The sequence below is a fragment of the Microcystis aeruginosa NIES-843 genome, assembly GCF_000010625.1.
Taxonomy (GTDB): domain Bacteria; phylum Cyanobacteriota; class Cyanobacteriia; order Cyanobacteriales; family Microcystaceae; genus Microcystis; species Microcystis aeruginosa.
This window is the reverse complement of the sequence record NC_010296.1, coordinates 4,174,464-4,405,149: the sequence shown is the minus strand read 5'-3', so window position 1 is coordinate 4,405,149 and position 230,686 is coordinate 4,174,464. Positions and strand designations below refer to the sequence as shown.

General features: G+C 41.8%; 213 protein-coding genes, 2 tRNA genes and 26 pseudogenes (2 of these 241 only partly in view). 122 read left to right on the top strand and 119 right to left on the bottom strand.

Annotation, left to right across the window (positions count from 1 at the left end):
• A pseudogene (locus MAE_RS20855) lies at positions 1–692 on the top strand (IS1634 family transposase) (its annotated part extends 115 nt beyond the left edge of the window); the annotation flags it as partial.
• A gap of 1,448 nt (positions 693–2,140) precedes the next feature.
• A complete protein-coding gene (locus MAE_RS35310) occupies positions 2,141–2,863 on the top strand; it encodes a PEP-CTERM sorting domain-containing protein (RefSeq protein ID WP_231859658.1) in 723 nt (240 codons plus the stop codon).
• A 66-nt stretch (positions 2,864–2,929) separates the two neighbouring features.
• Here the strand turns inward: MAE_RS35310 and MAE_RS20845 are convergent, their stop codons facing one another.
• Together MAE_RS20845 and MAE_RS35875 are read right to left on the bottom strand one after the other, a co-directional pair.
• On the bottom strand, positions 2,930–3,973 hold the full coding sequence (locus tag MAE_RS20845) for an IS630-like element ISMae22 family transposase (RefSeq protein ID WP_012267304.1): 1,044 nt from the start codon (positions 3,971–3,973) through the stop codon (positions 2,930–2,932).
• 45 nt (positions 3,974–4,018) lie between these two features.
• On the bottom strand, positions 4,019–4,150 hold the full coding sequence (locus tag MAE_RS35875; protein ID WP_269453938.1) for a hypothetical protein: 132 nt from the start codon (positions 4,148–4,150) through the stop codon (positions 4,019–4,021).
• Positions 4,151–4,332: 182 nt separating this feature from the next.
• Between MAE_RS35875 and MAE_RS20840 the strand changes: the two genes are divergently transcribed.
• Entirely contained in the window at positions 4,333–5,745 is a 1,413-nt protein-coding gene (locus MAE_RS20840; RefSeq protein ID WP_012267303.1) for a slr1306 family protein, read from the top strand.
• A gap of 9 nt (positions 5,746–5,754) precedes the next feature.
• Here the strand turns inward: MAE_RS20840 and MAE_RS20835 are convergent, their stop codons facing one another.
• The 3 genes from MAE_RS20835 to MAE_RS33545 form a co-directional block, all read right to left on the bottom strand.
• Complete coding sequence (locus MAE_RS20835) at positions 5,755–6,141, bottom strand: DUF2358 domain-containing protein (RefSeq protein WP_012267302.1); 387 nt, start codon at positions 6,139–6,141, stop codon at positions 5,755–5,757.
• Between the two features lie 64 nt (positions 6,142–6,205).
• Complete coding sequence (gene miaB / locus MAE_RS20830; RefSeq protein WP_002759326.1) at positions 6,206–7,546, bottom strand: tRNA (N6-isopentenyl adenosine(37)-C2)-methylthiotransferase MiaB; 1,341 nt, start codon at positions 7,544–7,546, stop codon at positions 6,206–6,208.
• A 102-nt stretch (positions 7,547–7,648) separates the two neighbouring features.
• Positions 7,649–7,831 carry a hypothetical protein gene (locus MAE_RS33545; protein ID WP_041804245.1) on the bottom strand — a complete coding sequence of 61 codons (183 nt, stop codon included), beginning with the start codon at positions 7,829–7,831 and terminating at the stop codon, positions 7,649–7,651.
• A gap of 133 nt (positions 7,832–7,964) precedes the next feature.
• Here MAE_RS33545 and MAE_RS20820 point away from each other — a divergent pair, with 133 nt between their 5' ends.
• From MAE_RS20820 to MAE_RS20780, 9 genes are all read left to right on the top strand, one after another.
• On the top strand, positions 7,965–8,249 hold the full coding sequence (locus MAE_RS20820; RefSeq protein WP_002759324.1) for a Nif11-like leader peptide family natural product precursor: 285 nt from the start codon (positions 7,965–7,967) through the stop codon (positions 8,247–8,249).
• Between the two features lie 619 nt (positions 8,250–8,868).
• Positions 8,869–9,180 (top strand): carbon dioxide-concentrating mechanism protein CcmK, encoded by a 312-nt coding sequence (locus MAE_RS20815; protein WP_002734613.1) that lies wholly within the window; start codon positions 8,869–8,871, stop codon positions 9,178–9,180.
• A gap of 66 nt (positions 9,181–9,246) precedes the next feature.
• Positions 9,247–9,588 (top strand): carbon dioxide-concentrating mechanism protein CcmK, encoded by a 342-nt coding sequence (locus MAE_RS20810; RefSeq protein WP_002733426.1) that lies wholly within the window; start codon positions 9,247–9,249, stop codon positions 9,586–9,588.
• Between the two features lie 32 nt (positions 9,589–9,620).
• Positions 9,621–9,932, top strand: coding sequence for a EutN/CcmL family microcompartment protein (locus tag MAE_RS20805; RefSeq protein WP_002759323.1), 312 nt, complete (start codon positions 9,621–9,623; stop codon positions 9,930–9,932).
• A 70-nt stretch (positions 9,933–10,002) separates the two neighbouring features.
• Entirely contained in the window at positions 10,003–11,961 is a 1,959-nt protein-coding gene (locus tag MAE_RS20800; RefSeq protein ID WP_012267299.1) for a ribulose bisphosphate carboxylase small subunit, read from the top strand.
• Between the two features lie 131 nt (positions 11,962–12,092).
• Positions 12,093–12,755 (top strand): carbon dioxide concentrating mechanism protein, encoded by a 663-nt coding sequence (locus MAE_RS20795; protein ID WP_012267298.1) that lies wholly within the window; start codon positions 12,093–12,095, stop codon positions 12,753–12,755.
• Between the two features lie 551 nt (positions 12,756–13,306).
• Positions 13,307–14,722: a form I ribulose bisphosphate carboxylase large subunit gene (locus MAE_RS20790; protein ID WP_002753365.1), complete on the top strand. Its 1,416-nt coding sequence runs from the start codon at positions 13,307–13,309 to the stop codon at positions 14,720–14,722.
• 130 nt (positions 14,723–14,852) lie between these two features.
• The gene (gene rcbX, locus MAE_RS20785) at positions 14,853–15,251 is read left to right on the top strand and encodes a RuBisCO chaperone RbcX (protein WP_002732424.1); all 399 of its coding nucleotides are present in this window, start codon (positions 14,853–14,855) and stop codon (positions 15,249–15,251) included.
• A gap of 15 nt (positions 15,252–15,266) precedes the next feature.
• The gene (locus tag MAE_RS20780) at positions 15,267–15,602 is read left to right on the top strand and encodes a ribulose bisphosphate carboxylase small subunit (RefSeq protein WP_002741682.1); all 336 of its coding nucleotides are present in this window, start codon (positions 15,267–15,269) and stop codon (positions 15,600–15,602) included.
• Positions 15,603–15,669: 67 nt separating this feature from the next.
• Here the strand turns inward: MAE_RS20780 and MAE_RS20775 are convergent, their stop codons facing one another.
• Both MAE_RS20775 and MAE_RS20770 read right to left on the bottom strand, forming a co-directional pair.
• Positions 15,670–16,680: a DUF4435 domain-containing protein gene (locus tag MAE_RS20775; protein ID WP_012267297.1), complete on the bottom strand. Its 1,011-nt coding sequence runs from the start codon at positions 16,678–16,680 to the stop codon at positions 15,670–15,672.
• A 23-nt stretch (positions 16,681–16,703) separates the two neighbouring features.
• Positions 16,704–18,134 (bottom strand): AAA family ATPase, encoded by a 1,431-nt coding sequence (locus tag MAE_RS20770; protein WP_002731617.1) that lies wholly within the window; start codon positions 18,132–18,134, stop codon positions 16,704–16,706.
• Between the two features lie 172 nt (positions 18,135–18,306).
• On the opposite strand from MAE_RS20770, the gene MAE_RS34195 reads away from it, so the two are divergent.
• On the top strand, positions 18,307–18,462 hold the full coding sequence (locus MAE_RS34195) for a hypothetical protein (protein ID WP_173351085.1): 156 nt from the start codon (positions 18,307–18,309) through the stop codon (positions 18,460–18,462).
• Here the strand turns inward: MAE_RS34195 and MAE_RS30570 are convergent.
• Positions 18,459–19,216: pseudogene (locus MAE_RS30570) on the bottom strand (IS1 family transposase). The gene MAE_RS34195 and the pseudogene MAE_RS30570 overlap by 4 nt on opposite strands.
• Before the next feature lie 614 nt (positions 19,217–19,830).
• Here MAE_RS30570 and MAE_RS30565 point away from each other — a divergent pair.
• Positions 19,831–20,013, top strand: a complete 183-nt coding sequence (locus MAE_RS30565; protein WP_012267295.1) for an AAA family ATPase — start codon at positions 19,831–19,833, stop codon at positions 20,011–20,013.
• Here the strand turns inward: MAE_RS30565 and MAE_RS32695 are convergent.
• The 4 genes and pseudogenes from MAE_RS32695 to MAE_RS20740 all read right to left on the bottom strand — a co-directional run.
• Positions 19,999–20,274: pseudogene (locus MAE_RS32695) on the bottom strand (transposase family protein); the annotation flags it as partial. The gene MAE_RS30565 and the pseudogene MAE_RS32695 sit on opposite strands and share 15 nt — an antisense overlap.
• A gap of 166 nt (positions 20,275–20,440) precedes the next feature.
• Positions 20,441–20,749, bottom strand: coding sequence for a DUF4926 domain-containing protein (locus MAE_RS20755; protein ID WP_002732232.1), 309 nt, complete (start codon positions 20,747–20,749; stop codon positions 20,441–20,443).
• The gene (locus MAE_RS20750; protein WP_002777278.1) at positions 20,746–21,096 is read right to left on the bottom strand and encodes a DUF6883 domain-containing protein; all 351 of its coding nucleotides are present in this window, start codon (positions 21,094–21,096) and stop codon (positions 20,746–20,748) included. Before MAE_RS20750 ends, MAE_RS20755 begins: the two co-directional genes overlap by 4 nt.
• Before the next feature lie 1,036 nt (positions 21,097–22,132).
• Complete coding sequence (locus tag MAE_RS20740; RefSeq protein ID WP_012267292.1) at positions 22,133–23,617, bottom strand: IS1380-like element ISMae9 family transposase; 1,485 nt, start codon at positions 23,615–23,617, stop codon at positions 22,133–22,135.
• 261 nt (positions 23,618–23,878) lie between these two features.
• Between MAE_RS20740 and MAE_RS35305 the strand changes: the two genes are divergently transcribed.
• Entirely contained in the window at positions 23,879–24,259 is a 381-nt protein-coding gene (locus tag MAE_RS35305) for an AAA family ATPase (protein WP_012267291.1), read from the top strand.
• Positions 24,259–24,786, top strand: coding sequence for an AAA family ATPase (locus MAE_RS35300; protein ID WP_012267290.1), 528 nt, complete (start codon positions 24,259–24,261; stop codon positions 24,784–24,786). The genes MAE_RS35305 and MAE_RS35300 overlap by 1 nt, the downstream gene beginning before the upstream one ends.
• A 47-nt stretch (positions 24,787–24,833) precedes the next feature.
• Here the strand turns inward: MAE_RS35300 and MAE_RS30555 are convergent.
• Positions 24,834–26,335: pseudogene (locus tag MAE_RS30555) on the bottom strand (IS5 family transposase).
• Between MAE_RS30555 and MAE_RS36535 the strand changes: the two are divergent.
• Both MAE_RS36535 and MAE_RS20720 read left to right on the top strand, forming a co-directional pair.
• A pseudogene (locus tag MAE_RS36535) lies at positions 26,293–26,595 on the top strand (AAA family ATPase); the annotation flags it as partial. The pseudogenes MAE_RS30555 and MAE_RS36535 sit on opposite strands and share 43 nt — an antisense overlap.
• Positions 26,596–26,954: 359 nt before the next feature.
• A pseudogene (locus tag MAE_RS20720) lies at positions 26,955–27,473 on the top strand (IS630-like element ISMae24 family transposase); the annotation flags it as partial.
• Positions 27,474–27,529: 56 nt separating this feature from the next.
• Here the strand turns inward: MAE_RS20720 and MAE_RS20715 are convergent.
• Positions 27,530–28,594 (bottom strand): annotated as a pseudogene (locus MAE_RS20715) (ISKra4 family transposase).
• A gap of 142 nt (positions 28,595–28,736) precedes the next feature.
• On the opposite strand from MAE_RS20715, the pseudogene MAE_RS20705 reads away from it, so the two are divergent.
• Positions 28,737–29,141, top strand: a pseudogene (locus tag MAE_RS20705) (IS630-like element ISMae24 family transposase); the annotation flags it as partial.
• A 151-nt stretch (positions 29,142–29,292) separates the two neighbouring features.
• Here the strand turns inward: MAE_RS20705 and MAE_RS33540 are convergent.
• Positions 29,293–29,439 (bottom strand): hypothetical protein, encoded by a 147-nt coding sequence (locus MAE_RS33540; RefSeq protein WP_158303550.1) that lies wholly within the window; start codon positions 29,437–29,439, stop codon positions 29,293–29,295.
• Between the two features lie 346 nt (positions 29,440–29,785).
• A complete protein-coding gene (locus MAE_RS20700) occupies positions 29,786–31,000 on the bottom strand; it encodes an ISL3 family transposase (protein WP_012267283.1) in 1,215 nt (404 codons plus the stop codon).
• Between the two features lie 175 nt (positions 31,001–31,175).
• Here MAE_RS20700 and MAE_RS20695 point away from each other — a divergent pair.
• Positions 31,176–31,562, top strand: a pseudogene (locus MAE_RS20695) (hypothetical protein); the annotation flags it as partial.
• A gap of 533 nt (positions 31,563–32,095) precedes the next feature.
• On the opposite strand, the gene MAE_RS20690 reads toward MAE_RS20695, so the two are convergent.
• The 7 genes and pseudogenes from MAE_RS20690 to psaA form a co-directional block, all read right to left on the bottom strand.
• The gene (locus MAE_RS20690; protein WP_012267280.1) at positions 32,096–34,402 is read right to left on the bottom strand and encodes a dynamin family protein; all 2,307 of its coding nucleotides are present in this window, start codon (positions 34,400–34,402) and stop codon (positions 32,096–32,098) included.
• A 12-nt stretch (positions 34,403–34,414) separates the two neighbouring features.
• Positions 34,415–35,209: a hypothetical protein gene (locus MAE_RS20685; protein WP_041804243.1), complete on the bottom strand. Its 795-nt coding sequence runs from the start codon at positions 35,207–35,209 to the stop codon at positions 34,415–34,417.
• Positions 35,199–37,601, bottom strand: a complete 2,403-nt coding sequence (locus tag MAE_RS20680; protein WP_012267278.1) for a dynamin family protein — start codon at positions 37,599–37,601, stop codon at positions 35,199–35,201. The genes MAE_RS20685 and MAE_RS20680 overlap by 11 nt, the downstream gene beginning before the upstream one ends.
• Positions 37,598–37,792, bottom strand: a pseudogene (locus tag MAE_RS35290) (hypothetical protein). The gene MAE_RS20680 and the pseudogene MAE_RS35290 overlap by 4 nt, the downstream one beginning before the upstream one ends.
• Before the next feature lie 402 nt (positions 37,793–38,194).
• Positions 38,195–38,686 carry a DUF29 domain-containing protein gene (locus tag MAE_RS20675; protein ID WP_041804949.1) on the bottom strand — a complete coding sequence of 164 codons (492 nt, stop codon included), beginning with the start codon at positions 38,684–38,686 and terminating at the stop codon, positions 38,195–38,197.
• Positions 38,687–38,740: 54 nt separating this feature from the next.
• Positions 38,741–40,954 carry a photosystem I core protein PsaB gene (gene psaB, locus MAE_RS20670; protein WP_002770787.1) on the bottom strand — a complete coding sequence of 738 codons (2,214 nt, stop codon included), beginning with the start codon at positions 40,952–40,954 and terminating at the stop codon, positions 38,741–38,743.
• A gap of 178 nt (positions 40,955–41,132) precedes the next feature.
• Complete coding sequence (gene psaA / locus MAE_RS20665) at positions 41,133–43,382, bottom strand: photosystem I core protein PsaA (RefSeq protein ID WP_002780971.1); 2,250 nt, start codon at positions 43,380–43,382, stop codon at positions 41,133–41,135.
• Between the two features lie 467 nt (positions 43,383–43,849).
• Between psaA and MAE_RS20660 the strand changes: the two genes are divergently transcribed.
• Positions 43,850–45,454, top strand: a complete 1,605-nt coding sequence (locus MAE_RS20660) for a hypothetical protein (protein ID WP_012267275.1) — start codon at positions 43,850–43,852, stop codon at positions 45,452–45,454.
• Between the two features lie 435 nt (positions 45,455–45,889).
• On the opposite strand, the gene MAE_RS20655 is transcribed toward MAE_RS20660, so the two are convergent.
• Complete coding sequence (locus MAE_RS20655) at positions 45,890–47,548, bottom strand: IS1634 family transposase (RefSeq protein ID WP_012263887.1); 1,659 nt, start codon at positions 47,546–47,548, stop codon at positions 45,890–45,892.
• Between the two features lie 497 nt (positions 47,549–48,045).
• On the opposite strand from MAE_RS20655, the gene MAE_RS20650 reads away from it, so the two are divergent.
• Positions 48,046–48,612 (top strand): hypothetical protein, encoded by a 567-nt coding sequence (locus MAE_RS20650; RefSeq protein ID WP_041804241.1) that lies wholly within the window; start codon positions 48,046–48,048, stop codon positions 48,610–48,612.
• Between the two features lie 122 nt (positions 48,613–48,734).
• Here the strand turns inward: MAE_RS20650 and MAE_RS20645 are convergent, their stop codons facing one another.
• On the bottom strand, positions 48,735–49,382 hold the full coding sequence (locus MAE_RS20645) for a YqiA/YcfP family alpha/beta fold hydrolase (protein WP_012267273.1): 648 nt from the start codon (positions 49,380–49,382) through the stop codon (positions 48,735–48,737).
• Positions 49,383–49,430: 48 nt separating this feature from the next.
• Between MAE_RS20645 and MAE_RS36530 the strand changes: the two are divergent.
• Positions 49,431–49,673: pseudogene (locus MAE_RS36530) on the top strand (hypothetical protein).
• Here the strand turns inward: MAE_RS36530 and MAE_RS20640 are convergent.
• The 4 genes and pseudogenes from MAE_RS20640 to MAE_RS20620 form a co-directional block, all read right to left on the bottom strand.
• Positions 49,614–49,919 (bottom strand): DUF2973 domain-containing protein, encoded by a 306-nt coding sequence (locus tag MAE_RS20640; protein WP_002732775.1) that lies wholly within the window; start codon positions 49,917–49,919, stop codon positions 49,614–49,616. The pseudogene MAE_RS36530 and the gene MAE_RS20640 sit on opposite strands and share 60 nt — an antisense overlap.
• Before the next feature lie 99 nt (positions 49,920–50,018).
• Entirely contained in the window at positions 50,019–50,426 is a 408-nt protein-coding gene (locus MAE_RS20635) for a DUF2605 domain-containing protein (RefSeq protein WP_002757231.1), read from the bottom strand.
• A gap of 15 nt (positions 50,427–50,441) precedes the next feature.
• Positions 50,442–51,068: a TenA family protein gene (locus MAE_RS20630; protein WP_004162521.1), complete on the bottom strand. Its 627-nt coding sequence runs from the start codon at positions 51,066–51,068 to the stop codon at positions 50,442–50,444.
• A 187-nt stretch (positions 51,069–51,255) separates the two neighbouring features.
• Positions 51,256–52,192, bottom strand: a pseudogene (locus MAE_RS20620) (IS110-like element ISMae40 family transposase).
• Positions 52,193–53,391: 1,199 nt separating this feature from the next.
• Here MAE_RS20620 and MAE_RS30535 point away from each other — a divergent pair.
• Together MAE_RS30535 and MAE_RS20610 are read left to right on the top strand one after the other, a co-directional pair.
• Positions 53,392–53,598, top strand: coding sequence for a hypothetical protein (locus tag MAE_RS30535; RefSeq protein ID WP_012267271.1), 207 nt, complete (start codon positions 53,392–53,394; stop codon positions 53,596–53,598).
• A gap of 41 nt (positions 53,599–53,639) precedes the next feature.
• Positions 53,640–54,539 (top strand): amino acid ABC transporter substrate-binding protein, encoded by a 900-nt coding sequence (locus MAE_RS20610; RefSeq protein ID WP_012267270.1) that lies wholly within the window; start codon positions 53,640–53,642, stop codon positions 54,537–54,539.
• Between the two features lie 111 nt (positions 54,540–54,650).
• On the opposite strand, the gene MAE_RS35870 is transcribed toward MAE_RS20610, so the two are convergent.
• From MAE_RS35870 to MAE_RS20560, 10 genes are all read right to left on the bottom strand, one after another.
• On the bottom strand, positions 54,651–54,716 hold the full coding sequence (locus MAE_RS35870) for a hypothetical protein (RefSeq protein ID WP_261779598.1): 66 nt from the start codon (positions 54,714–54,716) through the stop codon (positions 54,651–54,653).
• The gene (locus MAE_RS20605) at positions 54,713–55,000 is read right to left on the bottom strand and encodes a HepT-like ribonuclease domain-containing protein (RefSeq protein ID WP_012267269.1); all 288 of its coding nucleotides are present in this window, start codon (positions 54,998–55,000) and stop codon (positions 54,713–54,715) included. The genes MAE_RS35870 and MAE_RS20605 overlap by 4 nt, the downstream gene beginning before the upstream one ends.
• Positions 54,997–55,290 carry a nucleotidyltransferase family protein gene (locus MAE_RS20600; protein WP_002757241.1) on the bottom strand — a complete coding sequence of 98 codons (294 nt, stop codon included), beginning with the start codon at positions 55,288–55,290 and terminating at the stop codon, positions 54,997–54,999. Before MAE_RS20600 ends, MAE_RS20605 begins: the two co-directional genes overlap by 4 nt.
• A 165-nt stretch (positions 55,291–55,455) precedes the next feature.
• Entirely contained in the window at positions 55,456–55,728 is a 273-nt protein-coding gene (locus MAE_RS20595; RefSeq protein ID WP_158303549.1) for a hypothetical protein, read from the bottom strand.
• A 159-nt stretch (positions 55,729–55,887) separates the two neighbouring features.
• A complete protein-coding gene (locus MAE_RS20585) occupies positions 55,888–56,142 on the bottom strand; it encodes a hypothetical protein (RefSeq protein WP_002757246.1) in 255 nt (84 codons plus the stop codon).
• A gap of 211 nt (positions 56,143–56,353) precedes the next feature.
• Complete coding sequence (locus MAE_RS20580; RefSeq protein WP_002757248.1) at positions 56,354–56,599, bottom strand: hypothetical protein; 246 nt, start codon at positions 56,597–56,599, stop codon at positions 56,354–56,356.
• Positions 56,581–56,835: a hypothetical protein gene (locus MAE_RS20575; protein ID WP_002757250.1), complete on the bottom strand. Its 255-nt coding sequence runs from the start codon at positions 56,833–56,835 to the stop codon at positions 56,581–56,583. Before MAE_RS20575 ends, MAE_RS20580 begins: the two co-directional genes overlap by 19 nt.
• A 95-nt stretch (positions 56,836–56,930) precedes the next feature.
• Positions 56,931–57,683, bottom strand: coding sequence for a PEP-CTERM sorting domain-containing protein (locus tag MAE_RS20570; RefSeq protein WP_012267267.1), 753 nt, complete (start codon positions 57,681–57,683; stop codon positions 56,931–56,933).
• 272 nt (positions 57,684–57,955) lie between these two features.
• Positions 57,956–58,408 (bottom strand): type II toxin-antitoxin system VapC family toxin, encoded by a 453-nt coding sequence (locus MAE_RS20565; RefSeq protein WP_002750618.1) that lies wholly within the window; start codon positions 58,406–58,408, stop codon positions 57,956–57,958.
• Positions 58,408–58,644, bottom strand: a complete 237-nt coding sequence (locus MAE_RS20560; RefSeq protein ID WP_008202209.1) for a hypothetical protein — start codon at positions 58,642–58,644, stop codon at positions 58,408–58,410. Before MAE_RS20560 ends, MAE_RS20565 begins: the two co-directional genes overlap by 1 nt.
• Positions 58,645–58,935: 291 nt before the next feature.
• Between MAE_RS20560 and sipA the strand changes: the two genes are divergently transcribed.
• Positions 58,936–59,148 carry a regulatory protein SipA gene (gene sipA / locus MAE_RS20555; RefSeq protein WP_002777112.1) on the top strand — a complete coding sequence of 71 codons (213 nt, stop codon included), beginning with the start codon at positions 58,936–58,938 and terminating at the stop codon, positions 59,146–59,148.
• 130 nt (positions 59,149–59,278) lie between these two features.
• Here sipA and MAE_RS20550 read toward each other — a convergent pair whose 3' ends face one another.
• The 5 genes from MAE_RS20550 to cobA all read right to left on the bottom strand — a co-directional run bounded on the left by MAE_RS20550 (position 59,279) and on the right by cobA (position 63,078).
• Positions 59,279–60,880: a peptide ligase PGM1-related protein gene (locus tag MAE_RS20550; protein ID WP_004162530.1), complete on the bottom strand. Its 1,602-nt coding sequence runs from the start codon at positions 60,878–60,880 to the stop codon at positions 59,279–59,281.
• Positions 60,881–61,046: 166 nt separating this feature from the next.
• A complete protein-coding gene (psaJ, locus tag MAE_RS20545; protein ID WP_002738148.1) occupies positions 61,047–61,175 on the bottom strand; it encodes a photosystem I reaction center subunit IX in 129 nt (42 codons plus the stop codon).
• A 45-nt stretch (positions 61,176–61,220) separates the two neighbouring features.
• Complete coding sequence (locus MAE_RS20540; protein WP_002748906.1) at positions 61,221–61,715, bottom strand: photosystem I reaction center subunit III; 495 nt, start codon at positions 61,713–61,715, stop codon at positions 61,221–61,223.
• A 132-nt stretch (positions 61,716–61,847) separates the two neighbouring features.
• Entirely contained in the window at positions 61,848–62,267 is a 420-nt protein-coding gene (locus MAE_RS20535) for a secondary thiamine-phosphate synthase enzyme YjbQ (RefSeq protein WP_008201139.1), read from the bottom strand.
• A 10-nt stretch (positions 62,268–62,277) separates the two neighbouring features.
• On the bottom strand, positions 62,278–63,078 hold the full coding sequence (gene cobA / locus MAE_RS20530; RefSeq protein ID WP_008201141.1) for a uroporphyrinogen-III C-methyltransferase: 801 nt from the start codon (positions 63,076–63,078) through the stop codon (positions 62,278–62,280).
• Positions 63,079–63,205: 127 nt separating this feature from the next.
• Between cobA and MAE_RS32670 the strand changes: the two genes are divergently transcribed.
• Positions 63,206–63,397: a hypothetical protein gene (locus MAE_RS32670; protein WP_125730772.1), complete on the top strand. Its 192-nt coding sequence runs from the start codon at positions 63,206–63,208 to the stop codon at positions 63,395–63,397.
• Here the strand turns inward: MAE_RS32670 and MAE_RS20525 are convergent.
• The 4 genes from MAE_RS20525 to MAE_RS35280 form a co-directional block, all read right to left on the bottom strand.
• Positions 63,368–63,658, bottom strand: a complete 291-nt coding sequence (locus tag MAE_RS20525) for an addiction module antidote protein (RefSeq protein WP_002757266.1) — start codon at positions 63,656–63,658, stop codon at positions 63,368–63,370. The two genes, MAE_RS32670 and MAE_RS20525, sit on opposite strands and share 30 nt — an antisense overlap.
• Positions 63,659–63,667: 9 nt before the next feature.
• Positions 63,668–63,958 carry a type II toxin-antitoxin system RelE/ParE family toxin gene (locus MAE_RS20520; protein ID WP_008201144.1) on the bottom strand — a complete coding sequence of 97 codons (291 nt, stop codon included), beginning with the start codon at positions 63,956–63,958 and terminating at the stop codon, positions 63,668–63,670.
• Between the two features lie 369 nt (positions 63,959–64,327).
• Entirely contained in the window at positions 64,328–64,450 is a 123-nt protein-coding gene (locus MAE_RS35865) for a hypothetical protein (RefSeq protein ID WP_269453937.1), read from the bottom strand.
• A gap of 169 nt (positions 64,451–64,619) precedes the next feature.
• Positions 64,620–65,471 (bottom strand): PEP-CTERM sorting domain-containing protein, encoded by an 852-nt coding sequence (locus MAE_RS35280; protein WP_012267265.1) that lies wholly within the window; start codon positions 65,469–65,471, stop codon positions 64,620–64,622.
• Between the two features lie 207 nt (positions 65,472–65,678).
• On the opposite strand from MAE_RS35280, the gene MAE_RS20505 reads away from it, so the two are divergent.
• The 5 genes and pseudogenes from MAE_RS20505 to speB (MAE_RS20480) form a co-directional block, all read left to right on the top strand.
• A complete protein-coding gene (locus MAE_RS20505) occupies positions 65,679–66,176 on the top strand; it encodes a hypothetical protein (RefSeq protein ID WP_012267264.1) in 498 nt (165 codons plus the stop codon).
• A 136-nt stretch (positions 66,177–66,312) separates the two neighbouring features.
• A complete protein-coding gene (locus tag MAE_RS20500; protein WP_002757283.1) occupies positions 66,313–66,603 on the top strand; it encodes a nucleotidyltransferase family protein in 291 nt (96 codons plus the stop codon).
• Positions 66,593–66,942 (top strand): annotated as a pseudogene (locus tag MAE_RS36175) (DUF86 domain-containing protein). The gene MAE_RS20500 and the pseudogene MAE_RS36175 overlap by 11 nt, the downstream one beginning before the upstream one ends.
• Before the next feature lie 234 nt (positions 66,943–67,176).
• Positions 67,177–67,677 (top strand): hypothetical protein, encoded by a 501-nt coding sequence (locus MAE_RS20490; RefSeq protein ID WP_012267262.1) that lies wholly within the window; start codon positions 67,177–67,179, stop codon positions 67,675–67,677.
• A 396-nt stretch (positions 67,678–68,073) separates the two neighbouring features.
• Positions 68,074–68,688, top strand: a pseudogene (gene speB / locus MAE_RS20480) (agmatinase); the annotation flags it as partial.
• A gap of 32 nt (positions 68,689–68,720) precedes the next feature.
• Here speB (MAE_RS20480) and MAE_RS20475 read toward each other — a convergent pair.
• The 4 genes from MAE_RS20475 to MAE_RS20460 form a co-directional block, all read right to left on the bottom strand.
• Complete coding sequence (locus MAE_RS20475; RefSeq protein ID WP_012267258.1) at positions 68,721–69,047, bottom strand: DUF5615 family PIN-like protein; 327 nt, start codon at positions 69,045–69,047, stop codon at positions 68,721–68,723.
• A complete protein-coding gene (locus tag MAE_RS20470; protein WP_012267257.1) occupies positions 69,031–69,294 on the bottom strand; it encodes a DUF433 domain-containing protein in 264 nt (87 codons plus the stop codon). Before MAE_RS20470 ends, MAE_RS20475 begins: the two co-directional genes overlap by 17 nt.
• A 395-nt stretch (positions 69,295–69,689) precedes the next feature.
• Positions 69,690–71,300, bottom strand: coding sequence for a DNA sulfur modification protein DndB (locus MAE_RS20465; protein WP_012267256.1), 1,611 nt, complete (start codon positions 71,298–71,300; stop codon positions 69,690–69,692).
• 3 nt (positions 71,301–71,303) lie between these two features.
• The gene (locus tag MAE_RS20460) at positions 71,304–71,858 is read right to left on the bottom strand and encodes a GIY-YIG nuclease family protein (protein WP_012267255.1); all 555 of its coding nucleotides are present in this window, start codon (positions 71,856–71,858) and stop codon (positions 71,304–71,306) included.
• 210 nt (positions 71,859–72,068) lie between these two features.
• Between MAE_RS20460 and MAE_RS35850 the strand changes: the two are divergent.
• The 9 genes and pseudogenes from MAE_RS35850 to MAE_RS20425 all read left to right on the top strand — a co-directional run bounded on the left by MAE_RS35850 (position 72,069) and on the right by MAE_RS20425 (position 81,092).
• Positions 72,069–72,257 (top strand): annotated as a pseudogene (locus MAE_RS35850) (hypothetical protein).
• 172 nt (positions 72,258–72,429) lie between these two features.
• The gene (locus MAE_RS33865; RefSeq protein WP_162467769.1) at positions 72,430–72,570 is read left to right on the top strand and encodes a hypothetical protein; all 141 of its coding nucleotides are present in this window, start codon (positions 72,430–72,432) and stop codon (positions 72,568–72,570) included.
• A 458-nt stretch (positions 72,571–73,028) separates the two neighbouring features.
• A complete protein-coding gene (speB, locus tag MAE_RS20455; protein ID WP_012267252.1) occupies positions 73,029–73,928 on the top strand; it encodes an agmatinase in 900 nt (299 codons plus the stop codon).
• Between the two features lie 46 nt (positions 73,929–73,974).
• Positions 73,975–74,048 (top strand) — tRNA-Val (locus tag MAE_RS20450).
• Between the two features lie 166 nt (positions 74,049–74,214).
• Positions 74,215–75,369 (top strand): DNA double-strand break repair nuclease NurA, encoded by a 1,155-nt coding sequence (locus tag MAE_RS20445; protein WP_012267251.1) that lies wholly within the window; start codon positions 74,215–74,217, stop codon positions 75,367–75,369.
• 31 nt (positions 75,370–75,400) lie between these two features.
• Positions 75,401–77,179 (top strand): ATP-binding protein, encoded by a 1,779-nt coding sequence (locus tag MAE_RS20440; protein WP_012267250.1) that lies wholly within the window; start codon positions 75,401–75,403, stop codon positions 77,177–77,179.
• Positions 77,180–77,181: 2 nt separating this feature from the next.
• Positions 77,182–78,252, top strand: a complete 1,071-nt coding sequence (locus MAE_RS20435) for a Druantia anti-phage system protein DruA (protein ID WP_002736881.1) — start codon at positions 77,182–77,184, stop codon at positions 78,250–78,252.
• Positions 78,253–78,610: 358 nt separating this feature from the next.
• Positions 78,611–79,825 (top strand): annotated as a pseudogene (locus tag MAE_RS20430) (ISL3 family transposase).
• Between the two features lie 217 nt (positions 79,826–80,042).
• Positions 80,043–81,092 carry an aromatic ring-hydroxylating oxygenase subunit alpha gene (locus MAE_RS20425; RefSeq protein WP_012267248.1) on the top strand — a complete coding sequence of 350 codons (1,050 nt, stop codon included), beginning with the start codon at positions 80,043–80,045 and terminating at the stop codon, positions 81,090–81,092.
• 317 nt (positions 81,093–81,409) lie between these two features.
• On the opposite strand, the gene MAE_RS20420 is transcribed toward MAE_RS20425, so the two are convergent.
• The 5 genes from MAE_RS20420 to MAE_RS20400 all read right to left on the bottom strand — a co-directional run bounded on the left by MAE_RS20420 (position 81,410) and on the right by MAE_RS20400 (position 86,086).
• Positions 81,410–82,093: an N-acetylmannosamine-6-phosphate 2-epimerase gene (locus MAE_RS20420; protein WP_012267247.1), complete on the bottom strand. Its 684-nt coding sequence runs from the start codon at positions 82,091–82,093 to the stop codon at positions 81,410–81,412.
• Positions 82,094–82,259: 166 nt separating this feature from the next.
• Entirely contained in the window at positions 82,260–82,769 is a 510-nt protein-coding gene (locus tag MAE_RS20415) for an inorganic diphosphatase (protein ID WP_004162542.1), read from the bottom strand.
• 1,072 nt (positions 82,770–83,841) lie between these two features.
• Positions 83,842–85,020, bottom strand: a complete 1,179-nt coding sequence (locus tag MAE_RS20410) for an AI-2E family transporter (protein ID WP_012267243.1) — start codon at positions 85,018–85,020, stop codon at positions 83,842–83,844.
• Positions 85,021–85,353: 333 nt separating this feature from the next.
• Positions 85,354–85,842 (bottom strand): DUF3368 domain-containing protein, encoded by a 489-nt coding sequence (locus MAE_RS20405; RefSeq protein ID WP_012267242.1) that lies wholly within the window; start codon positions 85,840–85,842, stop codon positions 85,354–85,356.
• Positions 85,835–86,086, bottom strand: coding sequence for a UPF0175 family protein (locus MAE_RS20400; RefSeq protein WP_002764591.1), 252 nt, complete (start codon positions 86,084–86,086; stop codon positions 85,835–85,837). The genes MAE_RS20405 and MAE_RS20400 overlap by 8 nt, the downstream gene beginning before the upstream one ends.
• A 419-nt stretch (positions 86,087–86,505) precedes the next feature.
• On the opposite strand from MAE_RS20400, the gene MAE_RS20395 reads away from it, so the two are divergent.
• From MAE_RS20395 to MAE_RS20375, 5 genes are all read left to right on the top strand, one after another.
• Positions 86,506–86,700, top strand: coding sequence for a hypothetical protein (locus MAE_RS20395; RefSeq protein WP_004162545.1), 195 nt, complete (start codon positions 86,506–86,508; stop codon positions 86,698–86,700).
• Positions 86,679–86,930, top strand: coding sequence for a type II toxin-antitoxin system RelE family toxin (locus MAE_RS20390; RefSeq protein WP_004162546.1), 252 nt, complete (start codon positions 86,679–86,681; stop codon positions 86,928–86,930). The genes MAE_RS20395 and MAE_RS20390 overlap by 22 nt, the downstream gene beginning before the upstream one ends.
• Positions 86,931–87,213: 283 nt before the next feature.
• Positions 87,214–87,993: a hypothetical protein gene (locus MAE_RS20385; protein WP_004162547.1), complete on the top strand. Its 780-nt coding sequence runs from the start codon at positions 87,214–87,216 to the stop codon at positions 87,991–87,993.
• A gap of 154 nt (positions 87,994–88,147) precedes the next feature.
• Complete coding sequence (locus MAE_RS20380) at positions 88,148–88,702, top strand: hypothetical protein (RefSeq protein ID WP_012267239.1); 555 nt, start codon at positions 88,148–88,150, stop codon at positions 88,700–88,702.
• A gap of 209 nt (positions 88,703–88,911) precedes the next feature.
• Positions 88,912–90,126 carry an ISL3-like element ISMae36 family transposase gene (locus MAE_RS20375; RefSeq protein WP_012266465.1) on the top strand — a complete coding sequence of 405 codons (1,215 nt, stop codon included), beginning with the start codon at positions 88,912–88,914 and terminating at the stop codon, positions 90,124–90,126.
• Positions 90,127–91,002: 876 nt separating this feature from the next.
• Here MAE_RS20375 and MAE_RS20370 read toward each other — a convergent pair.
• On the bottom strand, positions 91,003–93,018 hold the full coding sequence (locus MAE_RS20370; protein ID WP_012267238.1) for a ribonuclease catalytic domain-containing protein: 2,016 nt from the start codon (positions 93,016–93,018) through the stop codon (positions 91,003–91,005).
• Between the two features lie 312 nt (positions 93,019–93,330).
• Between MAE_RS20370 and MAE_RS20365 the strand changes: the two are divergent.
• Positions 93,331–94,328: pseudogene (locus MAE_RS20365) on the top strand (IS630-like element ISMae24 family transposase).
• A gap of 97 nt (positions 94,329–94,425) precedes the next feature.
• Here MAE_RS20365 and MAE_RS20360 read toward each other — a convergent pair.
• The 4 genes from MAE_RS20360 to speA all read right to left on the bottom strand — a co-directional run bounded on the left by MAE_RS20360 (position 94,426) and on the right by speA (position 101,652).
• The gene (locus tag MAE_RS20360) at positions 94,426–95,580 is read right to left on the bottom strand and encodes an ISL3-like element ISMae37 family transposase (protein WP_012263878.1); all 1,155 of its coding nucleotides are present in this window, start codon (positions 95,578–95,580) and stop codon (positions 94,426–94,428) included.
• Positions 95,581–96,270: 690 nt separating this feature from the next.
• Positions 96,271–96,660 carry a hypothetical protein gene (locus MAE_RS20355; protein ID WP_050766310.1) on the bottom strand — a complete coding sequence of 130 codons (390 nt, stop codon included), beginning with the start codon at positions 96,658–96,660 and terminating at the stop codon, positions 96,271–96,273.
• A gap of 194 nt (positions 96,661–96,854) precedes the next feature.
• Positions 96,855–98,888, bottom strand: a complete 2,034-nt coding sequence (locus MAE_RS27985; RefSeq protein ID WP_012267234.1) for a pre-peptidase C-terminal domain-containing protein — start codon at positions 98,886–98,888, stop codon at positions 96,855–96,857.
• A 724-nt stretch (positions 98,889–99,612) separates the two neighbouring features.
• A complete protein-coding gene (gene speA / locus MAE_RS20345) occupies positions 99,613–101,652 on the bottom strand; it encodes a biosynthetic arginine decarboxylase (protein ID WP_012267232.1) in 2,040 nt (679 codons plus the stop codon).
• A 140-nt stretch (positions 101,653–101,792) separates the two neighbouring features.
• Here speA and MAE_RS20340 point away from each other — a divergent pair, with 140 nt between their 5' ends.
• Complete coding sequence (locus MAE_RS20340) at positions 101,793–102,326, top strand: DUF4330 domain-containing protein (RefSeq protein WP_004162056.1); 534 nt, start codon at positions 101,793–101,795, stop codon at positions 102,324–102,326.
• A gap of 127 nt (positions 102,327–102,453) precedes the next feature.
• Complete coding sequence (recR, locus tag MAE_RS20335) at positions 102,454–103,044, top strand: recombination mediator RecR (RefSeq protein WP_043999193.1); 591 nt, start codon at positions 102,454–102,456, stop codon at positions 103,042–103,044.
• A gap of 377 nt (positions 103,045–103,421) precedes the next feature.
• On the opposite strand, the gene ctpB is transcribed toward recR, so the two are convergent.
• The 4 genes and pseudogenes from ctpB to MAE_RS20315 form a co-directional block, all read right to left on the bottom strand.
• On the bottom strand, positions 103,422–104,747 hold the full coding sequence (ctpB, locus tag MAE_RS20330; RefSeq protein ID WP_012267231.1) for a carboxyl-terminal processing protease CtpB: 1,326 nt from the start codon (positions 104,745–104,747) through the stop codon (positions 103,422–103,424).
• Between the two features lie 142 nt (positions 104,748–104,889).
• Positions 104,890–105,309, bottom strand: coding sequence for an NUDIX hydrolase (locus tag MAE_RS20325; RefSeq protein WP_004162555.1), 420 nt, complete (start codon positions 105,307–105,309; stop codon positions 104,890–104,892).
• Between the two features lie 31 nt (positions 105,310–105,340).
• Positions 105,341–105,701, bottom strand: a pseudogene (locus MAE_RS20320) (four helix bundle protein).
• Positions 105,702–105,769: 68 nt separating this feature from the next.
• Positions 105,770–106,480, bottom strand: coding sequence for a nucleic acid-binding protein (locus MAE_RS20315; RefSeq protein ID WP_041804237.1), 711 nt, complete (start codon positions 106,478–106,480; stop codon positions 105,770–105,772).
• Between the two features lie 89 nt (positions 106,481–106,569).
• On the opposite strand from MAE_RS20315, the gene folD reads away from it, so the two are divergent.
• Positions 106,570–107,427 (top strand): bifunctional methylenetetrahydrofolate dehydrogenase/methenyltetrahydrofolate cyclohydrolase FolD, encoded by an 858-nt coding sequence (gene folD, locus MAE_RS20310; RefSeq protein WP_012267228.1) that lies wholly within the window; start codon positions 106,570–106,572, stop codon positions 107,425–107,427.
• Positions 107,428–107,946: 519 nt separating this feature from the next.
• Positions 107,947–108,957 (top strand): hypothetical protein, encoded by a 1,011-nt coding sequence (locus MAE_RS20305; RefSeq protein WP_012267227.1) that lies wholly within the window; start codon positions 107,947–107,949, stop codon positions 108,955–108,957.
• Between the two features lie 58 nt (positions 108,958–109,015).
• Here the strand turns inward: MAE_RS20305 and MAE_RS20300 are convergent, their stop codons facing one another.
• Positions 109,016–109,585, bottom strand: a complete 570-nt coding sequence (locus MAE_RS20300) for a Uma2 family endonuclease (protein ID WP_012267226.1) — start codon at positions 109,583–109,585, stop codon at positions 109,016–109,018.
• Positions 109,586–109,590: 5 nt separating this feature from the next.
• Entirely contained in the window at positions 109,591–110,154 is a 564-nt protein-coding gene (locus tag MAE_RS20295) for a Uma2 family endonuclease (RefSeq protein ID WP_012267225.1), read from the bottom strand.
• A 230-nt stretch (positions 110,155–110,384) separates the two neighbouring features.
• Between MAE_RS20295 and MAE_RS20290 the strand changes: the two genes are divergently transcribed.
• The gene (locus tag MAE_RS20290; RefSeq protein WP_002760602.1) at positions 110,385–111,032 is read left to right on the top strand and encodes a hypothetical protein; all 648 of its coding nucleotides are present in this window, start codon (positions 110,385–110,387) and stop codon (positions 111,030–111,032) included.
• A 71-nt stretch (positions 111,033–111,103) separates the two neighbouring features.
• On the top strand, positions 111,104–111,355 hold the full coding sequence (locus tag MAE_RS20285; protein WP_002764550.1) for a BolA family protein: 252 nt from the start codon (positions 111,104–111,106) through the stop codon (positions 111,353–111,355).
• 339 nt (positions 111,356–111,694) lie between these two features.
• Here the strand turns inward: MAE_RS20285 and MAE_RS20275 are convergent, their stop codons facing one another.
• Positions 111,695–112,786 (bottom strand): ISAs1-like element ISMae8 family transposase, encoded by a 1,092-nt coding sequence (locus MAE_RS20275; RefSeq protein WP_012267222.1) that lies wholly within the window; start codon positions 112,784–112,786, stop codon positions 111,695–111,697.
• 210 nt (positions 112,787–112,996) lie between these two features.
• Here MAE_RS20275 and MAE_RS20270 point away from each other — a divergent pair, with 210 nt between their 5' ends.
• Complete coding sequence (locus tag MAE_RS20270) at positions 112,997–114,292, top strand: P-loop NTPase fold protein (protein WP_012267221.1); 1,296 nt, start codon at positions 112,997–112,999, stop codon at positions 114,290–114,292.
• A gap of 343 nt (positions 114,293–114,635) precedes the next feature.
• Complete coding sequence (locus MAE_RS20260; RefSeq protein WP_012267220.1) at positions 114,636–116,078, top strand: tetratricopeptide repeat protein; 1,443 nt, start codon at positions 114,636–114,638, stop codon at positions 116,076–116,078.
• A 116-nt stretch (positions 116,079–116,194) separates the two neighbouring features.
• On the opposite strand, the gene MAE_RS20255 is transcribed toward MAE_RS20260, so the two are convergent.
• Positions 116,195–116,794 (bottom strand): sulfite oxidase-like oxidoreductase, encoded by a 600-nt coding sequence (locus MAE_RS20255; RefSeq protein ID WP_012267219.1) that lies wholly within the window; start codon positions 116,792–116,794, stop codon positions 116,195–116,197.
• Positions 116,795–116,882: 88 nt separating this feature from the next.
• Positions 116,883–117,065 carry a 50S ribosomal protein L32 gene (gene rpmF, locus MAE_RS20250; protein ID WP_002742494.1) on the bottom strand — a complete coding sequence of 61 codons (183 nt, stop codon included), beginning with the start codon at positions 117,063–117,065 and terminating at the stop codon, positions 116,883–116,885.
• 360 nt (positions 117,066–117,425) lie between these two features.
• Here rpmF and MAE_RS20245 point away from each other — a divergent pair, with 360 nt between their 5' ends.
• From MAE_RS20245 to MAE_RS20195, 12 genes and pseudogenes are all read left to right on the top strand, one after another.
• Entirely contained in the window at positions 117,426–119,390 is a 1,965-nt protein-coding gene (locus MAE_RS20245) for a M48 family metalloprotease (RefSeq protein WP_012267218.1), read from the top strand.
• 207 nt (positions 119,391–119,597) lie between these two features.
• Entirely contained in the window at positions 119,598–120,656 is a 1,059-nt protein-coding gene (gene acsF, locus MAE_RS20240) for a magnesium-protoporphyrin IX monomethyl ester (oxidative) cyclase (protein ID WP_012267217.1), read from the top strand.
• Positions 120,657–120,726: 70 nt separating this feature from the next.
• Entirely contained in the window at positions 120,727–121,551 is an 825-nt protein-coding gene (locus tag MAE_RS20235) for a hypothetical protein (RefSeq protein ID WP_012267216.1), read from the top strand.
• Positions 121,547–121,690: pseudogene (locus MAE_RS30505) on the top strand (DUF4164 domain-containing protein); the annotation flags it as partial. The gene MAE_RS20235 and the pseudogene MAE_RS30505, both read left to right, overlap by 5 nt.
• Before the next feature lie 84 nt (positions 121,691–121,774).
• Positions 121,775–122,173 carry a DUF4164 family protein gene (locus MAE_RS20230; protein ID WP_012267215.1) on the top strand — a complete coding sequence of 133 codons (399 nt, stop codon included), beginning with the start codon at positions 121,775–121,777 and terminating at the stop codon, positions 122,171–122,173.
• Positions 122,174–122,256: 83 nt separating this feature from the next.
• Positions 122,257–122,688: a DUF4164 family protein gene (locus MAE_RS20225; protein WP_012267214.1), complete on the top strand. Its 432-nt coding sequence runs from the start codon at positions 122,257–122,259 to the stop codon at positions 122,686–122,688.
• A gap of 86 nt (positions 122,689–122,774) precedes the next feature.
• Positions 122,775–123,206: a DUF4164 family protein gene (locus MAE_RS20220; RefSeq protein ID WP_012267213.1), complete on the top strand. Its 432-nt coding sequence runs from the start codon at positions 122,775–122,777 to the stop codon at positions 123,204–123,206.
• 84 nt (positions 123,207–123,290) lie between these two features.
• Positions 123,291–123,620, top strand: a complete 330-nt coding sequence (locus MAE_RS20215) for a hypothetical protein (RefSeq protein ID WP_012267212.1) — start codon at positions 123,291–123,293, stop codon at positions 123,618–123,620.
• A gap of 53 nt (positions 123,621–123,673) precedes the next feature.
• A pseudogene (locus MAE_RS20210) lies at positions 123,674–124,128 on the top strand (DUF4164 domain-containing protein).
• A 127-nt stretch (positions 124,129–124,255) separates the two neighbouring features.
• On the top strand, positions 124,256–124,780 hold the full coding sequence (locus MAE_RS20205) for a type IV pilin-like G/H family protein (protein WP_012267210.1): 525 nt from the start codon (positions 124,256–124,258) through the stop codon (positions 124,778–124,780).
• Between the two features lie 385 nt (positions 124,781–125,165).
• Positions 125,166–125,672 (top strand): type IV pilin-like G/H family protein, encoded by a 507-nt coding sequence (locus MAE_RS20200; protein WP_012267208.1) that lies wholly within the window; start codon positions 125,166–125,168, stop codon positions 125,670–125,672.
• A gap of 230 nt (positions 125,673–125,902) precedes the next feature.
• Positions 125,903–126,691, top strand: coding sequence for a hypothetical protein (locus tag MAE_RS20195; RefSeq protein ID WP_041804234.1), 789 nt, complete (start codon positions 125,903–125,905; stop codon positions 126,689–126,691).
• 8 nt (positions 126,692–126,699) lie between these two features.
• Here the strand turns inward: MAE_RS20195 and MAE_RS20190 are convergent, their stop codons facing one another.
• Both MAE_RS20190 and MAE_RS20185 read right to left on the bottom strand, forming a co-directional pair.
• Positions 126,700–127,155 (bottom strand): DUF29 domain-containing protein, encoded by a 456-nt coding sequence (locus MAE_RS20190; RefSeq protein ID WP_012267206.1) that lies wholly within the window; start codon positions 127,153–127,155, stop codon positions 126,700–126,702.
• A 117-nt stretch (positions 127,156–127,272) separates the two neighbouring features.
• A pseudogene (locus MAE_RS20185) lies at positions 127,273–127,718 on the bottom strand (DUF29 domain-containing protein).
• Between the two features lie 377 nt (positions 127,719–128,095).
• On the opposite strand from MAE_RS20185, the gene MAE_RS20180 reads away from it, so the two are divergent.
• Positions 128,096–129,037, top strand: coding sequence for an NAD-dependent epimerase/dehydratase family protein (locus tag MAE_RS20180; RefSeq protein ID WP_012267203.1), 942 nt, complete (start codon positions 128,096–128,098; stop codon positions 129,035–129,037).
• Positions 129,038–129,256: 219 nt separating this feature from the next.
• Here the strand turns inward: MAE_RS20180 and MAE_RS20175 are convergent, their stop codons facing one another.
• Positions 129,257–129,469: a DUF2839 domain-containing protein gene (locus tag MAE_RS20175; RefSeq protein WP_002759416.1), complete on the bottom strand. Its 213-nt coding sequence runs from the start codon at positions 129,467–129,469 to the stop codon at positions 129,257–129,259.
• A gap of 153 nt (positions 129,470–129,622) precedes the next feature.
• On the opposite strand from MAE_RS20175, the gene MAE_RS20170 reads away from it, so the two are divergent.
• The 11 genes from MAE_RS20170 (at position 129,623) to MAE_RS20120 (ending at position 143,195) form a co-directional block, all read left to right on the top strand.
• Complete coding sequence (locus MAE_RS20170) at positions 129,623–130,858, top strand: LL-diaminopimelate aminotransferase (RefSeq protein WP_012267202.1); 1,236 nt, start codon at positions 129,623–129,625, stop codon at positions 130,856–130,858.
• Positions 130,859–130,969: 111 nt separating this feature from the next.
• Positions 130,970–131,803, top strand: a complete 834-nt coding sequence (locus tag MAE_RS20165; RefSeq protein WP_012267201.1) for a metallophosphoesterase — start codon at positions 130,970–130,972, stop codon at positions 131,801–131,803.
• Positions 131,804–131,906: 103 nt separating this feature from the next.
• Positions 131,907–132,686, top strand: a complete 780-nt coding sequence (locus MAE_RS20160; RefSeq protein ID WP_012267200.1) for a pantothenate kinase — start codon at positions 131,907–131,909, stop codon at positions 132,684–132,686.
• A gap of 70 nt (positions 132,687–132,756) precedes the next feature.
• Positions 132,757–133,824: an NAD-dependent epimerase/dehydratase family protein gene (locus tag MAE_RS20155; RefSeq protein ID WP_002759431.1), complete on the top strand. Its 1,068-nt coding sequence runs from the start codon at positions 132,757–132,759 to the stop codon at positions 133,822–133,824.
• Between the two features lie 76 nt (positions 133,825–133,900).
• A complete protein-coding gene (locus tag MAE_RS20150; protein WP_004162580.1) occupies positions 133,901–135,424 on the top strand; it encodes an ArnT family glycosyltransferase in 1,524 nt (507 codons plus the stop codon).
• 205 nt (positions 135,425–135,629) lie between these two features.
• Entirely contained in the window at positions 135,630–136,844 is a 1,215-nt protein-coding gene (locus MAE_RS20145) for an ISL3-like element ISMae36 family transposase (protein WP_012266664.1), read from the top strand.
• A gap of 49 nt (positions 136,845–136,893) precedes the next feature.
• The gene (locus tag MAE_RS20140) at positions 136,894–138,165 is read left to right on the top strand and encodes a glycosyltransferase (RefSeq protein WP_012267199.1); all 1,272 of its coding nucleotides are present in this window, start codon (positions 136,894–136,896) and stop codon (positions 138,163–138,165) included.
• A gap of 27 nt (positions 138,166–138,192) precedes the next feature.
• Positions 138,193–139,257 (top strand): NAD-dependent epimerase/dehydratase family protein, encoded by a 1,065-nt coding sequence (locus tag MAE_RS20135; protein ID WP_012267198.1) that lies wholly within the window; start codon positions 138,193–138,195, stop codon positions 139,255–139,257.
• A gap of 27 nt (positions 139,258–139,284) precedes the next feature.
• Positions 139,285–141,267: a hypothetical protein gene (locus MAE_RS20130; RefSeq protein ID WP_012267197.1), complete on the top strand. Its 1,983-nt coding sequence runs from the start codon at positions 139,285–139,287 to the stop codon at positions 141,265–141,267.
• A 124-nt stretch (positions 141,268–141,391) separates the two neighbouring features.
• A complete protein-coding gene (locus tag MAE_RS20125) occupies positions 141,392–142,888 on the top strand; it encodes an IS5-like element ISMae6 family transposase (protein WP_012267176.1) in 1,497 nt (498 codons plus the stop codon).
• A gap of 67 nt (positions 142,889–142,955) precedes the next feature.
• Positions 142,956–143,195, top strand: coding sequence for a hypothetical protein (locus tag MAE_RS20120; RefSeq protein ID WP_012267196.1), 240 nt, complete (start codon positions 142,956–142,958; stop codon positions 143,193–143,195).
• Between the two features lie 41 nt (positions 143,196–143,236).
• Here MAE_RS20120 and MAE_RS20115 read toward each other — a convergent pair.
• Positions 143,237–143,309 (bottom strand) — tRNA-Ala (locus MAE_RS20115).
• A gap of 131 nt (positions 143,310–143,440) precedes the next feature.
• Here MAE_RS20115 and MAE_RS20110 point away from each other — a divergent pair.
• Positions 143,441–143,992: a 1,2-dihydroxy-3-keto-5-methylthiopentene dioxygenase gene (locus tag MAE_RS20110; protein ID WP_012267195.1), complete on the top strand. Its 552-nt coding sequence runs from the start codon at positions 143,441–143,443 to the stop codon at positions 143,990–143,992.
• 170 nt (positions 143,993–144,162) lie between these two features.
• Here MAE_RS20110 and petG read toward each other — a convergent pair whose 3' ends face one another.
• The 3 genes from petG to MAE_RS20095 form a co-directional block, all read right to left on the bottom strand.
• Positions 144,163–144,279 (bottom strand): cytochrome b6-f complex subunit V, encoded by a 117-nt coding sequence (gene petG / locus MAE_RS20105; protein ID WP_002738052.1) that lies wholly within the window; start codon positions 144,277–144,279, stop codon positions 144,163–144,165.
• Positions 144,280–144,563: 284 nt separating this feature from the next.
• Positions 144,564–145,049, bottom strand: coding sequence for a hypothetical protein (locus MAE_RS20100; protein ID WP_012267194.1), 486 nt, complete (start codon positions 145,047–145,049; stop codon positions 144,564–144,566).
• A gap of 355 nt (positions 145,050–145,404) precedes the next feature.
• Positions 145,405–146,493, bottom strand: a complete 1,089-nt coding sequence (locus MAE_RS20095) for a metallophosphoesterase family protein (protein WP_012267193.1) — start codon at positions 146,491–146,493, stop codon at positions 145,405–145,407.
• Positions 146,494–146,558: 65 nt separating this feature from the next.
• Here MAE_RS20095 and trmB point away from each other — a divergent pair, with 65 nt between their 5' ends.
• Genes trmB through MAE_RS20080 form a run of 3 tightly spaced genes read left to right on the top strand, consistent with a single transcriptional unit; the run spans position 146,559 to position 148,656 of the window.
• Positions 146,559–147,194 carry a tRNA (guanosine(46)-N7)-methyltransferase TrmB gene (trmB, locus tag MAE_RS20090; RefSeq protein ID WP_012267192.1) on the top strand — a complete coding sequence of 212 codons (636 nt, stop codon included), beginning with the start codon at positions 146,559–146,561 and terminating at the stop codon, positions 147,192–147,194.
• A gap of 34 nt (positions 147,195–147,228) precedes the next feature.
• Positions 147,229–147,855 (top strand): hypothetical protein, encoded by a 627-nt coding sequence (locus tag MAE_RS20085; RefSeq protein ID WP_012267191.1) that lies wholly within the window; start codon positions 147,229–147,231, stop codon positions 147,853–147,855.
• The gene (locus tag MAE_RS20080) at positions 147,856–148,656 is read left to right on the top strand and encodes a tetratricopeptide repeat protein (RefSeq protein WP_012267190.1); all 801 of its coding nucleotides are present in this window, start codon (positions 147,856–147,858) and stop codon (positions 148,654–148,656) included. It abuts the gene before it with no gap.
• A 159-nt stretch (positions 148,657–148,815) separates the two neighbouring features.
• Here MAE_RS20080 and glgA read toward each other — a convergent pair whose 3' ends face one another.
• On the bottom strand, positions 148,816–150,294 hold the full coding sequence (gene glgA, locus MAE_RS20075; RefSeq protein WP_012267189.1) for a glycogen synthase GlgA: 1,479 nt from the start codon (positions 150,292–150,294) through the stop codon (positions 148,816–148,818).
• A 78-nt stretch (positions 150,295–150,372) separates the two neighbouring features.
• On the opposite strand from glgA, the gene MAE_RS33525 reads away from it, so the two are divergent.
• Positions 150,373–150,510, top strand: a complete 138-nt coding sequence (locus MAE_RS33525) for a hypothetical protein (RefSeq protein WP_158303547.1) — start codon at positions 150,373–150,375, stop codon at positions 150,508–150,510.
• Positions 150,511–150,559: 49 nt separating this feature from the next.
• On the opposite strand, the gene dacB is transcribed toward MAE_RS33525, so the two are convergent.
• Positions 150,560–151,984 (bottom strand): D-alanyl-D-alanine carboxypeptidase/D-alanyl-D-alanine endopeptidase, encoded by a 1,425-nt coding sequence (gene dacB / locus MAE_RS20070; protein ID WP_012267188.1) that lies wholly within the window; start codon positions 151,982–151,984, stop codon positions 150,560–150,562.
• A gap of 275 nt (positions 151,985–152,259) precedes the next feature.
• Here dacB and gorA point away from each other — a divergent pair, with 275 nt between their 5' ends.
• The gene (gorA, locus tag MAE_RS20065) at positions 152,260–153,612 is read left to right on the top strand and encodes a glutathione-disulfide reductase (protein WP_012267187.1); all 1,353 of its coding nucleotides are present in this window, start codon (positions 152,260–152,262) and stop codon (positions 153,610–153,612) included.
• 143 nt (positions 153,613–153,755) lie between these two features.
• Here the strand turns inward: gorA and MAE_RS20060 are convergent, their stop codons facing one another.
• The gene (locus MAE_RS20060) at positions 153,756–154,541 is read right to left on the bottom strand and encodes a slipin family protein (RefSeq protein ID WP_012267186.1); all 786 of its coding nucleotides are present in this window, start codon (positions 154,539–154,541) and stop codon (positions 153,756–153,758) included.
• Positions 154,542–154,773: 232 nt separating this feature from the next.
• Here MAE_RS20060 and MAE_RS20055 point away from each other — a divergent pair, with 232 nt between their 5' ends.
• The 3 genes from MAE_RS20055 (at position 154,774) to MAE_RS20045 (ending at position 156,535) form a co-directional block, all read left to right on the top strand.
• Positions 154,774–155,259: an allophycocyanin subunit alpha-B gene (locus tag MAE_RS20055; protein WP_012267184.1), complete on the top strand. Its 486-nt coding sequence runs from the start codon at positions 154,774–154,776 to the stop codon at positions 155,257–155,259.
• Between the two features lie 229 nt (positions 155,260–155,488).
• The gene (locus tag MAE_RS20050; RefSeq protein WP_004162596.1) at positions 155,489–156,001 is read left to right on the top strand and encodes a hypothetical protein; all 513 of its coding nucleotides are present in this window, start codon (positions 155,489–155,491) and stop codon (positions 155,999–156,001) included.
• A gap of 24 nt (positions 156,002–156,025) precedes the next feature.
• A complete protein-coding gene (locus tag MAE_RS20045; RefSeq protein ID WP_004162597.1) occupies positions 156,026–156,535 on the top strand; it encodes a tetratricopeptide repeat protein in 510 nt (169 codons plus the stop codon).
• Positions 156,536–157,316: 781 nt separating this feature from the next.
• On the opposite strand, the gene corA is transcribed toward MAE_RS20045, so the two are convergent.
• Positions 157,317–158,477: a magnesium/cobalt transporter CorA gene (gene corA, locus MAE_RS20040; protein WP_004162598.1), complete on the bottom strand. Its 1,161-nt coding sequence runs from the start codon at positions 158,475–158,477 to the stop codon at positions 157,317–157,319.
• Positions 158,478–158,568: 91 nt separating this feature from the next.
• A complete protein-coding gene (locus MAE_RS20035) occupies positions 158,569–159,846 on the bottom strand; it encodes a recombinase family protein (RefSeq protein ID WP_012267182.1) in 1,278 nt (425 codons plus the stop codon).
• A gap of 171 nt (positions 159,847–160,017) precedes the next feature.
• Here MAE_RS20035 and MAE_RS34185 point away from each other — a divergent pair, with 171 nt between their 5' ends.
• Complete coding sequence (locus tag MAE_RS34185) at positions 160,018–160,155, top strand: hypothetical protein (protein WP_173351083.1); 138 nt, start codon at positions 160,018–160,020, stop codon at positions 160,153–160,155.
• Between the two features lie 163 nt (positions 160,156–160,318).
• On the opposite strand, the gene MAE_RS20030 is transcribed toward MAE_RS34185, so the two are convergent.
• Positions 160,319–160,612, bottom strand: a complete 294-nt coding sequence (locus MAE_RS20030) for a hypothetical protein (protein WP_002759475.1) — start codon at positions 160,610–160,612, stop codon at positions 160,319–160,321.
• Positions 160,613–160,858: 246 nt separating this feature from the next.
• On the opposite strand from MAE_RS20030, the gene MAE_RS20025 reads away from it, so the two are divergent.
• From MAE_RS20025 to MAE_RS20010, 4 genes are all read left to right on the top strand, one after another.
• On the top strand, positions 160,859–161,092 hold the full coding sequence (locus MAE_RS20025) for a hypothetical protein (RefSeq protein WP_004162600.1): 234 nt from the start codon (positions 160,859–160,861) through the stop codon (positions 161,090–161,092).
• Between the two features lie 117 nt (positions 161,093–161,209).
• Positions 161,210–161,413 carry a type II toxin-antitoxin system HicB family antitoxin gene (locus MAE_RS20020; protein ID WP_002737783.1) on the top strand — a complete coding sequence of 68 codons (204 nt, stop codon included), beginning with the start codon at positions 161,210–161,212 and terminating at the stop codon, positions 161,411–161,413.
• The gene (locus MAE_RS20015) at positions 161,410–161,616 is read left to right on the top strand and encodes a type II toxin-antitoxin system HicA family toxin (RefSeq protein ID WP_002737289.1); all 207 of its coding nucleotides are present in this window, start codon (positions 161,410–161,412) and stop codon (positions 161,614–161,616) included. The genes MAE_RS20020 and MAE_RS20015 overlap by 4 nt, the downstream gene beginning before the upstream one ends.
• Positions 161,617–161,723: 107 nt before the next feature.
• A complete protein-coding gene (locus MAE_RS20010; RefSeq protein WP_012267179.1) occupies positions 161,724–162,011 on the top strand; it encodes a hypothetical protein in 288 nt (95 codons plus the stop codon).
• A 54-nt stretch (positions 162,012–162,065) separates the two neighbouring features.
• On the opposite strand, the gene MAE_RS20005 is transcribed toward MAE_RS20010, so the two are convergent.
• From MAE_RS20005 to trxA, 8 genes are all read right to left on the bottom strand, one after another.
• Complete coding sequence (locus MAE_RS20005; protein ID WP_012267178.1) at positions 162,066–163,307, bottom strand: hypothetical protein; 1,242 nt, start codon at positions 163,305–163,307, stop codon at positions 162,066–162,068.
• Entirely contained in the window at positions 163,304–165,217 is a 1,914-nt protein-coding gene (locus MAE_RS20000; RefSeq protein ID WP_012267177.1) for a tetratricopeptide repeat protein, read from the bottom strand. Before MAE_RS20000 ends, MAE_RS20005 begins: the two co-directional genes overlap by 4 nt.
• A gap of 303 nt (positions 165,218–165,520) precedes the next feature.
• Positions 165,521–167,017, bottom strand: a complete 1,497-nt coding sequence (locus MAE_RS19995; RefSeq protein ID WP_012267176.1) for an IS5-like element ISMae6 family transposase — start codon at positions 167,015–167,017, stop codon at positions 165,521–165,523.
• A 331-nt stretch (positions 167,018–167,348) separates the two neighbouring features.
• A complete protein-coding gene (gene groL / locus MAE_RS19990; RefSeq protein ID WP_012267175.1) occupies positions 167,349–168,974 on the bottom strand; it encodes a chaperonin GroEL in 1,626 nt (541 codons plus the stop codon).
• A 46-nt stretch (positions 168,975–169,020) separates the two neighbouring features.
• Entirely contained in the window at positions 169,021–169,332 is a 312-nt protein-coding gene (gene groES / locus MAE_RS19985; protein WP_002737272.1) for a co-chaperone GroES, read from the bottom strand.
• A 924-nt stretch (positions 169,333–170,256) separates the two neighbouring features.
• Positions 170,257–170,874 (bottom strand): CP12 domain-containing protein, encoded by a 618-nt coding sequence (locus MAE_RS19975; RefSeq protein ID WP_012267174.1) that lies wholly within the window; start codon positions 170,872–170,874, stop codon positions 170,257–170,259.
• A gap of 50 nt (positions 170,875–170,924) precedes the next feature.
• A complete protein-coding gene (locus MAE_RS19970; RefSeq protein ID WP_012267173.1) occupies positions 170,925–171,251 on the bottom strand; it encodes a hypothetical protein in 327 nt (108 codons plus the stop codon).
• 80 nt (positions 171,252–171,331) lie between these two features.
• Positions 171,332–171,655: a thioredoxin gene (gene trxA, locus MAE_RS19965; protein WP_002763751.1), complete on the bottom strand. Its 324-nt coding sequence runs from the start codon at positions 171,653–171,655 to the stop codon at positions 171,332–171,334.
• 339 nt (positions 171,656–171,994) lie between these two features.
• On the opposite strand from trxA, the gene MAE_RS19960 reads away from it, so the two are divergent.
• Positions 171,995–172,450: a recombinase family protein gene (locus tag MAE_RS19960; protein WP_012267172.1), complete on the top strand. Its 456-nt coding sequence runs from the start codon at positions 171,995–171,997 to the stop codon at positions 172,448–172,450.
• 223 nt (positions 172,451–172,673) lie between these two features.
• Complete coding sequence (locus MAE_RS19955) at positions 172,674–173,846, top strand: CBS domain-containing protein (RefSeq protein WP_041804233.1); 1,173 nt, start codon at positions 172,674–172,676, stop codon at positions 173,844–173,846.
• A 412-nt stretch (positions 173,847–174,258) separates the two neighbouring features.
• Here MAE_RS19955 and MAE_RS19950 read toward each other — a convergent pair whose 3' ends face one another.
• Positions 174,259–174,690: a CAAD domain-containing protein gene (locus MAE_RS19950; protein ID WP_004162611.1), complete on the bottom strand. Its 432-nt coding sequence runs from the start codon at positions 174,688–174,690 to the stop codon at positions 174,259–174,261.
• Between the two features lie 465 nt (positions 174,691–175,155).
• Positions 175,156–177,477, bottom strand: coding sequence for a DNA helicase PcrA (pcrA, locus tag MAE_RS19945; protein ID WP_012267168.1), 2,322 nt, complete (start codon positions 177,475–177,477; stop codon positions 175,156–175,158).
• A gap of 325 nt (positions 177,478–177,802) precedes the next feature.
• Between pcrA and metK the strand changes: the two genes are divergently transcribed.
• Positions 177,803–179,053, top strand: coding sequence for a methionine adenosyltransferase (metK, locus tag MAE_RS19940; protein ID WP_012267167.1), 1,251 nt, complete (start codon positions 177,803–177,805; stop codon positions 179,051–179,053).
• 589 nt (positions 179,054–179,642) lie between these two features.
• On the top strand, positions 179,643–181,517 hold the full coding sequence (locus tag MAE_RS19935) for an ABC transporter ATP-binding protein (protein ID WP_012267166.1): 1,875 nt from the start codon (positions 179,643–179,645) through the stop codon (positions 181,515–181,517).
• A gap of 131 nt (positions 181,518–181,648) precedes the next feature.
• Here the strand turns inward: MAE_RS19935 and MAE_RS19930 are convergent, their stop codons facing one another.
• Positions 181,649–183,046 (bottom strand): amidase, encoded by a 1,398-nt coding sequence (locus MAE_RS19930; protein ID WP_012267165.1) that lies wholly within the window; start codon positions 183,044–183,046, stop codon positions 181,649–181,651.
• A 144-nt stretch (positions 183,047–183,190) separates the two neighbouring features.
• Here MAE_RS19930 and pyrR point away from each other — a divergent pair, with 144 nt between their 5' ends.
• Positions 183,191–183,724, top strand: a complete 534-nt coding sequence (gene pyrR / locus MAE_RS19925; RefSeq protein WP_004162618.1) for a bifunctional pyr operon transcriptional regulator/uracil phosphoribosyltransferase PyrR — start codon at positions 183,191–183,193, stop codon at positions 183,722–183,724.
• A gap of 325 nt (positions 183,725–184,049) precedes the next feature.
• Here pyrR and MAE_RS19920 read toward each other — a convergent pair whose 3' ends face one another.
• Positions 184,050–184,832 (bottom strand): endonuclease/exonuclease/phosphatase family protein, encoded by a 783-nt coding sequence (locus MAE_RS19920; protein WP_012267164.1) that lies wholly within the window; start codon positions 184,830–184,832, stop codon positions 184,050–184,052.
• 13 nt (positions 184,833–184,845) lie between these two features.
• On the opposite strand from MAE_RS19920, the gene MAE_RS33520 reads away from it, so the two are divergent.
• A complete protein-coding gene (locus tag MAE_RS33520) occupies positions 184,846–184,986 on the top strand; it encodes a hypothetical protein (RefSeq protein ID WP_158303546.1) in 141 nt (46 codons plus the stop codon).
• A 263-nt stretch (positions 184,987–185,249) separates the two neighbouring features.
• On the opposite strand, the gene MAE_RS19915 is transcribed toward MAE_RS33520, so the two are convergent.
• Both MAE_RS19915 and MAE_RS19910 read right to left on the bottom strand, forming a co-directional pair.
• The gene (locus MAE_RS19915) at positions 185,250–186,866 is read right to left on the bottom strand and encodes an ABC transporter substrate-binding protein (protein WP_012267163.1); all 1,617 of its coding nucleotides are present in this window, start codon (positions 186,864–186,866) and stop codon (positions 185,250–185,252) included.
• Between the two features lie 524 nt (positions 186,867–187,390).
• Positions 187,391–187,930, bottom strand: a complete 540-nt coding sequence (locus MAE_RS19910; protein WP_012267161.1) for a pentapeptide repeat-containing protein — start codon at positions 187,928–187,930, stop codon at positions 187,391–187,393.
• 69 nt (positions 187,931–187,999) lie between these two features.
• Between MAE_RS19910 and MAE_RS19905 the strand changes: the two genes are divergently transcribed.
• Entirely contained in the window at positions 188,000–188,617 is a 618-nt protein-coding gene (locus MAE_RS19905; RefSeq protein ID WP_004162626.1) for a DedA family protein, read from the top strand.
• Between the two features lie 57 nt (positions 188,618–188,674).
• On the opposite strand, the gene MAE_RS19900 is transcribed toward MAE_RS19905, so the two are convergent.
• Positions 188,675–188,977, bottom strand: coding sequence for an RNA recognition motif domain-containing protein (locus MAE_RS19900; protein WP_002759510.1), 303 nt, complete (start codon positions 188,975–188,977; stop codon positions 188,675–188,677).
• A 538-nt stretch (positions 188,978–189,515) separates the two neighbouring features.
• Positions 189,516–190,349 (bottom strand): 1,4-dihydroxy-2-naphthoyl-CoA synthase, encoded by an 834-nt coding sequence (gene menB, locus MAE_RS19895; protein WP_012267160.1) that lies wholly within the window; start codon positions 190,347–190,349, stop codon positions 189,516–189,518.
• A gap of 188 nt (positions 190,350–190,537) precedes the next feature.
• On the opposite strand from menB, the pseudogene MAE_RS36170 reads away from it, so the two are divergent.
• Positions 190,538–190,711 (top strand): annotated as a pseudogene (locus MAE_RS36170) (type II toxin-antitoxin system HicB family antitoxin).
• A gap of 73 nt (positions 190,712–190,784) precedes the next feature.
• Here the strand turns inward: MAE_RS36170 and MAE_RS19890 are convergent.
• Positions 190,785–191,735, bottom strand: coding sequence for a glycosyltransferase (locus MAE_RS19890; RefSeq protein ID WP_012267159.1), 951 nt, complete (start codon positions 191,733–191,735; stop codon positions 190,785–190,787).
• 104 nt (positions 191,736–191,839) lie between these two features.
• Between MAE_RS19890 and MAE_RS19885 the strand changes: the two genes are divergently transcribed.
• A complete protein-coding gene (locus MAE_RS19885) occupies positions 191,840–192,457 on the top strand; it encodes a serine O-acetyltransferase (RefSeq protein ID WP_012267158.1) in 618 nt (205 codons plus the stop codon).
• On the opposite strand, the gene ispD is transcribed toward MAE_RS19885, so the two are convergent.
• From ispD to bchD, 6 genes are all read right to left on the bottom strand, one after another.
• Positions 192,452–193,132 carry a 2-C-methyl-D-erythritol 4-phosphate cytidylyltransferase gene (ispD, locus tag MAE_RS19880; protein WP_012267157.1) on the bottom strand — a complete coding sequence of 227 codons (681 nt, stop codon included), beginning with the start codon at positions 193,130–193,132 and terminating at the stop codon, positions 192,452–192,454. The two genes, MAE_RS19885 and ispD, sit on opposite strands and share 6 nt — an antisense overlap.
• A gap of 302 nt (positions 193,133–193,434) precedes the next feature.
• Entirely contained in the window at positions 193,435–193,833 is a 399-nt protein-coding gene (locus MAE_RS19875; protein ID WP_012267156.1) for a DUF1824 family protein, read from the bottom strand.
• Positions 193,834–194,091: 258 nt separating this feature from the next.
• Complete coding sequence (locus MAE_RS19870; protein ID WP_012267155.1) at positions 194,092–194,769, bottom strand: hypothetical protein; 678 nt, start codon at positions 194,767–194,769, stop codon at positions 194,092–194,094.
• 279 nt (positions 194,770–195,048) lie between these two features.
• Positions 195,049–195,939: a hypothetical protein gene (locus MAE_RS19865; RefSeq protein ID WP_012267154.1), complete on the bottom strand. Its 891-nt coding sequence runs from the start codon at positions 195,937–195,939 to the stop codon at positions 195,049–195,051.
• A 10-nt stretch (positions 195,940–195,949) separates the two neighbouring features.
• Positions 195,950–196,453: a hypothetical protein gene (locus tag MAE_RS19860; protein ID WP_012267153.1), complete on the bottom strand. Its 504-nt coding sequence runs from the start codon at positions 196,451–196,453 to the stop codon at positions 195,950–195,952.
• Between the two features lie 263 nt (positions 196,454–196,716).
• Positions 196,717–198,714 (bottom strand): magnesium chelatase ATPase subunit D, encoded by a 1,998-nt coding sequence (gene bchD, locus MAE_RS19855; RefSeq protein ID WP_012267152.1) that lies wholly within the window; start codon positions 198,712–198,714, stop codon positions 196,717–196,719.
• Between the two features lie 695 nt (positions 198,715–199,409).
• On the opposite strand from bchD, the gene MAE_RS19850 reads away from it, so the two are divergent.
• A complete protein-coding gene (locus MAE_RS19850; RefSeq protein WP_012267151.1) occupies positions 199,410–200,666 on the top strand; it encodes an RNA-guided endonuclease InsQ/TnpB family protein in 1,257 nt (418 codons plus the stop codon).
• A 75-nt stretch (positions 200,667–200,741) separates the two neighbouring features.
• Complete coding sequence (locus MAE_RS19845; RefSeq protein ID WP_012267150.1) at positions 200,742–202,421, top strand: hypothetical protein; 1,680 nt, start codon at positions 200,742–200,744, stop codon at positions 202,419–202,421.
• A gap of 357 nt (positions 202,422–202,778) precedes the next feature.
• Here the strand turns inward: MAE_RS19845 and MAE_RS19840 are convergent, their stop codons facing one another.
• The gene (locus MAE_RS19840; protein WP_012267149.1) at positions 202,779–204,062 is read right to left on the bottom strand and encodes a TldD/PmbA family protein; all 1,284 of its coding nucleotides are present in this window, start codon (positions 204,060–204,062) and stop codon (positions 202,779–202,781) included.
• Between the two features lie 208 nt (positions 204,063–204,270).
• On the opposite strand from MAE_RS19840, the gene MAE_RS19835 reads away from it, so the two are divergent.
• Positions 204,271–205,206 carry a Uma2 family endonuclease gene (locus MAE_RS19835; RefSeq protein ID WP_012267148.1) on the top strand — a complete coding sequence of 312 codons (936 nt, stop codon included), beginning with the start codon at positions 204,271–204,273 and terminating at the stop codon, positions 205,204–205,206.
• A gap of 548 nt (positions 205,207–205,754) precedes the next feature.
• Complete coding sequence (locus MAE_RS19830) at positions 205,755–207,128, top strand: 1-acyl-sn-glycerol-3-phosphate acyltransferase (RefSeq protein WP_012267147.1); 1,374 nt, start codon at positions 205,755–205,757, stop codon at positions 207,126–207,128.
• A gap of 49 nt (positions 207,129–207,177) precedes the next feature.
• On the opposite strand, the gene MAE_RS19825 is transcribed toward MAE_RS19830, so the two are convergent.
• Complete coding sequence (locus MAE_RS19825) at positions 207,178–207,453, bottom strand: hypothetical protein (RefSeq protein WP_012267146.1); 276 nt, start codon at positions 207,451–207,453, stop codon at positions 207,178–207,180.
• A 34-nt stretch (positions 207,454–207,487) separates the two neighbouring features.
• Here MAE_RS19825 and MAE_RS19820 point away from each other — a divergent pair, with 34 nt between their 5' ends.
• Entirely contained in the window at positions 207,488–207,949 is a 462-nt protein-coding gene (locus tag MAE_RS19820) for an Hsp20/alpha crystallin family protein (RefSeq protein ID WP_002761262.1), read from the top strand.
• 102 nt (positions 207,950–208,051) lie between these two features.
• On the opposite strand, the gene MAE_RS19815 is transcribed toward MAE_RS19820, so the two are convergent.
• A complete protein-coding gene (locus MAE_RS19815) occupies positions 208,052–209,266 on the bottom strand; it encodes a DUF790 family protein (protein ID WP_012267145.1) in 1,215 nt (404 codons plus the stop codon).
• A 78-nt stretch (positions 209,267–209,344) separates the two neighbouring features.
• Positions 209,345–209,689, bottom strand: coding sequence for a hypothetical protein (locus MAE_RS19810; protein ID WP_004162643.1), 345 nt, complete (start codon positions 209,687–209,689; stop codon positions 209,345–209,347).
• Positions 209,690–209,863: 174 nt separating this feature from the next.
• Between MAE_RS19810 and MAE_RS33515 the strand changes: the two genes are divergently transcribed.
• Positions 209,864–210,055, top strand: a complete 192-nt coding sequence (locus MAE_RS33515) for a hypothetical protein (protein WP_012266639.1) — start codon at positions 209,864–209,866, stop codon at positions 210,053–210,055.
• A gap of 172 nt (positions 210,056–210,227) precedes the next feature.
• Here MAE_RS33515 and MAE_RS19800 read toward each other — a convergent pair.
• Together MAE_RS19800 and MAE_RS19795 are read right to left on the bottom strand one after the other, a co-directional pair.
• Positions 210,228–211,164 (bottom strand): annotated as a pseudogene (locus MAE_RS19800) (IS110-like element ISMae40 family transposase).
• Positions 211,165–211,580: 416 nt separating this feature from the next.
• Positions 211,581–211,775 carry a hypothetical protein gene (locus tag MAE_RS19795; protein WP_002761266.1) on the bottom strand — a complete coding sequence of 65 codons (195 nt, stop codon included), beginning with the start codon at positions 211,773–211,775 and terminating at the stop codon, positions 211,581–211,583.
• A gap of 358 nt (positions 211,776–212,133) precedes the next feature.
• Here MAE_RS19795 and MAE_RS19790 point away from each other — a divergent pair, with 358 nt between their 5' ends.
• The 5 genes from MAE_RS19790 (at position 212,134) to MAE_RS35845 (ending at position 217,218) form a co-directional block, all read left to right on the top strand.
• The gene (locus MAE_RS19790; RefSeq protein WP_012267143.1) at positions 212,134–212,484 is read left to right on the top strand and encodes an STAS domain-containing protein; all 351 of its coding nucleotides are present in this window, start codon (positions 212,134–212,136) and stop codon (positions 212,482–212,484) included.
• 292 nt (positions 212,485–212,776) lie between these two features.
• Positions 212,777–213,706, top strand: coding sequence for a CoB--CoM heterodisulfide reductase iron-sulfur subunit B family protein (locus MAE_RS19785; RefSeq protein ID WP_050766308.1), 930 nt, complete (start codon positions 212,777–212,779; stop codon positions 213,704–213,706).
• A gap of 22 nt (positions 213,707–213,728) precedes the next feature.
• On the top strand, positions 213,729–214,061 hold the full coding sequence (locus MAE_RS19780; RefSeq protein ID WP_012267140.1) for a BON domain-containing protein: 333 nt from the start codon (positions 213,729–213,731) through the stop codon (positions 214,059–214,061).
• A 329-nt stretch (positions 214,062–214,390) separates the two neighbouring features.
• Entirely contained in the window at positions 214,391–216,943 is a 2,553-nt protein-coding gene (gene leuS, locus MAE_RS19775; protein WP_012267139.1) for a leucine--tRNA ligase, read from the top strand.
• Between the two features lie 146 nt (positions 216,944–217,089).
• Positions 217,090–217,218 (top strand): hypothetical protein, encoded by a 129-nt coding sequence (locus MAE_RS35845; RefSeq protein WP_258012265.1) that lies wholly within the window; start codon positions 217,090–217,092, stop codon positions 217,216–217,218.
• On the opposite strand, the gene MAE_RS19770 is transcribed toward MAE_RS35845, so the two are convergent.
• Positions 217,200–218,111 (bottom strand): ATP-binding protein, encoded by a 912-nt coding sequence (locus MAE_RS19770; RefSeq protein ID WP_231859655.1) that lies wholly within the window; start codon positions 218,109–218,111, stop codon positions 217,200–217,202. The two genes, MAE_RS35845 and MAE_RS19770, sit on opposite strands and share 19 nt — an antisense overlap.
• 208 nt (positions 218,112–218,319) lie before the next feature.
• Between MAE_RS19770 and MAE_RS30475 the strand changes: the two are divergent.
• A pseudogene (locus MAE_RS30475) lies at positions 218,320–219,070 on the top strand (IS1 family transposase).
• Here the strand turns inward: MAE_RS30475 and MAE_RS19755 are convergent.
• From MAE_RS19755 to MAE_RS19745, 3 genes are all read right to left on the bottom strand, one after another.
• Complete coding sequence (locus MAE_RS19755; protein ID WP_231859654.1) at positions 219,067–219,321, bottom strand: hypothetical protein; 255 nt, start codon at positions 219,319–219,321, stop codon at positions 219,067–219,069. The pseudogene MAE_RS30475 and the gene MAE_RS19755 sit on opposite strands and share 4 nt — an antisense overlap.
• Entirely contained in the window at positions 219,308–219,541 is a 234-nt protein-coding gene (locus tag MAE_RS19750; protein ID WP_002733787.1) for an antitoxin family protein, read from the bottom strand. The genes MAE_RS19755 and MAE_RS19750 overlap by 14 nt, the downstream gene beginning before the upstream one ends.
• A 234-nt stretch (positions 219,542–219,775) precedes the next feature.
• A complete protein-coding gene (locus tag MAE_RS19745) occupies positions 219,776–220,990 on the bottom strand; it encodes an ISL3-like element ISMae36 family transposase (protein ID WP_012266735.1) in 1,215 nt (404 codons plus the stop codon).
• Positions 220,991–221,492: 502 nt separating this feature from the next.
• On the opposite strand from MAE_RS19745, the gene MAE_RS19740 reads away from it, so the two are divergent.
• The 5 genes and pseudogenes from MAE_RS19740 to MAE_RS30465 all read left to right on the top strand — a co-directional run.
• Entirely contained in the window at positions 221,493–221,786 is a 294-nt protein-coding gene (locus tag MAE_RS19740; RefSeq protein WP_004268292.1) for a DUF433 domain-containing protein, read from the top strand.
• Positions 221,779–222,147 (top strand): DUF5615 family PIN-like protein, encoded by a 369-nt coding sequence (locus MAE_RS19735; protein WP_041804232.1) that lies wholly within the window; start codon positions 221,779–221,781, stop codon positions 222,145–222,147. The genes MAE_RS19740 and MAE_RS19735 overlap by 8 nt, the downstream gene beginning before the upstream one ends.
• Positions 222,148–222,330: 183 nt before the next feature.
• A complete protein-coding gene (locus MAE_RS19730) occupies positions 222,331–222,864 on the top strand; it encodes a transposase (RefSeq protein WP_012267135.1) in 534 nt (177 codons plus the stop codon).
• A gap of 55 nt (positions 222,865–222,919) precedes the next feature.
• A protein-coding gene (locus tag MAE_RS30470) for an IS630-like element ISMae25 family transposase (protein ID WP_125730803.1) occupies positions 222,920–224,097 on the top strand; the annotation gives its coding sequence in 2 pieces (ribosomal slippage) (positions 222,920–223,361 and positions 223,361–224,097; 1,179 coding nt in all).
• Positions 224,098–224,220: 123 nt separating this feature from the next.
• A pseudogene (locus MAE_RS30465) lies at positions 224,221–225,146 on the top strand (IS630-like element ISMae25 family transposase); the annotation flags it as partial.
• A gap of 40 nt (positions 225,147–225,186) precedes the next feature.
• Here the strand turns inward: MAE_RS30465 and MAE_RS19705 are convergent.
• Positions 225,187–226,257, bottom strand: a complete 1,071-nt coding sequence (locus tag MAE_RS19705) for an IS630-like element ISMae27 family transposase (RefSeq protein ID WP_012265278.1) — start codon at positions 226,255–226,257, stop codon at positions 225,187–225,189.
• Positions 226,258–226,550: 293 nt separating this feature from the next.
• Here MAE_RS19705 and MAE_RS19700 point away from each other — a divergent pair, with 293 nt between their 5' ends.
• Both MAE_RS19700 and MAE_RS19695 read left to right on the top strand, forming a co-directional pair.
• On the top strand, positions 226,551–228,209 hold the full coding sequence (locus tag MAE_RS19700) for an IS1634 family transposase (RefSeq protein WP_012264292.1): 1,659 nt from the start codon (positions 226,551–226,553) through the stop codon (positions 228,207–228,209).
• Between the two features lie 247 nt (positions 228,210–228,456).
• Positions 228,457–228,714, top strand: a pseudogene (locus MAE_RS19695) (IS630 family transposase); the annotation flags it as partial.
• A gap of 104 nt (positions 228,715–228,818) precedes the next feature.
• Here MAE_RS19695 and MAE_RS19690 read toward each other — a convergent pair.
• Positions 228,819–230,087, bottom strand: a complete 1,269-nt coding sequence (locus tag MAE_RS19690; RefSeq protein ID WP_012267132.1) for an IS701-like element ISMae34 family transposase — start codon at positions 230,085–230,087, stop codon at positions 228,819–228,821.
• A 190-nt stretch (positions 230,088–230,277) separates the two neighbouring features.
• Between MAE_RS19690 and MAE_RS19685 the strand changes: the two genes are divergently transcribed.
• Positions 230,278–230,686, top strand: the 5' portion of a protein-coding gene (locus MAE_RS19685; RefSeq protein WP_012267131.1) for a hypothetical protein. 80 nt of this gene lie beyond the right edge of the window; the window shows 409 of its 489 coding nt (coding positions 1–409); the start codon lies at positions 230,278–230,280; the stop codon falls past the right edge of the window.

Below are 230,686 nucleotides of genomic sequence, written 5' to 3'. Positions count from 1 at the left end.
CTGCCCAAGAAAAAATCCGGCAACTATCCCGAAGAGAATTTGAGAATAGAGCGGTGGCGTTGGCGATAGCCAAAGGATTATCTGACTCCTTAAAATCTCATCAGTTAACGGAGATTAAAGTCAATCTCATTCCGCCTGAGTCCCAGGGGTCAAAACTCAAATCAAAAGACGATTTACCCTCTCAAAGCTATCAAGTTCAAGCCGAATTAGAGTTGAATTTGGCAGCGATTGAGAGGCTAAAGAAACGAGCAGGACGATTCGTTTTAGCAACTAACGATTTGGAGAAAAAACGATTGAGCAGTGAGGATATACTCAAAAAATATAAGGGGCAACAAGCTCCAGAAAGAGGATTTTCTTTTCTCAAAGACCCCTGCTTTTTTGCTGACAGTGTCTTTCTCAAATCTCCCCATAGAATCGAGGTCATGGCCATGCTCATGGGCTTGTGCCTGCTGGTTTATACTATTGGTCAAAGACAACTTCGTTTAAGTTTAAAACAGCAGGAGACGGGACTGAAAAATCCGTTGGGTAAGTTAACTGACCGACCGACGTTACGCTGGATATTTCAGTGCTTTCAAGGGATTCATCTCCTACGTATTCAAGACAATCAAAAGATTAGCAACTTAACGGATGAGAGGCGCAACATTTTGAGATTTTTTCCCAAACCTTGCCAGGAATATTATCTCTTATCTTGACCAGATGGATTGACTTCAAGGGGTGACAAAACTTAAGCACTACTCGAACATCTCGACGCTAGATGTTAAGTCTGATTGCCCAGCCATTCTCAACAAGCACTGTTTATTGAGAATGACCGGGGGAACTCTGAAATTTTCGGCTTAGTTGCCGGCAGCTTGCCGCCAACTCACTCCTCTAGATAAGTATTTTGACTCACGCCCCTTCCTCTTTTGAGACGTTGTGACACTTAGGGTGCGGAATGTGGGTTAAGAATAGGGGGCCGGGTAAGCAACCGCTTAAAAAACCCAGTCATCGCCGGATGAACGCACCTTGAAAACCAGAGTTATGGGGTTCTCTAGGGGAATGCTCCTATAGGTAAAAGCTCTAAGCGTCAAGTACCAGAGAAACCAAGTATTTTAGAGGTTTTGAACTGTATCGTAGGGGCCACCGAGAACAGGCTTCTGTAAGGTCGCGAAAGTCTGAGGAGAGAACCACCTCTGGGTGGGATTTCGCCAGGAATCTAATTCAAGTGGACTCGTTGAGCCAGAAATTCACAGCAGTGATGCTAGAAGAATCCACGTCCGTTTACGGCGTGGAGTATGTCAATGTAGGGATGAATTGCCTTTCTCCGGTTTTCCCCGTTAGGGAGTTGATTGCCATCGAACTCCAGTTTTGACTGTCAAAACTGTTAAGTTTTATACATTGTACCTCTCTTGATTAAGTTTTGTAAAGAATTGAGAGATTTTTTTTTTGAACTAGAGCCTGTTTATTTGTCCAACTTTCACCAAATATCTTGGGTATATTTGTCAAGTTTTGGGTAGTTATCTTCAATAAAAACTGCTATAAATTGGACAAAAAATAGATAAATATTGCCGAAAAATTTGGTTCTTCGGTTTGTCTTATGCAACGTACAGGATTATAAGGAATGAAACTCTTATAGAGAAAGACATTTGGCGATTTTTGTCAATTGTTTTTGATCTAGAGCGAACTAATCAATTAAATCTCTTGCCAGATAAGGATTGAGTCGATTTATGCCCCCCTATCGAACCATACCAAGTCCCGAAGAGCCATAATTTTCTAAAACACAGGGTAAGCGAAGCGCATCTTAACAATCCTTAACAAAATGAACTTGATTTATGTGAGTTGCTTACCCAGAGGGTGATTCAGGCATATTTGAGGAGAATTTGCCATCTCAATTGTTAAGCAAAAATCGACCAAATGTTAAGAGTTCCTAACTGTTTTAATTGACTGGTATCGCTTGAAATGCCCACACAGCAGGGGGATGACCAAATTGGTCAATGGTCAATAGCGTTTGAGATGGGCTCACCCTATTCTAAAACACTTGTTTTTTTTGAAAAGTTTTGCTATAATTCTTTCAAGTCGCAAAAGAAGTTATCAGCGAGCTTAACGCTTGCTTAACTTCTTTTGATGGCTATAGTACACACAATTAACGATGCATAATTCAGTTATGTTGACAACCAACAAATTAACCAAAATCCTTTCTGGTGTAGCCACCCTCGGTATCGCCACCGCTATCGCCGCTCCTGCTCAAGCTGCCAATTTTACCGCTCCACTCGATCCAATGGGCCGGGGTATGGTCGATGCTAAGCTTGTCGACATTGCTGGGCCAGGGTATGGTCTTTCTATTGGCGGTATGGACTATCATTCCGTTACGCTAGGCGACAAAGTGTTCTCCGATTTCAGCGTTGTTGCCGATGTTGCTGCCGGCGATAACCTAAAATTCCTCTTGATTGGCGGTGTTTGGACTGTACAATACCGTCCAGCGGGCCTGGGTCGTGATCAAGGTCAATTGCACTACCAAGTCGCTACTGCCGACCCCACGGTGTATTTCGACTCTGTTTCATTCGATACAGATGTATCTGGAATGGGGGGGACGTATAAGGCTACCAAGGAGATTAAAACCCTGGGAGGTACTTCGCTTCTAACCCTAGAATCCATAAACGGCTCTGAGGACACGGGCAGTCTTGCGAGTGCCATGGTTCAAGGCATCAAAGTGATCGATACATATGGGGTCATCAGCAACGGTGGCATGTCTCTGCTGCAATCTTCCACTAACAACTTCACATCCCCATGTTTATGTGGTCCCAGAGTCCCCGAACCGGGTACTATCCTCGGACTTCTGGCAGTGGGTGGTTTAGGAATGGTTTCCCGCTTCAAGAAACAAAAATAACAGTTACCAATGTCTTGCACACATTGATAACTGTGACGTTGAACAAGAATAGCTAAAGGTTATACTTTAGACGTTCATAATCTGAGATTTATTAAACTTCTGAAATCGTAGAGTCAGCAAGGAATCCAGTTCTTTTTTATGTTTCAAATGGGCATCATTCAAACATTCATAAATGGCTGAAGAAAAGTCAGAAAAGTTTTCATAATATTTACCATATAAACATTTCTTTTTGACAAATTTCCACAGCCTTTCAATTAAATTTAGATTAGGTGAATAAGACGGCAGATAGAGCAGTTCTATTGACAAAGAAAGAGCTAATTCTTCAACAATTTTACATTTTTGATAGCGGGCATTATCTAAGACTAGAGTGATGGGAATCATTAGTCCTAAAGCAGCTATTTTTGACCGGAGTTCACAGACTTGAGTTGCCGTAATATAAGTGTCATTCGTAACCAGAATAACTTCATGAGTTATTGCATTTAATGCTCCTAAAACATTGAAGCGTTTACGCCCGCTCGGTGACTTAACAAAAAGTCTCTCAAAACACCAAACAAAACCGAGAAATGCTCCCATGACGAAGTGAGCGGCATCAACAAAAAAAACAGCCCTTTTTCCTTCTTTAGCCTCATTTAGTCTGGGTTCTAGCTTTTTTTCTTTGTATTCTTCTTGTTCATCTGGGTCAGCTTTAGAAGGAAGAGAACCTATTTTTAAACATTTCATTCCCAAGGATTTTAAGAATTTTCTCACTTGGGTAGGACTTCGTTTTATTCCTGTCAATTCTTCTCTTCTATATACAGCTTCATTTATTGTGGCTGGTGGATTTTTCTCGAAATATTTTTTGAGCGTTTCTCTTTGAGACTCTAATTCACTTTTAGGGCGATAGAAGTTGATTTCTTTTAATTTTTCTATTCCGCCCTCTTGATAATCTCGAAGATAGGTTAATAAGGTATTTGGCGAGATTCCTGCTAACTGACAAATTTTTTGGTGCGGTATCTTTTGGCTTTTTAACCAGAGAACTTCCATCTTCAGTTGAACCCGGGGATGGGGATGATGAAATCTTTCATAATACAGTGAGTTCTTTTCTTCTTCCGTGAATTCTAGGTTAATCATGTTTTTAATGAGTGCTTTGCTTCTAATTATGACTCTTAAACTATATTATTGTCCTTGAGTAAAAAATGCAAGTTGTAGCCGTGCAAAGTATAGTTGTTCTTCTGGGGTATTATCGACTAGAATTTGAGCAATGGCTTTTAAATGTTGATCTAGTTGTTCTTTTTGGTCTGTATTCATGATTCTACCGTTTAATTGTTTCTCTTTATTTTGCCTTAGCTAACGTTTTTAGTCTCTAAGCATTTATACTTATGGCAAAATTGGGATGCTCCCGGGAATTGTCGGCTAAAAAGTTCAGTTTGGGATGAAATCCAGCACAAAAAAGCTAGAATAATCAGAGCAGTTGGCGAGGATGAGGAAAAATGACGGTAAGATTGGGTAAACCGATTTTAGTGACGGGGATAGGCATTACCATCGCTTTCACCCTGGGGGAAAGTCTCAATAGTACACTGAGCGAAATTGGTTCCTGGGGTATTTTCGGTGCGATTGCTCTTGGTGCCGGTATCTGGTTTTGGCAAAAACCCAACTCGAAAATAGATTTTCCCCCCCCCACTCCCCTGAGTCTAGAAAAGGTTAAACAAGGGATTAGCAAGGCCGAGAAGATAATTAATTATCTGGCCAAAGAAGACCCCCATCAAGACTTAACCCCACTGAAAACCACTTTAACCCAATTAAACCAAGAATTTAGTCGCCAAGACCTGAAAATTGCCATTACCGGTGCGAGAAAAACTGGTAAAACTGCCTTAAAAAAACTACTAGAAAGCGGCAACTTTGGGGAATCTATCGCTTTTCTGGAAACGGAACCGCTTCTAACTTTCGATTCCACCGCTAACCAGAAAAAGTCCCTAGCAGCCGACTTAGTTTTGTATCTGATCAATGGGGATTTAACCGATTCCGAATGGCAAATCCTCCAGCAATTCGATCGAATGCACCAGCGTGTTATCCTGTTACTGAATAAACAGGATCGCTTACCCGCCGAAACCAGAGAAGAAATACTCCTTTCCCTAAAACAAAGACTGAAAGAAACTATTCCTGCTCATCATATTTTAGCCATAGCCGCTGCCCCCGAACCCCTAAAAGTTCGTCAACATCAAAGCAATGGAGAAATCAAGGAATGGACGGAACCCCAAACCGTGGTTATCGCTCCTTTAGACAATCATCTCCGACAAATTATCGAACAAGAAAAGTCCGAATTAGTTCTGGGAACTATCTGGAGACAAGCGCTCGAATTAGTCAAGGAAACCAAACAATTACTTAATCAATCCCGACGCAAAAAGGCTTTACCTGTTATCGAACAATACCAATGGATAGCCGCTACTGCCACTTTTGCTAATCCTCTCGCAGCCCTAGATTTAGTTTTAGCGGCAGCCACTAACGCTCAAATGTTAGTGGATTTAGGGGCAATTTATCAACAAAAAATGTCCCTCGAACAAGCAAAAACAGCCATGACTACCCTGGGGAAAATGATGGTACAATTGGGCATGGTAGAGGTGACAACCCAGGCATTGGGAACGATTCTCAAGGGAAATGCGATTACTTATATTGCCGGTGGTACAGTGCAGGGAATTGGAGCAGCCTATCTAACTCGTTTAGCTGGTTTAAGTTTAGTTGAATATTTCCAAGAACAGGAAATTAACGAGCAACTGAATAATGATTGGAATTGGACGAGTTTGCAGGATAAAGTTAAACAGGTCTGGGAACAAAATCAGCGCCTAGCATTTTTACAGGATTTTGTCAAGCAAACGAGCGCTCGTTGGTCGGCATTTTCTGGTTAAAAAATCTAGTTAAGAACCGGGAAAAGGTAAATGCTGACGCAGCACATCCCAGCGCGAACAATCCCAATAATCGATATGAGAAATAATCAGATTATTGTCATCGAGAGTTAATTCACTGCGTCCAGAAATAGCGATACGAGGCCGCCAAGGTAAAGGAGTTATCCAGTGCAATGTCCAACGGGTATTAATAATATTTCCCTGCTGTTCAATTGCGTGGACATCCATCTTGATAGCTTGGAACCATTGACTCATAAAACCAATCATTTCCCGATAGCGTTTAATCCCCCGAAATTGATTGAGAGGGTCTTGAAAATAAACGTTATCAGCATAAATGTCATAGGTTTGATCGAGGGGAAATCTTTGATAATCTTGCTGCAAAATAGCGATAATATCCATAAAGTACCCAATTATTCCCGATAGCTATTGCCTTTTTTCACTGCTGAGGGGTCACTGTGAACTATTAAAAGATCACTCCCGTCAAACTAAAGGGACGGACTTCGGTAATTTTAACCTTAACAAATTTGCCTCGCAATTCCTCAATATCTCCCGTAAAGAAAGTTAAGCGATTGCCTCTAGTTCTTCCCATAACTTGACTAGCATCTTTAGGGTTAACGTCTTCCACTAAAATTTCCTCAATTCTGCCTAAATATCTTTGGGAACGTTCAGCGGCTTTTGTGGCCACTAAATGATTTAATCTTTGTAAGCGATCGCTTTTTACCTGCTCACTTAATTGATCATCCCAAATAGCGGCAGGAGTTCCGGGACGGGGAGAATAGGCCGCCGTATTTAATTGATCAAAACCAATCTCATCGACTAATTTTAAAGTATTCTCGAACTGTGCCTCTGTTTCTCCGGGGAATCCGACAATCGCATCGGCACTAATGGCAGCATCCGGCATTAAATCGCGAATATTAGCAATAATTTGTCGGTATTTTTCCTGAGTATAGCCCCGTTTCATGGCCTTGAGGATATCATTATCCCCCGATTGAAAAGGGATATGAAAATGTTCACAAACTTTAGGTAATTCCTGACAAGCTTTAATCAAACGTTCGGTAAAATAGCGGGGGTGACTGGTGGCAAAACGGAGACGTTCAATGCCGGCCACATCGTGAACGTAGTAGAGTAAATCGGTAAAATTGTGCAGATGTCGGCCGCTTGCCGTCACTCCGGGTAAATCCCGTCCGTAGGCATCGATATTTTGACCTAAAAGGGTGATTTCTTGATAACCCTGTTGTCCTAATTGTGCCATTTCTGCTCGAATTGCCGCAGGAGTGCGAGATTGTTCCACCCCGCGCACCCCCGGAACCACACAATAGGTACAGCGTTCATTGCAACCATAGATGACGTTCACCCAAGCGGTAATATTACTATCCCGGCGCGGTTTGGTGATATCTTCCATGATGTGGATGGGTTCGGTGGCCACCACCTGGGAACCGTCAAAAACTTGTTGTAATAAGTCTCCCAAGCGGTTTGCGTGTTGGGGACCGATAATTAAATCCACTTCGGGAACCCGTCTTAATAATTGTTCCCCTTCCTGTTGGGCCACGCAGCCAGCGACAATTAAAGTAAGATCGGGTTGAGTTTGTTTGCGTTTAGCCTGTCTACCGAGATAGGAATACACCTTCTGTTCGGCATTATCGCGAATTGTACAGGTATTGTAGAGGATTAAATCGGCTTCGTTGGCATCCTCAGACCATTGAAACCCCAAATCTTCTAAAATACCCGCCATGCGTTCGGAGTCAGCTTTATTCATCTGACAACCAAAGGTGGTGATATGGTAACGACGTGGGGACTTATTCATGATGCTGGCTACAGAAACAAGAGTGCAGGTTTCTATTTTAGGCTATTTATTCTCTGACTTGAAAGAAGCGGTCGGCGGTCGGCAGGATTCAGGAGTCGGGATTCAGGAGTCAGGATTCAGGAGATTATTTTTATTTATTGTCCCCACACCCCACACCCCACACCCCACACCCCACACCCCACACCCCACACCCCACACCCCACACCCCACACCCCACACCCCACACCCCACACCCCACACCCCACACCCCACACCCCACACCCCAGAAAAAGCATACTCAGCCATACAAGCAAAGAAAAACGAAACTTTTGCTTTGAGGATATCTCCTGACTGGTAGGATAAAAATGAACCATACTAGGCAGTTTAACCTCCACGCCGCCGAGGCCACACCTTTAATCATCAAAGGAAAAGTATTTATATGTCTAAAAATCAAGTGTTCGACTTTTTCGCCTTAGCCGCTAAAAACGAAGAATTGGGTCAAAAAATGCGCTCAACCCAAGATCCTCAGCAATTACTAGAGATAGCTCGCTCGCAAGGCTTCGATTTCTCCCTTCCTGAATTAGAAGCGGCACTCAAATCCTTGCACGAGAGTCCCGACTTTTTCCAAAAGTTAGCTCATGCAGTGTTAGAAGTTTTCAGTCCTAACCACGATAATTATCCCTCGATCGGTGTCCAACCCTACGAAGGTGAGATCGATCGCTAGAATCAGTGATCAGTGATCAGATGTGAGTTTTCAGTTCACTGATTACTGTTCACTGTTTACTGATCACTGAAAAAGGCTCCCCTTCTCCCCACTCCCCCACCCCAGCCGTATATAGTATAAAAAAATTATAAAAAAGCCGAAATCAGGGAAAATAGGCTTTTATCTGCCAATAAATCCAGCAGAGACAAGCAAGCCGCCAAGAGAAAACTTAAAGCGGAAATCGGCTCATAGCAAAGGTTTTAGCTGTAGATATCCTGAGAATTGCTGAGGCTGATGGGCGAAGTCAAGGAATGATTAACTTTCGTTAACCTGAAGATGAGAAATAATCATAATGTTTTATATTGTCAAAGGTGTCATAGTTTCCTATGCTTTTTTTAGGTTGATAATTTTGCCTGACTCGTCAAATTTTTACCAACCGGCCCTAGAAAATAAAATTAGTGGATGAAAACGGTCACGATCGAGATAAAATTCAGGATGGTCTTACCCACCTTGCCACGATCCCGACTGCCACCAGAGCTAGAGCAGGAAAAGTAACAAGGAAAGAATTTGACTGAAACAAAATTGATAACGCTAACAAAATTAATAGTTTAGTTTGGCTTGACAAGCGAGGAACAAAAAAATGCCAATTGCAGTAGGAATGATTGAAACCCTAGGATTTCCCGCCGTTGTGGAAGCGGCCGATGCCATGGTCAAAGCCGCCAGGGTGACTCTAGTGGGTTACGAAAAGATCGGTAGTGGTCGCGTCACTGTCATCGTCCGGGGAGACGTTTCAGAAGTGCAAGCTTCTGTGGCTGCCGGAGTGGAAAACGCCAACCGGGTTAACGGAGGACAAGTGCTATCTACCCATATCATCGCTCGTCCCCACGAAAACCTCGAATACGTGCTGCCCATTCGCTACACCGAAGAAGTAGAGCAATTCCGCAGCTATTAAACACCGTTGATCGGGGTCAGCATCTATAGAGTCGAAGAAAGCCAACCATTAGGAGACAAAAATATTATGTCAATTGCAGTGGGCATGGTGGAAACCTTGGGTTTCCCGGCCGTCGTCGAGGCGGCTGATGCCATGGTGAAAGCCGCCCGCGTAACCCTAGTAGGTTACGAAAAAATTGGTAGTGGTCGCGTCACCGTCATCGTCCGGGGGGACGTTTCGGAAGTACAGGCCTCCGTATCGGCGGGGACAGAAGCGGCATCTAATCGTGTTAAGGGTGGTCAAGTCCTCTCGACCCACATCATCGCCCGTCCCCACGAAAACCTCGAATACGTTCTTCCCATCCGTTATACAGAAGCCGTGGAACAGTTTCGTGAAAGTGTTAACCCGCAACCTTTAAGACGAATCTAGAGCGCAACTAACTTTTAGTGTAAACAAATTCCATGCAAATTGCCAAAGTTTGCGGCACCGTCGTTAGCTCCCTGAAACCGCGCAGTATGACGGGAGTGAAACTTCTGCTTTTGCAATTCATCGACGCACAGGGGCAACTTTTGCCTAAATACGAAGTAGCGGGTGATATTGTCGGAGCGGGGATTAATGAATGGGTGCTAGTGTCCCGGGGAGGAGCCGCCCGTATCGAAGACGGACAGAACAATCGCCCCCTTGACGCGATGGTGGTGGGGATTATTGACACTATAACCGTAGAAAATCGCACCCTCTACAGCAAGAGGGACGAATTTCGTCAATCCGGTTAAACATCGATAGAACCCAAACACAGTTAAGTAACAACCAGCCAGCCAAATTCAGTATGGAGGAAGACTAACTATGGTCGTCCGCACAACGGCGGCTAGTCCGAAAAAGCGGACCAAATCCCCAGAGGAAACGCGCATAGACGAGAGTGCCAAAGTCCACACCTTCTCTAACCTCAGTGGCGCTATCGAGATCGGGGCGCGAGTGGTGATTGCTCCGGGGACTTCCATCCGCGCCGATGAAGGAACCCCCTTTCACATTGGCGACGACAGCAAAATTCAGGACGGAGCAATCATCCACGGTTTAGAAAAAAGCCGTGTGGTGGGAGATGACGGCCGAGAATATTCGGTGTGGATCGGCCGGGGCAGCTGTATCACCCACATGGCACTCATTCACGGGCCTGCCTATGTGGGCGATCGCTGTTTTATCGGTTTTCGCTCCACCGTCTTTAATGCCCGCATTGGTGCCGATTGCATCGTCATGATGCACGCCCTCGTTCAAGACGTGGAAATCCCCGCCGGGAAATTCGTGCCATCCGGTTCCGTGATCACCAGCCAACAACAGGCCGACCGCTTACCCGATGTCACAGAAATCGATCGAGCCTTCACCCGTCACATTGTCGATATCGACCTCGCCCCCAGCGTCCCGGTCAAAGCCCACAGCCCAGCGACTCCTCCACCGGCAGCCGCTATAAACATCGCTAATGAGACGCTATATAGAAATTCGGTGACACCTATGAGTTTAAATACAAACATTCGAGCGCAGGTTCGCTCCCTCCTCTCCCAAGGCTACAAGATCGGCATCGAATACGCTGACAAACGCCGCTTTAAAACCAGTTCTTGGTTAAGTGCCGGCTTTATCGACGGCGGCCGCGAAGAACAGGTATCCCAATCCCTAGAAGCCTCCCTGAGAGACCTGCAAGGCGAATACGTCCGCCTGATCGGAGTCGATCCCGCCGCTAAACGGCGCATACTGGAAATGATTATCCAGCGCCCCGAAGACACCCCGGGAGAACCGGCCCGCACCACCACCGCCGTCCACGGCGGTCATGGCAACGGTAACGGCCATTCCGACCTGTCCGTACAAGTGCGTTCCCTGCTGGCCCAAGGACTGAAAATCGCCACCGAACACGCGGATAAACGCCGTTTTAAAACCAGTTCTTGGTTAACCGGACCGGCGATCGAAACCAAGAGCGAAGCGGGCATCATTCGCGATATTGAAGCGATCGTGACTGAAAATAGCGATGAGTACGTCCGCCTGATCGGGATCGACCCGCAAGCGAAAAAACGCGTCGTCGAAATGATTATTCACCGCCCCGGCAGCGCCCCCGCTAGTAACGGCAGCGGCAAAGCCAGCAGCTACAGCGCCCCCGCTAGTAACGGAGCCAGTTATAGCATCAGTGGTAGCTTAAGTGGGGAAACGATCGCTCAAATTCGTTCCCTGCTCGCCCAAGGCTACAAAATCGGCACCGAACACGCGGATAAACGCCGGTTTAAAACCAGTTCTTGGCAGAGTTGCGCCCCGATCGAAAGTAATCGCGAATCCGAGGTAATTACTGCTTTGGAAGATTGTTTACGGGAACATAGCGGCGAATACGTCCGCTTACTCGGTATCGATGCTAAAGCCAAAAAACGAGTTTTAGAAACGGTGATCCAGCGTCCCGATGGTTCGGTGAGTAGTAATGGCAGCAGTAAAACCGCCACCGTTGCCGAACCGAGTTTCAAAAGCTCTGCTTCCAGTTCCTCCGGCGGCGGTACTGCCACTTTAACCAGTACCTTAACGGCGGAAACGATCGCTCAGATTCGTTCTTTATTGAACCAAGGTCACAAAATTGGCAGTGAACACGCGGATAAACGTCGTTTTAAAACCGGTTCTTGGCAAAGCTGCACCCCGATCGAGAGCAGTCGCGAATCCGATGTGGTGGCCGCTTTAGAAACCTGTCTGCGCGACCATCAAGGGGAATACGTTCGTCTGATCGGGATTGACTCCCAAGCGAAACGTCGTGTTCTCGAATCGATTATTCAACGCCCTTAATTTCAGGACTCGGCGATCGGTGAAGGGAGATAGGTGTTAGGTGTTGGCGGATCGGGAAAAATACCCGAAACTCTAACCCCTACCCCCTAACCCCTGGTCACTGATCACTGATCACTGAATAACTGTCAATTATGTCCTTACCCCCCGTTCAACCTATTAGCCGCTCGGAATTCTATGTCAATGGTGATGTAACCATTGATGAGAGTGCGATCGTGGCTCCGGGGGTGATTCTCCGAGCAGCCCCCAATAGCCAAATAATTATCGGTGCGGGTGCTTGCCTGGGTATGGGAACAATTTTAACCGCCTATCAGGGTGTTATTGCTATCGGTGCGGGAGCAATTTTAGGTACAGGTGTTCTCGTCGTCGGTCGGGGTGAAATCGGTGAAAATGCCTGTATTGGGTCAACCACAACGATTTTTAATGCTTCTGTGGCAGCAATGTCACTCGTGCCGTCTGGCTCCCTGATCGGGGATACTTCCCGTCAAATTACCATCGAGGTGTCAGCGACCCGATCGGAACCGGAAAGACCCCCTTTACCGGAACCGGAACCCGTAGTCAGTCAAGTGTCCCCAGTCCCGTCAGTGGAGGAAGTGGTCGCTGAAACCGTGGCCAGTCCTTGGGATAGCGAGGAAATGGTCGCCGAGGCCAGTCCCGCGGAAACCAGAGAACAAGCATCTACTACTAACCGACCGAATCAAGCATCGGTGGTCGGAAAGGTCTATATCAATCAGTTATTGGTCACGCTATTTCCAGAACGTCATCGTTTTAATGGCAACAATAACCATAATTCTTGAAGGGGAAAATAATCGTTCACAAGCCAAAAATCTCAACAATAATTACTGAGTAATTAGACCTAATTTATCTAGAGTTCACGGCTGTCTAACTGTCCTCTAGGTACTGGGTATAATTGCTTAGAAATCCAGTTAATATTTAGCGATTGCCGACAATTTTTTGAGGTTGTAATTATTGATAATCTTCCTCAATTAAAGAGTAGTTTTAATCGCTCAAAGCCTGATGAGCAGAATTTTCTGTGCGTCAATCAGGTAAATTTTTGTTGATTTTTTTGTGTTTTTGTAGAGATTGTCAAAGTTAGATGACGACAGATTAAAGAAACTAATCCCCCCGAGAAAAAAAAACAATCAAAATTTTAGAGATAGGGAAAAAAAATGATCAGAATAGGATAAAGTTCGTGTTAAGATGATCAGTTGAAAAAAACATTAGTGAAAATTGCTCCCTAACTTCGCTCCTGGCAGCAGGGGAAAGGAGCTTAAGAAAAATCTATGTCGGTTGACGGCGAGATTTTACAGGTGCGACTAATCATGCAGTTTATGGAGGAATAATCCCAATGGTGCAAGCCAAATCCAAAGGTTTCCAGGCCGGCGTAAAAGACTACCGACTGACCTACTACACCCCCGACTACACCCCCAAAGATACCGATCTACTAGCTTGCTTCCGGGTGACACCCCAACCCGGAGTTCCTCCGGAAGAAGCAGGTGCGGCAGTAGCGGCGGAATCTTCCACAGGTACCTGGACCACCGTTTGGACCGATAACTTAACCGACCTCGATCGCTATAAAGGTCGTTGTTATGATATCGAACCCGTACCCAACGAAGATAACCAGTTCTTCTGTTTCGTTGCCTATCCTTTAGATCTATTTGAAGAAGGTTCCGTCACCAACATCCTCACCTCGATCGTTGGTAACGTTTTCGGTTTCAAAGCTCTACGCGGTCTCCGTTTAGAAGATATCCGTTTCCCCGTCGCTTTAATCAAAACCTTCCAAGGTCCTCCCCACGGTATCACCGTTGAACGGGACAAATTAAACAAATACGGTCGCCCCCTACTCGGTTGCACCATCAAACCCAAACTCGGCCTTTCCGCTAAAAACTATGGTCGTGCCGTTTATGAATGTCTCCGCGGTGGTTTAGACTTCACCAAAGACGACGAAAATATTAACTCTCAACCCTTCATGCGTTGGCGCGATCGTTTCCTCTTTGTCCAAGAGGCGATCGTTAAATCCCAAGCAGAAACCAACGAAGTTAAAGGACATTACCTCAACGTAACTGCTCCTACCTGCGAGCAGATGATGCAACGGGCTGAATTCGCTGCCGAAATCAAAACCCCCATCATCATGCACGACTACCTCACCGGTGGTTTCACCGCTAACACCACCCTGGCTAAATTCTGCCGCGACAAAGGGTTACTGCTCCACATTCACCGGGCAATGCACGCGGTTATCGACCGTCAGAAAAATCATGGTATCCACTTCCGCGTTTTAGCTAAGTGCTTACGTCTCTCTGGTGGTGATCACCTGCACTCGGGAACCGTTGTCGGTAAACTCGAAGGTGAACGCGGGATCACGATGGGTTTTGTTGACCTGATGCGTGAAGACTATGTAGAAGAAGATCGCGCTCGTGGTATTTTCTTCACCCAAGACTACGCCTCCTTACCCGGGGTAATGCCCGTTGCTTCCGGTGGTATCCACGTTTGGCATATGCCCGCGCTGGTGGAAATCTTCGGTGACGATTCCTGCTTACAGTTCGGTGGTGGAACCCTCGGCCACCCCTGGGGTAACGCACCTGGTGCAACCGCTAACCGTGTGGCTCTGGAAGCTTGTATCCAAGCTCGTAACGAAGGACGCTCCTTGGCCCGCGAAGGTAACGACGTTATCCGGGAAGCTTGCCGTTGGAGTCCTGAACTGGCTGCCGCTTGCGAACTCTGGAAAGAAATCAAATTCGAGTTCGAGGCTATGGATACCCTCTAATACAGCCCTTCAGAAGGTTGTTAGCAGTTATCGGTGGAAAATAATGCCGGGGACTTGCCCAAAATCGGGAAGCAGTCGCTAGAATTTCAACACTGATAACTGTCTAGCCAATAACTGAAAACTGTATAAAATGTATCCGAAAAAAGTTGTTCAAGATACCGCGAAAGTCTTACAAAGTTACCTAACTTACCAAGCGGTTCGCACGATTATCGATCAATTGTCAGAAACTAATCCGACTTTAGCTATTTGGCTGAGTCACTATACTTCTAGCCATTCCATTCAGGATGGCGAGGCCTATATTGCGGGGTTGATGACTGAGAATAAAGAGTTAGTTTTGCGGATCATGACGGTAAGAGAACATCTAGCCGAACAGGTTTTAGAGTTCTTGCCAGAGATGGTAAAAACGGGAATTATTAATGACAATACCGAACATCGTCGGCAACTTTTGGAACGTCTCACCCGTACTGCTATAAGTCAACCAGAGACATCGGAATTAAATCTCGATGTTGATGATCTACCCAACCCATAAGGAATCAAGAAACCCATGAAAACTTTACCTAAAGAGAAGCGTTACGAAACTCTTTCCTACTTGCCCCCCCTCACCGATCAACAAATTGCTAAACAAATTCAATACATGATCGATCAGGGTTATATTCCTGCTGTGGAATTTGAAAAAGATCCCAAACCCGCGGATTATCATTGGACGATGTGGAAACTGCCTTTATTCTCTGTTTCTGGTCCCCAAGAAGTTCTTAATGAAGTTCGCGAGTGCCGCACCGAGTATTCTGATTGCTACATCCGCGTTATCGCTTTTGACAACATCAAACAATGTCAAACCATGAGCTTTATTGTTCATAAACCCAATGCCGGCCGCTACTAATTTGGCTGTCATCTAATTATTAACTTTTGAGGGGGGTTCTTAGACCTCCCTTTTTTTCTATCATTTGTTATTGAAAATCGTTGATTAACATCCAAAAACACTTGATTGGAAAATCATTAAGGTTATTACCTTGAAATTCTACAGATTGATTTCTAACCCAAGCATTTGCTACTGTGCGGAAGCGTGTGTCTTTATATTGATTAACTTTCTCGGCTTCTTGACTAGGATTTTTCCGAGGATCCGATAAGTCTGAGGCTGTTATATAAAGACATTTACTATAAACAACAAACATAAAATTAAATCCTATATGTCCATGAGATAACCATCTTGAGGTTTCAATGTCACATTGATTGGTCATATTCAAATAGACTTCAAATTTATTAAATAGCTTTTGAATCCGAAGTTGATCTAGTTTGTGTTTTTTATTCAGTATCTTACCCCATTCTTCTAAATCAATTTTCAGAGATGTGGAGGTGATATCTATACACTGCCAATTTACTGATTTAGCAATAGGCTTAACTAACTCTTCTGATGAACCTGCTAAACTCAAAGCACAAGCTATTCTGAGAGTATGCTCAAATTTAGATTCAAAAATTTCAAATGCTTCTTGATAAAAACTACTGACTAAATAATCGTTGAATGCCTTTCTCAACGTTGATATTTCAAAAAAATAGTTTTCAATTGAATGACCTCTACTCCAAATTAATCTCTTGTTAATTTTATGAGTTTTAATATGATCTTTTAAATCATTGCTACATTCAAATTCTCTAAATTCTCGATCAACAAAGCCCAAAACTCTATTGTTAACATCTGGCGGCTCTTGGGCAACTAAATCACAGATTTTTTCTATCTTAGCTCTATTTCCTAATTCTCCTTGTATTCGCTCCGCAGTATCAATAATAATTTTTTTCAATAAATATAATTTTTCTGCTGAAATCTGAGCTTCATTTTTTTTTAAAAGATTACAAATAATAGTAAAAAAATCCTCATCATCGGCTCCTTCTAGCAATAAAAACCGATCCTGTGACATAATTATTTCAGTAACGTATTCTTCAGGAGTTAACTGTAATCCGTTCATAAAGTCGATAATTATCTAAATTTTTAAAAGGGAATGTCGTCCAACAAATCATTATCTAGTGTATCACTTTCAAGAGTGTCAGTATTTATATTAGCCTTTGCCGTTGGTTGTAGTTCAAGTTTTATCATTCTCTCTCGATATTTGGATGCAATTACAGCAGAATGAGTACAAATAATGAGTTGTTTCTCATCAAGTTGTTTAACCATTTCTGGTAATAATTTACGTTGCCAATCGATGTGAAGTGAAATTTCAGGTTCATCAATTAAGACAACCCTACCACTTGTCATGTGACTGGCGGCATAAATTAAACCTACGACTTGTCTTTCTCCAGAAGACAAAATTTGCAGACTATGAATAGCTTCTTCATCACCAATTTTAACACCTAATTTCCCTCTGCCTTGAGGTAAGCTTGTAGAACCTATTTTTAATTGCTTTCTCTCTAAAAATCCATTGACTGATTCAAGATATCTTTCAATACTAGAATAAGCTGTTATTTGTTCATCTAGTCTTTGTTGAAGAGAACTTTTATACACTGATAAAACTCTACTAGCAATAGTTTTGTATTTTGGATCTGATTCAAACGATTTCAACTGTTCTATTAATTGTTTATAGACATCATCTGATTGATTACGATTAACTTGAAAAGATGAATTTTGCAATTTTTCCGAAAGTTCTATTATTTCTGTAATAACTTCTTCCGGCTCTTTTGTATTATCGTCTGTCTCAGATGATTGAGAAATAGCTTGAGAAAATTGAATAAAAGCTTGTGAAAGCAAATTTCTATCAAGACTAGCAATTTTTAATTGAGCTTCTGTTAATTCTGAATTAATATGTTCTTCTATTTCTATCGGTGAAGGATACTCAAGTCTAGGGACAAATTTCCCAAATAGAATCCGAGCTAATTCGGTTGATCTGGCGGAACTTCTGAGAACTTTGCTAAAATTAGGTGATCTTCGGGCAAAATGTCTAATTTCATTTTCATCTAAGGTAGCCCATGCCTCAATCATTGTTCTAAAAGCAGGGAAATAAGTTGCTTTTAAGTCAATATCTTGCTTTTTCCTAGAAGATGATCGATAATAAAGTGCAGATAAGAAAATTTCGCTATTTTCTTTTTGCTTTTCTTCTTCTAATAATTTTGTAAAAGGGTAAGAATCGACTTTTTCATGATTAACAAAGACTGTTGTTACTGTTTCTTTTATATCTTCTTGAGGAGAATTATGCTGTTCTATCAATATTTTCGTATCATCATCTAATGTAATGGTTAATTTTTGAAATTTTAAATAGCCAAAACGTCTAAAATCTTCGTTGACGGCATTAGCAAGAATATGCAATACAGTGGTTTTGCCTGTGCCATTACTTCCATGAATAATATTAACTCCATCTTGAAAATCAAGATTAATATCAAATCTTCCATGTATTCCAATCGCTTCTAAACGCTTAATAAATCGAGACATACCTTTAATCTCATATAACAGTCTCAAACGAAAATTATAATCTAATATGAAACTTTTCTCAAGTTTTTTCCTAAGCTGATCCGAACGGGTAATAATAACTAACACTGAGAGAGCTTATTTTAGTGCGATCATCGACCTTGACATTGGTAAATTCGGTTCTTCGGTTTGTGTTATGCAATGGACGGGGGTTATAAGGGATGGAACCCTTATAGAGAAAGACATTTGGCGATTTTTATCAATTGTTTTTGCTCTAGAGCGAACTAATCAATTAAGTCTCTTGCCAGATAAGGATTTAGGTGGTGATTCTGTAGTAGTGATGGCGGCTTAATCCTTTGCCAGGTGTGCATTGTAGTCATGGATAAAATACCAAACAGCCCCAACGTGATTCTCCATTTTTTTAGAGAAAGATAGACTCTCTCTCACCAACCGAGAAATCCTTTGTCGAAAGGTATTATTTAATCTTTCAATAGGATTAGTTTGACCAGTTTCTTTCCCGACTGGTCGATGACGTTTACTGGGAATTACTGTCTTATATGACTCCCAAAAGTCTGTGTAAGCAACTGCACATTGTCGGTAAACACCTGGTAAACTAGCCCAAAGTTTTTTGGCTGATTGACGACTCCTATCTCCGCGCATAGCAACCAATAATTTTCCTTGTATTTCTATCAATTAACCGCCAAATATAGACCTTTATCGTCTTAGAAAAAACAAAAGACCACATTTCATCACATTCTCTAACCAATTTACCTTTTGGCTTTTGGTTTGTCCGAAACCTTTATTTGACGGGGGACAGCCGCCAGTTTATTGTTGACATAATTTTGTAACCATGACCAACTTACCCCTGTTACTCTAGCAATTCCTCGTCAGGAAATTCGTTCGAGCAAGAGTTTATCAATTAATTGTTTGGTTTCGTCAGAGACGGTTTTATTAGTGGGATTGATCACCAACTGACGACCACATTCTTTACCTTGACGTTTGGGTTTTCCATTATGAATAGAACCATTCTTGATCGTATGGTGAGAACCACAATTAGGACAGGGGAACGGAGGTGAAGGGGGTACTTTGTTCGGTGCTAGACTGATATTTCAGTAAGCCAGACAGGAGCCAGAAAAAGATATTTATCAGAAAAGTCATGATCAAGCTAGAGGTTTAAAGACTGATTCGAGCCAATTATTTTTATTAATAAATATTTTACACAATTCATACCAGGTAAGCAAGAGAGCTACGCCACTACTACCGAATCATTACCAACGGGTTTCTTGAAGAAACCCGTTTTCTGCGCGTAAAGATCGCTTAAATCTTGGCCCGATTCTACCACCGCTGCCAAAACGTATAAAGCTGATAAGGAGGTGCAAAATCAGTTCATAAGATTTTTCGTACAACCCACGCTTTATCTTGGAGGTGCTACACTGGGTCTAGTGGGACTTAGACAAAAAACAAATCGAGAAAAGCCTCAACTCCAATCCCCGCTTGGGATTTACTTCGAGAAGCCCAAAATCGCTGAAACCCAGATATATCAAGGAAAATCATAAATCGAGGTTAACCCTTTGTCCCGTAATGGTTTGAGCCTTTTTTGCTGACCGAAAACGCCTAAGTCCCACTAGCTGGGCTAGGTTGTGCCGTAGCTGGAATAAAGAATCTGATAAAACCTTAATCCCCTTACTTTAGATGTTTTTAAATACCTTAATTTAAAAGTATGTTAACATCCCTGACTCTTCGGAATTTCAAAAGCTATCAGGAGGCAACCTTGTCTCTAGCAGCCATCACCTTTTTAATCGGTGCTAATGCGTCAGGGAAAAGTAATGCACTAGAAGCAATTCGCTTACTTTCGTGGTTAGCAAAAGGCAGCAGGTTAGATGACATTGGCGACAAAATCTAACTCTTTGCTAAAGGGTTTCTGACAATTAACGTACTTAAATTGACGACGATTAACTTGTAGGTACACTGGTTAGCCTGAGAGCGGTAAATCTTTGACTAAATGTCGATGATTTTGGTGTAGTTTATCGCTCTCTAACCCACAACGAGGACAGGTTGCTTTTTTATTTTTTGATTCAATTCGTCAAAATATACCGATATTTTCTAGGTGTCGATAGCCTTGAATAGAGGTTCCTTTTAGGTTCAAAAATTTATCAACTATTATAGGTAAAATACTCTCGTTTTTGGCGATTATATCAAATCTTAACTCTATTGTCTATCTTTGTGGCCTTAACTTGTTTGTGCCTTAAGTCCTTCCCTATATGAATTTTAGCTTTTATTTTAAGTTAATTATTTGCATAACAATTCTGGAATAGCCTATTTTTCCGATTTTATTGATACAAAGAGCGGGTGAAATCTAAAACTTTTTGTTGCTTTTCTTTGGGTAATTTATCGATTAAAGCTGTTAGCTTTTCTGTTAAAGATAACCAAGTTTTGTTCTGAGCTTTCCAGATGACAATAAATTGCTGCATTGGGAGAGAACAAAGGGCGATAGTTTCCCCTAGATCATTACTAAATTCAATTTCGTAACAACCATCATTGTAGTCTTCAACAATTGTCCCTTGTTCTCCCATTATTAAGTTATGTTCAGGCAAGTCAACTAATAATTCCACAAGGTCAAATAATTCTGGTTTAATCATGGTCTTTTTCTCACATATAAAGTTACTAATTTAGCTGTATCACTATCAGGCTCAACAATCCATCCAGTCCTCACTATTTCTTGTTGCCCTGGTTCAATTCCTGTAATTTCTAGGTCAACTTGATAGCGTTTGCCATGTCGATCTGTACTTTGATAAACAGCTTTTGCTTCAAGGGATTTGTTAGCGATTTGTTGTAGAAGTGGCTCATAATTATCTTGAGTATATCCTAAGTGGCGTTGAAACATGATGGCTTTATTTAATCCTTTTGGATTGTCTAAATTGAGAGCATATTGGGTTAATTTTCTAGAATCTATTTTGACTTTGTTGACAATATCTTTTAATTTCATTGGAATTAAGACGATTATTAATTTTGACTTTGCCTCTAGTTTCATATTTCATAAGGGAGCATCTCACCCTTGCAATAAGTAGAAATGCTTAATGAGATCAATAAAAAAGTTAAAAAAGGCAACCATTTAGCTCTGGACTTTACCCGTACAAAAATACTAGCTATGGCTAAAAGTCTTACAGAGCCTGAGTTAAAGCCATATAATACCAATGAGCTACTGAACACAAAATCCTGAAGTCTTTACGCAGATAGGGTTTGAGGCAAAAATTTTCAAATTTGACCTTTCCACCATTATAGCTTGTTTCGGGGCAGAAAACCAGCAAAAACATGGCTACAGAGGGAATCGCTTACTCTAGAGATTAATGACATCATCTGTGATCATAAGGTTAGCGATCACTATACAGCCAACTCCACAGAATCGCTCTACTCTAGATACAGTCAACGGTACAGCCATTTTCAAGGGAAAATGTACTCAGTAACGGCTTGTCAATTTTTTCTGAGAAGCCCCATGCAGTAAGGGTAAGGGTTCCGCCCTAATGCCAATAAACAGCGACCTTATCTCCCCAAGCCTAGATTATACTGTTCGGATATGCCCTGCCCTACAGTTTGAGTTTTCAAGGTTATGGGTGCTAGTTTTCGGTACTTGTTAGAGTCTATAAGCTGCGCTGAATTTAAACTGCGTATTGGAACTTTTAGTACAAATGCTCAAACTGCACCAGTCAAGATTTAATGGGTGAAAAGTATGTTAACATCGGTGACTCTTCGGAATTTCAAAAGCTATCAGGAGGCAACCTTGTCTCTACCCGCATTTCTCACAAACTGAATTAAGAACCTAATTTGGAGGTTAAAAGTTGGTGTTTTTCAAAAATAAGAGAAACCCGCTTAGTTATCAAGGAATAATCTGACTAAACTAATCAAAAAATTCCTGAATTACTGGAAAAATTCCGTCAATTAGGGAAAATGTTCACGACAAAGTTAGCTGAATTTATAAGCAGCCATTTTTAAGACTATTTAATGATCTTTGAAAACTCTTCAACTTATCCAGTTCCCGCTATCGCTTGAATTCTAGAGTAAGCTATCGCTAAAATATCTTGATAGGGACAAGAACTGGCAATTGCGATTAAAATTCTTCTGACACTAACAGTAATTCTAGCTCCTAATTTAAGGAAATTAAGGCGAATTGTTCCCACTGTCGCTTTGGCAAAAGAAGTTTTAGCCAAACAATTTTGACGAAAAGCTTGCATTAAAACATAAGCCATTGATGACAACCAAAGTCTTAATTGATTACTCTCAAATGTCTGTGTCGAATTCCGGTCAGCAAATAAGTCTAATTGTTGCTCTTTAATTCGATTTGACCTCTCACCTCTGGGGCAATATTTTTCAGTGTAAAGTTTAGATGGGGGAATCTTTGATGCAGGTAAAGAAGTCACAACGTGGCGAATTTTTACGCCCTCACTACCAGGACAAACTTTTGTCACCACTCTTCTTGAACGGCTCCAGGATTTTTGGGTTTGATAACATAGGGAACGATACCAAGTCGATTCTGGTACCAATTTCGCCAATTCTCCTAACTCTTCATCGGGAGAAAATAACGTCTCCATTAATTCAGTAACTGGCTGAAGTCTTTGCTCGTAATCTGCCTTAGCTTTCTCAATTACATCGGTCGCTCGTAATTTTAATTGACTATTCGTTGCCATTGCTAAAACATAATCAACTCCTGCTTGACTTTCGCAAAATTTCATGATATCTTCACGGGAATAGGCACTATCTCCTCGTACTAATATCTGCGTATCTGACCATTTTTCTCGAATTATACCGATTATTCGCTGCAATTCTTCTAATGCTCCCCCAGCAGTATCTACATGAGAAGACCGGAGTTTAGCTACTAATAAATGATGCTCACAGAAAATATACAAAGGAGCATAACACACTCCTTTATAATAAGTATTGAAAAACGCTCCCTCTTGATTTCCATGCACTTGGTCATCGGTGACATCCATGTCTAAAATAATTGGTTTCGGTGGCTTTTTGTAGGATTCTAGAAAGATGTCCACAAAAGCTTTTTCAATTTCTTTGGGGTTAGGCTCGATTTTATGGTAACGACTGTTCTCTTGATTGATGACTGTTTCCGGACAATATTCTAGTCGATTAATTGTACTTTTTCCCGCTAAATTTGCTTGGGCTGAGTCAATAAAATTTAGTTTTTTCAATGCTATTGCTAAAGCTGGAGCATGACGTAATTTATCATGATCATTGACATCCTCATATCCCAAAACTATCCCATAAACTCTTTGTGCGAGTAGTTCATGAACTGAATAATCTAGATAGGATGAATTTCGATAATCTCGAAAACATTCGGCAAACCGAGCCGTTATTTTTAGCTTTTGGTCTAACTCTGCCATCAAAATAATTCCTGCATCTGAGGTGATTTTTTCTCCCTCAAAATTAGCGATTACTTGTCTTCCATTGAGGTTTCCAAAATTTAATTGATTGAGTCGAGACTGGTCTGAACTAGGAGTCATAAACTTGACATACTTTAAATAGTTTTAATGATTAAATTATAGCAAGCTTTTGACTTCATTCTCTACTTAAAATTGAGACTTTATCAACTAATTAACCTAAAAATACGCATTTTAAATTTGTTCTTTTTTCAAGGTCTAATTGATGATGAGCTTAAGTTGAATCCTAACAACACACTGTCGTTTTTGCTACAAGGCGATCACCCAGTCAAAACCCAGATTTTGTAAGGCTTCGGGGGTTGGTGATCGTACTTTTTGTGAGAAATGCGGGCTCTAGCACCCATCACCTTTTTAATCGGTGCTAATGCGTCAGGAAAAAGTAATGCACTAGAAGCAATTCGCTTACTTTCGTGGTTAGCGAAAGGCAGCAGGTTAGATGACATTGAACGCAACATTCAAAGCGGTAATGCAATTGCCCGTGGACAAGCGATCGATCTTTTCAGTGCAGAAAAACAGTATTTTACCTTGGGAACACACATTGATAACGCTCCTGACGGTTGGACTGATTTCGAGATTGAGATTGGGCTATTATCAGACCAACTTATTATCAGCGGAGAAAGTGTCAGTAAAGCTAGTAAAGATCAGGAATTAATACTTTACAAAATTGATGCGCTCCCAACTCACACACCGATGAAATTAGGGTGATGTATAACAATTTTAAGACAGGTGGAAATAAGCCCCACATACCTTGCTCTAACCGACAAGCCATTTTTTATCAATTGGAAACTCCCAGTCGGTTCCAGCAAACTCATACTCAATCACAAAAAATTATTCCAGCAGTTACTAAAGTAATTCGAGAAACCTTGAGAAATATTGTCTTTCTTGATCCTCGTCCAGCAGTAATGCGGGATTATGCTTACGCTAAATATGATGATATTAAAGAAGATGGCTCTAACCTTTCTAGTGTTCTTTACGCAGTTTGTCAGCAGGGAGAGACTCAAAAAAACAAGTTGCTTGACTTCATTCGTTCATTACCAGAACAGGATATTACCGATATTCGCTTTATCATTACAGACCGCAAGGATGTTATGGTGAAACTAATAGAGTCTTTTGGGAACAAAGAACATCAGATAGATGCTCCTTTGTTGTCCGATGGTACTCTGAGAGTTTTAGCGATTGCTGCAACTCTACTAAGTGTAAATCCTGGAACTTTCGTAATTAGGGCTTGCTGAAAAAGTCGCTCAAAGAATTATGCTATTGAGTGCCAATAATTTGTCGTTCAACTGATAAGTTTTACTTGAGTAAAATAACTTTTAACATAATTTTTGTTAAAGCGTTGGCGGCATCTTAGTTCATTTGTTCGCCGAAAAAGCCAGAAAGACAAAAAAAGCCCAAAAAACTGCCGAAGCAGTCGGGAAAGATTGACAACCAAAAAGGTAAGAGCAATGGACGTTTCTGAAGTTTCAGGTAGTTTTGTCATGCACAGATTTAAACCAAATCTTCTCTTAGCTTGTCCGAATTTCCCTTCTATTGCATTGCGAAAACTCTCGTCCTCTTGAGCTTGTTTTTTTATTTCAGCCCTGCGATTCTTCGGTGGTCTTCCCAAGGGTAATCCACTTAATCTTATCCCTCTTTCCTTGCACCATGCCAAGTTTTCTCTGGTTCGATAAATTTTATCGACATGAACGGATTGCTGGCTAACAACCATAAGTCTCTTTAAAGTTTTCTACTTGCGCTTTCAAATCTTGAGATTCATTAAAGTTTTCCCAAGACAAACGGTGTAAAAATACATAATTATCCACACAAGACACCGAGAGCTTTGCCCCAAATTCCGTCGGTTTTCCGGCTTTGCCTCTCACAATAGGACGTACATGAGGTTGACTTAAACTGACAATTCTCTGGTCAACCTTTGTTTTTTTCTCTGACCACATCTCCCGTTGTTGACGAGAGACTTCTTCAATGACTAATAGCAGTTTATATTGTCTTTTACTTAAACAAGTTAAGGAGGCTCCTAATGCAATTAGTTGGTCTATATAACCTAAGTTTCTTTGAATATATCCCAGTTGTTGACCAATGGCTTTCCGTCTTTCTTTTTGAGAGGGACGACGTTTTTTAGCGACTTTTAAATAGTTTTTTCTCGCTATTTTTCGGGAAGTTCTTGGTTTCTTAGTTAACTTGTCTTTGACTTCCCTGTAGAGACAATCTAGGATTTTTTCCGTTCCTTGACGAGCTTGATTTAATAGGTCTAAATCTGTGGGATACTTAATATCGGCAGGCGCACAAGTCGCATCTAATATTAATTTTCCTGAATTGGGCCGCTCACTTTCTTCTCCTCGCTCTTCTGCTCCGTCACCAGATTCTTTGCCCTCGAGAAGTTCTCGGCCTTTTTTCACCATTTCTTGGTTAATTTTGTTGAGGAGGTTTAACTTAATTCTTTTCCGAAAATATACCATCATTGAGGCATCAAATGGGGCTTCTATTTGATAGTTTGTTAGCCCAATAAAGTATTGTAGGTAAGAGGTTTCCCTAATTTGTTCGACGGTTTCTCTGTCGCTTATTCCTAATCTTTCTTGAATAATTAATGCTGCCAATGCTATCCTAAATGGTAAGGCGGGTGCCCCCTTGTTTTCGGAAAAGCTTTTTGCGTATTCTTCTTCAAATTTTTCCCAGGGAATTAAGTTGGTCATAATAACCCAACGGTTTTCATCTGATAGTTTTCCGCTCCTCGGGCAGTTCAAATGATTCGGGTTCTGAGGGAGTTGCTGTCGATATACGATACATCTGTACTGGATGAAAAAAGTGCCTGGCTTTTAGGGTATTTTACCTTTTTTTGGGCCTTTTTTCTCGACTTTATTGAGTCGAAACCTTTTTCCTATCGGCATTTCAGGCTTTTTCAGCAAGCCCTAATTATTGAAGAGATCGATAATGGTGTTCATCCCAGTCGTGCAGATAATTTAGTTAAGCAAATTCGGGAGATCGCCTTAGAAAGAAAACTGAGGGTACTGATCACCTCCCATAACCCAGCGTTACTAGATGCAGTAAGTAGTCATGCAAAATTAATTACCCAAATAAAAAATTAAGAAGTATAATACATAAAAAAACGAAGCAGCAGGAAAATACAATGAGATTGATTAGAGACCTAAACCCCGAGAGCCAGAAAATGCTAGAGAGAATTTATCGAGCTAGTAAACATCATCAAGTAAGAGAGCGAGCGAAATGTGGCTCTTCGGTAATTGTTATGCAATGGACGGGGGTTATAAGGGATGGAACCCTTATATAGAAAGGCATTTAGCGATTTTTGTCAATTATTTTTGATCTAGAGCGAACTAATCAATTAAGTCTCTTACCAGATAAGGATTTAGTCGATTTATGACCCCCTATCGAACCATACCAAGTAACGAAGAACCCGAAATGTATACTCTTAAGTTTTCAGGGAACCACGATAGAAGAATTGAGCGGAATATTTGGAGTTACGAGAAAGACCATCTATAATTGGTTGACGGCCTGGGAAGATAGAAAACTAATTGGTTTTTATAATCGTCGAGGAAGAGGGAGAAAACCTAAATTGACAGAAGCACAAGGTCAACAAGTTATTGACTGGGTAAAAGAAGAACCGAAAAGCTTAAAAAAAATCCAGATAAAAATTGTAGAAGAAGGGAAATTAACCGTAAGCAAAGACACGATAAAAAGACTCATAAAAAAAATCAACATGAGGTGGAAAAGGGTGAGAAGAGGGGTCGCCAAAACCCCTGATGAGTGGGAGCTTGAGGTCAAACTACCTATTTTAGAAGAACTAAAAAAACAGGAAAAAAGAGGAGAGATTGAGATAGGATATTTGGATGAAATGGGAGGGGATTCAAAGCCTTGTATTCCTGACGCTTGGCAAGAAGAAAAAACCACGATAAAGTTACCACCAATTGGGGAGCATCTCACCTTTGCATTAAGCATTTATGCTTAATGAGGTAAATAAAAAAGTTAAAAAAGAGAACCATTCAGATAGGCACAGCGATGACGAAGGACTTGCGGTACATTGCCAGAATTCCAACTTGCACCGGCAATTTTAACACGAAAACTAATTTGTTTCACCTGAGATTCCACAGAGCCAGAACCAATGGAAATCCCCTCTTCTTGAAAATAACCATAATTGACAATTCGATGTTTATGCTTGTTCAAATAAGTAATAAAATTCTCAACTTGAGGCTCTGACCATCCTTCGCGCACAAGAGATAGCAGCATCCACTTCCCCCTTCCATAGAAAACATTTTACCTCCTCAATTCGCTGGAATGACCCGCCAACTTTATAGAGGTTTTCGATTAAATGATACCAATCCAAAATTTCAATTCTTTCATGTTTCTCTCCTATCTGACGAAATAAATTCCAGATACCATCATGTCCATCTCCTAAACAAATTAAAGGTTTAACCAAAACTTGAGAATTAACCAAATCTAATAAAGCCGAGTTATCTTGAAAAAAAGCCGCTACCCCCAGTTGATGAAAACTCACTGCTTTATAATCACGCCAAATTAAGGCTTCTCCCTTGGGAGTTCTCAGTTGTACCTTACCGCCATCTATGCTCATTTCTTCGACTTCGACTTCTAGGTTAGACGGTAATTCTTCAAAATGATAGCGATGTACGAGGCGTTGTTGGGTACTGTGAGAAACAGCAATTCCTGTCAATGATTTGATTTTCTGCTCCGATTTCTCATAGGATTCATCGCCACTTAATAGCAAACAGTTCTTCTCTAACATTGGACTCATCTGAGTTCTCGGCTTTACTTCTAACTTCTTCGCTTGTTTTTCTGTAATTGGTAATTCCCCCAAAATACTTTTCACTTTTCTCGTCCGACCGGCGGTTTCTTCTGTACTTGTTTTGATAAAAAAATACCGATTTCTGGGTTAACATACTGAATCATTAAATCTCTGACCGTCTCCTCTATTTCTCCCAAGTTATTAAATTTCTTAATTTGGGATTGCTCATAGAGACACGCTCCCAACTCTCGGGATAACTCTTGAATTCTTTTTTCATTTTCTGATAACATTGGATTGTTCCTCCCATCGAGATATATTCTGAATCGTAAGTTATAACTATTATAATCTCATTTCTCTTTGTGATAAAGTTCGAGATTTTCTAGTTTTTGACGGCTATAAGCATTAATACTCATTGCACAAGTGAGATGCTCCCCACCAATTGAAGGTAAAAGACTAAATATTTTAGGAATAATGAAACGAGATAATCAATTATTTTATGAGACACAGGTCGGAACGGTTACTAGCGAGATAGTTATTAATTTTCTGGATAAATATTGCCAAAATATACAGAAAAAAACTGTCATAATAATTGACCAAGCTTCCATTCATACCAGCGAGGCATTTATGGAGAAACTTGAGGAATGGGAAAAGAAAAACTTGAAAATATTTTGGTTGCCCACTTATTCACCTCATTTAAATTTAATTGAAATATTATGGAGATTTTTAAAATATGAATGGATTGAATTTAGCGCCTATAAAGACCGAAAGAGCCTCCTCGCTTACGTTAAAAAAGTGCTGGACAATTTTGGAGGCGAGTATGTAATTAATTTTGCCTAGGTACTTACCCGATAGTGATATTGGAAATGTACTTTGTTGTTACCGAGATCCGCAAGCAGGAGATAAGCTAAACGGCGCTTAACCTGCATGATCCAACAGCTATAACCCTTTTGGAGTCTATATCGGTGATCCGAAGTAAAAGCCGTTTAGCTTAGTCGTATTGTCCGATTAGCTGATTTAGAGCGTTTCGGCTCTTCGTTACTTGGTATGGTTCGATAGGGGGGCATAAATTGACTAAATCCTTATCTGGCAAAAGACTTAATTGATGAGTTCGCTTTAGATCAAAAACAATTGACAAAAATCGCTAAACGCCTTTCTATATAAGGGTTCCATCCCTTATAACCCCCGTCCATTGCATAACAATTACCGAAGAGCCAGCGTTTCCCCGAATTAATTGTGCAGGGAACTCTTGGTCAGTTGATGACTAAACAAGTATTAGATAAGTTCTTAAAGGATAAGTCCACAGCAGAACAACGTCAACAAAACGCGCTAAGTTGGTTAGAGCAATTAAAACAGGGAGAAGTAGCCTGATGGGAGCTATTTGTCTAATCGATACTCGATCTTTTTAGAGATACTTAATGTCCCCCAAAAGGCGAGTCAATCTGAGTTAATACTTCAGGCTCTTCGTTACCCTTTATGCTAAATCAACATACAAGATGCCAAGATAACATACTTCTAACCCAAAAATTCCGAAAGTTTCTCAAGCCATAGCCTCTCCGTTTTATTAGTTTAAGTTTATTGTTGATTCCCTCGACCACCCCATTCGTTGTCCTTCGCTCAAAATAACTAATGATTTCTCCAAACCAGTTTCGGATTGTTTGACAACTCTTGGTAAAAACACTGGAGGATTTTGCCAACCATTCCGAGATGGATAGCATTCCCTCTGTCGGATTCTCTGAGGTTTCATAAATCTTTCTGAATTCTTCCTTTAATTCCTGCATCTTTTTCAAATTTGGGAATTTTTCTTTGATAGCTTCTAGTTGAATTTTTTGGGGTTCCGTTAAATCTTCTTCATTTTTTAACAGGCTATATTTACTTCGCTTTAAAACTTCTAGCTTCGCTTCTTTTTCCGCTTTCTGTTTTTTATTTTTCTGCGCTTCTACGGCTCTTTTTTCCGCTCTTCTCTGTTCGTCTAACTCTTGATTAATTTGTTTCATTACATGGAATCTATCGGCGACTACCTCGGCCGATGGCATCAATTCTTTCACCAAATTTTTATAGGGCAACCAAAGGTCTATGCTCACTTCTTCAATTTGCTCTAACACCTCTTTTCCCCACCCAGTAAGCGTTTCCCTCAACTCCTCTTGTGTTCGCTTCTCTAGAATAGCTATTAGTTTTCCCGTATCTAAATTTACTAAAACCGCACAGTAATTTTTTTGTCCTTTGACTAGAGCGATTTCATCAATTCCTAGTCTTTTTAATTCCGATAGGTCTGGCTCTGTAATTTCTTCGGCGATGTCCTCTATCATTCTTTGAATCTCTTCTTCCGTTACGTCATTTATTCGACTAACATTTAAAATATCTCCTTCTTTTAATTGTTCGAGTATATTCTCGGCTAGTCTTTTCGTATAGGTTCGTTTCTTGGCGACAAAATCTAACTCTTCGCTAAAGGGTTTTCGACAATTATCGCACTTAAATTGACGACGATTAACCTGTAGGTACACTGGTTGTCCTGAGATTGGTAAATCTTTGACTAAATGTCGATGATTTTGGTGGAGTTTATCGCTTTCTAAGCCACAACGAGGACAGGTTGCTTTTTTATTTTTCGATTCGATTCGGAAAACTATACCGATATTTTCTAGGTGTCGATAGCCTTGAATACAGGTTCCTTCTAGGTTCAAAAATTTGTCAAGTATCATAAGTAAAATACTCTGGTTTTTGGCTATTATATCAAATCTTAACTCGATTGTCTATCTTTTGGTATTAACCTGTTGATGCCTTAAGTCCTTCCCTATATGGATTTCAGCTACTTTTGAGCGTAGGCACTCTCATCGAATTTTATTTTAAGTTAATTATTTGCATAACAATTCCCGAAGAGCCATACTTCAAGAGTTAAAAGAGAAAATCAAAGCTGGGGAATCTCTTTTTTTGCCAATGGCGACCATTCTGGAAACTGGCAATCATATTGCCCAAAATGGAGATGGCAATCAGCGACGTACTTGTGCAGAAAAATTTGTAAATCAGGTAACACAAGCTCTTGAAGGAAAATCTCCCTTCACCCCTATTAATTTTCTAAAGAAAGAAGACCTGCAAGGATGGTTAAAAGAGTTTCCTGATGAAGCGATGGGAGGTAGGGGACTGGGAGACCTTTCTATCATTCATGATTGGCAAAGAATTTGTGATCAAAATCCAGTCCGCCGCGTCTATATATGGTCTTTGGACAATCACCTTAACAGTTACGAGCGGCCACCGAAGTTATGAGTAATTGACTACGGATTTACTTTTAATAGTCCATTTGTATTTTAAAAGGTAGAGATTTAATTATTGGACTTCCCCCTTGACAAAAGACCATAACCCGTGCTGTATCTGAATGTGCCGTTACTGGGTACAAATTAAGGAAACCCCGAATAAATCTAACGCATGATTGTTGCCGAGGAGAATTACGATTAGGGAATTTTCCCCTAAACTTTCCCCACTTGTTTATAGCGTTTCCCAATCTCATGAGGTACACCAAAATCTTAACTCCTGACGACCAGATTCTCAAAACCTAAGACTCTGTACCTCACAACTATGGAAATTGCTATATTAAAAAATATTATAATAAACATGGGTACATACAGAAAAGTTAATGGGTGTATCCATTGATGGATAAGGTTTTTTGGTTATGGTGGTATATAATATGTATAGAAAAGTTCAGGTATAAGTAGAGATTAGCGAAGCTTAATACACATCCCCAAATCACCGTAATTCACCGCCATCGTCGCAATAATAGCGGTGCTTTGCTATAGCTAACGCTACTGAGAGGAACTATTTCTTTTCAAGGCAATTGCTAATTGTCTCAGTCGTTCACTAACTTCTAAATTAAATTCTTGAGATTGCAAATTAGCGGGTAATTCTGCTACAAGCTGAGGATTCTCTTTATACCATTCGTTTTGAGCGACACCTGCCCATGTTCCTTCTTTTTCTCGAAAAATATCCACTAATCCTCTTAATTCTTGAATACAGTAGGACTCAAATCCTGCAGCTTCAAAAATACCATTGCGTAGATATTCTTCAAAAGCGTTAATATCATTAGTTACTTCAAAGGTAACAACCTCTCTGGGTGGGGTTAATTGGTCGGCTAAATCGATAACTGTATCTACCGTCATTCCGATAACGTTTTTGGCAATTTCTGTTACACCTAACACCTGTTGACGAAGACTAGGGTTAAAGAGTAAATCAGAACCATATTTAACGTATTTTTTTAAGACCCTAAAAGCAGGTTCATCTCCTTGATAATAGTTATCAATCAGTTCCACATCAGCCCCTAAGGATTTGACAATTTGGCTGCGGGTATCACTGTTAACCGGTCCGCGAATTAATGCTTCAGCAACGGGACGAGCAAATCTTAAAAATAACACTGATAAACTATTTTCTAAGCGAGTTAAAAACTCCTGCTCTGAATAACCAATAAGTCGTTCTTTTACTTGAGAACTTCCCCATAATAAAGAGGACATATAATCGACTAATTTTAAGGCTTCATCTTTTAATTCTGCCGCTAATTGTCGAGCAAGGGCAGCCAAAAATGTTCTAACATCCCCATACAAGTCATCCCGCCAAGCATAATTAGCTCTTACTTTGTCGAAGTCTGGAAAAGAATTTGCGTCAAAAATAATTTCTTTTTTTCTTAAAGTTTCTTGTCTTAATTTTGCCATTTCACTGGCTAACAATTGCCTATAGCGTTCTTTAAATTTTTCGAGACTACTGGAAGATTCGTTATTAACTTTTTCTAAGGGTTTGTTAATGACAGATGTTTCATAAAAATTTTGTAAATCAGCTTTTATCTGTTCCCATTTTCTATGCCACCATTCTGAAAAATCAATTCTTCTTCTTTCTTCTTCAAAGCGTTGTGCTTCTTCAGGATTTTCGGGAAATCTTTGACTGACAAGATGATGAATGTCCTCTGAGGTGCTGACAATTTTATCAATGGAAGCTTCACAGCGTTTCTTGAGAATTGCCACTCGCTCAGTATTAATATAATTAAAGATTTTTTGTTTAATTTCAGGGATTCCTGTAGCTTGAGTTTTTAACATTTCATCATCTATAATTCCAGTTAAAGTTTTTAATTTATCTTGAATATTGCTGGCTTGTCCGATTTCTAATTGAGTAGGTTCTTCCGCCAGATTATTTAAGATTAAATAAGCTCCTGCTGAACCAGAAACAATGCGATTAACCGGTAAATTAGCGCGTTTTAACCAATCCTGAGAGGCTTCTGTAATATGAGTTTTAAGGGCTTCTGGGCTACCAAGAGAGTCAATATGACTTAAAAAGACAAATAATTTATCAGCAATGGTGACATTCTTATCACCTTGTTCTGTAAATTTAATAATTTCTAATTCGGCTTCTCTAATACTGCGAAAACGCTGAATCACGATGACTGCATCACAGTCGGATAACATTTGTTGGGCTTCATCAACGTGCTTGGCTAACCCAGAATCTGAACCAGGGACATCATAAAAGACGATTCCTTCTGCTTGAGCGAGTTTATTAGTATAAAGTCGGGCTTCTAGGACTGCATGGGCGTATTTTTCATCGGCAACGTATTTTTTTAGTTGTTCTCGGATGTCTTCTAGTCGAGTAAAAGGAATAACTAAATTACCTTCCTTTCTGACTTGTTGTAGAGTGATTTCGTTTTCTCTAATGGTTTTTAAGTCTTCTTTTGCGCCAACGGTTTCTAATTCTTTGAGGAGATGAATAAATTGTTCTTCGCTGCGGGTTTGCACTTCTAATCTTTGTTCAGATTCGCTTTTAACGGAATAAATTTGAGTGGTGGTAAAGGTACATCTTCCTCCTTTGGCAGGAAGTAAATCACATTCTAACCATGCGTTAATAAAGGTACTTTTTCCTGCCTTTTCTAAGCCAACCACAGCAATACGAAATTCTCTTTTTCTCAGTCTTTCGAGTTGACGGTTAGCAGGTATTGCCTCTTGCAGGAGGATTTCTGTTAATTTAGAGGGAACTTCAGCTTGGGGAAGTTTGGCTAAGTCAACGGCAAAATGTTGGATATTTAAGACATCACTGAGACGGGTTTCATAGTAGGATGAGGCCGATTTCCAATCCATTACATTAACTCCTTAAATACGGTTGAATTTTCTGAGAACAGACGCATCTTTCAAGCGACCTAGATCTTTAACTTCACCCTTTGTCTCCTTGGGTATATCCCTTTTAATAACATATTTAGTTTCTGCACCAATGATATCTTGTCCATTGGGTATGTCAATCCTAATATAAAATTTAAGTTGACTGTCTGGTGAAATTTCTTGCTTAATTGTATCTATAATTTTTTTGTTTGCTTCTTCTACTTTAATACATAAAAACTCTGGAGCAGATTCAATTAGTTGAATGATTTTCTCTCTATTTATCCGCATTCCTACAATTAAGTCATAAACTGCTGATGCAGGAACAGCTAGACAAATCGCTGTAGGAATAGGTTGGCTAGGAGGTACAGGAGGACGTGTGTTTTGTTCGTGGGACTTCCTTAACAATTTTTGAGTAGAATATATTCCGATTAAGATAACAGCAGCGAGTACAATTAATTCCATTTTGTCCTCATTATCATCTAGGGATTTGCGAAATGGTCTGGAGACATTTTTAAAAATTTCTCCCCCCGTTTTAAGGATAGGGGATTCTTTAACAGGTTTTTGTTTATTGATAGAAATTGTATATATAATATCATCAGATAAATCTAAATCATCATCTAAAGAAGCATTTTTTTTAATACCATATTCTTGACAAAGTTCCTGGGCTTGGCTTGTATCTAAAATCAAATAAATGACAGAACTTAAAGTACCTACTTCCTGTCTTTTAATGTGAGGAAAAACTTGTTCAAAAATTTGCTTATATCTGGTTTCAAAGTATTCAACTACCACTGGAATCAGCCTCCTTTTCAAAATTACCTAGTCGAGAAAATTCTTCCTCTAATCTTTTCGCTCTTTGTTGCATAGGTTGCCACACATTTTGCTGTTTTTCATAATCAAAAGTAATCTCCTGTCTAGCCTTTTCTAGTCTATCCCGATACTGATCAAAAATATCATTTTGAGTTTTATCTACACTTTTTTTTAAATCGTCAATTTGTGCTAATAGCCATTCTATTACTTGCTTTAACATCTCAGGTTCAACTTCTTTTAACTGTTTTTTCCAGTCGGCTAAAATTTCTCCTATACTTGGAATTTTTGCATTATCGCTAAAGCGTTTTTCCTTTTTGGGAATTATCCATAACCAATGTTTCCAAGTTCTATATTCTTCAATATATTTTTCTTTTTTAATTTCAAAGTCCGAGTCAAACTTAACAAAATCAAATTTTAGATTATCTGTAACTTTGTTTAACTCTGATTCTGGAAATCTAATCACAATATCAGGAGCGCGTTCATTAGAACCTTTTTCTAAATAAGCAAGATGACAGATGAATAATTCATTTACCGCTTCATACATTCGCTGAATCTCTTGGGTAGAAATTTTATCCAACACTTGCGCTATAATCAGACTAAGATGAATAGACAGTTCGTTAAGTGCATCATTTGTTTGCTTAAGCTTCTCTTTTTCTTCCTGAGTTTTTGCCACCACATTTTGTCCATTTTTGGCGAAATAATGACTATAGCCCAGTTTGATTAATCTTCTCAGATTACCCTCTAGCAAGTTAACATTGACAATATTAGCTTTTTTAAAATTAGGATGATCGAGGGTAACTCTGCCATTTTCTAAGGATTCTGCTACTGCTTCTAAAATCTGATCAACTCCTCTCCCTAAAGCATTTCTCCAATCATAAAGAGGAACTAATTTTTCTTCAATTTCATTATAAGGCTCAGTAAATTGAAGATCGGTAATAGCTTCTGTTAATATAGAAAGGGGATCATCTTCTGTTTGTTGGTTTATATACTCCTCACAGTTTTGATTAATTTTTTCAAAAGGCTTTCGTAAATTAGCATCACTCACTTGCAGAAATTGATTTAAGGAAGATTTAATCCATGAGATTTTTTCTATTTCCTTTTGATAATTTTTTTCCGAACTGTTAAGAATTGCCGTGGTCGTTTGTACTGCCCATTGTGCAATACTATTTCCCGCCGCTACATTAAATCTTTCTATAGCTTGGGGAATAACTAATTTAGGGAAATTTTGGCTAATATGCAGGTTTAGATATTGTTGAAATTCTTCAGCATAGGATTCTTGCCATAACGTATTAGCAATTCTTGTTCGATCATGGTTCAACCATTTGCTAGGCGATCCAGGTAATTCATCAAGTATATCTTCAATTAAAGAAGTACATTGTTTCCTAGCTTGTTTACTAGCTTCAATTCTTCTATTTTCATCTGAACTTTGTAACTCTAAAGATAAAAAAGCAGGTCGCGTACTTAATTTGATAATTTTGAGATTTTCAATCGCTTTGGTATATTCTCTTAATTGTTCTGTGAGTTCTTTTTTAATACTTCGGGTTGTTTTTTCTATAAAACGCTTTTCACTCTTTACCCAATTTTTATCCTCTCTAAAAACATCAATTTTGTTGAGAATAAATAACATTCGTTCGGGAGAACCACCTAACTCCTTGACTTCTTCTACAACCTGTGATAATAAACTTTTAACCCTCTGAGGGTCAGTTTCTTGGCTATTATAAGTTACAAGACATAAGGCACCGCGACACTGTTTAATAACTTCCATATTGCTTTCATCACCCACATAAGATAATCCGGGTAAATCTAGTAATTTAACTTTGACACCTTTAGGTAAATCTTGCTCATATTCCTTAAAAAGTCTGAAAGGATAATAAATAGTAAATTTAGGATAAGCTAAGTTAGCTTTATCTTTTTTATTATCAATTTTATTATCAATATAACGAAGCATTGCTTCCTCTAAGCGTTTACAAATTTCCTCATCGCTAATATTTTTCCATTCACCACATTTCCACAAAGCTCCAGGTGTTTCTTCAATAATTAAAGTCTTTTCTTCGCTATACTCAATCGTAACTGCTCCTGCACTCATCTCACTGACGGCGGTTGGCACAATATCAGCACCACAGAGGAAATTCACTAAGGTACTCTTCCCACTGCTCGTCGTGCCAGTCGTCGCTAAAATCAGGGTAGGATGGCGCAATTCATTGATTAACACTTCTAAAGCTTTCTCTAGGTTACTAGAAAGTTCGTGGATTTCACCATGATAGGATTCAGGCAAATGCCGAATAATCTCCGTTTTGAAGTCACCCCAATAACCCGCTAGAAGGTTAGCTTTATTTTCCACTGCTTGGAAAACTTCGTAAGATTTTTGACTCATAATACTCTACCGCTGACAGAATAAGCCAGGTTCTTCGTTACTTGGTATGGTTCAATAGGGTGGCATAAATCGACTAAATCCTTATCTGGCAAGAGTTCTATTGATTAGTTCGTTCTAGATCGAAAACAATTGACAAAAATCGCATCAATGTCTTTCTCTATAAGGGTTTCATCCCTTATAGAGAAAGACATTGCATAGCACAAACCGAAGAACCATAAGCCACAACTCACAACTTGGCTATTGGGAGCATCTCATTTATGCAAGTAAGTAACTATACTTATCCCCAAAACTGTTTTCTAGCAAGGCTTTCAAAATAGCTTGACATAAAAACCTGATTTAGGGGTTACAAAGGTGAGATGCTCCCCACAACTTCATTATAACGATAATTTTTTTTCTTGCCTAGATCTCCTGCAAAAATCAAAAATCTTCCCTTATGTAAGGAGACGAACGACAGGAGGAGAAAAAAACAAGAAACAAATACACTCTCGATAAAACCCAAGATTACGTCAAATTTATCTGAAGTTTTAGATATTTTAAACCGATAGCTCCTCGATAACTTACTTTTACAGGAGGTCTCCTTTAATTCTCCTATTCTAAACTGGTAAAAAATCAAAATCTATAATTTCTGCAAAGGTATAAGGACAAACTTGCGGAAACCTATCAACAGATAAACCAGTTTTTTTGATCACCGATCGCTTGGCTTTATCATAAATAATATCTAGCCTAGAAGCCCCATAATTGTAGAGGGTTTTTGACTGGAATAAAATTTCTAGTTCTAGACGGAAATTATCGATTTCATCGGCCCATCCCCGGCCACAATTACCTTTTTCAGTCAGCCAATACTGATACATTAATAAATGTTTAACGGTTTGAATTAGATAGCTTTCCACTTGGTTTCTTTGTTCTCTCCCCAAATCTTCTATCTCCGTTAAAAGATGTTCCCAATCTAAATTTTTAATCTCCCCGCGTCGAATTTGTTCGGTGGTTCGCTCAATCCACAAAACAAAGTCCTGATCATAAAGTTGTTTTAATTCTTCCACCTGCATAGATTTTTGAGATTGAGCCGCGCTTTTATTATCGATCATAAACAAAACCCCCCACCAATGGGCGGGGGGTTTTTTAGTCACCTAATTCAAGGTTTAGCCGAACTTGCCAGCAGTGGAAGCGATCAAGAAGGCGGCGTAGGTGAAGATATAGCCAACGGTGAAGTGAGCTAAACCAACCAAACGAGCCTGAACGATCGAGAGAGCCACGGGTTTGTCTTTCCAACGAACGAGGTTCGCCAGAGGAGTGCGTTCGTGGGCCCAAACGATAGTTTCGATCAACTCTTGCCAGTAACCACGCCAAGAGATCAGGAACATGAAACCGGTTGCCCAAACGAGGTGTCCAAAGAGGAACATCCAGGCCCAGACAGAAAGGTTATTAACACCGTAGGGGTTGTAACCGTTGATTAACTGAGCCGAGTTAGCCCAGAGGTAATCGCGGAACCAGCCCATCAGGTAGGTGGAGTTTTCGTTAAACTGAGCCACGTTACCCGACCAGACACCGAGGTGTTTCCAGTGCCAGTAGAAGGTTAACCAACCCAGGGTGTTCAACATCCAGAACATGGCTAGGTAGAAGGAATCCCAAGCAGAGATGTCGCAAGTACCGCCACGGCCGGGACCGTCGCAAGGGAAGGAATACCCGAAGTCTTTTTTATCGGGCATTAATTTGGAACCACGAGCGTCTAAAGCACCTTTAACCAAGATTAGAACGGTGGTGTGTAAACCAAGAGCGATCGCATGGTGAACGAGGAAGTCGCCAGGACCGATGGTTAAGAATAAGGAGTTAGTGCCGCTATTGATTGCGTCTAGCCAACCGGGCAACCAAACATCACCGTAGTTAGGATAGGCGGTGTAAGCGATACTATCGGGGTTAGACAACAGTACGTTCATGCCGTACAGGGTTTTACCCGAAGCTGCTTGCACGAATTGAGCGAACACAGGTTCGATCAGGATTTGTTTTTCGGGAGTACCGAAAGCGACGACCACATCGTTATGAACGTAGAGGCCGAGGGTATGGAAACCTAAGAAAAGGGAAACCCAGCTTAGGTGAGAGATGATCGCTTCTTTATGCTCCAGCATCCGCGCCAGGACGTTATCTTTGTTCGCTTCGGGATCATAGTCACGCACGAAGAAGATAGCACCGTGGGCGAAAGCACCCACCGCTAGGAAACCAGCGATGTATTGGTGGTGGGTATAGAGAGCCGCTTGGGTGGTGTAGTCCTTAGCGATAAAGGCATAAGGGGGTAGCGCGTACATATGCTGCGCCACCAGAGAGGTGATCACGCCTAAAGAAGCCAGGGCCAAACCGAGTTGGAAGTGGAGAGAGTTGTTAACCGTGTCATAAAGATTTTTGTGACCGGCTCCTAACTTACCACTGGGGGGTCTGTGTGCATTGAGGATGTCCTTGATGCTGTGACCGATGCCCCAGTTGGTGCGGTACATATGACCAGCCACAATGAAGATCACAGCGATCGCCAAGTGGTGGTGAGCCATATCGGTTAACCAGAGGGACTCGGTTTGGGGATGGAAACCACCTAAGAAGGTGAGAATCGCAGTTCCCGCGCCTTGGGCAGTACCGAAAATGTGGTTAGCAGTATCGGGGTTTTCCGCATACACACCCCAGTCACCGGTGAAGAAGGGTAGTAAACCCGCCGGGTGGGGGGGAGTGGAGAGGAAGTTGTCCCAACCAACGTGCTGACCGCGGGATTCGGGGATAGCAACGTGAACGAGGTGTCCGGTCCAAGCCAGAGAGCTAACACCGAACAGAGCGGCGAGGTGGTGGTTCAGGCGAGATTCAGCGTTTTTGAACCAAGCGAGGCTAGGACGGAACTTAGGTTGTAAGTGTAACCAGCCAGCAAAGAGGAAAATCGCCGAGAGAATCAGCAGGAACACCGCACCTTGGTATAGGTCTTGGTTGGAGGTCATACCGATGGTGTAGAACCAGTGGTAAACCCCGGAATAGGCGATGTTAACCGGATTAGAAGCGCCAGCTTGGGTGAAGGCATCCACAGCGCCTTTACCGAACTGGGGATCCCAAATCGCGTGGGCGATGGGACGGATGTTTAAGGGATCTTTGATCCACTGCTCGAAGTTACCTTGCCAAGCGACGTGGAATATAGTACCGGAAGTCCACAGGAAAATGATTGCAATGTGGCCGAAGTGCGACGCGAAAATCTTTTGGTAGAGATTCTCTTCCGTCATGCCATCATGACTTTCAAAATCGTGGGCTGTGGCGATCCCGTACCAAATCCGACGGGTGGTCGGATCTTGGGCTAGATCTTGGCTAAATTTAGGGAATTTAGTTGCCATAGCTGTTTAGGAAATTCTCCTCTCTAAATAACTGAGGCTCTTACACGAGTGCTGGTTATTTCCTTTTTTAAATTCACCCACTGTAATAGGAAACGCTTACAGAGGTATCGGTCAATCGACGCTGGTTCAGCCTAGTCTTGCCAATCCCCGGGGGACTGGCAAGCCCTTATAGGCAAGTTTAGCCAATCGAGAGACTTCTGGCCAAGAAGAATGCCCAAGTGGTGACAATACCGCCTAAGAGGTAGTGAGCCACACCAACGGCACGACCTTGAATGATGCTCAGGGCGCGAGGTTGGATAGCGGGGGCAACTCTTAACTTGTTGTGCGCCCAGACGATCGACTCGATTAATTCTTGCCAGTAGCCGCGACCACTGAACAGGAACATCAAGCTAAACGCGAAGACGAAGTGACCGGCTAGGAACATGATTCCGTAGGCAGACAGGGCGGAGCCATAGGAATTAATGACTTGCGCCGCTTGCGCCCAGAGGAAATCCCGTAACCAACCGTTGATGGTGATGGCACTTTGGGCGAAGTTACCGAGGGTAACGTGGGTGACAGTGCCATCGGGGGCGACGGTTCCCCAGACATCGGACTGCATTTTCCAGCTAAAGTGGAAGATTACGACCGAGAGGGAGTTGTACATCCAGAACAGGCCGAGGAAGACGTGATCCCAACCGGAAACTTGGCAGGTACCGCCGCGACCGGGACCATCGCAGGGGAAACGGAAACCGAGATTCGCTTTATCGGGAATCAGACGGGAACCGCGAGCGTAGAGAACCCCTTTGAGGAGAATCAACACGGTGACATGGATGGTGAAGGCGTGGATGTGATGCACGAGGAAATCGGCAGTACCGAGAGTGATCGGCATCATGGCCACTTTGCCACCCACTGCTACCACGTCGCCACCGAAAGCATAACTAGCGGTAGTGAGAGCGTTAGGAGCGGTGTTGCCGGGGGCTAGGGTGTGGAGACTTTGTACCCATTGGGCAAAGATGGGTTGTAGTTGAATTCCCGTATCCGAGAACATATCTTGGGGACGACCAAAAGCCCGCATGGTGTCGTTGTGAATGTATAAACCGAAGCTATGGAAGCCGAGGAAAATACATACCCAGTTCAGGTGGGAGATAATTGCGTCGCGATGACGGATCACCCGATCGAGCAGGTTATCCACGTTTTTGGCCGGATCGTAGTCCCGTACCATGAAGATCGCTCCGTGCGCTCCCGCACCGACGATTAAGAAGCCACCGATCCAAGTGTGGTGAGTAAACAAGGATAGTTGGGTGGCGTAGTCAGTCGCCTGATAGGGATAGGGCGGCATGGCGTACATATGGTGGGCCACGATGATGGTTAGCGAACCTAAGAGAGCCAGGTTAATCGCTAACTGGGCGTGCCAAGAGGTGGTCAGGATTTCGTACAGTCCTTTGTGACCTTGACCGGTGAAGGGACCTTTGTGGTTTTCGAGGATTTCCTTCATGCTGTGACCGATACCCCAGTTGGTACGGTACATATGACCAGCAATGATGAATAATACAGCGATCGCCAAGTGATGGTGAGCGGTATCGGAAAGCCAGAGACCACCAGTCACGGGGTTCAAGCCACCTTTGAAGGTGAGGAAATCCGAGTAAGCACCCCAGTTAAGGGTAAAGAAGGGGGTCAAACCCTGGGCGAAACTGGGATATAAATCCGCCATCTTGCTCGGTTCAAGGATGAACTCGTGGGGCAAGGGGATGTCTTGGGGAGCTACTCCCGCATCGAGGAGTTTGTTCACCGGTAAAGAAACGTGAATCTGATGACCGGCCCAACCTAGGGAACCTAAGCCGAGTAAACCCGCCAAGTGGTGGTTCATCATCGATTCCACGTTTTGGAACCATTCCAGTTTCGGTGCGCTTTTGTGGTAATGGAACCAACCGGCAAACAGCATCAGGCCCGCCATAACTAAACCACCGATAGCGGTGCAGTATAGCTGATAGCTGTTGGTGAACCCGGAGGCGCGCCAGAGGTAGAACAGACCAGAGGTGATCTGAATACCGTGGAAACCACCGCCCACATCGCCGTTGAGGATGCCTTGACCGACGATCGGCCAGACCACTTGGGCGCTGGGTTTGATGGCGAGCGGGTTGGTTAACCAAGCTTCATAGTTAGAAAATTTCGCGCCGTGGAAGTACATTCCACTAAGCCAAACGAAGACAACGGCGAGATGTCCGAAGTGGGCGCTGAAGATTTTCCGAGAAATATCTTCGAGATCGCTGGTTTGACTATCAAAATCGTGGACGTTGGCGTGTAGGTTCCAAATCCAGGTGGTGGTTTTGGGTCCTTTGGCTAAAGTGCGATCAAAATGCCCCGGTTGACCCCACTTCTCAAAGGAAGTAGGTACTGGGTCTTTATCTACAATCACTTTAGCTACCGCCTCTTTGGGGGGGAGTGCCATGAGGATTCTCCTCTCTCGACAATAGACTTAGCGTTTTATTTGAGGATAGATTTTTTAACCTAAAAAAGGCAAGTTGAAATCTGACCCACCTTTTGTTAATGTCGCTTGACTTTCCTCTTGGGTGAGATTCCAGTCGAAAGCATCAATAGTAGATGATAAGTCTTTGTTCTCTCCTCTGTTCGTTGTGCTTAACAATAATTAAAATTCTCTCAATCCTTGATAGGAGAGACATTTTCTGCTATGGACGGTCTTAGTCAGGGTCAGACCGGTAATTTTTCTTTACAAAAGTTTATTAATTGTCGCCCCAGAAGCCGATTTCACCTTTTTCTCCCTCACCAGACCATATAGAAAATTCAATAGATAGATTCTCAAAAAACAATCAAACAATTCTGTAAAATTGAGGCCATAACCTGATCTTCTCGCGCTTTTGCTGACACCAGAGCATTCAATGACTCTAGCAAAAATCAATGGTTTCTATAGATTTTGGCCTTGGCTCTAGGAGGAACGTGCTATCCCTACTACATAAATTAATCCCAGTCAAAACCCTTCATATATGTCTTGTGATCGGTTTACTGACCACCCTGTTAACCGCCTGTGGCGATCGCCTGACGGCTACCAATCTCCCCACTTCCGAAACCCTTCATCTTCCCGTCGTCCAGGGCCGCATTTCTGAGGTTGCCCCCCCGGCCCTAATTCAGGAACTGCGCGCCAGTTTAGATCGTTACGCTCCCCAAGTAACGATTCTCAGTCCTCTGGCCGAACAAGTTTTCGATGACCCTCAGGTGACAGTTAAACTACAAGTGTCGGGGCTGCCAATTTTCCAAGACGATACCCTGAAATTAGGACCCCACTTGAGCCTAATTGTCGATAATGAACCAGCAGCGGCTATCTACGACCTCAAGCAACCGATTATCCTAGAAAATCTTGCCCCCGGTACTCACACCCTCCGCGTCTTGGCCCTGCGGCCTTGGCAGGAAAGTTTTAAAAATGATGGGGCCTTCGCTGAAACAACCTTTCATATTCTGACAAAAACAGGCAAAAATGCCCCTGATCATAACTTACCCCTATTAACCTACAGTAGTCCGCAAGGAATCTACGGTGCAGAACCGCTCCTGCTCGATTTTTATCTGAGTAATGCTTCTCTACGTCTGCCCAATACTGCCAACGGGGATAATAGTCTTCAAAATTGGCGCATTCGTGTCACTGTCAACGGTGAAAGTTTTCTGCTTGATACTTGGGAACCGATCTATCTCAAGGGTTTTGCCAAGGGCAATAACTGGGTACAACTAGAATTCATCGATGGTAAGGGAAATAAAATCGAAAACGAGTTTAATACCAGCGTGCGCGTGATTAGTTTTGATCCCTCTTACCAAGACGGCCTCAGTCAATTAGTCCGCGGCGATTTATCCCCTACAATTGCCCGTAGCATTGTTGATCCCAACTATAAAACCATTCCCAGTCTAGAGGAAGAAACCCCCGTTATTGAGCCAGAAACCCCTGTTATTGAGGAGGAAAAAACTCCCATAGTTGAGGAAGAAACCCCCGTTATTGAGCCAGAAACCCCTATAGTTGAGGAAACCCCTATAGTTGAGGAAACCCCCGTTATTGAGGAGGAAACTCCTGTTATTGAGCCAGAAACCCCAATAGTTGAGGAAACCCCTGTTATTGAGCCAGAAAGCCCTGTTATTGAGCCAGAAAGCCCTGTTATTGAGCCAGAAAGCCCAATAGTTGAGGAAAACCCTGTTATTGAGCCAGAAAGCCCAATAGTGGAAGAAAAACCAGTAGAGACAGAAACAATCGAAAAGGTCGAGGAAACCCCCGAAGCGATCGAATCTCCCCTAACCACCATACCGGAGACAAAAGAGATTAACGAACCGGCCCCTGGGGTTCAGCCTCCGCTAGAAGTGGAACCTATTCCCGAACCCCAAAACAATAGCGAGCAAAAAATCACCATTTTTGATCGCATTCAACAAACCTTCAATCGCTTCCAGTTAGCCTCTCCCCCAGCAGAAAAAGATATCGAACTACCCACCCTCGATCCTCAATTATTCACCAATATCGATCGATCTTAAAGCCTAGCTTGATCCGGTTTTCAGGGGAAGTGGGGAGGTGGGGATTTTTCAGTGAGCAGTGAACAGTAAACAGTAATCAGTGAAAAGAAAGTTCCCAAGTTTGGTTCTATTGGAGTTAAGGTGATCAGCTTATCTTATCGAAAAAAGGGCATAAGCCTTATGTCCCTAGCATTAATAACCATTATGTAACCCACATTCCGCACCCTAAGTGTCACAACGTCTCAAAAGAGGAAGGGGCGCGAGTCAAAATACTTATCTAGAGGAGTGAGTTGGCGGCAAGCTGCCGGCAACTAAGCCGAAAATTTCAGAGTTCCCCCGGTCATTCTCAATAAACAGTGCTTGTTGAGAATGACTAGGCAATCAGACTTAACATCTAGGGGGAGATGTTCCAGTTGCTCGCTTTGTTTTGTCACCCCTTGAAGTCAATCCATCTGGTCAAGATAAGAGATAATATTCCTGGCAAGGTTTGGGAAAAAATCTCAAAATGTTGCGCCTCTCATCCGTTAAGTTGCTAATCTTTTGATTGTCTTGAATACGGACGAGATGAATCCCTTGAAAGCCCTGAAATATCCAGCGTAACGTCGGTCGGTCAGTTAACTTACCCAACGGATTTTTCAGTCCCGTCTCCTGCTGTTTTAAACTTAAACGAAGTTGTCTTTGACCAATAGTATAAACCAGCAGGCACAAGCCCATGAGCATGGCCATGACCTCGATTCTATGGGGAGATTTGAGAAAGACACTGTGGGCAAAAAAGCAGGGGTCTTTGAGAAAAGAAAATCCTCTTTCCGGAGCTTGTTGCCCTTTATATTTTTTGAGTATATCCTCACTGCTTAATCGTTGTTTCTCCAAATCGTTAGTTGCTAAAACGAATCGTCCTGCTCGTTTCTTTAGCCTCTCAATGGCGGTCAAATTCAACTCTAATTCGGCTTGAACTTGATAGCTTTGAGAGGGTAAATCGTCTTTTGATTTGAGTTTTGACCCCTGGGACTCAGGCGGAATGAGATTGACTTTAATCTCCGTTAACTGATGAGATTTTAAGGAGTCAGATAATCCTTTGGCTATCGCCAACGCCACCGCTCTATTCTCAAATTCTCTTCGGGATAGTTGCCGGATTTTTTCTTGGGCAGAATTCTTTTCCTGCTCGATTTTTTTCTCTAATTTTTTCAAGTCTGATTCTTGTCTAGCTTGACTTTCAACTAGCAACCATCTTTGTTCTATCCCCCCATAGTTAGAGATGGTTTCCCGCCAGGAATAACCCGGTATTTCTGAATCGGTTAACTCTTTTTCTGAGATGCTATCAACCAACTCTTGAGCCTCTTTAATGCTTAATGGTACTCGAGACAACCAACGCATTTCTTTCATTAGTTTTAAATTCTCTTTGCTATAGAGGGCGCTATCGCCGACTATTAAACTGTCAAAGTCAACTTGTTTTTTAAATTCTCGGGCGATTTGACCAAAAACCGCTTTGTCCGCTTCATTTCCGTCCCCTACTTTCAGGAATAAAGGTACATCTCCATCCCCACTTACGATTAAGTCAATCATAAATTGTTTTAAGTCAGGTCTTCGGTCGCGGGAGTATCCGTAGGTAATTTTTATTGGCTGTTGTCTGGTTTCAATTTCTTCTCCCACTGCTCCTGATTTCAGGATTTCTACTGTTGGGTATTCCTTGTTATATTCTCCTTCTACTGATAGAGAAGTCGAATCTAAATGGGAGTTCTCGGTTGCTACACCAAATTTTTTCACGGCCGCTAAACTAATCAGTAGGAAAATGACCGAAACATTAAGTTGATAAAGTTTGTCCATTACTCGACCAATTTTATCATCATTCAGGTGTTTTGGTTCGATGCCCTCTCCCAGCAGATGTTCGGTTGCTTTATCTTCAAAAAATTGAGGAAATAAATACAAGGCTCGGGAGACAAATCCCAATCCATTCAGGATAATTGCTTTCACGACTTGCCCAGCTGTGACAATTTCTCCTCGCTCAATTGAGACTTGTTCGTTGATAATTTCAACGATTCCTATTTCATCGATAATTCCGGCTACTAATCCCAGATGGTCTAGATTTTTGACTTCAATTTCTGTTGATTGATTCATGGTCGAACAGTCCACTCGCCTCAGTTTTCCAACAATTCCTATTTTTTCATAATTAGGGGTCTCAAGACCCCCCTAGCGGCCACCGAGAAAACCTTCACCAGCTAGGTATTTTTACTCAAGTCTCTGGAGGGGGACAGCTTACACCATTTTTCTTTATTCGCGTCACAACGAACACCGGCTTGGCAAGCATTCGAGCGTGGATGTCTGTCATGGATTTAGAAATTTGGTATTATGTGACAGTTGAGGGTGCGGAATGTGGGATGTAACACAGTGAACATTTTTCACCTGATGTCCAGAAGACACCGAAGTTTTCCCCTAACACTGTCTACTCAACACTGCAATCTGATAACTGATAACTGATAACTGATAACTGAAATCCCCAACACCTCGATCGAGAAATTATTAAACAAATATTTCGCAATATAGACAAAATTGGGAACTAAGTTATAATTTAGAACGTCTCTGAGTAATTTACTAACTTTTTGCTTGAGGTAATTGTGTTTAACAAAATTTCCCTTGTCGCTGGTTTTGCCGGTTTAGTTGCCCTAACCACCGTTGGCGCTGTACCCGTACAAGCAGGACCGGAAAATAACGAAATCCTGATCAGTCAACTGCGCGGCCATGACACCTACAGAGGTGAGCCGCAACTCAACCCCGGTGACTATATACTAGGTCGCGTTCGGGGAACCGTGGGTGGCATTATGTCCATCCAATTGATCAGACCTGTAACAGTGGATGGCAAAGAAATTTTCAGTGGCGACTTTGCTGACGGAACCACCGCTCGTATTAGTGGGGATGCCACTGGTGGTGACGATGTACTATTGCAGGTGGTAGATGGCAAATTAGTTTATGTGGGTAAAGCTCATCCCTATTGGGTTTCCCGCTTGAAACTAAAATCGGAAATCACCACCAGCGCTACTCGCTCGCAACTTTTAAGAGAAGTTAACCAAAAAGAATCCGCTTGGGGACTTCCCGCTTTACCCCCGGAAACCAGAACCTTTACTGAAGTTGCTCCTCAACCCGCTCCCGAGCCTAGTGTATCTCCTATCCGCGGACTTTGGTAGTGGCAAGATATCAGGAGAAAATCTCTTGTCTTGAGACTGAGAAGCTGAAAAATCTTCTCAAAATCTGATACAAAAATACTAAATACTCCCCCTTTTTCCGATCGAAGGGGGGTCTTTTTCAGTCAAAAATTGATAAATAATTGTATTTCAGCCCGGATTCTCGTCAAAACATCGGTAAGGGCATGATCACTATCTAATTCGATTAATTTTACCCAAGGACGATTTATGCAATAATGGCGACTATTTTCTAGGGGAATCACCTCATCGGCACGACCATGAATAATCAGGGTGGGGAGCTGCCTGATTAACTTTTCTTGGGGATAATTAGCTAAATCCTCGATAAATTTGGAATAAATTGGCAGAGAACGACGATAACCGTAGTGATAAACCGATAAACTCCCAGATTTTTGCCAATTGGCTAGGGTTTCTGCTCCCAATTGTCGCAACCAAATCGGCCCGAAATTAAAAGCCGGAGCTAATAAAACGAGCCTTTGCACCTGAGAATAAGTTTCTGCCAGCCAAGCTGCCGTTAAACCGCCAAAACTGGAACCAATCAGTGTAACGGGAAACTGAGATTGTTCAATCAATGGGCCGATTTGGACAATCTGACGAGTGAGAGTTAAGCTAGAAAAGTCATCACCGTTAAGATCGGGAATTTCCATTGCTAAACCCCTCTTTTGCCAACAATGTGCCAAAAATTGCGCTTTTGTTGATTGGGGGCTAGAAGCAAAACCGTGTAGATAAATATATCTGTTTTGAAGAACCGCCATTCTAGAACCAATTAGGGTCTGCTGAAAAAGTTTGCTGGTGGGGGCAGGGTGTGGGGTGTGGGGTGTGGGGTGTAGGGTTTTACCGATTTTGAGGAGGTCAATTACCTAATTTTCGGGGAAAAAGCACCTGAATTTTCCCCCTGATCACCCTCTTGCCTAGCACTTTTGGATTTCAAAAAGGTCTCAAAGTCTTACCCAACAAGATTTTTAGATTTATTCAGCCAACCCCAATTAGATTTCTTCATCTTGCTCTTTGGTAGCACTGGGAGAAGAATTATAAATGGCATCTAACTGTTGACGAGCATCTTCGACAGTGAGAGAACGAATCACTAACAGAGGTTCATTAATCGGTTGTCCGGCCTCGTCCAAAAGTTCGGGATGGGAAGTCATGGGATAACCGTAGGGATTATAGGAATTAGCCGATTTAGCAGGACGTTTCTGGGAATCCATGCTGACAGTAATCAGACTCCGAATTAAATTATTAATGGTCAAAAAAGCGATAACTGTGAAGGCGAGGATATAGAGCAGATGTAACATTGGCCGAGTCTCCCATGAATTATGTGTGAATATTCCCTAATTGCCAAAACTTTATGCTAAAAATTCGCTCAACTCTCTAGCTTACCAAAAAGTTTCAGGTTAAGCATCAGTTTGAGGAGATTGATATTCTCCCCAACCCTGTAATCGACGACGACGACTGCTGACTCCCCAACACTCTGCCACCAACTGATGCCAAGGCAACAACATCTTGGCCTCGATACCCACCTGACCACCTGTGGTTTTAAAGAGTAAATAAGCCGTGGCCACCTCCTGTTGGGCGTTTTTGACTCTTGCCAATAAATCGTTTTGTTCCTCGACGCTGAGAAAGGATAATCTCTCGGATTCGAGGAGGAGACGGGAACGGGAAAACCAATGGGTGAAATCCTCTAGTAGAGGTTCCAATATAGTTTTCAGGAGTTCGTTTTCGGTGGGTTGCGAAGGAAACATTATTCTTATAATGACGATTTTGCTTACCTTAATCTTAGCGTTATTTATATTTCTTAACATTATGACGGGAAAACTTTAAGATTTGCCCCGGCTGTAGGCGGCACTAAAGAAATCCAGTTCACAACTAAGGGCATAACGATAGGATAAAGAGATATTTTCGGTCATCAGGGTGTATTTATCGGCTAATTCCTCTAACTGGCTTGCTAAAGCTTCAAATTCATCCCCACTATAACTATCAATCCAAGCTTGATAGGGATTCTCAGGAATCGGCTCTAAGGCTAATTGTTGACCCAGATAAGCATAAAGACGCATACAGGGACTCATCGCCACGGCAATCGCACCGATATCACCCATCCAAGCGGTAGCGAGAAGAAAATCCCGATAGCGACGGGTGGCGTTAGCGGGCTGAACCTTTCTCAGGTCAACCCCCCACTGTAAAGCGTAATTTTCGTGTAATTCTAATTCCTTTAATACCCCTGCCGCTAACCGATGAAAGCTAGTAAATCCCTGCCAATCGGGAGCTTTAGCGGCGGCGATACTGTAAGCACGGGCGAAAGATTCCAGAAAAAAAGCATCTTGACCGACATAGAAAGCGAAACAGTCCCGTTTAAGCTCTCCTGTGGCGATACCTCGCACAAAAGGGTGTTCTAGACAAGCTTGTACTAGATCTTGATGGCTGTGCCAAAGTTGCTGACTAAGCATAGGAAAATACTAATTAGGTGGACAAGGTTGGTTAAGTGGGTGGGTGGAATTAAATATAAGATGAATGTAGCGATTGTCTTAAAAGTCAAGGGGAATAAAGAAAATCTTTTGTACCCCAAATAGGCAAGACAAAGTAACGGCACCAGTCATCCGTTTTGTCAGCGATGAAATTGTTCGGAAAACTGGACTAAGCGGGTGCTTGCCAGCATTTATTATCACGAATCATGGCATTGAGGATAACCAGCAATTTCCTCATACAGGCAACTAAGGCCACCTTTTTCAACTTGCCATTGGTCAACAACCGTTCGTAGAACTTCCGAATCACTGGGTTATGACGAATGGCTACCAATGTGGCCATGTACAAGCCACAGCGAACCGAGGTGCGTCCCCCCGAAATCATGCGTTTACCCTTGTGCTGGCCACTATCGTGGTTGATAGGAGCGACCCCGACCAGCCGGGCAATCTGTTTTTCGCCAGAGTGTTCCCATCTCGGGTAATTCCGCCAAACATAGGGCAGATGAAACTTTGCCGATCCCTTTAACGGATTGTAAGATTTCATTTTTGCGTTGCCAATCGGCTTGCTGTTGGGCGAGGGACTGAATCTGCTCGTTGAGGCTTTCAATACGCTGTTGGATTTCCTCAATATGGGCTTTGATATCTAGTTGCACCGTCTCAGACGCACGACTGAGGCGGTTTTTCTCCGCCACCTGCATCTCCACCAACTGCTGTCGTCGTCGTACTAGGTCGCTCAATTGTTGGGCTTGGGGGGCAACCACGGGTTGGGGTTGGGGTTGCACGGCTCGTGCGAATTGAGCGATTACCTGTGCGTCCAATTTGTCCGTTTTTGCTTTCCCCAATGCCGTCGCAAACCCTTTGACCTTGCGGGGGTTGGCGATCGCTACCGGTATTGTGGCGGCTTGTAAGCCCGATACGAGTGCGCGCTCTAATCCACCCGTCGATTCCACCACCACCAAACTCGGTGAGAGAGGATGTAATTGTTCAATCAGCGATTGAACGCCAACGTCGCTGTTGGGTTGTTGCAAGGTCAGACCTTGCGGCAACACGTAGATATCTAGAACCTCTTTACTGACATCGATCCCTACCCATGTTTTTTCTTCTGTCATCGTTTATGCTGGGGTTAAGTTATTTTGTCCCTTTGGTAACTCGTCCTTGCGAATACGAGGTTAATCCTCCAGCGATTGTTCGAGCTTGTCTCATCGGGATGACGGCGTGGCTCCGGTGGCTACCCAACGGTGTCAAGCACCTCGGTTGAACTGGATGTCCACGCCCTTTTTCAGAATATAGGCACCCAAGCTACAAAGCGGTATTTTTTACCTAGGTTGGGACGGGTTGCCTACTTCTCAAGATACAAGGTTGGGTTGAAGCATGAAACCCAACGCCCGCATGGGTTACTGAAAATGGGTAAAACCCCACACCCGTTACAGTAGAGCAGGAAGTCGCCTTCCCACCCCCTGCTTCAAAACCGGACTTACGACTTTCGCCGTATCCGGCTCCTGAGTAACTAGGCTACTGTCATTAGTAGAATAATAATGGGAATTATTATTTCCTTGTCTATTCAACCCTCTTGGCTGTATCCCCACCAGACAAGATTGTTGGTTTTAGGGCGTATATGACCGTTGATTGTTGCTTAGACTTCCTAGTTACCCGTCCTTTGTCAGCATATCTTTGATATTACTCAAAGCCTTGGCTTTTAAGGACATCCTCTCCCTCTATTGACTTGCGGATGGTTTCCTACTGCCCCGAACGGGCAGAGTCAATCAGGGTTACTTCGTTCCCTATAACCATTGGTTGAACCCTTAGGATGATACTGTCCACAACAGAGTAACGGGAATGCCTTACTGATAGTGGTATGAGCTATCAGCCCCAACTCTGTTAACTTTTGTTTCGAGCCTGTCAGCCTTTTGGCTCGTGGGTGTTGACGATGGTTAATTCGTATCTTCGCCCCAGGGCTATCCATAGGTTCTGGCTCAACGGGTTTCTGATTTAGGCTATCAGATACCGCTTTTTTTTCCTCGCTCACTACCTCAGATGTACCAAGTCTAAAGCAGCAGGAAATGCCGTCACTCTAGGCATCTAGAGGACAGGACTAAGGTTATTACTAACCCGCACCTGTAGGGTTATAAAGTTATCAAGGTACTACATTTACCAAGCGGCTAATCCTCTAAACGTCTTACTGTCTAGTTTCTAGCCAACGAATCGCACCACACCCCACACCCTACACCCCGTCAGTTCATTTCCTTAACCCAAACTGACGCTAACCCTGTTACAATACAGATAACTAACCAAATTTGAATTAAAAACTATGCGACTTAAGCGATGGGAGTCCCCCCGCCGTCAGGGACGTAACGACAAAGGCAAGGGTGGTTCGGCCCGACAGCGACAACTGAAAAAACAATTTAAAATGCTGTCGAAAAAACTGAAAGGGGGAGAGAGTAACATCTCTCCTCTTTTTTTGTCCCCAGCAATCTCCTCTGAAAAATCTTCCTCTGGGAAACTCTCAGTCTCCTGAAACAGTCCCAGACTTGAGCCACTTTCAGATTAGGAAAAAAAATGAAGCGTACACTTGCCGTCATGACGATGACAGTAGCTTTAACCCTCACCAGTAACCATTCTAGCCTTGCGGGAGCAATCTTCGATCGCATTCAAAAAACTGGGGTAATTACTGCGGGCGCTCGTAAAGATGCTATTCCCTTTGGTTTTGTCAACTCCCAGGGCAAGTGGGTGGGTTACAGCCTTGATATGTTAGAGTTAATTCGCAAGGAAACCGAACGGAAGTTAGGAAAACCAATTAAGTTAAAAATTGTTGAGATTACTCCCCAAAATCGCTTTGAAAAGTTGAAAACAGGGGTTATAGATATAGAATGTGGCTCCACTACTTTTACTTGGAAAAGAGAAAATGAAGTGGATTTTTCTGTTAGTTACTTTGCCGGTGGTACTCAATTGCTCACCCGCAAAGGTAGTAATCTCGATGACATCGGTAGCCTGGCAGGCAGACGCATTGGAGTAATTGCCAATACTACTAATGAAGCAGTAATTAAAACTCAACAACCCGCCGCTATTTTGGTCAAAGTTAAAAATCGTGGCGAGGGTTTACAAAAACTAGAAGCGGGAGAAATTGATGGTTTTGCCAGTGATGGCATTACCCTGGAAGGTTTAAGGAAAAGCGCTAAAAATCCCAATAATTTAGCCATAGTTCCCTCCTATCCCTACGCCTACGAATCCTATGCCTGTACTTTACCCGAAAATGATTCTAAATGGCGCGATACAGTGAATTATACCCTATTAAAATTCATGGAAGGGATCGTTAGTGACCAACAACAAGCGGTGACAATTTATGAACGTTGGTTTGGTGAAGAGGGTGTTGTTCCCTATTCCAGAGAAACTATTAATGATTATTTTCAAGGCATTGTCAACACCTACGAATGGATTCCTTTAACTGTATTTCCCTAAAATTAAGACCTTTTTAGGGAAAGGTTCAAAAAGGCACTCTTGCAAGTGGGAATAATTATGAATGGGGAAGTGGGAAGTGGGGAGGTGGGTTTTTAAAGGAGGAAGGAAAATTTATTGTAATTTCTCAATGATACTGATAATGATTCTCTTTAGCTGGGGGAGATTGTTTTGAATCACTTTCCAGACGACTTTTTCATCAATTGCCCAATATTCATGTCATGAACTAATTTATCCCGCATACCTGCGATGTTTTTCCAAGGAATATTGGGATAATTAACTCTCACTTCATCAGGAATATTTTTGACTGCTTCCCCGATTATTTCAATTAATTTTACTGCCGAAAGAAATATTTCTATCTTAGTTGGAAATTCTGCAAAGCTTAGATCCTGAGTCATCTTTTCTCGTTGACAAATTGCCTCTAGAATGTCTTGCAAGAAATCTCTAAATTCCCGTTGCGTCATACATAAATAACCTCGGATAAAATTCTTTCTCTCCTTCTTCCTTTTAATCCATTTTTACTGATAACATCCGCTTTTACCTTAAGTAAATCACTTAAATAATATTCCAGATCTACTAAATCTAGTAAACTAGGCGGTTCTGTATAATCTATCAGAATATTAACTTCACTATTTTCCTGCACTTCTCCTTTTACATAATCTCCAAAAATACCTAATTCACTGACATGATACTTTTCTTTTACTAAGGACTTAACTTGACCCAAAATCGCTTTAATTTCTTCTAAATTTTTCATGATGCTTACCTTCTAAGATAACGGAAAAGACTTCTACCCTACTGATCAAAATGTTATTTCCTGTATCTGTATTGTAGCAGATATCGGATGAAAGGATAAACCATACTCCTTGAAATCATGGGAATTGAGAGAGTTAGGCCAAAAATACCCCCTCAATTGACTGAATTAAGGGGGCATTTGTCGCAGATATTTATCAAGAAATTCCTCTGATGTTAAACAATCAAAATCAGCAATAATTTTGATTAATTCTCGATTTTCAGACAAAAAGATTTCTGCCGCACCATATTTGGCAGTTAGATAGATAAAAACATCTTCAGAAGGCACTAATTTTTCTGCAATTATCTGACTTGCTTCTGCTTTCATTGCAATCGTTTCTGGTATACATAAGCAATTAAGATTCTGCCAGATTTGATCTACTATTTTGGCTGCTTTTGCCAACTCGTAAAATTTGGTTAATGAGTTCCTGGGAAATAATAACTTTGATTGAAGATTGATTATTGGGGGTATAATATCCTAACCATGTAAGAATTCGCTCTTGTGGTGAGAGGGGTTTTAATTGACCAATAATATAAATATTTGCATCTAAAAAAATTCTCCTCATTCATACCGCTCCTGAAATAGTTCTTGCTTCACTTTACGAATAAGCTCTAAAATCTGTTCATCAGTGTCGATACCTGCTTCTTTAAATGCAGCTTGCATCTTAGTACGAGCTTGTTCAAATTCTACTTGTTCATTTTGATCGGGAACAATAATAACAACTTCAATCTCTGTGTCTGTTGGCAAATCTTGATGGGGTTGCTCGATAATTAATTGTCCATCTTTGATTTTGGCTTTAGTCTGAATAAATTGCATTTTTGATTTTTCCTCAGACTCAATCTGGTTTATTATATCTATCTTATCATTTTCGAGCGACTAATGTGTAAGAGGAAGATATATAAAAAAACAAAACCACCTCAACTGACTGAATTAAGGGGCGATCGCAAGTTTTTTATTAATGTTTTTTAGGAGACTTTTGTGGTTTCCTTTTCTGAGGGTTTGGAGGGTTTTAGTTGGCACTTGAGGGTTATCTCCATACTTTCACCCGCATTATATCAAAATGATAATCATAGCTCCAAACAGGTAGATCTAATTCGATTGAGATGATAGCAGTCAAAGCATCAACAATAGTAATAGTTTGATCAGGAAATTGTTTAGCTTTTGCTATGGCTGCGAAATACTGATCTTCTGTCGGATTGATCAGATTAGCAGATTCTAAGCAATTTTGTGTGAAATGAGTGGCTTGTTCAAATCCTAATCTATATAGAGGCAAGCTGTAAATTCGGCTAAAACAGCGTCATGATTGATGGATGTGTCAGTATAGCCACTTCCTTTGGGTGCGGGAGATAAGTGAAAAGATTTTTTCGGTTTGGATAAATAGCCTTTCGCTATTAAAAATGATTCTATAGCCGTTTGTACTGTATCAGAAGAAGATACCTTATGCTCTTGATTGTAGGCGGCTAGAGCATTAATTATGGTGGTGGGTAGCTCAATCGTCACCTGTTGCATAACCAAAATCCTCTTGATTTAATCATGTCCCTATTATACAATAAACCCCCTCAACTGACTGAATGAAGGGGCATTTATCGTATTTTGTCAGCAATTTAGCCTACTTTTGTGGTTTCGTTTTCTGATGTTTTGGAGGATTTTAGTTTGCGTTTCAGGGTTGAAGCTGCGCCTAATGCACCAAAGGAGCCAATAGCTAAAAGTCCAGCGGTTGAGGAGGGTTCAGGAACAATTTGTATAGCCCCTTTGCAGCTACCGGGGCAACCGCCATAGTCATAGCCTGGCCCCGGCCGCTTGAAGGTGCTATCAAAATCCGGCCGGGTGAATACTTGATAATCTTCATTTTCAGTACCCCCTACATGGAAAGCTAGACCTCCAAAAGAAAAGTTACCAGCTTTATACCCTGCTGGAAGCACTCCTGGAGCAAAGCCACCATTGGGATTGTAAAGGTTATCCGTCGGCGAGTGGGGAATCTGGTCTATGGTTGGAACACCATCGACAGGTGCATTAAAAACGCCAGAGCCTGCGGGAAGTATATTAGCAATAGGGTTAGTGATGCCTTTTTCAGTAACTGTTCCCGTCACGTCAAGGATTTTGTAGCCTGTAAAGGTATATTTTGGAGAAGTTAAACCACTGGTTGGATCAGTGTAAGCGGGTACATCAGTCACAGTAGTCAGCGTGTCCTCCGTAGTCAGATTCAGTTTAAATAAATCACCGTCCGAAGTTAAAAAGTCGAACTTGAAGCTAAGTTGAGCAGCAGGAGGAGCAGCGTGAGCAGGACTTGTAGATAGTCCGATTAGTGCAGTGGTTACAGCCGCTCCAAGAATCGCGGCTGAGATGCTGTTTTTCATTTTTTTTCTTCTCAATAGTGCGGTTATCCCCTCCCAGCTAGGTTAGGCAACACCCCAACCCAACACCAAAGGGAGACAACGGGATTATACACATTCCCCCCCCCACAACTGTATTAAAATATACAATTTAATAAATCTTTACATTCCTCTCCCTAGCTTAGGGATTCACAGGGGAAGGAGTCCCAGGTGTTTTCCCCTGTTTTACCCCTTCTCAAGCGACCTATTGCCTTCCGTGAGGGATTGTGGCGCGGTATGTCGGATTGGCTGCTTAATTATTGGGAATTAATGAAATCTTGAGGATGAACGATGGTAATATTGGGAATAGGGATAAAGTCATCAGGATTAAAGGTTAATAAATGGGTAATGTTAGAAGCTTTCATGACAGCAAGAAGCCTAATATCATGAGTGCGTTTTCCTTTAATGTTGTAGATGGTGACTAATTGAAACCAAAGGGGAAAAATATCCGGCGTTTCTGCAATTAATGTAAAGTTATCTAATAAATCATTGACATAATTTGTAGCTTGTGCTGGAGTCCAACCTAAACCATTAACATCAAGGGGTCGGGTTGCAACTACCCAAAATTCAATTAAAACTTGAGGAATAATAACACATTCATTAGCTGTTTCGACGATTTGAGTAATTACATTATTAGCAAGAGAATAAGTTGCTGAAGACGTATCAGCCGCCCGAAGCAAAATGTTAGTATCCAGTAAATATTGAGTCATTAGTCTTCATACATAGTGTCACGGTGTAAAGCTTCATCAGGTAAATTCGCACTTGTTTTAGGAAGTTTAGCGATTACTTTCTGCCATTTTTGAGCTTTTTCCTGGGGAGTGAGACTATAATCTGGGGAAGGGAGGGAAATTCTTGAGGTGAGAGATTCGGTGAAGGATAACACTTCTTGTTGTTTTTCTAAGGGAAGTTTTCTTAGGTTTTTAATGATAACTTGTTCAATGTTCATTTGACTTAGACTAATAGGCAACCATATCAATCATATCTCATGCCGCAATTTCTCTATATTTAATAAATCTTTACATTCCTCTCCCTAACTAGCGATTAAGATTTTGGGTCTTTTTGATTGTACCGATAGCGATCGCTCCGCTCGCCGCTAGGTCAGGCAACAGCCCAACCCAACGCCAAAGGCGGATGGCAACAGCTTACAGAATACCTATTCCCTAGGGAATCTATCTTTAGAATGATTTGAAATATGCTAAGTTGAGATACGATGTCACGATCGCATCTAGCCAGTACCATGAGTGAAATTAGCATCGGGGGAAAAGTCCGTCTGATTGCCATTCCCCCTTACCTGAAAACCGCCGATCCCATGCCTATGTTACGGCCGCCGGAGCTACTCAATATCGACGATATCGGCACGGTTATCGATCGCCGGCCGGGGGGTTATTGGGGTGTAAAATTCGATCGAGGCTCATTTCTGCTCGATAGCAAATATTTAGAAGCCATTTAAACCCGTTAAGTGCATCGCAGTCAAGACAACTTTTAACCAAGGTAAAACTATCGGTCATTGGCTGCCAGAAACTGCCTGCTTGGATGATTAAATCTCTGAAAAAAAAATTATACCCAGTAAATCAGTCTAGTTATATCCAAGTGATCGGTAATCCAGAATAATAATAACCTAAATTTATGGAACTATGCTCTGTTTCCCAATCTAACACCTGTTCCACACGCTGATAAATTGCCGCAGCTTCCTCACTAGAATTGCCGATACAAGTTAACCCTAATTTACCAAATTCCGACAGCGCACCCATGAGATGAAAAACTGTTCCTGTTTTACTGCTACTATCAAAATGCAAGTGATGTTTAGCAATAATATCCATTAAATCATCGGGAAGTAAACCTTTGTATTGGGTTTTGTGGAGATTATCGGAGGCAATATAATACTTTTCCTGGTGAGGTTGACTGAAAAATAATCCAGTTTCTCGATCGTATTTACCATTAGTTAAAAGTTTCAAAGTCATAAAAGGATGGGTGGTTCCTCCTTTTCGCAGATTAATTTCGATCGCCTGTAAATCCCAGACTAAAGTTTCTGGATTTTTCACAGCGACGAAATCAACTCCATAGCGTTCAATTGCCCCCTTGGCTGCCAGAATTTCCCCTATTTTTAGGCCTAATTCCTGTAATTGTAGGCGATAATTTTCATCGGCAGGAAAATGACAACCTAGATAAATTTGACCATCGGGACCGCCTAAAATTTGATCGTGAGTGGAAAGAATATTCACTTCTCCCGTGGGTGTAATATAACCCTGCACACTCGGCGATCGCTTTTCTTCTCCTTCAATAAAAGCTTCGACAATTGCCCCTAATTCAGCAATTCTGCCGGAAAAACTGTCCCAATTTTCATCCCTTGCTTGAAAACTCATTTTCTCTAATTGTTTGGCCAAGAGATTCATTTTCTCGCTTAAATCTAGGCTGTTACTATCAACAATTTCCGCTAAAGGACGTAAATCTAAAACTGCATTTCCTTCTCCCGATAACCCCTCATTTAACTTAACTACCATGCGTTTTAGTTGCGGTTGACGGGACCACAAACTAGCGGCTTCGTATAACAAATCCTTGACCGTATTTACCTGTAAACTACCGTCAGGATGGGGAATATTGCCTTGACCAAAAATCTCGCGACTGCCACTTTTAGAACCCCAATACAATAAGTCTGGACTACAGGCAAATAAAGGAATATCTAATTGTAAAGACAATTCTCGCTCTAAATTAGTAGAATTAAAACAAACCATGTAGGCACGATCTCGACGCAACGCTTGCCGGATTCTTGCTACTAAGCGCGGTCTTTCCAGAATTTTTTGGGTTAAAGGTTGAAAAGAGTTATCGTGAGTTGTCAGTAATAACAGACGATTATTAGCATGGGAAAAAGGAATCCCAGGCAACAATTGCAGGTAATAATCAATCACCATCCGCGCCAGTGGCTGCGCTGTTACATAGATTAAACGAGTTTTCGGGTGTCGCAACCGAATCAGAGAAAATAATAATCTTTCTTCGTAATGTAAAAAACCCGCTACTTTTTGACCGACTCTCTGATCGATACTAAAAGAAGGGACAACTAGGATATCATAATCCCATTCATCCGATTCGGGAACGTTTTCTCCCTGCCAAATCTCTTTTAATTTTTCTTGTAATTCTTGATACCGCAGACGCTTTCCTAGCATCAAATCTCTATCTAACAGCATGGTTTGTCCCACCTCTGTGGTTGCAGACACCTGTATCTTATCGATTTTTAGAGCCTGTCGTCTCCAGTGCCTTTCTTTTCTTAATATTCCCCCAGTCCCTCCGATCGTTGCCCTTAAAAAGGGATACAGTGGACTCTGTATCCCCTTTAATCACCTGAGATTGCCTTTAACCTAGCGGGTGGAATAAGAGATCGGGATAAAAGCGATTAAATTCGATTAAAATCCCGGCGGTGAAAGTCAGCAGCGCCATAATTAACACGGGTGCGGACGAGAGAAATTTAGTAAGTCCTTCCATCTGAGTTCTCCTAGGGAATAAAAAGTCAAGGGTTTGACACAAAAATTAACGAGGGGAAACGGTAATTTCCGAATCCTTAACGGTTAATTTACCGGAAGTGGCTTCTTGTAAAGCCGCCAAGGGCCAGAGAAAACCCGTTAACATTTTGCTGAGAGCGAGGGGAACATCGATGATGATTTCCTTCATTTCGGCATCTTTGCTGTCGCGCACGGCGATTAAATAGGCCCGACCAACCCAACCGATCCAACCGGTAATGTACAGGAATAGGATGCTAGGGATAAAGAAATCGCCCATGTGATCCCAACGACCATCAACAATTAGGTGAGGATAGCCTTCAGGTCCACAGAGAGCTTGGGAGTAGGTTTGAGCGCGTTTGGCTCCCGATTCGGGGTCAGGAGTGGTGTTGCGGAAACTCTTCGCTTTTTGTAGGAAAGCGGGATTTTCGCTACAAGGGGTCAGATTAGACAAATCAGCCGACGCTGGAGCGGCAAAGGTGAACCAGAGAGATAGCACCAGGGCCAGAGCGAACAATTTTCGCATAAATTGTTTCCTTTTGTTACGAAATATGAAGTTCTTTGTTCAAAAAGCGAACAATTTGATCGTACACGGAAAAAATCTTACTCCGATGAGGGATACGAGTAAAGTTTCTATTACAAAACTATACGCAAAGCTTCAGACCCCGGTGATATGAACCACCACTTGTCTTTGGTGACGACTCTGACGGTGTTCCCAGAGATAGATACCTTGCCAGATGCCTAAAACTAATTTACCCCTAGCGATCGGGATTTGTTCCGATGTCCGGGTTAGCACCGAGCGAATGTGAGCGGGCATATCGTCTGGCCCTTCGGTAGAGTGATAGTAGAGACTGCTATCTTCCGGCACTAACTTGGCGAAGAAATTGGCCAAATCGGTGAGAACATCGGGATCGGCATTTTCTTGGATCAGCAAAGAAGCGGAGGTGTGACAGACAAATATACTGCATAATCCCGTCGTTATGCCCGATTCAGCCACGATCGCTTCTATGGGGGCAGTCAGACGATGGAAATTCTTGGGACTGGTGGTAATCGTCAGGGATTTTTGATATTGACGCATGGGAACCGAATCAGGGAGAAATGGGTGTAGGGGGGATTGTCCTGGATAGCAAAGGTTGTCCCGCTTGTAAGAGATCATGAAGGTTCACCACTGCCCCGATAACAGCGATCGCTGGGGACTCAAAGCCGGTGGCTTCGATCTGGTCCATAATCGTAGTGAAAGTACCGATTAACTGCTGTTGCTGCGGTGTTGTTCCCCAGCGAATCAGGGCGATCGGTGTTTCTGGACTTCTGCCAGCCTTGGTTAACTCGCCGATAATATAGGGTAAATTATGCACACCCATGTAAACGACAATTGTTTCCGCACCATGGGCGATCGCTGACCAGTTAACTTGAGGACGATATTTACCCGCCATCTCGTGGCCGGTGACGAAGGTAACGGAAGAACTATAATCGCGATGGGTGAGGGGAATACCGGCGTAGGCAGGCACGGCAATTCCTGAAGTGATCCCCGGCACGATCTCGACGCTAATTCCAGCCGCGATCAGATCGAGCATTTCTTCACCCCCGCGACCGAAAACAAAGGGATCGCCCCCTTTGAGACGAACAACCACGGCATTAGTCCGGGCCTTATCGATCAGTAAAGCGGTGATTTCCTCCTGTACCAGAGAATGACGACCGCGACGCTTACCCGCATGGATTTGTTCGGCCCGGGGGTTAATCATGGCTAGAATCGAGGGGCTAACTAGGGCATCATAGAGGACAACATCGGCATTTTCTAGGAGAACTTTCGCTTTTAAGGTCAACAAACCGGGATCTCCGGGACCCGCACCAACGAGATAGACCTTACCGCAACTTTCTGATTGATTCATAGATACTGGGGAGAAAATTCTTGCTTCGATCGAATGCGCTTGATCCCTACTTTATTGTGACTGGGGCAAAATTTGGTATTTTTGACTACAGTTACTCGGCGATCATGCGCTTTCTTCATGAAGAATTATGATCTTAACATTACTTAACCTTTTATCTAGCGATCGCTCTGATCCTAAATCCCGTTTAACAGGTATGGGGGAGTGGAAAGTGGGGAAAAGGGAGCGGGTTTTTCCAGTGGGATTGGGAGTTAATCATGCTATTAAAAACCGATTCAGTATAACGGTGAAGTTAGGCAATTGGTACGACTTGGAGGCGTAACCCAAGTGATTGTAAGACCTTAAGAACTGTGGCAAACTCTGGATTGCCTTCGATTGACAAAGCTTTATAGAGACTTTCACGCCCCAACCCTGTTTCACGGGCAATATGTGTCATCCCTTTAGATCGAGCAATATCACCTAATGCTGCTACCACTAAGCTTGGATCGCCATCTTCAAGAGCTGCTTCAAGATATGCAGCTATATCTTCTTTTGTTTCGAGATGTTCTGCCGCATCCCAAGGATAGGTTTGGATAGTAGCCATGAAAATCTCCTATAAGTCTTGTGCTAAATTTAATGCTGTTTTGATGTCCCGTTCTTGAGTTTGCTTATCTCCTCCTGCCAAGAGGATGATCAAGGTCTCGCCTCGCTGAATGAAATACACCCGATAGCCTGGGCCATAATCGATCCGCAGTTCCGATACACCTTTTCCTACTGGTTTAACATCGCCTGGATTGCCCATAGACAGGCGACGAACACGAATGTCTATACGTGCTTTTGCTTGGTGATCCCGCAAATTGCTAAACCACTGAGAGTAGGTTTCGGTCTGGCGAATTTCAATCATGCCTTAAGTGTATCCTATGGGATACAGAAGGACAACCAATAAAAATAAGGTGCGTTACATTTCATTAACGCACCCTACAAGATCGGCGATCGCAATAATCAATGTGCATGGTGCGTTCCCCAAAAATCGATCGCTGGAGCGGTAGAAGTTGCCTTAGGGAACGCACCCTACAAGATCAGCGTGCTGCTACGCAGTGCCTTCGGCATCGCACTTAATTAAGGATAAAAACTAGGCTTTAGCTTTTAAAGGAAATCTCTCAGGATTTTTAATAATTTCTTTGCTTAAATCTACATCTAAATCTGGCCAATAAAAATGATTAGGAAAAGGCTCTTGTATATTTAAAATTTTTCTAATAGGGACATCTTGAAACTAGGGAAAATCTTGATAAGAAATAAACATTTCTTCATTGTTTGCCAGAATCCATATTCCATGGAAAGAAATATGAGTTACTTCAGCTTGAGAAGTGTTTTGTCCAAGCATTTCTAAGTTCATTTTGTCGTTCCTCAATAATAGTTTCTATCGCTTGAAGATGATTTATGCTTACCCTTTGTTTATTATAGCAAATATTCAGTTAAAAATACAAGAGGGAGAAGTAAGAGCATAAAAATCCCCCTCAACTGGTCTAAAATTAAGGGAGAATGAGTTATATAAAAAAGGCAATTTAACCGACGTTACTGGGTTCTTTTTCGGTTGAATGAGAGCGTTTTACTTTGCGTTTTAAGGTTGCACCTGCACCAAGTATTCCCAGGGAAAGGAGACTTAGGGTTGAGGTGGGTTCGGGGATTGCCTGACAGTCTGGTATTACATTGTTCTGAAGCAGTTTAGGTCTAATGATCAAATTACAAGTGTTAGTTTCATTAGTATTAGTGTTCTTTTGAAACCAAAAATTGCTGTTGAAAAATTTTACTCCGGCAAACGGACCACTTAAAACTGTACCACCACCAAAAAGAATAGTACGACTACTCACGGTTAAGATCGGTGTTGTAATAGTTTGAGGTGAGGTGGCATCTAATCTTCCATTTGTTGATTGAGGCGTTCCTCCAGGTTGGGTTATAGTTCCATTAAAATAAGCTTCCCAAACAACATCCCCTAAAACAGTTGAAACCTCTAGAGTTTCTGTAATATTTCCCGATTCACTGATAACTATTTTTATTGGGTCTGCACCTATTGACTGTTGCAATGGAAATGTTGCTAATAATTCTAAATAGGCACTTGCTGTCCCTGCGTCAAAATCGTAATCAAAATAACTATTACCACTTGGGTCAAGTGCAAAGCTTATTTCACCTGTCTCCTCTAGTCCGTTTCCGAGATTTACAAGTACACTGGAAGTAGTGCCTGTGAGTGTAGTAAAATTTTCTCTAAGCTTTCCATACAAAGCTAGTTGGTCATTGTTCCCAATTAGGGTTAAAGCATAACTAGGGACTGTAGTTATCCCTATAAGCAAAACTGTATACGCTGAAACTGTTGCAACTCGCCGATTTATCGATCTTTTCTTCACTTTAGAGATAGCCATGTTAAACAAATTAAACCGAGATAAACTTTACTCATAAAATAAACATCCAAAACTTTTCTGTCAAGGCTTTTAAAGTTATATAAAGCTATATAAAGCAGTATTAAGACAAATAACTTAAATCTAAAAATAATATTAAATTGACCGTACACCTGATAATGTCATATAATGTCAGGTAAAAGCTTATTAATCTTGATTCTGTGTTTAACAATGAACAATTTTGATATTCACTCTTTAATTACAACTGTTGATAATCTCATCTTCTCCTATACAGGAGAGAATTTAGATGATGTTCAGTCTGAAATCGTAGAAGGGGTGATTAATCACCAAAAATACACAGAAATCGCTAAAAGTCATCATCGTTCCGAGAAATATGTCAAGGATGTAGCCGGTAAGCTATGGAAAACCTTATCGGAAATTCTAGGAGAAGAAGTTAATAAAGCTAATCTTAGGTCTAGTCTGCGAAGATATTATTATAATGTCGCTAACAATAATGTCGTTAACGGTGTCCAAATTAATAAAGGTCATATCTGTAATCAACTACCAGAAAATCAGTTACAAAAATCTAATCTTGCTGAAGAATATAAACTCGAAATCGCCACAGAATTGAGGAAAGAAGGCTTAACCGTCGAACAAATTGCTAGAGTGTTAAAACTTCCCTTAGAATTAGTTAAAGAGCAACTTGAAAAACCTAAGCAACCTAATTAATGGTGGTATTTGGCACTGGCAGAGCATTTCTAAGTTCAATAATAATTTCTATTTTAATAAACTTCATCATGAGAGCCAATATCAACGAGACAACCATTAAGGTTACAATGAAGGAATCAGATTTCAGGAAATAGCCATGAAACGAGATGAGGTACTAACAATTCTCGCGAAACACCGAGAACAATTAGAAAAACTAGGGGTAAAATCTCTGTCTCTATTTGGTTCAGTAGCAAGGGATGAAGCACGTTTTGACAGTGATGTAGATTTATTGGTAGAATTTAGTAAAGCGGTAGGGTTATTTGAGTTTATCGAGGTACGACTTTACTTAGAAGATATATTAGGATGTTCTGTTGATTTAGGTACTCAAGATTCTTTAAAAGAACATTTACGACAACCTGTATTAAAGGATGTGATTAATGCCTTTTAGAGATTGGCAACTTCGTCTTCAAGATATTATTGAATCCATTGATGAAATCTTGGAATGGACGGCTAATATGACCTTTGAAGATTTTAGCTCAAATCGAGTGACTCTTAAAGCAGTTCTTTATAATTTAGGAATTATTGGTGAGGCTCTAGAAATATTCCTAGTGAGGTACAATTGCGTTATTCTCAAATTCCTTGGCGTTTAATGGGAGATATGCGAAATGTCATTTTTCATGAATATTTTCGGGTAGAATTGGCAATTGCTTGGCGGACGATTGAAAATAATCTAACTCCATTGCGTTCACAATTACAGGAAATTTTAGAAAATGAAGCCGAAAATTAATCTATAAAAATCCCCCTCAACTTATTCAATTAAGGGGGAATGAGTTATATAAAAAAGGCAATTTAACCGACGTTACTGGGTTCTTTTTCGAGGGAATGAGAGCGTTTTAAAGCTATATAAAGCAGTATTAAGAAAAATAACTTAAATCTAAAAATAATATTAAATTGACCGTACAACTGATAATGTCATATAATGTCAGGTAAAAGCTTATTAATCTGGATTCTGTGTTTAACAATGAACAATTTTGATATTCACTCTTTAATTACAACTGTTGATAATCTCATCTTCTCCTATACAGGAGAAAATTTAGATGATGTTCAGTCTGAAATCTTAGAAGGGGTGATTAATCACCAAAAATACACAGAAATCGCTAAAAATCATCATCGTTCCGAGAAATATGTCAAGGATGTAGCCGGTAAGCTATGGAAAACCTTATCGGAAATTTTAGGAGAAGAAATTAATAAAGCTAATCTTAGGTCTAGTCTGCGAAGATATTATTATAATGTCTCTCATAACTTTAATGTAATAAATCCCGTACAAATTAATAAAGGTCATATCTGTAATCAACTACCAGAAAATCAATTACAAAAATCTAATCTTGCTGAAGAATCTAAACTCGAAATCGCTACAGAATTGATGAAAGAAGGCTTAACCGTCGAACAAATTGCTAGAGTGTTAAAACTTCCCTTAGAATTAGTTAAAGAGCAACTTGAAAAACCTAAGCAACCTAATTAGAAGTTAGGTTGACAGTGGTAGAGGGTGTTAAGCTATCGTTACAGCAGTTATCTCAATAAGTAGGTGGGTGGAATTAAATATAAGATGAACGTAGGTTGGGTTGAAGCATGAAACCCAACGCCGGTTCATGTTACGCTACCGCTAACCCATCCTACAAATAATTGTGCCTCCCTACTTATACCAAATCCGGTTATTAAAAACTGATTATTTATTCTCCCTTTTGCATGAGTGTCTCTTGCATGAGTGCCTCTCCTGATATGTAGCCTATACTCAACGGATTTAGTATTAGTAGATATGTATGAGGTCAGTTCCGGTTGATGAGAAAGGCTGTAATAGACAAAAATAGTCAAAATATTTATAATAGAAGGTTGGACTAAAATTTTCTGTGACTTGCCCATGTTATTGTCTGGCGCCACCGGTAGCGAACAATTTTTAGGGAGTGAAGCGATCGCCACTTACGCCACAGCTAAGGCCGTGATCCTGCCGATTCCCTACGAGGCCACCACCACCTATCGCAAGGGTTGTGAAACTGGACCGGCGGCGGTGATTACCGCTTCCCAACAATTGGAAGCCTATGACGAGGAACTTAAGAGGGAAACCTGTTTAGAAGTGGGCATCTATACCCATGATGCGATCGCCGATACCCGTCAGCAACCGCAATTGTCCGCCGAGGAGATGTTAGCCGTCACCACAGCTACAGTTTCGCGTTTAATTGCCGATGATAAATTTGTCGTCGCCGTCGGGGGTGAACAGGCTATCACCACGGGAGTAGTATAAGCTTACCAACGGGCTTGATCGGAACCTTTTACGGTGGTTCAAATTGATGCCCATGGCGATATGCGTTTTGAGTACGAAGGCTCCCACCATAACCACGCCTGTGTGATGCGTCGGGTGTTAGAAATGGGTTTACCGACCTTACCCGTGGGAATTCGGGCTATTTGTCGAGAAGAAGCCGAATTAATCGCTAAACAGCAGATTCCCGTGATTTGGGATCGAGATATCGCCAGGGATGCGGAGTTATGCTGCTTTCGCCAACACAACTTTCAGGAGCCTCCAACTTCAATCACTTCTCCTGGAGAGACTTTATCTAATACGCTACAGGCATCTGGCATTAGGGGAAGTAAGTCAGAAAGTTTGTTGCTGGTTGCTACAAGAACAATAACTGCCACTCCAGCTTGCTGTAAATTTTGCTGATAACGCAAATTTTGATCTGTAGTGAGGAGAATCGTGAAACCCTCCTGACTCATCAGCCTCAGCAACTCACCGTTCTTTTTCCCTGACCATCCCATCTCAACAACTGTGCATACCTCGTAATCGGCAAGCTCACGCTTTAACGGGCGTGGGGCGCATTCATCAAGCAGGATTCGCATAGGCTGTCAACATTTCCTTTGCTAATTCAAGGGCTGAGATCGCCTGTTCTCGACTGACACTGGGAAAATGGTCTAGAAATACCTCTAATGAATCACCAGCCTCAAGATAATCAAGTAGGGTTCTCATCGGCACACGAGTTCCTACAAAAACAGGGGTTCCCCCTAGAATGTCGGGATCACTGTGAACAACACCGGATATTAATGCCATAACAAATATATCCAACTGGCTACTAGCTTTTACAGTCATTGTATCCTAAAGTCATTTGTCGGCTCTATACAAGGTGAGGCTCAGGCATGGGACACTTCACTTGACTACTCTGCCCACATCTTGCCGCTAGACCCAAACTAACTTTTGGATACGATGCACAGTTGGCATTCATACTAAATCTGGTTATTAAAAACTGATTATTTATTCCCCTTTGCCTTTTGCCTCTTGCCTTTTGCCTCTCCTCATAACTAGCCTGTACTCAACGGATTTAGTATCATACCTTGATTCTGCAACGCCTAGACTTACAACTTCAATCAATGTGCATGGTGCGTTCCCCAAAAATCGATCTGTGGAGCGGTAGAAGTTGCATTAGGGAACGCACCCTACCGATACAATTGCGTTATTCTCAAATTACTTGGCGTTTAATAGTTCAGTTATTCATTTTCTTGAAAAATATCCCCATCGTATTCAATTTTAGCAAATTCGTTTTCTTCTTCTTCAAAAGAGTCTAGCTTCTCTCTAACTTCAGAAAATAAATCCTCCGATTCAGACGATTCTTGTAGTTGCTCATCAATCAAATCTACTCTAGGTAGGATGACATGAAACTCTTTTTTCCATTTAGAAATTAAATGTTCATTCCAGTTAACATCAGGACTAATTTCCTCTTTGGTCTTTTTTATTAGCTCTCTTACACCATCAGAGGTATCAGATAATATTATTTTGACAAGTTCTACACATTTATCGGCTCCAGAACCTTTAGTAAGAATGCTCAGATTTTCATTAGGCTGTACTATGATATTAGACCAGTGTGGTTGGTTTCTTTGAAAAAAACCTTCTTGATCCATTTTCTTAATACTATCTGAGATAGCGCTAAGAGTGGCGGTAATCCGATACTCTTTTCTTATTCTAAGTAAATATCTCGAAACTGCAAAAAAGAGTATTTTTTGTCCCAAAACTGTGTATAAAATACTGGATTGCCGTAACCTTTTTATCGCTGCTTTCTGGCTAGGTTTCAGCTGCGGTTGATCTGGTTGAATCGGCACATCTACCTCTAAATAATTTAGCTGTGATATCCAATCCTTAAATGGTTGAAGTTCGTTAAAAAACCAATTAAGTACAGCTTTTGTGCCTATTTGTGACAAATTAGGATGAGAATCATAGTAATCTTTTAAAGCCATTTGTCGCTCATTAGGTGAATTAAATGATTTTTTTAAAGCTTGCGGGGAGTCTTTTAAAATTTCCATAGTACATTCACTAATTAAATTTAGTGTAGTTAGATAAGGATCTGCTTGATTTAAACTGTTTGTAGAAGACCATTTAACATATTTGTCTTCAAGCACTTTTTCTTCCAAAATTTTTCTGGGAATTAATGCTGATATTTTACTGTCATCTAGCAATAATTGAGTTTGTTTATCAATAGATTTTGCAGTTTTGTTTATAACTGTAAAAATATTACGAGTCGCTTTGATAATATCATCTCTAATAGTTTCGCTTGCATTGCTATAGCCTACCCTTCCAAGTTCTCTAAATACTAAGTAAACAACTGGTATATCAAAGGTTTCAGAGCAATCAAAGCTATCTTTTAACTGTTGAGAATTTAATGGTTCTTTGCCTGTGTGAGCATTCCAGTATCTTTTTAGAGAAAGTAATCTATGTTGTCCATCAATGACAATTCTAGCAACGTTTTTGTACAGTTTTAAATTAACCCATTTTTCTACAGTTTTACCTTGACTACTAACTGTAGAAAAATCCCAGAACTCTCGTTGCTCATTTGAGTTTGGCAAAAGGACGACTACAATTGAATTAAAAAACCTAATTCCCCCTTGAGCTAAGTAGGAAAATATTTCTGTTTCCGCTCTTTTTTCATCGAGTTTTCTCTGGACTCTTTCGGAGAAGCTCCAGCTGCCTTGTATCTCGTCAGCAAATCGAATGTTTTCTACTGCATCACTTTGTTCTAAGGTTGTTATAAAGTATCTAACTTCACCAAACTTACCAGTGATTGCTTTATATTCAATAGTTTCTGGAGACTGATTATCTAGTTCCATATTTTAACTCCTTTGAGTATTGAATTTGGGTTGACATAATTGAATTAATAAGCTTTCCAATTGTCTAGAAATATTTTTCGGACAAGGAAAGGAAATAAACAAAAATTCGTTATTCGATCTTGAATTTCCATGTTTTGATAAAAAACCATCCTCTCTTTCCAAGTGTTGAAGAAATCTCATTCTTAAATTGTTTGCCGTGCCAATATATTCTGGATGCTGTAAAATGCTACATGAAATTAGAAACTCTTTCAGAATTCTTCGCTCCTTTGGTTGAGAAATTTCTTGAAGAAAATATTCCATATTCTGAGATAAACTAACTGGCTCTCCACAGATATCTATGGTAAATTTGCTTCTATCATTATTCTCAGAAAATTTTGTTTTAAACACTGTATTTTGCAAGCGAGTCTTGATATTACCACACAAATCATGCTCAGAAAAATCAAACGCATGATAGAAAGCGTAAACACCCGATGACTCCGGGAGATAATCTGCAGCAGATCTAGTAGCTGTTACCACAGTAAATTTTTTGAAAAAATTGTCGTGAACTGTTTCTTCCATGATGATATGCTGAGACTCAGAATTAGCCCATTCCCGCTTTTGAACTTGTAATCTCTCCGTGCAATTATATCATTCCCAAATGAAACCCTTCAATAACATAATGTAAAGAAGATTCGGATCTTCTCGACTTTGTGTGATAATTTTTGCTTATGAAATCGTGAAATACTTATCAGGCAAGACTTTTAGGACTATGGCTCTTCGGTAATTGTTATGCAATGGACGGGGGTTATAAGGGATGGAACCCTTATATAGAAAGGCGTTTAGCGATTTTTGTCAATTGTTTTTGATCTAAAGCGAACTCATCAATTAAGTCTTTTGCCAGATAAGGATTTAGTCAATTTATGCCCCCCTATCGAACCATACCAAGTAACGAAGAGCCAGGACTATTTTGCGGCATAGACTATCAGTATAGACCTCGTTTCCACACAGAAACCAGAAGAGTCAAGATTCCTGTTTAATGTCAGATAGTTATCCCTAATGAGTAATTCAAATGGTTCTTCGGTTTGTGTTATGCAATGGACGGGAGTTATAAGGGGTGAAACCCTTATATAGAAAGACATGGCTGCGATTTTTGCCAATTGTTTTCAATCTAGAACGAGCTAATCAATTAAGTCCCTTGCCAGATAAGGATTTAGCCGATTTCTGCCCCCTGATCGAACCATACCAAGTAACGAAGAACCATTCAAATATACTAAAAATGTCAAGTATTTGAAGCTATGCAGAGAGAATTGACAAGGATTAAAGGCAGTTCAAGAGTTTTTAAACTACCATCGCAGTCATAATATAAAGTAAATTTACTCATGGCTTCCAATTTAGCGATCGCTAATCTCTACTTATATTTTCAATTAAGATCTGAACTTCCCCCTTGACAAAAGGCCATAACCTGTGCTTTGGGAGGGATTAAGAGAATTTCTGATGCCCTCTTACCTGGTAGAAATCAAGGAAACTCCCCATAAATCTAACTCGGTTTCAGCAAATATGCTCCCTCCCTGTCGATTGATAAATATTACCATAAACACGGGTACACCAAGAAAAGTTAAGGGATGTATCCATTGATGGATCAGGGTTTTTTGCTATTACAGTAGATATGTTTGGGGTCAGTTGAGATAGACAAAAATAGTCAAAATATTTATAATGGAAAGTTGGACTAAAATTTTCTGTGACTTGCCCATGTTATTGTCTTGCGCCACCGGTAGCGAACAATTTTTAGGGAGTGAAGCGATCGCCACTTACGCCACAGCTAAGGCCGTGATCCTGCCGATTCCCTACGAGGCCACCACCACCTATCGCAAGGGTTGTGAAACTGGACCGGCGGCGGTGATTACCGCTTCCCAACAATTGGAAGCCTATGATGAGGAACTTAAGAGGGAAACCTGTTTAGAAGTGGGCATCTATACCCATGATGCGATCGCCGATACCCGTCAACAACCGCAATTGTCCGCCGAGGAGATGTTAGCCGTCACCACAGCTACAGTTTCTCGTTTAATTGCCGATGATAAATTTGTCGTCGCCGTCGGGGGTGAACACGCTATCACTACGGGAGTAGTACAAGCTTACCGACAGGCTTTATCGGAACCTTTTACGGTGGTTCAAATTGATGCCCATGGCGATATGCGTTTTGAGTACGAAGGATCGCACCATAACCACGCCTGTGTGATGCGTCGGGTGTTAGAAATGGGTTTACCGACCTTACCCGTGGGAATTCGGGCTATTTGTCGGGAAGAAGCCGAATTAATTGCTAAACAACAGATTCCCGTGGTTTGGGATCGAGATATCGCCGGTGATCCGAATTGGATCGAAAAAGCGATCGCCAAAATTAGCACCGAGAAGGTATTTTTAACCATAGACGTGGATGGCATAGATCCGGCTTTAATTCCGGGGGTGGGAACACCTGAACCGGGGGGGTTAAGTTGGCATCAAACCCTAGGCTTTCTCCGTCGTCTTTTCCAAACTCATCAGGTGATTGGCTGCGATGTGATGGAATTGGCCCCGATTAGTGATTCGGTGGTCTCGGAATTTACCACTGCCAAGTTAATTTATAAGTTAATTGGCTATCAATTTACTGCCTAGGGGCTTGCCTAATTAGGAGCAATCGTGTTATAATAGCGATCCGTGCGGACGTATAGCTCAGTTGGTTAGAGTACATCGTTGACATCGATGGGGTCACTGGTTCGAATCCAGTTACGTCCATAGTTAATTTTGATAGCTTTCAGCAACGGGCAAAAGCTAAACCTGACAAGCTGGCTTGATGTTCGGTAAATTTACGGTATGTCAGACAAAACGCTCTGTCGTGAGCTAAAAATATCAAGCCCGTGATTTTCTGGCCTTTAGATTATTTTTTTATGATTTTCTAAACATGACTAACAATAAAAATGATAACTATGCTAACTTGCCAGATGAATTACTAGAAGACATTCTGGAAGATGCTCCTAAAATAGCAGAAAAAATCAAGCCACTTTTCAATGAATTACAACAACAAAGAAAAACCCTGCATCAAATCTTAGATGATAATGATTTAATTTGTAGAGTTGACGATTTAGAAAACCCACCTATTCCTTCTGTTGCAGCGGTTGACGGTGGACAAGCTATTGAAAAATCTATTGGTGCTGATACTTTAATTGCAGTTGGTGTTGGTGTTGAAGGATTAGTTAGAGAAGATCAGCGAAAATGGGGTTCAGTTCAATACAAAAATTGGCAAGATGTTCTCCCGCACAGTTCTGAGAGTAATCCTAAAGTGACTAGAGGAGCGATGACAGCTTTAGAATTATTAGTTATTAGTCAAACACCACATGATGTGATTATTGCCGATGGTTCTCATCAAACACCAGTTATCGGAATTAACAGCTTAACCAGTATGTCAACGTTGGATGAACCGCATTTTCAACAAGCTACATGGGATATCATTAATAGGTTTAGCTTGATAGATTCTCTTAAAAAAGCGATGACCAATCCCAATATAGTATATATGGTTAAATATGATTCTTCTCAAGAAATTGGCTTAAGTGTTTTAAAAAACTTTGACCTCAAGCTTGACGATAAAACCAGCATGACATTAATTTTAAATGCCGGTGAATTTACTAAACCGTTACCTGTGGGTCAAACCACAAAAACAGAGCGAGTTTGGAACGATTTATATATTTCAGTTTCAGGTAAATTTGATTTTCAAGGTAAGCGAGACAAGATAAAAGAGGACTTAAACCAAGCTATTATTTTGCCTAAAAGCCGAAAAGTATATTTTACTTATTATAAACCTTATCAATGGTCGCCAGCTTATAGGATAGAAATGAAAGAAAGCTGTGCTAATACAGAAATTGAATTAGCCAAAGTATTAAAAGCTATCAAAGAACAAGTTGTTTCAACAGAGATCAAAGAACCTTATCCTCAATATTTAGCGGATCTGATGGCTAAAAGTATTAGTGATGGTTTAGAAGCGTTAAGAGCCGTGGTACAATATCAATTTAGTGATAACCCTGACTTTCTCCAATTGTTGACCCAATCTTACAGAACTTAATCAATCTTCATCAAATTACAGGAAAAAGACAATGGATTTACTTGACAAACTCAACAATCACTCAGATCAATTTAACATCGGTAGCGTTGGTTCACCGAGTAACACGACAGAAATTATTATAGATATTAATCAAAAAAGTGAGAAAAAGAGAAATTTAGGGCAGTTAGTCTGTCTGGTTCAACCGCAAGATCAAGAAAATTTAGTGGTTATCGGACAAATTAGTGAGATAGAAACTCAAAATCGCTGGCATGAAGATTTAACCTTTAGAGGTATTATTAAGCGTAGAGGTTCACTTCCTCATCTTAGTGAAAAAGCAGATGTGAGAACAGCTAAATTAAACGTTCAGGCTTGTTTTAGTATTGCGCCAGATGGAAAAATCACCGCAGGAACGTTAGGAACTTCCCCGGCAACGGGTACGCCTATTATTTCAGTTCGAGATGAAATTTTAGATAAGCTTTTAGAGCAATACAAAAATCAAATTATTTACTTAGGTAATGCTTATGCTACTGATGTTAAAATGCCTCTTTGGTTAAAACATTTTGATAGAGGAGAAGGAGGAGCAGGAGAAGCTTATCATATCGGAGTTTTTGGAAAAAGTGGCTCTGGTAAGTCTGGTTTAGCCGCTTATATGCTTCTGGGTTATGCTAGACACAAAAATATGGGCATCATTTTCATAGATCCTCAAAATCAATTTGCAAGTGAGACAGATTTGCCCTTTAAACTGCATGACTCGCTCCGAAAGTTAGGTAGAAAAGTTGAAGTTTATCGTTTAACTAATCAAATTAGATTAGGAACTAAAAATAATGCTGTAAATTTATTTTGCTCTCTTTTACTAAAAACAGAGTTTTATAGAAATATTGGAGTTAGAGGTAAAGAAAATCAAGACTATGCTTCTGATGAAGTATCTCGAATTATTAGAGATATTTTATCCCATCAAAAAGTAGAGCTAAAAAATGGTGGTGATGACTTATTATTAAATGTCTTACAGTCATTAATACAAGATAATAATGCTCTACAAAGGATCTATGCTAGTTCTCAGCCAAGACAGCGTTTACAAGATACTCTTAAAGAGCTTATAGATAATGAAAGGGAATTTAAAAGAGTTCAACAAGAAATTTGGCAACCTGTATTAGATTTATTTCTTGAAAATGATAGTCAAGGTAATCATAGAAGCTCATTGTGGCATATTGTTCAAAAATCTGCTAGTGATGAGCAAAAGCCTATTGTATTTTTAGATATTAAGGGTGAGGGTACAACTTTCGCAGATAATGAGGAAATCAAAGCACTGATTCTTAAAGAGATTAGCACAATTTTAAAAGTAGCGGGAGAAAATGCCTTTAAAGAGGATAAAAAATTAAACTGTTTAATTTGTCTTGATGAAGCTCATCGCTTTGTTAAATCCTCTTTTGGTAATGATGATAATAGTGAAATGTCCAACCTAACAAGAACATTTGTAGATGGTGTAAGAACCACAAGAAAATACGGCTTGGGTTATATGTTTATTACTCAAACAATTGCATCTTTACATAAAGAAATTGTCGGTCAATTAAGACTTTACGCTTTTGGATATGGTTTAACTTCTGGTAGTGAATACAGACAAATTGAAGAATTAGTAAGTGATAAACAGGCTTTAAGCTTATACAAATCATTTGTTGACCCTCAAAGTAATAAACAATATCCGTTTATGTTTCTCGGTCCGGTTTCCCCTTTGTCTTTTACGGGTTCTCCTTTATTTGTTCAGATGTTTACAGAATTCAGTCAATTTCAAAATGCTAATAATCTTCAATCCTCGGATGAGTTCCATTTTTAAACATGAAAAAACACCAAAAAGATCACGTTCGAGATCAATTGTTATCAAAGTTATCTGAATATGGAGTTGAATGGGATTTTGACTCTCAAAAGTTAATAGTTGATGATTTACGATTTATGCAAAATCGATTAGCTCAACATACGAACTCAAAAGGTTTAAAATATGAGGAGGAATTTAAAAATTGTTTAGCTAAACCTGAAGAAATAAATATTCTTAAAATCAATCCTTACTTAGAAGTTGTGAACACCCAGAAACAAAGAGAACTTTGGACTTATGCTACTTCTTTTTGGTCAATCCCTGTTACAACTGGTTATGGTAGAAGAATACGTTTTTTAGTTTTTGATGAACAAAATAATAAATTAATTGGTATTTTTGGACTCAGTGATCCAATTATTGGTTTAGGAGTTAGAGATCAGTATATCACTTGGACAAAAGATCAAAAGCTAGAGAGATTATATAATTGTATGACTGCTTATATTTTAGGTGCTGTACCTCCTTATAATCTAGTTCTCAGCAGTAAATTAATTGCTTTATGTTTGATGTTCCCTGAAGTTAGAAAGCACTTCTATGAAAAGTATAACAATAGAGTATCCATTATTTCTGGACAAAATAAACAAGCTGATTTAGTTTATATAGATACTTTAGGAGCATTTGGAAAATCAGCAATATATAACCGTTTAATGAACTGGAAATTTATAGGTTATACAAAAGGTCAAAGCCATTTACATATAACGGCTAACGGAAGTTGGGAATTAATTAAACAAGTCGTTCCAGAAACCATTTTTGATACTTATAAATTTGGTCAAGGTCCAAATTGGAAACTAAGAGTTTTAAAAAAAGGACTAAGAGAACTAGGATTTTCAGAAGATATGCTAAGTATTGGTTGGCAAAGAGGATATTATAGTTGTCCACTAGCTGAGAATTGGCAAGAGTATTTATTAGGAGAATCCAATCAACTACAATGGAAGATTTTAGATCGTAATCAACTGATTAAATACTGGAAAAATCAATGGATTATCCCACGTTTAGATAAATTAGAGGAAAATCTAAGGAAAACGAAAAGTTTAGATTAATCAAACAGATTATATAGCGTTTCTCATACCTGTGTGGCACAGTTAAACCTTTGCTGATTAAGCTTTTCAATATCGATAATGTACCTCTTGCGAACAGGAAACGCTATAATTAGACAGAACTGAATCATTTTAAGTAAACTTTTGTAAAATTCCAGCAGGAAAGGTCATCAAATTTTCGGCTCTTCGGGAATTGTTATGCAAATAATTAACTTAAAATAAAATTCGATGAGAGCGCCTACGCTCAAAAGTAGCTGAAATCCATACAGGGAAGGACTTAAGGCACAAACAGGTTAATACCAAAAGATAGACAATCGAGTTAAGATTTGATATAATAGCCAAAAACGAGATTATTTTACTTATGATACTTGACAAATTTTTGAACCTAGAAGGAACCTGTATTCAAGGCTATCGACACCTAGAAAATATCGGTATAGTTTGACCAGTCGAATCGAAAAATAAAAAAGCAACCTGTCCTCGTTGTGGGTTAGAGAGCGATAAACTCCACCAAAATCATCGACATTTAGTCAAAGATTTACCAATCTCAGGACAACCAGTGTACCTACAGGTTAATCGTCGTCAATTTAAGTGCGGTAATTGTCAGAGACCCTTTAGCGAAGAGTTAGATTTTGTCGCCAAGAAACGAACCTATACGAAAAGACTAGCCGAGAATATACTCGAACAATTAAAAGAAGGAGATATTTTAAATGTTAGCCGAAGAAATAACGTAACGGAAGAAGAGATTCAAAGAATGGTAGAGGACATCGCCGAAGAAATTACAGAGCCAGATTTATCGAAATTAAAAAGGCTAGGAATTGATGAAATCGCTCTAGTCAAAGGACAAAAAAATTACTGTGCGGTTTTAGTAAATTTAGATACGGGAAAACTAATAGCTATTCTAGAGAAGCGAACACAAGAAGAGTTGAGGGAAACGCTTACTGGGTGGGGAAAAGAGGTGTTAGAGCAAATTGAAGAAGTGAGCATAGACCTTTGGTTGCCCTATAAAAATTTGGTGAAAGAATTGATGCCATCGGCCGAGGTAGTCGCCGATAGATTCCATGTAATGAAACAAATTAATCAAGAGTTAGACGAACAGAGAAGAGCGGAAAAAAGAGCCGTAGAAGCGCAGAAAAATAAAAAACAGAAAGCGGAAAAAGAAGCGAAGCTAGAAGTTTTAAAGCGAAGTAAATATAGCCTGTTAAAAAATGAAGAAGATTTAACGGAACCCCAAAAAATTAAACTAGAAGCTATCAAAGAAAAATTCCCAAATTTGAAAAAGATGCAGAAATTAAAGGAAGAATTCAGAAAGATTTATGAAACCTCAAAGAATCCGACAGAGGGACTGCTATCCATCTCGGAATGGTTGGCAAAATCCTCCAGTGTTTTTACCAAGAGTTGTCAAACAATCCGAAACTGGTTTGGAGAAATCATTAGTTATTTCGAGCGAAGGACAACGAATGGGGTGGTCGAGGGAATCAACAATAAACTTAAACTAATAAAACGGAGAGGCTATGGCTTTAGAAACTTTCGGAATTTTTGGGTTAGAAGTATGTTATCTTGGCATCTTGTATGTTGATTTAGCATAAAGGGTAACGAAGAGCCAAATTTTCTGGACTCACTGAAGCGTTATGTTTCCATTGATGAGGAGTAGAGTTTCGTCAACGAGAGAATAGGGGTTTCAGCCTTGCCTACTGCAATCTCATCCTCCTAATTACTGCAAAGTTATGCTTCCAGTCTCATAATCTTCATTTCTGATGATAGGATGAACGATCGAAGCTCTCCAGACAAATCCTATGACTAGCTTACTGCGCGACTTTTGGTATGTGGCCACACCGGCAAATAAACTTAAACCCGGTCAGCTAATGGCCAAAAAAATGCTAGGTGAACCGATTGTTGTTGGCAGGAGAGAGGATGGAGAAGTGTTCGCATTGCGGGATATTTGCCCCCATCGTGGCATTCCGCTGCACCATGGCTGGATTGAAGGGGATGGGGTATACTGTTGCTATCATGGCTGGAAATTTAATACTAGCGATGGCGTTTGTTCTGAAATCCCCTCATTAACTGAACACGATCGCCTTGATATTAGCAGAATTTGTGTCACCAGTTATCCCTGTCGTGAAATACAAGGTCATATCTGGGTGTTTATTCCGGCAGACTCAAAAAGAGAAATTAATCGAGAAAATCTGCCCCCTGTGCCGACTATTGCCGATTTTGGCAAACTTACCCCCAAAGTAGCCGAAACTATCACTTTTGACTGCAATATTGACCATGCAGTGGTGGGATTGATGGATCCGGCCCACGGTCCCTACGTTCATACTTCTTGGTGGTGGCGCAGCGGTCCGCGCCAATTTCGGGTCAAAGAAAAACAATACGAACCTGTTCCCCTCGGTTTTCGTCTTGCCCCCTATGATATGCCAGTAAGTGCGAAACCTTATAAAATTTTGGGTAGTAAAGTATCGATTGAAATTGTTTTTGAATTGCCCTCGGTGCGTACAGAAATACTACGAGGTGATCGCTATTTGGCCTGTGCTTTTACAGCAATTACTCCCATCGATGAAAATCACTGCGAAGTCCATCAAAGTTTATACTATACGATTCCTTGGTTGGCATTTTTAACCCCTCTTTTGCGTTATTTAACTCTACAATTCCTCAAACAGGATCGCGATGTGGTGATTAAACAACAGGAAGGACTTAGTTATCATCCAGCTTTGATGTTAATTGATGATGCCGATACCCAGGCCAAATGGTATTATCGCCTCAAGCAGGAATACGAAAAATCTCAAGCAGAAAAACGGGATTTTGTCAACCCCATTAAAGCACAAATTTTACGGTGGCGCAGTTAGAATTTGATGATTTTATTACTAAGACATATTATACTAAGTCTGGTTATTAAAAACTGATTATTTACTCTCCGTTTTGCATGAGTGCCTATTGTCTTTTGCCTCTCCTCATATGTTACCTATACTCAACGGATTTAGTATTACAATAAACATGGTTACGTTAAGAAAAGTTAACGGGTTTATCCATTGTAGTGACGAAAAAGTTAACGGATTGACCGCAGGGATTGCCTATCAGCAATTCACAAACCGGCGGATTTTAATCGCTTTGGTTGTCGCTATTTTAGGAGGTGCGGCGAAACTTTTTGGTTTTTTCCCTCCCATTAATCTTTTGATAAAATTCCTTGTAAAAAAGCGGTAGTTTTTAAATCAATCCCTGTAATTGCCGTGCCAACAACTACCGAATATGCACCAACTTCTAGGGCTTTTTTTGCTTCTGTTGGAGTCGATATTCCTCCTTCACAGATAACAGGAACTGACAACTTATTAACTAATTCTTCTAGGAAAGAAAAACTCGGCGGTGGCAGATTTTTAGTTGCTTCTGTGTAACCGTAAAGAGTTGTACCGACAATATCAGCACCAGCTGCCACGGCATAAATAGCACTTTCGATCGAGTCTATATCTGCCATGACTAATTTACCAGTTTCCTGATGAATACGATCGATAATTGTGGCTAAATTTTCATCATTAGGACGCTTTCTGGGGGTAGCATCCAAGGCAATTATATCGGCACCCGCATCGGCAATGGCGAGAGCATCTTGATATTTGGGAGTAATATATACCGAACAATCGGGATAATTGCGTTTCCAGAGTCCAATTATCGGTATATCCGGCAATTGTTGACGGGTGGCTTTCAGATGAGCGGGACTATCAATTCTTACCCCACAAGCACCCCTATCCACGCAAGCATGAGCCATGGCGGCAATAATTACAGGATCGTGCAGAGATGACTCCACTGGCGCTTGACAGGAGACGATTAAACCCGATTTTAAGGTTTCTATTCGCATAAATTGGGGTGTGGGGTGTGGGGTGTGGGGTGTAGGGAGAAGCTTTTTTCAGTGATCAGTAAACAGTAAACAGTAATCAGTGAACTGAAAACTCACATCTGATAACTGATAACTGATAACTGATAACTGATAACTAACCCCACCAACAAACTTTTTGCCGCAAACCTTACTTATAAGCAGCAATACACTGTTCAACTAAAGCGGTTACTGCGTCCACATCTTTCCAACCGAGAATTTCTGTGACTTTTTTCTCTAGATTCTTATAGGTTTTGAAAAACTCGGCGATTTCCTGCAAGCGATGGGGAGAGACATCTTTGAGGGATTTTACCTCAGCATAACGAGGATCTTTAGCGGGAACACAGAGGATTTTTTCATCGCGATCACCACCATCGATCATTTCTAACATACCAATAGGGCGCGCCGTAATCACACAGCCGGGGAAAGTAGGCTGATCCATGATCACCATACCATCTAAAGGATCGCCGTCATCGGCGAGGGTATTGGGAACAAAACCATAATCACAGGGATATTGTACCGAAGAATAGAGAACGCGATCGAGAGCAAAGGCGTTTAAATCCTTATCAAACTCGTATTTATTCTTACTGCCGGCGGTAATTTCCACTAAAACGTTAATTAAACCTGGTTTCGGTTGGGCAGGAATGCGCGATAAATCCACAAGCTTTCTCCAAATACAAGACAATAGCGCCTTTAGAGTCACCTAAAAGCGCAAGCAAAATTAAAACACACTTTGATCAACTCCGATCCAAATTTTACCCATAAGGGGGATCGGGACGAAGAAAAAAATTTTTATTTTGGCAATCGTCTATCTCAATTCTGTCACCTCATTTGCCTCGTTAGGGAGTAGGATGTGTTACCGGTAAGGGGTTCTTCGGTATAGTTAGGCGTGGAGTTATATCCAATCGCTAACAAGGGTAACGTTAGGGTCAGAATTGCGATCATGGTTCCGAGTAAATTGGCCCACCTATGACTAGGAGGTTCGGAAGTCTTCCCTGACGGGTTGCTTGATTCCATAAAGGGGTCGTGTTGAACTCGACAAGTAAAGAATACGAGAGATGTATAGAGCAGTCAGCCATTGGCCTTGAGCTTTTGGCAAATTACTGCTATTTTTTGCTTTTGAGCTTGGTTAACGTCTCGTTAAAAAGCGAAACATTAACAGCAATACTCTCCCTACTAATTATATTTTACCAATTCTTTTCCAAGAGTTCACTCTGATACTTTTCTTGACGATCTCTCCAGATCATGGTCTGTTGGTTTTTGTCCATGTCATACTAAATCAGTTTTTAATAACTGGATTTAGTATCAATCCACAAAAAAAAATGTCTGAAAGGCTTAAACCTTAAGCGATCCAAACATTTTTTCATTGCAATCGGAGGGTGATATTGACTTTATGTCTTAACTTCGAGCTTACGATAGAAAGCTGGCTGTTAATGTAGCCTATTTAACCAAAATATCGATTTTTTGCTTATTTATCGGGATAGACATTGACCTTTTCTTAAAATTATCGGAGTTTAGAGATAATTGGTTAGCTAATCTCCCAATAAGCTAGGCCCCAGAGACCAGCAAGGCATCCGCCAGGGACGGCGATCAGGGCAAGTGGAGTTAATCTACCAATATGGATATCATAACTCGATCGAGGGAGAAAAGCCAAGAACCTGCGAGAAAATTGCCGATTTATCCCGGCCAATATTACTGCTCACATCGCCCTAGATCATGCCGTCAGTCATTCTTCAGCGAGAAACCACCTCGCTAGAGGATTCTGATTCTAGGGGGAGAGAGGGTTTAATTATCCCGTGTTTTGTCTCCTCTGGTGTCACTTGACGGATCACCTCCAAAGCTTCCTTGATCATTACTGCCATGGGAACCGCGACAATCACCCCCAGTAAACCGCCCACTCGCGCCCCCGTCAAGACCGAGACCAACACCCAAAAGGGATTTAACCCGGTGACACTGCCCAAAATCCGGGGAGCAATGCCATTTTCGACAATTTGCTGCACCACTACAGCCACGGCTAAAACTTGTAGAGCTAAACCAATATCGCGCAAAGCTAGTAAAGCTGTCACCGTGACAATGCCTACAGTTCCCCCAAAAGGGATTAAAGCCATGGTGCCAATCAACAGACCGAATAGGAGACCAAAAGGGACTTTAATCGATAAAAATGCCGTGACTAATCCCAGGGCCATGCAGGTGGCACAAATCACCTGTCCGACAAAGTAATTCTGAAAACTTAAGCGTAGGGTTAGGGAAAAGGGTTGTTGGACGGGTTTGGGCAACCATTGGATAATACTCCTCCAGATATCGGGACTGTGGAGAAGCAGATAAAAGGTGAGGATAATGGTTAGCAGCACATCAAGCACCCGCACCACAGTAAAAACGGTGAGATTAAGGGCTAAATTAACGCTTCTTCCCGCTAAAATTTGCAATTCTGCCCCTAAACGACTGTTAAACTGAGCGATCAGACCATCGAAACTGATCGGAATCGGTAGATTCATCGTGTCGATTTTGGTATCTAGTTGCATCAGTTGGCGCTGTCCCGAGTCTAACCATTCTGGCAATCTGTTGACAAATTGCTGTGCTTGGGTGAAGACTAAGGGAACTAGGGTTATGCCCACGGCCACAAAAATTAAAATCGTGATCAGGGAAACCACGATCGCAGCTAAACCCCGTTTTAATCCCTGACGTTCCAACCAAGTCACCGGATAACCCAAGAGAAAAGATAGAACGGCCGCTATCAGTAAAATAACAAATAAAGATTCAAAATAGCCAAAAATTGCCGATAATGCCCAGACATTCAGGACGACAAGTGGTGCAGCTAGAGCAATCACCAGTAAGCGGGATAAGGAATTCAGGGATTGCCACCACGTCTGAACCCAATTGCGTTTCGGGGGGACGACTTTAACTTCCACCATGAAGCCTCTTAAAAGGGTTGTTTCAATACTTGTATTCTGACAGATCGAAGCCGAACCCGCTAACTCAATCGGGGGAAGTGGGAAGATGGGGTGTGGGATGCTGACAGGTGCAGGTTTATTACAACCCAGATGGTTCTTCGGTTTGTCTTATGCAACGTACAGGATTATAAGGAATGAAACTCTTATAGAGAAAGACATTTGGCGATTTTTGTCAATTGTTTTTGATCTAGAGCGAACTAATCAATTAAGTCTCTTGCCAGATAAGGATTTAGTCGATTTATGCTCCCCTATCGAACCATACCAAGTAACGAAGAGCCTTTTTTTTAAGCATACTTACTCTCCAGCTAATCGAAGAACATCATTGACAACTTTATCAGTTAGCCACATTCCTTGATGGCGTAACTTAGCAATAACGGGAGCAACAGAAGATAGATAGCCCTGCTGCTTCGCTTTAACTAAAACACCAAGCGTTCCTGAATATTTCAAGCGATATAAATCGGCAATACGTCGGGCTAACTGATCATCAAAAATCAGTAAACTATCTGGATTTTCTAATCCCAAAGCTAATACCTCTGCTTCTCCTTGCCCTAAATCAATAATAGCTGGAATTAGACTGACTGATTTAACCAGAGTAATTGAAATCCATTCAATCGCCTGAATATTGGGAACATCAATTCCTTGATTTTTACCGATTGCTAATTCTTCGATTACTGCTGGAGGAGTCAAGATTTGAGAATACAAGCGTTGGAGCAATTCCAAATAGCCCACTTGATGTAAGTACAGTAGAGGAGAGGTGTTGACAATGACTTGAGGATTAGGCATTGACAATATCTTGTTCCAATTGTTCAGTCGTTAAAGAAAAAGGGGAGACTTGATAACGCCCCAAAATAGTTAAAAATTCTACTCGTGACATTCCGGCTAATTGGGCTGCACGTCCTGAAGATAGTTTGTCAAGTTCAAAAAGTTTAACGGCTGCCAATATTTTTAATTCTCTTGATAGATTTTCAGGAGTTTCTTTGAGACTAATTAAGATTTCTTCAGGAATTTCAAGGGAAATAGTGCTCATTTTCTTTCTCTCTCAATAATTGTCTCTATTCTACACCAATAAAATTAGTCCTTCTCTGTGAGCAGAATCAGTAACGGGTTTCCCCCATCCAACCGACAGAATGAGCGGGTGCAGCCTATCTTGTCCTCAAGGGGTTGGAGACCAAGCCTCTTCGGCTTTATGGCAATATAATCGTGCTTAATTTGGGTTAGCGATCGAGTTGAGGCGCAGCCAAGGGAGAACGCAAAGGCGAATCCAACATACTGCGCCACAATCTTTCATACAAGACGATAGTTCGCCTGAGAAGGAGTAAAACAGGGAAAATACTTGAGACTCCTTCTCCTGTGAATCGATGCGATCGCACTCTTAGGATACACTTATAAATGTGGTAAAACTTAAAATGAAAGCCAGAAAAACAATAAGGAGGTAAGGGCAGTAGCATGAACGACCAAAGTGCTGTAGATATTGAGCAATTCCTAGAGTATTTAGAAACTTCTGAGACGGCTGATGACGTGCTTCCCGAAGAAATTGAAGCGGCAGAGAAAGCCTATCAGGAGTATCTAGAAGGGCGCGATCCTGGCAAATCCTTAGTTAAGTTAAAGGCTGAATTAGGATGTGGCGTTACATCATCTTAAAACCAGCCGAGCGTTACCTAAAACGGTTACAGCCTCGTAGCCAAGAGCGTATCTTAAATGAACTGGATCAATTGCTGGTTAGTCCTACTCAGACAGATTTCAAAAAACTTAAAGGACGTGAGGGTTATCGTCTGCGAGTTGGTAATTATCGGGTATTAATGCAAGTCAATCGAGAAGAACGGCTTTTCATTATCACTGAGATCGGTTCTCGTGGTGATATTTATAAATAATACCGAATCCGACATATCGCGCTACAATCCCTCACGGAAGAGGATAGGTCGCTTGAGAAGGGGTAAAACAGGGGAAACTAATTGAGATTCCTTGCTTTGGGAGTCGCTGCTAGGGAGAGAAATATAAAGATTTATTAAATTGTAGTTTTTGATACTTTATTGGGGGGGGAGCGTGTATTGTCCTGTTGTCCGTCTTTGTTGTTGGGTTGGGCTGTTGCTTGACCTGAGATATGAGAGAGGCGATCGTACTTGAAGTAAATTTTTAGTAAAAGGATTAAGACCCATGCTAAACACCCAAACGACGTTTCAGTCGTTCAAAACTGTTTTCGGATTTACATCTGTTAGCCTTTCTACAATCCTATTTCTCAACTATGGGAAGGTAAATGCTGCAACCATCAAGATAACCGATCCCACTCCAACTTACTCTGATTCAATTCAGGAGTGTTTCGGCTTCGATAAAACGAAATATAAGGATTGTAGAAGCGATGCTTATGTAAGTACAACTGCCATTAAAGGAGCAGATGCAGTCAAACCTGGCTCTGAGTTTAGAAAATCATTTGACGCTTGGAATGCTGGCAATCTGTGGACATTAGCTAATGGCGGTGAGCTTAATGCCGTATTTGAGGTTAGCACCTTTGATGCCTTTGCGAAACCAAATGTGGGAGGAGTTGAGATACGGATTGATTTCAAATATACCGGAACAGATAGAGCTGATTTCTTTTGGTCTCAGGGATTATACGACAATTATCTCATAGGTGGCGGTATTGTCCCACCTTTTTATGAGATGGATGTTAACCCAGGTGGTCCAACTCTCCCACCGTTATATCCTTTCCAATATGCGGATCAGCATTTCTACGACAAACCAGCAGGATATTGGCCTAATAGTTTTTTCGACGCTCAAACTTTCATCTCTAAAGTTGACTATACTAACAGAGTCCTAACTATCTATGATGGAGTTAGCTGGGGATTCAAACTATCAGTCCCAGAGCCATCTGCTGGAATTGTCTCTTTTATGGCAGTTATTGGACTGATGGCATTAGTACGCCGAAATCGACAATCTTAATAACTCCTGACGGATAAGGAGGAGAAATTTGCTCTCCTCCTTAAAACAATCTATAAAACTAACTACAAGAACTCAATTGAAAATCTTTGTTGTCCTAATTTTATTGACAGTTATTCTTTTAAGTTGCTTTTCTGTTATAGTAGATAGAAAGAGTATGTCTAACAATATCGCTAATTTGGTTAAACAAGCTGAAGTGAGTGAACTTGAAGCATCATTGACAAGCGAGAAAAGCGTTTATACACTAGCAGAAAATATACGATTGAATTGGAAACTTACTAATAAAGTCAACGAAGATATTTTGCTTGTCTCTCATTATGTAACTCCCCAAGGTAACCATTATGATAATTTACAGTTGAGGGTTATCGGTGAGGGTCAAAGAGAACCCATATTGATTCCGCTTTCTACTGCTAGATATGCGACGGCTAAGATAGTTTGCCTTCTTAAACCTGGTAAAAGCTTGAGCCACACCCTAAATCTAACTGATTGGCTTCGACTAAAGAATATTGAGCTAGGGAGTGGTCATTTTGATATTACTGCTACTTATCAAGTAACAGAAAAAGAACGTTCGGTCACAAACTGGATTATGTGCGATGAAGTTAATCAAGAAGGAGAGTTTCCTCAGCAATGGCAAACAGGTTCTGCACAACCTGTATGGCATGGCATTGTCGAATCAAACAAAATACAGATTAATATTCTCGACGAGAATTAGATTGTATCATCCAAATCCACAGAAAAGGGGCTCTTCGGGAATTGTTATGCAAATAATTAACTTAAAATAAAATTCGATGAGAGCGCCTACGCTCAAAAGTAGCTGAAATCCATACAGGGAAGGACTTAAGGCACAAACAGGTTAATACCAAAAGATAGACAATTGAGTTAAGATTTGATATAATAGCCAAAAACGAGATTATTTTACTTATGATACTTGACAAATTTTTGAACCTAAAAGGAACCTGTATTCAAGGCTATCTACACCTAGAAAATATCGGTATAGTTTGCCGAATCGAATCGAAAAATCAAAAAGCAACCTGTCCTCGTTGTGGGTTAGAGAGCGATAAACTCCACCAAAATCATCGACATTTAGTCAAAGATTTACCAATCTCAGGTCAACCAGTATACCTACAAATTAATCGTCGTCAATTTAAGTGCGATAATTGTCAGAGACCCTTTAGCGAAGAGTTAGATTTTGTCGCCAAGAAACGAACCTATACGAAAAGACTAGCCGCAAATATACTCGAACAATTAAAAGAAGGAGATATTTTAAATGTTAGTCGAATAAATGACGTAACGGAAGAAGAGATTCAAAGAATGATAGAGGACATCGCCGAAGAAATTACAGAGCCAGACCTATCGGAATTAAAAAGACTAGGAATTGATGAAATCGCTCTAGTCAAAGGACAAAAAAATTACTGTGCGGTTTTAGTAAATTTAGATACGGGAAAACTAATAGCTATTCTAGAGAAGCGAACACAAGAAGAGTTGAGAGAAACGCTTACGGGCTGGGGAAAAGAGGTGTTAGAGCAAATTGAAGAAGTGAGCATAGACCTTTGGTTGCCTTATAAAAATTTGGTGAAAGAATTGATGCCATCGGCCGAAGTAGTCGCCGATAGATTCCATGTAATGAAACAAATTAATCAAGAGTTAGACGAACAGAGAAGAGCAGAAAAAAGAGCCGTAGAAGCGCAGAAAAATAAAAAACAGAAAGCGGAAAAAGAAGCGAAGCTAGAAGTTTTAAAGCGAAGTAAATATAGCCTGTTAAAAAATGAAGAAGATTTAACGGAACCCCAAAAAATTAAACTAGAAGCTATCAAAGAAAAATTCCCAAATTTGAAAAAGATGCAGGAATTAAAGGAAGAATTTAGAAAGATTTATGAAACCTCAGAGAATCCGACAGAGGGAATGCTATCCATCTCGGAATGGTTGGCAAAATCCTCCAGTGTTTTTACCAAGAGTTGTCAAACAATCCGAAACTGGTTTGGAGAAATAATTAGTTATTTCGAGCGAAGGACAACGAATGGGGTGGTCGAGGGAATCAACAATAAACTTAAACTAATAAAACGGAGAGGCTATGGCTTGAGAAACTTTCGGAATTTTTGGGTTAGAAGTATGTTATCTTGGCATCTTGTATGTTGATTTAGCATAAAGGGTAACGAAGAGCCAGAAAAGGAAACCACAAAAGTCTCCTAAAAACCATCAATGAAAAACTCTCAATAACCCCTTCATTCACTCATTTGAAGGGGTTTATTTTTACTACCTTTTTTCACCTCAAAAAAATTCCCATTGACCTTAGAAAAGGGTGAGAAACTCGGCTGGATTGATAATTGGAATCCTTTGATAAGTATCAATAATCAAAAAATCACTTTTTTTGCGATCATAACTCGTGGTTAAATTAATCTGATGTTCGCGTTAAGGCTATTTTGAGACTTCCTCAACGAGGGAATCATGGTTCCAGCCAATGACAGAATAAGGGTTTCAGCTTATCCCGAACTTACGTTAATTAGTCATCCCAATCTGAATTCCTAGGCAATAAAGTTAATCTAAACAATTGCCTGACTTAGAGAATCTTGATTCTGGTTTTTTTGTAAGAGTTGAATGGGTTGATGAGTAACCAGAGAATAGAGAACATCAGGGTCAGAAACGTTGAATCCTGTAATAAAACTTTACATTGACAAGTATGGTTCTTCGTTACTTAGTATAGTTCGATAGGGTGGCATAAATCGACTAAATTCTTATCTGGCAAGAGATTTAATTGATTAGTTCGCTCTAGATCGAAAACAATTGATAAAAATCGCCAAATGCCTTTCTCTATAAGAGTTTCATCCCTTATAACCTCCGTCCATTGCATAACACAAACCGAAGAACCTTATTTAGGGTTTGCGGCAAAAAGCTTTTCGGTGGTGGCAGGGTGTGGGGTAGTGGGGTAGTGGAGCATTTGGCTGAAATTTCCCTAAACCCCCTAAATCCCTATCACCCTATCTCCCGACTCCTGAATACTGACTCCGCGAGAGATTAACTTGCTTGGGAGGAGACAAAACCCGATAACTCGCGAAAACGGATCTCATCGCGGTGGGGATCAGAGCGACTAACTTGCACTTGAAAGCGATCGCCTAAAGATACCGAGCGCTCAAAACGATGGGGTAATTCTAACCCCAATTCCTCCAATAAAATCAAGCCTAAATTTTCCTCTTCCCGCAGCCAGCGCAACACCAAAGCTTGCCAGACTTGATCTCCCTGTCGTCGCAAAAATTCCAAACTCCAATAACGATTAGTTTGTCGTTCCACCGAGGTGGCTTCTTGGGCCGAACTAGCGACACTATAGAGAATTTCCTGCATTCTATCCCGGGTAAAAGGCAGTTGATCGCCCCGGAGATGGGCTTTTAGTTGAAAATGGGTCAAAAGGTCAGTATAACGGCGAATTGGCGAAGTTACTTGGGAATAGGTATTCAATCCCAGACTAGCATGACGGTTAGGAATCGTCGTCATCTCACTGCGCGGCATACAGCGACGCAAGGCACAGGAACGCACCGGGCCCGCGGGTAGTAAAATTAACTCCTCATCGGGGGGTAATTCCGGTTGTGGTTGTCCGCGGAAAGGCACGGGTATCTCGTGTTCCTGACAGTAGCGACCGGCGATTTCTCCGGCTAAAATCATCATTTCCGCCACTAATTGCCGAGATGGAGAAACTTCCTGCAATTCTACGATAATTTCGTCGTTATCCTTCACCTTAATGGATGATTCTGGCATTTGGATGTTAATCGATCCCTGAGATTTGCGCCATGCGTGGCGTTGTTTTGCCCAACGGTTGAGAATCCTTACTTCCGGTTCATGCTGCAGATCCAGATGTAACATTTCGTCCACATCTTCGTAGGTGAGGCGATAGGTAGGTTTAATTGTACTAGGATGAATCCGATAATCTGCGATCGCCCCTGTTTCATCGAGGATTACCCCAAAACTCAATGCGGGACAAAGTTTACCCTGTACCAAACTCATCGGACCGGCGGCCAATTCTAGGGGAAACATGGGAACCATTCCCGTGGGAAGATAAAGACTGGTACTGCGACGACGTGCTTCTAGGTCTAATTCATCATCGGGAAGCACTAAACGGCTAGGATCGGCAATATGGATCCAGAGACGATGACCACCATCCGCGAGCATTTCCACCGATAATCCGTCATCGATTTCCTCGGTACTTTCATCGTCGATGGTATAAATTTTTTGGTGGGTTAAATCGAGACGATTGTTGACATCCGCATCCGCAGGGGGATTGAGTAAATTAAGACGCGCCACATCAAGTACCTTTTTCGAGAATTGAACGGGGTAGGAACTGCGTCGCAGGAAAAGGTTTTCGTGACTACTCCACCATTTCAAATCGACTAACAATTCAAAAGCAGCCTCGGGGGTTTGGGAACGGCCCAGCAGCGAGAGTATGTCCATGGCTGCTGGATATTTTTGTTCGGGTTGGAGGATAAATTTTTCTAGAGATTCCAGACGAATTCGATCGCTTTCTGACCATTCTACCGTTTCACCGGCCAGGGCCTGTTGGAGACGTTGGAGAAATTGGCCTTTTTCCCGTTGACGCTGTTGTTCCACCTCTAGCTGGTGTTTGATTTCCTCTACCTGATTTTCCGATCGGGCCTCGTAACCATCCCCTTTATTTTTAAAATAAACTTTATCATCACTCAAGAGACAATAGGCCGCATAACAAAACTGCGGACCGCGATCGGAAAAGAGAATCTCGGCCATGGTTTCGGGAGTGACTAACTGATTTTCCCCGGCTAATAATTCCCAGGCCACTTCTAAACCACTAGGATCTAGATAGGGTTGGACTTCCCGCAGAAAATTGGCGATCTCTTTATAGTTGGATGGACCTGCTTTGATAATGTAATCGAAGCGTTGGGGACGCAGTTTATGCGGGTTTCCCCCTTGATCGATGACGATCCAATCTTTTTTACCTTCTGGGCGATCGATCACCCCTAAGCGCCTTTCTCCTTGGACTCGAAATTCTACCAGCGTTCCCTTTTCCACTGCTTCCCCTTACTGCCTATCTATTTTGTCTATTTTCTATCATCCTCGATCGATTACTCGATCGGCAAGAGCAATCATCAATCCCCACCCACTAGATGGGTATAACGTCGCAAACTGCGTTGCTATATACGCTATTTAGATGCTGAACAGCTTAGAACCAATATTATCAAAATTCTTGATCGTCCTGCGGGGTGCGTGTTCGCCAAGAAAGAGTTGGACTTAACTGATGATAAGTAGTCATGCAAAATTAATTACCCAAATAAAAAATTAAGAAGTATAATACATAAAAAAACGAAGCAGCAGGAAAATACAATGAGATTGATTAGAGACCTAAACCCCGAGAGCCAGAAAATGCTAGAGAGAATTTATCGAGCTAGTAAACATCATCAAGTAAGAGAGCGAGCGAAATGTATACTCTTAAGTTTTCAGGGAACCACGATAGAAGAATTGAGCGGAATATTTGGAGTTACGAGAAAGACCATCTATAATTGGTTGACGGCCTGGGAAGATAGAAAACTAATTGGTTTTTATAATCGTCGAGGAAGAGGGAGAAAACCTAAATTGACAGAAGCCCAAGGTCAACAAGTTATTGACTGGGTAAAAGAAGAACCGAAAAGCTTAAAAAAATCCAGATAAAAATTGTAGAAGAAGGGAAATTAACCGTAAGCAAAGACACGATAAAAAGACTTATAAAAAAAATCAACATGAGGTGGAAAAGGGTGAGAAGAGGGGTCGCCAAAACCCCTGATGAGTGGGAGCTTGAGGTCAAACTACCTATTTTAGAAGAACTAAAAAAACAGGAAAAAAGAGGAGAGATTGAGATAGGATATTTGGATGAAATGGGAGGGGATTCAAAGCCTTGTATTCCTGAGGCTTGGCAAGAAGAAAAAACCACGATAAAGTTACCACCAATTGAAGGTAAAAGACTAAATATTTTAGGAATAATGAAACGAGATAATCAATTATTTTATGAGACACAGGTCGGAACGGTTACTAGCGAGATAGTTATTAATTTTCTGGATAAATATTGCCAAAATATACAGAAAAAAACTGTCATAATAATTGACCAAGCTTCCATTCATACCAGCGAGGCATTTATGGAGAAACTTGAGGAATGGGAAAAGAAAAACTTGAAAATATTTTGGTTGCCCACTTATTCACCTCATTTAAATTTAATTGAAATATTATGGAGATTTTTAAAATATGAATGGATTGAATTTAGCGCCTATAAAGACCGAAAGAGCCTCCTCGCTTACGTTAAAAAAGTGCTGGACAATTTTGGAGGCGAGTATGTAATTAATTTTGCCTAGGTACTTATAATTGATGATATAAAAATTAGACCTGTTGTAAAAATCAAAAATTGTTCTTAGGGTTAGGGCTCTTCTGGTTTTCGTGTGTTAATTTTTGTTATGAATTAAAGCAAGCAAACAGCTTAAGTCGAAGATGTTGAAAATTGGTAAATCCATAACTCATTCTTTTAATAAGCTTTATTTTGGTATTCATTCCCTCAATTAATCCGTTGGTTGTATGATTTTCAAAGTAATTACAAATACCCTGCAAATGCTTCTGGATCATGCTGGCACCACTTTCATATAATATTCCGCCTATTCTTATCCATTTTTCCAATTTTCTCTCAGCACCTCTGAACGTTCTACTACTTTGATAAATTTGTCTAATTTCTTCTTTCATTTCCCAGGCTATTCCCAAGCAGGGATGTTCTTTCAGGATAACTTCTAGTTGTTGTTTTTGCTCGTCTTTTAAGTCCTCTTTATTCTTCCATAATAAATGAGGTAATCCTTTTTCATGCACCCCCATTAATTTTCTCAATTTATTAAGCTCGTCATTGATGATAGCCATTACATGAAAACGATCATAGATGATTTTAGCATTAGGAAATAATTCCTTGATCACTGCTGTAAATCCTGACCACATATCGACGCTCACTTCTTTCACCTTCTCCCGAACTGCCTCTGGCTGTGCTTTTAAGGCTTCCATTAATTCTTCTTGCTTATGTCCTTTAATCACATCTAGTAAAATTTTCTTGTCCAGATCTACGACCGTTGTTATGAAATCTTTGTGTCCTTTTAAGTTACTAAATTCATCTAAGCTTATTCGTTCTGGTGCTTCCCACTCTTCCTTTTCTAGTTCTTTAGCACAGTGATTAAATATTAACTCAACTTCTGACCATCCTAACCCTTCTTCTCGACTTATTTCTTCGATACTACAATTTTTTACTCTCTCATAAATCATCGATTCATAGCGAATTGTATGATGCTGTCTTAATCTCATAAAACTTAGTCTTTCGCTGATATACTTTTGGCACTTTTGACAATGAAACTGGCGGCGTGGTACTTCCAAATATACTCGATTGCCTAATATTGACAAATCTCTGACTAGATTATACTCTGTCTGATTGATTCTGTCCAAGGTTTGATGGCAATTCGGACATTCAATTGTTTCATTTAAAAGAGCGAGCTTTAGGAAAATTGTCTCATCAATTTTTTGATAATTGACCACTGTTACATTTGGTAAATCGAGGAGTTGATCAAAATTTATCCACATAACCCACCTCCTGTTCTGTGTTACTATTATACCATGCTCACACAGAACCTAGAAGAGCCGGGTTAGGAGTCAGTAGCCAATAGTCATACTAAATCTGGTTATTAAAAACTGATTATTTATTTCCGCTTTTGCCTATTGCCTATTGCCTTTTGCCTGTCCTGATATGTAGCCTATACTCAACGGATTTAGTATCACTGGTCAGGAGAATTAGAAATGAATAATAACCAATTAAATGCTCTATTTATATATTTGATGCAATTTAATTGTTATTTTTGCCGTTTTTGAACTCTTAAAAGTTATAGTCATTTCAATTAAGATTGAGAATATCAATCCCAGAGTTCATAAGGATTTTGTCGGTCTAGACTGTATCAGAATTATCTGAAATGACTATAATTATACAAGAGGTTTATTGAAGATATAGCGTTTTGCAGTCTGCTGAGGTACAAAAGTTATGGGTTTTAGGCAAAAGGGAAGAAAAATAGGTGTACCTCACTAGCTTAGGAAACGCTATAATTCCCTGGCAGAGTTATTGAAATTCTCCGCAGGGGAATAAAATTCCAGAAAATATTCAGTAGGTTGCGCTGGTCAATCCCTTATTTTTAGAGAAACAATCAAGATATTAATATTGCAGTAACGCATCAAAAACTTTTCTTTTCTTGTTGGTGCGTTACTCTACTAGACGAGTTTAGCTCAATTATTATTCACTGTCACTGCTTCCGATTCAATGACTCTAACCTGATTTTTGACTTGATAGGCAAGAACAGCTTTAACTTTGTCCTGTCCAACATAACCAGTTTTATTGCTCAAATGAAAGACAAGTTCAGAATTTTCTAGGGGTTTTAATTCAACAGTTTGGGGGACAAAACTAAAGTCTTGTAATTTACTATCAGAAACATTCCGTATTTCAATCTTTTGAATGTTGAGTTTTATTGTTGTTTCCTGAGAGTTTTCTAAGTGAACAAATACGTCAGCAAAGGCGATATCACGGTTAGGATGCGGTGACACTCCCTTGGGAGGAATTCTCTCTTCTCTAGAAACAAGTGTGATATTTTTAATTGGCAGATTTTCAGTAATAGGCATATTCATTTCCCTCATAAAATTAGTTGGTAAATTACTGGTTGGCGAGAACCTGATTGGAGAACAACCGCTACAAGTTGTTAAGACCAGAAAAAAGAAAAGTTTGCTCAAGTTAAACATCATTACCTCAATCATCCGGAGCTGATATAAGGTGGGCTTTGCCCACCTTATACTTAATATTCTACAGAGAGTGTTTTTTAGGTCGTGGTATAGCTCCAATCTGTGAAGCGTTGTTCATGCCCCGTTCCTGTGCCATTGATAATTTGATTCCAAGTGAAATTATCAGCATGACCCCAAGGATTATAGATAGTAAACAGTTGAGTTGTTGGATTGTAACCAACTAAGGTGAGAGCATGACCTGCCCAGTTAAGGAAGACAATTCGACCGGCATTAAAGGCATTAATCACAGCCGTGCGATCGCTATTGTCTAAGGTATAATCACGGACAGTGTTGCGCCCTGTAATCTGCTGAACCGTCGTATCCGACCAACCTCCGTTAATTCCTGCGTAGGAGTTGGTGTTATCTTGTCCAATCCAACCCGATTCATTAATTTGAGCATAGGCTCGTTCAGCGAGGGCCACCCATAATTCATTTCCAGTATTGTTATAAAGCAAACCCCGATCCCGGTTGGCATAATAGAAAGAGCCAGAAGCAGTCGTTGGTAAGTAACGATCGACTGTTACATAGTTAGCTACCCCATTGCGGAAGAAACGCACGGTAAAGGTACCGTCACCGTTGTCGGTGAACATATTTTGAATGGTACTAGGAGTACGGTAAGCTGTTCCTGCTAAAGCAGCTAGGAGGTAACAATCACCTAGATTACCTTGATTGATATCTTGATAGCTAACGCCACTTTGGAGCAGTGAACCACTGCAAGAACGGTAAGTTGTTCCACTGGCAGCCGTTGGACGATCTAATCCCAAGAACCATTTTCCAATCAATCGTTCCATTTGGGTTGCACTACTGCCAGCATAGAGGTTGCCTAATGTTTGACGGGTAGAACCACCACCAGTCCACCATTGGTTAGCGGTATTGCCATTCGCGATGCTATTCGAGAGAAATACCACAGGGTTCTGCATGGTAAAGCGACTAGCATTACTAACAATGGTACGCAAATCCGTTAACTCAGTGGCATCAATGACACTACCATCTTCAGCATTACGGAAAATGCTAATCATATCATTGCGGCTAAGGTTACCATCCGCAGCGAGAGAACGTGCTGTACTGATCAATCCTGCATCGCGCAGATTTTGACTAAACCAGTCACTTCCACCAGCCGAAACAGCGAGATTATAGTTGGTATTGCCACTATAGGGATAGACACGAATGTAGTAGGTGCCTGCACTCAACTGACGGGTAATGCTCTCAGAAGCCGTACCACCGTTAGTAGAGGAGGCAATCAGAGAACCGCTACTATTTAACAGTAGCACGTCCGCATCGGCGGTCATTCCGGTTAGATTGAGATTAAAGTTACCAGAATTAGCGAGGGTGAAACGATAGTAATCGTTGGTATCGGTGCTTCCTACCCAATCGGTGTAACTGGTGGTGCTGGGACCGACTGTAATCGCTCTGGCTGTGGCGAGGGTATTGCCGGCTAGGTCAACATTACCACCGCCAGTAGCCGAAACAGCGAGATTATAGTTGGTATTGCCACTATAGGGATAGACACGAATGTAGTAGGTGCCTGCACTCAACTGACGGGTAATGCTCTCAGAAGCCGTACCACCGTTAGTAGAGGAGGCAATGACAGAACCGCTACTATTTAACAGTAGCACGTCCGCATCGGCGGTCATTCCGGTTAGATTGAGATTAAAGTTACCAGAATTAGCGAGGGTGAAACGATAGTAATCGTTGGTATCGGTGCTTCCTACCCAATCGGTGTAACTGGTGGTGCTGGGACCGACTGTAATCGCTCTGGCTGTGGCGAGGGTATTGCCGGCTAGGTCAACAGAACTGGGAAGACCCACAAAACTACTTTGACCTGTTAAAAAATCATCGCCGTTAAGCCAAGAGGAAAGGGATTGGGATGATTGCCAGCGATTTTCTAGTTCTAGCCGGTATTCTTCCACAGAATTGCTTAAAAAGCCAGAATCCATGCCCTGGAGACTTTTACCGGAAACAGGGGTAATCAAATCGGAGCGTCCTAAACCTGATTCCACGACAAGGGTTGGTAACTGGAAGATATCATCTAAAACATTGCTGTCTGATAGGTTGAAACTTTGGTCAAGCATATTTTTTCTCCTTGAGTGCTTCAGATGTGAGGTCAGGGGTTGGTTCCTAACTGTCGATACTTATTTCTGAGGAGTTGGGGGTTATTTCGATATCTGCCCCCGCCTTACCGTCGATTTAGTCTCGCTCACGGCAAAATTCATCTCTGCCAAGGTCGGGGACGACTCTTGACTATCATTGCCACTCACGCTTGAGACTACACGATGCAGGGAATAGATGGACTCGTGATCAAGTGGCGGTAATTCAGCAGAAATAGAAAAATCCTAGTTAAAATTCAGAGAAGCTCGCCGGTGGAAGCGGTTTCTGCTTACTAAATTCGTCTGTGATCCTGTATTCATGGCCTTTCACCATGTTGACTTGGACAGTACAATCGCATAGTATATAAGTCAGGTAAAAACTTTGATTGATATACACTGGGGGTGCGATCTAATCGTATGCACTGCCTGGGTCTTTGGTGCCTCAATAAAGATTCTTTCTCTACCAGCAATTGTACCTATTTCCTGTAGCAAAAGTAGCAGGTAGCAAGTTATTGACACAAATCGCAAAGTATTTGTAACTAAATTTTTACGAAATAGATGTTGATGTCGCTTCCCTCCTGCGGGACGGCAAGAAAGGAGTGAGAAAATACATATAAATGTACTACCAGAGGTAGCATTAGCCCAAAATTCTGCGATCAATGCTTTAAAAAGGGAAAATGAGCTAAATTTCCCCCACAAGTAACCTCTATTAATCCCCACCCACTAGATAGGTATAACGTCGCAAACTGCGTTCATAATCCTGTAGTAGTAACTGGGATTCTTCCACAGTCATGCGATTTTCCTGCAAAGCTTGTTCACAACGAAGACGAATTCTTTCTAACAGGTCTTCCGCAGAATACTGCACATAACTTAATACTTCCGTGATCGTATCTCCTTTGACTAGATACTCGATATCGTACCCCTTGGGACTCATCTGAATATGTACCACGTTAGTATCGCCAAAAAGATTATGTAAATTGCCCATAATCTCTTGATAAGCACCCACCAAAAACATTCCTAGATAATAGGGTTCTGGAGAATGTTTCCCGTTTTTGTACTCCAACGGATGCAATTCTAAAACTGATTTTATGTCCCCGCGCAAATCGATAAACTGGGCAATTTTCCCGTCACTATCACAGGTTAAATCGGCGAGAATTCCTCTTTGAGTAGGTTCTCGATCAAGACGATGGATCGGCATAATTGGAAATAGTTGATCGATCGCCCAACTATCGGGAACTGACTGAAAAACCGAGAGATTGGCATAATAAATTGAGGCCATAATTTGCTCTAAGTCTTCCAAGTCATCGGGAACATAATCCTCTTGTCGGGCCACTTGCAGAATTTTGTGACAACAAGCCCAGTACAATTGTTCGGCTCTAGCTCGTTCCTTGAGACTGAGATAACCGAAATTAAACAGACTAATCGCCTCCTCTTTGAACTGTCCCGCATCGTGATAAGCTTCCTGATAATTGCGCTCATCGATACCCGTGTAGGTTTCCCAGAGATTACGGAGGATGAGGTGTTCTTTCCCATTGCAGGGATCGGGAGGGTTTTGGGGAACCTCACTACTTCCCAAGATATCAAAGACTAACACCGATTGATGAGAAGCGATCGCCCGGCCACTTTCACTGATGAGAATTGGGGGTGAAATCTGGGCATCTTCACAAGCTTCCTTGACCTCGGCCACGATATCATTGGCATAATTCTGCATATTGTAGTTTTTTGAGGCGTAGAAGTTAGTTTTTGAGCCATCGTAATCGACCCCTAAACCACCCCCCACATCGAGATAGGTCATATTTGCCCCTAATTTCGCTAATTCCACATAAATCTGACTAGCTTCGCGAATAGCATCCTTAATGACGCTAATAGCGGAGATTTGCGACCCGATATGATAGTGCAGCAGTTGCAGACAATCTAACATCCCCGCTTGTTCTAATTCCGTCACCACCGTCAAGATTTCCGGGACGGTTAAACCGAATTTTGCCCGGTCTCCCGTGGAACATCCCCAACGGCCCACCCCTTTTGTCCCCAGTTTCGCACGCACTCCCAAATGTGGGGCAATTCCTAACTGACGACTGACCCGCAGGGTTAAATATAATTCTTCCAATTGTTCGATGACAATCAAAGGCCGATGACCGAGACGAGTGGTCAAAAGAGCGGTTTCGATGTATTCTTTGTCCTTATAGCCGTTACAAATTAGCAATGGTTGTGTTTTGTCATTTTTGCCGTTTAAGGCTGGTTCTAGGGTAGCTAAAGCAATCATTAGCTCTGGTTTTGAACCAGCCTCCAACCCAAATTGATAGGGTTTACCAAAACGCACTAAAGACTCGACGATGTGACGGTGTTGATTGCACTTGATCGGATAGACACCGCGATAGACATTGGGATAATTATAACGGGCGATCGCTCGGCTAAAACAGGCATTCAGGCGCTCGATCCGATCCTCAAGGATGTCACTAAACCGAATTAACAGGGGTAAACCGATATTTCGCCGCTTAATCGCCGAAACTAACTCGTATAAGTCCAAAGAACCGCCCCTTTCTCCCTGAGGCGAGACGGTAATATTTCCTGCGGCATTGATCGAGAAATAGGGTTCTCCCCAGCCTTGGATGCGATAGAGATTTTCGCTATCTTCGATCGACCAATGTTTGACGGGGGCAACTTTTTCGAGGTTGTTACCGTCAGAAGGGGTCAGATCAAGTTGAGATAATTGCTTTTCTTGTTTCTTAAGTTGAGTTTTACCCGCCATTGTCTATCGATCGCTCCGTGTGAGACTCCGATCTTCTATCTTAAGTCAGACTTCCTGTCTGCGACCAAGATTCTGATCATGATAGAATTTACTCTCTAGGCTCGATCTCTAGGAATAGTCATCTATATAAATTCAAGGCTATGCAGTTATTAGACTCAAAAGGACGTTTATTCGGTAAATTTAGCTTGCTTGATATTGGAGCAGCCTTAGTAATTTTATTGACAATTATCGGTATTTTTGTTGTACCGGGGACAAGTGGTAAAAGTACCATCGCTCAAGTTACCAAAGAACCCATAGAAGTGGATGTTATTGTCCGGGGTTTAAGTGTTCTCAATCCCAATGCTTTGATTAATCAATTCAATACCGAGAAGAAAACTAATATTGTTATTCGTAATCAACCGGCTGGTCAAGTGGATATAAAAAATGTTAAACCTTTAGCGAGAAATGTCTTAGTTCCGCAGCCGGATGGTAGTGTGAAAGTCCTACCCGATCCCCGCACGGAAAACTATTCTCAAGATATGATTATGACTCTCAGTGGTCAAGCGGAAGTTACTGATACTGGTGCGGTTGTTGGCGGTCAAAAGGTGAAAATTGGCACTTTAATCGAGTTAGAAGGAGATAATTATAATTTCAACACCAGTGTTATCGATGTCCGTTTACCAAAAAGGTCTTAGTTAGTAAACAGTGAGCAGTAAACAGTGAAAAGACAGCAGGAAACTTCCATGTAACACTGCTCACTTGAAAACTCAAATCTGATAACTGATAACTGATAACTGATAACTGATAAGAGGATTAACTGCTATTTATACACCGCCTTTAGCTCGTTTGATCGAGCAGTTACAAAAATTACCCGGGGTGGGACCCAAAAGCGCTCAACGTCTGGCCCTCTATATTCTCAAACGACCGGAACAAGATGCGATCGAATTGGCCCAGGCGATCGTAGCAGCGAAAAAACAAGTAGGATTATGTCAGGTTTGTTTTCATCTTTCGGCCGAACCAATCTGCGAAATTTGCCGCAATCCTAACCGAGAAACGGGGACTATCTGTGTGGTAGCTGACTCCAGAGATGTGATTGCTTTGGAGAAAACAAGGGAATATTCGGGCAAATATCACGTTTTAGGGGGTGTCATCTCACCCATGGATGGGATTGGTCCAGATCAATTAAATATACAGTCTTTAGTCACCAGAGTCAGCCAGAAAAAAATTCAGGAAGTTATTTTAGCTATCAGTCCCAGTGTCGAAGGGGAAACCACGACTTTGTATATCGGGGGTTTACTGAAACCCTTCACTAAAGTTACCCGTATCGCTTTTGGGTTGCCGATGGGCGGCGATCTAGAATACGCTGATGAAGTAACTTTAGCGAGAGCTTTAGAAGGTCGTCGGGAATTGTAAAATCTCGCCAAGGTTGGGATTAAGTAGGGTTTGCTGAATAAATGTGAAATGTAGGCAAGGTAAGGGTTTTGTGGCTTTTCTCGTGAAACAGGTGCAAGATTTTGAAAGAATCGTGCTTCAACACCTTGCGTCTTCATCGGCCCGTGTCCTGTAGGGGCGAAGCATTCGGGCAATAACCTATCGGTGAAACGTAGATTTTCTATCCGAATGCTTCGCCCGTACTTTTTGCCGCAAACCCTAAGTAGGGAGGCACAATTATTTGTAGGATGGGTTAGCGGTAGCGTAACATGAGCGGGCGTTGGGTTTCATGCTTCAACCCAACCTACGTTCATCTTATATTTAATTCCACCTACCTACTTAGACATTATTGAGGACAATTATTCAGCTCGACTACTCAAAGGATTATTGAGATTGCTAGTGCCAGGACGTTTAACATTATGGGATTGTAGGAGTGAGATCGCCTGTTGGTACTGGGGATCATCCTTAGTTCCCACCAAAGAAGGATCATCGCGGAAGCGCAGCTGTTGTTCCTGGGTTAACTCGATCTGCACATCGGGTTTAATGCCTTTTTTGTAGATATTTTCGCCGTTGGGGGGATAATAACGGGCAATTGTCACCGCTAAACCGGAACCATCGGAGAGGGTGTGTACCGATTGGACGGTACTCTTGCCATAGGTCGATGTACCGACTAAAGTCGCCCGGCCATTTTCTTTCAGCGCCCCGGCGAGGATTTCGCTGGCGCTGGCGGAACCTTTATTGACCAAGACCACGAGGGGTAAATCGGTAATAGCGGTGTTATTGGCGATAAATTGGCGATCACCGCCTCGTCGATCGATGGTGCTAACGATTTTGCCCTGTTTCATCCACATACGAGCGATATCGACACTAGCAAATAGTAACCCGCCGGGGTTGCCCCGCAGATCGAGAACATAGCCGGATACCTGTTGTTGACTTAATTCCTCGATCGCCTCTTTCATTTGTTCGGCTGCGTGGGAACTAAATTCATCCAGTTTGATATAACCAACTTTCACCCCACCTTCCTGTTTAAGGGTATAGCTAACCGAGGGGATTTCGATATCTACCCGGGTCAAAGTCACTTCAAATACCCCTCGATCGGGACGGGCAAGCTGTAAACTAACGCTAGTACCCACTGCTCCCTGTAGAGCTTCCATTGCTTGTTCTAAGGTCATTAAAGCGGTGGGTTTGCCATTAATTCTGATCAGGCGATCGCCGCTTTTTACTCCTGCTTCCTTGGCGGGGGATTTTTTCACCGTATCGACAACGACCAGATCGCTAGTGCGTTTATCAAGGGCTAAACGTACCCCAATTCCCGATAATTCTCCGGAAGTTTGACTGGTGAGGACAGAAAATTCCCTAGGAGTTAAAAAACGGGTATAAGTATCACCCAATTCCTTTAAAGCTTCCCGAATTGCCGTGTAAGCTTGTTGGGGATTAGTATAATTTCTGCTTAACAATTCTTGACGTTTTTTTTGCCAATCGATTTGATGAAAACTACGATCTACAAATTCATTATTAACAATTTGCCAAACCTGGTCGATGACTGCTTTCGGGTTATCTTCTAAGGGTTTTTCCCCTTTGGCTGCGGGGGTAAGGACCATCAGGGAACTAACTGCTAGGGTAGCGATCGCACCTCCAGATAGGAGTTTCTGCACGGAAACGAACGAGGGACGCGACTGGTTCATAAAGACAAAGCCAAAATAAGATTGACGTTTAGATAAAGCCATTCAAAAAGCGGGAGCATTTTGCCTTCGAGGGAGGTGAGGAGCAGTGTTAACTACGACTTTCGTATAGATAGGGGAGTTCCTTGTCTGGCTCTAATATCCACTATAATTCTACTTCTAGAAAATCGAGTAATATCTGGCGATGAATTTTTCCTAAAGAACGAGTCTGATTAATCTTCTCGGAGTAGTATTCCCCTTGACGGATGGCAGCCGGAGGTAATAAAGCTAAATCTTGTCCTTCTGTTTGCACTAATTTTTCTAATCCCAAGGTCAGGGGTACATGATAAAGATAACGAGAGAGATTATCATCGTTATAAGAGCGAAAATAGCGTAAACTAGGCGCTTCGTAGTTAATTTCTTCTTTTAACTCTCGTTTTAACCCTATTTCTGGACTTTCACCCGCTTCTAAGTGACCACCAAATAAACCCCACACCCCCGGATAGAGAATCGTCGGGATGTCGTCGCGCAACTGCATTAAAAATCGACCGTCCTGTTCCAAAATCGCCAAAGCAACAAATATCATCAGTTATCAGTTATCAGTTATCAGTTATCAGTTATTGGTTTTTGGTATTTTCTTGGCAGGTTTTTAGAATAGCCCAAAGCATTTTACCAATTTCCTCCGCATCATCATTGATACTTTGAAAGGCTCTTTCCTCTATGTAATTCGTGTCTTTCAATAGAGACAGCCAATACTTTGTTTCTAGACATTCCTTCATAAGCTATTGACATTTTAGCTCGAAAATCAGCGTTAGAAATAGCTCCATTAGCCTCGGAAATGTTAGCCCCGATTGAAGTGCCACTCCTTAATAACTGTTTTGACAAAATATATTCTTGTTTAGTCTCACAAAAATATTTATAGCCTTTAACAATCCTAAGGGCAAATTTATAAGCTTTGTCATAAACTTTACTCTCCATCTGTTTGCCCCGCTACTGTTTACTGTTTACTGTTTACTGTTTACTGTTTACTGTTTACTGTTTACTGTTTACTGTTTACTGTTTTTCTCGCTTTGTTTATGGGGTAAAAAGAAGGCATCGAGGGGGTCTGGGACGGGTTTAACCACTGCGGGGGGTTTGGGGGGAATCGCTTCTGCGACGGGTTGCACGGGTGGATTGGGTTTAACGGGGGTAACGACGGGAGTTTCTGGGGGTTTCGTTTCAGCTGCGCTGGGAATTGTCACCTGTCGGGGATTTTCGAGGGGTTTAGTTGAAACCGGGGGAGAATTGTTTTCTGGGGGTTTAACTTCTGAGGTGGGGGAGGGTTTAATTTCTGGGGACGGGGAGGGAGTAGGAAGAGAATTAACCGCTACTGCATCCATCTGTTCTAATTCCACCACATACAATTCGTTAACGGTTTGGGAACCCTGGGGAATAGCTTCAAAGTCAATTTTGCCCTTAATGACGATTTCTTCGCCTTGACGGGGTAATTTATTGCTATTGGTGCGAATCCAAATCTTACCAGACTTATCCTGCAAAAGATAGGCTCCTCCCGCTAAAAAAGGGGCATAATTGCTCACGGTTCCCCTAAGATAAACTAAAGTGCCTTTTGGTTTTTCCTGTAATTGCTCGATCGCTGTTAGGGGAGGATCACCGATGTAGGGAACGGCAATACCTAGGTCAGCAAGGGTACTACAACCGAATAACCCTAGCAATAATAATAAACTGCTGATGCGCGCTACACGAGTCTGAATAGACATTCTTGCTTTAACCTTAACGAGTGCCATTAGCCAATCTTTTTGACCATAGAATAGATCCGAAAGATTTTTGTTCTCGGTATTATCATAGAATGTCCGTAACTACTTGCCAAATTCTCGACGGGAAAGCCTTAGCTCAAAAAATCCAACTTGGTCTAGGAGAGCGCATCCAGACGCTAAAATCTCCAATGGGACGACCTCCGGGGTTAGCGGTGTTGATGGTGGGGGATAATCCCGCTAGTGCCGTTTATGTCCGCAATAAGGAGAAAGCTTGTACTAAAATCGGTATGGCCTCTTTTGGTCGTCATTTTTCCACCGATACAAGTGAACTAGAAATTTTAGCGGAAATTGTCCGTCTCAATCAAGATGAGCGGGTGGACGGGATTTTAATTCAATTACCCTTACCTAAGCATTTAGATGCGGTTTCCCTTCTCTACCAAATTGACCCGAAAAAAGATGCTGATGGTTTACATCCTCTCAATTTAGGCGGTTTAGTGCGGGGTGAGGACTGTATCCGCAGTTGTACTCCTGCGGGGGTCATGGCACTCCTGAAAGAATATAATATTCCCATAGCTGGTAAGCACGCGGTGGTGGTGGGTCGCAGTATTCTAGTGGGGAAACCTTTAGCTTTAATGTTATTGGAGGAAAACGCTACGGTGACTATTGCTCACTCGCGCACGGAAAATCTGGCAGAAATAACCAGAAGTGCCGATATTTTAGTACCTGCTGTCGGTAAAGCCAATTTAATCACTAAAGATATGGTAAAACCTGGTGCAGTGGTGGTGGATGTGGGGATTAATCGCGTCGCTGACCGTTTGGTGGGCGATGTGGACTATGCTGGGGTTTTAGAAGTGGCTAGTTATCTTACTCCTGTCCCCGGGGGTGTCGGTCCGATGACGGTGGCAATGTTATTAAAAAATACCTTGTTAAGTTACGAACGCAAGTTATAAATCCGCAGCTACCAGCTATCAGCTATTCAGTAATTCTACCGATACAATTTTGTCAATCTAGCAAGTTGGGATTTTTACGGGGAAACTCTCTTTTAAAATTGGGCTTTACTTTTGATTTTATTACTCAATCCAAGCTTTTGGGGGGTTCTACCCCCCAAACCCCCCGTTGGGGGCGTGGCGCCGCCCCCAAACCCCCCGCGCATTAGTTTTTCGGTGGGATGCTTACAGGCAGCCGCTGACGCATCTGTAATAATTTAGGGTTTGCTGGTTTCTGTGTGGAAATGAGGTCTATACTGATAGTTTGTTTAACAAAATAGTCCTAAAAGTCTTTCCCAGTAAACATTTCACGATTTCATAAGCAAAAATTATCACACAAAGTCGAGAAGAGCCATAATTTAAGAGTCACTGATAATTGCTGATTGTCGGTATTTCTGCAAGTGTGAGATGCACCTCCTTGATTTTTTTTTAACTATCTTGGTAGAATTTGAGAAAACTGAATAGACTAGGAGCTTTTCGGTCATGATCTTTATTATCCCGATTATTCTTGGTGCGGCTGCCTTAGTTACTGCTGGTGTGGGAGTTAGTGCGGGTGCTAATGGTGTCTCCAAGCTACAAAAGGCGGAAAAAATTGGCAAAAGTGCCGAACAAAGATATAAAAAAGCCAATAAATCTCTAGAAAAAAAGTTTCAAGCTACCCAAAAATTTGCGGAAGAATACGGTCAACTGCAAATTAATGTCAAAATCAACACTATCGGCAGATTTGTTAAGTTTGTTCGACGAATTGATCAAAGAAATAGTCAAAGAATTGGTCAAAATTACTCCCCATCCCATCAACGCTTCTTAGAAGGGTTTGAGGGATTTTCTGCCCAACAATTCAAGGAATTTAAAGCAGAAGTGTTAGACGCACAAAGTTTGGCTGTGGGGAGTTTAAAAGTAGTGGGAGTCGCTTCGGCAGCCAGTCAGGGAACCCTAGGATTAATTGGTCTTTTCGGTACTGCTAGTACAGGAACAGCAATTAGTGGACTTAGTGGGGCAGCTGCTTGGAATGCTACCTTAGCATGGTTAGGAGGTGGTTCTTTAGCTGCCGGTGGTGGTGGCATGGCTTTGGGAACAGTGGTTTTAGGAGGTATTACCGTCGGACCTGCTTTAATGATTGGTGGTTTTGTCTTAGGAGGAGAAGGCAAAAAAGCCCTAAGTAAAGCTATCGAATACGCCAAGGAAGTGAATAATAAAATAGCTCAGTTAGATAAAAGTAAGAGTTTTTTAGGACAAGTTCAGCGCAGAATTAAGGAGTTACAATACCTCGTTAATAGTCTGAATAGTAGAGCTATTCAGAGTTTAACCGAACTGGAGTCACGAGCTAATTTTAATCCTCATCTAGAGGAAGACGTGGCCAAGTTTCGGGAGGTACTACTTTTAATTAAAGCTTCATCGGAAATCATGAAACTGCCTATCCTAGACGAAAAGGGGAAATTAACCAAAGCAACGGAAAATCTCGGAGAAAAGTACCGCCATCTCTTAGAAAAATAATAGTAGGATGCCTGCCAGAAATAAAGAAAATGGTATCATAAACGCTCTAGAATTTAATTTAATAAATATTACCGAGTATTTCAATTAAAGTTAACTCTATTTCTGGAAAGGATTCAATAAAAATACTTTCACCTCGATAATATTTCTGAATAGCTTGATAACTACCATGCAGCGGATGACGATAAACTTCTAAACATTCCTCCTTGAGATTGATAATCCAAACCTCTTTAATATTTGCTTCTGCATAAAGAGGAATTTTAGTATAGCGATCATAATCGAGGGTAGAATCAGAAACTTCAATAATTAAATAAATATCTTGAGGACAAGGATAGGCAGCAACATAAAAATCCGATCGAGGTATTAGTAAACTTAAATCTGGTTCTGGTTGAGAATTATTATTTAATCTAATCGGATTTTGCACTCCTAAGAGAATAAGATCGCCAAATTTTCGATAAAATAACTGTGTTAATCTAGCTATACAGGCAGCATGACGGGTTCCCATCGGTGACATTTTGATAATTTCTCCTCGAATTAATTCCACTTTTTCATCGGGTTTGATTATTCCCTCGGTTGTCATTTTTTCGTATTCTTCCACCGTAAACTTACGGGTAATCAGTGATAAAGACATTTTAACTACACTCCTAATATTTCTGCAATAGTGAATTCTATATCGGGAAAAGATGTCATAAAAACCCTCTCATTTATAGAGTATTTCTGAATAGCTTGATAACTACCATGCAGAGGATGGCGATAAACTTCTAAACATTTTTCCTTGAGATTGACGATCCAAACTTCTTGAATATTTGCCTCCGCATAAAGAGGAATTTTAGTATAGCGATCATAATCGAGGGTAGAATCGGAAACTTCAATAACTAAATAGATATCTTGAGGACAAGGATGGGCAGCAACATAAAAATCCGATCGAGGTATTAGTAAACTTAAATCTGGTTCTGGTTGAGAATTATTATTTAATCTAATCGGATTTTGAACTCTGAGAATAATTTTCTGTCCTAATTTTTGATAAAGTAATTGTATTAATCGATCTATACCAGCAGCATGACGGGTTCCCATCGGTGACATTTTGATAATTTCTCCTCGAATTAATTCCACTTTTTCATCGGGTTTGATTATTCCCTGGGTTGCCATTTTTTCGTATTCTTCCACCGTAAACTTACGGGTAATCAGCGATAAAGACATTTTAACTAAACTCCTACTTTCTCTTTATTCTATCTGGACAGCCTTGCAAGGGGGGAATTATCGGTATTTAAACCATTAATCGGGGGGATAAACTAACTTTTTGGGGACTTGTACTGATTCTTCGGGAAAAATCAGCGCTTGCCATGGCGACAAAACCGCTAAATCTAACGTCTAGAAAGCTGGGGTCGGATCGAAACTGCCCCAAAAAAGCTACTATAGGTCAGTTGTCGATGTTAGAAAAAATAGCCGTTCCCATCAGGAACATTAAGTCGAGAAATTTTATGGTTAAGCGAAAACAGCCTTATAGTTTAATTTATCTGCTCACTCTGGTGATCGGTTTAGTCATAGCGATCGCACCTGACGGACAAGCACAAACCCCCGACTCTAACAATCCCACCAGCGATCCTAACGAATTAAAACCCTTAAATCAAGCCGATAGTGTCCTGAGTCTTCAGGGGGGACAACGTTTAGTGGAAGAAGCGAACGCCGCTATTAATGCCGCTAAATACGATGTCGCTGTGGACAAACTCAATCAAGCGCGCCGGATTTTTAACCAACTATCTAACTATCATCTGCAATTAGCTAATAGTTTCTCAGGAATTGACCCGAAAGTATTCGATTCTCAGCGTCAAAGTGCTTTAAACACCGGACAACTGCGGGATGAAGCCACCTATCAGCTTGCTTTAGTTCATAGGGCGCAAAATCAGCCAGAATTGGCGGTTCCTTTGTTAATTCAGGTGATTCAATCCCAAAACCCCACCAGTGAATTAGGACAAAAAAGCTATCAACAACTCTACGAGATGGGATTTGTCAGTACACCCATCTCCGCACCGACTCCCACCTCCGCAACTCCTAACAACTCCCCCCCACAGCAGTAAATTTTGTCCCCATTGACGAGCTTTCGGTAACAATGGGATCAGAGTATCTTTAATTCTTTTGAGGAGTTACGATGGTTGACTTTCGCCAAGTAGAAGCGATGATTCAAGAACAAATCCCCGATGCACAGGTGATGATTCGGGATTTAACGGGAGGTGGCGATCATTTGGAAGCGGTGGTTATTTCTGGCGAATTTGCCGGCAAAACCCGCGTTAAACAGCATCAAATGGTTTATGGCGCTTTACAATCGGCACTGGCTACCGAAGCCATCCATGCTTTGGCATTAAAAACCTACACTCCCGACGGTTGGGCAGCAGAAAAATAACAGTTATCAGTTAAGTAGGTAGGTGTTACAAGTTGTCAGACACCCCCCTTATTAAGGGGGATCCCCCCGCCTATCGGCACCCCCCTTATCAAGGGGGGCAGGGTAGGGCTGTTTCATTTAAATTAATTACAGCTGATTTTGAGTCAATAAATTTGACCGAAGATTCTCAAGTTTATCTTTTTCTAATCAAAAGAGTTAGTCACAATAACTAATCTTTAATCTTCTGCCAATATTTATTATGAATAAATTGATAAAGCCTGTTCCCAAGCCACTAAAAGCCTATCTCTCTTGAAATTGTCTGAGAGTACATCCTGTTAATTTAGCTAATTTTTCTGCTTCTTACGTCGATAAAACTATCAATTTTTCCCAACGTTCAGCTAACCACCTCTGTCCCTCTGTTATTGAGAGAAAACCCAAACCTCTGAAAAGATTCAATCCTATAGTTGTGAGAATTGACCAATTGCTGGCCGCTTGAAAATCACTTATCTCGCTTTTATCTTCCTCAAAAATTACATCTTTTACCCAATGTAACTGATTTTCTATTTTCCAATGTCCTCGAATAATTTTAGCAAATACTTGAGCGGATTCGGTTAGGCTACTGATATAGTAAGCTGTTTCTTCATAGGTTTTATCCCCGCGACTACCCTTTCTTTCTACTTTAATAACTCTTCGCAGATTTTCAAACCCTTGTCTTTCATTTTTTCTCACTTTAAAAACTTCTATTTTTCTTGATATTTTTCGTCCATGACTATTATCTTGTTCAAGAAAGCAACTTTCTGGCTTTGAGGAATTACTCAGGTCTTGTATTCGCTTATAAAGATTTTTCTGATTTCCTTTAACGGTGATAACATAATCATTTTTAGTCTTGGCTATTAAGCTGATTGTTTTTTTCTGACAGTGTAAAGCATCGCCAGTAAAAACTTTATTTTGGAGAGAGCAATCCTCAATTATAGCTTGCCCTTCGTCGATTTCAGACCCTTTTTTGTTTTCGATTCTTTTTAAGTGTAATACTAATCCACTTTCTTGACTAAACAATGAGACAAACATGATAAAATTTTGTTGTTCATTATTAGGATTCTTTAGGGTGTTTTTGAGACTTTTTCCATCCATACCTAGCCAATTTATATCATCTCTTTGTCCATATTCTTCTAATGCCCATTCATTAAACATTTTTAACAAACTCTGCCAGTCAACTCCCATCATTACCCTTCTAATTGTTGAATAGGATGGGACTCTTTCTGGAATTATGTTAAATTCTTTACTGAGCCTGTGCCGATTATTTTTAGCAAACTCTCCTAGTTCTCTATAACCTGAGTATCCTAGCATTGTTCCCAGTATTATTACTACTAATACTATCCATAAAGGGTGTCTTTTTCCTTTATCTTTCCTAAAGTCCTTGACTTGTTTCAGTTTTTCTATTAAGCTCAACATATATTTTAAAGGTTGGCGGTCACTCCTCATTTTACCTGATAGTGATCGCTTTTACTTTTGATATTCTGATGGGAGAATGAAACAGCCCTAGGGGGCAGGGGGGATCCATCTTCAATTTAATTATAACTACTTATCAGTTATCAGTTAATTTTTTTCTGGTTTTCTTTGTGGCTAATTATCTTCACAACACACAGTCTAATTTAATTACTCATGGTTAGTCCTTTACTGGAACCCTTTCGAGAAGCCTATCGCAATTTGGAACTTTTACCCCTGCGATCGGATAAAGAATTACAGCGTTTTGCTGTCAAATACGGCACAGAAATTATCGAAGAATTAGAACAATTGGTCGAAGATAGTCCTTCGGAAGACGGAAAAATTATTCTAGCAGGACATCGGGGTTGTGGTAAGTCAACCCTACTCTACGAATTTAAAAGAAAGTTAGATGATCGCTATTTTGTTGTTTTCTTCTCGATCTCAGACACGATCGAAATGTCAGACGTAAATCATGTTAATATTTTATTCTCGATCGCCGTTCAGATGATGTCAGAAGCGGAAGCCCAAAATTTAACTATTAAAGATTCTATTAAAAAAAGCTTTTATCAATGGTTTGCTGAACAAATTCGCACCGAAACCAATCAAGCAGATGCCACTGTCGAAACGGGTTTTAACTTTTCTTCTTTACTAGCTCACATTAAAGGAATTCTCAAGATTAATTCGACTATTCGGGAGGAAATCAAACAAAAGTATGAGCGGAGAATTAACGATTTAGTTGCCCAAATTAACATTATAGCTAGTGCGATCGAGTCCCAAAGTCAGAAAAAAATCTTAGTAATTGTTGATGACATTGATAAAATTGACTTGGCACAGGTAAGGGATATTTTTCAATCCCATATTAAAGCGATTATGTTGCCCAGTTTTCGGATTATTATGACTATTCCGATCGCCGCTTTAAGAGAAGTAGCTTTAAAGGCAACTCTCCAAACAGAAACCAACGATCAGATCGTACAAATGCCTGTATATAAACTCTTTAAACAGGGAGACATTAATTCACCTAATGCTATACCCGATCCGCAAATTATTGCTACTTTAACCGAGATTATCACTAAGCGCATCGATCCCGCTTTAATCGATCCTGACACCCTCGAAAAAATTTGTCTTTACAGTGGGGGAGTGTTACGAGAATTAATTCGCATTACTAATGATTGCTGTCGGGTTTGTTTGCGATCGGTTCGTCGTTATCCTGATGATAATACCCTAAAAATTAATCAAGCTGTTTTAGAACAATCAATCACAGAACTTAGTCTCGATTTTGCTGAAAGTATCGGTACAGCAGATGAGGAAATTATTAAAACTGTTTATAAAAAGTCAAAACCGAAGGATCTCAAGGATCAAAATTTTCTAGATCTGTTGCATGGTTTATATATTTTGGAATACCGCAATGGCGATCTCTGGTATAACGTGCATCCGATTGTAGTTGAGTTAATGAAAAAAAGAGGAACAATTTGAATGGGATAAATAAGTAGTTATAATTAAATTGAAGATGGATCCCCCCTGCCCCCCTTGATAAGGGGGGTGCCGATAGGCGGGGGGATCCCCCTTGATAAGGGGGGTGCCGATAGGCGGGGGGATCCCCCTTGATAAGGGGGGTGCCGATAGGCGGGGGGATCCCCCTTGATAAGGGGGGTGCCGATAGGCGGGGGGATCCCCCTTGATAAGGGGGGTGCCGATAGGCGGGGGGATCCCCCTTGATAAGGGGGGTGCGGATCACTCCTTGATCCGTAGGGTTGATTCATGAATCAACCCTACCTAAGGGGGGTATCTGACAGTTTTTAACATTTATCCACTTATTATGAATAATGAAACATCTTCAATTATTGACCAAAATGAAAGAGAATACGAAGGTTTAATCGTGTCTCTAGAGGCAAATCAAGAGAGATTAAATATATTGATTTGTGTGTGTGATCAGGAAAAATTGCGAAAAGAAATCATCGATCGCTATAGCAAAGAATTAGAACCAGTAATCCCTTGTTATCGGATTGATTTAGATCAAAAAGAACCGAGTTTAAGAGCAGCAATTGCTAGTTTAGTCTCCAGAAAACCAGAGTTATTACAAAGCAAAAACGCCGTGATCACAACCACAGGAGTGGAAAAATTACACTCGATCGAATGGCAACGGGAAAAATCGGAACTAGATAAATTTTTTGGTTATCTGCAATGGACAAGGGAAGGACTGCGAGAATTTCCCTATTCCATTGTTCTTTGGGTAACAAACACAGTGGAAGTAAATTTACGCAAAAAGTCCCCCGATTTTTGGAGTTGGAGAAAAGGAGTTTTTCGCTTTATTTCTCCTCCAAGTAACTTTTTACCTTCTCAGGAATTTTTACCAATTTTACAATCTTTTGACGAAATTACTATAGATAAAGATATTCCTTCAATCTCTAAGGAAGACTTGTTAGAACTAATCGAGCAAATCGAGGTAAATAAAGGCAAAAAAGAGCCAAGACTAGCGAGTTTATATGCCAGTTTAGCTAAGATTTATAACCTTCGTTTATTATATCGATCGCCATTGGTAGATTATCGTCAGGAACAACAGCTTGCGATCGAGTATTATCAAAAAGCGATCGATTTACAAAAAGAGTTAAATCTAGAACTTGATTTAGTTGCAAGTCTCGACTCATTAGCAGGTATTTACTATTTCCTAGGAGAATACCAAAAAGCGATCGAGTTTTACCAACAGTCCTTAGCAATCTTTCAGAAAATCGAAGATCCGTCGAGAGAAGCGAATTCCTACAATAATTTAGGCACTGTTTACGATTCCCTAGGAGAATACCAAAAAGCGATCGAGTTTTATCAACAGTCCTTAGCAATCAAACGGGAAATCGGTGATCGGGGGGGTGAAGCGAATTCCTACAATAATTTAGGCGCTGTTTACTATTCCCTAGGAGAATACCAAAAAGCGATCAAGTTTCATCAACAGTCCTTAGCAATCACACGGGAAATCGATGATCGGGGGGGTGAAGCGAAATCCTACGGTAATTTAGGCAATGTTTACTATTCCCTAGGAGAATACCAAAAAGCGATCGAGTTTTATCAACAGTCCTTAGCAATCAAACGGGAAATCGGTGATCGGGGGGGTGAAGCGAAATCTTGGTTTAATCTGGGGTTTACCTACTATAAACTCGATCGTATATCGGAAGCGAAAGAAGCATATCTTCAAGCGCGGGAATTATATCAAGCATTGGGGTTAGCAGGATATGTTCAATATTGTGATCAGGCAATTCGGAGATTATAATTACCCAGTTGCGATCGTGTAAAAATTTGTTGCTTCCCCCTTGACTTTTGCTTGTTTTAATGCTAGGAATTACCGGACTTGATTGCTTATCTCACCCGATTTTAAGCCAAAACTGGTTAAAAACCGCCATAACGTTCCTCTAACCAGGGATCACCCCGTCGATGGTAGCCATTACGTTCCCAGAAACCGGATTGCTCTCGATCGAGAAATTCTAAGCCATTAATCCATTTAGAACTTTTCCAAGCGTAGAGATGGGGGACAACTAAGCGCAGCGGCCCCCCGTGGTCGGGGGGTAAAGGTTGACCAAACAGTTGAAAAGCGAAAAAATTATCCTCGTGCAGGAATTCCTCTAGGGTCAGGTTAGTGGTATAACCCCCGTAACAGTGTTGCATAACGTGGGTAGCTTCCGGCAACAGGTCAATTAAGGCCATAAAATCCGATACCTTAACTCCCGTCCAAGTCACATCTAATTTTGACCAACGGGTTACACAGTGAAAATCCTTGGTAAATTCCGACTGCGGTAGGGCCATAAAGTCCGACCAGTTAAAAGTTTTAGTCGTGGCCACCTTTCCCCAAACCTTGAATAACCAGTTCTCGGTCTTGATTTGGGGAGTATCCCCGTAGGTAAGCACAGGAAAACCACTAGCGAGATATTGGCCCGGGGGAACTCGGTCTTGATCGGGAGATTCTGGTTTTTTAAAGAATTTGCCTAACATTATTTGAGACTCGCGACGAAAATTCTCAACAAATCTTAAAATATTAGGGAGCGAAAAGGTTTTCTCTACCTCACTCCCCACCATCAAGTTATTCCTCGTCTTCCCCTTCTTCTTCCTCTTTAGTGGGATAGACAAAGCTGTTAGAACGACCAGAAAGGACAGATTTACCCAAAGATAAGGCTTTTTGCGCTTCCCGAGCCGCTTGCTTTCTCCAGTGCGCTCTCCGTTGGTCGCGCTTGGCATTTGAGGTTTTCTTCTTGGGACAAGCCATAGTATTTTAACGATAGTTATAGACTCACAACCTTTCTATTCTACTCCCTATTTCCCTAATCGGCTCGCTCCCTTGTCCGATTCCCTTGATCGCTACTGCCCAAAATATTGATAAAAATGAATAATTATCATTGGCTTACCTATTTATGCTTAAAATCCTATATAACTATGTAGTCAAGTAATTTCTATCATGGTAACTACCGTCGAACCCAGAGTTTTAAGTTCACTGATTACTGTTTACTGTTTACTGCTCACTGAAAAATCCCCACACCCCCACACCCCCACTTCCCCAACCAACTCCTTTAATCTTTCCTACGATTTTGGGTATCTCTAAAGATAGATAAACAGCTAAGGGATCTCTATGTCACTGGAAGAAGGATTAAAATATCTACGCCTAAAGGATTACGCAAGGGCTGTAGAATTACTGGAAGAATATTGCCAACAGTCGGCTAATTTTCATTCTCCCTTATATATTCAAGCTAAAATGGCTCTTGTTCGGGCCTATCGCAGCAATAATCAACGGCAACAAGCGATCGCCCTAGCTCTGGAATTAGAAAATCATCTTGATCAGGAAGTTAGTCAGTGGGCCAAACGATTACTGACAATCTTTAGTGCTGAACAAAAAACCATCGGTATTGTCACTAATGGGGTCAAATTTCGAGCGCTGCCCAAGGCAGCACGAGCAGCACGGGTAAGTGTCCGGTTATCCCGGACTATCCCCGAAAATAGACTTATTTTTGCTAAACTATTGACAATTACGGCTTTTTATGCTATAGTCTGTGGTCTTTTTTTTGTAATTACCCGTTTGCTCCTCATCCCTGCGGGGACGGGTGTAATTATTGCCTTGCTCTTGAGCGGTTTCTTAGGCGGACTCATCCTTTTTATCGCCCCGAATCTAATTGATTGGACACAAAAACGTCTTTATCGAGTGCATTGGGTGTCCTTAGCGGAAATTAAACGGTATAGCCCAGAATCGGCGGCGGTAATTGGGCGTATATGCCGAGAAAAAGGGTTAAAACCGCCAAAACTAGGCATTATCGAAGAAGGACAGCCCCTCGCTTTTACCTATGGCTCTCGACGGGGTAATGCTCGCTTAGTAGTTAGCAGAGGTTTATTTACCTATCTCGACGATGAGGAACTAGCGACGGTATATGCTCATGAATTAGGGCATATTTGGCAGGGAGACTTTGCCCTGATGACTATCTGTGCTAGTTTCGACCATTTAAGCTGTTATCTCGATTCTTTTGCCCAAAATCAAGGTAATAATTTTAAAGACACAGTTTTTCTAGCCCTTCTCTCATCAATTATCACTATTTTTAGGCCAATTATTGTTTTTTGCTGTCTTTATCTGTCTCGTACTAGAGAATACTTCGCCGATCATTTTGCTGCCCAAGTTACCGGTAATCCCAATGCTTTGGCCCGCGCTTTAGTAAAAATTGCCTTTGGTTTAGTCCAAGAAACTGCCCAGTTTAGTCCCCTGTTATTGAGTACAAAAGTATTAAATATTGCCCTGGAGCAGGATGCGATCATTGCCGGTAACGTTTATGGTATCGCATTGGAGTCTCGCCGGATCGGACAGAGTTTTCTCTGGGATATATATAACCCTTGGGCAAAATGGTTAGAGTTGCAATCTAATCATCCCCTGACTGGTGAAAGGATTCGCGCTTTAACTAACTATGCCCGACAGATGGATCTGGATATAGAATTTAGTCTGGGGGAAGTATTACGCAAAAAAATGGAATTAAATCCCAAGAAACTCTATCAAAACTTTTGTCTACGACTGTGTTTATATTATGCTTCGGGACTAGGCTTTATTATTGGGGTTGTCATAGCTGGTTTTCTTTGGCTGAAATTTAGCTCTTGGGGTGCATTGGGCCTAATTTTAGTCGGTGGGGGTTTGGGTATAATTATCAATCGATTAGCCAGTTATCCTCGTCTCAACAATGCTGGTTTCAGCGATATTTTTTCTTTAACTGATAATCCTTACAGTCATCCCCTCCCAGCTATCCCCGTCCGACTCCGCGGTGAGTTAATTGCTCAAGGAAAGAATTTCTTTCTTAAAGATAGCACCGGCATAATTCCCCTCGCTCCTAACTATCGTTTTGGTTTTTGGCATAAAATCAGGACTACTAACTCCCCCATGGCAGCAATAAATAATACATCTGTACGAGTTCTCGGTTGGTTTCGTCGCGATTTATCTCCTCGTCTCGAATGGAGTCAAATAACTCACTCTGGCGGAAATATTCGGTTTTATCCCCGTTTTTGGTCTTTGGTTAGCGGTTTTGGCTTATTAGTCTCCGGTTTAATTATCGCAGTCACATTTTAAGCATCGCAAAAAACTGCCACTTCATCCCTTTTCTAGTTTTAGGTACTTGCTTGGATAGTACCCAATCTTTGAGCGGCAATCCCTAAAATCCTCTAGTCTCACACCCCGAAAACTATTGATAACTATTGATAAAACTTAATAATTATCATTGGCTTACCTATTTATGTTTAAAATCCTATATAGCTATGTAGTCAAGTAATTTCCATCATGGTCACTACCGTTGAACCCCCCTCCCAGAAAAAAGCTGTTCTGCGCGAAACTATCCTCACTCCTCGTTTCTATACCACCGATTTTGAGGCTGCCGCTAATTTTGACCTTTCTCTGCAAGAAACCGAAATCAAAGCGATGTTAGAGGAGATGCGGACCGATTACAACCGGCATCACTTTGAACGTCAGCAAGAATTTGAGAACTATCAAGATAATCTCGATGAAAAAACGAGAAATGCCTTTATAGATTACCTAGAACGCTCCTGTATCTCCGAATTTTCTGGCTTTTTGTTATTTAAGGAACTGTCACGACAACTAAAAAGCCGTAATCCCTTGTTAGGGGAGATATTTCATCTTATGGTTAGATATGAGGCGCGCCATGCAGGATTTCTCAATAAAGCCATGGCTGACTTTAATATTTCCCTCGATTTAGCCAAAATTACTAAAACCCGTACCTACACCTTTTTCCCCCTTGAATGGGTGTTATATACGGTCTATCTCTCCGAAAAAATCGGTTATTGGCGGTATATTCTCATTTATCGTTATTTAGAAGAACATCCCCAGTATAAATTTAATCCTCTTTTTAATTACTTCGAGAGTTGGTGTCAAGACGAAAATCGCCACGGAGATATCTTTAAAACCTTACTGCGCGCTAAACCGCAATTGTGGAATAATTGGCGATCGAGATTATGGAGCCGTTTTTTCCTGCTTTCCGTCTTTGCTACCCATAGTTTAACTGTACGGGAACGCTCAGACTTTTATGATGCTTTAGGAATGGATGCGATCGCTTTTGATCAAGAGGTAATTCGTCAGACTAATAATACCTCCGCTCGCGCTTTTCCAACTATTTTAAATGTGGACCATCCCCAATTTTTCCCCCGTTTAAACCGTTGTGCCGAACGTAATTTACAATTAAAAGCGATCGATGAAAGTAGCGTTCCCCAATGGCTAAAAACAATGGGTAAGTTACCCTTACAGTTAGGTATGGTCGGGGATCTCCTGCGATTGTATCTGATTAAACCCATAGATGCAGAAGCCACCAGAGAAATGGTACTTTAATCAGTGATCAGTGATCAGTTATCAGTTCACTGAGTTTGAGGTTTGAAGACGAGCGCAAAAAGAGTTAATCATGGAAAGTTTTTCTCGAAGAATTTTTGAGCGGCTGGCGGGATTTGCTGAAACTGACTCGGACAGGGAAGTGTACCTCAATGCCTTGGGCAGTGGAAACCCGGTCGAGAAAGAACAAGATCGCTATGAGTGCCTCTTGCACCAGCTTAAACAGGGCGATTATTCGGCTGCTCTCAAAGCCTACCTTCAGCTTCTAGCGATCGCTGATGAGGGCATTCAACAACAACTGGTCGAGATTGTGCGAGAGCGGGTTTACTCATCGGCTACTGATGAACTGTTGCGAACTGAGCTGCTCGCTTACTTCAAGCCGCCACGAATCCTTGATTTTGAGGATGTACGAGTGCTTCTGGCTTCATGCCCTGATTGGTTCACCTCAAAAAACCTAGCACGGGCGCGGGCGGTCCAAGAACTGGTCGCTCAACGATGTGATGAAGAGTTGTTTAGAACGCTGATGATAGAAGCCTTAAGAGAATTAAACCACCAGACTCGTTCCTTCAACGCTGCTTATGCGTTGCTAGAGGCACTCAAAAAACCTGTTTGCGCTCTCGCCGTAGTACGACTCATGCCTTCGCTTCAGGACCAGACGACTCTTCAAGAGGTCTTCAAGAGAATTCTGGCAGCAGAACGCCAAGGAATTGACCCTTGGGAGAAACTTCCCATCGCTCTTGTTGAGCAGCAATGTCCTCTGACCTCTGCACTTGTTGGGGAGCTCCTAGCGGTGGGAGCAGAGGGTGAAATAGGCAGTCTTATTACCATGTTACTGGCTTCCGCCGCCGAGCCGACAATTGTTGTCCATCTTGTCCAAGAAGCCTGTCAAGAAGATTAAAGTATTAGATGAGAAAGTCGAGGGATTAACGGTACGGGTTGGTTATCAGGAATTTACCAACCGGGGGATTCTGATAGCTTTGGTGGTCGCTGTCTTGGGAGGTGCTGCTAAACTTTTTGGTTTTTTTCCCAATCCCTAAAAGTGGCTCCTAGGCAAGGCTAGAGGCCTTATGATCATAATAAATGGCCGCTCAAAAACCCGAAAATCTATAGGAGTCTAGCAAATGTCTAACGAAACTGTCACCTATTCCCTAGAATCAGTCCTTAAGGAAATTAAAGACAGCATCAAAGAAGTCAACCAGAAAATCGATACCCTGCAAAAAGATGTCAATCAGAAAATCGATACCTTGCAAAAAGATGTCAATCAAAAAATCGACTCCCTTGAAACACGGATGGATGAGAGATTTGACAAGGTAGAAGACCGGCTCACCAAAGTAGAAATCGGACAGGCCGAACTTAAGGGAGAGTTAAAAGGAGATATTAAAGTATTAGACGAGAAAATCGAGGGATTAACGGTACGGGTTGGTTATCAGGAGTTCACCAACCGGGGGATTCTGATAGCTTTGGTGGTTGCTGTCTTGGGAGGTGCCGCTAAACTTTTTGGTTTTTTCCCTAATCCCTAAAAGTGGCTCCTAGAAACGATTACTTGCCTTAGGATTATAAGAAATGGCTATCAAAAACTCAAAAATCTATAGGAGTCTAGCAAATGTCTAACGAAACTGTCACCTATTCCCTAGAATCAGTCCTTAAGGAAATTAAAGACAGCATCAAAGAAGTCAACCAGAAAATCGATACCCTGCAAAAAGATGTCAATCAGAAAATCGATACCCTGCAAAAAGATGTCAATCAGAAAATCGATACCCTGCAAAAAGATGTCAATCAGAAAATCGACTCCCTTGAAACACGGATGGATGAGAGATTTGACAAGGTAGAAGACCGGCTCACCAAAGTAGAAATCGGACAGGCCGAACTTAAGGGAGAGTTAAAAGGCAATATTAAAGTATTAGACGAGAAAATCGAGGGATTAACGGTACGGGTTGGTTATCAGGAATTTACCAACCGGGGGATTCTGATAGCTTTGGTGGTTGCTGTCTTGGGAGGTGCTGCTAAACTTTTTGGTTTTTTTCCTAATCCCTAAAAGTGGCTCCTAGGCAAGGCTAGAGGCCTTATGATCATAATAAATGGCCGCTCAAAAACCCGAAAACCCCATAGGAGTATAGCAAAATGTCTAACGAAACTGTCACCTATTCCCTAGAATCAGTCCTTAAGGAAATTAAAGACAGCATCAAAGAAGTCAACCAGAAAATCGATACCCTGCAAAAAGATGTCAATCAGAAAATCGATACCCTGCAAAAAGATGTCAATCAGAAAATCGATACCCTGCAAAAAGATGTCAATCAGAAAATCGACTCCCTTGAAACACGGATGGATGAGAGATTTGACAAGGTAGAAGACCGGCTAACCAAAGTAGAAATCGGACAGGCCGAACTTAAGGGAGAGTTAAAAGGCGATATTAAAGTATTAGACGAGAAAATCGAGGGATTAACGGTACGGGTTGGTTATCAGGAGTTCACCAACCGGGGGATTCTGATAGCTTTGGTGGTTGCTGTCTTGGGAGGTGCCGCTAAACTTTTTGGTTTTTTCCCCAATCCCTAAAAGTGTCTCCTAGAAACGGTTACAGCCCTTAGGCTTATAATAAATGGCTATCAAAAACCCGAAAATCTATAGGAGTATAGCAAAATGTCTAACGAAACTGTAACTTATTCCCTAGAATCGGTCCTTAAGGAAATTAAAGACAGCATCAAGGAAGTCAATCAGAAAATGGACACCTTGCAAAGAGATGTAAATGATTTAAAGGTAGGACAAGCTAAACTAACTGAGAAAGTCGAAGGGATGGATAAAAGACTAGAAAAAGTAGAAAATGAGCAATACACTCTAGTTAAGGCTATTTCTGACCTACAGGGTTTTCGAGGTCTGATTGTCCCTATCCTTATCGGTGCCATGAGTGCCGCTATCGGTGCAATTATCACCGTTGCTATCAGAATTCTTTTCCTCGGTAACAATCCCTAAAATTCTCTAGTCTCACACCCCGAAAACTATTGATAACTTTAGGAGTTTAGCAAATGTCCAACGAAACCGTCACCTATTCCCTAGAAGCTGTCCTAACTAGGATTGAGAGTAAAATCGACTCCCTTGAAAAACGGATGGATGAGAAAATCGACTCCCTTGAAAAGCGGATGAATGAGAGATTTGACAAGGTAGATGAGAGATTTGACAAGGTAGAGGACCGGTTGACGAAAGTAGAAATCGGACAGGCCGAACTCAAAGCAGAGTTAAAAGGCGATATTAAAGTATTAGACGAGAAAATCGAGGGATTAACGGTACGGGTTGGTTATCAGGAATTTACCAACCGGGGGATTTTGATAAGCTAAACGGCGCTTAACCTGCATGATCCAATAGCTATAACCCTTTTGGAGTCTATATCGGTGATCCGAAGTAAAAGCCGTTTAGCTTAGCTTTGGTGGTTGCTGTCTTGGGAGGTGCCGCTAAACTTTTCGGTTTTTTCCCCAATCCCTAGAAGTGGCTTCTAGAAACAGCCTCCCCCACCACCCCAAAAAAAATTTTTCCCAAGAGTGATAGGTTTTCTGAAAGAGGTGGGTAAGTTGTTCATAGAGAACAAAAAACACTTACCAAAGGATATACCCATGAACTCCACCTTCAAATTCAAACTCATCCAAGCTCTCAACAAAAAGAACGGTAACAAAGGTTTCACCCTCATCGAACTCCTAGTTGTCGTTATCATCATCGGTGTACTCGCCGCCATCGCTCTCCCCAACCTCCTCGGTCAGATAGCCAAAGGCAGACAAGCGGAAGCTCGCACCCACCTCGGTACCGTTAACCGCGCTCAACAGGCTTACCGCTTAGAACAGGGAAATTTTGGACTATTTACTGCCGCTGCTGGCAGTGTAAGTACCGGCGACTTGCCCGTATCTATAGAACCTCAATACTATAATTATACCGGACCTACCGCCACCAGTACCACTTCTGCTCTAACTAATGCTTCAGCTATCGGCGCCTTCGACGACGATATTCGCGACTACTCTGCTGCGGTATCTCAAGACGCCGCTGGTGTTTTCAGATCAATCATCTGTGAAGCAACTCATCCTACTGCTGGAGTAGCAGCAGCAACAACTGCTGCTACCTGCACTACTGGTACCCGGGTCAGATAGATATTCTTCCCAGATTGCCTAAAAGCTTTCTGGCATAACAACCAACAATTGATACTCTAGCGGAAGGTGGCAGGGAAATTTTCTCTTGGAAACCTTGCGCTTTTGATTTTTTTCGGGAAGTGGGGAAGTGGGGAAGTGGGGAAGTGGGGAAGTGGGGAAGTGGGGAAGTGGGGAAGTGGGGAAGTGGGGAAGTGGGGGAATTTCAACTAAAACCCCAACACCCGAACACCCCAACACCCGAACACCCCAAAACCCCAACACCCGAACACCCCAACACCCGAACACCCGAACACCCGAACACCCCAACACCCCCCGCAACGCGCACGCAGTGACCACCCCAACACCCCAACACCCAAAATATAGTCAATATTGCCAGGGCCTAACCATGAAATACCTTCTTTTTTCAGCAATCAAATCACAGGCAAAAAAAGCGAGGGGTTTTACTCTAATAGAATTGTTAGTAGTGGTGATTTTATTGGGGGTTCTCGCTGCCATCAGTTTACCGAGTCTCTTAGGACAAATCGCCAAAGGTAGGCAAGCAGAAGCGCGCGCAGCACTGGGATTAATCAATCGCGCCCAACAGGGTTATCGTTATGAAAAAGGGACTTTTGCTACTTTATCTGAACTATCTCTGGAAGCTGCCACTATTTCCCTAACATTTTATAATATCAGCGAAGTAGGAACTCGCAATCCTGTTGGAGTCGCCTATGAATTGGATGCTTTGACTCCATTTGCTGACGATATTAAAAATTATGCCGGAGCGTCTGGACAAACGGCAGCCGGGGCCTATACTGGTATTGTTTGCGAGGATGAAACTCCTTTAGAAGATAATGTTTCTACCAGTAATTCCGCCGGTGTTCTTAGCTGTGTTAATGGCATTAAAATTAATTAAAATAACCCCAAAAATCTTTTATTTTTGTTGATAAGTAAATGGTTATAATTATGAAGGGCGTGATTTGTCGGTTAATTCATCGTAGGGTTAATTCATCGTAGGGTTAATTCATCGTAGGGTTAATTCATCGTAGGGTTAATTCATCGTAGGGTTAATTCATGAATTAACCGCGATGGTAGGGTTAATTCATGAATTAACCCTACACTGATTATTGACTTTTATTTAAAGCTATGGTAGGTGCAAAAAAATCTCTCAATCTATCCTTACTTAAAACTCTTGGTTTAGTCGCCGTCATCGGTGGACTAATCATAGCTATTGTGGAAATGCAACAGGAAAAGGTGAAAACCTTGACCAAAGAAAAGTTATTAGATAGAAATTATCGTCAAGAGTCTCGCCTAGAAAATGCTCAGGTTGAGTTATTAAAAAATATACCTTCCTTTGGCTTTGACAATATGTTAGCCAATTGGTCAATGTTGCAGTTTATACAATACTATGGCGATGTGGATGCTCGTAGGGAAACTGGTTACGGTTTAAGTCCCGATTTTATGGAAATTGTCACCAAAAATGACCCCAAATTTGTCCGCGCCTATTTGATGATGTCTGTCGCTTCTTCCCTGAATGCTGGTAAACCGGAAAGAACCGTTGAGATTATGAATAAAGGTTTATCAAAAATCACTCCTGATGTCACCGATGCCTATTTTCTTTGGTTATATAAAGGAGTGGATGAACTATTATTTTTAGGTGATATTCCCGCAGCGAAAAAATCCTATCAAATGGCCGCCGATTGGGCGAAAATTGCCGGTAATAAATTTATCGAAAAATCCGCTAGGGGAACAGTAAAATTTTTAGAAACTAATCCCGATAGTCGCGCTCCTAGAGTCGGTGCTTGGATGTTAGTCTGGATAAATAGCCAAGACGAAGAAACCCGCAGGTTAGCTAAGGAAAATATCGAAAAATTGGGCGGTAAATTGATTGTGGTTAATGATAATCAAGTGATGGCAATTCCCCCCAAGGATTAGAGTTTTAACTATTTTTCATACTCCCAAAACTTATGATTTAATAAACCATCAATATCCTCAGCAAAGGGACAAACATCGGGAAAATTAGAGTCCGGATAATCCTCTTTCACCGCTTCTAAAGCTTCTCGATAACATTCTTCTAAAATCTCGATCATAAACCTTTTTAAACTAGGAGAATACTTAAATTCCTTCTTCAACTCCTTGCGAAAATTTCTAATTTCAATTTCCCACCCCCAATAACAATCGGGAAGAACCACATAACAACGTTTTAATAAATGTTCTAATAAACGAGTTAAAAAATTATCAACCGCTTTGGGTTGACTTTTCCCCAAAGACTCCACCTCCTCGATCAAATTCTCTAAATCAACCTGAGATAAATCCCCAGATTTTAATTGTTTGACGGTTGCTTCTATCCACAAAGCAAAATCTTGATCATAAAGATTTTTTACCTTGGCTAAAGTCATCATTTTTCTCCTTATTAAACTTAAATTAATTTCTTGAAAATCACACTAAGTCTGGTTATTAAAGACTGATTATTTATTCCGCCTATTGCCTCTACTCAACGGATTTATTATCAGAGTTTAACTTTCCCAAAACTTATGATTTAATAAAACATCAATATCCTTAGAAAAAGGACAAAAATCGGGAAAACTAGCATCATATTTAATTCGCATATTCTCCACTGCTTCCTGATAACAATCATCATAAATATCGGTTAAAAAACTGCATAAACTAGGAGAATCTTTCAGGATATCTTTTAACTTCGATTGACAGCGTTTAATTGTTACTTCCCAACCTCGATAACAGTCGGAAAATGAAGATAACGCCGTTTTAAACCGTGTTCAAATAATGTAATTAAACGGTTTTTAAGTTCTCTTTTATCTCGTCTTCCCAAAGATTCCACCTCCTCGATCAAATTCTCTAAATCAACTTGAGATAAATCCCCAGATTTTAATTGTTTGACGGTTGCTTCTATCCACAAAGCAAAATCTTGATCATAAAGATTTTTTACCTTGGCTAAAGTCATAATTTTGAGCTGCTCTGTTGACTAATTACCTTTATTTTACCGAAACTTGGCCAACAATTTAAGTCTGAATTGGCGCTTACTTAAAACTTGCATTAAAAGTCGCTCGGTTTGGGTGCATCTCACATTTTCGGAAATACCGATAATCAGCAATTATCAGTCACTCTTAAACTGCTACAAATGTATGAACAGCCGCGTGTAAGCATCCCACCGAAAAGCTAATGCGCGAGGGGTTTGGGGACGGCGCTTGCGTCCCCAACGGGGGGTTTGGGGGGTAGAACCCCCCAAAAGACTGGATTGATGACACAAACCTAAAAAGCACAGTTTTTAAACTGCACCGATCGAGGGATAATATAACCTTGATATTGACAATGGCGACTATGAAAATTTTAATTATGGGTGGAACCCGATTTATCGGTGTTTCTTTGACTAAAGTGTTAGTAGAACAGGGTCATGAAGTAGTATTATTCAATCGTGGCAATAAACCCGCTCCGGTTGCTGGAGTACGACAGATTCACGGCGATCGCACTGACCCAGCGCAACTGAAAGAAAAGCTTAAAAATGAAAGTTTTGAGGCAATTTTCGATAATAATGGCAGAGAATTAAGTGATACTCAGCCCCTCGTCGAGATTTTTAGGGAAAGAATCGGGCATTTTGTCTATGTTAGCTCGGCGGGGGTTTATCTAAAATCCGACCAAATGCCCCATAAAGAAGGGGATAAACTAGATCCCAAAAGTCGCCACAAGGGAAAACACGAGACAGAAAACTACTTAAGCGAGATGGGTTTACCCTGGACTTCCATCCGTCCGGTTTATATCTACGGACCGGGGAACTATAATGACCTAGAAGCTTGGTTTTTTGACCGTTTGGTTCGTAATCGTCCTATTCCTATACCGGGTCATGGGGAACATTTTACCCAATTTGGTCACGTTGTCGATCTGGCCAAGGCCATGGCCGCAGTATTGGGTAATTCTCAGGCTATCGGTCAAGTGTATAATATTTCTGGCGATCGCTATGTAACTTTTAACGGTTTAGCGAAAGCTTGCGCGGCAGCGATGGGGAAAAATGCCGAGGAAATCGAGATTGTTAACTATAACCCCAAAAAATTTGACTTCGGCAAAAAGAAACCTTTCCCCCTGCGGGTTCAACATTTTTACGCTGATATTAATAAGGCCACCCGGGAGTTAAACTGGCAGCCTGAATATGATCTCGTCAGTGGTTTAACAGACTCCTTCCAGAATGATTATCTCCCTTCCGGTCGCGATCGGCAAGAAATAGACTTGGCGATCGATGACCAGATCTTGGCAAACCAACAAAATTAATTTTTTGGTGGGGAGTTTTTTACTGATAAGTAGGTAGGCGTTAAAAGTTGTCAGACACCCCCCTTATCAAGGGGGGATTAAGGGGGGACTAAGGGGGGATCGGCACCCCCCTTATCAAGGGGGGCAGGGGGGATCGAACCTAAAATCCATTTTTAATTTAATTATAACCAGCTACTTAACTGATAACTGATAACTGATAACTGATGCAGCTTTAACCAGTTATTGGACATTCCACCAACCGAAGGCCGGCCCGACAAAGCGAATAACTACCCAAACCCCAGCTAAAACTCCTATACCAATCCAGGCACCCCTAGTGGTTAACTTGTAAGCTTGGGATGCTTGACTTTTGGTAATCGGTAGCCAAGGCAGGATGTTTTCTTCCTGTCCATACTTATCACCCAGGGCCGATTGACGACGTTTTGATTCACCCATACTAATGTCAGTTATTAAGAGGTTTTTCTCTGATTGTATATCGAAAGACAACCGCCTACACTCACTCCCAGTCCGTGAAGGAGGGCGATCAAAACTGACGGCTGATGACCGACTATTATAGAATTAAAGGTTGCGACTGAAACGAGAATAATTATGGCAACCATTAACAGTAATTACTTAAAACTAAAAGCGGGTTATCTTTTTCCGGAAATTGCCCGACGAGTCCAAGCTTTTGCGGCAGCTAATCCCGATGCTAATATTATCCGTCTGGGGATTGGGGATGTCACCGAACCTTTGCCCCTAGCTTGTCGTGAGGCAATGATCAAAGCGGTGGAGGAAATGGGCGATCGCTCTAGCTTTAAGGGTTACGGGCCCGAACAGGGTTATGCTTGGTTAAGGGAGAAAATCGCCGTCCATGATTTTCAGGCTCGCGGTTGTGAGATAAGTGCCGATGAAATCTTTATTTCCGACGGTTCTAAGTGCGATACGGGCAATATTCTCGATATTTTTGGAGATAATAACTCGATCGCTGTGACAGACCCAGTATATCCCGTTTACGTTGATACTAACGTTATGGCCGGACACACGGGAGAGGCCAACGACCGCGGCGAATACGAGGGCTTGATTTATCTGCCAATTACCGCCGAAAATAACTTTACTGCCCAGATTCCGGCGGAAAAAGTCGATTTAATCTATCTCTGTTTTCCCAACAATCCCACCGGGGCCACGGCTACCAAAGAACACTTGACAGCTTGGGTTAATTATGCTAGGGCTAACGGATCGATTATCTTTTTTGATGCGGCCTACGAGGCCTTTATCACCGATGCCAGTTTACCCCATTCCATCTACGAAATCGAGGGGGCGCGGCAATGTGCGATCGAATTTCGCTCTTTTTCTAAAAATGCTGGTTTTACCGGGACCCGTTGCGCTTTAACCGTGGTTCCCCAAAGTCTCACGGCCAAAGCGGCCGACGGCAGCGATGTGCAACTCTGGAAACTGTGGAATCGTCGGCAATCGACCAAATTTAACGGCGTTTCCTACATTGTCCAACGGGGGGCCGAGGCGGTTTATTCCCCGGAAGGACAAGCACAAGTAGAAGAACTTGTCAAGTTTTATTTACAAAATGCAACAATTATCCGAGAAAAATTAACCGCTGCCGGTTTAGAAGTCCATGGCGGCGTAAATGCGCCCTACGTTTGGGTAAAAACGCCCCAAGGTCTATCGAGTTGGGATTTCTTCGATAAACTGCTACATACCTGTAATGTGGTGGGGACCCCCGGATCCGGCTTTGGGGCCGCCGGAGAGGGTTATTTCCGGCTGTCGGCTTTTAATAGTCGTGCCAACGTCGAGGCCGCTATGGAAAGAATTATCAGTAAATTTCCAGGCTAATGGTCAAAAGAGGGATGTTTGCGGAAGCATCCCCCAACAACCCCATCGGGAATTGATAGACTGTTGACACACCCAATTTTTCGGTAACTACTCACCGACAACGGCTCACCGATGCGACCCTTTTGGCTAGAATCCTTACAGGTAGAAAGATTAACGATCGCAATTGCCGGCCTACCGGCACATCTGCAAGGGATCAAGTTGGTGCAGTGGTCAGATCTGCACTGCGATGAACAGCATTTGCCTGTAGCTGTCCTGCAAGAAGCGATCGCCATTACTAATCAAGAAAAACCCGATCTCATCTTCCTGACGGGGGACTTTATTACCGATAGTCCCAGGCCAATTTTTGCCCTAGTTGATAGCATAAAAGCTCTCGAAAGTCAAGGGGGTATTTATGCTTGTTTAGGAAATCATGACAGTTATCCTCCCCACGCAAGGGAAACCGTCAGATCAGCCTTAACTAGCGTGGGAATTCGGGTACTCTGGAATGAAATCGCCACACCCTACGGCGAAAATTTTCCCATCGTCGGATTGGCCGATTATTGGTCCGGGGAATTTTTACCGCAAATCCTTGAGCAAATTGCTCCCGATATACCCAGACTTGTCCTTTCCCACAATCCCGATACAGCCATGGTTTTAAGGGATTGGCGCGTGGATTTGCAGTTATCCGGTCATACCCACGGAGGCCAAGTGACTATCCCGGGTATGGGTTCCCTACCGATAGTTTTAGAGAAACTTAGGCGATCGCTGCCGGAACCATATTGTCAATGGGTTCCCTTTCACCGGCAGTTTAGCAGAGTAGTCCGATACTGGCAATGGTCCGAGGGATTTCACCGAGTCGGGGAAAATCAATTATATGTCAATCGAGGCTTAGGAACCTATTTTCCCGGTCGTCTTTTTTGTCCCCCCGAAGTGACGGTAATTACTTTGATCAACAGGACTCAGTAGTCAGGAGTCAGGAGCCGGTCGTCAGGAGATTATTTTTATTTATTCTCCCCATCACCCCACTTCCCCACTTCCCACTCCCCACTTCCCACTTCCCACTAAATAAATGACTGAGCAAGATACTGACTGGATAGGTTTGATGATCGGCAATTCTCGGCTACATTGGGGGTATTTTTGCGGTCAAACCCTGTTAGCTTGTCTCGATACTCCTCACCTGAGGGAACCCCTAAGTAATGAATTTTTGCAACAAATTTTCCCTAAACTCTTGACAAATAAATGCAACTGTGCATTGATGGTCGCCTCCGTGGTTCCTAACCAAAGAGAATTATGGGCAAATTATGGCAATTTACGGAGAATTACTTTAAAAGATATTCCTTTACTGGATTTATATCCGACATTCGGCATCGATCGAGCTTTAGCTGTCTTAGGTGCTGGAGAAAAATACGGATTTCCCTGTTTAGTCATCGATGCGGGAACAGCCTTAACTTTTACGGGAGTGGATGGGGATAAAAAGCTAGTGGGGGGGGCAATTGTACCCGGGTTAAAGGTGCAATTAGCCAGTTTAAGGGAACGGACGGCAGCCTTACCAGAGGTGTCCTTACCGGAAAGATTACCGCAGATGTGGGCAAAAGAAACAGCAGAAGGGATAAGAAGTGGGATAATCTATACAATTTTGGCGGGAATAGAAAAATTCAGTCTGGAATGGTTAAATTTATATCCAGAGAGCGGGATAATTTTAACGGGGGGAGATGGGGACTTAATTAGGGATTACTGGCAAGAAAACGCCATTACATCACTCCTAGTGGATAAGACGATCATTTTTCAGGGAATTGCCGCAGTTAAGGGAATCTCCTCGGGTTTAATTGACAAAGGCGAACATATCTAGTAAAGTCGGGGAAAGTTTTCTCAACCTGGGAAATTTCTCAACAACTAGGCAAAAAATTCAGGATATAGTTATGGCGATAGTTCTAGTAACTGGTTCTGCTGGTTTAATTGGTTCCGAATCAGTCAGGTTTTTTTGTGATCGGGGTTATACCGTCGTTGGCATCGATAATAATATGCGTCAGGTATTTTTTGGTGAAGACGCTTCAACGGAGTGGAATCGAGCCAAATTATCGCAAGATTACGGGGATAAATACATTCACCATGCTGTGGATATTCGGGATCATGAAGCTATTGCAGATATATTTAAAACCTATAGTCATGATATATCCTTAATTATCCACACGGCGGCGCAACCTTCCCACGATTGGGCAGCTAAGGATCCCTATATGGATTTTAGTGTCAATGCTAACGGAACTTTAGTATTATTAGAAAATACTCGTCAACACTGTCCCCAAGCAGTATTTATTTTCTGTTCCACCAATAAAGTTTATGGCGATAGACCGAATGAATTGCCTTTAGTAGAAAAAGAACTACGTTGGGAAATCTCGGAAAATCATCCTTATTTTGCTCATGGTATTGACGAGTTGATGAGTATTGATGCTTGTAAACATTCTTTGTTTGGTGCGTCGAAAGTGGCGGCGGATGTGTTAGTACAAGAATACGGGCGTTATTTTGAGATGAAAACTGCCTCTTTTCGTGGCGGTTGTTTAACCGGTCCAAGTCATTCGGGAACGCAATTACACGGTTTTTTATCCTACTTAATGAAATGTACGATGATCGGCAAAGAATACAGTATTTATGGGTATAAGGGTAAGCAGGTACGCGATAACATTCATAGTTACGATCTCGTCAATGCTTTTTATCATTTTTATCAGACCCCGCGAGTAGCAGAAGTTTATAATATCGGTGGTAGTCGCTTTAGTAATTGTTCCATGTTAGAAGCTATTCAAGAATGTGAAGCGATTGCGGATAAAAAGTTAAACTGGCAGTATGTGGAGACTAATCGTATTGGTGATCATATCTGGTGGATTTCTGATGTGAGTAAGTTTAAAAATCATTATCCTGATTGGCAGTTAACCTACACAGTAACAGATATTCTCAAAGAAATTTTTAGTCAAAACGTTAGCCGTTGGTTATAGTAGAGCATTAGATTACTATGTCAAAACTATCTGGGTCTGTGCGTATATGGGGTTAAAAAACTGGAGATGGTCAAATATGCTTGCTTCTAAATCATGGACTGAGAAAATATTGTTTTTAATTTTTGCAGTTTGCTTAATCCATAGTTTTTGGGGGATTAGCGGCGGCTGGAATAATCCTTTGATAGATGTCCACGCTTTTCGTCAAACTCAAACGGCCATCTCGGTCTTTTATTTACTCAAAGGTAGTCCTTGGTTAGCCTATGAAACCCCTGTTTTAGGAGTGCCTTGGTCAATTCCAATGGAGTTTCCGCTCTATCAAGGAATAGTTGCAATTTTAGTTAAGCTTTTTCAGACTCCCATTGACCAAACTGGTAGATTTGTGAGTGCTTTTTTCTTTTATTTAAGTTTGATTCCTATATATGTAATCCTATCTTATTTACAAGTAGCAAGAGCTTTCCGTTGGCTGTTTTTGAGTTTATTTTTAGCCAGTCCTCTTTATCTGTTTTGGGCGCGAACATTCATGATTGAATCAACCGCCCTATTTTTCTCTTTAGCTTACCTGGCCTGTATTGCTGTTTATTTTCGCTATAAATCGCCAATTATTGCCTTATTAGCCTGTCTTTTTGGAATCGCTGCCAGTCTGACTAAAGTAACGACTATGGCTGGATTTTTAATTTTAGCTTGTGTCTGGATAGGTATTAATTGGGTTAAGAAAGACTCATCTCGTAACTTAGCGAAAGATTTATTGATACCCGTCGTTGTCTTTATCATCATACCCTTCCTTCTGGCAAAAATTTGGGTTAACTTTGCCGATGCCCAAAAGCTACTCAATCCCATGGCAGCAGATCTTATCACCTCGAAAGCTTTGAGAGATTGGAACTTTGGAACTATCGCTCAAAAATTATCTCGGTCAGAGTGGAGAAATTATCTAACTAGGACTCTAAATGACGTTTTTGGCGGATTGATAATCAGCGTTATGGCTTTAGTAATATTACCAATTTTCACCTCAAAAAAGTTACTAAGTTATGGCTTAAGTTTACTATTTATATTGACAGTTGCCATTTTTACCAATTTGCATTTTGTTCATAACTATTATCCCTATGCTAATGCTATCTTTCTCCTCGGTGCTTCTGGATTTACCATCATGGGGTTAATAGAGAAAAAACGGAAAATTTGGCAGTCTGTAGGCTGGTTTTTCCTGGCTTTAATTTTGTTATCACAACTGCAATTTTACCGAGCTTTCTGGTATCCGACAAAATTGCATGGTAACAGTTACTTAGAAATTGCCTCTCAAGTCCAAACTGTTACTTCTCCTGAAGGTGTTTTGTTAATCTACGGAGATTATTGGAGTTCATTGATACCTTACTACAGTCAACGTCGTGCCTTAATGTTTTATAATCGAGCAAGTGAGGAAAAATTTAAGAATGCTCTCTATAAGTTATCAAGAGCCAATCATCAAGTTGAGGCGATAGTTTTTTGCCGCAAAACAAGAGAAAACCGGGAAGATAAAAAATATTTAGATAGCCTGTATAATCCTAATGAAAAGCCCGTTTTTTCTAACAAACGTTGTGATATATACACAACAAGACACGGTAAATAAGAGATAATTATCTGTAATTTATATGGCTCTTCGGGAATTGTTATGCAAATAATTAACTTAAAATAAAATTCGATGAGAGCGCCTACGCTCAAAAGTAGCTGAAATCCATACAGGGAAGGACTTAAGGCACAAACAGGTTAATACCAAAAGATAGACAATTGAGTTAAGATTTGATATAATAGCCAAAAACGAGATTATTTTACTTATGATACTTGACAAATTTTTGAACCTAAAAGGAACCTGTATTCAAGGCTATCTACACCTAGAAAATATCGGTATAGTTTGCCGAATCGAATCGAAAAATCAAAAAGCAACCTGTCCTCGTTGTGGGTTAGAGAGCGATAAACTCCACCAAAATCATCGACATTTAGTCAAAGATTTACCAATCTCAGGTCAACCAGTATACCTACAAATTAATCGTCGTCAATTTAAGTGCGATAATTGTCAGAGACCCTTTAGCGAAGAGTTAGATTTTGTCGCCAAGAAACGAACCTATACGAAAAGACTAGCCGCAAATATACTCGAACAATTAAAAGAAGGAGATATTTTAAATGTTAGTCGAATAAATGACGTAACGGAAGAAGAGATTCAAAGAATGATAGAGGACATCGCCGAAGAAATTACAGAGCCAGACCTATCGGAATTAAAAAGACTAGGAATTGATGAAATCGCTCTAGTCAAAGGACAAAAAAATTACTGTGCGGTTTTAGTAAATTTAGATACGGGAAAACTAATAGCTATTCTAGAGAAGCGAACACAAGAAGAGTTGAGAGAAACGCTTACGGGCTGGGGAAAAGAGGTGTTAGAGCAAATTGAAGAAGTGAGCATAGACCTTTGGTTGCCTTATAAAAATTTGGTGAAAGAATTGATGCCATCGGCCGAAGTAGTCGCCGATAGATTCCATGTAATGAAACAAATTAATCAAGAGTTAGACGAACAGAGAAGAGCAGAAAAAAGAGCCGTAGAAGCGCAGAAAAATAAAAAACAGAAAGCGGAAAAAGAAGCGAAGCTAGAAGTTTTAAAGCGAAGTAAATATAGCCTGTTAAAAAATGAAGAAGATTTAACGGAACCCCAAAAAATTAAACTAGAAGCTATCAAAGAAAAATTCCCAAATTTGAAAAAGATGCAGGAATTAAAGGAAGAATTTAGAAAGATTTATGAAACCTCAGAGAATCCGACAGAGGGAATGCTATCCATCTCGGAATGGTTGGCAAAATCCTCCAGTGTTTTTACCAAGAGTTGTCAAACAATCCGAAACTGGTTTGGAGAAATAATTAGTTATTTCGAGCGAAGGACAACGAATGGGGTGGTCGAGGGAATCAACAATAAACTTAAACTAATAAAACGGAGAGGCTATGGCTTTAGAAACTTTCGGAATTTTTGGGTTAGAAGTATGTTATCTTGGCATCTTGTATGTTGATTTAGCATAAAGGGTAACGAAGAGCCATTTATATTGAGTTGAGTTCCTTATGTTAACTAAAATCTACAACAATAAAATTTTCCGATTTCTCATTGCTGGGGGAGTGGCATTTCTAATCAACTTATTCTTAATTTATTGGTTCATTGATGACTTGGGATTTAATACACCATTTCTGAAGAATGTGGCCAACGTTATCTCTATAGAAATATCTTTAATTGCTAGTTTCTTTATCTATAGAATCTGGGTGTGGACTGGAGGAGATTGGACAATCAGAGATGTGATTTTGATACAACTTCCTCTCTATCATCTCTCGGCAGGTTTAGCAGTTTTACTGCGAGTTTTCTTGATATTTCCCTTCTTAAACTGGTTAGGAATTAGCCCCGGAGTTAACACAATGATTGGGGTTTTACTGGGGGCCAGTATTAATTATGTTGCCAGTGATAGCCTAATTTTTAAACCTAAGAATAAGACTAATGAGACAGAAATGTACTATCCCGAAGGATTAGCACCAGCTTTCCAGATGGACGGTTACTCTCACCCACGTCAATCAAGGGATAACTATGCAGTAAAAACCCTATCAATAGTTATTCCTGCTTACAACGAAGAAGATTGCATCGAAAGCACAACTCACTTAATATCTGAACGTTTAGAAGAGGATAAAATTGATTATGAAATCCTAGTGGTTAATGACAATAGCAAAGATAACACCGAAGCAGTTCTGCAAAAAATCAACCAAGAAAATCCTCGGATTCGCTACATCAATAACTATTATCCCAATGGTTTTGGTTTTGCGGTGCGCTGTGGATTAGAAAATTTTAGCGGGGATGCAGTTGCGGTAGTAATGGCAGATAATTCCGACTCTCCCGATAACATGGTGGACTATTATTATAAACTCCAAGAAGGCTACGATTGCGTTTTTGGTTCTCGTTTTATCAAAGGAGGAAAAGTTATTGATTATCCCAGGCACAAGTTATTCGTCAATCGTTTGGCTAATCTATTCATTCAAGTTTTATTTGGGCTAAAATTTAATGATACCACTAACGCCTTTAAAATCTATCGTAAGGAGGTTATCGAAGGAATCTCACCTCTACTATCTCACCATTTTAACTTAACAGTAGAGATGCCCTTAAAAGCAATCGTGCGAGGATATTCCTATACGACAATTCCCATCACTTGGCGCAATCGTACCACGGGGGTTTCCAAGTTAAAACTCAAGGAAATGGGCAGTCGTTATTTATTTATAGTTCTCTCTATCTGGTTAGAAAAACACCTTTCTAGAGGCGACTATAAGCGCAAACGGAAAAAAAATCAAGTTGTTTGATAATTATCATCTAGAGGAGTATTTTTGATGACTAGGCAAGTGTTAATTACTGGTGGTGCGGGTTTTGTGGGCAGTTCCTTAGGTTTGGGATTAGCCCAACGTTATCCTGATTGGAAAATTATCGCTTTAGATAACTTAAAACGTCGCGGTTCTGAGTTAAATATTCCCCGTCTCAAACAGGCGGGAATTGAATTTGTTCATGGAGATGTCAGAAATGCGGAAGACTTAGAAGCATCCGCTTTGCCAGTGGATTTAATCCTAGAATGTTCGGCAGAACCTTCCGTTTTAGCTGGTTATACTTCCCCTGGCTATGTTTTGCAAACCAACTTAATTGGAACGATTAACTGTTTAGAATTAGCTAGACAAACCCAAGCTGATTTTATTTTTCTCTCCACTAGCAGAGTTTATCCTATTGCCTATCTTAATCAATTAAACTATACAGAGACAGATACTCGTTTTCAGTTATCTGAACAGCAAGATTTACCCGGGGTTTCTGCTTTTGGTATCAGTGAACAATTTCCCTTAGATTTGCCCCGTTCTCTCTACGGTTCTACTAAGTTAGCATCGGAACTGATTATTAATGAATATGGGGATGCCTACGGATTAAGAACTTTAATTAATCGCTGTGGAGTTTTAACTGGTCCTTGGCAGATGGGAAAAGTTGATCAGGGAGTTTTTGCCCTTTGGGTGGCTAATCATTACTTTCAGAAGTCCTTAAAATATATCGGTTATGGGGGTACGGGGAAACAGGTTAGAGATTTTCTTCATGTAGCTGATTTACTCGATTTAATCGATATTCAGATTGCTAATTTAGAACAATTCAAAGGGCAGACTTTTAATGTGGGGGGTGGGCAAGATTTTTCTTTGTCTCTTTGCGAAACCACAAAACTATGTCAAGAAATCACGGGCAATAGTATAATGATTGAGGCAATTCCCGAAAATCGCACCGGAGATATGCCAATTTTTATCACTGATTCCCGCAAAATCACTTCTGTAACTGGATGGCAACCCCAGCGAGACGGTAGAAAATTAATCCAAGATATTTTTGATTGGATTCACACCCATGAAAAGGAATTAAAAGGTATTTTTTAAACTAGGAAAAATTCTAACAATAAAGCTATGCAAATCACCAAAATACTTGCTTCAAAAACAATCGTTTTTAATTTAATTATTAGTCTAACTCAGACTTACCTGTTTTTGGCATTTTTGCCGACGATACACTTAATAAACCCTGGATTAGATGCTTCTTGGTCTTACGGAATTAGTCAAGCAGCCAAGGAAAAGTTAGTTTTTGGAAAAGAGATAGTTTTTACCTATGGGCCTCTGGGATATTTAACGCAAGGAGCTGCTTTATATAGCAATTTTAAGCAAATTATACTTTTCAGATTTGCAGTTCATTTTGTCCTATTAGGATTATTGATTTTAAGGATCATAAAGTTACAAACAAATAGTTTTAAAATATTGATATTAATTAATTGTATTTTTATATTTGTTCTAGGAATTCATTACGACAATACTATAGGATTTACGACAGATTATCAAATATTTTCTATATTTTTACTGGTTTTAAGTTTTGAGAAATTTTTTGTAAAATATTTACAAGTAAATTCTATTATAGTAGGTATGTTTACTGGGTTAGCTATTTTAACTAAGTTAACCTTGGGAATTTATATAGCGGGTACTTTTTATCTCTTTTTATTTTCGGGCTTTTACCTAGCCTATAGAAAACAAAAACTAAAGAATTTGATTAAATATATTCAATCCCTGTTTAATTTCACTTTAATCGCTATTTCTGTTGCTAGTATTTTTTTATATTCTGGGCAATCAATAACAGTTTTAACAAAACTATTGGTTAATTTTATAATTTCGGGAATAGTAGCTTTTGTTATTGATAAAATTTTGAATAAAACAAGGCTGACAACATTTTTTAAAAAATTATTACCTTATCTAGTTTTTTATCTGTTTTATACAACTTTATTAATTCAAAGTTTTTCATCAAATAACTTTCCTTCTTTATATGAATATATACTCAATTCTTGGCAAATATCTTCAGGTTATTCCAGTGCCATGAGTCTTACAGGTTCTAAGAGAGCATTCATATCTTTGATATTAGCAATACTATGTTGTGCAGTGATAATAAATCTACTTTTTCGTCTGTGCAATAGTGGTTCGATTAGTCTAGGTACTGCCCTACTATTTACTCTATTTCTAGGATTTAAGCACGGATTTGTTCGTCAGGATTTCCATGTAGTGCTGTTCTGTATTATTGTCCTGCTAATCATCTCATTATACTTGATCAAAATTGACGATAATCCAGTTAAAAATAAACCAAAATTATACATGATTTACTTAATCGTATTACTATCTTGTGTTGGTATTACATTTCAACGAATAAACTATATAAACTATATAAATGAACCGAGTAAATTAAGTTTATTGACAATAATTAGAAATTATAAATTTAGTAACCTCAATCCTTCAAAAGTAGCCAATAACATAAATATTGTTGTTTTATTGCTCGATAACAATAAATTTCAAGCAGAGGTTCAAAGGATTACGAGCGAAAATTTAGTTAAGTTAAATAATAGACTAAAACTTCCCGATTCTGTGCTGGAAAAAGTGCAAGGCAAAACTATTGATATAATTCCCTGGGAATTTTCACTTATTCCGGGCAATCAGCTTAATTGGAAACCGAGGCCGATTATTCAATCCTATTCTGCTTATACAGAAAAACTGGATGAACTAAATTATCAAAGCTTATCTCAATCTCCCAGAGATTATCTGATTTATCACTTTCAATCTATTGATGACAGACATCCTTTTTTTGATGAACCTAAAGCCTTTTCCTATGTGGTTTGTAATTATCAACTTGACTCGGTAAATTCGCCCTTCCAAATCCCCGCAATCAAAACCAACTTTTATCTTCTAGAAAGACAAAAAGTCAGTCGTTGCAGTCCAACCCCTCTAGGAGAGACTACTAATATTACTTGGGATCAAGTCTATGAATTACCTACTCGTAATAGTGGGATTACTCGTGTTCAAGTTAAATTTGAATATTCTTGGTTGGGTAAAATAATCAAAAAAATATTTAGGGTTTGCTGAATAAATCTAAAAACCTTACAGGAAAGGGCTTTTAGCTTGATTGAGAGCTTCCCAAATGCACTTAAATCTGCTAGAATCTCTTAAAACCCTTGCATCACCCTTGCATCTTCTCTAATTAGTGCTAATGTACCGTAAAAGCGAGTTACCCTCAACCCCACCAGAAAACTTCGAGCTGCCCTTTGAGGGGAAATTATCCCAAGATAATCGTTGGGTAATTATGGCCAACCTCATTCCCTGGTCAGAATTTGAAGCGGAATACGCATCACTTTTTTCAGAAGAAATGGGCGCACCCGCCAAAACATTTAGGACAGCACTAGGAGCATTAATTATTAAAGAAAAATTAGGAACAAGCGATAGAGAAACGGTAGAACAAATCAAGGAAAATCCTTATTTACAATACTTCTTGGGGTTTTCAGCCTACAGCAATGAACCCCAGTTTGAAGCGTCAATGTTGGTTCACTTTCGAGAAAGAATCACTCGGGAACTAATTAATAAAGTGAATCGCTTTATGGTCAAAAATTCGAGAGAAATAAAAGAAGAAGAAAACACCGAAAAAAAGTTAGAGAGCGAAACCCAAAGTCAACCAGAAAATCGAGGTAAATTAATTTTAGATGCCAGTTGTGCGCCCGCAGATATTAGTTATCCTACGGATTTAAACCTGTTAAATCAAGGAAGAAAACAAACCGAAAAAATTATTGATATTCTCTATGAAACTATAAAAGGAAAACTTGTTCAAAAACCGAGAACCTATCGTCTCCTGGCCAGAAAAAGTTATTTAGAAGTAGCAAAAAAAAGAAAACCTACCGTCAAACAAAGACGAAAAGCTCTAAAAAGACAACTGCAATATCTGAAAAGAAATCTCGACCATATTGAACAACTTTTAGCAGAAGGAGCCTCTCTACAAAGCTTGAAAAAAAGAGACTATAAACTGTTATTAGTAGTCACAGAAGTTTATCGCCAACAACTCTGGATGTACCAAAATAACAAACAGAGTATTGAAGACAGAATTGTCAGCTTAACTCAACCCCACATCCGTCCGATAGTCAGAGGAAAAGCTGGAAAACCCGTAGAATTTGGGGCCAAATTCTCAGCAAGCTGTATAGATGGTTACATATTTTTAGACCGGATTAGTTGGGATAACTTTAATGAATCGGGAGATTTAAAAGCACAAATAGAAGCTTATTATGACTATACAGGATACTATCCAGAATCAGTTCATGTGGACAAAATTTATCGAACCAGAGAAAACCGAGCTTGGTGTAAAGAAAGGGGAATCAGAATCAGTGGTCCCCCATTAGGAAGACCAGCCAAAAATGTTAGTAAAGAACAAAAGAAACAAGCTACTGATGATGAGAGGATTCGGAATTGTATAGAGGGCAAATTTGGACAAGGGAAAAGAAGATTTAGCTTAGGTAAAGTGATGGCTAAACTTCCTCATACTTCCTTTTCAGCGATTGCTATTACTTTTTTAGTCATGAATCTTTCTAACCTGTTGAGGCAGGTTTTTTGGGCTTTTTTATGTCTGAAATGGAAAAACAGCACTTTTTCTCGGTCAATGATTAGGATAAGTTATAATTTAAAAATTAATCAACAACTAAAGCTTATGCTTGTAGCTAAGTGAAATCATTGATTAAGAGACCTGTACTTTTCAATGACTTTTTCAGCAAACCCTATTTAGAATCCCTCCCGTGATAATTAACGTTAATTATCTGGATGGAACTCAAGCCAATTTTCGCTTTGTTCAAGATAATTCAGCTAATGGAGTTATCCTTAGTCACTTACCGAGAAATGATCAGGAATTAATGGCATTTTTTCAAGGAAAATTACCACCACAAGTCAAATCCTTTAGCTTTTCTGTCAGTAATCCTCTGCTATTCTCCCCAGAAATAAAAGTAACGCCTTTTTGGGAAGTTGAGACTGGTTCATAATCTTTCTTGAACCTTGAAAAGCGGTTAATATCTCTGGAAAATGGAGAATAGGGAACTCGAATCCCTGACCTCTGCGGTGCGATCGCAGCACTCTACCAACTGAGCTAATTCCCCATATATAGACCATAATAGCATTTTTGAGCAGAAAATCCTAGGAACTGGCAAGGGATCGAGGGGCAAAAAATCGAGCGGCTTCTCTCTGGAAAACTTTAAAATGGAAAAAGTAATCTTGAGGATGATAACTAATGGCGATACTACGCTTAGAGAATGGGACAACCTATACCCAGTTAGCCGATATTAGTCTGGAATTAGCCAAATTAAATGTTACTTTAAACTATTGGCCGATCGAAAACGAAGCCACTCGTCAGCTACTTAAACAAGCTTCTCTGACTGACGAAGAAAAAGAAATAGTTTTAACCAGCTTAGACGGTTATTTTGAGCAACTAAAGCAAGAAGCGGGTTATCAAGCTAGAGATTTAATCGTTTTACACCCTGAAATTGCCAATCTCGACACTTTACTGGCAAAATTCGAGCGCTGTCACACCCACGCCGACGATGAGGTGCGTTATATCATTGATGGGGAGGGGGTTTTTGGCTTTGTCTTTGCCGATGGTTCTCAGGGGGAATTAACTATTCAACCTCAAGAATATATCAATGTTCCCGCCCATAGCGAACACTGGTTTCACCTCACTGCCAGTAAACGAGTTAAAGCAGTACGTTACTTCACCAGTACCGCCGGATGGGTTCCCGAATATACGGAAACTGTCATTCGTTTTCCTAGTTTAACAGCCGTGTAGCCTTTGGTTTTTTGGCGATCGCTTTCCCAAAAAGACAGAGGAGTTGTGCAGGGATGGCAACCCCGGCAGCCACAATCTGTTAAGCGGCAAATTTGTCCTGTTGAAAATCTCCCGTCTAGTGCCTAGCTTGACGGGAGATTGTCTCAATTCGGGGGATTGGCGTGATAGATTTAGTCTAAGCCGAATTGATTGCCCCGTTTGTACTGTAAGTAGGCGGCAACGAACAAACCCGCTAGGGTAATGGGAATTAAGCCTAGGACAATCCCTAGCACTAAAGGTTCAATCACGTCTGTACTCCTTGGATTAGCAATTTTTCACCCGTATTTTATCGTAGCAGCGGTTGCCCTGGAAAGATAGGGCGATCGCACACACTGCTTAAATAGGGTTTGCTGAACAAGTTTTTCGTGGGGTAGTGGGGTAGTGGGGTGGTCACTGCGTGCGCGTTGCGGGGGGTAGTGGGGAATTTAGCTGAAATTTCCCTAAATCCCTATCTCCCTAAATCCCTGACTCTTATCTCCCGACTCCCCAAAAGGAAAACTTGCCATCTCACCATTAAGATAACTGCTGTACTCTAGGAGCGACCGAGAAAAAATTTTCTCAATTTGCCTTTACCCCAATAGCGATCGATTTCTTGCCAGAGATTGTGGAGACAAAAAACCACTGCTAGACAGAGAGTAACCGCAAGGATTTGAGAGAAACTTTCCCTTTGCCAAAATTTGGCCATTGCCTCCGAAATTACCCGCGTTACCCGATAAGCTTCCAGAAAACCCTCGATCGAGCCGAGAATCAGTGCTGCTAGGGTATAAACAAAGGTTCGATACAGAATGCTAAGGTAACGGGGTCGATTTTCTAACCATTCTAGCTTCATGGCTGCGTCGAGAATGGCCACGGTTTTTGCCGCAATGATCGCCCCTAAGCTCGCTTTACCCAAAACGTAGGTAGTAATCGAATATTCTTCCAGAAATAATTTCATGATCAGAAGAATATAACCGAAAGCCAAGAAAAAAAACAGGGCAAGAGAACCGATTTTTTTCAATTCCTTTTTAATTGCTTCCATTGATTTTTTTTGATATTTTCTGCCAAGATAGCGGTCGCGCTGCCGGATAGTCCTTTAACTATAAGCTATAGTTAATTATTTGTTGCAGCTATTCTCCCATCTCCACCAGCAAGTTTGAGCGCCGATAACTGAACTGATGCTTGAAACTAATTACGGCTTGCTGAATAAATCTAAAAACCTTGTTGTATAAGACTTTTAGACTTGTTTTCCCTCAAAAAGTGCCGACCTTTGGAGTGATTGGGGGGAAAATTCAGGTACTTTTTCCCTGAAAATTAGGTAATTGACCACCTGAAAATCGGTAAAACCCCACACCCCACACCCCACACCCCACACCCTGCCCCTAGGAAAAGCTTTTTCAGCAAACCCTAATTACGGCTTGATTGTCGATAAAATGAGGATTACCGAGGGGATCGATGGCACTGAAAGCGTAAAAATAACGGCGTGCTAGGGGCGGAAAATCGCTAAAATCGAAGATTGTGTCACCTTTGGCCACATCTGCCCAAAAATTTCGTAATTTCGGGGCTAATTCCTCCGCTAGACTCACGGGAAGATTGAGGGGATGGCAGGTTAATAAACGCATCATAAAAGGATAAGAGCGATCGCCTAACCATTGCCGAGAAATAGCGGGTAAATTCTCCCATCCGGGTATATTTTGCAGATGAAAGGATTCTATGGCTAATTCAACCGTGTTTTCGCAATATTCTAGCACCCGGTAGGGATGGGGATAACTGACGAGGGAACCGGTGGTAATTTCATAGATACCTCTAGTAAAAGCCAGATCCTGCACGTGGAGATGGCCAGTAATCAACAATTTTACGCCGTTTTCCTGTAGTATATCGAGCAGTTCTACCGCATTAGCCAACATATAGCGTTTACCTAATTCATGATTGCTTTGTCCGGGTAAATGCTCGATAACGTTATGATGGATCATCACCATCACTAGATCGTTTTTTAGCGCGGGTAAAATCTGTTTTAACCAATGCAATTGTTCTGCATCTAAACTGCCAATTTGTTTACCTTGATCATCGAATTGATTAGAATTAAGACCGATTAATTGCACTCCAGGTAAAATTTCTTTTTGGTAGTATATTTGTTCGGGATTGCTGTAACCAAATTGTTGATAATAAAAGGGAAAATCTCCTAAACCGATCTGGTTTTCCGTCGCGGTTAAACTCAAAACATCATGATTACCCGGCACCACATAGACGGGGAAGGGTAAAGTGGCTAAACAATCGGCTAACCAACGGTGATTTTCTGGTTCACCATCTTGGGTTAAATCGCCAGCAATCAGCAGAAAATCGAGGTTAAGGGTGATGAGATGGTCTAAAACAATTTTTAAAGCGGGAATACTCACTTCCACCAGATGAAAGCGATTAGAATGGTTCAAAATGGTTGTGGGTAAAGCGATATGAGGATCGCTGAGAATGGCGAAACGGAAATTCATCGCATTCAATTGGGCTAAATATCGGTAAACTAGATCGATCGAGGAGAAATGAGGAGAAAATATCTTTGGCTAAAGTTCGCGTTCGTCAGCACGTCAATCCCTTAAGTCATAAATATCGCCATCCGATCGCTCCCCCCGATTGGAATCAAGTTTATCAGGATATGACGCAACCTCTCCATCTTGACATTGGTTGTGCGCGGGGTAAATTTTTGTTACAAATGGCCCAAGTAGAGCCAGAAATTAATTTTTTGGGGATTGAAATTCGTCAACCTTTGGTAATTGAAGCCAATCAGGAACGGGAAAGGTTAGGATTAAGTAATCTCGCTTTTGTTTTTGGCAATATGAATGTTGCCCCAGAAATTTTACTGCAATCTTTGCCCGCAGATAAGTTATTTTGGGTGTCGATTCAATTTCCAGATCCTTGGTTTAAACAGCGTCACAGTAAGCGTCGGGTTGTGCAGCCAGAATTAGTAATAGCTTTGGCTAAGTATATGGTAGCTGGGGGCTGGGTTTTTTTACAGTCGGATGTGGAATCGATCGCCCTGGAAATGACCGAGAGATTTCAAGCACATCCCCATTTTGTTCGGCAACATCAAACCCCCTGGTTAGAGGAAAATATTTTCCCCGTACCGACGGAAAGGGAAAAGTCCACTTATAATAAGGGTCAACCGGTTTATCGCTCGCTTTTTCGAGTTCGGTAGCTTCAGCTAAAATATCTTGGCACTGTCTGAAATCATGGTTATAAATCTCGACTCACCCCTAATACTTGAGGACAATAATCGCCCCCCTGTCTCTCAATTGCTAGAATTTCTCTTAACAAAAGAAAAAAACAATAAAAAAACTAAAGAAAATCTTACTTTTGAGGCTTTAGTCGGTACTTGGCGATTATACTTTATCACGGGAACTCAAAAAGCGAAAAAGAGAGCGGGGATTGTTTTGGGTAAGGGTCGCTATCTACCATCCTGGTTAAAAATTACCATCTCTTACCAAAGAAATGAGAGTTTAGAACCGGGAGAATTTATCTCTGGAAGCGTCAGCAATCAGATAGTTTTAGGGGCAGTAAAACTATCCGTAAGCGGTCCGGTTAAGTTTTTTCCTAAAACCCGTCTTCTTGCCTTTGATTTTACCCGGCTCAACCTAACCCTATTTAATCGCTCTCTCTATTCAGGTTTTATTAGAAATGGCCAGGTAAGTGAAGCGAATTTTTATCAGGAAAGTATCAAAAAACAGGCATTTTTTGCCTATTTTCTGATCACAGAAACAATGATGGCAGCCCGGGGACGAGGGGGAGGATTAGCCCTTTGGATAAAAGAGATAAGTGAGACAAAACTAGCTGAAAATAAGTTATTAGAGGAGAAATAGATGGGATATTCTATTGAGGTAGATGGGACAAATTTTGACAGTGAAGTGATCGAGAAATCCTATCTAAATACGGTGATTTTAGACTTTTATGCTCTGTGGTGTGGACCCTGTAAATTGGTAAAACCGATGCTAGAAAAACTGGCAAGCGAATATAATTTTATCCTGGCCAAAATAGATATAGATAAAAATCCCGACTTAGCCGAACAATACGATGTGGAAGGAGTTCCCGATGTGCGAATTGTCAGCAAGGGAGAAGTGTTACCCTGTTTTGTTGGTGCTTTGCCAGAAGAACAAATTAGAGACTTATTTTCCCGTCTCGATTTAAAATCGGAATTAGAAACAGGATTAGCAGAAATACAAGAAGCGATTGCCCTCGATAATTTGCCCGCAGCTAAACAATTATTTGATCGTCTTTTTCCTAAATATCCCAACGAACCACGATTAGTTATTATGGCGGTAAAATTTCTCATGCGTCTAGAAAAATGGTCTGATGCTTACCGATTAATCAGTGCTATTAAAGAAGAAAATCCCCTGATCAAAGGTTGGAAAACTCTCCTAGAATTTCAACAGTTAAAACCAGAAAATAATCCCCTCGATGCGATATTTTTTACTGGGATTAATTCCGCATTAAAAGAAGATTATGCCGCCGCTTTAGATAAACTGATCAGCCTGGTGGGAGAAAGTAGAAAATATCGTCAGGATGGGGCAAGAAAAGCCATGTTAGCCATATTTCAGATTTTAGGAGTTAGTCATCCCCTCACCCAAGAATACCAAGCAAAGTTAACATTTCTGCTCTACTAGGTAGGGTTTGCGGCAAAAAGTTTTTTGGTGGGGTTAGGAGTCGGTCATCAGGAGTCAGGAGTCGGTCAAAACTAAAGCAATTCCCCGGAAATTTCAACAAATCTATTCCTCGAATTTCTGTTGACAACTGCCAGGGAATTGCTAGGGGCAAGATGCAGTTTATTTGTGGCGAATCATTTCATACAGGGCAACGTATTCTTCCCCGGGGCGATTCCAAGAGTAATCGCATTCCATGCCTTGAATCGCTAATTTTTTGAATTCTTCCGGTTGAGTGTACCACAATTCTAATGCCCGGGACATGGCTGATTCGAGGGCATTATTATCGGGATCAAAAAAGACAAAACCATTGCGTTCTTCGGGTTTGTGATAGGTATCATAATCGCGATCAAAAACCGTATTAACCAAACCACCAACTCCCCGGACGATGGGAACGGTTCCGTATTTTAAGCTGATTACTTGTGTCAGTCCGCAGGGTTCAAAATTACTGGGAACCACAATCATATCGGCCCCCGCATAAATGAGGTGAGATAATTCCTCATTAAAGCCCAATTCAATATGGACATCAGGGTTATTATTTAGGTGATTTTTCTCATGCCAGAACCAGTTATTAATTAACGATTCGGTGGCGGAACCTAAGAGGACAAATTGCGCCCCGCGAGCTAAGGCATAATACATGGCATGGTGAACTAAATGTACGCCTTTTTGGTCATCTAAACGACCGACATAACAAATTAAGGGTTTTTCTGCTTCATCTCTTAACCAGAGTCTTTCTCGCAGTGCCTTCTTATTGCGGGCCTTCTCGGAGAAGCTATCAACACCGTAGGGTGCAGCAATAAATTTATCCACCTCTGGGTTCCAGATATTGTAATCTAAACCGTTGAGAATGCCAGTAAATTTGTGTTGATGCAGGTGAATTGTATGACCTAAACCGTAACTAACATCGGTGTGGTGTGCTTCCCAAGCATGGTGGGGTGAGACGGTGTTGAAATAGTTGGAAAAGACGATACCACCTTTCATAAAATTAATCACAAAAGGATTGAAGTTATCGCGCATTCGGGCATAGCTAAAGTAGTAAGTATCGTTATTTAATCCTGTTGCCCAGAGAATTTCCGCACCAGCAAATCCTTGATGTTTAAAGTTATGGATGGTGTAGAGAACGCGCTGATTGCCCATACCATGATATTTATAAATTTCAAAAAGTAAGGGCGGAATTAAACCGGTTTGCCAGTCGTGACAATGAATTATATCGGGACGTTTATTACTTCTGAGCAAAAATTCTAAAGCGGCTTTGCAGAAGAAGGCAAAACGCATATTATCGTCTTTGCAACCGTAGTAAGTACCGCGATTAAAGAAATTATCGCCCGAATTGGGTTGAATAAAGAAACACAAGCGCCCGTGTACCCAACCACAAAAAACATTACAGTGAATTGCCCCACCGTACCAAGGCACCCACAGGTCCCGATAAGCCTCGTGTAAGCCCCAAATTTGGTCGTAGCGCATACAATCATACATGGGTAGGATTAGCTCCACGCAATGACCGCGAATTTCTAATTCTCGACTCAATCCATATACCACATCCCCCAATCCCCCAGCTTTAATCACTGGGGCGCACTCAGAGGCAATCTGAACTATATACATATATCAATAACTCCGTCGATTAATCTACAGGTCAGCTAGAAGCAATTTTTACAAAAGTATACAGTCTTCTGTGATTAATTGACTCGATCAATCGAATTAGTTGGGGTGTTGGGGTGTTGGGGTGTTGGGGTGTTGGGGTGTTGGGGTGTTGGGGTGTTGGGGTGTTGGGGTGTTGGGGTAGTGGGGAATTTAGCTGAAATTTCCCTATCTCCCTAAATCCCTATCTCCCTATCTCCCTAAATCCCTATCTCCTGTCTCCTAAAGATTAACAGCGTTTTAACTGTCCTAGGAGCAAAATCACCTCATCGATGCCGTTTCTGAGGGTGGTGGCGGGTTGATCGCTGTTATTGACGGTTATGCTAAAGATTAGGGGTTGATTGTCGGCGGTTGCTAGATAACCCGCGAGGGCGATAACTCCGGTTAAAGTCCCGGTTTTTGCCTGTAATCGTCCTTCTAGGGGAGTCTGGCGGAATCTATTGGTTAAAGTGCCATCAACGCCGCCAATGGCTAAAGAACGCCGATAATCAGGATTTTCTGCCATTAGTTGTAAAATTTGACCTAAAGTCTTGGGTTTAATTAGGTTTTGTCGTGATAGCCCCGAACCGTCGCCGATTTTATAACTATCGCTGTCAATTCCCAGTTTTGTTAAAGTTTCTTGCAATCCCGAGACACCGCCGAGCATTTGTAGTAGGGTTTCGGCTAGTAAATTATCGCTATTTTTATTGACTTTTTCCACCAAATATGCTAGGGGTTCTGATTCTAAATTGGTGATCTCATGGCCGAGAATCTGTGAACTAATTTCTGCGTTTTTAACGGTAATTCCCGCTTTTTCAAGGATATTACGCCAGCGAGCTAGGAAATATTCCGAGGGTTGGGGAATAGCTAAATTAAAATCATCTTGACTATCAATAGCCAGAGAACCAGTGATAATCAGGCGATTATTGGCTAAATTGCCCTTAATTGCCAGAGTATTCGGGCTTCCTTGCGCTGCGGTGCTGGTTTGATTCTCAATTAGCCATTGTTTAGCGGCAATGGGATCAGACCATTGTAAATCTAAGCTTTGCCCCAATTGTCGCGGTAAAAGCTTTAAAGTGACGGAATTTTCGTTTAAAACCAAGCTAGAAGCGGGTACAGCATAGTCAAAAAAGACATCTTCCCATTCCCAGGTTTTTTGACTATCGGAGACGACAAAAGGACTAGCAACGACAAGTAAGCGATAAATTGAGTTAATTCCCTGTGCTTTTAACTTTTCTGCGAATTTTTCTAACTTTTCTGTGGTTATGGTTGCATCTCCCCTCCCGACTAAGGTTAAAGTTTCTAAATCGGGGGGGTTGCCCTGGGCTAAAATGGGGGTTTTCAGACGATAATCGCGGTTAAATTTGCTGAAAGCGGCGGCAGTGGTTAATAATTTCGCAGTAGAAGCGGGAGTAAAAAAGTTATTTTCGTGGAGACTATAGAGATTTTCCTGAGAATTAAGGGATTTTACTAAAATTCCCCAATAAGCGCCTTGATAATCGGGTCGGGCCAAAATGCGATCGATCCTTGTGGCTAAGTCTGCTGGACAGATAAACTCGGAAGGGGGGGAATTGTCTTGACTGATGGGGGTTGCGAGGGTGACGGGATGGTTTACCCAGAGAAATAGGGAACAAGTCCCCAAGAGAAAAGATAATTTCGAGCGGCGTGTTAGCATAGAATTAAGTCTTGGCAGTAGGTAGGCGTTAAAAATTATCAGATGCCCCCCTTATTAAGGGGGGCAGGGGGGATCGAACCTTAAATCCATTTTTAATTTAATTATAACCAGCTACTTAGTAAATAAATTGACTCTAATTTAGCAGCATTAGTGACCATATTCTGCTAGTTACTCGATAGATTCAGTTAGGGATTGATCCGAGATATTCGCTCCCCTTTTTGCCAAAAAAGTTTCTTGATTCCGTCAAACTTCTATTCATGTGCGAGGATGTTTTTATGAGTTATGATTTTGATTTATTGGTGATTGGTGGTGGTTCTGGTGGTATTGCCACCGCTAGACGGGCAGCCGAATACGGGGCAAAAGTGGGATTAGCAGAATACGATCGTTTGGGAGGAACCTGTGTTAATCGCGGTTGTATTCCTAAAAAATTAATGGTTTATTCTAGTCGTTTTCCGCAACTATTTAAGGATGCGGAAGGTTACGGGTGGAGTCCAGTAGAGAGTCAGTTAAATTGGCAAAAATTAATTAGCGCCGTTAATCAGGAAACTATCCGTTTAAATGGCATTTATCAAAAGATGCTCGATAATTCTCAAGTGACGCTTTTTCCTAATTATGCCAAGTTTATTGATACCCATACCCTAGAGGTAGGAGACGAGAAAATTACTGCCGATAAAATTTTAATTGCCGTGGGGGGACATCCGGTTAAACCCGATATTCCGGGGATCGAACATACGGTAGTTTCTGATGCCATGTTTCAACTGCCAGAACAACCAAAAAGAATTATAGTTTTAGGGGCAGGATATATTGGGGTAGAATTTGCTGGTATTATGCACGGATTAGGGACAGAAGTGGTGCAGTTAATCCGTAAAGATAAGATTTTAAGAGGGTTTGATGAGGATATACGCGATGAGATTCAAGCGGAAATGATCCGTCAGGGAATTAAAATTATGCCCGAAACTTTCCCCACTTCGATCGAGAAAACTGCTGAGGGGTTAAAAGTACATATTCAGGGTCAAGAAACCTCAGAAATTCTCTTTGTTGATGCCCTAGGATTAGCCGCTACTGGAAGAATTCCTAAGCTGGAAAAATTGGGCTTAGAGAATGTCAATGTTGAGGTAAAAAACGGGGCAATTGTTGTCAACGAGTATAGCCAAACCAGCGAAGACAATATCTATGCCGTGGGCGATTGTACTGATAAAATTAATTTAACTCCCGTCGCCATTAATCAGGGGCGAGCTTTTGCCGATACAGTCTTTGGTAATAAACCCCGGTTAATGAGTTATGAAAACGTTCCCTCGGCAGTATTTTCTACTCCTGAAGCGGCGACGGTGGGATTAACAGAATTGCAAGCAAAAAAACAATATGGTGACACGGAGATTAAAGTTTATCGGTCTAAATTCCGCCCCGGTTACAATGTTTTACCAGGCCGAGAGGACAAAACTTTGATGAAATTAGTTGTTCATCAGGAAAGTGGTAAAATTCTCGGAGCGCACATGGTGGGAGATCACGCCGCCGAAATTATTCAAGGAGTAGCCATTGCCGTAAAAATGGGGGCGACAAAAGCCGATTTTGATGCCACTGTCGGCATTCATCCCAGTGCTGCCGAGGAATTCGTCACCATGCGTTAATTAACAATTTTAGGTGTGTTAGATAGGTGTTAAAAATTGTCAGCTACCCCCCTTATTAAGGGGGCAGGGGGGATCAAAGACAAAATCTATCTTCAATTTAATTATAACCACTTACTTAAACCCACCTAACACACCGGAGAAAATTAACCTTTTTGGCTATTGACAATTGAGCCATTTTGTGATGGTTTTTCGGTTAATTTTTGAGCAAGATTTAAGATATCAGAGGGGAGCATAATCACGGTACTGGTGTTATTTTCCGCTCCAATTTCCGTTAACATTTGTAGGCGGCGTAATTCCAAAGCGGCGGGGTTTTCCATGATTAATTGGGAAGCTTCCGCTAATTTTAGGGAGGCTTCCTGTTCTGCGGCAGCTTTAATCAAACGGGCCCGTTTTTCTCGCAATGCTTCCGCTTCCTTGGCCATAGCTCGCTGCATACCAGTGGGAATTTCCACATCTTTCATCTCCACCCGTTCGATATCAATGCCCCAGGGTTCGCTAATTTCATCGACAATTTGTTGGACCGCTTGATTGATTTTGTCTCGTTTTTGCAAGACATCATCGAGATGATTTTGACCAACTACATTTCTTAAAGTGGTCATGGCCGCTTGATAAACGGCCGCGGGGTAGGATTCGACTTTATTAATCGCTTTGCTAGGATCGATAATGCGATAGTAGAGAACCGCATTAACCTTAATTGTGACATTATCGGCGGTGACAGTTTCTTGCGGGGCGATATCGACGGTTTTGGTGCGAATATCCAGCTGCATTTTTTGGTCAACTAGGGGAATGATCCAGTACAGTCCGGGGCCTTTGGTGTCTTGATAACGCCCTAGACGAAAGATAACACCACGCTGGTATTCTCGATCGATTTTAAAGCCATTTAACCCCAGAATGCCCGCTATCAACAGCAAGGGTGCTAAAAATTCCATATTAATTACCAGTTATCGGGTTCAAGTTAATCAGTGTGCGGTGACATCTCAATTGCCATCTCCTCGCTCCTGACCACTAATACATTCATTCTAGAGAGTAACCGGGCTGTCGGGGAAACTCATAACGAAATATTACAATTTTTAGGAATTGCCCAACCAGCAGGGATGACTCGACTTCCAGACCCCGACCTGAGATAAACTACAGAATGTTATCAGAATTTACCTTGATATTATGAGCGTAGTTAGCCAAGTCATCCTCAAAGCCGACGACGAACTTCGTTATCCTAGTAGTGGTGAACTACAGGGTATCGGGCAATTTTTAAAAACCGGTGAGCAGAGAATTCGCATTGCCGAGACTCTCGCTGACAATGAGAAAAAAATCGTCGATCAGGCTCAAAAACAACTGTTCAAGAAACGTCCCGATTATAGAGCGCCGGGGGGTAATGCCTACGGTCAGCGTCAATATAATCAATGCTTGCGCGATTATGGTTGGTATCTGCGTCTAGTTACCTATGGGGTATTAGCCGGAGATAAGGGACCGATCGAACAAACCGGCCTGATCGGGGTCAAAGAGATGTATAACTCTCTTAATGTTCCCGTCCCCGGCATGGTGGAGGCGATTCGTTGTCTCAAAGAGGCCGCTTTAGGTCTTTTGACTCAAGAAGATGCCGTGGCAGCAGCCCCCTACTTCGACTTTATCATCCAGTATATGTCCTAAGCGATCGGGACAATCCCAAAGGCCTGAAGTCTGAAAAGGGGCAGTTTTCGTCTCTTTCAGGGTTCAGGCTTGACTTTTTTCAGTGATCAGTAAACAGTGATCAGTAAGCAGTAAACAGTAATCAGTGAAAAGACAGTAGTAAACTGGCATTTGATCAGGCTCACTTAATACATACTGCTCACTTAATACTCAAAACTGATAACTGATAACTGATAACTGATAACTGATTATGTTTTGGCGCATTATACTACTTACTTTTCTGATTCCATCGGTCTATGGGGTGTTTGGCTGGTCGATCGCCCATGAGCGTTTATCATGGAGTGATTGGTTACTTGCCCGCGGTGATGAGATGAATTGGACTCTCACTAGCGAATGGCTAGAAATCATCATCTATATCCTAGCGGTAGGGGTTATCCTCTCAATTGCCCTAGGATTAACTCTGTTTAGTCACTTAATGCCGGTATTTTTCCGCAGTTGGTTTAAAAACGATATTAGTGCTGTATTATCAATTCTCGGCTGGTCTTTGGCGGTAGTCTTTATCTTCCACAAGTGGGCGGTATTTAGTCGAGTTTTAATCCTCTTAGCCGCCACTATCCTTGGTCGTCTAGAACTTCAGGAAGCAGGTTACAATAGGTGGCAAGTTTTCCTGATGCTCACCATCCTCTGCTTAGGTAGTTTTGGCTTGGGAATTTGGGCTTATAATCTTTGGGGTCACGAATTTCATCGAGTTACTACGGATTAATCTTATCTCTAATCTTTAAAAAGTATGCCCAAAAAAAATAACGATACGCTCAAACGAGTCTTAATTGTTTCCTCTGGTTTAGTATTTCTGGCTTTAATGGTGGTGCCAACTTTAGGTTTATTGAAAAATAATAATTCTAATTTCCCCCAAGGCAATCAACCCGGGCAAGAGGCAACTATTCCTCCCGAAAAATTAGAAGAAATGGTCAAAGGTTACGAGAAAATTCTCGAACGTGAACCAGATAACCCCACTGCTTTGCAAGGACTGGCCCAAGCTCGCTTACAGTTAAAAGATTTTATCGGAGCCAGAGAACCTTTAGAAAAGTTATATCAAAAATATCCCGACAATCTGGAAGTTATGCTAGTTCTTTATGGAACAAGATTACAAACTCAAGACGTTTCTGGAGCTAAAAGTATCCTAGAAAAATTAGTCAAAAACTATCCCCAAGAACCGAAGTTTAAAGAAGAATTAACTCGCTTAAATCAAGCGATTGCGGCAGCTTCTAAACAGCGACCTCCAGAGACTAAAAAGTAATGAAAAAAGAATTAATTATTGAAGCTGGGGGAAGTGAAAGACAATATCGAGAATTTTTTATTTCTTGACTTGTTGCGATTATCGACATTGCTTGGGCATTACTGCAGCCCTTCTTCGGTAAATTAGCCCCTTTAGCTAGGGTTTGCTGAATAAATCTAAAAATCTTGTTGGATAATATTTTTAGGCTTTTTTGAAATCAAAAAGTGCCAGCCATTGGAGTAATCGGGGGGGAAATTTAGGCACTTTTTCCCTGAAAATTAGGTAATTGACCCCCTGAAAATGGGTAAAACCCAACACCCCACACCCTACACCCTACCCCCACGAAAAACTTTTTCAGCAGACCCTACCTAGGAATGGCCCTGCCCCCTAGACGACTAGAAAGAAACTTTGCTAATATCATCTAACCCTGACATTAGCTAACTTTGTTAGATAAGAACTTTTTTAAGAATTATGATCGGCCTATAATAGTAACTGTAGTCACCCCTATCCTTTAGCGATAATTCTTGGTTTGGGGTTGATGTCCTTCAGCGCAAGCGAGATTGGTTATGAAAATTAGCGAACTAGAAAACTACTTGGCTCAGGTTAAGTCAGAGATTGGTGACATCGATATCGTCTATCAATGTCACAGCCAGCACTATAGTTGGTTGGACAAAATGAGAAGCCATCAACTGAAAGTGTTAAAAAATACCGTAGACACTAAACTATTAATTTCTCTGCAATAGCCATTTTCTCTTGCTAGATGCCGGCCATGTCATCCGGTCTGTCTAATCTGCTTAACAGTTTATCTTTTCTTCACTGTCGATAGGTTCTTAAACCAGCCGCGTCGCCAAAAGAAAATGATTAAACTGAAAGCAACGGTTAGCATCAACACCCAGACGAATACATAGCCCCAATACCATTCTAATTCGGGCATATTATAGGGGGATTTATCAGTATCAAAGTTCATGCCATAAATACCGACAATGAAGGTGAGCGGGATAAAAATCGTCGAGATTACCGTTAAAGTTTTCATAATCTCGTTCATTTTATTACTCACGGAAGACAGGTAAAAATCCATTAAACCATTGGCAAATTCCCGGTAATTTTCGATAACATCGAGAATTTGTACCACATGGTCATAACAGTCCCGTAGATAGGGTTTAATCGTTGTATCGATGACAATGTACTCATCGCGTAAAAGCGCATTGAGGATGTCCCTCTGCGGCCAAATTGCTCGTCGCAGGGAGAGTAATTCCTGACGTATTTGGTAAATTTTTGATAAAGTCTGTTCCGTGGGACTAGCTAAAATTTCGTTTTCTAACTCCTCGATTCTTTCTCCGTAGGACTCTAAAACAGGAAAATAACCGTCAATAATGGCATCCCAAATTGAGTAGGCTAAATAACCCGATTTTTGCTGCCGGATGGAACCTTTATTTAAACGGATTCTTTCCCTAACTCCCTCTAAAGAATCGTATTGTCCTTCTTCCTGCACGGTTAAAACATAATTCTTCCCAACGATTAAACTGATTTGTTCTAGCAAAAAACCCTGATGATCGATCAGGATAGCCATTGGCACTATTATTAAAATATAATTCTCGCATTCTTCCACTTTTGGTCTTTGGGGAATACTGACTATATCCTCAAGGGTTAAGGGATGTAAATGAAAAATTTCCCCCAACTCTTGCAGTTTATCTTCATTACCCAAACCGACGATATCAACCCAAGAGATGGAATCATCGGATAAATATTTAAGACAGTCTTGAGGTAAGAGATTATTAACTATAGTGGCTTGTTGAGAATTATAATTAATTAAAAATATCTCGGTAGCAACGGCATTTTCATCGATGGTGATTAACCCCGGCATCGTCCCGGGTTGATTATAGTGATAATCGTAAAGGTGGGGTTTTGTCCGGGAGGATTTTCGCCCTTTTTTATACCTAGTTAATCTTTTGTTATTGCTCATAGTTGAGATCGATCGCTGTTGGCCTTTTTCTTAGCATTGATCACTCAAAAATTCCTCAATTTTTAGCTAACTTTAAGATTGTCCGAGACTCTTAAAAAACGAAGATTAAACGTAAATGCCAATTGTTAGCCGTTTCTCTCTCGATTTCGATGCGACGGATAAACTCGCGAAAATAAAAACGGCGCTCGATTTCCGATAAATCTCGCCAAAATTGCGGAAAAGCAACGGCACGAGCGATAATAGTCAGGTTATCCGGGGGTAATTGGTCTAAACGTCCTTGAATCTGCGCGATCTCGTTTTTCAGTTTATAGGCCCGTAGATTAGCCGTTTCTTGATCTAAAATTCCCGCCGCTTCTAGGGAGGGCAATTGGGACAAAATATCGTTTTTTTGCCCTATTTCCTCGCTCATTCCCCGTTTGATCCCCTCTAAATCCGGTAAAGATATCTGAGCGATCGTCGGTGGTAGGTCTTGACAAATGCGCTCGATTGTGCTATCGAGAATTTTCTCATAAGCGATCGCCGAACATTTTTTTGTCCGGGGACATTGCAAAGGTCGCAAATAGAGGTATTCTAGGCCCTTTCCTCGCGCCGTCACTTTGGTAATCGTCATCCCCGATTGACATTGACTACAGACGACTAAACCCGCTAAGGAACGCGGGGCGCTGGCACTGCGGGGGGGTAATTTGCGATTATTTCTCAGGATGCGATCGATCTGGGCCGCTTCTTCCCGGGAGATAATCGGGGTGTGGGTATCGGGGATAATATATTGACCGAGATAGCACAAATCGCCGCGATAAACGGGATTAGTCAGCCATTTATGGGCAGTAGCTACCGATATCTTCTTACCATAGCGTTTTTCTATATAGCGCACCGTGGAACGCAGGGAAGCAGAAATCAAAAAGCGATCAAAAAAGTCTTTGACTACCGGCGCGGTACTGCGATCGAGTATATAACGCTCCTTGCCACGACGATAACCGTAGGGTGCTTTTCCGGGGGGAGGCAAAGCTTGCAGACGATTGTGAGCGTGACCTGCTTTTAAACGGTTACTTAGTTCGTTTTTTGATATTTCTTGCAGAATCTTGGCAAAATTCAGCTTATAATCTGGGTCTTCTAGGGCAATTATATCTATGTCGAGGGCTTCTAAGGATTGTAAAATTTTGCTAACTTCTGTGCCATTGTCTCCCAATTCTGCTAGACGACGCAGGATCAGCAGTCGGGGGGGAGTTCCTTGACAATCGCGGAGCAGTTGCTGCCGTTGTGAGCGATCGCCAAAATCCTGATACACTTGTTCGGGAGAATAGGTCGAAATCGAGGCATCGGGGGGACTATCAAGCAGGGGATTGGTATAGGTGTAGGCGATAATTTTCATGTTTTGCCGAAATCCTGGTATAGATAAGCTGTACTGCCTTGAAACCGCGTCTTGAAAAGTTTAGTACAAATGCTCGAACTACCTCTCCCCGCTCCCAACTCCGGCACTCATAGACAGTCTTAACCAGTAATTTAGATAGGGTTTGCTGAAAAAGCTTTTCCTGGGGGCAGGGTGTGGGGTGTGGGGTGTGGGGTGTGGGGTTTTACCGATTTTGAGGTAGTCAATTACCTAATTTTCAGGGAAAAAGTACCTGAATTTTCCCCCCGATCCCCGCAACGGCTGGCACTTTTTGAGGAAAAAAAAGTCTAAAAGTTTTATCCAACAAGGTTTTTAGATTTATTCAGCAGACCCTAGATAGTCAACAGCTTACCTGCGGGCGAATGGAAAAGGAATTTCTGCCCATCTCCCTAACCCCCGCCAGCTGGCGCTCGTTCCGCTACACTTGGCAATTTCTAGGCCGGGCGCGATTCGTCTAGGGAGAGGGTAAAGAGCGAAGGAAAACCGTGAGTATGGCGGTAATAATCGCGACGGTTACGGGGATAATCAGCGATTTCGCCCCTTTTAAATCGGATATATCCTTAACTAGCCCCGATTGTTCGTTTTCTAGCCTTTCTAACCGCTTATCCATTCCCTCGACTTTCTCGATTAATTTTGCCTGTCCTACCTCTAGTTTTGTCAGGCGATCATCGATTCGATCGATCTTTCCCTCGATCCGCGTCAGGATGGCTTCTAGGGAATAGGTGACGGTTTCTCCCGATTGACTCATAAACTAAATTCCTTGTTGCGGGGGATACTTCGCATTCTATCACTCCCGAAAGATGGCAGAATTACCAATCCAGAGGCAACGGCAACGATTATCAGCCTACAATATTACTAGGCGATCGAATAATCTCCGAAATTCAGATGAGTCAATTAAGATCTATTTCTGGGAAAAAGTTCGCCAAAATTTGAGAGCGTCATTGAGAATTCAAGGTAGCCATCACATTTACTGTATTACTCGTTAAGACTGTCTATGAACCATCGTCAACAATTAATTCAAGAACTCGAACAAGCACCTGATGATCTAATAGAAACCGTATTAGATTTTTTACATCGAGTTCAGGCAACAGGCAACAGTCATCCTCTGGCCAATTTTTCAGGCATTTTAAGCGATTCAGAGGCACAAGAACTACAACAAGCCATTAAAACAGAATGTCGTCAGTTGGTAAGGATTGCATCACCTACAAAAACAGCCTACAATATTTAGACTAAATCCAGTTATTGAAGACTGATTATTTACACAACCCCGTAGAAATGTTAGATTTTAGGGGTGGTGATAATTTATCTATCTATCCCTCCCATTGATCGATCTAGGAGATAAGCAATGAAAATGAAAGTTATCGTTCACGAGGCGGAGGAAGGTGGCTTCTGGGGGGAAGTCCCGGCGCTCCCCGGCTGTGCCACCCAAGCAGAAACTTTCGAGGAACTACTAGAGAATTTACACGAGGCGATCGAAGGTTGTCTATCCATAGATGTGGAATCCTTGCCGACCGATCCGAAAACTCGGATTCTAGAGATAGCGATATGAAATCGATTTCTGGGAAAAAGTTCGCCAAAATTTTAGAGCGTCACGGATGGGAATTATTGAGAATTCAAGGTAGCCATCACATTTACTGTCAGCCGGATAATCCCACCCGTATCTCTGTGCCGATTCACGGAAATCAGGATTTAAAAATCGGATTACTCAAGCATTTTTTGAAACAAGCGGGACTTTCTGAAGAAGATATTTGATCAATGCGATCGCTGTAATTCCGTCACTCCCGAAAGATCACAGAATTACCAATAACGATTATCAGCCTACAATATTACTAGGCGATCGAATATTCCCCGAAATTCAGATGAGTCAATCCCCCGTCACCAATTCCCTAGAAATTATCCTGACAAATATCACGGAAAAATTAGACTCTTTACAGAAAGATGTCACCGATCTAAAAGTAGATATGGCCGAGGTGAAAACCGAACTCAAAAGTATTGATAGGCGATTGGAAAAAGTAGAGGGAACACAGGACGCTTTAATTCAGGATGTATCGGACCTTAAGGGAGCAAAATCGTTGATTATTCCCGTGGTAGTGGCAGTATTAACCAGTATTCTGACTCTGCTGGTGCGATCGATCCCAAATCCTTAAAGGATTTTTCTGGGAACGGCGATCGATTTTTGCCGGTGTATTTTCGTTTTCCCTTCAATCCGCCGGAGGGAGAAGGATCGGCTCGAAAACCGTCACATCCTCTTGATTTAACCTTTGAGCTAGATCAGCTTCTTCCAATCTTTCTAGAAAGGGCAAAATATCACTAAATGCCCGAAAACCTAAACTTTCAAGCTCATCGATGGTGATCGAATCGTCGGAGATATTACCTTTGCGTTGCAAAAGCAGACGAATTCTTTCCTCTTTGGCGTTTAAGGCCGCTTGTTGTCGGAAATCCTGTTCGGCTGCTTTTAATCCTTTTTCGAGAACTTCCATCGTGATCGTTTTAACCTGAAGATCGGCCGCGGTGGAGAGTACAATATTTCCCAAGCGGTTGAACAAACGGGGTCTGCCGAGAGAAACCTTGCAAAAACGTCTTGCCGCATCTGGTAAAAAGGGAAGTACACACCTGTCATCTTTCGGATCGGTACAATCGTTGTTAATTCTGGCACTTTTGAGATAGTTAATTAACATCTGGTATGTGGTATCGGCATCTAGTTCTTCTAGTGGCAAATGCAAGTCAAATAAACCGCGTTCACTGGTTAATAAATCTCCCGTCATCCCGATGGGGTGGGCCGTCAGCATAAACCAAGCCCGACCTTTTAACATTCCCTGCGCGTCGTGCATCATTTGCCGTACCACACTAGGATTTTGTTTATCTAGATCATCGATCGCGATCAGAATCCCCTGCGGATATATTTTTTGCGCCCGCTCTAACAATGTATCGAAGCTCACAGTCGGATATTGAAATTTCGTGGGCGGTAAATCTTTCTCGGTAAGTTTACCCGTAAGGATTGCATTAGCCCCCACTTCCGCCCCGCGTTCTTTTAACACTTTGGCGGTGGGAATTCCCATCTGATAAAGCTGACGCTGCGCCCAATCGTCATTTGGCATCGCTCTAGCGAGGGCGATCAGTGCTGTAGTGGCGATATCTAAACCTGCGGGTAGAGATATATAGGTAGTCAACATTTGCGGACGATTGCGGCGCATAACCGACAATACTTCCAGTAAAAAAGCACTTTTGCCGATTCCTAAACGACCGGAAACCAGAATCCGACGACGCTCGCGACTTTGGAACAGATTAAACACCCGTCGCAATTCATTTTGTCGCCCGGTAAAAACACGATCGAGGGTATCGCTGTTTAAATCGATCGGGCTTTCGGTAAAGGGGATTTCCTTCAGTCCTAACCGTTGGATATTGTCAGAGGATTGCTTAAAAAGATCATCGGCACTTGTCATATATATACCTCGCTGGTTTGTCGTTCGATCGCCCGTCGAGAAGCTTGATAAATAATGTCTATCTCCTCCACTTTATCGGGATCGGTCTGTGGTAGTTGTCGGTAGATTGCCTTCGCTCGATCGAGTTCCTTCATTCCTTTCTCTAGATGTCCTTGGGATACGAAAACATTCCCCAATCCGGTGCGACTTTTAGCGATTCCGGGTAAATCCTGTAAATATTCGTACCAACGCAGGGCATCGCGATAGTAGAGACGGGCTTTCTCTCGATCGGACAGAACTTCGTAGGCGCGGCCGGTGTGGTAGAGCGCGTTCGCATGGGCTAGGCGATCGTCACTGGTGCTAAGTTGATTGACGCTATTTAACAACAGTTGTAACCCTTGCTGCCATTCGCCATCCCGCACCAGACGACTACCGAGAATGGTTTGGGTAGTGGGCAGCGCCTTCCAGATATCTTTTCGATCGTAATGTTCGGGACTAATCAGATCTAGGGCGGTTTTATAAGCTTCTAAAGCCTGTCGGAGATCGTCGAAATTTTTGTCGCGATCGTACCTTTGAGAAAGAGCTATTCCTAATCGGTATTGAGAGTCAATAAAATCTTGACAACCTGCGGGGGAGACTTCTAGAGCTTCTTGAAGTAGAGCGATCGCAGTATCGAGATCGCCGGGGTTATCCCGTTGCATCAAAGCTTCTGCCAAATCCCCTTGATTCCCCGCCCATTGCACGGGAAACGCGGCGCGAGTAAAGATTTGAGCGGCTTGATTGTAGAGATCGATCGCCCGTTCTAAATTGTCCTTCCGCTCTCCTAAAACTCGCTCGCGATAGGCATTGGCCAAATTATGCTGACTTATCGCCCAATTTTCGGGGAAATTCTCGCGGGTATAGACTTCTAACGCTTGCCCGTACAGTTCGATCGCTTTCTCTAGATTTTCCGCCCGATCGCCCAGTATTCGATTACTGTAAGCGAGGGCAAGGTTATTGAGGATTCTTGCCAAATCGACGGGGAAATTCTTGCGGGTATAGATTTCTAAAGCTTGCCCGTACAGTTCGATCGCTTTCTCCAGATTTTCCGCTCGATCGCCCAGTATTCGATTACTGTAAGCGAGGGCAAGGTTATTGAGGATTCTTGCCAAATCGACGGGGAAATTCTTGCGGGTATAGATTTCTAAAGCTTGCCCGTACAGTTCGATCGCTTTCTCCAGATTATCAGCCCGATCACCCCGAATTCGATCGCTGTAAGCGAGAGCGAGGTTATTGAGGGTTCCCGCCCAATCTACGGGGAAATTTTTGCGGGTTCTAACTTCTAAAGCTTGCTCGTACAGTTCGATCGCTTTCTCCAGATTATCAGCCCGATCGCCCCGAATTCGATTACTGTAAGCGATAGCGAGGTTATTGAGGGTTGCTGCCCAATTTTCAGGGAAATTCTTGCGGGTTCTAACTTCTAAAGCTTGCCCGTACAGTTCGATCGCCCTTTCTAGATTCTCAGCCCTGTCGCCCAGTATTCTGTTTTTGCAAGCGACAGCGAGGTTATTCAGGGTTCCCGCCCAATCTTCGGGGGAATCTTCGCGGGTGTAAATTTTTAGGCTGAGATTATGAGCAGTAATACTTAATTCTAAATTTGTTGCTCGATCGCCTAACGGAAACTTGTAAATGGTGACAGCAAAATTCTCGAAAAGGCTGGCTATTATTTCTCGCTCGTTTATTGATTTATCGGCGATTAAGCTTGTGAAGACTAAAGGTAAAGCGTCTAAAAGTAAATCATCTAATTTATTAATATTTGCTTTTAAAAATTGCTGTAGCTTCGTTTCATCTCTGGAATTTTTTCGATAAAAATCCCCAAAAGCAAGGAGAAAATCCTTAAATTTTCTCGTGGGAGTTGGCGACTGACCGAATCCTTTCGCTTTTTTCGACATCGTGGTATAAGTTAAGTAGCTGGTTATAATTAAATTAAAAATGGATTTTAGGTTCGATCCCCCCTGCCCCCCTTGATAAGGGGGGTGCCGATAGGCGGGGGGATCCCCCCTGCCCTCCTTGATAAGGGGGGTGCCGATAGGCGGGGGGATCCCCCCTTAATCCCCCCTTAATAAGGGGGGTGCCGATAGGCGGGGGGATCCCCCCTGCCCCCCTTGATAAGGGGGGTGTCTGACAACTTTTAACGCCTACCTAGGGTTTGCTGAAAAAGTCATTGAAAAGTACAGGTCTCTTAATCAATGATTTCACTTAGCTACAAGCATAAGCTTTAGTTGTTGATTAATTTTTAAATTATAACTTATCCTAATCATTGACCGAGAAAAAGTGCTGTTTTTCCATTTCAGACATAAAAAAGCCCAAAAAACCTGCCTCAACAGGTTAGAAAGATTCATGACTAAAAAAGTAATAGCAATCGCTGAAAAGGAAGTATGAGGAAGTTTAGCCATCACTTTACCTAAGCTAAATCTTCTTTTCCCTTGTCCAAATTTGCCCTCTATACAATTCCGAATCCTCTCATCATCAGTAGCTTGTTTCTTTTGTTCTTTACTAACATTTTTGGCTGGTCTTCCTAATGGGGGACCACTGATTCTGATTCCCCTTTCTTTACACCAAGCTCGGTTTTCTCTGGTTCGATAAATTTTGTCCACATGAACTGATTCTGGATAGTATCCTGTATAGTCATAATAAGCTTCTATTTGTGCTTTTAAATCTCCCGATTCATTAAAGTTATCCCAACTAATCCGGTCTAAAAATATGTAACCATCTATACAGCTTGCTGAGAATTTGGCCCCAAATTCTACGGGTTTTCCAGCTTTTCCTCTGACTATCGGACGGATGTGGGGTTGAGTTAAGCTGACAATTCTGTCTTCAATACTCTGTTTGTTATTTTGGTACATCCAGAGTTGTTGGCGATAAACTTCTGTGACTACTAATAACAGTTTATAGTCTCTTTTTTTCAAGCTTTGTAGAGAGGCTCCTTCTGCTAAAAGTTGTTCAATATGGTCGAGATTTCTTTTCAGATATTGCAGTTGTCTTTTTAGAGCTTTTCGTCTTTGTTTGACGGTAGGTTTTCTTTTTTTTGCTACTTCTAAATAACTTTTTCTGGCCAGGAGACGATAGGTTCTCGGTTTTTGAACAAGTTTTCCTTTTATAGTTTCATAGAGAATATCAATAATTTTTTCGGTTTGTTTTCTTCCTTGATTTAACAGGTTTAAATCCGTAGGATAACTAATATCTGCGGGCGCACAACTGGCATCTAAAATTAATTTACCTCGATTTTCTGGTTGACTTTGGGTTTCGCTCTCTAACTTTTTTTCGGTGTTTTCTTCTTCTTTTATTTCTCTCGAATTTTTGACCATAAAGCGATTCACTTTATTAATTAGTTCCCGAGTGATTCTTTCTCGAAAGTGAACCAACATTGACGCTTCAAACTGGGGTTCATTGCTGTAGGCTGAAAACCCCAAGAAGTATTGTAAATAAGGATTTTCCTTGATTTGTTCTACCGTTTCTCTATCGCTTGTTCCTAATTTTTCTTTAATAATTAATGCTCCTAGTGCTGTCCTAAATGTTTTGGCGGGTGCGCCCATTTCTTCTGAAAAAAGTGATGCGTATTCCGCTTCAAATTCTGACCAGGGAATGAGGTTGGCCATAATTACCCAACGATTATCTTGGGATAATTTCCCCTCAAAGGGCAGCTCGAAGTTTTCTGGTGGGGTTGAGGGTAACTCGCTTTTACGGTACATTAGCACTAATTAGAGAAGATGCAAGGGTGATGCAAGGGTTTTAAGAGATTCTAGCAGATTTAAGTGCATTTGGGAAGCTCTCAATCAAGCTAAAAGCCCTTTCCTGTAAGGTTTTTAGATTTATTCAGCAAACCCTACCTACTTAACAATCCAGATTTGTTCCGCATGGCGGGCTGTAAATCGGGATACCCGATCGAGCCATCAATATTTTACCGCAAGGAAAAAGCGTCGGGGATAAAATTGTACTTTCCTTAACCCGAAGTGATGTTTTTTCATCAAAAAAAACTCGATCGCAATTAAGCGATCGAGTCAAGAAAAAACAGACTAATTATTAATAGTCGAAGTCACCACCGCCGGCAGGAGGAGCGGATTTTTCTTTTTCCGGTTTATCCACAACAATACACTCGGTAGTTAAAACCATACCGGCGATCGAAGCGGCATTTTGTAGGGCAGAACGAGTCACTTTAGCGGGGTCAACGATACCCGCCTCAAACATATCGGAGAACTCACCGGTAGCGGCATTATAACCGACATTAAAGGGCTTCTCTTTCACCCGTTCGGCAATAACTGCACCGTTTTGGCCGGCATTTTCAGCGATCCGTTTTAAGGGGGCAGAAATCGCACGAGAAACGATTAAAGCACCGGTTAATTCTTCATGCTGGAGGGTTTCTTTAGCCCAAGTTTCCAATTGGGGAGCGAGGTGAGCTAAAGTAGTACCACCCCCGGGGACGATACCTTCTTCTACGGCTGCTTTAGTGGCGTTAATTGCGTCTTCTAGGCGCAATTTGCGGTCTTTCATTTCCGTTTCCGTAGCGGCACCGACTTTAATCACTGCCACACCCCCGGCTAATTTAGCCAGACGTTCTTGCAGTTTTTCTTTATCGTAGGAAGAATCGGTTTCCTCGATTTGACGGCGAATTTGCTCACAACGGGTTTTCACTGCCACGTCGTTTCCTTCGGCGACGATGGTGGTGGTATCTTTGTTCATGGTGATACGACGGGCCGTACCTAAGCTGTCAATTTTGGTGGTTTCCAGTTTTAAACCCGCATCTTCGCTGATTACTTGACCACCGGTTAAAACGGCGATATCTTCTAACATCGCTTTTCTGCGATCGCCAAATCCAGGAGCTTTCACCGCAGTGACGTTAAGAACACCGCGCAGACGGTTAACCACTAGGGTTGCCAAAGCTTCTTTTTCGATGTCTTCGGCGATAATTACTAGGGGTTTGCCTTGACGGGCAACTTGTTCGAGAATGGGAACCAAATCCTGTACTAAACCGATTTTTTTGTCGGTAATCAGAATAGCGGGATCCTCAAAAACGCATTCCATGCGTTCGGTGTCGGTGACAAAGTAGGGAGAGATATAACCTTTGTCAAAACGCATCCCTTCGGTGATTTCTAGTTCGGTGGTCATCGATTTCCCTTCTTCTAGGGAAATTACGCCTTCTTTGCCGACTTTATCCATGGCCGAGGCGATCATTTGACCGACTTCATCATCGTTACCGGCAGAGATAGCACCCACTTGTGCGATCGCTTTGGAATCTTCTACGGGTTTCGCGTGTTTGGCGATTTGACTGACGAGGAAATCGGCAGCTTTATCGATACCTTTTTTCAGAGAAATCGGGTTAGCACCGGCGGCGACGTTGCGTAAACCTTCTTTAACGATAGCGTGAGCGAGAACGGTGGCGGTAGTAGTACCATCACCCGCTACATCGTTGGTTTTTGAGGCGGCTTGGCGAATTAAAGCCACACCGGTGTTCTCGATATGGTCTTCCAGTTCGATTTCTTTAGCGATGGTGATGCCATCATTGACGATTTGGGGTGCGCCAAATTTCTTTTCGAGGACGACGTTACGACCTTTGGGACCAAGGGTGACGGCCACCGCTTCGGCCAGCAGATCCATGCCTTTTTCTAAGGCGCGACGGGCATCTTCGTTGTAGATAATAGATTTAGCCATAATGTATCGTTATTCGGGCAAAATAGGGGTTTTCAAGGGTAGATGATTAGGAAACGGCGGCGAGAATGTCTTTTTCGGAGAGGAGAACGAATTCTTCGCCACCAAGTTTGATATCGGTTCCGGCATATTTGGAGTAGAGAACTTTGTCACCCACACCCACTTCTACGGGGGTACGGCTACCGTCATCGTTGCGTTTGCCGGGGCCGACGGCCACGACTTCCCCGATTTGGGGTTTTTCTTTAGCGGCGTCGGGAAGGAAAATACCACCGGCGGTTTTTTCTTCGCTGGGACTAACTTTGACGAAAACTCGATCGCCTAGGGGTTTAACAGTAGTTACGTTGATGCTGACTGCAGCCATGGAATATCCTCCGTTTCTCTTGTATTTGGGTAAGTGTCTTTTCCAGATTAGCACTCTTACCTTCCGAGTGCTAATTTACCGAAATAGAAGGCCCCCTGACAACGGCTCGATCGGTACGGGTTTCCGAACTATGGTGTTAAGCTATAGCAGTTATCTTAGTGGTGAGGTACAAAGTTTTCGTTTTGGGAAGGCAGCAGTCAGAATATCCCTTTTCCGTCACTCTAGGGAACGGGAAAACAGAAATGACAGGGAAAAACGGATGCCAACAGAGAATTTATCAATCGATTAAGTTGAGTATATAGGGTTGGCTGAATAAATCTAAAAACCTTGTTGGGTAAGACTTTTAGACTTTTTGTCAATCAAAAAGTACCCGGCATGGGAGTGATCAGGGGGAAAATTCAGGGACTTTTTCCCTGAAAATTAGGTAATTGGCCACCTCAAAACCGGTAAAACCCCACACCCCACACCCCACACCCCACACCCTGCCCCCAGGAAAAACTTTTTCAGCAGACCCTATATAGAAAAGAAAAATAGTTAATTAATCGAGGAGTAAAGAAAACACAGAGCCAAGCTTTTAAGCGATTCAAGTAACCGAAAGGCTCGATAAATAATCGAATATTATTTAAGTCATTTTCTTTTAATCTTTTCGATTCTAAAATTAGAGCGTATAGTGGGAGATTGGCAGCCCCACCGATACGCTTGGAAGCTGCCAAATGTCAGGGCGATCAAAGCAAATCCTTACCTTGACAAGCAAAAGCTATTCACGGCGGAGATCGAAACCATGACTAGGCAGCATACACAGCAATGAAGAAAACATTGCCCTTGATTTTTCAGTAATTGACAGGCGGCTTTGAAGTTAACCTAAGCGCATTAAGGGCAGAAGTCACCCTCAAGGCGATCGATTCTGCCAAAACCCGCCAGGATTTAATCCTCATAAATGCGGCACTCTAAGGCATCGGGATTAGCCTCGCAGTAGGACTGGAGTGAGTTATTCCCCTGTTTTTTGGCCCGTTGATGGGAGGCTTCCGCCTGGAGTTCCTCAACCACATCCCAGGCTGCGGCGCAATCGGGAGAGATTTCACCCTTGGCCGCACAAATTGCCCGCGCGTCTTCCCGGGCCGCTTCAATTTCATCTTCAATGAACAACCGCTTGGGCTTTTCAACAAAATCGCTCTTGAAGAGAATATCACTGACAGAAATAATGCCCAGCAAAGTTTTGCCCTGAATCACGGGGGCGCGGCGAATGCGGGTTTGAGCAAATAACCGAGCCACATATTCCACCCCCAGTTCGGGATTGACGACCACACAGGGCTTAACCATAATTTCGTAAACCCGCATAGTTTTAGGATCGTGGCCAAAGGCCGCCACTTTGTAAACGATGTCGGTTTCAGTGACAATTCCATAAGGGTCCTGTTCATGGCGCGGTTCGACAATCAATCCCCGCAGTTGTTTTTCTTTCATCAATTTCACGGCATCGGCAACCGTTGCCGAACCACGAATGGTGACAACGTTTTGGGTCATAATTTCTTGAGCTTGTAGCATAGGGTTATGGTTTTTTAAAATGAAAGAACTGGTATAAACGCAAAAGTTGACTAGGGTTGCCCCGATAGCAATTTCCTAGACTCTTGTGGGCTGAGGGCCACTGTCAACAGAGATGACCAGGGCCAATGGGCGATCGCTGATTGGGGCTGGGACGGGATAGCTGCAGCTGTGTTCCCCTGAGTGCCGGGAGCATAGGCCTCCAGCACAGCGCCGTTTTGCCAACACATGGCGATGAAATAATCACACACTGGGCATTCCGTCTGAGCAACCTGCCGGGCCGGACACTTATATCCTGCGGGTAGGCGATCGCTCAAGAGCCGTTGAGCTACGCTGCCACAGTTGGGACACCGAATTTCTATAAGCTTGTTCATCGCCATACCTCAAAATTGAATAGTGATGTGAGAAGGAAAGGGTCAACTTCGGACGTTTGCCCAGAGTGTTCGTTCACGGTGGAAGACTATAATTGTCGTTCTACCGCAGCCGTAAATTCTTCATAGGGTTTAACCCCAACTAATGTTTCTATCAATTTCCCCTGTTTAAATACCATGACCGCCGGAATACTTCTAATCCCAAAGCGTTTGGCCACGGGTTTGTTACTGTCTAGGTCAAGTTTGAAGACTTTGGCGCGATCGCGATAGTCATCGGCCAATCGATCGATCAACGGCGCCACCAGTTTGCAAGGTCCACACCAGGTTGCCGTGCAATCTACCACCAACAGTGATTCACTCTTTAACAGGGAATCAAATTCAGTTTCATCTTGAATAAATGTAGCCGTACCCATGTTTATATCTCCAGATTGATGCTGTGTAACTTAGGACAAATTCTCTTCTCGGTGCGTTTTACAATATAAATTCAGCCTTGACCCGCTCCTCATCTAAAAATGCTTGGCCTTAGCCCCTTTAACTTTCTCCCAGAAAGCGAAAGGGTTTGGGAGTCCAGGGCTATGAGTAAAGCAAAATGGCATAAGTCAATGTCCGCCTCCTTGGGGTATCGTATATAGTTTGGTCGTCCCAGACATCGATGGTGACATCTAGTCCCTGCTCATGGGGGGGTTTTACTTTGTAAGTCGTCATCGGCTGCTCCCAATCAAAACAAATTTGCGACGTTAAGTTACGGTAATATGGTTTTGCAAGTTATTGCATTGACATCCCCTATGACAGCGACCCCTTCAAACGATTTATCTGCCTGGGAGCGGCTAGAACAAGGTAGACAAGCAAAAGCAAGCAACGGTGGTTATGCGGGCTACGGCTCCCCTGCCTTTGGACAACGATCGATCGATGGTGAATTAGTGGATGATCCGGAAGAGTGCCGGGTCATTGAACTGATTCGCCGTCATCACAAATCAGGGAAATCCTTGCAGAAGATCGCCGATTGGCTTAATGAACAGGGCTACACCACCAAACGTGGTCAACCGTGGCAGCGTATTTCCGTAAAGCGGGTGCTTGATCGACTATATGGAAAGGTGTCCAGAATTTCCGGAGTAACCCCTCAGACCGAGCATAACCCGGAAGTACTCACCCCAGCGTCTGGTGATGCCGCTCCTAAAACCATTAGAGGCTCAATAACCCCTAAATAAAAAGTTTCAGGCTTTAACCTGTTACATCCCTCTATGATACACCGAAGTGGGTCGAAAATCTTTACGAGTTTAATAAAAATTGTAACAAAACGTTACATCTTTTAGGAAAAAGTTAAATGACGCTACATTTTGAGATAGTTTTAGAACGGGTTTTGGCAACTCTGAGAGCCGGGGTTCTTTGCCCAGTGGCTGTTCTGTCTATCTTGGCTTTTGCGATCGCAGGATGGTGCTGATGTCCCTCGATACACCTCTGAGTTGGGCCCCCGATCTGGAAAAGGCGATCAATCGCCAACCCTTGACGGTGCCGCCAACCACTTCTCTGGCGGATGCGATCGCCCTAATCGGTCAGGCCCATAGCCGTCTGTGTTTACTCACCGATGACCTATCCCCTCTAGCTGCTCCGGCCGGAGAGGTGCGTGTTAGCTGTCTGCTGGTGGTGCAGGGGCAAGAGTTATTAGGAATTTTGACAGAACGCGATGTGGTGCGACTCACCGCTCAAGGGATTAACCTGTCCGAGACAACCGTTGCCGATGTGATGGTACATCCCCTGATCACGTTGCCCCAGCAATCTGCTCAAGACATTTTTGCCGCCCTGTTTTTGTTTCGTCGCTACCGAATTCGCCATTTGCCGATTGTCGATGACCAAGGACAGTTAATCGGGGTGATCTCCCATGAAAGTATTCGCCAGATATTGCGTCCGGCCAATCTATTGCGGTTTCGTCGCGTATCCGATGTGATGACCAGTCAAGTGGTACAGGCCCCACTCACCGCCACAGTCTTGCAATTGGCCCAGTTAATGGCTGAACATCGTGTCAGTTGTGTGGTGATCACCCAACGAGATTCCGAAGACAATGACTGCCCGGTTGGTATTGTGACAGAGCGAGATCTTGTCCAGTTTCAAGCCGTTCAAATCGATCTGCACAAAACTAGGGCCCAGACGGTGATGAGTACGCCGTTATTTCTCCTCAGCCCCGAGGATTCCCTGTGGACAGCCCATCAGGAAATGCAAAAACGGCGGGTGGGGCGTTTGGTGGTTTCTTGGAACTGGGGTCGGGGGTTGGGTATTGTTACACAAACCAGTCTGTTAAGGGTTTTTGACCCGATGGAAATGTATGGGGTGATTGAAAATTTACAACAAACCATTCAACAGCTAGAGTCCGAGCGATCGCCCTCCCTTCCTTCTCCACCAGCGGACTTATTACCCCAACGGACCCGCACCCCATCAGAAAAAGACATCGCAGGCGATCGCGAATTATTACTTACCTTGCTGGACAATGCCTACAAAGACGTAAAGTATATGTTGGCTAACTTAGATATTGTCGTCGAGCAGCGGCGATCTTTGCTTCAATCTGTTCTAGAGAAGCTTGCCCACCTCGGTCGTGAAATTAGCTCTTAGATATTCCTCTTCTGTCAGAGGAGGAGAGTTAGAATAGAGAGAAAAGCCCTCATACTCAACTTAATCGATTGATAAATTCTCTGTTGGCATCCGTTGGCTCTCTTGGGTTTGGTGGGTAAAATATATTCTAAGATACAGTCCTGCTGGCGAGCGAGTGGAACGAACCACAAAGACGCAAAGGACACAAAGATTGAACGCTCCTATATAAGTTAAACTTATCACACAAAGAATAAGAGAGCCATCCGTTTTTCCCTGTCATTTCTGTTTTCCCGTTCATATATAGGGTCTGCTGAAAAAGTTTTTCAGCAAACCCTAAGTAGGGAGGCACAATTATTTGTAGGATGGGTTAGGCGTTGGGTTTCATGCTTCAACCCAACCTACGTTCATCTTATATTTAATTCCACCCACCCACTTATAAAGGGTTATTGTGACTGCCAAAAACTTGCGCTTTTAGTGCATCAATTTCGGCTAATAACTCGCGGCGATTTTCATCTTTGAGCAGATAGCGCCAGACAAACCAACCAGTGTAAACGATCCCAACTAATTGTAGGATAGGAGCAAGGAGGGGAATATCATCGATCGCATCTAAAACCGCTAGGGTAACTTTCACGGTGACAAAACTGGCTAAAATTGCCCCCAGAACGATTAAAGGTTTTTTGTATCCAGAGAAGAAACTACCGATATAATCGGGGACGTTAGCCAGATAGGACATCACCGAATCCCAAACTGGTTCTACATATTCAGACCAAATCTGTTCGGTGCTGCTGCTGCTGGGTTTGCTCAGAGACCCGGGTAAATCCGTTCTAATCGGATTTTGGGTCTCGGTCGGTTGCATTGATTCCATATTAACTGATCCTCATCATTAAGGTTAGACAGTGCGCGAATACGACCAACGGGGGTCAATTTTAACAGACTGAATAGACTAACTCGCTGTTGCCCATATTATCGGATAATTGCGATAGTAGGCGGAAAGTTTCTCAACAACTATTAAGAATCAAGGATTTAGCTTCTCAATTTTATCGTCAGTCTGACCGCAATTCTCCATTCTAACAGCAGGTAGCGATCGGAGTTGAGGAATCAGGGGGTGTCAGTTATCAGTGAACAGTAATCAGTTATCAGTGGGGAGATAGGGAGAAAAAAGCCGGTGGGTTACGGCGAATACTCAATTTCTAGTCAGAGTATAACTTATTTTCGCCTAACCCACCCTACAGATGATTACCTATGTGCTGATCTGGTGGGTTACGGCGAATACTCAATTTTCAGTCAGAGTATAACTTATTTTTGCCTAACCCACCCTACAGATGATTGCCTATTCGTGGATAAGTTGCATGGGTGCGGTGCGAGGATCGATGATTTTCTGACCTAAACCCGAAAATTTGACCGCTAGATTCATTTTTTTACCCTCACCGAGGATATGGGTCACTTCTCCTTCTCCAAAAGTAGAGTGTAACACTCGATCGCCTACGCCCCATTTTCTTTGATTAGAGGCAGTTGTTTGAATGGGAACCACTTTTGGGGTCTTTTTCGGTTTCAGGTTGCTTGTGAGCAATTCTGGGGGCAATTCCTGCAAAAATTGGGAAGCTACCTTCATCTCTTTATTCCCCCAGACATATCTTTCTTTTGCGTAGGTTAAAAATAATTGTTCCTTGGCCCGAGTCACTCCCACATAACACAAACGGCGTTCTTCCTCAAGAGCAATGGGATCGTTTAAACTACGATTATGGGGAAAAATGCCCTGTTCTAAACCGACTAAAAAGACGATAGGAAACTCTAAACCCTTGGCGGAATGAAGGGTCATTAACGATACTTTTTCTTGACCTTCCTGAAGATTATCTAAATCCGAGGCTAAACTAGCACTAGCGAGAAATTCCTGGAGATTGGTTTCTTCGTTTTCTTCTTGGAATTGTACGACGGCGCTATACAATTCTTGAATATTCTCGATGCGGGTATCAGCTTCCTCGGTTCCCTGCTGTTTTAACTCATCGATATATCCCGAATCTTCCATGATTTGATCTAGGATTTCACTAGCGGATAAATCGGTGATTTTTTCTTGCAGGTTTTGGATAATTTTAGCTAACTTATTGATGCTTTTAGTCGCACGACCGGCGAGAGTATTAACGGAAGTTTCATCGCTGATAATTTCCCATAAAGGTACTCCTAATTCTTGGGCAGCTTTGAGCAAATTATCGATTGTGGTTTTACCGATACCGCGCCGGGGAGTGTTAATAATTCTCAGTAAACTAACGGTATCGGCAGGATTGGCAATCACTCGTAAATAAGCGATCGCATCTTTAATCTCCTGTCGATCATAAAATTTAAATCCCCCGACAATATTATAGGGGATATTATTGCGAATTAACCCATCTTCAAAGGGGCGAGATTGGGCATTAATTCGGTAGAGAATGGCAAAACTACCCCAAGTTAATTCGGGGTTTTCTTGGGTAAATTCTCGAATTTTATCGATAACAAAAGCTGCTTCTTCCTGTTCATCTCTGGCTTTAAAAACATAAATACTCTCGCCTCCTTCTCTAGTGGGAACAAGGACTTTATCGATTCTTTGACTATTCTTTTCAATTAATTTATTTGCCGCTTGCAGAATATTTTCCCGTGAACGATAGTTTTCCTGTAGTTTCACCATCGTGCGAGTATCATCATCCGGTAAACCATCGCCAAAGTCCGCTTGAAAATTGAGCAGAATAGTAAAATCTGCCATCCGAAAACTATAGATAGATTGGTCGGCATCACCCACCACAAAAATCGATCGATCCGTCCAATTCCACTCACTTTTTTTCGTTTCACCATTGGTGGACAAAAGCCGAATTAACTCGTACTGAATCCGGTTAGTGTCTTGGTATTCATCGACTAAAATATGCTTAAATTGCGTATGCCAATAACCGAGAATAGATTCATTTTGCTGAAAAAGACGGACTGGAACCAGTATCAAATCATCAAAATCTAGGGCATTATTTTGTGCCAATTGCATCTGATAAGCCTGATAAACCTCAGAAATGACCTTTCCCCGAAAATGAGGGTTTTCTCTGGCGTAATCTGTGGGTGTTAAACCTAAATTTTTGGCATTACTAATCGCATAACGTAGATTGCGGGCATCAAATTTTTTATCGTCTAAATTCATCTGTTTAGTGACGATATTTTTTACTAAACTCTGGGCATCAGACTCGTCCATAATCGAAAAATTCCTTTGCCAACTATGACCATATTCATCCTGATATTTATTAATGTCATAGCGCAAAATCCGACCACAAAGACTGTGAAAAGTCCCAATCCAGAGTTTTTTAGTATAATGCCGATAAACTTGAGAAAAGAGTTTTTTCTGTTCGTATTCTTCTAAAAGTTCTAATCTTTGACCGTATTTTTCCTGTGCTTTTTGTTGAGCAAAAGTTTTTTCAATTCTCGTTTTCATTTCCCGGGCTGCCTTATTGGTAAAAGTGACTGCGAGAATATTTTCCGGATCGACCCCGTGATGACGGATCAAATGGGCGATACGATAGGTTAAAGCGCTAGTTTTTCCCGATCCTGCTCCAGCAACCACCAACAAGGGGCCGCAAAAATGCTCCACAGCAAGGCGCTGGGAAGGATTGAGTTGTTCTAAATAATCGGCTGTGACTGTCATAATCTTTCCGTATAGCTCTGCGACCTCTATTAATCAGGCTACATCATCGAGACGGCTATCGGGCATTAGTCAACCCCTTCAAGAAATAAAAATTTTTTGGGCTAGTTTGTTTCAAATCGCTCAAGATTCTAAGTTGTCATCTACAATGGAATTAGCGGAGACGAAAGTTTCCGTTCACTCCTCACACCACACTCCGTCCGGACAATGTTCGGGCGGTTTCTTATTGAAAATACTCGATCTCTACAAATTCCCTGTTACACTGTATGATCAAAGATTTCTTGGAATCTTTTTGCGTTCAAACGTACTACCATGTGAGGGACATCACTTGTCTAAACGTTATTTGTTCACCTCCGAATCGGTTACAGAGGGACATCCCGATAAAATTTGTGACCAGATTTCTGATACTATTCTCGATGCTCTGTTATCCCAAGATGACCACAGTCGTGTAGCGGCTGAAGTGGTTGTCAATACAGGGTTAGTCTTGATTACTGGTGAAATCACCTCGAAAGCACAGGTTCATTTCGTCGATTTAGTTCGCAAGAAAATCGCTGAAATCGGCTATATCAACGCAGATAACGGCTTTTCCTCGAATAGTTGCACCGTTTTAGTCGCTTTAGACGAACAATCTCCCGATATTTCCCAGGGTGTCACGGCTGCTCAGGAAAATCGCGAACTTCTCAGCAATGATGAACTCGATAAAATTGGTGCGGGAGACCAGGGTATTGTCTTCGGTTTCGCTTGCAATGAAACCCCCGAATTTATGCCCTTACCGATTAGTTTAGCCCACCGCATCGCTCGCCGTTTAGCGGCAGTCAGAAAAACGGGTGAACTGTCCTATCTGCGTCCCGACGGTAAAACGCAAGTATCGGTCATTTATGAAGATGGTCGTCCCGTGGGTATCGATACTATCCTTGTTTCTACCCAACACGATGCTACTATCGGCGATATCACCGATAATGATCTCGTCCAACAAAAGATTAAAAGTGATCTCTGGGAAGCGGTAGTACAACCGGTCTTCAGCGATTTAGAGATTAAACCCGATGCCAATACCCGTTATCTGGTTAATCCCACCGGAAAATTCGTCATTGGTGGACCCCAAGGCGACGCGGGATTAACGGGACGGAAAATTATCGTCGATACCTACGGTGGCTATTCTCGTCACGGTGGCGGCGCTTTCTCCGGTAAGGATCCTACCAAAGTCGATCGCTCCGCGGCCTATGCTTGCCGTTATGTGGCCAAAAACATCGTCGCTGCTGGTTTGGCCGATAAGTGCGAGATTCAAGTGGGTTATGCGATTGGGGTAGCTCGTCCGGTGAGTCTCTTCGTGGAAACCTTTGGCACTGGCAAAGTCGCTGATGATGTGATTCTGGACTTAATCAATAAATACTTTGAACTCCGTCCGGCCGGTATTATCCAAACCTTTAACCTGCGCGGTTTACCCAGTGAAAGAGGCGAGCGTTTTTACCAAGATGTGGCCGCTTATGGTCATTTTGGTCGCAATGATCTCGATTTACCCTGGGAACAAACCGATAAAGCCGCTATCCTCAAAGAAGCTTTGACTTCTGCGGTAGTATAGGGTTAAAAATTAACTGCAATTTTTGATTCAGGAATAGAGTTTCAGGCTCTATTCCTTTTTTATACTAAATCCGTTGAGTATAGGCTACATAGGGTTTGCGGCAAAAAGTTTTTCCTGGGGGCAGGGTGTAGGGTGTGGGGTGTGGGGTGTAGGGTTTTACCGATTTTGAGGGGGTCAATTACCTAATTTTCAGGGAAAAAGTCCAGGAATTTTTCCCCCGATCACTCCCAGATCCATTACTTTTTGATGGCCAAAAGGTCTAAAAGTTTTACCCAACAAGGTTTTTAGATTTATTCAGCAAACCCTACATATCAGGAGAGGCAATAGGCAATAGGAGCAATAGATAATCAGTTTTTAATAACCGGATTTGGTATAACTATTCTCAATTATCGGTCTAAACAGGATTTAGTCTGACAAGTCTCTGGTAAATGGCGATCGCTGAGAGACGAAAATCTTCTTAATGCTGGCAAAATTCTCCCTTGCAAGCGAGATGTCGCCAGCTATCTACGAATTAATTGCACCCAGCTACTGGGAACAGAAAAAGCTATATTTATAAGTAAATCGAATCTGTCTTTCTGTTTAAAGACCCATGGATAACAAAGTTCTCGACGTTCGCCATCTCACCGTTGAATTTTCTAATCAGAAAAGAACAACAGTCGCCGTTAATAACATTAGTTTTAGCTTGCAGAAAGGTCAAGTTCTCGGTTGTGTGGGGGAGTCGGGTTCAGGAAAATCCGTCACCTCCCTTGCACTCATGGGACTGGTTCCCTCTCCGGGAAAAATTACCGGGGGAGAAATTTGCTTTCGTCCGGCAAAAGGTCAGTCAATGCAAGCAGTAGATTTATTATCTATTCCCCCAGAAGAATTGCGTTATTATCGCGGGGGAGAAATGGCGATGATTTTCCAAGAACCAATGAGTTCTCTTAATCCAGTTTATAACATCGAGTTTCAACTCACCGAAGCAATTTTACTGCATCAAAAAGTCACCACTGAACAGGCAAAAAATCAAGCCATCTCTCTACTGCAAGAAGTGCGCTTATTACCCAGTGATGAACAGTTAGAGGAGAAGTATATAGAAACTTTTCCCTTAGAAAATAAGGGTCATGTCAGGGAAAAAATTAGAACTTATATTCAGGAACAAAAAGAAGCAATTCTCAAGCGTTATCCTCACGAATTATCGGGGGGACAATTACAAAGGGTAATGATTGCCATGGCGATTTCTTGTAATCCTACCCTATTAATTGCCGATGAACCAACCACCGCTTTAGATGTGACTGTCCAAGCAGAAATATTAAGATTATTACGAGATTTGTGTAAAAGCGATCGAGAAATGTCAATGGTTTTTATCTCCCACGATCTGGGAGTTATTAACGAAATTGCCGATCAAATTGTCGTGATGTATCAAGGAGAAATCGTCGAACAAGGAACGAAAGAAGAAGTATTAAATTATCCCCAACATCCCTACACAAAAGGTTTACTTGCCTGTCGTCCTCGCTTAAACTCTCGTCCAGAAAAATTGCCCACTGTCAGCGATTTTTTACGAGTGGAAAAAGACTCTCAAGGTAAGATTATTGAATTACAGGAAATTACTCCACCAGCAGTTAAATTTATTACTCTCCAAGAGGAAGAAAGCAGAATTGAAGGTTTACAACATCACGAGAATATTTTATCAGTAGAAAATTTATCGGTTAGATTTCCAGTTAAGGGAGTTTTCGGGCAAGTAAAGACCTTTTTTAATGCCGTAGATCAGATCAGTTTTGCCGTTAAACGGGGGGAAACTCTCGGTTTAGTCGGTGAGTCGGGCTGCGGAAAATCTACCTTAGCAAGGACAATTCTGCGCTTAATTCCTGCCACTTCTGGAGATATCTATTTCCGAGGAGAAAATCTCGCTAAATTAAACCCCAGCGATCCAAAATTAAGACTACTGAGACGGGAATTACAGATAGTTTTTCAGAATCCCTACAACTCCCTGAATCCCCGTTTATCCATCGGTAAAGCAATTTTAGAACCGATGGTTATTCATCATACCGGCGGCAATTACAAAAAGCAACGGCAACGAGTAGAATATTTATTAGAACGAGTTAAACTCGATCCTAATTGGTTTGATCGCTATCCCCATCAATTATCGGGAGGACAACGACAAAGGGTGTGTATTGCTCGCGCTTTAGCCTTAAATCCTCAGTTTATTATCTGTGATGAATCTGTCTCTGCTTTAGATGTTTCCGTGCAAGCGGGAGTCTTAAATTTACTCAAAGAATTACAGCAGGAATTTAATCTCACTTATATCTTTATTTCCCACGATTTAAGTGTCGTCAGATTTATGAGCGATCGGATTATGGTGATGAATAAAGGTAAAATTGAGGAAATGGGTACAGCTAACGAAATTATCAACTCTCCCCAAAGTGATTACACCCGTAAACTTATCGCTTCTATTCCCCAATTTACCCAAAGTCTTGCTAGTTAAGTAGCTGGTTATAATTGAATTAAAAATGGATTTTAGCTTCGATCCCCCCTTAGTCCCCCCTTAATAAGGGGGGTGCCGATCCCCCCTGCCCCCCTTGATAAGGGGGGTGTCTGACAACTTTTAACACCTACCTACTTAAAATTAGCCATCAAACCGAAAGGATTAGCTGCCTCTAATTGTGCCGATAAACCTAACAAAGTGATTTCATCAGCAGGTTTACCCACTAACTGAATTGCCACGGGTAAACCCTGACTATCAACCCCTGTGGGTAAAGCAATCGCGGGTAAACCACTCGCATTAGCAATCGGAGAAGGGGCAATCCAACTAATCATCTTATTAACCGCTTCTTCCGGTGGTAAATTTTCCCACTCAGCAATTCCGGGGGGTTGATGTAGAAAAATTGGCAAAAGTAAGACATCAAAATTATCAAACATCGCCACAATTTGCCGCGAAATAACGTGCATCTGCCGCACCGCTTGCAGGTATTCCCCCGCACTGCCAGAATTGTCCAATAACCATTGGTTAAGGGGACTTAATAACTCCCTGGGAATTGCCGCCGCTGCCGTCCCCGCTTGCCAAATACGGCGAAAAGGAGCGATTAAAGCCTGTAAATCGGGAGAATACTCCGTTAAGTGATGCCCCATACCCTCTAAAATTTTAGCCGTCTCGATCACAGCATTTTTATAGACGGCAGCCGCTTCGCCGAAAGGGGATATGGAAGTAGAAAAAGCGATTCTTAGGGGTTTTACGCCTCTCTGAGTGGCTTCTAGGAAAGAAAAGGGCGGATCGGGTAGCCAGTAGGGATCGCCCGTCGTATAGCCCGAAATCACGGTAAGCAGCGCCGCCCCATCTGCCACCGTCTTAGAAAGAGTGCCGTTAGTGGCGATACCGCTTTGAAATTCCCCCACCGGGGCATAGGAAACGCGCCCACGACTGGGTTTTATCCCCACCAAACCGCAACAACCCGCCGGAGTACGAATGGAACCGCCACCGTCGGAACCCTGGGCAATCGGGCAGAAACCCGCCGCTACCGCCGCCGCCGCACCGCCACTGGAACCTCCTGCGGTATAATCGCGGTTGAAGGGGTTACGAGTCGGCAAAAAACCCAGATTTTCGGTGTAGGGAAAGGAACCTAGCTGGGAAGTGGCAGTTTTGCCCAGAAGGATAAAACCCGCCATTTTTATTCTGGTGACGATTCCTTCGTCATATTGGGCAATATTTCCCTGTAAGGCGGCGATTCCGTAACTAACCGGCATTCCAGCGACGGCATTTAAGTCTTTAATGGCGGTGGGAACTCCAAAAAAAGGCGGTAATTCGGCAGTAGCGGCGATTTGACTTAATTGTTCCGTTTGGGCGCCCGCGGTGGCTAGGGCGCTTTCCCTGGCGACATGGACAAAACTACCAATTTGACAGTCAAATTTCTCAATTCTGTCGAGGTATAAATGGGTTAATTCTAGGGGGGAGATTTGTTTAGTGCGAATCAGTTGGGCTAATTCTAGGGCAGATTTTTGCAATAATTCATCACTCATGAGCGATCGAGTTAAAATAGGTAAGTGAAAATAATTATATTCGTTAGTGATGGAGATGGTTTTAAAGGAAAAAGGAAAAAGTAAAAAAAGGGACATTGCCGTAAAAATTTCCCTATCCCCTATCCCCCCTTGTCTTGGAAAATTATGACCCCACAGTTAATTGAAATTCTCTCGGCTGACGAAATTCGTCGCACTATTACCCGTTTGGCTTCCGAAGTTATCGAAAAAAGTGGCGATTTAAATAACTTGATTTTGATCGGTATCTACACGCGAGGAGTGCCTTTAGCTAATTTAATTGCTAGTCAAATTGAGAGCTTAGAAGGGGTAAAAGTTCCCGTGGGAGCGATCGATATTACCTTCTATCGCGACGATCTCGATCGCATTAAAACTCGCACTCCTGCTAAAACCAAAATGCCCCTAGATGTCACGGGAAAAACCGTGATTTTAGTCGATGATGTTATCTATAAAGGTCGCACGATCCGCGCCGCTTTCAATGCTATTATTGAGTATGGCAGACCGCAAAAAATCCGCTTATTAGTCCTCGTTGATCGTGGTCATCGGGAATTACCAATTCACCCAGATTTTACGGGCAAAAAACTCCCCACTGCAGCCGAGGAACAGGTAAAAGTTTATCTACAAGAGATTGACGGCAAAGATGGGGTGGAATTAATCAAATAAACAGAGGATTGGTAACTAATCCCCGGAGGAAAATAAACAGAATTGCCTCGATAAGTAGGTAGGCGTTAAAAATTATCAGACACCCCCCTTATCAAGGGTAGGGTTGATTCATGAATCAACCCTACCTTATCAAGGGGGGCAGGGGGGATCGAACCTAAAATCCATTTTTAATTTAATTATAACCAGCTACTTAATAGCTACAAAAATATCACTTCTTGAGTTTTTTTCCTGTTTAAAACACCGAACAAATTTAACCATCGAATCACCAGAGTCTGCTGAAGCTTTCACCCTCTATATATTTGCTAAATACAGAAATCATCTATTTTTAGGGCAAGGTAAAAGCAGCAATTACGGGATAATGATCGGAAGGAATAAGATTCAACCAACGAGAAGGATCGACTTTTGCCCAATCTAACTGCAAACGGCTATCATAATAAATTGTATCGATGGCTAAATAAGGGGTATCGGTGTAATTATTAAAGCTCATTTGTTCCGCTAATTCTAAATCGGCTAAAGCGTCCTTTAATTTAATTTCTGGCTGCAGAGGTTGAGTTAAAATCTGACGGGGTAATTGCTGAGAATTAACATTAAAATCACCTGTTAAAAACAGGTAATCTTTTGTTAAATCTAGTTGACAAAAACGCTCCTGTATGCACTTCGCACCTAAGTCCTTAGCTTGGTCGCTATAGTAATCGAGATGGGTGTTATAAAACTGTAAAGTTTGCCCCTCAAGAGTGCGAAATTTAGCCCCCGTTACCATGCGGGGATAAGGATTACCCCAAGCTTCAGTGATACTGCCAATAACATCGGGAGTTTCCGATAGCCAAAATTCGTAAATTTCTAAACATTTTAACCGACTTGGTTGATACAAAATCGCACAATGTTCATCTAATCCTGTTCTCCTGCGATCGCTGCCTAAACTTTGGTATTTTGGCAATAAACGGTGTAGATCCAATAGTTGATTAGCGCGAGCTTCCTGAGTACCAATTATATCGGGAGAATAGTGAGCAATTAAAGCCGCTACTGCTTCCCTTCTTACTCGCCAATTACCCTCATCTGGATCGGGTTTATCGTAGCGAATATTAAAGGACATTGCTGTTAGTTTCATAGGAAAATGGAGAATGAGGAAGGGAAGTAGGGAAGTGGGAATCGGTAGTGGGAAGTGGGAAGTGGGAAGTGGGAAGTGGGAAGTGGGAAGTGGGGAAGCTGTCTCATCACCCTATCACCCCAAAACCCTATCACCCTATCACCCTATCTCCTGAATACTGAATACTGACTCCTGACTGCTAACTCCTAATAATTAATTAGGGCTTGCTGAATAAATCTAAAAACCTTGTTGGGTAAGACTTTTAGACCTTTTGTCAATCAAAAAGTAATGGATATGGGAGTGATCGGGGGGAAATTTAGGCACTTTTTCCCTGAAAATTAGGTAATTGGCCACCTCAAAACTGGTAAAACCCCACACCCCACACCCCACACCCCACACCCTGCCCCCAGGAAAAACTTTTTCAGCAAACCCTAATTATCAGGATTTTTTGGCAATCGTCCAGAAGGGAAAAGTTTGACTGGGATTGATGATAACTCCCGTGATGCCATTGCGAGCAAAAGCGTATTCCTTGGTTTGCCAAAGGGGAATATAGGGAACTTCATCGGCGAGAATTTCTTGAATTTTGCCAAAGATTTGCTTTCTTTTGGCTGGGTTACTTTCCCGACGGGATTGTGCGATTAATTGATTCATTTCTTGACTATAAAAAAATGAGCCTTGGCTTTGCGATCCTCCTTCTTCGCAGCCAGTTTCTGGGGAACCTTTAGCACAATCTAAAAAGGGATAAATATAGTTATCTGCATCCAAAAAATCGGGATACCAATTAGATAGGGCAGTGGTATAAAGTCCCTGGCTAATATTACGGAAAAAGGCCGCTCCTAGGATACTATTGGGTTCAAATTGAATCCTATTATCTAAATCCCGTTTTGCTAGAGCTTTCATCACTGCCGCCACGCTGCTGGAAGTGATCGATCCCGAGGAGTGCCAAACTTCTACAATTGCGGGTTTTTCTTGACTATAACCAGCAGCTTTTAGTAATTGTTTAGCTTGCTCTATATTATGGTTGCCATAGCGCTCTTTAAACACCGGTTGTGACTCGGAAAAAGTAGTAGGAATGAGACTAAAAAGAGGGATGCCTTGACCTTGTAAAATGCGCTCATTAAGTAAATCTCGATCGACTAGAGAAGCAATGGCTTGTCGCACTAAAATATTATTGGTGGGTTCACTTTTGAGATTGAGGCTCATAAAGTTAATTGCTGCCCCAGAAGATTCGATGGCTTGCCATTTTTCCTGCGCCGCTTCTGTGCGTAATTTTCTCACTTGAGGAGGGAGTAAAGATTGATAGGCAATATCCACCGCACCCGTCTGAAAACCGTTGAATAAATTGGCAGGATTCGAGAGATAAATTTGAACATTAACCCCCTTATTTTTGGCCGGTTCTCCCCAATAGCGATCAAAGGCTTCTAAACTAAAAGAATCGCTGGTAACTGCTTTTAATCGATAATGTCCCGTGCCGATAAATTCTTCAGGTTTAAATTTACCCTCGCCAATTTGATAAAATTTGGGTGAAACTGCACAGGCTCCGGGGTAAGCTAAAAGAGCGGGAAAGGCGGCAAAAGGTCTGGTTAGTTTAATAGTAATTTCGTCTTCTTTGGTAGCAGTGATTTTATCAATTGTATCCCGGAGAAGAAAGGAAGGTTCACCACCATTTTTGATAAATCTTTCTAGGGAAAACTTCATCGCCTCTGCGTTAAAAACCGTGCCATCATGAAAAATAACTCCTCGACGTACTGGGATAGTATAGGTCAAACCATCGGGGCTAATTTGCGGTAATTCCGTGGCCAGGAGAGGCTTTAAATTAGTGGTTCCTTCCGCGTAGGTGTAGAGAGTTTCACCGAGATTATAAATAATAAAAAGTCCTGCTAACTCATAACTATCGGCAGGATCGATCGAGCGTGGTTTTAGGGTTGTCCCAATTATCAGGCGATCGCTATCTCGTTGTGGTAAATTGGAATTAGTGGACTGACAGCCCACGGTCAGAAGAAGACAGAGGCAAAATAAACTTAAATAGCGGTAAAGTTGGCGTAAAGGTCTCATCGATGGCGATTAACGGCAGCTAGGTATCAATCAATCCTATCATTTTTGAGGATAATCTTTTCCCTAGGTTCCCTTAAGGAACTAGGTTGATTGCTTAATTGGTTAGTAAAAATTCTTCAATAACTGGACTGATTACCCGGACAATTAAATTAAATTTTCCGGTCGAGAATGGCAAAAACTTGATCAATTTGGCCAAGAAGAAGAGCCAGGGACGAAAAAGTGTTAAATGGTTCAGGATAGCTGGAGCCATGGAGGTAGATAAACAGGGGAATGGGTCAGATTTTTCAACCTAGATCAGGTGACAGCAACTAATTAGAAACTCATCTTCCTTTATAAACCTCTTGCATAATTAATTTTTCAGAGTTCAAAAACGGCAGAAATAAGGATTAAATGGCATAAAGTCTATAAATAGACCATTTAACTGATTATTATTCATTCTTAATTCTCCTGACTCCTGACTACTGGCTACTGACTCCCAACCCTAACAACAATTTTTGATTTTTACAAGAGGTCTTATCAGCCATTTAGGTTAATCCCGTCCCTTCTAAACAAGCTCGATCGAAAATTGCCCCCGTGGTTGCTGCCGAGGCTAAACTAGCACAAAGAAGATTGGCATCAGTAAAATTTGTTCCGCGTAAAATCGCCCCGAAAAAAATTGCTTCCTCTAAATCAGTTGCCGACAGATCTGCCCCGGACAGATTAGCGCTAGTAAAATCCGCTTGGGTTAAAATCGCCCCGACAAAACTCACTCCCCGGCCATCGACACCGCGAAAATCCGCCCCGGACAAATCTAGATGATTAAAAACCGCCCCAGCTAAAAAAGCGCCGGCCAAACTTGCCCCAGTCACGATCGCATCGAGGAGAATTGCCCCGCGTAAATCGGCATTACGAAAATCTGCTCCCCTTAAATTTGCCCCGGTCAGGTCAGCACCGCGCAAATTTGCCCGTAAATTCGCCCCTGCTAGGTCGGCACCCGCTAAATCAGCCCCTGCCAAATTCATGCCCGCTAAATCTTTTATCTGACCCTGACGAATTGCTAATAAATCAATACTGGGAAAAGTCATGTTCAGCCACGGTTAAATACTGTAAAAATATCTTAGAATATTCGTAAACCTTTGTTAAGAAAACGCTCCATGTCCCTAGAGCTATTATCCCTAGAAAATATTGAAGAAATCGCCCACCAATACGGATACTGGGCAGTATTTATCGGCATCACCCTCGAAAATACCGGGATTCCCATCCCCGGGGAAACCATCACCATTGTGGGCGGCTTCCTTGCCGGTAGCGGTGATTTGAACTATTGGTTAGTTTTAGTCAGCGCAATTACAGGAGCAGTTTTAGGCGATAATTTTGGCTATTGGCTCGGTCGCGCCGGGGGTTGGCCGTTTTTGTTAAAAGTTGGCAAATTCTTTCGGATTCCACCTCAAAAACTAGAATTAGCCAAGGAACAATTTAGTAAAAATGCACCCCGGGCGGTCTTTTTCGGTCGCTTCGTCGCCCTGTTAAGAATCTTTGCAGGTCCCATGGCGGGAATTGCCCGAATGCCCTACGGTCGCTTTTTCCTCTGTAATCTCGGTGGAGCAACGGTGTGGGCGACGATTATGGTGACATTATCCTTCTTTTTAGGCCGTTTGTTCCCCTTGCACCAGTTAGTCAGTTCTATGGCTCGTTTTGGTATCTTGGCTTTAATTATCGTCCTGGCCTGGACAATTATCCACCCCATCCTTGAGTCACGGAAAACGGCGGTTTAAGTCCAGAAGAAAGCGGTTATCAGAAATAACCGCTTCTGGAATTTTCCAAGAATCTCTTTAACGTTCGCGGCGACCGAAATTTTTGCGCTCACCGCGGCCACCACCGCCAAAATTATCTTCTTTGGGACGAGCTTTGTTGACTTTCATCTGTCGTCCCATCCATTCGGCCCCGTCAAGAGTTTCGATCGCTTTTGCTTCTTCCTCATCGGAGGACATTTCCACAAAACCAAAACCGCGCATTTTACCCGTTTCCCGATCTACGGGCAAGTAAACGCGACTAACTGTGCCGTATTCAGCGAATACCTCTTTCAAGTCATCTGTCGTGACGTCATAAACCAGATTACCAACGTAAATCGTCATGGATTGTCTCCCAATATCACAGCCATTTCGAGAAGGAGATCGGACACAACCCAGTCAAGGCCATCAGGGAAAAACCGCTTCTGTTTGAAACCAATGCTGCTACCGAACCTAACTACTCTCTCTAAACTAGCATAGCTGATCAGTGATCGGTGATCAGTAGGAGTAGGGAGTATTAAGTGAGCAGTATTATAGCGTTTTTCAGTCTGCTGAGGTACAAAAGTTATGGGTTTTAGGCAAAAGGCAAGAGGCAGAAGGCAAAAGGGAAGAAAAATAGGTGTACCTCACTAGCTTAGGAAACCCTATATATGGCAGTTTTCTGCTTTCCTTTCACTAGAGTTCTTGCATAATTAATTTTTGAGAGGGCAAAAATCAGAAAAATAAGCATAAAATTGCATAAAATAACCAAATAGAGCATTTAATTGATTAATGCTCATTCTTAATTCTCCTGACTACTGACTACTGGCTCCTGACTCCTCACCTAAAGGAAGATTTTTGATTTTTGCAAGAGGTCTACTGATTACTGTTCACCGATAACTGATTAGGGTAGCCAAGGATATTGACTAAAATCGGGGGGACGTTTTTCGAGGAAAGCCTGTTTACCTTCGGCTCCTTCGGCGGTCATATAGTAGAGTAAAGTGGCATTGCCCGCTAACTCCTGTAAACCCGCTTGACCATCACAATCAGCATTAAAAGCCGATTTTAGGCAGCGAATCGCCAAGGGACTTTTTTCGAGAATTTCTAAGGACCATTTAATCCCTTCCTGCTCTAATTCCTCCACCGGGACGACATGGTTAACCAAACCCATTTCTAAAGCTTGTTGGGCGTTATACTGCCGACAGAGAAACCAAATCTCGCGAGCCTTTTTCTGACCGACCACCCGGGCCAGATAACTAGAGCCAAAACCGCCGTCAAAACTGCCCACTTTTGGACCGGTCTGGCCGAAAATGGCGTTATCCGCCGCTAAGGTTAAATCACAAACCAAGTGCAAAACATGACCGCCCCCGACCGCATAACCTGCCACCAGCGCGATAACTACCTTGGGGATGGAGCGAATTAATTTCTGTAAATCCAGCACATTGAGCCGGGGTACGCCATCATCGCCAATATAACCCGCCTGACCGCGCACCGTCTGATCGCCGCCGGAACAAAAAGCATATTTGCCGTCGCTGTGGGGACCTGCACCCGTGAGCAGTACCACCCCAATGCGCGCATCCTCGCGAGCATCACAGAAAGCGTCGTAAAGCTCAAAAACTGTCTTCGGACGGAAGGCATTACGCTTATGGGGGCGATTTATAGTGATTTTGGCGATTCCCCCCCATTTATGGTAAAGAATATCCTCGTAGGTTTTGACGGATTGCCATTCAACGGTCATAGTCTCGGTTATCGGCACAGCTTTTTTACCTTACCTCATTTTGTCCCCCACTTTGAAGCCTGGAGCGCCAGAATAAGGGAATGGATAGTTGACCGAAAAGGTTTAAAGCTGATTCCCTTCTTGATGTTTTCTGGGTATTTACTCAAAATATATTGATCCTATTTGTTAACTTTAAAGAGGTAAAAAATATGAAGACAAGTAATAAAACTAAGCCGGAATCATTAGAGTTTTATTTGGGGTGAAAATATCCAATAACAATTTATCCTGATGATGACGGGGGATATGTATCAGAAATTAAGGATCTTCCAGGATGTTTCACTCAGGGAGAAACCATAGAGGAAACCTTAATCAGTAAACAGTAATCAGTAATCAGTAATCAGTGAACTGATCGGTAACTGATCACTGAAAACTCATATCTGATAACTGATAACTGAATTAAAGCCATTCGATTTCTTTAGCTTTTTCGGGTAGTTTAGCCGTGGCTTGTCCTTGGCTGCGGGACTGAAACCCAATTAAATCGAGGGGAGTAGCCAATAAATCTACTAAATCTGCTTTACCAAACAGTAACTTGAGAGTATTTTTTGGTAGCTCTTTTAATAACCAACGACCGAGAGTAAAAAATAACTCTTGATTGGTTAAAGGTCGCATCAATTCGACACCATACAATTCGTGAAGATAGCGATTCGAGCGCCCGTAACGTTTTAATTGACTTCTTAAGTCTTGTAAGGTAGAACGATGACGATGGTAAATAATTGCCTCTGGTGCGTAGGTTAATTGCCAGTCGGTTTGTTGTTGAATACGCCAACAGATATCGGCATCACCACCGGTAGTTAAATAAGGACGAAATAAACCAACTTTTTGAAAAGCTTCTCGACGAATAGCGAGGTTAGCAGTTTGACCGTAGGGACAAAAAGAATGTTCTAAAAGAAATTTTGGTGACATAAAGTGACGACGTTCCGCATAATTTTCCAAGCAAGTGGAACCAGTTAAGGCAGCAATTTCACCCACTACCAGACCGATCCTAGTATCTTTAAAGGGTTGGATCAATTCTGTCAACCATTGCGGTGCGGGACGACAATCGGCATCGGTAAAGGCCAGAAAAGGATAACGAGCGCTTTTGATCCCTTTGTTGCGAGCAGCGTAGGAGCTTTGTATCTGATTTTCGCTTAAAATGATCAGTTTCAGTTCCCTGTGTTCTTGTGCTGCCTTTCCTAATAATTCTGCTGTGCGATCGCTACTATTATTATCAACTAAAATATATTCAACTAATTGACGGGGATAGGTCTGTTTGGCTAAACAATCAATGAGAGGGGGTAGATCTTTCTCTCCGTTATAAATTGGCACGATCACGGATACTTCGGGAAAGAACTGTAAGGTAGTTGACATCGTTGGAGTCCAATAAACGGGGGACGGTTGAACTATTCGCTACAATACTACTATAATCAATAGCAACAAAAAGCAAGTCTATCGTCAATTATTTTAGACCAACGATGAAAAGTTTCTTCCGAAAATTATTTTTCTATGTGGGTATTCTTTGGCTCTCACCCTTAATCATTGCTTTTCAGGTAGCTAACAATCGAGAACTTATCTTAGGTGATGTGCGGCGTTGGGTAGAGTTATTAGGCCGGGAAAAAAGAGCAGATTGGTTACAATTGTTAGCTCTGTGTCTGGAGGCAAAAGAATTTAGAAATTTATATTATTGTCGTCTTTTTCAAGGTGGTTCATTCAGCCGTTTTTTTATGTATATTCTTAGGTTTTTCTATCGAGAAAGTTCCTATTTATTTCTAGATTCTTCCTGTTCGATTGGCAAAGGATTATTTATTCAACACGGTTTTAGTACGATTGTTATGGCGGATTTGGGCGATAACTGTTGGATTAATCAACAGGTAACAATTGGCTATAAAGATAAAAGCGGTCGCCCCAAAATTGGCAATAATGTCAGGATTACCGCCGGCGCTAAAGTCTTAGGAAACATTACCATCGGCGATAATGTCACCGTGGGCGCAAATTCAGTGGTAGTCAAAGATGTTCCACCTAATTGTGTGGTGGTGGGTATTCCCGCTCGTATTATTAAACGGGACGGCGTTAAAGTAGATGAAAAATTATAAACGTTGACTTAAAATATATTCGGCAATTGCCAGATCTCCCGGAGTCGTAATTTTTAAGTTAGTTTCTTCACCGACGACAATTTTGACGGGAAAACCACATTTTTCTAATAAGGCGGCATCGTCGGTGACTTCCCAATCTAATTTTCGGCCTTGTTCATGACATTCTTTTAATAATTTTACCTGAAAACCCTGGGGCGTTTGGGCTGCCCACAACCGCGAGCGATCCGGTGTATCCTCAATCCAGCCCTTGCTATCGACAATTTTAATCGTATCTTTCACCGGAATCGCCGCAATGAAACCCTGACAAGTGGCTAAAGCGGCGGCACAGCGATCGAATAATTCGGGAGTGGCTAAACAGCGCGCCCCATCGTGAATTAAAACCGTCTCAGCCCCCTCTGGTAGGGCTTGTAAGCCATTGTAAACCGATTTTTGTCTGGTTTCGCCTCCTTGGATGATTTGCACGGGTTTAAGGGCATTTATAGGGGTGATAATTGCTCGGATCTCCTCAAAGTCTTCCGGTTGTGCCATGATGCCAATCCAGATAATTGCCCTCGATTCCATGGCAGCCAGCAAAGTCCAAGCCAGGAGCGGTTTTCCGTGCAGGGTGAGCAGTAACTTATTGCGATCGCTGCCCATCCGTTTACCCATTCCCGCTGCTGGAATTAACAAATACATATTTTTTTCAGGTAAAAAGTTAAAAAGATTCAGGAAAGAGAATTCAGTGGACAGGAGTGGGGAGGCACAATTATTTGTAGGATGGGTTAGCGGTAGCGTAACATGAGCGGGCGTTGGGTTTCATGCTTCAACCCAACCTACGTTCATCTTATATTTAATTCCACCCACCCACTTAAGTGATTTCAATTAAATTGAAGATAGATTTGGTCTTTGATCCCCCCTTAATCCCCCCTTGATAAGGGGGGTATCTGACAATTCTTAACACCCACCTACTTATTAGTCAACAGTAAAAACTATGCCTCTTAAGAGAATAAATCGAGGGGAAAGTGACCATAAGTACCGACTAATTGATCATTTTCTGACTGACAAGAAACCAGGACACCGCGATAGGTTCCCGTATAGGAATCGAGATAGGAAGCTTGTCTTTGGGTATTGTATTTAATATACACCGCTCCCTGTTCTGGGTGGTCTTCTGGGAGACTATTAGGTAGGGGGTATCCCAAGGCTTGTAGATAACTTTTCAGGGCTTTAAATCCCTCTTCATTGTTATCGGCACAGATACCTAAATTAATTGATTCCGAACCTTGGTTAACTAATAAAATTGCCTGTCTTAGAGCTTCTTCTTCTTCGGGGGATTGGGCAATTTTTAGTTTAATACATCCATATTCTTTTAGGAGTTTCAAGGCTTCTTCCATAGACATGAGCGGTTAGATAGGCGGGGCTAAAGATAAAAAATAAGCTGGTGCTGCTGTCCTTAACGACAAATTCCCAAGAAAAAAAGCCCTAAATCATTGAGATTTGGAGATAGGAAAATTTTGCATTGGTCTTAATCGTAAGCCTGGCAATCCCGATCATATCAGGTTGGGGACAGGAAAATTTATCGGGCTTGTTCGATCGCTCCGGGTTGTGCGGGCATTTCACACTAAATCCGGTTATTAAAGAATGATTATTTATTCCCCCTATTGCCCATTGCCTATTGCATGAGTGCCTGTCCTGATATGTAGCCTATGCTCAACGGATTTAGTATCACTCACTGCGTTTTGATAGCCAAAGTAAGCACCTATAATAATTCCAGCACCAAAACCGATCGCTAGGTAAGGCAAAATTATCCTGAGGGGAAAAGAGGAGTGTCTCCGATGAGATGGAAAAAATCCCTCACCAGTGGCCACAATATTCTCAGCAGCTTCAGTGAACTCCTCCGGTTTCTCTAGGGCTTTTTCTTCGGTTGTTTCAGAGTCTTCCAAAGCTTCTGGGGCATCTTCCGGGTCATTTTCGGCGATTTCTGCGGTTATTATCGGCAAAGAGTTTAATTTGGTGACAAGATTGACGATTAAATCATCTTGACTCAGGGTTATCGATTCTTGCCAAGCGGGGATATCGGATGCCTCGGTCATACCGTAAACGATCACTTGTTCTAATCCATCGATGCCCAAGCTTTTGATTTCTGCCGACAAAAAAGGTAATAACTTGTGTTGATTGGGTATATTTTTGGATTGAACTTTTAGAGTCAGGGCATTTTCTTGCGGGGTGGCTTCAACAACCTCTATTTTTCTGGTTAAGAGACTTTGGTTAAGTAGAGCAATAATAGCGGCTGGATACTGGAGTTTAGCGGCATGGATAAGTTGTGCCTGATTCATGACCTTGAGGGGCTAAGGAGGGTATATTATAATACTATAGTCATTTCAGATAAGTCTGATACACTCTAGACCGATGAAAACCTTATGAACTCTGGCATTTATATTCTCAATCTTAATTGAAATGACTATAAATCCTGTGGAAAAGGTATAGGAAAGTGGGTGAGTGCCGGAGCAGGGGGAAACAATCCATAACTGGGTTTTTAAAGTTGAATTGGGACTTAATCATGCTATTAAAAACCGATTTGGTATCGGTCTGTCCATCCCTGCCCCCGGTGCCACTTAAATTTCCGCCACGGCTCTTTCGATTAAACGACGAGCCAGGGTTTGAATACCGGTATGTTCATAGTAATTGGTGGTCATATCGAGGAATGCCCCAACATATACCAATTTATCGGCAGAAAAGTCGATAAATCCCTGAATTTTGCTCAATAATCCCTGCTGGCTCAAATCGCGCTCGCTGACAAAACCACTCATCCAACCTTTAGTCGAGTCGAAACTTTGACCGATAAAGTCTAATTTTCTGGCAGTATTTCCCCCCGGAATCAATTCTTTAATACTGCCGAAAGTGGAGTTAGATTCTAAGTCTTCTGGGTGGAGAATGCTGAGGGTGGATTCCACTTTGCGGATAAAACTGCCCCCCAGGGGAATTAAACCATCCAAACAAACTAACGCCGCCATCCGCATTAGGGATTCGCCGCTATAATCTCCCAGAGAAGTGACGAAATCCCCGATACTATCCCCCGGAATGCCATTGATTTGACAAAAAGCGACTAATTCGGTCACTAATTTCAAGGTTAGATCGATGGTTTGCGCTTTTTCGGGGGCAGGGGTTAATTTTTCGATTAAACCGCCCATGAGGGGAATTTTACCACCGACGGCATTAGCAAGAGAGGCGGCGGCTAGGGCATTATCGGCGCTGTCGATGGTTTGGTAGAGCCAGAGCGCCCGTTGATAGCCCTGGGATTTATCATTAAACAACCAAACGGCTCGATCGCCAATCTGTTGGATCATGCTTTCGTCGGTTTCGCCGGTGACTTTGATAATCGTATTTTTAAACCCGACTAGGTTATCCCACTGTCCCGGCACTACATAATCAAGGGTTTTGAGAACTTTGACGGTGAGATTATTCGTCGGTAATTCGTCCACCAGTTCAAAAATTGGCTTACTCACGGATGTCTCCTTACTTTAACTTTGCTAGACCATCTAAATCGAACTTAGCTAACCAAGCCTGGCGATCGCTGGCAGCAAAATCTGGCTCCCGCGATAAAACCTTGACTTGATAGCGATTATTGACTAAAACGGCGCTGGCGGTTGCACCCTGTTCCACAGAGGGAAAACCTTTAATTGTGGTTTGACTGTCTTGGAATTTATTGGCCGCGGTGGGATTATTGCTGATGTCAGATATGGCTAACATAGCCAGAACTTTGCCATCTTGCTTCAGTTTTGCCTCAGCAAAGCCTTTTTTCTCCTGGGTATAGACGCGCTCGTATCCTCCCCCAGAAGGCGGGAAAAACCGATTAAAACTGCCGCCAGAGGTGGATTCTTTCACCACTGCCGCCGCCCCGCGAGCGGTACTTTCTTGTTGCGCTTGGTCAAATTGTGAGGGAGCTTTAGCACAGGAAGTTACTAGCAAAAGTACCGCTAATACCCCTGCTATCAAGATTTTGCCAAATCGAAAGCTCATAGTTATCTTAATTAAAACTTACTAATGTTTGTTTGTAGTATATCTCTCGCTTATTGCTGATTATTGTTAAGTTTTTCTAGATTATCTCACACCAGACCGAAAAAAAACAGAAAATCAGCAAAATTCGAGTCAATAACGAAGGCAGGAGGCAGTCCCGATGAAAAAATTTTCACCCCCACAGATGAAAGAGGTTTCCTTCCCTACACCCCACACCCCACACCCTACACCCTGCCCCCAGGAAAACCTTTTTCGGCAAACCCCAGCTACAGTCCCGCAATTGCCCCTCGCGCCATAGATGCGATCGCTTGTTCCGTGGCCCGGGGTAGATGATAATATTTACCCCCAGCTTTTAGGGCTAATTCTTTGGCAAAACCAGTGGAGACGAATTTTTTCTCCGTATCGATAACCAGCAGTTTAATGCCTAAAGAGCGAATTTTAGCGGCAATATCGAGCAGTTCTGCCTTAATATCGGGTTTTTCACCCTCCGGAATCGGTTCGCCTAAAGATTTCGCCAAAGGAATATTACTTCTACCGTCGGTAATCGCCACAATCACCACTTGACCGATATCCCCCGATAAACGGGCATTCATCCCCACATGAACCGCTTGGGTTAAACCGTGGGCTAAAGGGGAACCGCCACCACAGGGCAGGGTTTCCAGACGTTTTTTCGCTAGGGTAATCGATTTGGTCGGTGGCAATAGTACATCTGCTCGCTCACCCCGGAAAGGAATCAGGGCAATCTGGTCGCGATTTTCGTAAGCTTCCGTTAACAGACGCATAACCGCACCTTTGGCCGACTGCATCCGATTCAGGGCCATGGAACCGGAGGCATCAACCACAAAGACAATTAAAGAACCGGCCTTGCGGGCCAGCCGTTTTGAGCGCAGATCCCCTTCTTCTATAATCACATGACGTTCGGGATTTCTTAAGCGACGGGCTTTTTGATAGGGGGCAGCCGCCCGGAGAGTGGCATCGACGGCGACTCTTTTCACCTTGCCCCGGGGTAACATCGGCTTAATATAACGTCCTCTATCTTCCGAGAAAATCAGGTTACGCGCCCCCGATTTCCCCTGACGCTGGGCCATCTGGGCAAAATACAGCACACTGGGATCCAGTAAAACCCCTTCCGGGTCGAAAACAAATTCTTCTGGCAGATTATCGGGCTGTTCCGGCTCTTTTTCTTCCTCTTTCTCCTCCTCTTTTTCTTCCTGTTCCTGCTGGTTTTCGTCTTGGGGCGGTTCCGGTGGTGGCGGTGGTGGCGGTGGCTGTTGTTCCTGTTCTGGGGGTGGCGGCGTAATCAGCGATCGAGGTACAATAACTAATTCGACGGCTCTTTTTAAGTCATCGGCACTGACTAAATCCCGACCTTCTAAAGCGGCGGCGGCCTTGGCTACTCTCACGGCAAAAATCTCGGCGCGATGACCTTCTACCCTACCGCGCACCGCTTCCTCCACTAGATAACTAATTTGTTCGGGTTTAATTTTTACCTCTTTTAACCATTCCCTCGCCAGAATAATTTCGGTTTTTAGATCATCGATTTCTTGGGCATATTGGGCGATAAAAGCGCTGGGAGAAACAGCATACTCGATCGCCTGATTGACGGCGGTTACTCGTTGGTCTAAACTAAGGACACCATCGGCGGAAAGGGCAATGGCAATTCTATCTAATAAATGGGTTCGTAAATCCCCTTCTTCTGGGTTATAAGTAGCGATCAGGATTGGTTTACAGGGATGTTGAAAACTGATGCCTTCCCGTTCGATTTGGTTACGTCCTTCGCTTAAAACTGTGAGTAATTGGTTAGCAATTTGGTCATCAAGTAGATTAATTTCATCGACGTAGAGAATTCCCCGATGGGCGCTGGCTAATAAACCGGGTTGAAAGACTGGTTCCCCCTGTTTCACCGATTCTTCCACATCGACGGAACCCAATAAACGATCCTCGGTGACTCCTAGGGGAATCTGCACGAAAGGGGCCCGGATAACTTCCGTGGCGACCTCTCCACTGCTATATTCTTCTTTAGTGCGATCGTCCCATTCGTCGGCATTATTGGGATCACAATTAAAGACATTACCTGCGATAATTTCGATCGGTGGCAGTAAGGAATGTATCGCTCGCGCCATGACTGATTTGGCGGTTCCCCGACGACCGGCAATTACCACACCCCCCAGGGCGGGATCCACGGCGGCTAAGAGTAGGGCTAATTTAATCGCTTCTTGGCCGACAACGGCAGTTAGGGGAAAATTGAGGGTCAGAGTGGGCATAGATCTAGATTCAGGCGGCCAAATTCTAGTGTAAAACAGAAGCTCCCGGGTCCGGCACTTTTCCCTTTTTGATTCCCGAACCCAGATTTTAGCTGCATCTCGATCGAGTTCTTTCTCCCCGAACCGATCGAGAAGTTACTGGGTTAACCACAGAAACCAAAAACCTACCTAAAGCTTTTTAAAGTTACTCATTTCTGTAGCTAGATAGCTAAAATAAGTAACTTGGCTCTTCTCGACTTTGTGTTATAACCCACATTCCGCACCCTAGTCGTTGAAATCAAAAGTTGCTCTAGCCCTTGTATAGTAAGACTTTTAGCGATTACTAAGAATTATGAAGTGTCACACTCTAGTCAGCGATCGCCAGCTTAATGAGAGTTGATCTCAATAATTTGGTATCAGAGCTATCAGATTTTTAGGGCTAATTGTGCATCTGCTGGGCAAACAAATTAGCCTGTAATTCAGAGCCGGCAATCGTTTTGACGATTTAGATAAAATTTTCAATGTGACACTTTAGGGTGCGGAATGTGGGTTATAATTTTTGCTTATAGAATCGTGAAATGCTTATCGGGCAACACTTTTAGGACTATTTTGTCGAAGAAACTATCAGTATAGACCTCGTTTCCACACAGAAACCAGAAGAGCCGTAACTTTTGCCACCGATAGATTTTAAGAAGGTTATCAGGTATAATGAAGATATGAAGCTAGTTGAACGTCATATTATCAGTCAAAACCATCCCTTATGGTCAGAAATAGACCATTATGCCTTTTTGTCAAAAAATTTGTTCAATCTAGCTAACTACCATTATCGCCAATATTTCTTTGAAAACTCCCAAAAACTGAGTTTTAATCAACTCTATCATCTGGTATCTAAAACCTCAGATTATTTAGCTTTACCCACGAAAGTGAGCAAGCAGATAATCAGAAGATTGGAGCAAGCTTGGGTTAGTTATTTTGCCGCTTTTAAAGCTTGGAAAAAACACCCTGAAAAATTTTTAGGAAAACCCAAAATTATTAAGTATAAGGACAAAACCAAAGGAAGGAACCTGCTGATATATTCTCAGGAATCAATTTATAAAAAACCTTTAAAAGAAGGAATTTGTCACTTGTCTATGAGCGACTTAAAGATTCCGACTTCCCGAAGAGAAATAATTGAGGTGAGAATTGTCCCCAAAAGTAGCTGTTATGTCATTGAAATAGTCTATGAAAGACGGTCGGAGACCACAGATAAACAAGAGATAGCTGGGGTAGATTTAGGAGTTAATAACTTAATGGCTGTAACTACAAATCAAACAGGTGTAGCACCTCTTTTGGTAAATGGCAGACCGTTAAAAGCAATTAACACCTTCTACAACAAACAACGTTCCCGCTTACAATCTCAACTGAAAACCAGAAATAATCAACCCTCATCTAAGAGATTGCTATTCCTAACCCATAAACGAAACTGTCGAGTAGAAAATTATCTACACACAGCCAGTAAAAGAGTAATAGATTGGTGTACTATTCATCAAATAGGGACGTTAATAATTGGGCATAATGAGCGGATGAAACAATCTCTTAATCTAGGAAAAAGGAATAATCAACAATTTGTCAATATTCCCCATAATAGATTAATAGAAATGTTAACCTATAAAGCTCAATTAAAAGGGATAAAAGTCATAATAACTGAAGAATCCTATACCTCACAATCCAGTGCTTTAGATAGGGATGAGTTACCTAAATATGGTGAAGAAAAACCATTATTTAAGGGAAAAAGGTTAGCTAGGGGACTTTATAAAATGGGAACAAATCAGTTGTTAAATGCCGATGTCAATGGGGCATTTAACATCATTAGAAAAGTAATTCCTGATGTCATTGACCAGGGAATAAAGGGTTTGCCGTTTAACCCTGTAGTGCTTGACCCACTTGTTAGTGAGCCAGTCGAACTACGAATGACTAAGCTTTCAGGCTTTTAAGTAAGTTTGAGTAAGTTTAGTTGAGCGGTTAATCTAGGATTAGCTCCTGATAACGGCTGTAGAGAGGACAAAAATATGATAGCGACAATAATCGATCGCCTTACGGAAACCAACCCGCAAATTATGCGAGAATGGCAAGGAAGATTAACCCCGAAAAATATCTCGATCGCCTCGATTATCTCCCTAGTTGGTCAATTATTAGTTTATTTATACTATCAAAATCTCTTGCCAGTAGCGGCGGGATTTAGTCGTTACTGTACCGCTAATCCCCCCAATAACAACGATTATTATCTCCATAGTGGGATTAAATACTGCATCCAAGACTTAAATGGTCAATGGATGATTATCTCCCGGTTATGGTGGTTAGATATCTTCACTTTTCTGAGTATTACCGGCATTTTCGCTCTTTTGGTGGTGGGAACCTATCAATTAATCGCCGATCTTTCCGGGGAAGAACGCCGGGGTACACTTAATTTTATCCGTCTGAGTCCCCAACCCGCCAGAACGATTTTTATCGGCAAAATTTTCGGGGTTCCCATTCTCCTCTATCTCGTCTGTCTTCTCGCTTTACCCTTTCACTTGGGAGCGGGTTTATTAGCAGGTATTCCCTTGTCGTTAATTTTAGCCTTCTACGCGGTTTTGATCGCTAGTTGTGCCTTTTTCTATCATGCCGCCCTTAGTTTCGCTTTAGCCACGCCATGGTTAGGGGGATTTCAACCCTGGTTAGGCAGTGCTACGGTCTTATTCTTTGTGTTTTATAGCAGTATTTTTACTTTATCGGGCCCTAACGGTCGTACCCCCTTTGATTGGTTAATTCTCTTTAATCCTAGTTTTGTCCTCCCCTATCTAGTTAAATCTACCTTTCTCCCCCCCGATGCGGTACGTTATCTAGGAATCTCACAAATCTTCGATCTGCGTTGGTACGGTCAATCTCTCTGGCAATCGGTTATAGTGGGTATTAGCTTAATTTTGCTCAATTTTGCCCTCTGTACCTACGGGTTAACCAGAATTCTCCAGCGTCGCTTCCATAATCCCCTCGCTACTCTTATTAGTAAACCCCAAAGTTACTGGATGATGGGCTGTTTTAGTGCTATTAGCCTAGGTTTTGTCTTCCAAACTCTGGAACCGAGCTATATTTTCGATAATTTTGTGATTCTTAGCGTTTTTGTGGCAATTTTTGGCTTGTTAATCCTTTTTGCCCTCACTCCCCCCCGTCAAACTCTCCAAGATTGGGCGCGCTATCGTCATCTGCAAGGAAAAAAGGGCATTAGTCTGGGGAAAGCTTTAATCTTTGGCGAAAAAAGTCCTTCTACCCTAGCCATGGCTGTTAACGTCGCTATTGCTATTTTATTCATCCTTCCCGCTATTTTTATCGCCCCTCTCGATCAATATAAACTAGCCACTGCAGCCGGGTTTCTCTTGGCAATGAACATGATTTTAGTCTATGCCGCTATCGCCCAATTATTGATGTTAGCCAGCACAAATAAACGCGCTTTGCTGGCAGCTACTAGCATCGGCATTTTGATTATTTTCCCCTTCCTCTGTTTTGCTGTCTTGAGAGTTAATCCCAGTCAATCTCCGCTTTTATGGTTTTTTACTTTTCTTCCCATTGCCGCTACTAAATACGCTACACTTCCCTCTTTCGCTTTAGCAATCTTCACTCAGTGGTTGGGTTTAACCCTCCTCGGATGGCAAATTAATCGGCAATTAAATCGCCTTGGTGCCTCGGCAACTAAAGCGTTAATCCCGGGCTGAAAAATGCCGACTCAAAGGGGAGATTAAATAATATCTCTGCCCACAATTCTCTCCCCTTGAGTGTCGGTTAAATTTTTTTCCCAAAAAGCTTGACAAAACCCCGCAACTTGACAGATAATTTCTTATAGAATGGGAATCCGTGCCAGCCTGCGACCCCCCTCTTTTCAGGTCAAATAAAGCCCAAAAAAATTAACCCCAAAAAGTAGGGGGAGTTAATTTCAGTTCCGGTGCTGATTAGGAGCATCTTTCAATTTGACAACGCCTATTGTAGGGCTAATTCATGAATTAGCCCTACACCTAGTGATTTCAGTTCCGGTGCTGATTAGGAGCATCTTTCAATTTGACAACGCCACATTTTTACCCCACCACCGATAAACTATCAACAATTAGCGAGGGAGTATAACAGGAGCCATTCCATTGATTATCGGCCCCCAGAGCGATTAAATTCTGCAAAGCTGTATAAACATTTCCCGTCACCATTGTATCTTTAACTCGTCCGGTGATTTTGCCCTTTTCTATGCGATAACCCAGATCGATATTGACAGAAAAATCGCCCGAAATATCCGCCCCATGACCTAAAATTTGGTCGATAACTAGGCCTTCGTCTATTTGCGAGATTAAATCCTCTAAAGTTCCCTCTCCCGGTGCAACGATTAAATTAACCAAATCTGGCAGAGGATAAACGCCTAAACTAGGACGAAAACCGTTTCCCGTCGGAGGAGTTTTTAATAATCTTGCCGTGGTAAGATCGCTATAGAATTCCTTAACTCTACCTCCCTCAATTAAAGATAAAAATTTAGTGGGAGTTCCCTCATCATCAAAGGGACAACTATAGGGTTCTCGCTGGGGTTGTTGGGATAAAGTCAACTTTTCTGACATCACCAATTGACCGATTTTATCACTCCAGGGCGAAGACTTTTCTAAGATCTGTTTCCCATTTAAAGCCATCGCCACCGTACCCCATAACAGGGTAACTGCATTAGCGGTCAATAAAATTGGTAATTTCCCCGTGGGACTATCCACATTATTGGCTGCCCATTGTAGTCGCTGCAATAACTGTTTAATTACCGTTTCGGGATGAGGAGTACTGCGAGTATATTCTCCATCATAAACCGCTAGAAAATCCTCCCCCCGTACCCATTCAATCCCCAGATAATAACTCAAAGCTGTATCGGTATATTGACAATATAAACCCTGAGAATTAACTAAACGGGTGATTTCCCGTTCACATTCCCATTCACCACTACAAATAACCTCAGGATAAACTTGGCGAATATGGCCAATCATTTGATTACCCATCTCGATTAAAGATTCTACCGCCACATCTTGCCCAATCGGGTCATAAATTGCCTGTCGTGGTGCCGAAAATTCGATTTCTTCTGGGGCATTGAGATAGGATAAATTTAACGCCGTTTCTACTAAAATTTCCGGTTCCACATCACCATAACCCACCGCTAACCCCGGACAACCCTCGCGCCATAATCTCAAGGCAGTTCCCACGGATTCGGAACTTTCTAACTGTTTGAGACGATTAGCCTCAAAAAAAACGGGATGGGAAAGGGAGGAAGATTGATAAACTTCGGCTGCCACCGCTCCCGATTTGAGAGCTAGTTCGATGAGTTGTTGCGGATCGATCGTCATGGTGATAGTTTTTGAGATAATAGCTATCTGATTATCTCAGGCCCCGGCACTTCGGCGCAAACGCTGCTAATAAGACTGCGGCGAGTTAAAAAATTTTTGCTTATTCATCAATATTTTTGAGCAAAGATGATCAAGTTGGCAATGAAGTTATCATAGAATCGATCGAGAGTCAAAAACATGGATACTCCCACCTAGAGAGGCCGAAAAAATGACGATTGCCAAAAGCGACGAAACTGCCACCTCTCCGGCACTGATAGAAGAAGATTTCGAGGACTTCTGGGAACCCCCCCCACCCCCCACAGACTTAATTTTTGATGATGGTGAACCCTTGGAAAGCAACCGACACCGCATTGCCATGAATGTGCTGATTCGCTCCCTACAGGAAGGTTACGGTGAGCGAGACGACTTCTACACGGGTGGCAATATGTTTATTTATTTCAGCCGCGAACAGGCGAAAAATCGCGATTTTCGCGGGCCTGATTTCTTCGCTGTCCTCAATGTCGATGGCAGCAGAGAGCGACAGGGTTGGGTAATTTGGGAAGAAGAGGGACGTTATCCTGACGTTATCGTGGAATTAACCTCTCCTAGTACCGCGAGAACCGATAAAGTGCGAAAAAAAGCCATTTATGAGCGAACCTTCCGCACGCCAGATTATTTCATCTACGATCCTTTTGATGCCAATTCTTTACAAGGATGGCATTTAGGAGCAGACCAACGCTACCATTCTTTAGAACGAAACGAGCGCGGCTGGTTATGGTGCGAAACCTTAGGCTATTGGTTGGGAACTTGGGAGGGGACTATTGACCGAGAAACGGCAATTTGGGCGAGATTTTATGACCCGGAAGGCAATTTAATCCCCTTGCCAGAAGAAGCGGCCCAGGAGCAGGCGGCCGCAGCACAGGAGCAAGCGGCCGCAGCACAGGAGCAGGCGGCCGCAGCACAGGAGCAGGCGGCCGCAGCACAGGAGCAGGCGGCCGCAGCACAGGAGCAGGCGGCCGCAGCACAGGAGCAGGCGGCCGCAGCACAGGAGCAGGCGGCCGCAGCACAGGAGCAATTAAATGCTACTCAGCAAGCTCTGGAAGCGGAAAGACAGCGTTCTCAACGGCTGGCGGCTCGTTTGCGAGAAATGGGGATAGAGCTATAGTATAGCTGTATTTGTTTAGGTGAGGAGGTAAACTACTGGTGTTCCTCCTCGCTTAAAGTCGGTTAATTTCTCCTTTCACGGTTGAGGGAGCCTGCAATCCCAGCGTATTTGAAATCTAGCTCGACACCTGTTTGCTGCTGTGATTACCTTTTGACCAGTGGGTAATTATTGATCAGAGTTTTCTTTGATTCTTCCTTAAACAGTAAACAGTAAACAGTAAACAGTGAACTGATAACTGATAACTGATAACTGATAACTGATAACTGATAACTGATAACTGTCTCAACTAGGAAATTTATTTGGCACGACTACTTAGGGTTAGCTGAATAAATCTAAAAACCTTGTTGGGTAAGACTTTTAGACTTTTTGTCAATCAAAAAGTACCAGATATGGGAGTGGTCGGGGGGAAAATCCCTGGACTTTTTCCCTGAAAATTAGGTAATTTACCCGATGAAAATGGGTAAAACCCCACACCCCACACCCCACACCCCACACCCTACACCCTGCCCCTAGGAAAAACTTTTTCAGCAGACCCTACTTATACTTATATGTCTAATCTATCTTTGGGCGCGCAACCTCCCCTCGAATTTATCCCCCCTGACCTTAATTCCTTGCTTTTAAAGGGATGTCAAATCTTTTTACCTCTTTGGTTACAAACTCAAACCAACTTAAGAGAAATTTCCGCCGCCAATCTAGAAACTTTAATCACATTTTATCAAAAAAGTCAAGAGAAAAAAGTCCGTTTACTGCTTGCTTTCCGTCATCCCAGTATTAACGATCCCTACTGTATGGCCTATCTTTTGTGGAAATTAGTACCCAAAAAAGCCGAAGAGTTAGGAATAAAATTAAACAAGCCAATTCACGCTCATTTTATGTATGATCGAGGGATTCCTTTATGGGCTGGAGAAAGGGTAGGATGGTTATATTCTAAGTTAGGTGGCACACCAATTCAACGGGGAAAAGCCGATTTAATCGGATTGCGTTCGGCTCGTCATTTATTATTAGAAGGAGATTATCCTTTAGCCGCTGCTCCGGAAGGGGCAACTAACGGACATAATGAGCTTGTTAGCGCAATTGAACCGGGTATTTCTCAATTAGCTTTTTGGGGTGTGGATGATGTCAAAAAAGCTAAACAACAGCAAGAAGTAATTATTTTACCTATTGGTATTCAGTATTTTTATCTGACTCCAGTGTGGCAAGAAATCGAGCAAATTTTAACTAATTTAGAAAACGATAGCGGTTTAGAAACAACCCCGAATTCATCCCTAAAAGAAAAGGTTTTATACGAGCGTCTTTTTCGGTTAGGAGAAAGATTATTATCTTTAATGGAGGATTTTTATCGAGATTTCTACTATCAATCTTTGCCTGTAGTACCTGCCAATGGCGATGATCCAAACGAAACCCTAGCCAAACGTTTAGCCAATTTATTAGATGTGGCCCTACAAACCGTAGAAAAGTATTTTAATGTTTCTCCTAATGGTAATGTAATCGATCGCTGTCGTCGTTTGGAACAAGCAGGATGGGAACGTATTTATCGCCAAGAATTAAAACCCACTCATTCTATTTCTCCCCTTGAATTAGGATTAGCTGATCGCCTGGCCGATGAAGCTAATTTAAAAATGTGGCACATGAGAATTGTCGAAAGTTTCGTGTCAGTAACCGGTTATTATGTCAAAGAAAAACCCACCGTAGAAAGATTCGCCGAGACAATTTTATTACTCTGGGATTTAGTGACAAGAATTAAGGGAGGTAATCCCTTTTTTCGTCCCCAAATTGGTCAACAAAAAGCGATAATAACTATTGGTAAACCTATTTCCGTATCCGAGCGCTATGCTGATTATAAAAGCGATCGACGCTCGGCCGTAGCCCAATTAACCCAAGATTTACAAACCAGTTTAGAAAGTTTAATTATTCATCAGTAGATAATTAGGGTTTGCTGAATAAATCTAAAAACCTTGTTGGATAAGGCTTTTAGACTTTTTTGACCTCAAAAAGTCCCGACCCTTGCAGTGATTGAGGGGAAAATTCAGGTACTTTTTCCCTGAAAATTAGGTAATTGACCAGGTGAAAATGGGTAAAACCCCACACCCCACACCCCACACCCCACACCCTGCCACCAGGAAAAACTTTTTCAGCAGACCCTAGTATAGGAGATAGTACGGGAATCTGGAAAAACTCAATACCGAAAACCCTACCCCAGTCAGAGAATCTTTTATCTATCCTAAAAGTGTAGAGATAAACCAACATCTCTAGCGTCAAGAAAACTTCGGAGGTGACTTATATGGCACTTATACGTTGGGAACCTTTCAGAGAAGTAGAAAGCCTACAGAAAGAAATGAATCGCTTGTTTGACCGTCTTGTGCCGACTGATGTAGGCAATGGCGAAAAAATGGGGTTATCCTTCATCCCGGCGGCGGAAATGACCGAAACGCCAGAGGCAGTTCAGCTTAAACTGGAAATACCCGGTATGGAAGCCAAAGACCTCAACCTGGAAGTAACAGCCGATAGTCTGACCATTAATGGTGAAAGGAAATCGGAAATTAAAACCGAAGAAGAAGGATTTACCCGCACTGAGTTCCGTTATGGTAAATTCCATCGGGTTATTCCTCTACCGGTTCGGGTTGATAACAATAACGTGACTGCTGAATACAAAGATGGCATTCTCAATCTCACTCTCCCGAAAGCGGAAGAAGAAAAAAATAAAGTGGTGAAAGTGTCCATCAATCCTACCATTGCTCAATGATGTAGTACTCATTGTCTGGTCTTAAGCGAAAGAGTTAACCTAGTGTGATTAGACCAAAGCGGGAGTATCAAACCATACTTCCGCTTTTAGCTTCCTAAACCTTTAACTTAAAACTTCTAACACTGCTTGGGGTGATAATTTATCTTTAAACCAGATAACCTGAGCGGGTAGATTTTGAAATTTAACTCCAGCTTTTTCTAGATTTAACCGTTCCGATACGGCTAAAATTAGATTACTTGCTTGGGCCGATTTAACCTGTAAAAATTTCTTTTGTAGGTATTCTGGTCGCCAATAACCAACAATTTCGAGGAGAAAAACGCGACCATCGGGATGCACTAAACGGAAATCGGGAATCATCACTCCTCCGGGTAAAGGCACTAAATCCACTTCCCTTTCTAGTTGCCATTCAGTTTTTAACTGTAACCAACGTTTAGCGAAAGATTCCTCTAACATACTATCGTAGGGTTTACCTGGGGAATAGTGGGACACCAGACCACAGTTATCCTCTAAATTGAACTGTTGTTTTTTAATAGTGCCTGTATAGGAATCTTTATACTGTAATTGTGCCTTCAGATTCCAGTGAGTAACATGGAGTAAGGCAGGAATTAATTTAGCGATTTCAATGCCATAACGACTGTTAGCTTTAAATAAACTGGTGGGACCATCGATAGTAATAGTAAATCCCGTGTCGGCATCCCCTTCGATATAAGTCATTAAACGAAATAGTTTTAGATAGCGAAAGAGATATTTATATTCCCCCGGATCGTTGCGGTGGACGTTGATGATTAAATAACTGGCCCGATAAAAAATACCTTGAATTTGCGAGAGGTTAAAACGATGAATTAAGTTTTCGGGGGTGGGAGCATCAAATTGAGTGAGAATTTTATTCTCCGCTAAATCAGCATAGAGTCCTTTTTCTAGAGCTACTGGAAAAATTTCTTGATTTAATTCTTGGCTGAGTTGCTGGGCAATTGTTTGAAGAATTAGCGATCGATTTTGGGGAATAGGAACAAAGTTAGCCGCTTGTTCAAAAACTCTTTTTCTTAATTCCTGCGGTTCTAAGGGACTAATAATCTCAAAGGTGGCAAAATGATTGGTTAATAGGTGAGCAAATCCCCGTTTAATTTTATAATCGGGACTGTCTCCCTCCAAGATTAGGAGTTTTTGGCTTAATTCTCCCTTAGTTTGACCGATACTTTCCTGAAAACAGGTGATTTGTTCTTGAGCGATCATCAGATAATCAGGAGCGATCGGTAAGCGTTTGGGAATAATTGTCTCGCCATTTTGACGGGAAATCAATAAATCGGTCGGTAACATGGCAAGCTAGAGAAGAATAATCAGATGGGGAGAGGTGGGACGACAAGGAAAGGTCGAAACCCCAAAAATCCCCCGATTCTAACTATTTTGGTCGATATAACGCTCTAAATCCTCGATTACACGGGTTAATTCTGCTTCTGTGGTTAAGCGTAGGCGATCGTCACGAACCGTTAACAAAACTTTAGCCGAAAAAGGACTCGGATAAATATTGGGATTACAAAACACTTCCAGAAACACATCACCAGTGTGCTGATATTCCAGCGGTTTTTGGGGTTGGGGTTTACCCCCACTAGCGGCATTACTGGCGATCGCTTTCAGGCGCTCGAGTAAAATGTTAATTTCCCTTTGCAAATCCAGAGCAGCACTGGGACTGAAACGAAAAGTAACGGAACCTTGCAAGAGATTAAGAGTTAAAGGAATCATGGAAAAAATCAGGTTAAGAGAAAGCCTGAAGTCAATTATATTAATTTGGGGAAATTTGGGGAAATTGGGTTTTGGGGGATTGTTCAGTCATCAGTAATCAGTAAACAGTAAACAGTAATCAGTGAGGTTCTTCGTTACTTGGTCTGGTTCGATCGGGTGATCGCTAAGTAGGGTTTGCTGAAAAAGCTTTTCGGTGGTGGCAGGGTGTGGGGTGTGGGGTGTGGGGTGTGGGGTTTTACCAGTTTTGAGGTGGTCAACTACCTAATTTTCAGGGAAAAAGTACCTGAATTTTCCCCCGATCCCCGCAATGGCTGGCACTTTTTGAGGGGAAAAAAGTCCAAAAGTCTTATCCAACAAGGTTTTTAGATTTATTCAGCAGACCCTAAGTAGGTGGGTGGAATTAAATATAAGATGAACGTAGCGATTGTCTTAAAAGTCAAGGGGAATAAAGAAAATCTTTTGTACCCCAAATAGGCAAGACAAAGTAACGGCACCAGTCATCCGTTTTGTCAGCGATGAAATTGTTCGGAAAACTGGACTAAGCGGGTGCTTGCCAGCATTTATTATCACGAATCATGGCATTGAGGATAACCAGCAATTTCCTCATACAGGCAACTAAGGCCACCTTTTTCAACTTGCCATTGGTCAACAACCGTTCGTAGAACTTCCGAATCACCGGGTTATGACGAATGGCTACCAATGTGGCCATGTACAAGCCACAGCGAACCGAGGTGCGTCCCCCCGAAATCATGCGTTTACCCTTGTGCTGGCCACTATCGTGGTTGATAGGAGCGACCCCGACCAGCCGGGCAATCTGTTTTTCGCCAGAGTGTTCCCATCTCGGGTAATTCCGCCAAACATAGGGCAGATGAAACTTTGCCGATCCCTTTAACGGATTGTAAGATTTCATTTTTGCGTTGCCAATCGGCTTGCTGTTGGGCGAGGGACTGAATCTGCTCGTTGAGGCTTTCAATACGCTGTTGGATTTCCTCAATATGGGCTTTGATATCTAGTTGCACCGTCTCAGACGCACGACTGAGGCGGTTTTTCTCCGCCACCTGCATCTCCACCAACTGCTGTCGTCGTCGTACTAGGTCGCTCAATTGTTGGGCTTGGGGGGCAACCACGGGTTGGGGTTGGGGTTGCACGGCTCGTGCGAATTGAGCGATTACCTGTGCGTCCAATTTGTCCGTTTTTGCTTTCCCCAATGCCGTCGCAAACCCTTTGACCTTGCGGGGGTTGGCGATCGCTACCGGTATTGTGGCGGCTTGTAAGCCCGATACGAGTGCGCGCTCTAATCCACCCGTCGATTCCACCACCACCAAACTCGGTGAGAGAGGATGTAATTGTTCAATCAGCGATTGAACGCCAACGTCGCTGTTGGGTTGTTGCAAGGTCAGACCTTGCGGCAACACGTAGATATCTAGAACCTCTTTACTGACATCGATCCCTACCCATGTTTTTTCTTCTGTCATCGTTTATGCTGGGGTTAAGTTATTTTGTCCCTTTGGTAACTCGTCCTTGCGAATACGAGGTTAATCCTCCAGCGATTGTTCGAGCTTGTCTCATCGGGATGACGGCGTGGCTCCGGTGGCTACCCAACGGTGTCAAGCACCTCGGTTGAACTGGATGTCCACGCCCTTTTTCAGAATATAGGCACCCAAGCTACAAAGCGGTATTTTTTACCTAGGTTGGGACGGGTTGCCTACTTCTCAAGATACAAGGTTGGGTTGAAGCATGAAACCCAACGCCTAGGTTCGGTTCGATCGGGTGATCGCTAAATGTCTTTCTATATAATGGTTTCATCCCTTATAACCCCGTCCATTGCATAAAACGAACCGAAAGGCCATCAGTGAACTGAAAACTCACCACTGATCACTGATCACTGAATTTACCGACGCGGAACGAGATTAATCCGGCCCTCGTCCATTTCATCCATGAGTAACTCTAGGGCCTCGTAATCCACATCGGAAACGTAGCCAAGACGAGCGAGGAGTTCATTAATTCCGTTTTCGATTTCTGGCGTGATTTGACGATAATATAGGGCTTGTTCCACTAATTGGCGGATAGTCGGCTGGGTATCCACAATTTCCTTACTCTAGTTCAATAAATCTAGTTTCTGTATCCTGCTTTACTTTATTTCAGCAAAAATACCAGTATAATGCTGGGTCATCATCAGTCATTCGGGATTAGAGCTTAAACCTAACGACTTTCCCCTAGTATTTGCCCTAATAAGCCTTGATCACTGTTCCTCTTTACTCCCCGGACCATCAGGTTAACCTAAAAGTGGTTCCTTCCTAAAGGGGAAAGATTAAGAAAAGATTAATCTTTTCAGGAGAGGGAAAATATATCAAGACGAAGGTTGCAAAATCAGAAAGTTAGGACATAATAGCGGTATCTGATCTCCAGTTAAAAGGTTCATTTATGAATTTCAAAGCCCAGCCATGAAAAGTCCTGTAAAAGTCCCGGAAATTGCTCTATTTGAGCCAAACGGCTATATTACCGCCGCTAACGTCCTAGAATTTCAAGAGCAGCTCACCAATCTGGTTAACCGGAGTCGCTCTATCACTTTTCTCGTGGATATGAGTAGGGTGGAATTCCTCGACAGCGCTGGATTAATGGCTTTAGTTACTGCCTTTCGTCTGGCTCAAAGTCAAGAAAAATCTTTCAATATCTGTTCTATTTCACCTTCAGTCAAGATTATCTTTGAATTAACCCAACTAGACCGGGTTCTCTCGATTTTCCCTAGCCGTGCTGACTTTGATGCTGTTATCACCCTCCCCCAAGCGGCGTAAGCAGACAAAATAGGGTTTCTGGCCGTAATTTCTCGGCTGCACTCTCAATTCTACCAGTAAATCACCTCTTGACCGGACAGATTGCCATTTACATTATCGACTCCTCAAAACAACAATTTTTCTCAAGGAGAGGCATTATACTGTTGAGATGGCTCTCCTCGTTTTTGGATATTATTTCGGGGGGCAAACTAGCATACACTTGTTGGGAGCAGCTCACAAAAGGCTGTCTATTAAGAAATTCCATGACTTTAGTGATGACAGAGGGGAAGGGGGCCAAGATGGTAGATAGGTAATGAGTAGTAATTTCCTAGAATCCATGACAGTCAAAAATCTCCAGTATGCTTATTTTCCCGGTTGTGTCGCCCAAGGTGCCTGTCGGGAACTATATTTATCCACGGCAGCCCTGACGGAAGCTTTGGGGATTAATTTAGTCGAACTCAAAAAAGCTGCCTGTTGTGGTTCGGGAACCTATAAGGAAGATTCGCAACTCTTGGAAGATGCCGTCAATGCGCGCAATATTGCCCTAGCGGAAGCCCTCAATTTACCCCTGTTGACTCACTGTAGCACCTGTCAAGGAGTGATCGGTCATGTGGATGAGCGCTTGAAGGAAGCAAAGCATAATAATCCCAATTATGTTGAGGAAGTTAATAATTATTTACAGAAAGAACATTGTTCCCCCTACCAAGGTACGACGACGGTTAAGCACCTACTCTGGGCAATTGTCGGCGATTATGGCTTAGATAATCTGGCGGCCAAGGTGATTCGTCCCTTATCAGGCTTAAATTGTGCCAGTTTTTATGGTTGTTATCTCCTGCGGGCCCAGGATACTCTCCCCTACGATAATCCTTTTCAGCCGGAATCCCTAGAAAATGTCTTTCGGGTGGTGGGAGCAAATCCGATTTATTATCAAGGACGCACTCAATGCTGTGGTTGGCCCCTGTCCAGTTATGCCACCACCCAATCGTTCCAAATGGCAGGAAAACACATTTTAGAGGCCATGGCAGCGGGGGCCGATTGTTTAGTCACCCCTTGTCCTTTATGCCATCTTAATCTTGATTCCCGACAACCGGAAGTGGCAAAAGTGATCGGTCGAAGTTTAGGTTTACCCGTGTTACATTTTTCCCAATTAGTCGCTTTAGCGGTGGGAGTCAGTCCCGATCGTTTAGGATTAGATCGACACATCGTTTCCACCAAATCCCTCTTAAAGAAATTGGGGTTTTAGAACTCAATCAGGAGTGTTAGCAATGGATTGGTTAAAAAGAATTTTTGGCTTAGATAAACCGGCCGATGCCGCTAGTGCGATCGCGGGGAAAGCCGCTGCTGCGGGTATTCCCCCCGAAAGAGTCGGATTAGATGGAAAATACGACGAAAGCGGCCTAGCTAAACGAGTAGTTTTAGCTTTTGACGAGACACCGGATTTAGCTGATGAAGACAAATTGTGGGTCGCTCAAACTGGTGGTAAAGTTGTACTAAAAGGCAAGGTTTCCAATCAGGCGACTTTAAATAAAATGGTGGCAATTGCCAGTAAAGTCCATGGGGCAACCAGCGTCGATACCAGTCAAGTAACTATTGGGTGAAGTCGAACGGCTGTTAACCTCTTGTAAAAATCAAAAATTGTTGTTAGGGTTAGGAGTCAGTAGCCAGTAGTCAGTAGTCAGGAGAATTAAGAATGAATAATAATCAGTTAAATGGTCTATTTACAGATTTTATGCGATTTAATCCTTATTTTTGACGTTTTTGAACCCTCAAAAGTTAATTATGCAAGAGGTTTAATATTCCCCGTGCAAATTAACCACTAAAACCCAGAGGGTTTTTGCTAGGGTAGATAACCCCAAGACTGGCAATCGCCCCCAGCCGGCTGCTGTAAAATAGGAGGGATAGATAAAACTCAGGAGAAAAGACCCCAGTGCCGTACAACCCCGCAGAAATCGAACAGAAATGGCAGAAGATTTGGCAGCAAATGGGATTGGACAAAACCCCAGAAAACGCCGATAAACCGAAATTTTACGCCCTCTCCATGTTCCCCTATCCATCAGGCAACCTGCACATGGGTCACGTTCGTAACTATACTATCACCGATGTGATTGCCCGTCTGAAAAGAATGCAGGGTTATCGCGTGCTGCATCCCATGGGGTGGGATGCTTTCGGATTACCGGCAGAAAATGCCGCTATTGAAAGGGGAGTTCCTCCGGCAAAATGGACTGATCAAAATATTGCCCAGATGAAACGGCAATTACAACAGTTAGGATTATCTATCGATTGGGAAAGAGAAGTTGCCACCTGTTCCCCGGAATATTATCGTTGGACCCAATGGCTATTTTTACAGTTTTTTGAATCAGGATTAGCCTACCAAAAAGAAGCGGCAGTGAATTGGGATCCTATCGATCAAACTGTCTTGGCCAATGAACAGGTAGATAGTGAAGGAAAATCTTGGCGATCGGGTGCTAAAGTAGAAAGAAAATTACTCCGGCAATGGTTCCTAAAAATCACCGATTATGCCGAACAATTACTCACTGATTTAGATAAACTTACCGGTTGGCCAGAACGGGTTAAAACCATGCAGGCCAACTGGATTGGTAAATCGGTAGGTGCTTATTTAGAATTTCCTCTTGTTAACTCCACAGAAAAAATTGCCGTTTTTACCACTCGTCCCGATACGGTTTATGGAGTCACTTATGTGGTACTTGCTCCCGAACATCCCTTAACTTTACAAGTTACCACTCCCGAACAAAAATCGGCCGTAGAAACTTTTATTCAAGAGATAGCCAGCGAAAGCGAATTAGAAAGAACCGCCGAAGATAAACCCAAACGCGGTATTAAAACCGGAGGACTGGCAATTAATCCTTTTACCGGTGAAGAAATTCCGATTTTAATTGCTGATTATGTCCTCTACGAATACGGGACGGGGGCAGTGATGGGAGTCCCGGCTCACGACAGTCGCGATTTTAAATTCGCTCGGGAAAATAACCTACCAATTAAGATAGTTATTACTCCAGAAAGTGGCGAAATCGAGTTAAAAGATGCTTATACAGAAGCGGGAATTATGATTAATTCCGCTCAATTTAATGGACTGAATTCCCAAGAAGGAAAAACCGCTATTATTGATTATGCCACTGCCCAAGGTTACGGCAAAGCTAGAATACAATATCGCCTCCGGGATTGGTTAATTTCCCGTCAAAGATATTGGGGTTGTCCGATTCCAGTTATCCACTGTCCTAACTGTGGAACCGTGCCAGTACCTATCGATAATTTACCCGTTACTTTACCGGAAAATGTCGAATTTAGCGGTCGAGGTGCTTCTCCTTTAGCTAAGTTAGAAGACTGGGTAAATGTGGATTGTCCTCGCTGTGGAACTCCCGCAAAACGGGAAACGGACACCATGGATACTTTCATCGATTCTAGTTGGTATTTCCTCCGTTATACCGATGCTAAAAATGAAGATATACCCTTTCAATTTGAGAAGGTTAATGATTGGATGCCCGTGGATCAATACGTCGGAGGAATCGAACACGCTATCCTACATTTACTCTATTCTCGTTTCTTTACCAAAGTTTTAAGAGACCGAGGTTTAGTTAATGTCGATGAACCTTTTAACCGTCTATTAACCCAGGGAATGGTACAGGGATTAACCTACAAAAATCCCGAAACTGGCAAATATGTCCCCGCAGAAAATGTTATCTATAAAGAGGATAAATATTGCGATAAAGACACGGGAGAAGTTCTATCTTTCTTCTTTGAAAAAATGTCTAAGTCGAAATATAACGGCGTTGATCCTCTAAAAGTCCTCGAAAAATATGGGGCCGATACTGCCCGAATGTTTATACTTTTTACCGCACCCCCAGAAAAAGATTTACAGTGGGAAGATGCGGGGGTAGAAGGACAATTTCGCTTTCTTAATCGGGTGTGGCGTTTAGTCAGCGAATATATTGAAAATAAACCCAAGCAAGTCAAAAAAATAGAAACTTTCTCGAAAACTGACAAGGATTTAAGACGGGCAATTCACACCGCTATTAAAGAAATCTCCGAGGATTTAGAAGGAGATTATCAATTTAATACCGCCATTTCCGAATTGATGAAACTCAGTAACGCTTTAGGGGATAATAAGTGTTTTGCATCCCCCATTTATCGGGAAGGAATCGAAACCCTATTAATCTTACTTTCCCTCTTTGCTCCCCATCTTAGCGAAGAATTATGGCAAGCTTTAGGTCATAACCAATCAATTCACCTGCAACCCTGGCCAAAAGTTGATTCCACTGCCCTGATTGTGGACGAGATTACCCTTGTCATCCAAATTTTGGGAAAAACCAGAGGCACGATACAAGTTCCCGCTAGTGCCGATAAAAGCACCCTAGAAACCCTCGCCCTGGAATCAGAAATCGCCCAACGTTATTTAGAGGGTAAGGAAATCAAAAAAGTGATTGTTGTCCCGGGCAAATTAGTTAATTTTGTCGTGGTTTAAATGACAGCAATTATCACAATGGTAGGGAATTAAGAACCTTTTCAGTTATCAGTAACCAGTTAGATTAACACTTTCTATGAAAAACTATCGATAGATAGCAAAATAGAAACTATACAATTAGTATTGTCTGTAAATAAGAATAACCTATGGATATTGAATCAACTAAAGTTACTCCTGAAGAAATTGCCCAGTTTCGCGCTGAATTGGCAGACAATCCAAGTGCGATCGCTGCTTTAGATGCCGACGATATGGCGATTTATTTTTGCGTTTCTTGAGAAGGTAATAATAATGGAGTTAAGGCAAATTCTATAGCTTGGTCATTAGGCAATCTTCTAATTAAATCTAATTCTACTAATTTGTCAATAATTGGAAGTAATTCACTAAATTCTTGAACTTGCAACTTTTGTAAATCTTCTAAAGTAATATTTTCATCTGATAATTTATCCCTTTCTAGAATTAGATCTATCAACATAAAATCTGCTGGGGTTAATCCTGGCAGACCTCGCATTTGTTGGTCAGCATAAATAAATCCTTCTTCTAAGATTTGAGGTGTAATAGTTTCGGCATTTAATTCAGATGCTTTCTGTAAAATATAGCTACCTAAACGATTTAAATAACGCGGAACACCATTAGATCTCTCACACAACATCTTAGCTGTATCTGGTGTAAAAGGTTTAACTGCTTGGGGATCTTTTACCGAATATTGACAATCTTGAGAACGTACACTGTTAAGGTAATTAACCAGCATTTCATACATAACAGATTGTTCAAGAGGTTCTAATTTAATCGCAAAATCAAATAATCCTCTTTCACTAATTAAAATATCTCTGGTTAAACCCGAAGGATGACCAGTCAAAATAAACCATGCTCCTGATTTTAGCATTCCTTGAGCATTTAAAAGTAATTGTTTTACAGTTGCAGGATCTTGTTTATCCAAGTCATCAACAGCAATAATCACTCGCTCATATTTTTTTAATGCTCTTTTTAATAAGTCTTCAAAACTAAGTTCAGGAAAGAGTGGTTTATTAATATCAATACTTTTTTCTTTTAATTCTGCACCAATTCCTGCAATTCCAAATTTAGCTGTATTCTCTCGTTGTCTTAAAGGTTGGGCTGAAATTAATCCCATTTGATTTAAGAATTGTTGCGCCCATTCATCTTCTTTCATTTCCCGGGCTAAAGCAATTAATGCAATGGTAGCTAAATCTGGGTAATGATTCGGTAGTAGTGGCGTAGCTCTCTTGCTTACCTGGTATGAATTGTGTAAAATATTTATTAATAAAAATAATTGGCTCGAATCAGTCTTTAAACCTCTAGCTTGATCATGACTTTTCTGATAAATATCTTTTTCTGGCTCCTGTCTGGCTTACTGAAATATCAGTCTAGCACCGAACAAAGTACCCCCTTCACCTCCGTTCCCCTGTCCTAATTGTGGTTCTCACCATACGATCAAGAATGGTTCTATTCATAATGGAAAACCCAAACGTCAAGGTAAAGAATGTGGTCGTCAGTTGGTGATCAATCCCACTAATAAAACCGTCTCTGACGAAACCAAACAATTAATTGATAAACTCTTGCTCGAACGAATTTCCTGACGAGGAATTGCTAGAGTAACAGGGGTAAGTTGGTCATGGTTACAAAATTATGTCAACAATAAACTGGCGGCTGTCCCCCGTCAAATAAAGGTTTCGGACAAACCAAAAGGTAAATTGGTTAGAGAATGTGATGAAATGTGGTCTTTTGTTTTTTCTAAGACGATAAAGGTCTATATTTGGCGGTTAATTGATAGAAATACAAGGGAAATTATTGGTTGCTATGCGCGGAGATAGGAGTCGTCAATCAGCCAAAAAACTTTGGGCTAGTTTACCAGGTGTTTACCGACAATGTGCAGTTGCTTACACAGACTTTTGGGAGTCATATAAGACAGTAATTCCCAGTAAACGTCATCGACCAGTCGGGAAAGAAACTGGTCAAACTAATCCTATTGAAAGATTAAATAATACCTTTCGACAAAGGATTTCTCGGTTGGTGAGAGAGAGTCTATCTTTCTCTAAAAAAATGGAGAATCACGTTGGGGCTGTTTGGTATTTTATCCATGACTACAATGCACACCTGGCAAAGGATTAAGCCGCCATCACTACTACAGAATCACCACCAAGTAGATTTTGAATCTGTAAATTATTAAACCCTGCTTTGCGGATTAAATTTGAGCAAACCTCATTGACAACTTGTGTACTAATTATCAAGTTTCCTTGATTCGTAATATTTGTAGCTATTTGTTGCTTAGGGATGGCATTAGGATCGCTACAATTAACAATGAAGCGATACAGCCAAATATTAGAATCAATAAAGAAGGGTTGAGATTCACCAGCGTTCATTCGCTTCTTCTCTGGTAAGAGGATGGAAATCTTCAATTTTAATCGGATTTGCTGTTAACTGGGCGATTATCCCCGTTTCTGACCATTTTTGGGGAGTAAGCTGGGAAATTGAATTGGATGCTATAGTGAGTTTAACGCACTGTCCTTCATTGAGTTGGAGATTACTAAGAGGACGTAAAACGCCATTTTCAAAGACGGCTTCACAGGTTTGTTGCGGCATAACTCAATCCTTAATTCTAAATTAATCTTATTTTAACCGATGAATCAACAACGCACCCAATCCCGTCTAAACTATGATTTTTTTGATTATTTGATTAACTATGATTTTTCTCGGCTATCATCACTGGGATATTATTGTAATAATCGCCCCATAATCCTAACAATCATAGTCCTCATTCAATCATTCAAATCACAGTACAGACGATTATGGCTCTTCGTTACCCTTTATGCTAAATCAACATACAAGATGCCAAGATAACATACTTCTAACCCAAAAATTCCGAAAGTTTCTAAAGCCATAGCCTCTCCGTTTTATTAGTTTAAGTTTATTGTTGATTCCCTCGACCACCCCATTCGTTGTCCTTCGCTCAAAATAACTAATGATTTCTCCAAACCAGTTTCGGATTGTTTGACAACTCTTGGTAAAAACACTGGAGGATTTTGCCAACCATTCCGAGATGGATAGCAGTCCCTCTGTCGGATTCTTTGAGGTTTCATAAATCGTTCTTAATTCTTCCTTTAATTCCTGCATCTTTTTCAAATTTGGGAATTTTTCTTTGATAGCTTCTAGTTTAATTTTTTGGGGTTCCGTTAAATCTTCTTCATTTTTTAACAGGCTATATTTACTTCGCTTTAAAACTTCTAGCTTCGCTTCTTTTTCCGCTTTCTGTTTTTTATTTTTCTGCGCTTCTACGGCTCTTTTTTCCGCTCTTCTCTGTTCGTCTAACTCTTGATTAATTTGTTTCATTACATGGAATCTATCGGCGACTACTTCGGCCGATGGCATCAATTCTTTCACCAAATTTTTATAAGGCAACCAAAGGTCTATGCTCACTTCTTCAATTTGCTCTAACACCTCTTTTCCCCAGCCCGTAAGCGTTTCTCTCAACTCTTCTTGTGTTCGCTTCTCTAGAATAGCTATTAGTTTTCCCGTATCTAAATTTACTAAAACCGCACAGTAATTTTTTTGTCCTTTGACTAGAGCGATTTCATCAATTCCTAGTCTTTTTAATTCCGATAGGTCTGGCTCTGTAATTTCTTCGGCGATGTCCTCTATCATTCTTTGAATCTCTTCTTCCGTTACGTCATTTATTCGACTAACATTTAAAATATCTCCTTCTTTTAATTGTTCGAGTATATTTGCGGCTAGTCTTTTCGTATAGGTTCGTTTCTTGGCGACAAAATCTAACTCTTCGCTAAAGGGTCTCTGACAATTATCGCACTTAAATTGACGACGATTAATTTGTAGGTATACTGGTTGACCTGAGATTGGTAAATCTTTGACTAAATGTCGATGATTTTGGTGGAGTTTATCGCTCTCTAACCCACAACGAGGACAGGTTGCTTTTTGATTTTTCGATTCGATTCGGCAAACTATACCGATATTTTCTAGGTGTAGATAGCCTTGAATACAGGTTCCTTTTAGGTTCAAAAATTTGTCAAGTATCATAAGTAAAATAATCTCGTTTTTGGCTATTATATCAAATCTTAACTCAATTGTCTATCTTTTGGTATTAACCTGTTTGTGCCTTAAGTCCTTCCCTGTATGGATTTCAGCTACTTTTGAGCGTAGGCGCTCTCATCGAATTTTATTTTAAGTTAATTATTTGCATAACAATTCCCGAAGAGCCACGATTATTTGATTAACTAGGATTTTTCTCGGCTATGATCTCTGGGATATAATTGTAATAATCGCGCCATAACCCTAACAATCATCGTCCTCATTCAATCATAATCCTAACAATCATAGTCCTCATTCAATCATTCAAATCACAGTACAGACGATTGTTTGATTGACTATTATTTTTTTCGGCTATCGTCCCTGTGATAGAATTCTGATAATCTCCCCATTCAATCCCCTACCCCGACCAATGCTTGGGCTATGCTAGAATGGTGATAAAAGCATAGAATCCTATGTAGTTTAATTAGTTGAAACTGAATCGAAGAAAGTTATGTTAACAGAGATCAATATTGGCACTTTCATAAAAAGCGATCCCAAAATTCATGGAGGTTGTCCTATTATCGCGGGAACTGCTGTTACTGTACGAAGAATAGTGATCTGGTATAAATTAGGATATAGCCCTGAAGAAATTGCCGATGAAATCCCTCATCTTTCTTTGGCACAAGTTTATGCCGCTCTAACTTACTATCATACTAACAAAGAAACAATAGAAGCAGAAATTATAGCCGAAGCCGCCGAAGCAGATCGCATTGAAGCATTACATTATTCTTCTTCTTATGAGTAGAATTAGCTTATATATGGATGAGGATTCTACATTGCGATCGCTTGCTTTTATTTTGAAAAGTAGAGGTGTTGATGTGATTACTGCTTTAGAAGCTAATAGATGGGGATACTCTGATGAAGAACAATTAATCTGGGCAACTTCTCAGGGGTGTAGTCTTTATAGTTCTAATGTTAGAGATTTTTATTATTTACATACACTTTTCTTGCAACAAAAAAGAAATCATGCAGGAATCATTCTAGTCCAACAACAAAGATATTCAATGGGGGAAGTTATGCGAGGGATTTTACAGCTAATTGCCACTAAATCAGCCGAAGAAATGATCGATCAGGTTGAATTTCTTAGTGCTTGGATTACTCGATGATTGTTGTGAGGATTTGATAGACTGTTTTAAAAATTCTAACCACGACCTATTATCATAGCCCCTCATTATTCAGCCTTGATTCAGTGCGATCGCTTTTCTGACAATCTTACCACCAATCCCCAACTCTTGATGATTGCCGATGAATCGCTTATAATTGAATTAACCGCCACCATCCTCCACGCCATGAATGAACCCAAAAAACATCGACAATCTATTCGCTTAAAAGGCTATGATTATAGACTTAATGGAGCTTATTATATAACAATTTGTTCTTATCAGAAGCAGTATCTATTTGGTGAAATTGTTGAAGTAAATATGGAGCAGAATTTACTTGGTGATACTATTGAAGCGGTATGGTATAGACTACCTCTAAATTTTAAATTTATTGAACTAGATGCTTTTATTGTCATGCCCAATCATATTCATGGAATTATAGTAATACAAAATTATGATCTGGAAAAGACCGAATACGATTCTCAATATACTCACGGTACAATGCCGGAATCTTTGGGGGCTATTGTGCAGAATTTCAAATCAATTTCTAGTCGTAAAATTAATCGTTTATGTGGCGATCACCTCAAAGTTTGGCAGCGCAATTATTATGAACATATCATTCGCAATGAAGATTCTTATCAAAAAATCCGGCAATACATTCTTGACAATCCGCGAAATTGGGAACAAGACGAGAACAATCTTAATAAATTCAAACCAATGTAGTGGACTGTTTCAGCTAAAATAGGGCAATAGCTCGAACAAGCAGAGGACATCAATCATGGGAAGAGGTCGGCGAGATAAAGTCAATCTAACAGGGGAACAAAGAGAAAACCTCGAACAAATCAGTCGTAATGGCTATGCACCAGCTAAAAAAATTCTCCACGCTCGGATTTTGCTGATGTGTGACGAGGGAGAACAGGCGAAAAGGAAATGGACAGATGAAGAAATAGGCGAAGCTTTAGAAGTTCATAGAAATACAGTGGGACGTATTCGTCAAAGATTTCTTCAAAAAGGCGAAAAACCAGCATTAGAACGGAAATCGAGAAAAACTCCCCCCACTCCGGCAAAAGTTGATGGAGCCGCCGCCGCCCAAATCATTGCCCTGTGCTGTTCGGAGCCACCATCTGGCCGAGCCGAGTGGACAATCCGACTATTAACCTCGGAACTCAAACAAAGACAAATTATCACCGAGATTTCCAGTCCAACGGTGTGGCGTACTCTAAAAAAAACCAATTACGCCCTTGGAAAACCCAAAGATACTGTATTCCGGAACAGGATTTAGCCCGATTTGTTGCCCAGATGGAAGTTGTCCTTGACCTGTATGGCACTCAGCCATCGGAAGAAGAACCGTTAATCGCGATGGATGAAGCATCAAAGCAACTACTTGGAGAAGTTTACCCTCCGATACCCATGCAACCTGGACAAGATAAAAAAGAAGACTATCACTATAGTCGTGAAGGGGTTCAAGCCTTGTTCATGTTTTTTGACCCCCATCGAGGATGGAGACGGGTGAGTAACCGAGATAGTCGAACCCGAATAGATTGGGCAGAAGAAATTCGTCAATTATTGGATGTGGACTATCCAAAGGCTCGAAAAGTCAAGCTCGTCTGTGATAATCTCAACACTCATAACATAGCCTCGCTTTATGAAGCATTTCCAGCACCCGTTGCTCATCGTTTAGCTAGAAGACTGGAAATTTATTACACACCTCGTAATGGTAGCTGGTTAAATGTAGCCGAAACTGAACTAAGCGTCTTATCGAGGCAATGTTTAGATAGAAGGATTTCTAGCAAGGAAGAACTGAAAAGGGAGATAGAAACCTGGCAAAAAGAACGTAATCAGACTGCATCTACAGTAATATGGACGTTTACGACCAGCGATGCTAGGGTCAAGCTGAAACATCTTTATCCTGTGTTTGAGGAGGAGGAATCGGGAGAATCTATTGCACCAAATTAGCTGAAACAGTCCAGTAGGGGGAAATAACCTGTAGGGGGAAATAACCTGTAGGGGGAAATAACCTGTAGTGGACTGTTTCAGCTAAAATAGGGCAATAGCTCGAACAAGCAGAGGACATCAATCATGGGAAGAGGTCGGCGAGATAAAGTCAATCTAACAGGGGAACAAAGAGAAAACCTCGAACAAATCAGTCGTAATGGCTATGCACCAGCTAAAAAAATTCTCCACGCTCGGATTTTGCTGATGTGTGACGAGGGAGAACAGGCGAAAAGGAAATGGACAGATGAAGAAATAGGCGAAGCTTTAGAAGTTCATAGAAATACAGTGGGACGTATTCGTCAAAGATTTCTTCAAAAAGGCGAAAAACCAGCATTAGAACGGAAATCGAGAAAAACTCCCCCCACTCCGGCAAAAGTTGATGGAGCCGCCGCCGCCCAAATCATTGCCCTGTGCTGTTCGGAGCCACCATCTGGCCGAGCCGAGTGGACAATCCGACTATTAACCTCGGAACTCAAACAAAGACAAATTATCACCGAGATTTCCAGTCCAACGGTGTGGCGTACTCTAAAAAAAACCAATTACGCCCTTGGAAAACCCAAAGATACTGTATTCCGGAACAGGATTTAGCCCGATTTGTTGCCCAGATGGAAGTTGTCCTTGACCTGTATGGCACTCAGCCATCGGAAGAAGAACCGTTAATCGCGATGGATGAAGCATCAAAGCAACTACTTGGAGAAGTTTACCCTCCGATACCCATGCAACCTGGACAAGATAAAAAAGAAGACTATCACTATAGTCGTGAAGGGGTTCAAGCCTTGTTCATGTTTTTTGACCCCCATCGAGGATGGAGACGGGTGAGTAACCGAGATAGTCGAACCCGAATAGATTGGGCAGAAGAAATTCGTCAATTATTGGATGTGGACTATCCAAAGGCTCGAAAAGTCAAGCTCGTCTGTGATAATCTCAACACTCATAACATAGCCTCGCTTTATGAAGCATTTCCAGCACCCGTTGCTCATCGTTTAGCTAGAAGACTGGAAATTTATTACCCACATTCCGCACCCTCAACTGTCACATAATACCATTTTTCTAAATTCCTGACAGACATAGAGCTTCTAAAATCCAAGACCATCCCGTCAAATACCCGATCGTGTCATTGGATAGAGAATTTAAAAGATGGTAAAGTTTACTTCTTAAGTTATCAAGGGAGTTAAAATTGCCCCAGGCCAATAGGTTTTTCAAATATAGCCAAACTCTCTCAATTGGATTTACTTCTGGACAATAGGGAGGTTGATAAAATAGGATAATATTATCAGGTATTTCTAGGTCGGTCGCCGTATGTGCGGGAGCATTATCTAATTGAATAATATGTAATTCCTCAGAAAAAGCTTGAGAAAAAAGCGTTAAATATTGATTAAAACATTCCCCATCTAAATGAGAAAATTCATAGAAAAAACTGCTACCTGTTCGAGGTTCTATTAAACCATAGAGCCAGAGATATTGAAAATTATACTGAAAATTACCAAGGGGCTTTATGCCTTTAATTGTTATTTTATCTCTGACAATGGTATGACAGCCGAAGCGACTTTCATCTTGACACCAGAAGCGGACTTTTAAATATTGACTAACTTTTTCAGATTCCTTTTCTAGTAAAGCTTGTAGCTGTTCAGATAGATTATTTTGGAATATTTTTACTTCTCCTGGTAATTGTTTTAAATTTTGAGGTCGAGCCACTTTTAATTTAGCTTGTAATTCATTTCTTACGAGACGGTAAACAGTTATATAACTGGTGGGTATTTCTAAAATAATTGATACCCAAAAATGAATTTCTTTATAACTTTGAAATCCTTCTGGGTCTTTTAATTCATTCTGAATTAGAGCGGCTTCTTCCACTGAAATCTTTTTGGGTCTTCCCAGTTTTTCTGGTTCTGACAAGAGATTTTCTATCCCTCCTTCTCGATAACAACTTAACCAGCGATGAATAGTTCTTTCTGAGCGTCCTATTAACACGGCGAGATGACGAACCGTTTCTACCTCCTTAATTTTTAGTAGATACAGGGATTGTACTTTAGCAAAGTTTAAAGAGGTTACTTGTTGCTTCAACAAGGATTTTAAGTCTTCTACTGACTCAGCAACATTAATATTAGGGACTCCACTCATTGCCTTTTTACCACACAAACTATACCTTTACCAAGTATGACATACTTTTTGAAAAATGGTATAATACCAAATTTCTAAATCCATGACAGACATCCACGCTCGAATGCTTGCCAAGCCGGTGTTCGTTGTGACGCGAATAAAGAAAAATGGTGTAAGCTGTCCCCCTCCAGAGACTTGAGTAAAAATACCTAGCTGGTGAAGGTTTTCTCGGTGGCCGCTAGGGGGGTCTTGAGACCCCTAATTATGAAAAAATAGGAATTGTTGGAAAACTGAGGCGAGTGGACTGTTCGACCATGAATCAATCAACAGAAATTGAAGTCAAAAATCTAGACCATCTGGGATTAGTAGCCGGAATTATCGATGAAATAGGAATCGTTGAAATTATCAACGAACAAGTCTCAATTGAGCGAGGAGAAATTGTCACAGCGGGGCAAGTAGTGAAAGCAATTATCCTGAATGGATTGGGATTTGTCTCCCGAGCCTTGTATTTATTTCCTCAATTTTTTGAAGATAAAGCAACCGAACATCTGCTGGGAGAGGGCATCGAACCCAAGCACTTGAATGATGATAAAATTGGTCGAGTAATGGACAAACTTTATCAACTGGATGTTTCGGGTATTTTCCTACTCATCAGTTTAGCCGCCGTGAAAAAATTTGGTGTAGCAACCGAGAACTCCCATTTAGATTCGACTTCTCTATCAGTAGAAGGAGAATATAAAAAGGAATACCCAACAGTAGAAATCCTGAAATCAGGAGCAGTGGGAGAAGAAATTGAAACCAGACAACAGCCAATAAAAATTACCTACGGATACTCCCGCGACCGAAGACCTGACTTAAAACAATTTATGATTGACTTAATCGTAAGTGGGGATGGAGATGTACCTTTATTCCTGAAAGTAGGGGACGGAAATGAAGCGGACAAAGCGGTTTTTGGTCAAATCGCCCGAGAATTTAAAAAACAAGTTGACTTTGACAGTTTAATAGTCGGCGATAGCGCCCTCTATAGCAAAGAGAATTTAAAACTAATGAAAGAAATGCGTTGGTTGTCTCGAGTACCATTAAGCATTAAAGAGGCTCAAGAGTTGGTTGATAGCATCTCAGAAAAAGAGTTAACCGATTCAGAAATACCGGGTTATTCCTGGCGGGAAACCATCTCTAACTATGGGGGGATAGAACAAAGATGGTTGCTAGTTGAAAGTCAAGCTAGACAAGAATCAGACTTGAAAAAATTAGAGAAAAAAATCGAGCAGGAAAAGAATTCTGCCCAAGAAAAAATCCGGCAACTATCCCGAAGAGAATTTGAGAATAGAGCGGTGGCGTTGGCGATAGCCAAAGGATTATCTGACTCCTTAAAATCTCATCAGTTAACGGAGATTAAAGTCAATCTCATTCCGCCTGAGTCCCAGGGGTCAAAACTCAAATCAAAAGACGATTTACCCTCTCAAAGCTATCAAGTTCAAGCCGAATTAGAGTTGAATTTGACCGCCATTGAGAGGCTAAAGAAACGAGCAGGACGATTCGTTTTAGCAACTAACGATTTGGAGAAACAACGATTAAGCAGTGAGGATATACTCAAAAAATATAAAGGGCAACAAGCTCCGGAAAGAGGATTTTCTTTTCTCAAAGACCCCTGCTTTTTTGCCCACAGTGTCTTTCTCAAATCTCCCCATAGAATCGAGGTCATGGCCATGCTCATGGGCTTGTGCCTGCTGGTTTATACTATTGGTCAAAGACAACTTCGTTTAAGTTTAAAACAGCAGGAGACGGGACTGAAAAATCCGTTGGGTAAGTTAACTGACCGACCGACGTTACGCTGGATATTTCAGGGCTTTCAAGGGATTCATCTCGTCCGTATTCAAGACAATCAAAAGATTAGCAACTTAACGGATGAGAGGCGCAACATTTTGAGATTTTTTCCCAAACCTTGCCAGGAATATTATCTCTTATCTTGACCAGATGGATTGACTTCAAGGGGTGACAAAACAAAGCGAGCAACTGGAACATCTCCCCCTAGATGTTAAGTCTGATTGCCTAGTCATTCTCAACAAGCACTGTTTATTGAGAATGACCGGGGGAACTCTGAAATTTTCGGCTTAGTTGCCGGCAGCTTGCCGCCAACTCACTCCTCTAGATAAGTATTTTGACTCACGCCCCTTCCTCTTTTGAGACGTTGTGACACTTAGGGTGCGGAATGTGGGTTATTACACACCTCGTAATGGTAGCTGGTTAAATGTAGCCGAAACTGAACTAAGCGTCTTATCGAGGCAATGTTTAGATAGAAGGATTTCTAGCAAGGAAGAACTGAAAAGGGAGATAGAAACCTGGCAAAAAGAACGTAATCAGACTGCATCTACAGTAATATGGACGTTTACGACCAGCGATGCTAGGGTCAAGCTGAAACATCTTTATCCTGTGTTTGAGGAGGAGGAATCGGGAGAATCTATTGCACCAAATTAGCTGAAACAGTCCAGTAGGGGGAAATAACCTGTAGGGGGAAATAACCTGTAGGGGGAAATAACCTGTAGGGGCGAAGCATTCGGATAGTGGGACTTAAACAAATTTCAAGCCCAAACAAAGCCTAAACTGGCTTTGTAAGCGGCAAACACATCCCGATTCTCGGTCAGCCACTCAAAGAAACGGAAAGACATCGCTGTCCGAAAAGCTTCCAAGGCTTCCACAAAAGTGTTTAAAGGTCGATTCGCCCACTGCCTTTGCAATCCCCCAGTTAACTTATGCCACAGGATAAATGTATAGGCACAAAACACCAAGATAAAATGACGAAGTAAGCTTCGTTTATCCCTGACTTGATATTCCCTTAACCCTAACCATCCTTTGGCTTCTCGGTAGAATACTTCCACCCAATTTCTTTCGGTGTAAGTCTTGACTATCCACGACGCTGTTACTGTATCTGCCTCAACTACATTGGTGATGAAATAGTCAACCTCTGTTGCTTTTTCCATTGAACTTGCATTCATGACGATCGCCAAGTTCCTTTCTCCTTCTAGTTGAGATATTTTCGCTCTGAATACCGCTACCCAAACCGTTTTCTCTTTATCTAGATTTAGGGTGATTTTCTCCCAATCCTTTTCTGATAGGCTTTTTGCTAGTTGCTCAAGCTGGATTGTTTCTTCCACACCCCCTTCTTTTTCAATAATTACTTTTCGATTTTTTGCCAATCCTCCTAAGTATTTTAGCTTTCTTTCTTCCAGGGCTTTGAGAAAATTTGTGTTGTTGCCATAACCAGCATCTATTAAGACGATTTTCGGTCGATAGCCTCTGGTTAAGCTCCGGTCAATTAAATCTATCGCTATCTCTGGTTTCTTCTTAAATTCTTTGTCTTCTTTCCCCTCGGCTAAGGAACTAGCCGGTTGATAAATTTCCCTGTCTAGGGGGACACTTTTTTTGCCGTCGTAGAGATGGGTAGTGACGGCGACTATTCCGTTGTCTGTCTTGCCAATTTCTCCTAGGTACTGCCTGCCAACTCCGGCGGTCAGATTGCCACTTTTTCGATGTCCTGAGTCATCGACAATCAGGGAAAATCCTCGGGGGATTTGCGTCTGGCGGCATTGGTTCATCACTTGCAACCGACATTCATTCACCTGACGGTCTGACCAAGGAGATTCGGTCAAAAAGTGATGTAATCGGTTATAAACTACTCCGACGGCATTATTGGCCATTTGAGTCAGGTTTTTCCTCTCACTTTCCCCTAATAATCCTCCTAAATATTGTCTGAAGCCGTTTTTTTGCGCTTCGTTTTTGAAGCAATTGTCAAACCGCCGACACCATCGGTCAAAGCATGGGGGCATTGCGGCTGGGGTTGTCTCTTTCATCGCTGATCTTTCAACGTAAAGTGCTTACTCTTTAACGATTATACTCGATTTGATCTTTATTTGGCGTTTAAGTCCCAATAGGGAATTTATGGTTTCAGCGATATGTTATTGCCCGAATGCTTCGCCCCTACCCCCGAACAATAACCTATCGCTAAAGATAACTAAATTAACCGCCATCATTTACCACGCCATGAACGAACAACGCACCCAAGCTTATCTAAACCTGATTAATCAGCTATTATCCTGCAATGATGGCGATGAACCCCGAATTTTACAGGAAAATCGGGAACTATTGGATCAGGGTTTGGTGACAGAATTATTAAAAGTAGCGGATAATCTAAGGCTAAGAAGCGATCTCAATAATGCGAATCGGTTAATGAATATTGCGGGAAATTTGCTACAAAGCTATTCCTCTTCCTCTATAAAGACGGAAACTAACTATCTCAATTTCTTAATCGAGACATTACAAAAAATCTCAGAAAATTCCAACCCTCAAGTAATTTATCCCTTTTGGGCGCAAAATCTGGATAAATTCGATGAAAATTTGATTGAAGTTTTAGATGAGTGGGCAAGACAAACACTAATACAAGTTGCCCCAC

Bases quoted from the DNA above. Each gene is read 5' to 3' on its own strand.
- MAE_RS35310 (WP_231859658.1), top strand. From the start codon at position 2,141: ATGTTGACAACCAACAAATTAACCAAAATCCTTTCTGGTGTAGCCACC.
- MAE_RS20845 (WP_012267304.1), bottom strand. From the start codon at position 3,973: ATGATTAACCTAGAATTCACGGAAGAAGAAAAGAACTCACTGTATTAT.
- MAE_RS35875 (WP_269453938.1), bottom strand. From the start codon at position 4,150: ATGAATACAGACCAAAAAGAACAACTAGATCAACATTTAAAAGCCATT.
- MAE_RS20840 (WP_012267303.1), top strand. From the start codon at position 4,333: ATGACGGTAAGATTGGGTAAACCGATTTTAGTGACGGGGATAGGCATT.
- MAE_RS20835 (WP_012267302.1), bottom strand. From the start codon at position 6,141: ATGGATATTATCGCTATTTTGCAGCAAGATTATCAAAGATTTCCCCTC.
- miaB (WP_002759326.1), bottom strand. From the start codon at position 7,546: ATGAATAAGTCCCCACGTCGTTACCATATCACCACCTTTGGTTGTCAG.
- MAE_RS33545 (WP_041804245.1), bottom strand. From the start codon at position 7,831: ATGGCTGAGTATGCTTTTTCTGGGGTGTGGGGTGTGGGGTGTGGGGTG.
- MAE_RS20820 (WP_002759324.1), top strand. From the start codon at position 7,965: ATGTCTAAAAATCAAGTGTTCGACTTTTTCGCCTTAGCCGCTAAAAAC.
- MAE_RS20815 (WP_002734613.1), top strand. From the start codon at position 8,869: ATGCCAATTGCAGTAGGAATGATTGAAACCCTAGGATTTCCCGCCGTT.
- MAE_RS20810 (WP_002733426.1), top strand. From the start codon at position 9,247: ATGTCAATTGCAGTGGGCATGGTGGAAACCTTGGGTTTCCCGGCCGTC.
- MAE_RS20805 (WP_002759323.1), top strand. From the start codon at position 9,621: ATGCAAATTGCCAAAGTTTGCGGCACCGTCGTTAGCTCCCTGAAACCG.
- MAE_RS20800 (WP_012267299.1), top strand. From the start codon at position 10,003: ATGGTCGTCCGCACAACGGCGGCTAGTCCGAAAAAGCGGACCAAATCC.
- MAE_RS20795 (WP_012267298.1), top strand. From the start codon at position 12,093: ATGTCCTTACCCCCCGTTCAACCTATTAGCCGCTCGGAATTCTATGTC.
- MAE_RS20790 (WP_002753365.1), top strand. From the start codon at position 13,307: ATGGTGCAAGCCAAATCCAAAGGTTTCCAGGCCGGCGTAAAAGACTAC.
- rcbX (WP_002732424.1), top strand. From the start codon at position 14,853: ATGTATCCGAAAAAAGTTGTTCAAGATACCGCGAAAGTCTTACAAAGT.
- MAE_RS20780 (WP_002741682.1), top strand. From the start codon at position 15,267: ATGAAAACTTTACCTAAAGAGAAGCGTTACGAAACTCTTTCCTACTTG.
- MAE_RS20775 (WP_012267297.1), bottom strand. From the start codon at position 16,680: ATGAACGGATTACAGTTAACTCCTGAAGAATACGTTACTGAAATAATT.
- MAE_RS20770 (WP_002731617.1), bottom strand. From the start codon at position 18,134: ATGTCTCGATTTATTAAGCGTTTAGAAGCGATTGGAATACATGGAAGA.
- MAE_RS34195 (WP_173351085.1), top strand. From the start codon at position 18,307: ATGCAATGGACGGGGGTTATAAGGGATGGAACCCTTATAGAGAAAGAC.
- MAE_RS30565 (WP_012267295.1), top strand. From the start codon at position 19,831: ATGTTAACATCCCTGACTCTTCGGAATTTCAAAAGCTATCAGGAGGCA.
- MAE_RS20755 (WP_002732232.1), bottom strand. From the start codon at position 20,749: ATGATTAAACCAGAATTATTTGACCTTGTGGAATTATTAGTTGACTTG.
- MAE_RS20750 (WP_002777278.1), bottom strand. From the start codon at position 21,096: ATGAAATTAAAAGATATTGTCAACAAAGTCAAAATAGATTCTAGAAAA.
- MAE_RS20740 (WP_012267292.1), bottom strand. From the start codon at position 23,617: ATGACTCCTAGTTCAGACCAGTCTCGACTCAATCAATTAAATTTTGGA.
- MAE_RS35305 (WP_012267291.1), top strand. From the start codon at position 23,879: ATGCGGGCTCTAGCACCCATCACCTTTTTAATCGGTGCTAATGCGTCA.
- MAE_RS35300 (WP_012267290.1), top strand. From the start codon at position 24,259: ATGTATAACAATTTTAAGACAGGTGGAAATAAGCCCCACATACCTTGC.
- MAE_RS20700 (WP_012267283.1), bottom strand. From the start codon at position 31,000: ATGATACTTGACAAATTTTTGAACCTAGAAGGAACCTGTATTCAAGGC.
- MAE_RS20690 (WP_012267280.1), bottom strand. From the start codon at position 34,402: ATGGATTGGAAATCGGCCTCATCCTACTATGAAACCCGTCTCAGTGAT.
- MAE_RS20680 (WP_012267278.1), bottom strand. From the start codon at position 37,601: ATGAGTCAAAAATCTTACGAAGTTTTCCAAGCAGTGGAAAATAAAGCT.
- MAE_RS20675 (WP_041804949.1), bottom strand. From the start codon at position 38,686: ATGATCGATAATAAAAGCGCGGCTCAATCTCAAAAATCTATGCAGGTG.
- psaB (WP_002770787.1), bottom strand. From the start codon at position 40,954: ATGGCAACTAAATTCCCTAAATTTAGCCAAGATCTAGCCCAAGATCCG.
- psaA (WP_002780971.1), bottom strand. From the start codon at position 43,382: ATGGCACTCCCCCCCAAAGAGGCGGTAGCTAAAGTGATTGTAGATAAA.
- MAE_RS20660 (WP_012267275.1), top strand. From the start codon at position 43,850: ATGGTTTCTATAGATTTTGGCCTTGGCTCTAGGAGGAACGTGCTATCC.
- MAE_RS20655 (WP_012263887.1), bottom strand. From the start codon at position 47,548: ATGAATCAATCAACAGAAATTGAAGTCAAAAATCTAGACCATCTGGGA.
- MAE_RS20645 (WP_012267273.1), bottom strand. From the start codon at position 49,382: ATGGCGGTTCTTCAAAACAGATATATTTATCTACACGGTTTTGCTTCT.
- MAE_RS20640 (WP_002732775.1), bottom strand. From the start codon at position 49,919: ATGTTACATCTGCTCTATATCCTCGCCTTCACAGTTATCGCTTTTTTG.
- MAE_RS20635 (WP_002757231.1), bottom strand. From the start codon at position 50,426: ATGTTAAGAAATATAAATAACGCTAAGATTAAGGTAAGCAAAATCGTC.
- MAE_RS20630 (WP_004162521.1), bottom strand. From the start codon at position 51,068: ATGCTTAGTCAGCAACTTTGGCACAGCCATCAAGATCTAGTACAAGCT.
- MAE_RS30535 (WP_012267271.1), top strand. From the start codon at position 53,392: ATGCGACTTAAGCGATGGGAGTCCCCCCGCCGTCAGGGACGTAACGAC.
- MAE_RS20610 (WP_012267270.1), top strand. From the start codon at position 53,640: ATGAAGCGTACACTTGCCGTCATGACGATGACAGTAGCTTTAACCCTC.
- MAE_RS20605 (WP_012267269.1), bottom strand. From the start codon at position 55,000: ATGACGCAACGGGAATTTAGAGATTTCTTGCAAGACATTCTAGAGGCA.
- MAE_RS20600 (WP_002757241.1), bottom strand. From the start codon at position 55,290: ATGAAAAATTTAGAAGAAATTAAAGCGATTTTGGGTCAAGTTAAGTCC.
- MAE_RS20585 (WP_002757246.1), bottom strand. From the start codon at position 56,142: ATGCAATTTATTCAGACTAAAGCCAAAATCAAAGATGGACAATTAATT.
- MAE_RS20575 (WP_002757250.1), bottom strand. From the start codon at position 56,835: ATGCAACAGGTGACGATTGAGCTACCCACCACCATAATTAATGCTCTA.
- MAE_RS20570 (WP_012267267.1), bottom strand. From the start codon at position 57,683: ATGAAAAACAGCATCTCAGCCGCGATTCTTGGAGCGGCTGTAACCACT.
- MAE_RS20565 (WP_002750618.1), bottom strand. From the start codon at position 58,408: ATGACTCAATATTTACTGGATACTAACATTTTGCTTCGGGCGGCTGAT.
- MAE_RS20560 (WP_008202209.1), bottom strand. From the start codon at position 58,644: ATGAACATTGAACAAGTTATCATTAAAAACCTAAGAAAACTTCCCTTA.
- sipA (WP_002777112.1), top strand. From the start codon at position 58,936: ATGAGTGAAATTAGCATCGGGGGAAAAGTCCGTCTGATTGCCATTCCC.
- MAE_RS20550 (WP_004162530.1), bottom strand. From the start codon at position 60,880: ATGCTGTTAGATAGAGATTTGATGCTAGGAAAGCGTCTGCGGTATCAA.
- psaJ (WP_002738148.1), bottom strand. From the start codon at position 61,175: ATGGAAGGACTTACTAAATTTCTCTCGTCCGCACCCGTGTTAATTATG.
- MAE_RS20540 (WP_002748906.1), bottom strand. From the start codon at position 61,715: ATGCGAAAATTGTTCGCTCTGGCCCTGGTGCTATCTCTCTGGTTCACC.
- MAE_RS20535 (WP_008201139.1), bottom strand. From the start codon at position 62,267: ATGCGTCAATATCAAAAATCCCTGACGATTACCACCAGTCCCAAGAAT.
- cobA (WP_008201141.1), bottom strand. From the start codon at position 63,078: ATGAATCAATCAGAAAGTTGCGGTAAGGTCTATCTCGTTGGTGCGGGT.
- MAE_RS32670 (WP_125730772.1), top strand. From the start codon at position 63,206: ATGATCTTAACATTACTTAACCTTTTATCTAGCGATCGCTCTGATCCT.
- MAE_RS20525 (WP_002757266.1), bottom strand. From the start codon at position 63,658: ATGGCTACTATCCAAACCTATCCTTGGGATGCGGCAGAACATCTCGAA.
- MAE_RS20520 (WP_008201144.1), bottom strand. From the start codon at position 63,958: ATGATTGAAATTCGCCAGACCGAAACCTACTCTCAGTGGTTTAGCAAT.
- MAE_RS35865 (WP_269453937.1), bottom strand. From the start codon at position 64,450: ATGAACTTAGAAATGCTTGGACAAAACACTTCTCAAGCTGAAGTAACT.
- MAE_RS35280 (WP_012267265.1), bottom strand. From the start codon at position 65,471: ATGGCTATCTCTAAAGTGAAGAAAAGATCGATAAATCGGCGAGTTGCA.
- MAE_RS20505 (WP_012267264.1), top strand. From the start codon at position 65,679: ATGAACAATTTTGATATTCACTCTTTAATTACAACTGTTGATAATCTC.
- MAE_RS20500 (WP_002757283.1), top strand. From the start codon at position 66,313: ATGAAACGAGATGAGGTACTAACAATTCTCGCGAAACACCGAGAACAA.
- MAE_RS20490 (WP_012267262.1), top strand. From the start codon at position 67,177: ATGAACAATTTTGATATTCACTCTTTAATTACAACTGTTGATAATCTC.
- MAE_RS20475 (WP_012267258.1), bottom strand. From the start codon at position 69,047: ATGCGAATCCTGCTTGATGAATGCGCCCCACGCCCGTTAAAGCGTGAG.
- MAE_RS20470 (WP_012267257.1), bottom strand. From the start codon at position 69,294: ATGACTGTAAAAGCTAGTAGCCAGTTGGATATATTTGTTATGGCATTA.
- MAE_RS20465 (WP_012267256.1), bottom strand. From the start codon at position 71,300: ATGGAACTAGATAATCAGTCTCCAGAAACTATTGAATATAAAGCAATC.
- MAE_RS20460 (WP_012267255.1), bottom strand. From the start codon at position 71,858: ATGGAAGAAACAGTTCACGACAATTTTTTCAAAAAATTTACTGTGGTA.
- speB (WP_012267252.1), top strand. From the start codon at position 73,029: ATGTTATTGTCTTGCGCCACCGGTAGCGAACAATTTTTAGGGAGTGAA.
- MAE_RS20445 (WP_012267251.1), top strand. From the start codon at position 74,215: ATGACTAACAATAAAAATGATAACTATGCTAACTTGCCAGATGAATTA.
- MAE_RS20440 (WP_012267250.1), top strand. From the start codon at position 75,401: ATGGATTTACTTGACAAACTCAACAATCACTCAGATCAATTTAACATC.
- MAE_RS20435 (WP_002736881.1), top strand. From the start codon at position 77,182: ATGAAAAAACACCAAAAAGATCACGTTCGAGATCAATTGTTATCAAAG.
- MAE_RS20425 (WP_012267248.1), top strand. From the start codon at position 80,043: ATGACTAGCTTACTGCGCGACTTTTGGTATGTGGCCACACCGGCAAAT.
- MAE_RS20420 (WP_012267247.1), bottom strand. From the start codon at position 82,093: ATGCGAATAGAAACCTTAAAATCGGGTTTAATCGTCTCCTGTCAAGCG.
- MAE_RS20410 (WP_012267243.1), bottom strand. From the start codon at position 85,020: ATGGTGGAAGTTAAAGTCGTCCCCCCGAAACGCAATTGGGTTCAGACG.
- MAE_RS20405 (WP_012267242.1), bottom strand. From the start codon at position 85,842: ATGCCTAATCCTCAAGTCATTGTCAACACCTCTCCTCTACTGTACTTA.
- MAE_RS20400 (WP_002764591.1), bottom strand. From the start codon at position 86,086: ATGAGCACTATTTCCCTTGAAATTCCTGAAGAAATCTTAATTAGTCTC.
- MAE_RS20395 (WP_004162545.1), top strand. From the start codon at position 86,506: ATGAACGACCAAAGTGCTGTAGATATTGAGCAATTCCTAGAGTATTTA.
- MAE_RS20390 (WP_004162546.1), top strand. From the start codon at position 86,679: ATGTGGCGTTACATCATCTTAAAACCAGCCGAGCGTTACCTAAAACGG.
- MAE_RS20385 (WP_004162547.1), top strand. From the start codon at position 87,214: ATGCTAAACACCCAAACGACGTTTCAGTCGTTCAAAACTGTTTTCGGA.
- MAE_RS20380 (WP_012267239.1), top strand. From the start codon at position 88,148: ATGTCTAACAATATCGCTAATTTGGTTAAACAAGCTGAAGTGAGTGAA.
- MAE_RS20375 (WP_012266465.1), top strand. From the start codon at position 88,912: ATGATACTTGACAAATTTTTGAACCTAAAAGGAACCTGTATTCAAGGC.
- MAE_RS20360 (WP_012263878.1), bottom strand. From the start codon at position 95,580: ATGTGGATAAATTTTGATCAACTCCTCGATTTACCAAATGTAACAGTG.
- MAE_RS20355 (WP_050766310.1), bottom strand. From the start codon at position 96,660: ATGCCTATTACTGAAAATCTGCCAATTAAAAATATCACACTTGTTTCT.
- MAE_RS27985 (WP_012267234.1), bottom strand. From the start codon at position 98,888: ATGCTTGACCAAAGTTTCAACCTATCAGACAGCAATGTTTTAGATGAT.
- speA (WP_012267232.1), bottom strand. From the start codon at position 101,652: ATGGCGGGTAAAACTCAACTTAAGAAACAAGAAAAGCAATTATCTCAA.
- MAE_RS20340 (WP_004162056.1), top strand. From the start codon at position 101,793: ATGCAGTTATTAGACTCAAAAGGACGTTTATTCGGTAAATTTAGCTTG.
- ctpB (WP_012267231.1), bottom strand. From the start codon at position 104,747: ATGAACCAGTCGCGTCCCTCGTTCGTTTCCGTGCAGAAACTCCTATCT.
- MAE_RS20325 (WP_004162555.1), bottom strand. From the start codon at position 105,309: ATGATATTTGTTGCTTTGGCGATTTTGGAACAGGACGGTCGATTTTTA.
- MAE_RS20315 (WP_041804237.1), bottom strand. From the start codon at position 106,480: ATGTCTATTCAGACTCGTGTAGCGCGCATCAGCAGTTTATTATTATTG.
- folD (WP_012267228.1), top strand. From the start codon at position 106,570: ATGTCCGTAACTACTTGCCAAATTCTCGACGGGAAAGCCTTAGCTCAA.
- MAE_RS20305 (WP_012267227.1), top strand. From the start codon at position 107,947: ATGATCTTTATTATCCCGATTATTCTTGGTGCGGCTGCCTTAGTTACT.
- MAE_RS20300 (WP_012267226.1), bottom strand. From the start codon at position 109,585: ATGTCTTTATCACTGATTACCCGTAAGTTTACGGTGGAAGAATACGAA.
- MAE_RS20295 (WP_012267225.1), bottom strand. From the start codon at position 110,154: ATGTCTTTATCGCTGATTACCCGTAAGTTTACGGTGGAAGAATACGAA.
- MAE_RS20290 (WP_002760602.1), top strand. From the start codon at position 110,385: ATGTTAGAAAAAATAGCCGTTCCCATCAGGAACATTAAGTCGAGAAAT.
- MAE_RS20285 (WP_002764550.1), top strand. From the start codon at position 111,104: ATGGTTGACTTTCGCCAAGTAGAAGCGATGATTCAAGAACAAATCCCC.
- MAE_RS20275 (WP_012267222.1), bottom strand. From the start codon at position 112,786: ATGTTGAGCTTAATAGAAAAACTGAAACAAGTCAAGGACTTTAGGAAA.
- MAE_RS20270 (WP_012267221.1), top strand. From the start codon at position 112,997: ATGGTTAGTCCTTTACTGGAACCCTTTCGAGAAGCCTATCGCAATTTG.
- MAE_RS20260 (WP_012267220.1), top strand. From the start codon at position 114,636: ATGAATAATGAAACATCTTCAATTATTGACCAAAATGAAAGAGAATAC.
- MAE_RS20255 (WP_012267219.1), bottom strand. From the start codon at position 116,794: ATGTTAGGCAAATTCTTTAAAAAACCAGAATCTCCCGATCAAGACCGA.
- rpmF (WP_002742494.1), bottom strand. From the start codon at position 117,065: ATGGCTTGTCCCAAGAAGAAAACCTCAAATGCCAAGCGCGACCAACGG.
- MAE_RS20245 (WP_012267218.1), top strand. From the start codon at position 117,426: ATGTCACTGGAAGAAGGATTAAAATATCTACGCCTAAAGGATTACGCA.
- acsF (WP_012267217.1), top strand. From the start codon at position 119,598: ATGGTCACTACCGTTGAACCCCCCTCCCAGAAAAAAGCTGTTCTGCGC.
- MAE_RS20235 (WP_012267216.1), top strand. From the start codon at position 120,727: ATGGAAAGTTTTTCTCGAAGAATTTTTGAGCGGCTGGCGGGATTTGCT.
- MAE_RS20230 (WP_012267215.1), top strand. From the start codon at position 121,775: ATGTCTAACGAAACTGTCACCTATTCCCTAGAATCAGTCCTTAAGGAA.
- MAE_RS20225 (WP_012267214.1), top strand. From the start codon at position 122,257: ATGTCTAACGAAACTGTCACCTATTCCCTAGAATCAGTCCTTAAGGAA.
- MAE_RS20220 (WP_012267213.1), top strand. From the start codon at position 122,775: ATGTCTAACGAAACTGTCACCTATTCCCTAGAATCAGTCCTTAAGGAA.
- MAE_RS20215 (WP_012267212.1), top strand. From the start codon at position 123,291: ATGTCTAACGAAACTGTAACTTATTCCCTAGAATCGGTCCTTAAGGAA.
- MAE_RS20205 (WP_012267210.1), top strand. From the start codon at position 124,256: ATGAACTCCACCTTCAAATTCAAACTCATCCAAGCTCTCAACAAAAAG.
- MAE_RS20200 (WP_012267208.1), top strand. From the start codon at position 125,166: ATGAAATACCTTCTTTTTTCAGCAATCAAATCACAGGCAAAAAAAGCG.
- MAE_RS20195 (WP_041804234.1), top strand. From the start codon at position 125,903: ATGGTAGGTGCAAAAAAATCTCTCAATCTATCCTTACTTAAAACTCTT.
- MAE_RS20190 (WP_012267206.1), bottom strand. From the start codon at position 127,155: ATGACTTTAGCCAAGGTAAAAAATCTTTATGATCAAGATTTTGCTTTG.
- MAE_RS20180 (WP_012267203.1), top strand. From the start codon at position 128,096: ATGAAAATTTTAATTATGGGTGGAACCCGATTTATCGGTGTTTCTTTG.
- MAE_RS20175 (WP_002759416.1), bottom strand. From the start codon at position 129,469: ATGGGTGAATCAAAACGTCGTCAATCGGCCCTGGGTGATAAGTATGGA.
- MAE_RS20170 (WP_012267202.1), top strand. From the start codon at position 129,623: ATGGCAACCATTAACAGTAATTACTTAAAACTAAAAGCGGGTTATCTT.
- MAE_RS20165 (WP_012267201.1), top strand. From the start codon at position 130,970: ATGCGACCCTTTTGGCTAGAATCCTTACAGGTAGAAAGATTAACGATC.
- MAE_RS20160 (WP_012267200.1), top strand. From the start codon at position 131,907: ATGACTGAGCAAGATACTGACTGGATAGGTTTGATGATCGGCAATTCT.
- MAE_RS20155 (WP_002759431.1), top strand. From the start codon at position 132,757: ATGGCGATAGTTCTAGTAACTGGTTCTGCTGGTTTAATTGGTTCCGAA.
- MAE_RS20150 (WP_004162580.1), top strand. From the start codon at position 133,901: ATGCTTGCTTCTAAATCATGGACTGAGAAAATATTGTTTTTAATTTTT.
- MAE_RS20145 (WP_012266664.1), top strand. From the start codon at position 135,630: ATGATACTTGACAAATTTTTGAACCTAAAAGGAACCTGTATTCAAGGC.
- MAE_RS20140 (WP_012267199.1), top strand. From the start codon at position 136,894: ATGTTAACTAAAATCTACAACAATAAAATTTTCCGATTTCTCATTGCT.
- MAE_RS20135 (WP_012267198.1), top strand. From the start codon at position 138,193: ATGACTAGGCAAGTGTTAATTACTGGTGGTGCGGGTTTTGTGGGCAGT.
- MAE_RS20130 (WP_012267197.1), top strand. From the start codon at position 139,285: ATGCAAATCACCAAAATACTTGCTTCAAAAACAATCGTTTTTAATTTA.
- MAE_RS20125 (WP_012267176.1), top strand. From the start codon at position 141,392: ATGTACCGTAAAAGCGAGTTACCCTCAACCCCACCAGAAAACTTCGAG.
- MAE_RS20110 (WP_012267195.1), top strand. From the start codon at position 143,441: ATGGCGATACTACGCTTAGAGAATGGGACAACCTATACCCAGTTAGCC.
- MAE_RS20100 (WP_012267194.1), bottom strand. From the start codon at position 145,049: ATGGAAGCAATTAAAAAGGAATTGAAAAAAATCGGTTCTCTTGCCCTG.
- MAE_RS20095 (WP_012267193.1), bottom strand. From the start codon at position 146,493: ATGAATTTCCGTTTCGCCATTCTCAGCGATCCTCATATCGCTTTACCC.
- MAE_RS20085 (WP_012267191.1), top strand. From the start codon at position 147,229: ATGGTTATAAATCTCGACTCACCCCTAATACTTGAGGACAATAATCGC.
- MAE_RS20080 (WP_012267190.1), top strand. From the start codon at position 147,856: ATGGGATATTCTATTGAGGTAGATGGGACAAATTTTGACAGTGAAGTG.
- glgA (WP_012267189.1), bottom strand. From the start codon at position 150,294: ATGTATATAGTTCAGATTGCCTCTGAGTGCGCCCCAGTGATTAAAGCT.
- dacB (WP_012267188.1), bottom strand. From the start codon at position 151,984: ATGCTAACACGCCGCTCGAAATTATCTTTTCTCTTGGGGACTTGTTCC.
- gorA (WP_012267187.1), top strand. From the start codon at position 152,260: ATGAGTTATGATTTTGATTTATTGGTGATTGGTGGTGGTTCTGGTGGT.
- MAE_RS20060 (WP_012267186.1), bottom strand. From the start codon at position 154,541: ATGGAATTTTTAGCACCCTTGCTGTTGATAGCGGGCATTCTGGGGTTA.
- MAE_RS20055 (WP_012267184.1), top strand. From the start codon at position 154,774: ATGAGCGTAGTTAGCCAAGTCATCCTCAAAGCCGACGACGAACTTCGT.
- MAE_RS20050 (WP_004162596.1), top strand. From the start codon at position 155,489: ATGTTTTGGCGCATTATACTACTTACTTTTCTGATTCCATCGGTCTAT.
- MAE_RS20045 (WP_004162597.1), top strand. From the start codon at position 156,026: ATGCCCAAAAAAAATAACGATACGCTCAAACGAGTCTTAATTGTTTCC.
- corA (WP_004162598.1), bottom strand. From the start codon at position 158,477: ATGAGCAATAACAAAAGATTAACTAGGTATAAAAAAGGGCGAAAATCC.
- MAE_RS20035 (WP_012267182.1), bottom strand. From the start codon at position 159,846: ATGAAAATTATCGCCTACACCTATACCAATCCCCTGCTTGATAGTCCC.
- MAE_RS20030 (WP_002759475.1), bottom strand. From the start codon at position 160,612: ATGAGTCAATCGGGAGAAACCGTCACCTATTCCCTAGAAGCCATCCTG.
- MAE_RS20025 (WP_004162600.1), top strand. From the start codon at position 160,859: ATGAACCATCGTCAACAATTAATTCAAGAACTCGAACAAGCACCTGAT.
- MAE_RS20020 (WP_002737783.1), top strand. From the start codon at position 161,210: ATGAAAATGAAAGTTATCGTTCACGAGGCGGAGGAAGGTGGCTTCTGG.
- MAE_RS20015 (WP_002737289.1), top strand. From the start codon at position 161,410: ATGAAATCGATTTCTGGGAAAAAGTTCGCCAAAATTTTAGAGCGTCAC.
- MAE_RS20010 (WP_012267179.1), top strand. From the start codon at position 161,724: ATGAGTCAATCCCCCGTCACCAATTCCCTAGAAATTATCCTGACAAAT.
- MAE_RS20005 (WP_012267178.1), bottom strand. From the start codon at position 163,307: ATGACAAGTGCCGATGATCTTTTTAAGCAATCCTCTGACAATATCCAA.
- MAE_RS20000 (WP_012267177.1), bottom strand. From the start codon at position 165,217: ATGTCGAAAAAAGCGAAAGGATTCGGTCAGTCGCCAACTCCCACGAGA.
- MAE_RS19995 (WP_012267176.1), bottom strand. From the start codon at position 167,017: ATGTACCGTAAAAGCGAGTTACCCTCAACCCCACCAGAAAACTTCGAG.
- groL (WP_012267175.1), bottom strand. From the start codon at position 168,974: ATGGCTAAATCTATTATCTACAACGAAGATGCCCGTCGCGCCTTAGAA.
- groES (WP_002737272.1), bottom strand. From the start codon at position 169,332: ATGGCTGCAGTCAGCATCAACGTAACTACTGTTAAACCCCTAGGCGAT.
- MAE_RS19975 (WP_012267174.1), bottom strand. From the start codon at position 170,874: ATGCTACAAGCTCAAGAAATTATGACCCAAAACGTTGTCACCATTCGT.
- MAE_RS19970 (WP_012267173.1), bottom strand. From the start codon at position 171,251: ATGGCGATGAACAAGCTTATAGAAATTCGGTGTCCCAACTGTGGCAGC.
- trxA (WP_002763751.1), bottom strand. From the start codon at position 171,655: ATGGGTACGGCTACATTTATTCAAGATGAAACTGAATTTGATTCCCTG.
- MAE_RS19960 (WP_012267172.1), top strand. From the start codon at position 171,995: ATGGTTTTGCAAGTTATTGCATTGACATCCCCTATGACAGCGACCCCT.
- MAE_RS19955 (WP_041804233.1), top strand. From the start codon at position 172,674: ATGGTGCTGATGTCCCTCGATACACCTCTGAGTTGGGCCCCCGATCTG.
- MAE_RS19950 (WP_004162611.1), bottom strand. From the start codon at position 174,690: ATGGAATCAATGCAACCGACCGAGACCCAAAATCCGATTAGAACGGAT.
- pcrA (WP_012267168.1), bottom strand. From the start codon at position 177,477: ATGACAGTCACAGCCGATTATTTAGAACAACTCAATCCTTCCCAGCGC.
- MAE_RS19935 (WP_012267166.1), top strand. From the start codon at position 179,643: ATGGATAACAAAGTTCTCGACGTTCGCCATCTCACCGTTGAATTTTCT.
- MAE_RS19930 (WP_012267165.1), bottom strand. From the start codon at position 183,046: ATGAGTGATGAATTATTGCAAAAATCTGCCCTAGAATTAGCCCAACTG.
- pyrR (WP_004162618.1), top strand. From the start codon at position 183,191: ATGACCCCACAGTTAATTGAAATTCTCTCGGCTGACGAAATTCGTCGC.
- MAE_RS19920 (WP_012267164.1), bottom strand. From the start codon at position 184,832: ATGAAACTAACAGCAATGTCCTTTAATATTCGCTACGATAAACCCGAT.
- MAE_RS33520 (WP_158303546.1), top strand. From the start codon at position 184,846: ATGAGGAAGGGAAGTAGGGAAGTGGGAATCGGTAGTGGGAAGTGGGAA.
- MAE_RS19915 (WP_012267163.1), bottom strand. From the start codon at position 186,866: ATGAGACCTTTACGCCAACTTTACCGCTATTTAAGTTTATTTTGCCTC.
- MAE_RS19910 (WP_012267161.1), bottom strand. From the start codon at position 187,930: ATGACTTTTCCCAGTATTGATTTATTAGCAATTCGTCAGGGTCAGATA.
- MAE_RS19905 (WP_004162626.1), top strand. From the start codon at position 188,000: ATGTCCCTAGAGCTATTATCCCTAGAAAATATTGAAGAAATCGCCCAC.
- MAE_RS19900 (WP_002759510.1), bottom strand. From the start codon at position 188,977: ATGACGATTTACGTTGGTAATCTGGTTTATGACGTCACGACAGATGAC.
- menB (WP_012267160.1), bottom strand. From the start codon at position 190,349: ATGACCGTTGAATGGCAATCCGTCAAAACCTACGAGGATATTCTTTAC.
- MAE_RS19890 (WP_012267159.1), bottom strand. From the start codon at position 191,735: ATGTCAACTACCTTACAGTTCTTTCCCGAAGTATCCGTGATCGTGCCA.
- MAE_RS19885 (WP_012267158.1), top strand. From the start codon at position 191,840: ATGAAAAGTTTCTTCCGAAAATTATTTTTCTATGTGGGTATTCTTTGG.
- ispD (WP_012267157.1), bottom strand. From the start codon at position 193,132: ATGTATTTGTTAATTCCAGCAGCGGGAATGGGTAAACGGATGGGCAGC.
- MAE_RS19875 (WP_012267156.1), bottom strand. From the start codon at position 193,833: ATGTCTATGGAAGAAGCCTTGAAACTCCTAAAAGAATATGGATGTATT.
- MAE_RS19870 (WP_012267155.1), bottom strand. From the start codon at position 194,769: ATGAATCAGGCACAACTTATCCATGCCGCTAAACTCCAGTATCCAGCC.
- MAE_RS19860 (WP_012267153.1), bottom strand. From the start codon at position 196,453: ATGAGCTTTCGATTTGGCAAAATCTTGATAGCAGGGGTATTAGCGGTA.
- bchD (WP_012267152.1), bottom strand. From the start codon at position 198,714: ATGCCCACTCTGACCCTCAATTTTCCCCTAACTGCCGTTGTCGGCCAA.
- MAE_RS19850 (WP_012267151.1), top strand. From the start codon at position 199,410: ATGAAGCTAGTTGAACGTCATATTATCAGTCAAAACCATCCCTTATGG.
- MAE_RS19845 (WP_012267150.1), top strand. From the start codon at position 200,742: ATGATAGCGACAATAATCGATCGCCTTACGGAAACCAACCCGCAAATT.
- MAE_RS19840 (WP_012267149.1), bottom strand. From the start codon at position 204,062: ATGACGATCGATCCGCAACAACTCATCGAACTAGCTCTCAAATCGGGA.
- MAE_RS19835 (WP_012267148.1), top strand. From the start codon at position 204,271: ATGACGATTGCCAAAAGCGACGAAACTGCCACCTCTCCGGCACTGATA.
- MAE_RS19830 (WP_012267147.1), top strand. From the start codon at position 205,755: ATGTCTAATCTATCTTTGGGCGCGCAACCTCCCCTCGAATTTATCCCC.
- MAE_RS19825 (WP_012267146.1), bottom strand. From the start codon at position 207,453: ATGTTGGTTTATCTCTACACTTTTAGGATAGATAAAAGATTCTCTGAC.
- MAE_RS19820 (WP_002761262.1), top strand. From the start codon at position 207,488: ATGGCACTTATACGTTGGGAACCTTTCAGAGAAGTAGAAAGCCTACAG.
- MAE_RS19815 (WP_012267145.1), bottom strand. From the start codon at position 209,266: ATGTTACCGACCGATTTATTGATTTCCCGTCAAAATGGCGAGACAATT.
- MAE_RS19810 (WP_004162643.1), bottom strand. From the start codon at position 209,689: ATGATTCCTTTAACTCTTAATCTCTTGCAAGGTTCCGTTACTTTTCGT.
- MAE_RS19790 (WP_012267143.1), top strand. From the start codon at position 212,134: ATGAAAAGTCCTGTAAAAGTCCCGGAAATTGCTCTATTTGAGCCAAAC.
- MAE_RS19785 (WP_050766308.1), top strand. From the start codon at position 212,777: ATGAGTAGTAATTTCCTAGAATCCATGACAGTCAAAAATCTCCAGTAT.
- MAE_RS19780 (WP_012267140.1), top strand. From the start codon at position 213,729: ATGGATTGGTTAAAAAGAATTTTTGGCTTAGATAAACCGGCCGATGCC.
- MAE_RS35845 (WP_258012265.1), top strand. From the start codon at position 217,090: ATGGATATTGAATCAACTAAAGTTACTCCTGAAGAAATTGCCCAGTTT.
- MAE_RS19770 (WP_231859655.1), bottom strand. From the start codon at position 218,111: ATGAAAGAAGATGAATGGGCGCAACAATTCTTAAATCAAATGGGATTA.
- MAE_RS19755 (WP_231859654.1), bottom strand. From the start codon at position 219,321: ATGAACGCTGGTGAATCTCAACCCTTCTTTATTGATTCTAATATTTGG.
- MAE_RS19750 (WP_002733787.1), bottom strand. From the start codon at position 219,541: ATGCCGCAACAAACCTGTGAAGCCGTCTTTGAAAATGGCGTTTTACGT.
- MAE_RS19745 (WP_012266735.1), bottom strand. From the start codon at position 220,990: ATGATACTTGACAAATTTTTGAACCTAAAAGGAACCTGTATTCAAGGC.
- MAE_RS19740 (WP_004268292.1), top strand. From the start codon at position 221,493: ATGTTAACAGAGATCAATATTGGCACTTTCATAAAAAGCGATCCCAAA.
- MAE_RS19735 (WP_041804232.1), top strand. From the start codon at position 221,779: ATGAGTAGAATTAGCTTATATATGGATGAGGATTCTACATTGCGATCG.
- MAE_RS19730 (WP_012267135.1), top strand. From the start codon at position 222,331: ATGAATGAACCCAAAAAACATCGACAATCTATTCGCTTAAAAGGCTAT.
- MAE_RS19705 (WP_012265278.1), bottom strand. From the start codon at position 226,257: ATGAGTGGAGTCCCTAATATTAATGTTGCTGAGTCAGTAGAAGACTTA.
- MAE_RS19700 (WP_012264292.1), top strand. From the start codon at position 226,551: ATGAATCAATCAACAGAAATTGAAGTCAAAAATCTAGACCATCTGGGA.
- MAE_RS19690 (WP_012267132.1), bottom strand. From the start codon at position 230,087: ATGAAAGAGACAACCCCAGCCGCAATGCCCCCATGCTTTGACCGATGG.